Below are 226,789 nucleotides of genomic sequence, written 5' to 3' on the forward strand. Positions count from 1 at the left end.
CCTCCGACACCAGGCCCACCGACAGCAGCAGCTCCCCCCGGTCGGCCAGCAGCCAGCCGAGCTGGTGGGTGCCCAGCGCGCGGAAGCGCTCCTCGGCCCGGTCGAAGCAGGCCAGCGCCGCGGGCACGTCGCCGCGCAGGGCGCTCACCCAGCCGAGGTTCAGCCGGACGACGGCCAGGGACAGGTCGAGGTCCAGCGCGGTGCACAGCCCCTCGGCCTCGCGCAGGTCCGACTCGGCGGCGGTCAGCTCCTGCCGGTAGCCGTGCATGACGGCCCGGTTCGACAGCACGCGCTGGAGCCACAGGTGGTCGCCGGTGCGGCGCAGCACCGGGACGGCAGCGCGATAGCCCGCCATGGCGTCCTCCGCGCGCCCGAGATGGTTGAACACGGCCGCCCGCTGCGCCTCGGCGCGGGCCCGCAGGACGCCGTGCAGCACGGGCAGCAGCGCGTCGAGCTCGTCGAGCGCGACCTGCGGCCGGCCGCGCAGGCTGGTGACGAACGCCAGCCGGATGCGCGCCTCCGCGGCCTGCTCGGGCAGCCCCGCCCGCTCGCCGAACCGGATCGCGGCCCGGAAGTGGCGCGCGGCGGTGGTCAGGTCGAGCAGGTGGACCGCCGCCACGCCCAGCGCGCGCTCGGCGGCGGACTCCAGTGCGGCGTCCCCTTCGGCGCGGGCCGCCCTGACGACCCGGGCCGCGACGGGACGCAGCCGCCCGGGGTCCGCCTCGGCCAGCCGCAGCAGCGTCTCGGCCCGGCCGGTGGCGGCGGGCGCCTCGGCGCCGCCGGAAGGGGCGGGCGTCTCGGCGCGGCCGGTGGGGGTCGGCGTCACCCTTCAGGAGTCTGGCCGAACATCGTCCGCCTGTGATGTATCAGCCGGGCGACAGCGCCCTCCACGTGAACGAGAGGCTGTTGCCGTACGGCGACGGAGTCCCGACAATACGAGCTCAGGGAGACGCCGCGCTTCGCCCCGGTGGTCCCTCCGGAGGGGAGGCGCCCCATGCGCGACGACCCGGTCGTCATCGCCCTGGTCACCCGGGCCCGCAAGGGCGACCAGGGCGCGTGGAACGAGCTGGTGGAGCGCTACCTGCCGCTCGTCTGGTCGATCTGCCGCCGCTACCGCCTGTCGCGGCCCGACGCCGACGACGTCGCACAGACCGTCTGCCTGCGCCTGGTCGAGCACCTGGCCGTCCTGCGCGTCCCCGCCGCCCTGCCGGGCTGGCTCGCCGTCACCACGCAGCGCGAATGCGTCCGCCTCCTGCGGGCAGTACGCAGGCGCGAGGTCGCCGAGCAGCCCATGGACGACGACCTCGCCGACGACGACGAGGCCACGGCGATGATCGAGCAGGAGCTGGAGCGGGCGGAGCGCCACGCGGCCTTACGGGCCGCCTTCGCCCAGTTGCCCGCCATGTGCAGGGAACTGCTCACGCTGCTCATGCGCGACCCACCCCTGCCGTACGCGGAGATCGGCCGGCGGCTCGGCACGCCGGTCGGCGGGATCGGGCCGAGACGCGCCCGGTGCCTGGACAGGCTGCGCCAGAGCCCGTACCTGCACGATCACCTCGGCCCGGAAGGCGGCGGTCATGTCTGAGCGGCGGCGGAGCGGCGACCCCGAGAGCCGGCGGGGCGGCGAGCCCGAAAGCCGTCGGGGCGGCGGCGAGCCAGGGCGGTCCGGGGCGTCCTGGAGCGACGAGGAGGTCCTGGCGGAGCTGGCCGTCGCGATGCGGGCGGTCGAGGAGGTGCCGCGGGAGGTCGTCGCGTCGGCGCAGGCGGCGTTCACCTGGCGCTCCATCGACGACGAGCTGGCCCGGCTGGCCTACGACTCCGAGACGGACGGGGAGCGGACGGCCGCGCTCACCCGGTCGGAGTCGGCGCCGCTGCGGGCGCTCACGTTCGTCTGCCAGTCGCTGACGATCGAGCTGGAGGTGGCCGGCGACGCCCTCGTCGGCCAGATCGTGCCGGGCCAGGTGACCGACATCGACGTGCGCGTCCTGTCAGGCGTCACGGCCACGGTGCGCAGCGACGAGGTGGGCGGTTTCACGATCAGGCCCATCCCGGATCACCCGTTCCACCTGCAGTGCCGCACCGGCGACGGGGTCCGGGTGTCGACGAGCTGGATCACTCTCTGACGGAGCGGTGTATCAGGGGACCGCCCGCGCCCTCTCTCCATACGAGCCGCCGTACCGAAGGAGGAACGCCATGCCGTACGCCGAGGGCGCCACGAGGACCGACCGCTACCTCGACGACCAGCTCGTGGCCGAGACCCGGGACGAGGGGCCGGTCCTGGCCGAGCTGGAGGGCTTCCTGGCCGCGCCGCCCGACCGGGATCTCGTGCTCGGCCTGACCAGGGTCCAGGTGGGCGATCTCAGCCGCTTCCCCTTCGACCGGGACCTGGACCAGCGGATGATCGCCGAGGCCCGCGCCGCGGGGCTGCCGCCGGGCGCGCCGCCGCCGAGCGACCTCGACCGGCTGCTGTTCCACCTGCGCGACCGGCTGCGCAACGGCTCCTGGGTGCCGCGCATGGCCAAGGTCCGCATGCACGCCGACGGCCTGCCGTACACGGGCGGACTCGACGGCAACCCGCGGCGGCTGGCCGGCGAGCCCGACGTGGTCATCCCGGCCCGCTCGACCTACCAGGGCCCCCGCGTGCGGGTCGGCATCCTGGACGGCGCCTTCTACCGCCACCCCGCCCTGGCCGGGCACTACCTGGCCGACTCGGCGGCGTTCGGCGAGCAGGAACGCCCCGACCCGCCCGCCACGATGGGGCACGCCGTCCACCTGGCCGGGATCGTGGCCCGGCAGGCGCCCGGGGCCGACATCGTGATCCGCCAGGCGCTGAACGAGGAGAACCAGGTCGACTCGTGGGCGCTGGCCAAGGCGATGGTGCTGTTCAGGGGCGAGGTGGACATCCTGCTCACCGCGCTCGGCGGCACCACCTGGGACGGCAGGGCGCCGTTCGTGCTGGAACGGGCCGAGTCGCGGCTGGGGTGCCTGCACGTGGCCAGCGCCGGCAACTGGGGGCTGCCCGTGACACGGCCGTACCCGAGCCCGACGCGCGACAGCACGATCTACCCGGCCGCCCTGCCCGGAGTGATCGCCGTGGGCGCCCTGGACGAGAAGGGCGAGCGGGCGCCGTACTCCCAGTCGGCGCCGTGGATCAGCCTCATGGCGCCCGGGGAGCACGACGGGTTGTTCCTGCGCCGGGCGTCGCTGGTGGAGCGCAACGCCCAGGGGGTGCTGGTCGTCAGCGCGTACGAGCGGCCCGTGGACTTCGGCGGCTACGCGAGCTGGTCGGGCACGTCGGCCGCCGCGGCGTACGCGACGGGCGCGCTGGCCGCCCTGGTGACGGCCCTGGGCGGGACCGCCCAGGAGGCGGCCGAGACGCTGCTGTCGGGCGACCCCGGGCTGGCGGGGCGGGTTCCGGCGACCGGGGGCATCCGCCGGTACTCGGCGCGGCAGGACGCCTACGCGCCCGAGGCCGCCTCCGCCGCCTACTGACGCGCGGGCATGCCTCCTGACGCGCGGGCACGCCTGCCGACGCCGGGCGCCCCTGCCGCCTGATGGCGAGGGCGCCTCCCCGCCCGGGTCAGGTCAGGTCAGGTTGGGCGCGGTCAGGGCGGGCGCGGTCAGGGCGTCTCGGTCAGGGCGGGCGCGGTCAGGGCGTCTCGGTCAGGGCGGGCGCGGTCAGGGCGTCTCGGTCGCGCGGTGGTCGAGGCGGTTGACGGCGTTCGCCAGGGCCAGGCCGTAGACGACGTGGCCGGCCGCCATCACGGCCTGGCGGCCGGGCCGGTCGCGGTGGGCCGACGGCAGGGTCGTGAGCTTGGGCACCCACCCGGCGTAGCTGGCGTACCAGATCGCCAGCCCGTACAGGACGCCGAGCGGCACCCGCCCCCGGCCGCGGGTCAGTGCGCCGAACAGCGCGCCGGACCCGATCCCGAACGCGAAGTGGGCCACCGTCGCCAGCACCCCCTCCCCCGGCTTGGGCTTGCGCGGGTGACCGGGCAGGATCGCGCGGACGATGCGCTTGGGCGGCTGGTCCCCCATCAGGCCGGCGCGCTGGCCGGCCACCATGACCGTGCTCATCGCCGCCGTGGCGAGGGCTCCGCCGACGGCTCCGTTCACGAGATGTCGCAGCATGCCGTACCGGCTGCCCGGGAGCCTGATCGGGAAACCGGGCCCGCACGCTACGCTTCCGCGGGTGTCGGAAATATCCGTCCCCGGGTACGAGATCCGCGGCGTGCTCGGGCAGGGCGGCTTCGGCGTCGTCTACCGGGCCCAGCAGACGTCGGTGGGCCGCGAGGTCGCGCTCAAGGTCGACAACCGCGTCCTGCTGTCCGAGCGGGACCGGCGCCGCTTCATGCGCGAGGTCACGGCCGCGGGCGCGCTGTCCGGGCACCCGCACGTGGTGCCCGTCTACGACGCCGGGCTGCTGCCGGACGGCCGGCCGTACATGGTGCTGGAGCTGTGCCCCGGCGGGTCGCTCAAGGGACGGCTGCTCGCCCCGGCGGACGCGCGCGACGTCGGCGTCCGGATCGCCGACGCGCTGGCGGCGGCGCACGCCCAGGGCGTGCTGCACCGGGACGTCAAGCCGGCCAACCTCCTGCTCAACCGGTACGGCCGGGTCGCGCTGTCCGACTTCGGGCTGGCCACGATGCCCTCCGGGCCCGGCCTGGACAGCTCGGTCCCGGACAGCTCGGTCACCCGCGAGTCGCTGACGCCCGCCTACGCGCCGCCGGAGGCGTTCGAGCTGGCCGAGCCCACGCCGGCCGCCGACGTCTACTCGCTCGCGGCGACCGTCTACGCGCTCATGTCGGGACGCCCGCCGCGCTTCCCGGAGAGCGGCGTGCCGCATCTGGCGGTGATCCTCGCGCTGCACCGCCTGCCGGTGCCGGACCTGCCGGGGGTGCCGCCGGCGCTGACGGCGGTGCTGCGGCGGGCGCTGGCCTCCGACCCGCGCGAGCGCACCCCGGACGCGGCCGCCCTGCGCGACGAGCTCGCCGCCGTGCCCCTGGGGCCCGCCTCGCCCGCCCACGCCCCGTCCGCCGCCCCCTCCGCAGCCCCGGGACCTTCGTTCCCCGCCGCGCCGCACCTCTCAGGCAGCCGTTCCTCCCCCGCCGCGCCGCACCCCTCAGGCCCCGCGCTCGCCGCCGCGCCGCACCTCTCCAACCCCTCGCTCCCGGCCGCCGAGACGGACGGGCGCGGCCCGGGGCGGCGGCGCGATCCCCGGGAGGGCGACACCGAGGCGCCGGCCCGGCACGGCGTCTCCCGGCTGATCCTGACGCTCGTGACCGTCCTCGCGATCGCCTCGGCGACCGGCGTCGGCGTGCTCGTGTACGACCGCATCGCCGGCGACCCGCCCGCCCGCTCGTCCGTCGCCGATCCGCAGGATGCGGGAACCAGCCGCCCCGAGAAGGGCCCGTTCGGCGATCTGGAGACCTACACCGAGGGCTGCCCGGCGGCGGCCGCGGCGGCCGGAGCGGCGTGCGTGAAGGAGGCCGAGTGCTGGGGCGGCCTCGTCATCATCGCGGGCGACACCACGGCCCGGCGCCTCGGCTGCGAGGAGACGCACTCCTGGGAGACGTACGCGGTGGCGCCGATCCCGGACGACTCCATGAGCTACGACTACCGCGACCTGTCCCGGCACCCCGCGGTGAAGCGGGTGTGCTCGTCACGCGTGCTGCTGGCCTCGCGCAACACCGCCGCGAAGGGCCGGCGGCGGGTGTGGCGGCCGGAGGTGATGCCGCCGTCGGCGGCGCAGTTCACGGCCGGGGCGCGCTTCTACCGGTGCGTGGGCGGCGTGGAGGCCACCGAGGTCAGGCGCGCCTTCTTCCACCGCTGACCCACCGCTGACCCACCGTTGACCCCGGATGCCCGTACGGCGCGTCAGGGACGCAGCGGCGCGGTGCTCTCGCGGACGATCAGCTCCGTGGCCAGCTCCACGCGCCGCGACTCCGGCAGCTCGCCCCGTCCCATCGCGAGCACCGTGCGGGTGGCCAGCGCGGCCATCTCCTGCAACGGCTGGCGGACGGTGGTCAGCGGCGGCCAGGCCGAACGGGCGAGCGGCAGGTCGTCGAAGCCGACCACGCTGAGGTCCTCCGGCACCCGCAGGCCGCGCTGCCGGGCGGCCTCGAACACGCCGAACGCCTGCAGGTCGCTGCCCGCGAAGATGGCTGTGGGCGGGTCGTCGAGCGACAGCAGGGCGTGGCCGTTGTCGTGGCCGGAGTCGACGAGGAAGGTGCCGCGCCGGATCAGCTCGGGCGCGACCGGCATGCCGGCGGTCTCCAGGGCGGCGCGGTAGCCGTCGATGCGGGCCTGGCTGCACAGCATGTCGGCGGGACCGCTGATCATGGCGATGCGGCGGTGGCCGAGCTCGACGAGGTGGCGGGTGGCGGCCAGGCCGCCGTTCCAGTTGGTGGCGCCGACCGAGACGACGCCGGGCGCCGGCTCCCCCTCGGGATCGACGACCACGAACGGCAGCGAGCGGGCGCGGAGCTGATCCTGCACCCCGGTAGACAGGCGTGAGGCGACGATGACGACGCCGTCGGTGCGGCGGCCGGCCAGGCGCTCCATCCAGTCGCGGCCGGGTCCGGCGTGGGTGTGCAGGACGGACATGACCAGGCTGGCCCCGGCCTCGTGGGCGGCGCTCTCGGCGCCCCGGACGATCTCCATGGCCCACGGCGACTCGATCTCGGCGAAGACGAGGTCGACGAGCCCGGCGGGGGTGTCGCCGGTGCTGGCGCGCCGCTGGTAGCCGTGCTGCTGGAGCAGCCGCTCGACGCGGGAGCGGGTCGCGGGCGCGACCTCGGGACGGCCGTTGATGACCTTGGAGACCGTGGGGATGGACACCCCGGCCTCCTCGGCTATCAGGGCGATCGTCACCCGTCTCTTCGCTGACATGGGTCCACAGTGTACCGAAAGTTTCGGCGGAGCGCCGCTCCTGTTGCTGCTATTGACGCGTAACAGCCCGTTTACCTATGCTCCGGTCAGCGAAATTATCGGGGGGTCTGACGAAACTTTCGGCCTGAGGAGAGAACCCCTATGGGAGGACGCGGTTTCCTGCTGATCGCGACGGCCGTACTCGTCGCCGGATGCGGTGGCGGCGGAGGCGGAGGCGGCGCGACCGAGCCGAAGCAGAGCCAGGCGGGCTCACCGGCCAAGGTGACGGTCGAGCTGTGGCACCTGTCGACCACCGAGCCGATGAAGACGATCATGGCTGAACGGGCCAAGGAGTTCATGGCCAAGCACCCCAACGTCACCATCAAGGCCACCGTCCTCGAGAACGAGGCGTACAAGTCGAAGATCACGACCCTCACCCAGTCCGGCAAGGCGCCCGACGTCTTCGCCACGTGGGGCGGCGGGGTCCTCAAGCAGCAGATCGACGCGGACCTGGTCAAGGACCTCTCCGCCGACGTCGCCCCGATCCTCGGCGGCTTCACCAAGGCGTCGCTGGCCGCCTACCAGTTCGACGGCAAGACCTACGGCCTGCCGACCGACATCGGCATGGTCGGCTTCTGGTACAACAAGAAGCTCTTCGCCAAGGCCGGCATCCAGCAGCCGCCCGCCACCTGGGCCGAGCTCCTCGACGACGTCAAGAAGCTCAAGGCGGCCGGCACCACCCCGATCGCGCTGGCCGGCAAGGAGAAGTGGCCGGGCCACTACTACTGGGCCTACCTGGCCATGCGCATCGGCGGCGTGCCGGCGCTCCAGCAGGCCGCGACCGACAAGAACTTCACCACCCCCGACTTCGTGGCCGCCGGGCAGCAGCTCAAGGCGCTGGCCGACCTCCAGCCGTTCCAGAAGGGCTTCCTCGGCGCCGGCTACTCCACCCCCGACGGGCAGTCCGCGAGCGTCTCCAACGGCAAGGCAGCCATGGAGCTGATGGGCCAGTGGGCGCCGGCCGTGCAGAAGTCGTCGGGCAAGGGCCTCGGCGACGACCTCGGCTTCTTCCCCTTCCCGGCGGTCGACGGCGGCAAGGGCGCGGTCACCGACGCGTTCGGCGGTGGCGGCGGCCTGGCCGTGGGCGCGGACGCGCCGCCGGAGGCGGTGGAGTTCGTCAAGTTCTTCGACGAGATGGCCAACCACAGCAGGGCCGTCGAGAAGGGCGGCGTGCTGCCCGTGCTCCAGGGCGAGGAGAGCGCCGTCAAGGACCCGAACCTCAAGGTCGTCGCGGAGTCCCTGGCGAAGGCGACCGGCTTCCAGCTCTACCTCGACCAGGCGTACCCGCCCGCGGTCGGCGCGGAGGTGAACGACAGCGTCGCCCAGCTCATCGCGGGCACCAAGACGCCGCAGCAGGTCGCCGAGGCCGTCACGGAAGTGGCCAAGAGCGAATGACGACGCTCACGCGCGGGCGGCAGGCGCCCGCGCCCGCGGCCCGCGCCCGGCCGCCACGGCGCAGGCGCCGGCCCTGGATGACCATCACGCTGTTCGTGCTGCCGGCCCTGGTGCTGTTCCTGCTGCTGGTCGTCGCGCCGATCGCGGTCGCGCTGTACGCCAGCGCGTTCAAGTGGAACGGCTTCGGCGGCCTGCCGACGAACTTCGTCGGCTGGGACAACTTCACCCGGCTCTTCGGCACCGAGGTCTTCCGGCAGGACGTCTGGCACCTGGGCGTGATCATCCTGCTGTCGCTGGGCGTGCAGCTTCCGTTTTCGCTGGCCATCGCCATGCTGCTGCACCGGCGGGTGCGCGGGCGGGCCGTCTACCGGCTGGTGTTCTTCGCGCCGTACGTGCTGTCGGAGGTCATCACCGGCGTGCTGTTCTCGCTGCTCCTGTCGCCGGACGCCGGGCTGGCCAACCAGCTCCTCGGCGCGTTCGGGTTGGAGTCGGCGTGGCTGGCCGACACGGGCACCGTGCTGCCGTCGGTGTTCCTCGTCATGACGTGGAAGTACTTCGGCTTCCACATGATGATCTACCTGGCGGGGCGGCAGAACATCCCCGAGGAGCTGATCGAGGCCGCGCAGATCGACGGCGCCACGCCGTGGCGGGTGTTCCGCCACGTCACGCTGCCGCTGCTCGGCCCCACGATCCGGATCAGCGTCTTCCTGTCCGTCATCTACACGATCCAGCTCTTCGACCTGGTGTGGATCCTCACCGAGGGCGGCCCGTCGCACGCCTCGGAGACCATGGCGGTCACGATGATGGAGTTCGGCTTCGGCCGCAACCAGGTGGGCTACGCCAGCGCGATCAGCGTGGTGATGTTCGGGCTGAGCCTCGTCTTCGCGCTGGTCTACCAGCGGTTCGTGATGCGCCGCGACCTGGAGGGCGCGGCGACGTCGATGGGAGACCACCGGTGAGACGCACGACCCTTCCCCTGCACGCGGTCGCCTGGATCGTGGGCGCGTTCATCCTCGTGCCGATCGTGTACGCGCTGCTCGGCGGCTTCAAGAGCACCGACCAGCTCTCCACCAACCCGTTCGGCCTGCCCGACCCGTGGGTGACGGAGAACTACACGCAGGTGCTCGGCTCGGGTTCGTTCTGGCGGCAGCTCTGGAACAGCACGTTCATCGCGGTGGCGACCACGGCGATCGTGGTGCTGCTGTCGGCGATGGCGGCCTACGTGTTCGCCCGCTTCGCCTTCCGGGGGCGTGAGCTGCTGTTCACGGTCTTCACCGTGGGGCTGATGTTCCCGTTCGCGGTGGCCATCCTGCCGATCTTCGTGATGCTGCGCACCCTCGGCCTGCTCGACAACCCGCTCGGGGTGATCCTCACGCAGGCCGCGTTCGGGCTGCCGCTGACGATCATCATCCTGCGCGGCTTCTTCCGCAGCGTCCCCGGCGAGATCGAGGAGGCCGCCACCATCGACGGCTGCACGCCGTTCGGGTTCTTCTGGCGGATCCTGCTGCCGATGGCCCGCCCGGCGCTGGCCACCGTCTCGGTGCTGGCCGTCGTCGGGAGCTGGAACAACTTCATGCTGCCGCTGGTGGTCTTCAGCGACGAGGCGGCGTGGACGCTGCCGCTGGGCGTCCAGCAGTTCCAGGGCCAGTACACCTCGGACATCGCGCGGGTGCTCGCCTACCTGGTGCTGGCCATGCTGCCGGCGCTGGGCTTCTACGCCGTCGCCGAGCGGCACCTCATCGGCGGACTGACCGCGGGAGCGACGAAAGGGTGACCATGCTGCACGTGTCCGGAACACGGCTCCTGACCTCCGACGGCACGCCGGTGCGGCTGCGCGGGGTGGGCCTCGGGGGCTGGCTCAACATGGAGAACTTCATCACCGGCTACCCCGGCGACGAGTCGTCGATGCGGCTGGCCGTGCGCGAGGTGCTGGGCGAGGAGCGGGCGGCGCTGTTCTTCGAGCGGCTGCTCGGCTCGTTCTTCACCGCGGACGACGCGGCGCTGCTGGCGGGGCTGGGCATGAACTGTGTGCGCATCCCGGTCAACTACCGGCACTTCGAGTCGGACGACCGGCCGTTCGAGGTCGTCGAGGACGGCTTCCGGCACCTGGACCGGGTGATCGACCTGCTCGGCGCGCACGGCGTGTACAGCGTGATCGACCTGCACGCCCTGCCCGGCTCGCAGAACCAGCACTGGCACTCCGACAACCCCACGCACGTCGCCGCGTTCTGGCGGCACCGGCACTTCCAGGACCGGGTCGTGCACCTGTGGGAGGCGATCGCCGACCACTACCGCGACCACCCGTGGGTGGCGGGCTACAACCCGGTCAACGAGCCGGGCGACCCGTCGGGCAAGGTCGTCGGCCCGTTCTACGACCGGCTGGTGAAGGCGCTGCGCGCCGCCGACCCGCGGCACGTGCTGTTCCTCGACGGCAACACGTACGCCACGGACTTCACGGTCTTCCGTGAGATGTACGAGAACACGGTGTTCGTCTGCCACGACTACGCGCTGGCCGGGTTCGCCCACGGCGGGCCGTACCCCGGCTACACGCGCGGCGAGTGGTGCGACCGCGACGCGCTGGAGCGCACCTTCGAGCGGCGCTCGCGCTTCCAGCGGGAGACGGGGACGCCGCTGTGGGTGGGCGAGTTCGGGCCCGTCTACACCGGCGACCCGGACGTCGACGGGCAGCGCTACCAGATCCTGCGCGACCAGCTGGAGATCTACGACGCGTACGGGGCCGGCTGGTCGCTGTGGACGTACAAGGACGTGGGCCTGCAGGGCCTGGTCTGCGCCCGCGGGCCGTACCTGGAGCGGTTCGGCGCGTTCATCGCCAAGAAGCGGCGGCTCGGCGTCGACCGGTGGGGCTCGACCATGGAGGAGACGGCCGCCGAGCTGGCGCCGCTGCACCGGCTCCTGGAGGAGGAGGCGCCGGGCTGGGACCCGTACCCGTGGGGCGCCCGCTACCAGACCGACGACCTCATCAGGCACATCCTGCTCGCGCAGGCGCTGCTGCCGGAGTACGCCGAGCTGTTCCGGGGGCTCGGCGACGACGAGCTGCTGGCGCTGGCCGACTCGTTCCTGCTGGAGCGGTGCGCCCGGCGGGAGCCGCTGCTCGACCTGCTGTCGGCCAGCCTCGCGGCGGAAGGGGCGCGCTGAGGGGACGCCGGGCCCCGGCGCCCCCTGGGCCCGCGATGTCACCGGGCCCCGCGGCGTCACCCGGGCAGCGCCGCGCGGAGCGCCTCCACGCAGCGGGCCTCGGCCGCGTCGCGGAGCCCGGCCGCGGCGCGGGCGGAGCGGATCGCCTCCTGGCGTTCGTCCTCCCACTCACGCGCCTGCTCGGCCGTGGTGGCGCCGTCACGCTGGCGCGTCGCGTGCGCCGCCCAGCTTCTCGCTCCTGACGACTGCTCCTTGGCGAGCCGCACGGCGGCCGCGAACGCCTCCAGCGCGTCGGCCCAGGCGCGATAGGTCAGGGCGAGCCGGGTCGTCTCCTCGTGGATCTCCATCATGAGCCGGTGGAAGTCGGCGTCGTCGCCGTCCCGCACGCGCAGGCCCGTGCTGCCCTGGGACACCGCGTCGAACTCGGCGGCGTACTCGGCCGTGAGCTCACCCTCGTAGCCGAGCGTCGCGACCCCGAGCCGGAAGAGGGAGACGTCGCCGCGCACCGGGTCGTCCGCCATGTCGAGGACGTCCCACTTATCATCGGCCGGCGGGCCGGGCACGGGCGGCATCGGGTAGTCGAACGGCATCAGCTCGATGCGGGGATCCAGGGCCGCGTACGAGTCGGCGCCCATGAGCTCGGCGACCGAGCCGAAGACGTCGACGGCCTGTCCGAGCAGCTTCTCCACCGTGACGCGGGACTCCGACGTGGCGGCGAGCAGCGCCCTCACCGCGGCGTCGATCGGCTCGGAGCGGGCCGGCCCGACCACCTCGGCCAGGTCCGCGATCGCGGGAGCCGCCGTCGAGCGGGGGTTGCGCCGCCACCTGTCCCTGATGATGCGCAGGTGCAGCCAGATCTCGCTGAACGCCTTGCGCAGCGCGTCGTTCTCCGGGCTGACGCGGGCGGCGCCGAGATAGACCTCCGCCGACTCCAGGGTGCGGCCCAGCATGAACAGCAGCTGGCCGAGGCCCAGGGCGAGGCCCTCGTGGTCGGGGTCGAGCCGGAGCCCGTCGCGGTAGGCGCGCTCCGCGTCCGCCCACTCGTTCCTGGCCCGGGCCACCTCGGCGAGCGTGAGGTAGGCGGACGGGTCCTCCGGGTCCGCCTCGACCGCCGAGCCGGCCGTGCGCAGCGCCTCGTCGACCTTGAAGCACGCGAGCTGGCAGCGCGCCAGCAGGTGCAGCGACCGCGCGTCCTCGGGGTCCAGCCTGACCGCCTCCACGGCCTCCCGCAGCGCGGCGGCCTTGCGGCCGTCGTCCAGGTGCGTCAGGGCCAGCAGGCGATGCGCCCACGCGCCGTGCGGGTCGAGGCGGAGCGCGGCCCGCACGGCGCCGCGGGCCTCCGACCACCACAGGGGGCTCAGCACGGACCGGGCGTGGAGCAGGCAGTGGGCACGCAGGCAGTACGCCTCGTAGGCGGTGTCCTCCGCGGCCAGCGCCGGGCGCAGGGCCTCGGCCGCCTCGCGCCACCGGCCCAGGTCCGCCAGGTGGCCGGCGGTCACGAGTGCTGTGCGGCCCGGGTTCACGCGGCCCCCTCCGTACGGGCGCAGTAGTCGCCCAGGCCGTGCTCCAGGAGGTCGAAGGCGCGTTCGGCGTCGGCCACCGCGTCGGGGTACACCGCGTCGGACGACTCGCCCCCCAGCAGGCGGCGCAGGTTCTCGCCGGCCAGGGCGGCGCGGGTGGAGACGATCTGCGCCGCCGCCACGCGGGCCGTCACGTCGTCGTGCCCCGACTGGACGGCCAGCTCACGGGCCAGCAGCTCACGGGCGCGCTCGTGGAAGGCGTAGGCCCTGGTCGTCAGGGTCGGCGTGGACAGGATGAGCCGCATGACCGCGAGGACGTGCGGCGCGTCGCTGAGCCCCACCGAGGCGTCCCGCCGGGCGAGGAGGTCGAGGTAGTCGCGGCGCAGCGCGGCCACGGCCGTCTCGCCCGGGGCGCGCTCGCGCACCACGACGGCGGGGTCCTCCACGTGCGCCTCCATCGGCGAGACGACGATGTCCTCCTTCGTCGCGAAGTAGTTGAAGACCGTCTTCCGCGACACCTGGACCGCCGCGGCGATCTCCGCCACCGACACGTCGTCGAAGTCGCGCTCCACGAACATCCGGATCGCCGTCTCCCAGATCTCGCGCTGGGTCTGCAGCTTCTTCGTCTCCCGCAAGCCGAGTTCCATGGCGGCAATACTACACCCAGATAAAAACTTGTCTTAGTGTAATTTTTCTCTTAGAGTACCCGCCATGACCGACAAACAGCTCGGAGTGGCCAAGCTGCTCTGCCTGCTCACGATCGTCGTGGCAGTCCTCGACCAGAACATCGTCTCCTCGGCGATCGTCCCGATCGTCCGCGAGCTCGACCCCGCCGGCGGCCTCGACCACGTCGCCTGGCTCGTCACCGCGTTCGCCCTGGGCGCCACCTCCGTGCTCCCCCTGTACGGCCGGCTGTGCGACGCGCTCGGCGTCAAGCAGGTCTTCCTCGGCGCGGTGGGCACGTTCGCGCTCGGCTCGCTGCTGTGCGGGCTCGCGCAGAGCATGGGGCAGCTCATCGCCTTCCGCGCGGTGCAGGGCATCGGCGCGGGCGGCCTGATGAGCGTGACCATGGTGGTGATGGCCCACCTGCGCCGGCCCGGCGACAAGAGCGGCCCCGGGGCCACCGCGGGCCTCGTCGCGGGCATCGGCTTCGCGGTCGGCCCGCTGCTCGGCGGCCTGTTCGCCGACCACGGCGACTGGCGGCTGGCCTTCCTCGTCAACCTGCCGATCACCGCGCTGATCATCGGCGGGGCCCTGTGGGCCGTCCGTATCCCCCGGCACGCCGCCAGGGGCTCGGTCGACGTCGCGGGCGCCGCGCTCGCGGCCGCCTTCGCCTGCTCCCTGCTGCTGGTCTGCGACTGGGGCGGCACCGAGTACGCCTGGACCTCGCCGATGATCCTCGGCCTGGCCGCCGCCGCGATCGTGTCGCTCGCGCTGTTCCTGCGCCGGCAGGCCACGGCCGCGCACCCCATCCTGCCGCTGAGCCTCTTCCGCGTCGCCGCCCTGCGCGGCGCCTTCCTCGTGCAGGCCCTGTGCAGCGTCGCCATGGTCGGCACCATGGTCTACCTGATGCTCTACCTCCAGGTGGCGCGCGGCGTGACCGCCACCGGGGCCGCCGGCTACCTCGTCTTCATGGCGCTCGGGCTGACCGCCTCCGGCTTCCTCGGCCGCGACGCCTCCGTGCGGGTCTCCCTCGTCGCCGGCACGGGGGCCACGGCGCTCGCCCTGGCCTGGCTCGCGTTCCTGCGCCCGGACACCTCGCTGTGGCTGGTGCGGGCCGCTCTCATGCTCGTCGGGCTCGGCTTCGGCCAGCTCCTCGGCAAGCTCATCATGCTCGTCCAGCAGCAGGCGCCGGCCGCCCACCTCGGCGTGGCCACCACCGGCATCCGCTGGTTCCAGAACCTCGGCATGGCCGTCGGCTCCGCCGTCCTCGGCTCGCTGCTGGCCCGCGTGCTGGCCGCCAGGACCGGCGGGCTCGACATCTCCGGCGTCGCCACCCACCCGGAGGCGGTCGGGGCGTTCGTCTCGTCCCTGGGCGTGGTGTTCGCGGTGGCCGCCGCGGTCATGACCGCCGCCCTCGTCTGCGCCGCCCGGCTGCGCGAGACCGACCGGCGGCCGGAGCCGCTGAAAGAACCCGCCGCCGTCGCATGACGTCCCCCCTGGCAGGATCGTCGTTCCGGAAGGAGTAGCCGTGAACCTCCCCTCATCCCCCACCGCCCCCGCGGCCCGTCCCCTGCTCACCTGGGCCGTCCTCGGCGTCACCGCCGCGACCACCGCCGCCGGGCTGCTCGTCCCCGGCTTCGCCCACGCCCTCGTCCGGACGAACCATTTCTTCGACGGCGAGTGGTGGCGCCTGATCACCCCGGTCCTCGTCAACCCGGAGGGCTGGCACCAGATCATCTTCAACGGGATGATGCTGCTCCTCGTGGGCGTCACCGCGGAGCGGACGTTCGGGCGGGCCCGCTGGGCCGCCCTGTACCTGGCGGGCGGCCTGGCCGGCAACGCCTTCAGTTACGTGATGAGCGACTACAGCGCGGGCAGCTCGGTGGCCGTCGCCGGGCTGGCCGGCGGCCTGGCGGCGTGGGCACTGAGCGGGCGCGCCGGGCTTCCGGTCCCTCCGCGGATCGCGGCGGGCGCGCTGCTCGCGGGCGGCGCCGCGCTCGCCGCCCTGGGCGACAACCACGGCGCCCCGCTGCTGGCCGGGGCACTCCTCGGGGCGGTGTTCCTGCGCACGATGCGCGACGTGCCGTCCCTGGCGGACGTCAGGCCGGGCCGCCCGGCGCGTACTCCGTGACGTCCATGACGGACCTCAGCCTCGGTGCCGTCGCGGCCGACCTCAGCCCGACACGTCCAGCGCGTACTCCGTGACCCGACGGCCGTGCGCGCCGTAGACCGGGGCGTCCGCCGGGTCGGGCAGCGCCTCCTCCAGCACCACGTTCCCGTCCTTGCCGGCCGCCGCGTGGGCCATCGCCAGCAGCAGGAAGTGGTCGGTCACATCCACGTAGAACGGCCTGCGGGCGGCCCGCCGCCCCGAGGCGAAGCGCACGAAGAACCGCCGCGGTATCCCGTGCCGCTCCAGCCAGCGCGCCGTCCTCAGCACGTACGCCGCGTCGCTCTCCCCGTCGTACGGCACCGGCAGCTCCCCGACCGGCATCCGCCAGCCGGCCCGCGCCAGCACCACCCGGCCGAGCCGGAGGCGGGGCCGGGCCTGCACCTCGTCCACGGCCGCGGCCGAGCGCCACGGCGCCGCCGCGAGCCCGACCGGCTCGCCGAAGACCCGCAGCAGGAACGACCAGGCCGGCGGCAGCGCGCGCGGCGCCGACGCGCCGAGGTGGGCCGGGCGCACCGGCTCGCCGTCCGGGCCGGTCAGCGCCAGCAGCAGCGTGGCCGGGTCGTACGAGACGCGCAGGTCCGTCAGCGACAGCTCCGCGCCCTCCGCCACGGTGAACGGGTAGTCCACGGCCACGCCGGAGGCGGGACGCAGGTTCAGGTGGTTGCCGAAGCTGCCCAGGCACTCGGCCACCGGCCGCCGCGGGCCGTCCGGCACGCTCACGCCGGCGCGGGAGATCAGGTGACGGGTCCTGCCGGCGCCCCGGCCGTACCCGGCGGTGAGCGCGTTGAGCACGAACTCGTGGCCCGCCGTCAGGTGGCCGTAGCAGGTGACGGAGCCGGGCGGCTGGACGTACGCGGGCCAGGACACCGCCATCTTGTCCACGATGTCCGGATCGGCCACCAGCACGCCCCGCTCGTCCGGCGGCGAGGCGAACAGCGCGTCCCAGGTCTCCCGGCGCAGCCGGGTGACCCGGCGCGCCGTCGATCCGGCGGCGGGCCCGGCGCGGTCGAGCAGCGCCCGCAGGTCCGCGCACGCGGCCGGCGCGTCACGGTAGAAGGCCAGGAACGGCACCGAGGCGTCCGCGCCGTGGCGCTCCACGAAGTGCTCGGCGGCCGTGAGCCTGACCGCCAGGTCCGGGTCCAGCACGGCGGCCAGGCGGCGCACCGCGTCCAGGTCGCGCAGCACGGGCTGCCAGGCGCCCCGCCCGCACACGGCGGGCGGCGCCGTCGAGACGGCCGTCTCCACGCGGACGCTCCGCTCGCCGAGCCCCGCCGTGTCGCCGAGCCGGGTGAGCAGCCAGCCGGCCACCGGCCTGATGCGCTCGCCGTACGTGGCCTGGACCGCCTCGCGCAACGCGGTGGGCAGCCAGGGCCGGTCCGGCGAGTCGCCCGGCAGGACCTCCTCCACCCAGGCGGCGAGGTCGGCCAGCGGGTCCAGCGCCTGGTCGGCGAACGGCCGCACCCGCTCCACGAGCCCCAGGGCCAGCAGCCGCCTGACCACGCGAGGCTCGGCGACGGCGCGCTCCAGGGCGCCCACGGTCGGCTCCGGCGTGGCCCGCACCCAGGCCAGGGCGCCGGCCACGGCGGGCTCGGCCAGGATCGCGACGGGCTCCGCCGCCTCCCGCGGCTCGCGGAACGGCCGGCCCTCCTCCATCGGCTCGGCGCCGGGCGCGGCCCCGAGGAACCACAGCCTGCCGTCCTCCTGCCACAGGCTCGGGTTGACGCGCACCCGCACCGCCTCGCGCAGCCCCGGCCGGTCGGCCAGCGCGGCCCAGACGCGCCGCACCGTCGCGAGGTCCACCTCCGGCACGGCGCTCCAGCGCAGCTCGTCGGCCGGGGTCACGGCCGGTCCCGCGTCCTCCCACCGGCCCAGCCCGCTGATCGTGAACGCGGCGTGCGGGCTCGCCGTGGCCGCCGTGCGGGCGACGTTCCTGGCCAGCCGGGACAGCCGGGGCCGTTTCGGCACCGCGCCCGGCCGGGCCAGCCAGCCCTCCAGGGTGGCCGACAGCCGGGGACAGGAGCAGGCCAGGCCGCGCAGGAACGCGTCGTCGCCGGCCACCGAGCGCAGGGCGTCGGCGCGGTCGGCCAGCTCGGCGGTCAGCGCCTCGGACAGCGCCCCCGGCGCCTCGTCGGCCCAGCCGCCGCCCTCCTCGCCGTCGTCCGCGTCGAGGACGGGGGCGCCGTACGGGTCCCGCCCGAACGCGCGGCCGTCGTCCTCGTCGTCCTCGTCGTCCTGCCCCTCACGGGGTTCCTCTCCGCGCTCCTCCGCGAGGATCTCGTCCACCAGCGCCCAGGTGCGCGTGAACCGCAACTCCTCCAGCCCGTCGGACGGCAGCCCCGCCACCCGCACACCGAAGACGTCACCCGTCTGACCGTCCATCGCGATCCCCCCGTACGGACTCTTGGGGCAACCTTCCCCGTCCGGCCGGTCCCAGGGGCAACGCGCGCACCGTCCTTTACCGGTTGGACGCGGTGAAATAGGCCACCATAGACGTTCGCCTGGGTCGCGTCCATGACGTTGACCTGCGGCAGGACGTCATGCCGAGGGGGGCGTCGGAGCAGCCGCTTGCATTAGGTAGGCTCCACCTGCCCTAATTTAGGTAAGCCTTTCCTACGCCGCTGCGGGAGTGACCGTGTTCGCCAGCTACCTGATCGGACTGCGTGAAGGACTGGAGGCGACCCTCGTCGTCTCGGTCCTCATCGCGTTCCTCGTGAAGAGCGACCGCAAGGACGGGCTCCCTTATGTGTGGGCCGGCATCGCGGCCGCGGTCGCGCTGTCCGTGGGCTTCGGGGCGCTGCTCACCTTCACCGCCGCCCACCTCGGCCACACCGGGCAGGAGCTCTTCGACGCGATCACGTCGCTCCTGGCCGTCGTGTTCGTGACCTGGATGATCTTCTGGATGCGCCGGGCCGCCCGCGCGCTCTCCGGCGAGCTGCGCGGCAAGCTCACCGACGCCCTCCAGATGGGCTCCCTGGCGGTCGTCGTCATGGCGTTCCTGGCTGTCGCCCGCGAGGGCCTGGAGACGGCGCTGCTGTTCTTCGCCTCGGTGCAGGGCGCCACCACCACCCCCGAGCCGCTGATCGGCATCACCCTGGGCCTGCTCACCTCCGTGCTGATCGGCTGGGGCCTGTACAGGAGCGCCCTGCGGATCAACCTCACCAAGTTCTTCACCTGGACGGGGCTGCTGCTCATCCTCGTCGCGGCCGGCATCTTCAAGTACGGCGTCCACGACCTGCAGGAGGCCGGCGTGCTGCCCGGCCTCACGACGTACGCCTTCGACGTCAGCGCGGTGGTCCCGGCCGACTCCTGGTACGGGCAGCTGCTGGCCGGCACGCTCAACCTCACGCCGCAGCCCAGCGTCCTCGAAGCCGTGGCCTGGCTGCTCTACGTTGTTCCCACGCTCTTCCTGTTCCTCCGTCCGCAGCGCGCCCGGTCAACGCCCACGCCGGCGTCCACCTCCCCCGCCGCCCGGCCCTCCGCCTGACCCCGCCAGCCCGACCTTGGTCCCGACCGAACACCGCCCGATCGAACACAGCCCGGAGAGTCGCAGTCCGATGAGGAACACCATGCGCATCAGCACCCCCCGCGCCCGCTACGCCCTGGGGCCGGCCGCCGGCGTGCTGGCCCTGCTCTGCCTGGCGGCCTGCGGGTCCGGGGAGCAGGCCACGACCGGCGCCGCCGCGCCGGGCAAGCCCGGCAAGATCACGGTGGCCGCGTCCGACACCGAGTGCAAGGTGGCCGCCACCGAGGTCGCGGCCGGCACCAGCACGTTCGCGATCACCAACGGCGGCAGCAAGGTCACCGAGTTCTACGTGTTCGCCGCGGGTGACCGGGTCATGGCCGAGGTGGAGAACATCGCGCCCGGCCTGACCCGCGAGGTGGTCGCCGAGCTGCCCGCCGGCGCGTACGAGACGGCCTGCAAGCCCGGCATGGTGGGCAAGGGCATCCGCAACCCGCTCAAGGTGACCGGCGAGCACAAGCCGCTGACCAAGGACGCCAAGCTGGCCGCGGCCACCGCCGAGTACAAGCGCTACGTCAAGTCGCAGAGCGACACGCTGCTGGTCAAGACGCAGGAGTTCGTGGACGCGGTCAAGGGCGGCGACATCGCCAAGGCCAAGGAGCTCTACCCGGTGTCGCGTACGTACTGGGAGCGGATCGAGCCGGTCGCTGAGATCTTCGGCGACCTCGACCCGGCCATCGACGCCCGCGAGGCCGACCTCGCCCAGGGCGAGGAGTGGACCGGCTTCCACCGCATCGAGAAGGACCTCTGGATCAAGAAGGACGTCGCCAAGGACGGCCCGATCGCCGACAAGCTGATCGCCGACGTCAAGACCATCGTGGCCAAGGCCAACGCGACCGAGCTGACCCCGCTCAACCTCGCCAACGGCGCCAAGGAGCTGCTCGACGAGGTGGCCACCGGGAAGATCACCGGCGAGGAGGACATCTGGTCCCACACCGACCTGTGGGACTTCGCCGCCAACGTCGAAGGCTCCAAGGCGGCCGTGCAGGCGCTCCGGCCCGTTCTGGAGGAGCGGGCTCCCGACCTGGTCAAGACGCTCGACGAGAAGTTCGCGGCGGCCGAGGCGGCGCTCGCCGTCCACCGGAAGGGCGACGGCTGGAAGCTGCACGACGAGCTGTCCAAGGAGGAGCTGAGGAAGCTCTCGGACGCCATCAACGCGCTCGGGGAGCCGATCAGCAAGATCGCCCCGATCGTGGCGAAGTGACGACCAGGCGGGCCGGACGGAAAGGCGTGGCGAAGTGACGACCGGACGGGGAGACGTGGCGATGGGCGAGCACGGCGACCAGGCGACCCGCGGGACCCAGGCGGAGCGCGGCGGGCGGATGAGCCGCAGGAAGCTGTTCGGGCTGGGGGCGGCGGGCGTGGCGGCCGTGGGGGCGGGCGCCGTCGCCACCCGCTCCCTCCTTGAAGAGCCGGTGGCGCAGGCCGCCTCCACCTCCGACCCCGTCCCCTTCTACGGCGAGCACCAGGCCGGCATCGTCACCCCGGCCCAGGACCGGCTGCACTTCGTCGCCTTCGACGTGATCACCGACAAGCGGGCCGAACTGGTCGAGCTGCTCCAGGAGTGGACCGCCGCGGCGGCCCGCCTCACCCAGGGCAAGGACGCGGGCACGTTCGGGGCGGTCGGCGGCTCCCCGGAGGCCGCGCCGGACGACACGGGCGAGGCGCTCGGCCTGCCCGCCTCGGGGCTGACGCTGACGATCGGGTTCGGGCCGTCCCTGTTCGACGACCGGTTCGGGCTGAAGGCCAAGCGGCCGGCCGCGCTGGCCGACCTGCCGAAGTTCCCCGGCGAGCAGCTCGTGCCCGAGATCTCCGGCGGCGACATCTGCGTGCAGGCGTGCGCCCACGACCCGCAGGTCGCGGTCCACGCCATCCGCAACCTCGCCCGCATCGGGTTCGGCAAGGTGTCGGTGAAGTGGTCGCAGCTCGGCTTCGGCCGCACCTCGTCCACCTCCCGCGCGCAGGCCACGCCGCGCAACCTCATGGGCTTCAAGGACGGCACCAACAACATGAAGCTGGAGGACGCCCAGCTCCTGCGCGACCACCTGTGGGCGGCGGGCGACGACTGGATGGCCGGCGGCACGTACATGGTGACGCGCAAGATCCGGATGACCATCGAGACGTGGGACCGCACCTCCCTGTCCGAGCAGGAGGCCATCTTCGGCCGCGACAAGGGGGCGGGCGCGCCGCTGGGCAGGAAGGCCGAGTTCGACACGCCCGACTTCAACGCCACGGGGCCCGACGGCCAGCCGTACATCAAGGCCGACGCCCACGTCCGGCTCGCCCACCCGAGCCACAACGGCAACGCCCACCTGCTGCGGCGCGGCTACAACTACGTGGACGGCTCCGACGGCCTCGGACGTCTCGACGCGGGCCTGTTCTTCATCGCCTACCAGCGCGACCCGCGCACCGCGTTCGTCCCGGTGCAGACGAACCTGGCCAAGCACGACGCGCTGAACGAGTACATCAAGCACGTGTCGAGCGGGCTGTTCGCCTGCCCGCCGGGGGTGCGCGACGCGGGCGACTACTGGGGCCGCGCCCTGTTCGCCTGACGCTTCCTAGGGCCTGAGCTCAAAGGCAAGGCCCTCGAAGGGGCGCGCTTCGCGCGACTCGACTCGGACTGTGTTGTGTGGGGGAGCCGAGCTCCCCCACACCCCCTTGGCAAGGGGCCTCCGGCCCCCTGCACCCCCGAGCGTCGACCACGTCCCAACAATGCTTGCCCGTGAAGAACCGGGAAACCCCATGCGCCACAGTGCGTCTCGCTAGGCTCTGTGGTTCGCGACGGACGGGAGACTGGCGTGGCAGGTGGGTTGAGGGAGATCGAGGTCAAGTATCTGGTGGATGACTCCGCGGCGCTGGAAAAGGCGCTGACCGCGCGTGGAGCGATACTCTCAGCCCCGGTCCATCAGGATGATCAGGCTTACGCCCAGAGCGGCTGGAACTACGGCCAGTCGAAGATCGGCGTGACCTTCTTGCGGCTGCGGACGCAGCAGGGCCGGCACCTGTTCACGTTGAAGAAGCCGCTGGACAACGCGATGGCGTGTCTGGAGCACGAGACCGAGATCGCGGATCGCGAGCAGATGCATGACGCGATCGTCGCGATGGGTTTCCACCCCACGGTGCGCATCGTGAAGTCGAGACGGAGCGCGCGGCTGGACGAGGTGACCGTCTGCGTGGACGAGGTCGAGCACGCGGGCGTGTTCGTCGAGTTCGAGCGGACGGTGGCGGGTGAGGTAGCCGGCATCGAGGTGCAGCGGGAGCTGGACGTGCTGGCGCGTTCACTCGGGGTGGGCCTGGAGCGGACGACGGACACCTACGATTCGCTGGTGCGCGCCGCGTTGGCGCCGGCCTAGAACAGCTCGATCGTCTCAGGACCGGAAGGATCGTCACAGGGAAGCCGGGCCGCGTCGAGGTCGAGGTCGACTTGGACGGCGGCGTGATCGGTCAAGCCCTGCTCGCGGGTTTCGTGGAGGTAGGCGCAACCGGAGATGCGGTCGGCGAGCGCCCTACCGACGTGGAAGTAGTCATAGCGGTAGCCTGCGCCGGTGCGGCCGATCCAGCTGTATTCCTGCACTCCGGGCCGGCAGTGCTCGAATGCGTCGATGAAGCCGTACGCGCGCAGCTCGTCGAGCAGCGCGAACTCGAACGGCAGGAAACCCGGGTGCAGCGGCCGGTGGTCCGCGGTGATGACGTTGTAGTCGCCGCCGATGATCAGGTGGTCGCGCTGCTGGCCAGGTAGTCCGGCGAGGACTTTGAGCAGGCTGCTGATGAACATCTCCTTGCGGGTGGTCTTGTCGGCGCTGCGGTCGCGGCTGGGCACGTACACGCTGGCGAACCAGGTGCGGGGGATAGTGTCGAGCGGCGCGGCAGCGGCGCGGCCCGGGATGCTGATCGGGTCGAGCAGGAGCGGAGGACCGGCGAGCGGGATGCGGGAGACGAGTGCCGCTCCCCGCTCGCCGTCGACGTCGGCGGTCTTGACGATCGTGTAGCCGGCGCGGCGGAACTGCTCCAGCAGGTGCGCGGTGCCGGTCCCGGCGCTGGTCTCGGTGAGCAGGAACACGTCCTCCTCGCGGGCGGCGAGCCAGCGCACCAGCAGTCGGGCACGCTCGATGGACGCCGCTCCGATGTTGATCGTCAATGCTGCGACCACCGTTGACGCTCCTTTATCTGGTTCTCAGCCGTTCCATGTGCTGGAGCAGCCGTGCCGCAACGCCGTCCACATCCAGCTCGCGGCAGTCGATCCACACCTGGCACCAGCCGCGCGCCGCCAGGAAGACGTACGCGTCCTCGTAGAGGGCGGCTTCCCGGGCGGGAGAGCCGGCGCGCTCCAGACGTGAATGGTGCTGCCGCTGATCGAGCCGTTGCTGGATGACGTGAGCGCTGTGGCGTAGGTAGCAGGATAGAGACGTGGGTGGCACATGAGCGTTGTACTGCCAAATCTCTTTCAAGGGCAGTTCGTCCAGGCGTTGGAGGACGAGGGACGACTGCACGTAGCGGTCGCTGATGACGATCTTGCCGTCGGCGAGCGCGGGGTTGATCTCGGTGTCGATGTGGGCGTAGCGGTCGGCAGCCACCGCCAGCGCCATCGCGCGCCCGGTCAGCGCTGTTTCGCTGGAGCGGATGAGCCGTCCCAACGGGGTGTCGGATGGTTCGGTGGTGACGTGGACGGTGTGGCCGCGCTGGCGCAGCAGCTCGGCCAGCCGGGTCACCGTCGTGGTCTTGCCGACGCCGTTCGGGCCTTCCACGGCCAGGAACAGGCCGTTCACCGGGGGGTGGTGATCTGCAGCAACGGACGGTCGGCGATCGGGCACTGCTCGGCGTCCACTTCGCCGATGCGCTGCCCGCGTGCGACGACCGCGGCCGGGCAGCCCTTGCCGCAAGAGCTGTTCAACGAACACGGCGAGCAGGTGGCGTTGTCCCCCATGCGCAGCCGGCCGGCCAGGTCGAAGGCGTCGAGCGCGGGCGCGACCTCCTCCCGCAGGATGTTGCCGACGAGGAATTCCGCGTCGGTGTGCTTGGACTGCGGAGTGCGGGCGGCGAACACGAGATACGGGCAGATGGCCGTCTGACCGTCGGCGAACACGTAAATGAGCTTTCCGGCATCGCACCCGGCCAGCGGCTTGCTGTCGTTGGGGAAACGGATGTGCACCACGTCGATCCCCTGGTCGCGAAACCGTTCGGTGACGTCGCGGATGGCGCGCATCTTGCCTGCGTCGGCGGCGAGCCGGCCCTGGCTCTTCACGCCGCGGCCGAACGACGACAGGGGGTTCATCAGCACGTACTGGGCGCCGACCTCGACGGCGAAGGAGCACAGCGCGGCGAACTCCTCGACGTCGGTGAGTGCGTTCGGCGTCGACAGCAACCCCTGCAGCAGGCCCGCTTCGGCGAACGCGCGGGTGGTGGCCAGCGTGGTGTCGAACGAGGCGGTGTTGCCGCGGAACTTGCCGTGGCTCTCGCGCCGGAACCCGTCGAACGACACGTTGATGTGCACGTTGCCGAGACCGGCGAGCACGGCGATCTGCTCGGGGCTGGTCTGGGTGGCATTGGTGCAGATACCCAGCGGCATCCCCATGTCGGAGACCGCCCGGCAGATGGCCATGATGTCCGGGTGCACGAACGGCTCGCCGCCGGTGAGGGTCAGCCGCTCGACGCGGGCGCGACGCAGCCGCGGGAGCACCGTCTCGGTCAGGTCTCGCAGCCGCATGTGGTCGCCCCAGTTACCGGAGGAGACGAAGCAGTGCGCGCAGTGCAGGTTGCACCGTTCGGTGATCTGCACGAGCGCTTTGCGCTGGTCTCCTGGGACCGAGGTGCGGAAGTAGCAAGAGCTGGCGTGGGTGTCGACGATCAGTCGCTTCACGATGGTCCTCTCGCATGGGTGGGGAGTGTCCGGTCAGGCCGGAGGCCGGGACGGCGCCGGCGAGATGGTGACGATCACCTCCTGTGGCGTGGGGCCAGTCGTTTCAGGTGTTGTGCTGTACGTCTGGCGCGCCGAGATCGATGACGTCGGAGCCGGTGCGCACGACCCACACAGGTCGGGTGCGGGCGTAGGCGCCCAGTGCGAGGGCGAGCTTCGGCTCCGTGCCGGGCCGGGCGCCCGCGTGTCGGTCACGGGCGAAGGCGATGAAGGCATCGTCGAGGCGTGCCCGGCCTTCGAGAAGCATCAGGCTTGCCGTCCCATGGCGTGCCTGTAGCTTCCGCGCGGCGGCCGGGCCGGGCTTCTCCACCAGATCGATCATGCGTGGAGCACCCTGCGGGCCAGGTGCGGTGACGATAACGCCGCGCCGCTCTGCCAGCCCGGGCTCATAGTCGCGGGCGAGCACCGCCACACCCTCGGGCGCCCGCTGCAACGCAGTCAGGACATTGCACGAGGGGTAGAGGTTGTCGCCGAACACCACGTACGTTGCGTCGTCTCCGGCGGTGTCGGAATGGCCGGCGAGGTGTTCGGCGCCGTTGAGCAGCGAGGTGAGATCGGCGTAACAGCCCTGCTGTGGCACCCAGTCGATCACCAGCCCCTGCGGCGACACATCGACCGCAACCGGATTACCGACCGCACGCCTGTAGGCGGTGAGCCCATCCGGTTCCAGTGCCCGACGGGCCCACGACACGAACTGCTCGTAGTACGGGTGGTAGACCACAACGACGCGCGCCGGACCGATCTCAGCGATCTCCCGCAGAACATGCACGATGCCCGGCCGCCCGGCGACAGGAAGCCACTCCTTGGGCAGGTAGCGCGCCCAGGAGGAGACCCTCGTTCCCAGCCCTCCGGCGGCTACCACGACACGTGTCCGGCGATTGGCTGACTCCGCCACAGCCGGTCGCGGTACGTTGCCGGAGTGCCGAAAGTACGCGTCACCGGCGTCCTGATCGAGGACGAGCGGATTCTGCTGCTGGACCAGGACACTGACACCGGCCGCTCCTGGTCGCTGCCCGGCGGGAAGGTCGAGCACGGCGAGTCTCTCAACGAGGCGCTGGCGCGGGAGATGCGGGAGGAGACCGGCGTCGAGGTGAACGTCGGCCGGCTGCTGTACCTGTGCGACCACCTGCCTGGCGGCGAGACCCACGTTGTCCACATCACCTTCGAGGCGACGCGGACCGGCGGCAGCCTCGGCGCGATCGACGACGGCGCGGACACCAAACCAATCCGGGGCGTGCGTTTCGTGCCCTTCGGCGACCTGCCGTCGCTGGGCTTCAGCCGCCGCTTCACCGAGCTCGCCCAGGCCGGATTCCCCGAAGCCGGCTCTTACATGGGCGCCAAGTCCAACATCGGGCTGTGAGCCGAGCACGTCAAGAGCGCTGACGATACGGCCATCCAGAACGGGCAGGGGCCGCTCCCGCTGGGCCAGACCGTCCATCCACGCACGTAGTACTGCCGTGATCTGACGGGGTGAAGCGGGCCGACGCGGACCTGAGGCGTCGTGGACAAGGCGGATGCCGACGCCACGGGAACTGCCCATGAGCTGCCGGTGGCGACGCCGCAGCACCTCCTGCGGCGTGGACGGGGTGTTCCAGGCAGCGCCCGCCAGCCACATCGCCGCCGGCCCGATACCGAGATCGGGGCCGTCACCGCACCACACCTGGACGTTGCCGACCAGGTGATGGACGCCGTCGTCGCCGACGCCGTCCTGCACGATCGGGACGGTGTCGCCCACCAGGTAGTCGGTGTTGGTCGGCTGCGCTTCCGCCGTGATCTGAGCGGCGAGTTCCGCCAGGTACGGCAGTCGTAATCCGTGGCGTACAGCGAATGTCGCCGCGCCGATCCACGTCACCCAGTAGGCCGGATGGTCCTCGAAACCCGGGCTGACCATCCACCGTCCGGCGAGGTCACGGTGCAGGCGGCCACCGCGCTCGTGCGGCATCTCACAGCACAGCAGGTAAGCGCCGGAGTTGCTGTTGGACAGCCCTGCCTCGGCCATCTCGTTCAGGAACACGGCGAACTCGGCGTTGGTGACCAGCAGATTGCGCAAGCGCAACCCACCCTTCCCCGACACGAAGGAGACTTCCACCCGCCGATTCGACGGGCCAACCGGTCGGGGACGGATACGAGCGGTGGGCGGTGTGCACGTGTACAGGTGGTCGCCGGCCAGCCACTCGCCCGCCTGAGCAGCGATATGCGGCGGAAAGGTTCGTTGCGCGATGGCGAGCGCGTCAATCGTGGTGGCCCGTACAAGGTCGGCAGAGGAAGCGTCCAGCTCGGCGATGAGGGCGGTTTTGGGGGCATTGGTGACGAAGGTGTCTTCAGCTCGCGCCGTCACTTTCTCGGCTTCTTGAGCTGCGTGGGGCCGGTCGACGCCGCTCAGCTCCGGCGCGACGCGGACGAGGCTGTGCCAGGCTGCGACGGGGTTTCTGACCGCTGCCTCGTACGGGATACCCGCAATGCGGGCGTCATCTGCCCCACCGCCGGTGCGGGCGTCGAGTGCGGTGGCCAGGAGCACGGTGTTGAGCACGTGCAAGCGCACGAGCGCCACCAGGTCGATCGGGTCGTCGTCGGGAACCAGTGCTGCCGCTTCGGCCAGCGGGGCGTCGGATCTGTGAGTGGTGGCGACCATCTGCTGGTAGCGATCTCGGTAGTTCCACCGGCCGAACAGGCCACCTCGGGCGAATGAGCTGGCAACACCGAGGGGACTGCGGGTGAGTACGACAACCGGCGAGTACGGGAACAACTCCAGCAGATTAGGCAGGGTGAAGAACAGGTTCGTCTCCTTGATCACCTGCCGGGTAGTGCCGTACTTCGACGCGGCGAAGGTGACCAGCCAGTGCCGACCGTACGGGGTGAGCCGCCGTTCGGCCGCGGCCAGGCCGACCGTGTCCGGGTTGAGCGGCGACAGCGGATGACAGGGTGCCAGTTGCTGGCGCAGCGGCTCGTTGTGCTGGCACATGAGCACGCGCAGCGTGTCCGACAGCCAATTGGAGCCGACCCGTTCGATCGTGCCGAGCATCAGCAACGGAGCCAAGAGCGGCGCGTCCGCCGCTTCGCGCATCGCCGCCACTCGGGCGTCGACCTCCGACAAGATCGTACTGGTGTGGCGCATCCGTCCTCCTCACTGCGACGTCGCTGTCGCCGCAAGGAGACCGTGCGACCGCCGAGCTCCTCCAGATGCGCGGTCATGCGCCGCACCCAAGCTGGCGTTGCGCCGTTGCGCGGGGTTGCGCGTAGCCGAATCGGCTGCATGACACGAGGTACGGCCTCTACCGTGAGGCTCGACAGCAGGCCACTGGCGGTTCACCCGGGAGTGTGGACGAGATGCATGGACGGCCGGTCAGCAACCACGAGCTTCAGGCCCTCATCACCGCCGCCGGCTACTCGCATGCGGCTTTGGCCAGGAAGGTCAACCAGTTCGCTGCCGACCGGCACAGTTTGGATCTGCGCTACGACCAGACCAGCGTCTACTGGTGGCTGCGCGGTCGCGTGCCTGAAGATCCCGTCCCCCGGCTGTTGGCCGACGTCCTGGGCGGCCGGCTCGGTCGCAAGGTGGACACCGACGAGCTCGGCTTCACCATCGTCGGCAGGCTTGGCCTCACTGTTGCCACGAGTGCCGACCAGGCCGCCGCCTCGGCCGCCGAGCTGTGGCGGTACGTCCTACACCGGCGGACATCTCACGATTCGGCGTTCGTGGCCGGCGCTGGAATCAGAGCCGGCTTTGACTGGCACTTCGCCCCCACGCCACATACCACTCCCGGCCGTGCCACCGGCGACCGAGCGGTAGGCATGGCTGATGTGGAGCGGCTGCACAGAGCACGCCTGGAATTCGTCGCCCTCGATCGGGCCAACGGCGGCGGCCATGCTGCGGCCTGGCTCGCCGACCATCTGGACCGCGCCGTCACCCCGCTGTTGGCCGGCCGCTACACCGCTGCGGTAGGCCGCGAGCTCTTCTCCGCGGTGGCCGCTCTGACAGAGCTTGCCGGCTGGATGTTCTTCGATCAAGACCAGCACGGGGTGGCCCAGCGCTTCTACATCCAAGCGCTCAGCCTGGTCCGCCAGTCCGGCGACCGCGCGTATGCCGCTCACATCCTGTCCAACATGGCCACGCAGGCGGCCTTCCTCGGCCACGGAGGCGACGCTGCCCGGCTCGCACGCGCAGCCCGATCCGGAGCCGGACGGGCCGCCCCCCCATACGCTCCTGGCCCGGCTCGCGGTGGTCGAAGCCCGAGGTTGGGGGCTTGCCGGCGACCACCGCGAGGCCCGCGCCGCCATCCGCCGCGCCGACCGCGCCATCAGCCGCTCCGTTCCCGCCACCGACCCGGATTGGCTCGCCACCTTCACCCCCGCCCACCACGCCGGATCCGTGATGCACGCCCTGCGCGATCTCGGCCTGCACGATGAGGCCGCTCGACACGCCGACCTGGCCCTCGACCTGCCGGCCTCCAACGTGCGAACCCTGGCGCTTCACCAGACCCTTCTGGCCACCGTCCATGCAGCTAAGGGTGACCTCGAAGCCGCCTGCGCCACCGCAAGCAAGGCCCTCTCCACCCACCCACATCTGGCATCGGCTCGACTTCGCACCCGCCTACGCGACTTCGCCCGGCGCCTCAAACCCCACCAGGACGTACGATGCGTCCGCGACTACAGCGAGCACGCCAGGGAACTTCTCACCACACCATGACGAATCACCCGGCGAGTAACCGCCGACCGACCTTCATCGAGCCGGAGATCTACTACGCCCAGCTCGCCGCCGTGCATGTCGCCACTGGCGCGCTGATCACCGACCCAGCCGGCCGCGTGCTCATCGTCAAACCCAACTATCGGCCGCACTGGCTGATCCCGGGTGGCATGGCCGACGACGGTGAACCACCCCACGAAGCGTGCGCCCGCGAGTTGAAGGAGGAACTCGGCGTCCACGTCGGCATCGAGCGGCTGCTGGTCGTCGACTGGGCCCCCGCCTACGGCGCCCGGACACGTCCGATCCTGTATCTGCTGTTCGATGCCGGTGATCTGCCCGACGCTCGCATTCGGTTGCAGCACGACGAACTCGACGACTACGCGTTCGTTGACCCGGAAAAGGCCGAAGCCCATCTCGCGCCAGGCGTCGCGGCTCGCGTACCCGCCGCGCTGAAGGCCCGGACGACGGGGACAACGATTTACCTACCGGGCGCCGGGGGTTAGCCGGCCGAGGTGACAGCTACCGCGCCGTCCTCCCCACGAAGGCCGCCAAGGGTTGCGGGGAGGACGGCGGCCGGACGAATGGCCGGGCCTGGGAGTCGGTCAGATGTGCTCCGCCGGGTTCGCCGGGAGGTAGAAGTTCCAGCTCCCGTGTCCCTCGTGAGCGCCGCCCCCGGCGCAGTGCCCGTTGTCGGGCCGGCCGTTCCACCAGAGGCAGTAGCACTTGTTGCAGAACCGCCAGTTGTCCTGTTGCGTCGTCGGCGCCATGTCCCCTCCTGCGATGTCGAGGCCGGTGTGCTGTCCGGCCACAGCCAGTGTCGGGCGAGACGCAGAGCGTGCGTATCCCCAGAATTGGGGGGATGACGCCGCCCCGGTTTCGTGCCCGCCGCGAAAGCGGAAGATCATCGGCACAATGTCGGCATGGGTGGATCAAGTGGGCTCAGATCACGCTGGGCCGCGGGCGTGACCGGGCTGTCCTACGCGACGGCCGTGTCCTGGCTGACCTGGCTCGTCGTCTCCGGCCCGCTCTCCTACGGGCTGAAGGGATCGGGGACGATGCTGATGATGGCCCTCCCCTCATCCCTCCTCGCGATGCCCAGCGCGACCTGGATCGAGAGCACGCTGGCGGGCGGGAGCTTCTCCCCTGCCTGGGAGAGCGTCTTCCTGGCCGCTCCGGGGATCGCGCAGGCGGTCGCGCTGGCCGCCATGCTGGGGCAGCGCCTCACCCGGGGCCCGGGGCGGCGACCGCGTGACGCCTTCAAGGCATGCCCGGCCTCGTGTTAACGTCGTGCCCATGATTCACCCTCGTGCCTAGAGACCGGCTCACGCGTCGCCCGTTCACCATGGGCTCGACGCGCAGCGGTCTCCCTTAGGTCCGCAGCGTCCTTCGCCGCACATCCGGCCTGACGCTGCCTTTCACGAGGTCTTCTCATGTCGTCTCCCTCAGCGGCGTCCTACCACGCCGTTCTCCGGGCTCCTCTCGCCGGCCGAATTCGTCACCGCGCTGGTCGGGCGGCTCTCCTACGGGATCGTCTTCCTGTCGCTGGTCCTGGCCGTCACCCGGGCCACCGGTTCCTACACCATGGCCGGCACCGCGATGGCGCTGTTCGGCCTGGCCAGCTCCTTGCTGTCCCCGCTCCGCGCGCTGCTGATCGACAGGTACGGGATCCGCCGGGCTCTCCCTCCGATGGCCGCCGCGTACGCCCTGCTGCTCGGCCTGGTCGCCGTCCTGACCTGGCGGCCGGGGACGCCCGGCGCCGTGCTGTGGCTGTTCGCCGGCCTCACGGGGGCGTTCACTCCGCCGCTCGGCCCCGTCATGCGCACGCTGTGGCGCGACCTGCTTCCCGACGGCCCGCTCCTGCAACGCGCCTACTCCCTCGACACCGTCGCGGAAGAACTGCTCTACGTCATCGGGCCGCTGATCGCGGGGGTGCTGACGGGACTGGCGCATCCCTCCTTGGGGATCGCGGTGAGCGCGGGGCTGGTGACGGGCGGCTCCTTGGCGCTGGCGTTCTCGCCCGCCGCACCTCCGTCCGCCAAGCGTCCGGCCGTATCCGGAAGGGCGCGGGCGGCGGCCGAGGTGCCTGCCGTCTCCCAACCGGTCCATGACGGGCGGGCCGCAGGGCGGCGGAGGAAGGTCGCGGGCGCCACCGGCCTGCGGCGGCCCGTCGTGGTCGCCAGCGGCATGGGCATGTGCCTGGGCGCGCTGAGCCTCCTCATCGTGGCCTTCGCCGAACGGCACGGCCGGCTCGCCGCGGTGGCCTGGGTCGAGGCCGCGCTGGCCACCGGAAGCGCTGTCGGCGGCCTGGCCTACGGCGCCGTGTCGTGGCGGCTCGGCCTGGAACGCCGGCTTCCCCTGCTGGCGACGGCGTTGGCCCTGTCCCTGGCCGCCGCCGGGTTCGCCCCGGACATGGTCGCGCTGTCCTTGCTGGTCGGCGTCGCCGGGCTGTTCGTCTCCCCTGTTCTCACCACGGCGTACATGCTGGCGGACGAGGTCGCGGACCCTGGCTCCAGGACGCAGGCCGGCGCGTGGGTCAACACGGCGTTCAACACGGGCTACTCGGCGGGCTCGGCCTCCGCCGGGCTGCTCATCGGACGCCTCGCCCTGGCCGCGTGCTTCGTGGCCGGCGCGCTGCCGTCCCTCCTCGGCGCGCTCGCGGGGCTGGGGAAGGCTCGTCGTCCTGCCCGGCTCTCGACGCGGGAGGCCGCCGCGGTGCCCGACGTCAAGCAGTGACCGCGGGAGGGATCCACGCCGGCTGAGGCGTCGAAGGAGCGCTGAGGGGCGGCGGTCAGGAGCGGTGGCGGGCGCGGGAGGCGGCGGCGTGGGCGCGGTTGGCGCAGCGGGTCGAGCAGAACTGGCGCCGGCCCGGGCGGCTGCGGTCCACGAACGCGTCCCGGCACGGGGCCGCGGCGCACATCCGCACCCGTTCCCAGTCGCCCTCCGCCGCCAGGTCGAGCAGCTCCTGCACGGCCCGCACGGCCAGACGGCCGGCGAGCGAGGCGCCGGGAACGGCGGCCAGCCGCAGCCGGGGGACGCCGTCCGCCTCCTCGACGGCGGGACGCAACGGCAGCTCGGCCGTCCAGCGCGCGAGCGCGTGTGAACGGTCCGTGGGATCGGCTCCGGACAGAACGGCCCGGAGCCGATCCCGCACCGCCCGGACCTCCACCAAATCCGCCACCTCTCCCCGATCCGCCGCATCTCCCCGATCCGCCACCTGCTCCGGACCCGCGCCGCCATCGTCACCCGCGCCGCCACCGTCCTCCGCGCCGCCATCGTCGTCCGGCGTCACCGACAGCTCGGCGCAGAAGCGGCGCAGCGCCGCCGCGTCCGGCAGCCGTTCCGGTTCGTCCAGGTACGCGTCCCAGGTGTTGGCCAGGTCCAGCGCCACCAGACCGGTCTCCGCGAAAACCCGCATTCCGCCATCCCATCATCCCGTGCTACCGTCAGGGGTATGAGCATTATAACCACTGACAGAGTTCTGACCGTCCTCGACGCCCCTTCCAACCTCGGCCTGCGCCCGCCCGCGCCCGACACCGTCCCCGGCTGCTACAAGGCCCCCTGGGCACTGCGTGACACCGGGCTGCTCCAGCGGCTGGGCGCGAGCGACGCCGGAGCCGTCGTGCCGCCCCGGTACGTGGCCACCTGGCAGCCCGGCGACGGCGTGCGCAACGGCCAGGCCATCGCCGCCTACACGCGCCGGCTGGCCGAGCGCATCGCGGGTCTGCGGGGCGAGGGCCGGTTCCCCGTGGTGCTGGGCGGCGACTGCTCGATCGTGCTCGGGGCGGCGCTGGCGCTGCGGCGCGCGGGCCGGTACGGGCTGGCGTACCTCGACGCGCACTCCGACTTCCGCCACCTGGGCAACTCGCCGCACGTCGGCGCGGCGGCCGGCGAGGACCTGGCGCTGGTGACCGGGCGCGGCGACGGCTATCTGACCGACATCGACGGGCTGCGGCCGTACGTGCGCGACGAGGACGTGATCGTGCTCGGGGTGCGGGACGACGATGATCTGCGGGACTTCGCGGACTCCGGCCTCGCGTACGTGCCCGCCGCCGAGGTGGCCGCCCGCGGCGAGGAGGCGGCGGCGGCCGTGCTGGCCAGGGAAGATCTCGACGGGTTCTGGATCCACGTGGACGCCGACGTGCTCGACTCGTCCGTGCTGTCGGCCGTCGACTCGCCCGCCCCCGGCGGCCTGTCCGCCGACGAGCTGGTGGGGCTGCTGCGCGGCCTGCTCCGGCTGCCCGGGGCGGCCGGCTTCCAGGTGACGATCCTCGACCCCGACCTGGACGAGGACGGGTCGCAGGCCGCCCTGCTCGCCGACGTCATCGTCCGGGCTCTGGCGGTTTGACGGGAGAGGCCGAGGCCGGCGGTTTCACGGGAGAGCCCGGGGTGGGCTCAGAGGGCGAGGACGCCCGCCGGGTCGGCGATCACCCGCTGCATCGCCAGCCCCGCCGCCCCCAGCACCGCCGCGTCGGCGCCGATCGCCGACATCGCGACCCGCGGCGGCGTGCGCCGCATCTGCCGCAGCCGCGCCGACAGCACGTCGGACACGGGACGTTCCAGCCAGGGGAACAGCCGCGCGAACACCCCGCCCAGCACGATCGTCCCCGGGTCGAGCAGGTGGACCGCCGAGGTGAGGGCCAGGCCGAGCGCCTCGCCCGCCTGGCCGGCCGCCGTGAGGGCCGCGCGGTCGCCCGCCTCCAGCAGCGACACGAGCCCGTCGATCGAGGCCGAGGCGGCGGGCAGCGCAGCGGCGGCGCCGGGCATGGCCGCGACCCGGCCGCGCATCGGGACCACGGCGCCGAGCAGCGCGTCCTGTCCCGCGTACACCTCCAGGCAGCCGCGGCCGCCGCAGCGGCAGGCGGGACCGTCGGGCACGACGACGACGTGCCCCAGCTCGCCGGCCAGCCCGTACGTGCCGCGGAACAGCGACCCGTCCACCACCAGCCCGGCCCCGATGCCGATCTCGCCGGAGACGTAGAGGAAGTCGGTCTCGCCGGAGCCGAACCACAGCTCGCCGAGCGCCGCCAGGTTGGCCTCGTTGTCGACCTCGCAGGCCAGGTCGTGCAGGCCGAGCTGGCCCGCCACCCCGATGTCGCGCCAGCCGAGGTGGGGCGCGTTGCGCAGCAGGCCGTCCTGGACGGGGCCCGGCACGGCGAGGCCGGCGCCGGTGATGCGCAGCGCGGCGCGCTCGGCGTCGGCGACGGCCTGGCCGGCCAGCTCGCGCAGGTCGGCGAGGATGGCCTCGGGGCGGGAGCCGCGGTTGTCGGCCGGGCGCACGCGGCGCACGCGCACGGTGCGGGTGAGGTCGACGACGCAGGCGGCCAGGTAGTCGACGTTGACCTCCAGGCCGAGCGTGGCGATCCGGTGGCCGCTGACGCTCACGGCGACGCCGGGCCGGCCGCGCTCGCCGTCGCGGACGGCACCGTTCTCGACGACGACGCCGGCGTCGAGCAGGTCGGCGACCAGCTTGGACACGGTGGTCTTGGTCAGCCCGGTCAGCTCGGCCAGGGCGGCCCTCGTGAGGGGGCCCGCCGCGCGGATCTCACCGAGCACGACGGCGAGATTGCGGGCGCGCATGGAATCGTGCCGCACGCCTCTTGACGATGCCACGTCTGCCTCCGAGGATTATGTGCAGATTGTGGACTTAATCGTAGAGCGGCGAGAGGGCACCATGAGCTCGTTCATCCCAACCCCCGACGATCGCTTCACCTTCGGCCTGTGGACGGTCGGCTGGCAGGCTCGTGACCCCTTCGGAGACGCCAGCCGTCCCGCGCTCGACCCCGTGGAGACCGTACACCGCCTGGCGGAGCTCGGCGCCTACGGCGTCACCTTCCACGACGACGACCTGCTCGCCGTGGAGCCCGACCGGGACAAGGCCATCGAGGCGTTCCGCAAGGCGCTGGCAGAGACCGGGATGAAGGTCCCCATGGCCACCACGAACCTCTTCACCCACCCGGTGTTCCGCGACGGCGCGTTCACCAGCAACGACCGCGACGTCCGCCGGCACGCGATCCGCAAGGTCATGCGCAACATCGACCTGGCCGCCTCGCTGGGCGCCCGGACGTATGTGTGCTGGGGCGGGCGCGAGGGCGCCGAGTCCGACGCCGCCAAGGACGTGCGCGCGGCCCTCGCCCGCTACAAGGAGGCCCTCGACCTGCTCAGCCAGTATGTCATCGACCAGGGCTACGAGCTGCGCTTCGCCATCGAGCCCAAGCCGAACGAGCCGCGCGGCGACATCCTGCTGCCGACGATCGGGCACGCGCTCGCGTTCATCAACGAGCTGGAGCACCCGGAGATGGTGGGCCTCAACCCCGAGGTCGGGCACGAGCAGATGGCCGGCCTGAACTTCGTCCACGGCATCGCGCAGGCCCTCTGGCACGGCAAGCTCTTCCACATCGACCTGAACGGCCAGCACGGCCCCAAGTACGACCAGGACCTGGTCTTCGGCCACGGCGACGTCAAGAGTGCGTTCTTCCTGGTGGACCTGCTGGAGCACGGCGGCTACGACGGTCCGCGCCACTTCGACTACAAGCCGCTGCGCACCGAGGACCCCGAGGACGTGTGGGTGTCGGCCGCGGCGAACATGCGCACCTACCTCATCCTGCGCGAGAAGGCGCGCGCCTTCCGCGCCGACCCGGAGGTGAAGCAGGCGCTGGCCGCCTCCCGCGTGGACCAGCTCGCCGTGCCCACCCTGGCGCCCGGCGAGACGCTCGCCGACCTGGCCGCCGAGGAGTTCGACCCGGACGCGGCGGCCGAGCGCGGCTACCACTTCACCCACCTCAACCAGCTCGCGCTGGAGCACCTGCTCGGCGTGCGCGGCGGGGCGGCCTCATGACGAACCCGCTCGCCTTACAGCTCTACACCGTCCGCGACCAGCTCGCCGCCGACCGCGACGGGGTGCTGCGCCGTGTCGCCGGGCTCGGGTACGGCGCCGTGGAGCCGTTCGACCCGACCACCGACCCCGAGGGGTTCCGCCGGGTGGCCGACGACCTGGGACTGGCCGTGCCGATCACGCACGCGTACGCGCTGCTGGACCAGGAGCCGGCGAAGGTGTTCGACGCGATCGCCACGGTCGGCGCGGAGCTGGTGGTCATCCCGGGCGGCGTCCCGCACGAGGAGTTCACCACCCGCGACGGCCTGGCCCGCACCGCCGACCTGCTGAACGGCCTGGCCGGGCATGCCGCCGCCCGCGGCATGCGGATCGGCTACCACAACCACTGGTGGGAGATCGAGCCGCGCTTCGGCGAGCGGCACGCGCTGGAGGAGCTGGCCGGGCTGCTGGCGCCGGAGGTGTTCCTGGAGGTGGACACGTACTGGGCGGCGGTCGGCGGCGCGGACGTGCCCGCGCTGCTGCGCCGCCTCGGCGACCGGGTGCTCGCGCTGCACGTCAAGGACGGGCCCGGCGACAAGGAGTCGCCGCACACGGCGGTCGGCGCGGGCGTCATGCCGGTGCCGGACGTCCTGGCGGCGGCGCCCGGCGCGTGGCGCATCGTGGAGCTGGACCACTGCGCGGGCGACGTGTTCGAGGCCCTCGCGGCCAGCCGCGATCACCTCGACGCGCTGGAGGCGGTGTGAGCGGCGGGCCGGTCGGAGTGGCCGTGGTGGGCGCGGGCGTGATCAGCGGTCAGTACCTGACCAACCTCACGGCCTTCCCCGACGTACGGGTGCTGGGCGTCGCCGACCTCGACGAGGCGCGCGCCGCGCAGGTCGCCGAGCGGCACGGCGTGCCCGTCTCGGGCGGCCTCGACGCGGTGCTGGCGCTGCCGGAGGTGGAGATCGTCGTCAACCTCACCGTGCCGGCCGCGCACGCCGCCGTGGCGCTGGCCTGCTTACGGGCGGGCAAGCACGTCTACGGCGAGAAGCCGCTGGCGCTGGACGCCGAGGAGGCGGCCAAGGTGCTGGCCACGGCCGCCGACCTCGGGCTGCGGGTGGGCAACGCCCCGGACACGTTCCTCGGCGCCGGAATCCAGTCGGCCCTGCGGGCGCTGCGCTCCGGCCTCGTCGGCGAACCGCTGGCGGTCAGGGCGGCCATCCAGAACCTCGGGCCGGAGTCCTGGCACCCGAGCCCCGAGTTCTTCTACCAGCCGGGCGGCGGGCCGCTGTTCGACCTCGGCCCGTACTACCTGACCGCGCTGACCGCCCTGCTCGGCCCGGCCGCGCGGGTGTCGGCGACCACCCGCAGGGCGCGCGCCGAGCGGGTCGTCGGGTCGGGGCCGAAGGCCGGGACGGTGTTCCCGGTGGAGGTGCCGACGCACGTGGAGGCCCTGATCGACTTCACGGGCGGCGCGGGCGGCGCGGCGACGTTCAGCTTCGACTCGCCGCTCGACCGGCGGCTCATCGAGGTCGTCGGCACCGAGGGCGCGCTGTCGCTGCCCGACCCCAACACCTTCGAGGGGCCGCTGCTGGCCCGCGGGCTCCGCGACGCGGACTGGCGGGAGCTGCCGGTGGAGGGCACGGTCGCGGGGCGCGGCATCGGCGTCCTCGACCTCGCCCGCTCGATCCGCGCGGGCGTCCCGCACCGGGCGTCGGGCGAGCTGGCGCTGCACGTCCTGGAGATCATGACGGCCGTCACGGAGTCCGGGGAGCGCGGCGAGTTCCGCCGGGTCCGCTCCGCGCCCGCCGTGCCGGAGCCGCTCCCGCCGGACTGGGACCCCCATGCCGCGACCCTGACCTGACCCCGGGGACGCCGGGAGTGTCCGTTGGAAGCGTGAACGCGTCCGGCTGACGGAAGCCGGCCGGACCGGCTCCGCGCGAGGATCGGGACATCACCCCGCGGCGACCGCCGCCCCGACCCAGGAGATTCTCATGATCATTGCCATGGTCGACTTCGACACCGCCGCCTCCGACCGGGCGGCGGCCCTGGCCCATCTCGACGGCGACAGCGACCTGGTGCGCGCGATGCCGGGCAACCTCTCCTACCGCGTGTACGCCTCACGGGAGGACGAGACCCGGGTGACCGTCACCCACGAGTGGGACGACGAGGAGTCGTTCGACGGCTACCTGAAGTCCGACGTCTTCGCGCGCGCCGGCGCGGTGCTCCGGCCGATGATGACCGGGTCGCCGGTGAGCCGGCGCTTCCGGGCGGAGCCGATGGAGATCGTCGCCTGACCGGCGTCATGGCGGCTCCCTACGATGGGCTCATGCGAGAGCGCGGATGACCCGGAAGGCGTACAGCTTCGTCCGCACGTTCCCGCGGGAGCCCGCCCGCGAGTTCACGATGGACCGCCACTACCTGCTCTGCGCCTCGGCCGGCGCCCTCCGGCTGGAGGCGCGGGGTCAGGCGTGGCTGCTGCCGCCGGCCCGGGCCGCGCTCATCGCGGCGGGCACGACGATACAGGTCAGCGTCCCGCAACCGGCCACGACCGCGTCGGTGCTGTTCGACCCCGGATTCGTCCCGGCCCCGCCGGCGCCGCTGACCGTGTTCGACCTGAGTCCCCTGGCCCGCGCGCTGGTGACCGAGTGCGGCGCCTGGGGCGAGGGCGACGAACCGCTCCCGGCGTACGCCGAGACGCTCTTCACCGCGCTGGCCGCGGTGAGCCGGCGGCTCGCCGAGCAGCCGAGCCCGGTCGTCGTCCCGGCGGGGCGGTCACCCGAACTGCGCCGGGCGCTGCGGCTGACCGAGCAGCGGCTCGGGAGCGACATCAGCTTCGAGGACGTGGCGGCCCAGGTGGGGCTGGCGCCCCGGTCGCTGGCCCGGCGCTTCGAGGACGAGACCGGTATGACGTGGCGGGCGGTGCTGCGCCGGATGCGGGTGCTGCGCGCGATCGAGGAGCTGGCCGCGGGCGACGCGCCGATCACGCAGATCGCGTTCACGGTCGGCTACACCTCGCTGTCGGCGTTCAACGCCGCGTTCCGGCAGCTCACCGCGCGCACGCCCACGGAGTACCGGGCCAGCTTCCGGCCCTGACGCGCGGCGGGCCCGCGCGTCGCGCGCTCACCGGAAGGTGAAGCCCGCGCCGCTGGTCCGGCCCGCGCCGTTCACGGCCGTGACCATGAGCCAGGGCCGGTCGGGGGCGATCCCGGCCGGGTCGAAGGGCGCCCAGACCGTCTCCCGGGCCACCCCGCCCGACCGGCCGTCCCGGCCCCGCCCGCCGTCGCCCGACCGGCCGTCGCGGCCCCGCCCGCCGTCGCCCGGCTGGTCGTCCCGGCCCCGCCCGCCACCTCGACCGCCGACCTCAGGCTCGGGGGTGAGGGTGACCGTCCTCACCACGCCCCCGGCCTCCTGGTAGGTGACCCGCAGCGTGCCGCCCCCGAGGTTGAGCCCCCGCACCTCGACGCCGTCGCGCCCTCCCACCGTCCTGCGCGTCGCGTCCATGACGAGCGGGTCGTCCCACCCGGCGGTGATCGCGTCCGCCAGCGACGGCGCGCCGGGCCGGTCCCGGCAGGTCAGGAACGGGTCCCACCCGTACGCGATGATCTTCGTGGCGTACCGGCCGACGGCCATGACCTGCCGGTCCACCCGGCTCTTGGTGGCGCGCCCGCGCAGCGGCAGCGGGTCGCTCCTACCGCACTCGCCCGCGACCGGGGTGGGCTCGAAGACCTCGACGTTCACCCACAGCTCGGCGCCGGGCCCGGCGCGGCGCGCGGCGGCCGCCACGTAGTCGGCGGTCGAGCCGAAGTACGCCTGCTCGTACGGCCCCGCCCCCGCCACGGGGACGAGCCGGGCGTCCACCGGGTCGCCCTCCTGGCCCGCCCCGTACACCGGCACCTTGCCGACGCCCCGCCCGTCCTGGACGGCGATGGCCATGGGCAGGCCGGCGCGCGTGGCCGCGATGTCGGCGAAGCCCTCACCCACCGCGCCCGGCGGGAAGCCCCGCGACCGGCGCGCGTCCCAGTACGGGCTCACCACGATCGTCCGGCCCGGCAGCACGGCGGCGGCCACCGCGTGCTGCGCCCGGTAGAGCGCCAGCACCGGGTCACGCGGGCCGCGGCCGCGCATGGCCAGCTCGAACGACTGATACACCCCCGCCAGCGCCGGTGACGCGCCGAACCGCTCCCGGTAGCCGGTCAGCACCCGCTCGGTGAAGGCGTTCAGCGCGCCGGTGGCGGCGGCGTCGGGCTGCCACGGCTTGGCCGGGTCCTGCGGCGCGGCGGGCAGCCCCGGGTACACCCGCATCCCGTACGCGGCGGCCTCCTCCAGCAGGTTGCCGACGCCGTCGCCGTCCGCCGCGACGAGCACCAGGTCGTACGGACCGGACCGGCAGGACGGCCCGAGCAGCAGCCGGTAGTAGACGAGCCCGCCGCTCGCGATCCGCCGGTCGAGCCCGGGGCAGCGCAGGGCGCCCGGGCCGAGGCTCTCGCTGGTCACGTACGTGAAGACCCGGCGGATCTCCTGGCCGCGGGCGGCGTCGCGGGCGGCCAGGTAGCACGGCCGCCCCTGCTCGACGCACCCGGCGAACACGGGGTCGAGCCGGGTGCGTCGAGCAGGGGCGGCCCGCGCTCCGGGGGAAGGGCTCCTCGCCGCGTCCGCCTCGCCGGCTTCGTCGGCGACCGGCGTCCGTCCCGCGTCGCCTCGCTCGGCGGCGAGCACGCGTCCCCCGGCGTCCACGCGGGCGGCGGCGAAGCGGGGGCCGAACGTGATGATCGTGTCGCCGCCGACCGCGTGGACGGCCTGCACCGTGCGCCGCGTGTCGCACCGGTCGGGGCGCGGCTCCATCCAGTAACCGCTGATCGCGTACGGGGACGTCACGCGGGTGTCGCGGGGCGGGCAGCCGGGAGCGCCGGTCCTGGGCGCGGCGCCGAGCCCCCACATCAGGCCGGCCGCCGCCACCAGCGCCACGGCCGCGCAGACCCCCACCGCCTGCAGGACGAACCGAGTCCGGTGCCGCTCCGCCAGCACTGCCACCCCGCATCCCGCGCCCCTCCGCGTCGCCCGCCGCGCCGAGGTCGCCCCTCACTTTACGGGGCTCCCGGAATTGTCGGCGGGCTCTGCCACGATCGCGATCACCTCGGCTTCCGAGATCACCTCACCCCCCAAGGAGAGTCATGCGAGCGAACGACGCCGCCTGGCCGACGGTGCGCGACCTCATCGCGGCCGGCGACGTGGCCGCACTGGTGGAGACCGTCAAGGCGCTGGACGAGCCGGCCCGGCGGGAGGTGGCGCGCGAGCTGCCCGGTCACATCGCCGAGGTCCGGCGGATCGTATGGGACGAGGTGGCCGCCCACGACGCGCGGGCGGCATCCGGAGCTGGCGGCGTTCGCGGCGCGCAAGGGGACGGCCCGCGCCCTGCGCCTGGCCCGCGACCTGGACTCCTATCTCACCCGCGACCACGACGCCCACCTCGCCCGCCCGTAGCGCTCCCCTGTCGCGGGCGCGGCGTCCTTCCTAGGCTGGGCCTGCCCCGAGCCCGCCCAGCCCCCTCAAGGAGTGGACCATGCGCGTCATCGTCACCGGCGCCCGCGGAAAGGTCGGGCGCGCGGCCGTCCGCGCGCTCATGGAGTCCGGCCACGAGGTGACGGCCGTGGACCTCGACCGGCCCGTCTTCGAGCGGCCCGCGCCCGGCGAGCCCCGTTACGTGCAGGCCGACCTGACCGACGCCGGCCAGGCGTTCGCCGCGATCCGCGAGGCGGAGGCGGTCGTGCACGCCGCCGCCATCCCGGCCCCCACCTCCAACGCGCCGCACGTCGTCTTCCAGAACAACCTCATGGCCACCTTCAACGCCCTGGAGGCGGCGATCCGGTCCGGGGCGACGCGCTTCGTCAACATCTCCAGCGAGACCGTGCCCGGCTACTTCTTCTGCGAGCGCCCGTTCCTGCCGGACTACGCGCCCGTGGACGAGGACCACCCGATCCGGCCGCAGGACCCGTACGCGCTGTCCAAGCACTTCGGCGAGCAGCTCATGGACGCGGCGGTGCGCCGCTCCGACATCCGGTGCGTCTCGCTGCGGCCGAGCTGGGTGCAGCACGAGGGCAACTACGAGCGCAACCTGGGCCCGCAGGTCCGCGAGCCCGGGGAGCCCGGCGCCGGGCTGTGGAGCTACACCGACGTGTACGACCTGGCGGACGCCATCGTGCTGGCCGTGGAGTCCGGCCTGCCCGGCCACGAGGTGTTCTACATCGCCGCGCCGGACAACGCGGGCGGCCACGACTTCGCCGCGATGCTGCGCCGCGCCCACGGCGACGCCGTCGAGCTGCGGGAGCTGTCGCGCCCGGACTCCTCGGGCCTGTCCTCCGCCAAGGCCATGCGCCTGCTCGGCTACCGGCCGAAGCGGTCGTGGCGCGACTACCTCGACGAGGACGGCCGCGCCAGGTCCAAGTAACCGCACGTTCCGCGTAAGACGACCGGGACGCTCCCCCTCCACCGCTGCTTCCATGTCGGCATGTGACCCGAGCCGCCAGGAAGCGAAAGGAGGGACTTGCGCACGACCGCACCAGGGGGCCCATCCACGCACATCAACACACGGGAGAAATCACCCATGTCTCGTACCATCTGGGGGAAGGCGCTGCTCGCGGGGGCGGCCCTGACGGGATCGGCCCTCCTCCTCGGCGCCCCGGCGCATGCCCACAGCTCCCCGGCCTCCGACGCGCGGGCCGCCCTCGCACCGGTCGTCGTGTCGAGGACGGGTTCGACGATCGCGGTGCGGGCCGGCGCCGAGGCCAACGGCCTCGACATCAACGGCAGCGCCGGCGCGTCCATCACCGTCACCGACACGCTCGCCCAGGTCACGGCGGGCGCCGGCTGCCAGCAGCTCGGCGCGCTCGTCCGCTGCTCGACCGTGGGGGTCACCCGCCTCAGCGTCACCGCCTCCCTGGGCGACGACGCGGTGCGCAACAACACCAACATCCCGAGCGCGCTCAGCGGCGGCCCCGGCCGTGACCGCGTCTTCGGCGGCTCGGCGGCCGACACGCTGAGCGGCGGCACCGGCGACGACATCCTCAGTGGCGGCGCCGGGGTCGACCACGTCAACGGCGGCGACGGCGTGGACACCTGCACCGCCGAGACCGAGGTCAACTGCGAGCTGTAGACCTCACTCACGGCCCGCCCCCGGGGGGCGGGCCGTGAGCGTCAGAGCTTGGTGATGCGCACCGCGTCGGCGATGACGTAGCCGGTGGTGGAGGTCCAGCGGCTGACGCCGACCACGTTGTACGTGCCCGCGTTCAGCGTGTACGTGCCCAGCGTGCGCCACGCGCCGCCGCCCGTGCGCTGGTCCACGGCGACCGTCTGGGTGCCGGTGCTCGTGGCCACGAGGTACGGGGTCGCGCTGTTGTATCCCGCGTTCGAGGGGTACCAGATCTCGACCTTGTAGCTGCCCGCGCTCGGGATCGCCGCCTTGAACCAGGCCGGGTCGCTGGCGGAGACCGGGTCGGCGAAGCGGTAGTCGGTGCCGTGGAGCTGCGAGGAGTACGTGGAGGTGCCCCACGACGAGCTCGCCGTGAAGCCGGCGTCCGCGTTGTCCACCGTCACGCTGAACGACGTGCCGCTGCCCGCCACGGCCTTGCCGGCGCTGGGGTCGCTCTCCTGGTGGGTGCGGTTGAGCGCCGTCACGTAGTAGGTGTAGGCGGCCGTGGCCGAGGCCGTGGCGTCGGTGAAGGTGGTCCTGCGGGTGGTGGTCAGCAGGTTGCGGGCGTCGGCGAAGGCGCAGGGGTCGGCGGTCGCGGGCGAGCCGTCCACCCGGTAGACCGCGTACGCGGTGCCGGAGCCCTGCCAGGTGAGCGCGACGCCGCCCGAGCCGCGCGTGGCCGCGCCGATCGTCGGCGCCGCGGGCGCCGCGGCCGTGCCGCGGGCGGGCAGCAGCGCCGGCTTGGTGTAGTGGGTGGAGACGACCTTGGTGAAGCTGCCGATCCGGTCGGCCTTGACGTCCTTGGCGGAGAAGTAGACGTCGCCGAGCACCTCGGGCCTGGTGCGGTTGTAGGTGAGGTGGTCGCTCAGCTCGGCGGGGTCCTGCCAGGCGGCGTCCTGGCCGGAGGCGCCGGCCCGGTAGGCGGCCTGCCCGATGACGAGCTGGACGCCCGTCCCGCGCACCACATCGGACCACCAGGCGGTCAGCACCTTGTAGTCGGCCGCGGCGTTGCCGATGTGCCAGTAGATCTGCGGCGCCAGGTAGTCGACCCAGCCCTGTTTCACCCACTGCCGGCTGTCGGCGTAGATGGCGTCGTACGACTGGAGGCCGGAGGTGGCCGAGCCGAGCGGGTCGGTCGAGGAGTTGCGCCAGATGCCGAACGGGCTGATGCCGAATGTCACCCACGGCTTGGCGGCGTGGATGCGCTGGTCCATCTCGCGGACGAGCTTGTCGACGTTGTCGCGCCGCCAGTCGGCGATGCTGGGGAACCCGCCGCCGTACTCGGCGTAGGTGGCCGAGTCGGGGATCGTCTGGCCGCTGACCGGATACGGGTAGAAGTAGTCGTCCAGGTGGACGCCGTCGAGGTCGTAGCGGGTGACGGCGTCCATGATGGCGTCCTCGATGAAGGCGCGCACGGCGGGGATGCCGGGGTTGTAGTAGAGCTTGCCGCCGTAGGCGAAGCGCCAGCCCGGGTTCTGGCGGGCCGGGTGGGTGGAGACGAGCTTGGTCGGGTCGTCGTGGTTGGCGACCCGGTACGGGTTGAACCAGGCGTGGAACTCAAGGTTGCGGGCGTGGGCCTCGCCGACCATGAACGCGAGCGGGTCGTAGCCGGGGTCCTTGCCCTGGGTGCCGGTCAGCCACTGCGACCACGGCTCGTACGGGGAGGGCCAGAACGCGTCGGCCGTGGGCCGTACCTGCACGACGACGGCGTTCATCCGCTTCTGCACGGCGAGGTCGAGCCAGGCGCGGAACTCGGACTGCTGGGCCGAGACGCTGAGGCCGGGGGCGCTGGGCCAGTCGATGTTGGCCACCGAGGAGACCCACATGGCCCGGAGCTGGCGCTTCGGCTTGGCGGGGTCCGTGGTGCAGGCGGCGGTGACGGCGGCGGAGCCCTGCGCGGCGGCGGGCGCGGCCGGGGCGAGCAGCGTGGCGGCGGCGGCGACGAGCGCGGCCACGGCGGCGCGCAACGCGCGGGGCGAGCGGGAGGAGCGGGGGGTGGGTAAGGCGCGGGGGGCGAACGCGGCGAGCCGGCTTGACAGGCTCCCGTGGTGCGTGGTCACGAAGAGAAGTTTCAGCGACCGTTACTCGGAGCGCAATAGTCTTCACAGAACCGAGGGGGCCCAACTTCACAGCGACCTTACGCCGACAAGTGTCTCAAGACCCCTCAAAACCCGACAATCCCATCGCGCGGGCGAAAAGTTTCTTCTAACTCCCCAGTAATGTCAATTATCGACATCTGTCATGGAATGCGCCTACTGTGCGACCGTCACCCCCAACGAGGAGCTCCCCATGACATTCGCCCGCACGCGATTAGTCGCTCTCGTCACCTCAGCCCTCCTCACCGGTCTCGCCGTCGGCGCCACTCCCGCCCAGGCCGCCCGCGAGACCCCCCTCCAGGCCGCCTTCGCCAAGGCCGCCGCCCAGAACGACGTCCCCCGCGACCTGCTCGTCGCCCTCGCCTACGCCGAGACCCACCTCGACGGCCACCAGGGTCAGCCCAGCGCCAGCGGCGGCTACGGCGTCATGCACCTGGTCAGCAACCCCGCCAACCACTCCCTGGAGAAGGCCGCCGAGCTGACGAAGCTCCCGGTCGAGAAGCTGCGCGCCGACGACACGGCCAACATCGCGGGCGGCGCCGCCGTCCTGCGCTCCCTCGCCGACGAGCAGGGGCTCGACGAGGCCGCCCGCAAGGACTCCGGCCGCTGGTACCAGGCCGTCGCCAAGTACGGCAACGCCTCCTCACCCGAGCTGGCCCGACTGTACGCCGACTCCGTCTACGAGCTGCTCGGCCTCGGCGTCCAGGCCAAGGGCGTGACGGTCAAGCCGCAGGAGGTCACCGCCGACCGCGGCGACCTGGCGAACGCCCGCGACCTCAGCGCCAAGGCCGAGAGCTCCCCCGGCCTGCTGGCCGCCGCCGACTACCCCAACGCGACCTGGGTCGCCGCCAGCTCCAGCAACTACACGGTCTCCAGCCGTGAGTCGTCGTACAACATCGACCGCGTGGTCATCCACGTCACCCAGGGCTCGTACGCCGGCACCATCTCCTGGTTCCAGAACCCCAGCGCCAAGGTCTCCGCCCACTACGTGGTCAAGTCCTCCAACGGCGCCATCACCCAGATGGTGCGGGACAAGGACATCGCCTGGCACGCGGGCAACTGGGACTACAACACCCGTTCCATCGGCATCGAGCACGAGGGCTACGTCAGCGAGGCCTCGTGGTTCACCGACGCGATGTACCGGGGTTCGGCCGCGCTGACCCGCTGGATCTGCGACAAGTACGGCATCCCGAAGGACCGCACCCACATCATCGGCCACGTCGAGGTGCCCGGCGCCGACCACACCGACCCCGGTCCGTACTGGAACTGGACCACGTACATGAACTACGTGACCGGCGGCGGCACGCCGACGTGGAGCGCCACGGTCGACAACTCCACCTCCGGCCAGTTCACCGCCAGCGCCAACTGGGGCACCTCCGCGTACTCCGCCCAGCGCTACGGCGCCGACTACCGCTTCGCCGACCCGGTGTCCTCCAGCGACGTCGCCTGGTACCAGGCGAACATCCCGAGCGCGGGCACCTACAAGGTCGAGGTCTGGTATCCGGCCGACGCCGGGTACAACAGCTCGGCGCCGTACATCGTGGCGACGTCGAGCGGCAACCAGACCGTGTACGTCGACCAGCGCTCGGGCGGCGGCGCCTGGCGCAGCCTCGGCACGTTCTCCCTCAACGCCGGCACCGCCAACGTGGTCGGCGTGAGCCGGTGGACGGGCGGCACCGGCTACGTCATCGCGGACGCCGTCCGCATCAGCAAGTGACCCCGTAACCCCCCAGCCCCCGTGCGGTCCGCGCCGCGGCGTCCGGCGCGGACCGCCCGGCGCGGATCGCACGGGCCGGGAACGGCCTAGTACTCCAGCTGTAGATCGTGATCTTGCTGGCCCGGCAGCAGGTCTCGGGCCGAACTGATCCCTGTCTCGACTGGTCCGGTCCGATGCGCTTGCTGTCTCAGCTGGACTGGTCGGGGGAGGGGTAGCCGACGCTGTCCGTGTAAACGCGGCCCTGTTCACACAGGGCGTCGATCTCGAGGTTCTCTTCCTCGCTCAGTTGCGCATCCAGCGCGACACCGATGACGCGCCGGGCACGGGACAACCGCCGGGCGACATCCCAGTCGGCGATGAATTTGCCGACGGTGTACTCGTCGGCCGCTCCGAATGCCTGGCGGGATCGGAGCCGGTCGAGGGACACCACGAACTCGTCCAGGTCCAGGAGGACTGTAACGATCTCGCTGAGGGGTATGCGGATCTCTCGGGAGGACATGTCCATCGGCCGACTCAACTCCAGAACTGGTGCTTCGGCCCCGACCGTGATCCTGCTCGTCAGGGCCGGTCCGGGACCGGGTGCGGCCACCGGTGATCATCGGTGTGTGAAGACAGAAGATCAGACGGTGGCCGCAGGTCACAGCATAGATCCTGCCCGGTGGCAGGAGACGTTCGAGGTCCTGATGGGCCGTATCGCGGGACGGTTCGTCCGGGTGGAACCACGGCGCCGGGCACGGGCGTTCATGCTCGGCTTGTTGTCGGACCTGCCGCGCAAGAACTGCTGGACGCTCGCCGAGCATGCCGGGGACGCGACCCCGCACGGTCTGCAGCATCTGCTGTCGAGGGCCAAGTGGGACGCCGACGCAGTACGCGACGACCTGCGCGGCTTCGTCGTCGAGCAACTGCACGACGACGCGGCAGTCCTGGTCGTCGACGAGACCGGTGATCTCAAGAAGGGCACTGCCACGGTGGGCGTGCAGCGCCAGTACACCGGCACCGCCGGACGCATCGAGAACAGTCAGGTCGCTGTCTATCTCGCCTACTCCACCCGGCGGGGCCATGCAGCGATCGACCGGGAGCTGTATGTCCCGCGCTCCTGGACCGAGGACACGGCCCGTTGCCGGGCTGCCGGGATACCCGACACCGTCGGCTTCACGACGAAACCCGCACTCGCCGCCCGCATGATCGGCCGCGCGCTGGACGCCGGTGTCCCCGCTTCCTGGGTGGCCGGCGATGAGGTCTATGGAGGCAATCCGCACCTGCGAACCGAGCTGGAGAGACGCGAGATCGGCTACGTACTCGCCGTCGCCCGTGACCACCAGATCACCACCCGCGCGGGCAAGTTCCGCGCTGACGCCCTGGTCAAGAAGCTGCCGAAGAGGGCTTGGCAGAAACTCTCGGCCGGTGCCGGCGCCGGTGCCAAGGGCCACCGCTTTTACGACTGGGTCCTGGCCGACATCGCCGACGACCGGCCCGGCCACCACCAGCTGCTCGTCCGCCGCAACCGGCGCACCGGCGAACTCGCCTTCTACCGCTGTTACTCAGCTATCCAGGTTCCGCTGTCCACCCTGGTGCAGGTTGCCGGACGCAGATGGACGATCGAGGAGACCTTCCAGTCCGGCAAGGGCTTGGCCGGACTGGACGAACACCAGGTCAGACGCTGGACGTCCTGGCACCGCTGGGTCACCCTGGCGATGCTCGCACACGCCTTCCTCACCGTCGTCCGCGCCGACGAACACGCCCGCCACCCCAGGCCGGACGGACTGATACCGCTCACCTGCAACGAGATCCAGCGCCTGTTCATCGCGCTCGTCGTCCGACGCGTCCACGACGCGGCCCACCAACTCGACTGGTCCCACTGGCGACGCCGCCACCAGGCCCGATCCCAGGCCAGCCACTACCAGCGACGAGCCACTCAGGCATGAAGATCGCGATCTACAGCTGGAGTACTAGGCAGGCCCAAGCGGCTCATGTTAGATGGAGGGACATTCACCCGACTCTCGCAGCAACCGATTCGGCTCCGGCAGAGAGGACCGGGCACATGGCGCTGACCCTCGACGGCGTCTGCGTACGGAGACGCGGAGAGGTCTGGCTCGACGGCATCGACCTCGAGTTACCGAGCGGGATGACGACGCTGCTCGGCCCGATGACGGCCGGCAAGACCACCCTGATGCGGGTGGCCGCCGGCCTCCTGCCGCCCGACTCGGGGCGGGTGGTCGTCAACGGCCGGGACGTCACGGGGCTGTCGGTCCGCAGGCGCTCCGTCGCCTTCGTCTACCAGCAGTTCGTCAACTATCCCTCCCTCACCGTCCACGAGAACATCGCCTCCCCCCTGCGCCTGGACCGCTCGTTCCCCAAGCGGGACGTCGACCGGCGGGTGCGCGAGGTGGCCGAGCTGATGGGCATCGCCGAGCTGCTGGGGCGGCGGCCGGCCGAGCTGTCGGGCGGCCAGCAGCAGCGCACCGCGATCGCCCGCGCGCTGGCCCGCCCCGTCGACCTGCTGCTGCTCGACGAGCCGCTGGCCAACCTCGACTTCAAGCTGCGCGAGCAGCTCCGCTCCGACCTGAAGAGCATGTTCAGGCAGTCGCCCGGCCTGGTCCTGTACGCGACGTCCGACCCGGCCGAGGCGCTGGCGTTCGCGGCGCCGGCCGTGGTCCTCGGCGAGGGCCGGGTGCTGGAGACCGGCGAGGTCGCCGCCCTCTACGCGCACCCGCCCACCCTGGCCGTGGCCGCCGCGCTCAGCGACCCGCCGCTCAACCTGCTGCCGGGCACCGTGCGGGAGGGCCGGGTGGAGGTCCTGGGCGCCTCGTTCCCGGCGCCGCGCGCGCACGCCTCCGGCCGTGACGTCGTGCTGGCCGTCCGGCCCCACCACGTGTCGATCGACCCGGCCGGGGACGGCGCGCTGGAGTTCCCGGCGGAGGTCCGGCTGGCCGAGGTGACGGGCAGCGTCACGTTCGTCCACCTGCTGCTGCCGGGCGACCGGCACCTGGTGGCCCAGCTCGACGGGCCGCGCGCCTTCACCCCCGGCGACCGGGCGACGGCGTACGTGGACCCGGCGCACGCCTTCCTGTTCGACGAGTCGGGCGGGCGGCTGCTCGCCGAGTCCGCCGCGGAGGTCGACCTGCATGGCTGACATCCGCCTGGAGGACGTGGGGCACAGCTACGACGGCGGGCGGACGTGGGCCGTGCGCCCGATGACCTGGACCTGGCGCTCCGGCCGGGCGTACGCGCTGCTCGGACCCAGCGGCTGCGGCAAGACGACGCTGCTCAACATCATGTCGGGCCTCATCACGCCGACGACCGGCCGCGTCTGGTTCGGCGAGCGCGAGGTGACCTCGGTCCCGACCGCGGGGCGCAACATCGCGCAGGTCTTCCAGTTCCCGGTGCTGTACGAGGAGATGTCGGTCTACGACAACCTCGCCTTCCCGCTGCGCAACCGGCGCTACCCGAAGGACGAGGTGGACCGGCGGGTGCGCGCGGTGTCGCGGATGCTCGGCCTGGACGCCCACCTGGGACGCCGCTCGCGGCGGCTGGACCCCGGCCGGCAGCAGATCGTCAGCCTGGGCCGCGGCCTGGTGCGCTCGGACGTGGCGGCCGTGCTGCTGGACGAGCCGCTGACCGTGGTGGACCCGGCCGTCAGGTGGACGCTGCGCAGCACGCTGAAGGAGATCCACCGCGACACCGGCCACACGCTGGTCTACGTCACCCACGACCAGACCGAGGCGCTGACGTTCGCCGACGAGGTGGTCGTGCTCAAGGACGGGGCGATCGTGCAGGCCGGTGAGCCGGCGGAGCTGTTCCTGTCGCCCGCGCACGAGTTCGTCGGCCACTTCATCGGCTCGCCCGGCATGAACACGCTGCCCGGAGAGGTCGCGGACGGCCTGGTCCGGGTGGGCGGGCAGGTGGTCGGGCGCGTGGACGAGCCGCTGCCGCCGGGGCCGGTGCGCGTCGGGGTGCGGCCCGAGTTCGCCCGGCTCGGCGACGGGCCGGGCTCGCCGGGGCTGCCCGCCGAGGTGACCGGCGTGGACCGGATGGGCGCCTACGACCTGGTCCACGTGCGGGCCGCGGGGCATCCGCTGGTGGCCAGGGCCGAGGCGGGCTCGCCGTACGAGCCGGGCGCGGCCGGGTTCGTCCGCTTCACCACCGGCCGGGTCTTCCTGTTCCGCGACGCGGTCCGCTGCGGGCAGGTCGTCCCCCTGAACGGGAGGGCTGGATGACGCTCACCGAACCGGTCAAGGACCCCGTCGCGGCGGCGGCCGACGAGCCGGACCGGCGGCCCGAGGCCAAGCCGAAGGACAACCGGGCCTGGCTGCTCGTGCTGCCCGTCGTCGTCTGCGTGACGTTCACCGCGCTGATCCCGCTCATGACGGTCGTCAACTACTCCGTGCAGGACATCTTCAGCCCCAGCGACCGGATCTTCGTCGGGCTGGAGTGGTTCCGCTCGGTGACGCGCGACCCCGAGGTGCGCGGCGCGTTCCTGCGGACGCTGCTGTTCTCGGCGCAGGTGCTGCTGATCGAGATCCCGCTCGGGGTGGCGATCGCCGTCGCGATGCCGCGCCGCGGCTGGACGGTGTCGGCGGCGCTGGTGGTCGTCGCGCTGCCGCTGCTCATCCCGTGGAACGTCGTGGGCACGATCTGGCAGATCTTCGCCCGGGGCGACATCGGGCTCGGCGGCTGGGCGATCAACCAGGTGCCGGGCGTGGACTTCAACTACACGCTGGACTCGACGGACGCCTGGATCACGGTGCTCGTCATGGACGTGTGGCACTGGACGCCGCTGGTGGCGCTGCTGGCGTACGCGGCGCTGCGCTCGATCCCGGAGCCGTACTTCCAGGCGGCGCAGATCGACGGCGCGTCGGCGTGGGCGACGTTCCGCCGCATCCAGCTCCCCCGGCTGCGCGGGGTGCTGACGATCGCGATCCTGCTGCGGTTCATGGACAGCTTCATGATCTACACGGAGCCGTTCGTGGTGACCGGCGGCGGGCCGGGCAACGCCACGTCGTTCCTCAGCGTCCTGCTGTCGAAGATCGCCGTCGGGCAGTTCGACCTCGGGCCCGCGGGCGCGTTCTCGCTGCTCTACTTCCTCATCGTGCAGATCGTCTCGTACGTCTTCTTCACCGTGCTGACCCGGAGCGGAAGGTGAGCGGCATGACCGCAGGCCCGGCGGCGCCCGCCGTGGCGCGGCGGGCGGGGCGGCAGCTCCCGTGGGCCAGGACCGTCTTCTGGCTCTACGCCGCCACGCTGATGCTGCCGCTGCTGTGGATGTTCGGCATGTCGATCCGCCCGAACGAGGACATCCTCGGCGGCTTCTCGATCGTCCCGCAGCGGGCGACGCTGGACAACTACGCCACCTTCTTCGGCGACCCGTCGTGGTACTCCAGCTACCTCAACTCGATCGTGTACACGTCACTCAACGCGGTCATGTCGCTCGTCGTGGCGATCCCGGCGGCGTACGCGTTCTCCAGGTTCAGGTTCGCCGGGGACCGGCACCTGTTCTTCTGGCTGCTGACCAACCGGATGGCGCCGCCGGCCGTGTTCCTGCTGCCGTTCTTCCAGATCTACCAGAGCGTCGGCCTGTTCGACACGCACCTCGGCGTCGCCATCGCGCACATGCTGTTCAACGTGCCGCTGGCCGTGTGGATCCTCGAAGGGTTCATGTCCGGCATCCCGCGCGAGATAGACGAGACGGCCGCCATCGACGGCTACTCGCTGCCGCGCTTCTTCGTGCGGATCTTCCTGCCGATGATCCGCTCCGCGATCGGCGTCACCGCGTTCTTCTGCTTCATGTTCAGCTGGGTCGAGCTGCTGATCGCCCGGACCATCACCTCCGTGAACGCCAAGCCGATAGCCGCCACCATGACCCGCACGGTCAGCGCCGCGGGCGTCGACTGGGGACTCCTCGCGGCCGCCGGCGTGCTGACGATCATCCCGGGGGCCGTGGTCATCTGGTTCGTCCGCAACTACGTGGCCAAGGGCTTCGCGCTGGGGAGGGTCTGATGGGTCCGCGTCCCGCCGTGCTGGAGTGGATGGTCTGGACGGCGCCCACCGCGCTGGTGTTCGCCGGCCTGGGCGCGCTGCTGTGCGTCATGGCGGTGTGGGCGAAGCTGTCGCCGCCGGTGGCGCGGCGGGGCTTCCTGCGCATCGAGACCGACCGCGGCGACCGGCTGTACATCGGGCTCATCAGCGCGGCCGTCGTGCTCGCGGGCTGGATCGCCGTCACGGACCTGTCGATGTGGCTCGCGCTGGGGTGCGCGCTGCTGGTGGCGGTGGTCATCGGGATATGGGGTTGAGAGAGAGGACGGACATGCCGTTACCGCTCCACACCAGAGTCACCCGGAGGAGGACGGCCGCCGCCGTGGCCGCGCTCGTCCTGTTCGCCGCGGCCTGCTCGCAGGGTGACGGTCCGCGCAGGAGCGACTGGACCGAGGCCGGCGGCAAGGCGGCGGCGCAGAAGTGGGTCACGCAGGAGTTCACGCCGAGCACGCTGTCCAAGAGCCAGCAGCTCGCCGAGATGGACTGGTTCATGAAGGCCGCCGCGCCGTACCGCGGCATGGAGATCAACGTGGTGTCGGAGACGATCACCACGCACGAGTACGAGTCGCGGCAGCTCGCCAAGGCGTTCGCCGAGATCACCGGGATCAGGGTCAAGCACGACCTGATCCAGGAGGGCGACGTCATCGAGAAGCTGCAGACCCAGATCCAGGGCAACCAGAACATCTACGACGCCTACGTCAACGACTCCGACCTCATCGGCACCCACTCGCGCGGCACCTACGTCTTCCCGCTGTCCGACTACATGGCCGGCGAGGGCAAGGACGTCACCTCCCCCACGCTCGACCTCGACGACTTCATCGGCATCAGCTTCACCACCGGCCCGGACAAGAAGATCTACCAGCTCCCCGACCAGCAGTTCGCGAACCTCTACTGGTTCCGCTACGACTGGTTCACCGACCCGAAGATCAAGAAGCAGTTCAAGGACGCCTACGGGTACGACCTCGGCGTGCCGGTCAACTGGGCGGCCTACGAGGACATCGCCGACTTCTTCACCAACAAGGTCAACGGCAACGGCACGATCGACGGCAAGAAGGTCTACGGCCACATGGACTACGGCCGCAAGGACCCCTCGCTCGGCTGGCGGTTCACCGACGCGTGGCTGTCCATGGCCGGCAACGGCGACCCCGGCATCCCGAACGGCCTGCCCGTGGACGACTGGGGCATCCGGGTGGAGAACTGCCGGCCCGTCGGCTCGTCCGTCACGCGCGGCGGCGACACCAACGGCCCGGCGTCGGTCTACGCGCTGGCCAAGTACGTGGAGTGGCTGAAGAAGTACGCGCCCAAGGAGGCGGCCGGCCGCAACTTCAGCGAGGCCGGGCCCGTGCCCGCGCAGGGGAACATCGCCCAGCAGATCTTCTGGTACACCACCTTCACCGCCGACATGACCAAGCCGGGCCTGCCCGTCGTGAACGCCGACGGCACCCCCAAGTGGCGCATCGCGCCGAGCCCGCACGGCGTGTACTGGAAGGAGGGCAACAAGCTGGGCTACCAGGACGCCGGCTCGTGGACCCTGCTCCGCAACACCCCGAAGGAGCGCCGCGCCGCCGCCTGGCTGTACGCGCAGTTCGTCACGTCCAAGTCGGTGTCGCTGAAGAAGTCCATCGCCGGCCTGACGTTCATCCGCGACAGCGACATCCGCAGCGACTACTTCAAGCGGAACGCCGCCAAGTACGGCGGGCTGATCGAGTTCTACCGCTCGCCGGCGCGCAAGCAGTGGACCCCGACCGGCACCAACGTGCCCGACTACCCGAAGCTGGCGCAGCTCTGGTGGCAGAACGTGGCCACCGCCGTCACCGGCGAGACCACGCCCCAGCAGTCGATGGACAACCTGGCCAGGCAGCAGGACGAGATCCTGTCCCGGCTGGAGCGGCGCGGCTACGGCGGGAACTGCGCGCCCAGGCTCAATCCCGAGCGGCCCGCCCAGTACTGGCTCGACCAGCCCGGCGCCCCGGCGCCGAAGCTGGCCGACGAGCGGGGCAAGCCCGAGACCGTCGACTACGACAAGCTCATCGCCCAGTGGAACTAGGTCCTGCCCGTTCTGTCGGCCCGCTCTTCTAAGCTGGCGAGGCCGTACAGGATGATGGGATCTTCGCCGTGGACGCCTCGGTCACTGTGGATGGCGCTGCCGCCGTGAACGGCTCGGCCGCCGTGAACGCTCCGGTCGCCGTGGACGCCTCGGTCGAGCAGCTCGTCCACGTCCGCGACGACGGCTACACCGTCGCCCGCATGAGCACCGACCCGGGGCCGGGCCCGGTCGCGTCGAGCTTCGTCGCGACCGGGCGGGCGCTGGCCGGCGTCCAGCCGGGCGAGACGCTCCGGCTGGCCGGCGCGTGGGGCGAGCACGAGCGCCACGGCCACCGGTTCCGGGTGACGGCGTGCGAGCGGATCGTCCCGTCCACGGTGCGGGCGATCCAGCTCTACCTCGGCTCGGGCCTGATCCGCGGCATCGGCCCGCGCCTGGCCCAGGCCATCGTCGGCCACTTCGGCGAGCACACCCTGACCGTCATCGACACCGCGCCGGAGCGCCTCACCGAGGTGCTCAACATCGGCCCGGCCCGTCAGAGCCAGATCGTCGAGGCGTGGCGCGAGCAGAAGGCGATCGCCGGGCTGATGGTCGTGCTCCAGGGCCACGGCGTCAGCCCGCTGCTCGCCGCCAAGATCTACCAGGTGTACGGCACGGACTCGGCCGACGTCCTCGCCTCCGACCCGTACCAGCTCATCGGCCGGGTCCGGGGCGTGGCCTTCCACACGGCCGACCGCATCGCGCTCCAGTCGGGGGTGCCACGCGAGAGCCCGCAGCGGATCAAGGCGGCGCTGCTCGACCGGCTGGAGAACGCCGCCGCCGGGGGCGGCCACTGCTACCTGTCCATGACGGCCCTCGTCGCCCAGAGCGCCGAGCTGGTCGAGCAGGACCCCGACCAGGTGCGCCCGATGGTCGACGCCCTGGCCGCCGAGCGGCGGGTGGTCGTCGAGGCCGGGCCCGACCAGGTCGTCGTGTACGCCAAGGAGCTGCACGCGCGCGAGGTCAAGCTGGCCGGCGAGCTGGGCCGGCTCTGGCAGGCCCGCTCGACGCTGCCCATGCGGCCGTTCACCGAGGACCCCGGGCTCCACGACGACCAGCGGGCGGCCGTCACGATGGCGCTGACCAGCACCGTGTCCGTCCTGACCGGCGGACCGGGCTGCGGCAAGAGCCACACGGTGCGGGTGATCGCCGCCACCGTGCGGGCGATGGGCGGCACGGTCACGCTGGCCGCGCCCACGGGCAAGGCCGCCAAGCGGCTGTCGGAGCTGACCGGCCTGCCCGCGATGACCGTCCACCGGATGCTGGCCCACCAGCCCGACCCCGACGCGCTGTTCGACCAGGCGCCGGCGCAGGCCGACCTCGTCGTGGTGGACGAGGCGTCCATGCTCGACCTGCACCTCGCGACCCGGCTGTGCTCGGCGATCCCCTCGGGCGGCCACCTGCTGCTCGTCGGCGACAGCGACCAGCTCCCCAGCATCGGGCCGGGCAGCGTGCTGGCCGACGTGCTGCGCGTGGAGGAGATCCCGCGCGTGCGGCTCACCCACGTCTTCCGCCAGGCCGAGGGCAGCGGCATCATCCGCGGCGCCCACCTCATCCGCGCCGGCGAGCTGCCCCCGCTGCCCGGGGGCGGCGGGTTCTGGTTCGAGGAGCTGGACGACCCGGCCGCCGTGGCCGAGCGCGTCGTCCACCTCGCGACGGTCGCGATCCCGCGCAAGCAGGGGGTCCGGCCCGACCAGGTGCAGGTGCTGTGCCCGATGCGCAAGGGCGCGGCCGGCACCGCCGAGCTGGGCCGCCTCATCCAGGACCGCCTCAACCCGGCCCGCGACGGCGCTCCCGAGCACTGGTCCGGCTCGTCGGTCTACCGGGTCGGCGACCGGGTCATGCCGATCCGCAACAACTACGACAAGGGCGTCTTCAACGGCGAGACCGGCACGGTCACCCGGCTGGTGCCGGAGGAGCGGCTGCTGGAGATCCGCATCGACGACGGCGACACGGTCACGTACGGCTTCGACGAGCTCGACGACCTGACCCACGCGTACGCGATCAGCGTCCACCGCTCGCAGGGCAGCGAGTACCCGTTCGTGGTGGCGCCCATCGTGGTCGAGGCGGGCGGCGTCATGCTGCGGCGGCGGCTGCTCTACACGCTGGTGACGCGGGCCCGGTCGTGGGTGGTGCTGGTGGGCGAACGCAAGGCGCTGGAGCTGGCCGTCCACCGGCTCGGCGGGCGCCGCAACACCGGCCTGCACCGGCGCCTGTCGCTGGCTGTCGGCTGACGCGCCCCTTCTGCCTTCCTTGCCGGGAAAGGTTCAGCTTCGATCACTTTCGATCGCTACGATGGGGCCCGGGCAAGGAGGACCATGACGAACACCGCGACCGGTCCGGAGCTCACGGAGCTCCCGGATCGCAAGGCCGGGCCGCTCCTGGCCGTCTGGGGCGAGGCCGCCACGGCCGGGGCGCTGGCGCGGGCGCTGCTGCCGCCCGACGCGGCGCTGCCGGTGCCGGGCTCCTGGGGCCGGCACCGGGACGGGCTCTGCGACGGGCTCTGGGACGGGCTCGGGCCGCACGCCGGGCGGGCGCTGCGGGCCGTACGGGAGCGGGCGGAGGCCGAGCGGGGCACGCCCTGGCCGCAGCCGCTGGCCTCGCAGTACACCCGCTACTTCCGCGACGGCAACCGCACGGCGTACGAGGCGCGGGTGTTCGAACGCCAGGACCGGCTCACCCGCGCGGTCCTCATGGCCCTCGCCACGTCCGGCGAGTCCGATGCGTCCGGCCTCGGCGACGGCGGCGAGACTTCGGGTGAGGCGGCCGGGCCGGGGGCAGCCGAGCCGGGGGCGGCCGGGCCGGGGGCGGCCGGGCCGGGGGCGGGCGGGCCGGGGGCGGGCGAGCGGTGGCTGGACGAGGTGGCCGACGGCATGCTGCTGCTCTGCGAGCAGACCACCTGGTGCTGGCCTGCGCACGAGGACACCTGCCGGCCGGGCGGTCCCGTGCTGCCCGACACCGCCGCCCCGCACCTCGACCTGGGCGCGGCCGACGTCGCCGCGCAGCTCGCCTGGGCCGACCACGTGCTCGGCGACCGGCTCGACGCCCGCTACCCCGGCCTGCGCGAGCGGGTCCGGCGGGAGGCGCGGGCGCGGGTGCTGCGTCCGTTCACGGAGCGGCGCGACTGGCACTGGCTCGGCCTCGACGGCGATGTCCACAACTGGTGCCCCTGGATCTGCGGCAATGTCCTGGTGGCGGCGCTCCGGCTGGGCGAGCCGGGCGAGGAGCGGGCGTCCCAGGTGGCGTGGGCTCTGGAGGGCCTCGACCGCTACCTGGCCGCCCTGCCGGAGGACGGCTCGATCGACGAGGGGTACGAATACTGGTGGAACGGGGCGTGCCGGGCGCTGGAGGCCCTGGACGTCCTGGAGCACGCGACCTCCGGGGCGCTGGCCGCGGCCGACGTGCCGGTGGTGCGGGCGACGCTCCGCTTCCCGCACCATATGTGGCTCGGCGGCCCCTGGTACCTGAACCTCGCCGACGCGCGGGCCCGCCCGCCCGCCGACCAGCCGTGGCACGTGCCGTACCGGTGGGGGCGGCGGCTCGGCGAGGCGGACGCGGCGCGGCACGCCCGCTCGCGGCGCGCCGGCGGGATCGCGGTGACCGCCGAGCTGGGCAGGGCGCTGCGGGAGCTGGCCGACGCGGAATGGTGGGCGGCCGACGCGGGTGACGCGACCAAGGACGCCCTGGCAGACTCAGGAGTGAAGAGCGTGGAGGCCCCGGCGGACACGGGGGCGCAGGCCGTGGAGGCGCCGGCTGTCGCGGCCGTGTGGTTCCCCGGTACGCAGGTGGGCGTCGCGCGCGAGGTCGCCGGCAGCGCGCGCGGGCTCACGCTCGCGGTCAAGGGCGGCCACAACGGCGAGCACCACAACCACAACGACGTCGGCTCCGTCGTCGTCGCCGTGGACGGCGTGCCGGCGCTGGTGGACGCCGGGCGGCCCACGTACACCGCGCAGACCTTCGGCCCCGGCCGGTACGCGATCTGGACCATGCAGAGCACCTGGCACAACGTCCCCGAGATCCGGGGCACGGCCCAGGGGCAGGGACCCGCGTTCCGGGCCCGCGACGTCAAGGTCGCCGACGAGCCCGGACGCTTCGAGGCCCGCATGGACCTGGCCGCCGCCTACCCCGTGCCCGGACTGGAGCGCTGGTGGCGCGTCGCCCGCCTCGACCGCCGCGCGGCGGTCGTGACCGTCGAGGACACCTGGACCTTCGCCGCCGACGGGCAGCCGAGCGTGCTGCACCACCTGCTGGCGGGCGAGGTCGAACAGCACGACGACGGGCGGCTCGTCGTACGGCCGCCGGACGGCGCGCGGGCCGCGCTCGTCACCTGGGACCCGGCGCGCGCCACGGCCGCCCTCACCGTCCGCACGCTGGAGGATCCGATGCTCTCGGAGGTGTGGGGCGAGCGCCTGACCCGGCTGGAGCTGCGGCTCCCGGGCACGGCGCGCGGCTCCTTCGAACTCCGGGTGGAGGTGCACCCATGACCGCCCACGACCACCCGCACCCCAGTGCCCCGAGCGCTCCCCCTTCCCGCGGGCCGGACGACCCGGCGGCCGGCGAGGGGCACGCGCAGGCGGTGGAGCCGCTGCCCGACGAGCAGGGGGCTCAGGTGGTGGCGCTGCTGCCCGACGAGCAGGGGGCTCAGGTGGTGGAGCTGCTGCCCGACGAGCGGCGGGCCCAGGTCGTGGAGCTGCTGCGCAGGCGCGGGGTCGTCCGCGTGAACGAGCTGGCGGCCGAGCTGGACGTCTCGGTCATCACGGTCCGCCGCGACATCGCGCTGCTGTCGTCCCAGGGACTGCTGCGGCGCGTACGCGGCGGGGCCGTGCTGCACGGGAGCGCGGTGGCCGACACGCTGGCGGGAGTCACCCCCCAGGGGACGCCGCCGGCCCCCGAGCCCGGCCAGGAGGCGGGGGCCGCCTCGGTCCGGTCCGTCACGGGGCCGGGCGCGGTCCCCGGGGAGGCGGCGCCGACGACAGTGCCCGGTGGGCAGGTCGGCGGGCCGGATCAGGAGCAGGCGCGGGCCACGGTCGGCATGGTGGTGCCGTCGCTCGACTACTACTGGCCCGACGTGATCCGCGGCGCCCGCGAGGCGGCGGCCGCGTCCGGGGCGCGGCTCGTCCTGCGCGGCGCCACCTACCAGGCGGCGGACGAGCGCCGCCAGCTCTCGCGGCTGGTCGGGACCGCCGGGGTGGACGGCCTGCTGGTGGCCCCGACGACGACCGGCGACGAGGGCGAGGAGCTGGTGCGCTGGCTCCAGGGCGCGGGCGTGCCGGTGGTGCTGGTCGAGCGCGCCGCCACCGTGGGCCCGCACCGGGAGGCGATGGAGTCGGTGGTGAGCGACCACGTGTTCGGGGCGGCGATGGCCGTGCGGCACCTGGCCACGCTCGGCCACCGGCGGGTCGGCGTGCTCACCACGACGCAGAGCCCCACGACCCCGCACGTGCGGCGCGGGTGGCGGCAGGCGTGCGGGGAGCTGGGCCTGCCCCTCGACGGCACGCCCGACCTGACGACCGTCGACCAGCGCGACCCCGGCTGGCCGGAGGCGCTCGACGCGGTCCTCGACGCGTGCGTCGCCTCGGGCACGACCGCGCTGCTCGTCCACTCCGATCCCGAGGCGATCCGCCTGGTGGAACGCTGCCAGGAGCGCGGCATCCGGGTTCCCGGCGACCTGTCGGTGGTGACGTACGACGACGAGGTGGCCGAGCTGTGCGACCCGCCGCTGACGGCGGTCCGGCCGCCCAAGGCGGCGATCGGGCGGGCGGCGTACCGGCTGCTGGCGGAGCGCCTGGCGGACGAGGACCCGCAGCGGCCGACGCACCGGGTCGTGATCGAGCCCCGCCTGATCGTGCGCGCCTCCTCGGCGCCCCCTCAGCCCTGACGGCACAGAAACGATCAATATCGGACCGATAACTCTGATCGTTCTGATTAATGAGCTCTTGACGCGATCGTAACGATCAGCCAGGATCGGCGCACTGGTAAGCGCTTGCCGCCGAAGGGAACCCGAGTGAGACGGCCACCGGCCCTGCTGGTCATGGACCCCGCCACGTTCAGCACGCTGTTCGAGGAGCCACAGCTCCGCCGGCTGCGTGAGCTCGCCGAGCTGGGCGACCCCCTCGTGACCGACGACCTCGACACCCCCGAGGCGCGGCGGCGGCTGCGCGAGGTCGAGGTGCTCGTCACCTCCTGGGGCTGCCCCCGGCTGACCGAGGAGCGGCTGGCCGGCGCGCCGGGCCTGCGGGCGATCTTCCACTGCGCCGGCACCGTACGCACGTTCGTCACCGACGAGGTGTGGCGGCGCGGGATCCTGGTGACCAACGCCGCGGACGAGAACGCGATCCCGGTCGCCGAGTTCACGCTGGCCGCGATCATCTTCGCCGGGAAGAAGGCCCCGTTCCTCGCCCAGGACGCCCGGCGCCACCGCGCCGACTGGTCCTTCGCGACCAGCCGCGGCGAGCTGAGCAACCGGGGCCGCACCATCGGCGTCGTCGGCTACTCCCGCGTGGGCCGCCGGGTCGTCGAGCGGCTGCGCGACCTGGAGGTGGACGTCCTCGTCGCCGACCCGTACGCCGACTCCGGCGAGGTGGCGGCGGCGGGCGCCCGCCTGGTCGAGCTGCCGGAGCTGCTGCGCCGCAGCGACGTGCTCACCCTGCACGTCCCCGCGCTGCCGTCCACCCGGCACCTGATCGGCGCCGCGGAGCTGGCGATGCTGCGCGACGGCGCGACCGTCATCAACACCGCGCGCGGCTCCGTCCTCGACACGGCCGCGCTGGAGCGCGAGTGCGTGAGCGGGCGGCTGGACGCGATGCTCGACGTCACCGACCCCGAGCCGCTGCCGGCCGACTCACCCCTGTACGACCTGCCCAACGTCATGATCACCCCCCACATCGCCGGGTCACTCGGATCGGAGACCCGGCGGATGAGTGAGAGCGCGCTCGACGAGCTCGACCGCTACCTGCACGGCCGGCCGCCCCGCGCGGCCGTCACCGCCGACGAGTTCAGGGTCAGCGCCTGAGTCCCGCGACCGGCTCGACGGAAAGGAGACCGGATCACCATGATCTCTTCTGACAGCTCGGCGAGCGCCGCGGGGCGCCGCCCGTTCCTCAGGACCCTGGCCGCGGTGGCGGCGCTCTCGCTGGCGGCGACGGCCTGCGGCGGTTCCAAGGACGACGCCGGCGGCGACGGCGGTGACGTCACCCTGTCGGTCACCGTCTGGAACATGGGCAAGACACCCGAGTTCAAGGCCCTGTTCGACGCGTTCGAGGCGGCCAACCCCGGCATCAAGGTGCGGCCGGTGGACATCCTCGCCGACGACTACGCCGACAAGGTCACCACGATGCTCGCCGGCGGCGACGACACCGACGTCATCACCATGAAGAACGTCACCGACTACTCCCGCTACTCCAGCCGCGGCCAGCTCACCGAGGTCACCGACCTGGCCAAGGGGCCCGACGCGGCCCGGCTCGCCGGCCTGGACGCCTTCGACGTCGGCGGCAGGTACTACGCGCTGCCGTACCGGCAGGACTTCTGGCTGCTCTACTACAACAAGAAGCTGTTCGACCAGGCGGGCGTCACATACCCCGGCACGATGACCTGGGACGAGTACGTCCAGCTGACGCAGCGGCTCACCAAGGACGCGGGCGGCAAGAAGGTCTACGGCACCTACCAGCACACCTGGCGGTCGGTGGTGCAGGCGATCGCGGCGGCGCAGACCGGCGGCGACCAGCTCGGCGGCGACTACTCCTTCTTCGCCGACCAGTACGCCGTGGCGCTCGGCCTGCAGAAGTCCGGGGCGGCCCTCGACTTCGGCACCGCGAGCGCGCAGAAGTCCGACTACAAGACGATGTTCGAGACCGGCGCGACCGCCATGCTGCCCATGGGCACCTGGTACATCGCCAACCTGCTGAGCGGCAGGGCCGAGGGCAAGATCGACGTGGACTGGGCCATCGCGCCGATGCCGCAGCGCCCCGGGGCGACGGGCGTGACGACGTTCGGCTCGCCGACCGCGTTCGCCGTCAACAAGAAGGCCGAGCACGCCGCGGCGGCCAAGAAGTTCGTGCAGTTCGCGGCGGGCAAGGCCGGGGCCGAGGCGCTGAGCGGAATCGGTGTGGTGCCGGCGTTCAAGAGCCCCGAGATCACCGAGGCGTACTTCAAGCTCAAGGGCATGCCCGCGGACGAGACGTCGAAGAAGGCGTTCGAGCCCGACAAGGTCGTGCTGGAGATGCCCGTCAGCGACAAGACCTCCGACGTGGACACCATCCTCAAGGAGGAGCACGAGCTGATCATGGTCGGGGAGAAGTCGGCCGCCGACGGCATCCGGTCGATGAGCGAGCGGGTCAAGAGCGAGGTCCTCAACTAGCGACCCGCACCCCCCGCCACCCGTATCAGAGCTCGCAAAGGACGCCCATGGCTCAGGTGATCACACGACCGGCGCCGGCCGCGCCGCGGACCCGGCCCCGCGGGCGGCGGGCCTGGCGCGACATCCTCGTCGGCTGGAGCTTCATCCTCCCGAACTTCGCCGGCTTCCTGCTGTTCACGATCATCCCGATGCTGACGGCGTTCGCGCTGGCGTTCCTGAAGTGGGACTCCTACGGCGACCCGGAATGGGTGGGGCTGGACAACTTCGCGCGCATGCTGCGCGACGAGAACGTCCACGTCGCCCTGCGCAACACGCTGTTCTACGCGGCCGGCCACATCCCGCTCACGCTGGCCGCCGCGCTCGGCCTGGCCATCGCGCTGAACCGGAAGCTGCGCGGGGTGCCGTTCTTCCGCACCGCGGCGTTCTTCCCGTACATCACGTCGCTGGTCGCGGTGGCGGTCGTGTGGAACATGCTGTTCAACCCGACCGCCGGGCCGGTCAACCAGGTGCTGGAGGCGATCGGCGTGTCCGAGCCGCCGCGCTGGGTGGCCAGCAGGGACTGGGCGATGCCCGCCGTCGTCATCACCAGCGTGTGGCGGGACATGGGGTACTACATGGTGCTCTACCTCGCCGGTCTCCAGACGATCCCGAAGGAGTACTACGAGGCGGCACGCGTGGACGGCGCGAACGCCTGGCAGCGGTTCTGGAGCATCACGGTGCCGTCGCTGCGGCCCACGACGTTCTTCGTCGCGGTCATGCTGACGATCCAGAGTTTCAAGGTGCTCGACCTGATCGTCGTCATGACCGACGGCGGGCCCGGCCGCAGCACGCTCGTCCTGGCCCAGCTCGTCTACCGCGAGGGCATCACCGAGGGGCGGTTCGGCTACTCGTCGGCGATCGCGCTCGTGCTCTTCCTGATCGTGCTGACCGTGACGGTCGTCCAGTTCCGCATCAACGAACGGAGGAGCGCCTCATGACCGCGCTGGTGCGGCGGGTGCTGGCGTACGCGGCGCTGACCGCGATGGCGGCGCTGGTGCTCGTGCCGTTCGCGTGGATGCTGTCGTCGTCGCTCAAGCGCGACAACGAGGTCTTCACCGTGCCGATCCAGTGGATACCGAACGAGCTGCGCTGGTCGAACTTCGTCGACATCTGGGAGCGCATCCCGCTGCTCACCTACCTGGGCAACTCGGCGTTCCTGTCGGTGACGATCACGGTGCTCCAGGTGCTCAGCGGCAGCTTCGCCGCCTACGGCTTCGCCAAGGTGCGCTTCCCCGGACGCGACGCGCTCTTCCTGGCCTACATCGCCACCATCGCCGTGCCCTGGCAGGCGTACATGGTGCCGCAGTACATCATGATGCAGAAGGCCGACCTGACGAACACGCATCTGGCGATCATCCTGCTCCAGGCGTTCGGCGCGTTCGGCGTGTTCCTCATGCGGCAGTACTACCTGTCGATCCCGGACGAGCTGTGCGAGGCGGCGCGGATCGACGGGCTCAGCGAGTACGGCATCTACCGGCGGATCATGCTGCCGCTGTCCAAGCCGGCGCTGGCCAGCCTGGCGCTGCTCACGTTCGTCAACACCTGGAACGACTACATGGGGCCGTTCATCTATCTGACGGACAACGACCTGTGGACGGTGCAGCTCGGCCTGCGGTCCTTCATCGGCCAGTACGACGCCGAGTACGCGATGATGATGACCGGGGCGACGCTGTCGGTGCTGCCGATCCTGGCGGTGTTCCTGCTGGGGCAGCGCTACTTCATTCAGGGCATCGCGACGAGCGGGCTCAAGGGATGAGCGCGCGGAGCCTGCTGCGGCCCGCGCGGCAGGGCACGTACGAGAAGGTGTTCGCCGCCGCCTACACCTGCCTGGCGACCAACGCGATGCTCGCCGTCGCCTGCGCCCCGCTGCTCGCGGCCCTCGCGCTGGTGCGCGACCCGCTGGCCTCGTGGCCGTTCTTCGCCGCGCTGTCGCTGGTGTGCGCGCCGGCGCTGGCCGGGGCGTTCCGCTGCTTCGCCGCGCTCGGCTCGGGCTCCCCGTCCGTGGTGCGGACGTTCTGGGCCGGCTACCGGAGCGCGGCCCGCCCGGCCCTCGCCGTGTGGGCGGCGGGCGCGGCGGCCGTGAGCGTGCTGGTCGTGGACGGGGCCGTGGTGGCGCGCACGGCCTGGGGTCCGGCGCTGGTGCCCTTCTTCGCCACGGCCGTGGTGCTCGTGGTCGCCACGGTGGTCGCCCTGATCGCGCTGCTCGCCGAGCCGGGCGGCTGTGTTCCGGGTGGTTCCGCGCGTCCGGGCCGCGGCGGGGCGGAGCCGGCGAGGCTGCGGGCGCTGGTGCGGCCGTGCCTGTACCTGGTGGTGCGCCGCTGGTACCTGGCCGCCGCGAACACCGTGGTGCTCGCCCTGGCCGTGGGGGTCGTGCTGGCCAGGCCGGTGCCGGGCCTGCTGCTGGCGTGCGCGCCGCTGCTGTACGCGGTGTGGGCCACCACCCGGTTCGCCCTCGCCCCGATGACCTCGCGGGGCGCCATCACCTGAACCACCTCGCCGTGAGCCCCCGGAGGTTCCTCTCCGGGGGCTCACGTGTGTCCGGGATGTGCCGTACGGGGGTATGGTCTCCTATAACTCGTACATCAGTGTTCAAGTTAAGGAGATCTCGTGAGCCACGGACATGTCGCGCCCCCGCGCGGGATGCGGGCCACCGGCGGATGGGCCGCGCTGGCCCTGCTCTGCCTGGCGCAGTTCATGCTCATCGTCGACATCACGGTCGTGCAGGTGGCCCTGCCGAGCATCGGGGCCGACCTCGGCCTCGGCCGCGAGGCGCTCACCTGGGTCGTCACGACGTACACGCTCTGCTTCGGCGGCCTCATGGTCCTGGGCGGACGGCTCGCGGACGCGCTCGGCGCGCGCCGGACGCTGCTCGCCGGACTGGCCGTCTTCACGCTCGCCTCGCTGGTCGCGGGGATCGCGGCGGACGGCGCCACGCTCATCGCCGGCCGCGCGCTCCAGGGCGTGGGAGCGGCGCTGATGTCGCCGTCGGCGCTCGCCGTCATCACCGGCGCCTTCCACGGCGACCGGCGCGGGCGGGCGCTCGGGGTGTGGGCGGCCATCGGCGGCTCCGGCGCCGCGGCGGGCGTCCTGCTCGGCGGGCTGCTGACGGCCGGGCCGGGCTGGACGTGGGTGTTCTACGTGAACGTGCCGATCGGCGTGCTCGTGCTCGCCGCCCTGCCGGCCGTCGTGCCCGCTCCCGAGCGGACCGCTCACGGCGGACGGGCGGGGATCGACGTGCCCGGGGCCGCGGCCGTGACGCTGGCCACCGGGCTGCTCATCTACGGTCTGGTCGGCGCGGGCGACGCGGGCTGGACCTCCACGCGCACCCTGCTGCCCCTGGCCGGCTCCGCCGTCCTCTACGCCGTGTTCGTGCTGATCGAGCGGACCGCGCGGGAGCCGCTCATGCGGGTCGCGACGCTGACCCGCCGCCCGGTGCTGTCCGGCGTCTTCGTCATGCTCATGGCCACCGGCCTCATGCTCGGCCTGTTCTTCCTCAGCTCCCTCTACCTCCAGCACGTGCTGCGCATGAGCCCGCTGGCGACCGGCCTGCTGTTCCTGCCGGTCGCGGTCGCCATCACGGCCGGCGCGCAGCTCGGCGCGCACCTGATCGGCAGGGTCGGCGGGCGGCCCGTCGCCGTGGCGGCGTTCGCGCTCACCGCGCTCGGCGCGTGGCTGATGACGCGCATCGACCCGGGCGCGAGCGCCTGGACGACGCTGCTGCCGGGCTTCGTGGTGGCGGCGTTCGGCATCGGGCCCGCGTTCGTCACGGCCACGACGACGACCATGGCCAACGTCCCGAGCGGCGAGGCCGGTGTGGCGTCGGGCGTGGTCAACACCTTCCACGAGCTCGGCGGCTCGATCGGCGTCGCGGTCGTCTCGTCCGTCGCCGCGGCCGGCCTGGCTCCGGGGGCCGCCGGGATCGGCGGTTTCACCGGCGCGCTGACGGTGTGTGCGATCGCCGCGGCGGTCGCCGCCGTGGTCTCGCTCGGGCTGGTGCCGGGCGGGCGGCCGGCGGGGACGTTCGTGGGGCACGGACACGGGCACGGACACTGACGAGCGGCGTTCCCGGGGTCGCCGCATGACACATATACCCCCTATCCCTATGATGGCCGGGACGCAAGGAAGGCAGGACCATGGACAACCCCACCGGCCCCACCGGCCACCCGACCGGCCCGCACGGCGACCCCCACGGCCACCACACCACGCACGCCGACGGCCACACCGATCACCACGCCGGTCATGACGGTCACCACGCCGGTCACGCTGGTCACGCTGGTCATGCCGGTCACGCTGGTCATGCCGGTCACGGCAGTCACGGCGGCCACCACGCGGGCGCGCCCGCGGCGACGTGGCAGGCCGCCGCCCAGGCGACCCTGCACTGCCTGACCGGCTGCGCCATCGGCGAGGTGCTCGGCATGGTCATCGGCACCGCGGCCGGGCTGCACAACGCCGGCACCGTCGTGCTGTCCGTGGCGCTGGCGTTCGTCTTCGGGTACGCGCTCACCATGCGCGGCGTGATGCGCGCGGGCGTCGACTTCCGCTCGGCGCTCAAGGTGGCGCTGGCGGCCGACACGGTGTCCATCATCGTCATGGAGCTGCTGGACAACGCGGTGATGGTGCTCGTGCCCGGCGCCATGGACGCGGGCCTGACGAGCGGGCTGTTCTGGGCCTCGCTGGCCGGGTCGCTGGTGGTGGCGTTCCTGCTGACCACGCCTGTCAACCGGTGGCTCATCAGCCGGGGCAAGGGGCACGCCGTGGTCCACCAGTACCACCAGTCAGCCTCTCAACCGTGAACGATCGAGCTCGCAGCTCCTCGCCGTCGATGGCGTCGACGGCCGGGGTCCGCGTCAGGCAGCGTGACTCACTGCCCAGCCCGCCGCACCGCGTGAGGCGATGTTGCGGGCTGCGTTGACGTCGGCGTGCTCAGCGAAGCCGCACGACGTGCAGGTGAAGGTTTTCTGGTCGGGCCGGTTGTTCCGGTCCACACGTCCGCAGCGTGAGCATTGCTGGGAGGTGTAGGCCGCATCCACGTGGATGACGGCGACCCCGGCCCGGGCCGCCTTGTAGGCGATGAAGGCTCCCAGCTGGTGGAAGCTCCACGCGTGCAGCGTGACCCGCTGGGGCTTGCGAAGCCGTACCCGATCGCGGATGCCCTGGAGGTCTTCCAGAGCGATGCCGCGCCCGGTGCGTTCTGCCTCGGTCACGATCTGCTTGGCGATGCTGTGATTGATGTTCGCGGCGAAGCGGGCCTCCTTACGGCGGCGCCGTTTCAGCAGCCGCTTGGCCGACTTGGTGGCCTTGGCCTGCAGGCGGCGGCGCAGCTCACGATTGTGGCGCCGGATCGCGTTCACGTGCTTGCCGCTGTGCCGGACGCCCTCACTGGTGGTGGCGATGTTGGCGATACCGAGATCCACCCCGACAAACCCGCCCGGCGCGGTGACCGGCACGTCCGGTACCTCGACGGTGGCGTGCAGGAACCACATGCCGTCCCGCCACACGAGGTCGGACTCGCCCTTGCGGTGTTCGGCCAGCAGCGCGAGCTGTTGGGCTGAGCCGGTGAAGGCGATGCCGCGCAGCCGTCCGGCGGTCGTCCAGATCGACACTGTCCGGTCGGCGTGCTGCCAGGACAGGCATCGGTCGTCGTACGGCTGGGCGGCCTGGGGGCGGAAGGAGATCGGTTTGCTTTCGGCCTTGATGCGCCGCACGGATCCTGGCTTGCCGAGGTTCCCGGCGGCCAGGTTGGCGTGCAGGGTGCGGTAGGCGTCGCAGACCTTCTTAATCACGTGCTGTGCGGCCTGCGCGCCCAGCCCAAAGGCAGCCTTGACCTGCTCGTAGGTGTGCTTACGCAGGTCGAAGTTACGAAAACACCGCTGCTGGAAGGCGATGGCCGAGACGAAATCGGCGGCTCTGTTGACCGTGCGCAGCGTGGCCTCCAACGCCGCCGCCTGCTCCGGCGTCGGCAGAAGCCTCACCTGCGCCACCAGTCTCACAGCCGAACACACTATCGGCCGGCAAGATCGCCGGCGTCGGAATTGAGCCTTGATATGCGGCCACACCGCGGCCCCCTTGCGGGCGGCGGAGCCCACGCGTTGCGGGCCGGCGCCCATGGCGTCAGCCTTCCGACCAGGACCCTGCTCCTGCCGGCGGACTCCGCGTACGGCGGAAGTCGCAGGCGGGACCGGCCGTTCGACCGAAGCCCGCCCGCCCGCCGGATCGGGAGCATGGGCGCCATGAGAAGCACGATCACGCGCGCCGCCGGTCTGGCCGGCGGCGTCACCGCGAGCCTGCTCGCCCTCCTCACGACCGTGCCGGCCCGGGCCGAGACCACGAACGCGGCACGCACCAGTGCCACGGCGGCCTCGGCGGCCACGAGCACGGTGGCCACGAGCACGGCAGCCGCCAGCACGGTCGCCGCGAGCACGGTGCGGGCGGAGGCCGGGAGCATGGCGCTGCCCGCGCCGACCGGCCCTCGGCCGGTGGGGACCGTCAGCCTCCACCTCGTCGACCGCGGCCGCCCCGACCCCTGGGTGCCCACCGAGAAGGCCAGGGAGCTGATGGTCTCGCTGTGGTACCCCGCCGCGAAGGGCGGCGGCGCGACCGCCGCGTACATGACCGTCGAGGAGGCCAAGGCCCTGCTGGAGGGCCAGAAGGTCACCGGGACCCCGGCCGAGGCGGTCAGCGGCATCAGGACGCACGCCGTCACCGGGGCCCGGCCGGCCGGGCGCAGGGGGACGCTGCCTCTGGTGGTGCTCTCGCCCGGGTTCACGATGCCGCGCTCGTCGCTGACCGCGCTCGCGGAGGAGCTGGCCAGCCGGGGTTACGTGGTGGCCGGCATCGACCACGTCCACGAGTCGTTCGGCACGAGCCTGCCCGGCGGACGCTTCGCCGACTGCGCCGCCTGCGAGGAGCAGGAGAGCGACGGCTGGAAGTTCGGCGACAAGGCGATCAGGAGCCGGCAGGCGGACGTGTCGTTCGTGCTCGACCACCTGCTCGGGCGGCACCCGGCCTGGAAGGGCGCCCGGCTCGTCGACCGCTCGCGCGTCGGCATGGCCGGGCACTCGCTGGGCGGCGCGAGCGCGCCGTGGACGATGCTGAAGGACCCCCGGGTGCGGGCCGGGGTCAACATGGACGGCACCTTCTTCGTGCCCCTCCCCGAGCAGGGTCTGAAGCGGCCGTTCATGCTGATGGGCGCGGGCGAGGTGCACGAACCGGGCGGCGAGGACTTCACGTGGGACCGCGACTGGGCCCGCACGACGGGCTGGAAGCGCTGGATCACGCTGGAGGGCGGCGACCACGGCTCCTTCACCGACTACCCGCTGATGACCAAGCAGTCGGGCAGGGAGCCGGAGATCACCCGGGCCTACGTGGCCGCCTTCATGGACCGGAACCTGCGCGGGGAGGACGAGCCACTGCTGGACGGCCCTTCCGGAACCTTTCCCGAGATCAGGTTCTGGCACTGACGCCGCGTGACCAGGGCGACGCCGCCGACCTCGTACGGGCCGGTCGAGGGCGGCGTCGCCGAGACCAGGGCCGTCACCCGTCCGGTGCCGGCCCTGAAGCGGCTCAGGAGACGTGGGGCACGCGATGCGCGTAGTCTGGAACGGAAGCGGTGACTTGCTCGTGCTCGGCTGGAGCGCATAGGCGATTTCTTTCGCACCGTGGATCGGATTTCGATCGTGACAGCCCTGATCGTTCAGTCAGCGCACGACCAAGACCACACCGTCATCGCCCTGATCGGCGACCTCGACGCCCTGTCCGCCGCGCGCCTGGACGGCGCCGTCGAGGCGGCCCTGTACGACGGCCGCCGCCACCTCACCGTGGACGCCGCCGACCTGGTCTTCTGCGACTGCTCCGGCGTGGGGGCGCTGCTGCGGGCCCGGCGGGCCGTGACGGCTGTCCAGGGCACCATGACGCTCGCCAACGTGCACGGCGTCCTGCGGCGGATCCTCGACGTCACCCGCCTCGACGCCGCCTTCTCCGAGAAACACGACCTCGGCCTGCCGTCCTCCGTGCCGCCGGGAGCCGCCGTGGCGCAGGCGCTCTGAGGCGGGAGAGGGCGCTCGACGCCTGACATCCGCCCAGCTAGGCTCGGTCATATGAACAGTTCTTCACAGGAACAGGTGACCGCCCTGGAGGGCTGCGCCACCCGCGTGGTCGACGCCGACCGGGTGGCCGCCGTCAGCTCCCGCATGCCCGCCGAGACCGACCTCGTCGACACGGCCGACATCTTCGGCCTGCTCTCCGACCCCGGGCGGCTGCGGCTCCTGCTGGCGCTCCTCGACGGAGAGCTGTGCGTGTGCGACCTCTCGGTGGTGACCGGTCTGAGCGAGTCGGCCACCTCCCACGCGCTGCGCCTGCTGCGCGCGCACCGCGTCGTCGCCGTACGGCGGGCCGGCCGCATGGCCTACTACCGGCTGGACGACGCCCACGTCCGCATGCTGCTCGACCTCGCCCTGGCGCACACCGAGCACACCCAGGCCATCCACCCCGAACGCAGGGACTCCTGAACGCCCGTATTGACAGGCGAGCGGAGCGCGCCCATAAACTCAACATGTGAACAGTCATTCAGATGTTGCAGGTGGCGAGGAGGAGGCGAACCCATGACCGACCGCGAGCGGGGGCACGGACAGGGTCACGGACACGGGCAGGGTCACGGACACGGGCACGGGCATGCCGTCAGCGTGGCGAGCGACCGCCGCTACCTGACCGCCGCCCTGGCGCTGATCGTCGGGTTCATGGCGATCGAGGTGGTCATCGGCTTCGTCGCCGGTTCGCTGGCGCTGATCTCCGACGCCGGGCACATGCTCACCGACGCCATCGCCATCGTCTTCGCCCTCGTCGCGATGCGGATCGCGGCCCGGCCGCCGCAGGGCGGGTTCACGTACGGGCTGAAGCGCGCCGAGATCGTCTCGGCGCAGATCAACGGCGTGACGCTGCTGCTGCTGAGCGCCTACTTCATCGTCGAGAGCGTGCGCCGCTTCGCGAACCCGCCCGAGGTCGAGGGCCTGTACGTGGTGCTGACCGGCCTGGCCGGCATCGCGGTCAACCTGGCGGCCACCTGGCTGCTGGCCCGGGCCAACCGCAGCAGCCTCAACGTCGAGGGCGCCTACCAGCACATCCTGAACGACCTGTTCGCGTTCGTCGCCACGACCGTCGCCGGCGCCGTGGTGCTGTTCACCGGCTGGACCAGGGCCGACGCGGTGGCCGCCCTGGTCGTCGCCGCGCTCATGCTCAAGGCCGGGTGGGGGCTGGTGCGCGACTCGGCGCGGGTGTTCATGGAGGCGGCGCCCGTCGGCATGAACCCCGCCGAGATCGGCCGCGAGCTGGCCGCCCTGGACCACGTCGTCGAGGTGCACGACCTGCACATCTGGGAGGTGACCTCCAACTACCCGGCGATGTCGGCCCACGTGCTGGTCACGCCGGGCGACGACTGCCACGCCGTACGGCTGGCGGCCGAGCGGCTGGTCCACGACCGGTACGGGATCGAGCACACGACGCTGCAGGTGGACCACGCCCCGGCCGACGTGCTGACCATCGGCGAGCCGGACCGCCACTGCGCCGACTCCCACGGCCCGGCCCACCGCCCCGGCCCGCGCACCAGTCCGCGCCCCGGCGGCGTGCAGCGGTGACCGGCGGCGTTCAGCGGTAGCCGGTGGTGTCGGCGGGGCGGCCGGCGTCCATCACCTCCACCAGGTACCGCCAGCAGTCGGGCCGCGACCCGTCCACGTCCGTGAACCCGTACTCCCGGGCCAGCTCCCCGCTCGACACCGACCGCCCGCTCCACCGGGCGACCTCCGGGTCGGCGGCCAGCGCCGCCACCGCCCGCCCGGTGAAGCGCGGCGACTCGGAGATGGCGAAGTGCGGCTGCGCGGCGGTCGCGTCCCGCCAGTTCTCCTCGGTGACGCCGAAGTTGTCCAGCATCATCTCCGAGCGCAGCCACCCAGGCGTCAGCGCCACGGCCGCGCAGCCGTGCGGCTTGAGCTCGTGCGCCTGGGAGTACGCGAGCCGGATGACGGCGGTCTTGGCGAGGTCGTAGAAGAACGAGACGCGGTAGTTGCGGTCGTTGTAGTCCTTGGTGCCGTCGGTCATCTCGACGACCAGCCCGCCCGGGTTCCTGGTGAGCAGCGGGAGCGCGTGGTGGCTGGTGACGATGTGCGTCTCGACGGCCAGGCGCAGCAGCCGCAGCCCGCCGTCGAGGTCGTGCTTCCAGAGCGGCGTCTCCCACTGGGCCAGCTTCTCGCCGCCCCACACGTCGTTCACCAGCACGTCGAGCCGGCCCTGCTCGCGGTCGATCCGTTCGACGAGCGCGCGGACCGCGTCGTGGTCGAGGTGGTCCACCCGGACGGCGACGCCCTGGCCGCCGGCCCGGTCCACCAGCTCGGCCGTCTCCTCGATGGTCTCCGGCCGGTCGTACTCGGAGCGCCGGTCCCGCGTCGTGCGGCCGGTCACGTACACGGTCGCCCCAGCGGCGCCCAGTTCCATCGCGATGCCCCGCCCGGCGCCCCGCGTCCCTCCGGCGACCAGCGCGACCTTGCCCTTCAACATCTGTGTCATGGCGCCAGGCTGGCAGCGAAAGCCGACACGGCGTGTCATGTTTTCCGGCGGGTCGCACCGGCGGGTCGTCCGATTCCGACAAGACCCGGGCCCGCCCTCGCGGGCAGGCTGAGGACATGAGCATCGACCTTCCGGCGGCCGCGGCCTTCATGGCGACGCACGCGCGCGTCCTCGACCGCCGCCGCTTCACCCTGTTGACCGGCCTCCTGGAGGGGGCACCCGGCGACCCGGCTCCCGTGCTGTCGGCCCTCGACGCGTACCGCAACCAGGACGGCGGCTACGGCTGGGGCCTCGAACCCGACCTGCGCTCCCCCGAGAGCCAGCCGGGCGCCGCCATGCACGCGTTCACGGTGTTCGAGGACGTCGCGCCCGTCACCGACCCGCGGGCGGCCGGGCTGTGCGACTGGCTCGGGTCGGTCTCGTTGCCGGACGGCGGCCTGCCGATGGCGCTGCCCACGACGATCGCGGCCGGCACCGCACCCTGGTGGGCGGGGGCCGACCCGGCGCTGTCCTCGCTGCAGATCACCGCGGTGACCGCCGGCGCGGCGCACCGGGTCGCCGCGCACGACCCGGCCGTCGCCGCCCACCCGTGGCTGGAGCGGGCCACCGCGTACTGCCTGGACGCGATCGCGGCGATCGAGCGGACGCCGCACGCGTACGAGCTGGCCTTCGCGATGCGCTTCCTCGACGCGGCCCGCACCGCCCATCCGGCGCGCGTGGAGCGGCTCCTCGACCATCTGCGCCCGTACGTCCCGGCGGACGGCCTCATGCGGGTCGAGGGCGGCAAGGAGGACGAGCGGCTGCGTCCGCTGGACTTCTCACCGTTCCCTGACGGCCCGTCACGGTCGCTGCTCGCCAAGGAGGCGGTCGACGCGGACCTGGAGCGGCTGGCCGCGGGCCAGGCGGAGGACGGCGGCTGGAGCGTCGACTACGCGCACTTCTCGCCGGCGAGCCCGCTGGAGTGGCGCGGGCACGCCACCGTCCAGGCCCTCGGCGTCCTGCACCGCAACGGCCGCCTCTGACCTCGGGGCGCTCCTCATCGCCCGCCGCGCTCGTAGCGGGCGCGGCGGGCGATCGGGGTGGAGCCGAGACTCCGGAAGAGGGCGGCGGAGGCGGGGTTGTCGACGTTGACGTCGAGGAACGCCTCGGTGTCGCCGCGCTCGCGCATCCGCCCGAGCGCCAGGGTGGCGAGCGCCGCCCCGAGCCCGCGCCGCCGCCATCGCGGTACGCACCCGACCTGGATCAGGAATCCCTCCGCGCAGGCCACGAAGCCCACGGGCGTCCCGTCGCCGGCCCGCGCCACCAGGGAGCACGCGGGCAGGAAGGTGTCGTCGGTCAGCCAGCCGATCCACTCGTCCCGCGACCAGCCCGGGAAGCCGGGACGATCGGCGAAGGACCCCCGGTAGGCGGCGTAGAAGGCGTCCAGGTCGCCGGCCGTCCACTCCTCGACCCGCACGCCCGCCGGCAGCGGAGCCCGGGGAAGGGGGCGCGCCAGGTCGAGGCGGTGGACGTCCTCGGCGAACGTCCGCTCGAAGCCCCTCGACGCGAACAGCTCATGGGCCTCGCGCGTCAGCGACTCGGTCTCCGCGCGGAGGCGCCCCGGCCCGTCCGGCGCCATGCCGAGGAGCCGGTCGAGGAGCCCGGATCCCAGGCCGAGCCCGCGGTACGCCGGATCGACGAGGCCGGTCATGACCGTCGTCCCCGGCCCCGGGCGGACCGCGCCGCAGGCGAGCAGCCGGCCGTCGGCGAGGGCTCCGACGGCGCTCACCCCGTCACCGGTGTACCGGCGCTCCAGGAAGGCCGGCGACGCGGTCTCCGGCAGGCCGCCGTCGTGTTCCAGGCACCTGCCGGCGAGACCGGCGATCCGCGCGGCATCCCCCGCCGACAGCGGGGCCCACTCGACGTCCATGGTCAGCCAGGATGCCGCCCCGGTAGGGGCGGCGGCAATCGGCTTTCCGCCCGGCGGCCGTCACACGGTCCGGCTCTCCGGGGGGAAGCCCGTCCAGCGCAGGCCCACCGGCAGGTGCTCCATGTCGTTGAAGCACATGACGGACGGGGCCCGGCCGGGGGCGTACCGGATGACGGTCAGGGCGGCGTTGGCGTGGTTGACGCCCAGCCAGCGCCACTCCGGGGCGTACAGGGCGGCGCGGACCAGCCAGCCGATCAGGAAGTTGTGCGTGACGACCAGCTCGTGGCGCGGCTCGCCGCCCTCCACGCAGCCCGTGAACCGCTCCAGCGCCTCCTTCGCCAGCGTGGCGCCGCGCTCCCGCTCGTCCGCGGGGATCTCGCCGAGGAAGCCGAGGAGGTGATCGGCCGCCTCGACCGGCAGTTCATCCCGTTCCGGTACGTACGGCACGTAGTCCCCGGCGGCCTCGTCGACCCGCACCGGCACGTCCCCGAGCTGCCCGGCGATCAGCTCGGCGGTCAGCGTGGCCCTGGGCAGCGGGCCGTGGTGGACCGCCGCGAGCGGGACGTCCCGAAGCCGCCCGCCCAGCAGGGCGGCCTGGCGCCGCCCGCTCTCGGTCAGCGTCGTCTCGTCGGGGGACGCCTCGCCGTGGCGGGTGAGGTACAGGTATCGGGGCGCTTTGTCGGTCATGTCGCGAAATCGTATGACGTGGCGGTCCGGGTGGAGAGAGGGCAGTGTCGTCCGGGATAGTGATGACCCGCCCGGTGCGCTGGTCACTCTGGAAGACGTGACCCGGCAAACGGACGCCCGCTGACCATGGGGGACGCTCGCGCGGTGACGGAGCGGCACCTCGGCCTCTTCCGGAACGTCCCGGCCGCGCGTCCCGGCCTCTGCCGCGTCTGCCACTCCGCGCCGGCCGCGGACCCGGGACGTCACGTCGTCCCGGTGGTGTCGCGGGCCGCGCGGGAGGAGCACCGCACCGCGCCAGGCGAGCCGCACGGCCCCGCCCAGCCGCACGGCCCCGCCCACCTGTGCGCCGGCTGCCTGCGCGCCACCGCCGGGCTCCACCGGCACACCCCGCACGTGCTGCCCGTCTCGTTGTGCGCCCGGACGGGCGACGACAGGCGGCTGTACGACCTCGTGACCCGCCGCCGCCCTCGGCCCGGTGAGCCGAGCCCCGCCACGCTGCTGGCCGCGACGCTCGCCCGCTTCCACCGGACCCACCTGCACTGCCTGACGCGGGCGGCCGGGGGGCCGCTCACGCTGGTCACCACGGTCCCCGGGGCGGGGGCCGACCGACCCGCCGAGGCGTTCGACCTCCTGCCGCGCGTCGTGCAGTGGGTCGCCGCGCTGCGCGGCCCGCACCGGCCCGTCCTCATGCCGGGCGGCGACCGGGCCGCCGAGGCCGCGCTGGCCCGCCACGTCCCGGACGAACGGGCCTTCCACGTCCTCGGCCGCCTCGACGGCGAGCGGGTGCTGCTGCTGGACGGGCTGTTCGTCACCGGCGCCCGCGTGCAGAGCGCCGCCTCGGCGCTGTACCGGGCGGGGGCCGAGGAGGTGGTGGCTCTGGTCCTGGCCCGCCTCGCGGACCCGTGGGCCGACACGCGGCTCGCCGACGCGTGGGCCCGGCCGTACGACTTCGGCCGCTGCTGCCTGTGCGACCCGGCGGCGCGCCTTCCCACGGACACCGGGCGGCGGGCGAGGCTGGGTTAGTCTCGTGGGGTCACCCGTGCCGATCGCACCCGAGCCCAGGGGCATCCATGATCTTCATCACCGCGAAGTTCCGCGTCCTGCCGGAGCACGCCGACCGCTGGCCCGAGATCACCGCGGAGTTCACGCGGGCCACGCGGGCCGAGCCGGGGTGCCTGTGGTTCGACTGGTCGCGCAGCCTCGACGATCCGGAAGAGTACGTCCTGGTGGAGGCGTTCCGCGACAGCGAGGCGGGCGCCGAGCACGTGACGTCGGAGCACTTCCGCGCGGCGCAGCGCACGCTGCCGCCGCACCTGGCGGAGACGCCGCGCATCGTGAACGCCGACGTCCCGCAGGACGACTGGTCCGAGCTGGGCGAGATGGCGGTCCCCGCACGCCCCTGACCACGCGGCCGACAGCCTCGGCCGCGGGCCGCTTTCCGGGCGGGCGCATTCGGGGCGGGCGCTTTCCGGGCAGGCGCTTTCCGCGCGGGCGCTTTCCGGGCGCGCCTCAGCCGCGGTCGCGGGCCGCTCCGCTGAGCACCCGGTCGATCCGGGCGGCCAGCTCCACGTCCTTCTCCGTCACCCCGCCCGCGCTGTGCGTCCGCAGCGTGAAGCGGACGCCGTCGCCGGTGCGCTCGATGTCGGGATGGTGGTCGAGCGCGTTGGCCTCGTTCATCACCGCCTCGCTCAGCCAGCCGTAGCTGTCGGGCGTTATCGGCACGTCCTTGACCAGCGCGTCGTCCTCACGTCGCCACCCCTGGAGCGCCGCCAGCGCGGTGTCGATCTCCTCGGCGCTCAGCCGCTCGACCATGATGTCCCCTTAGATGCTGTTTGTCCTATGGCTGGCTTACCACCGGAGCACCGCCTCACACCCCCGCGTCCGGCGACCCCCCGGCCACCGATGACTTTCGCCCGTCCCGGAGGTCATACCTCCGCACGTTCGAACGAGCACGGAAGGACCACCGGCCATGACCGCCACCACCCATACCCTGCGCGTCCCCGGCGCCCGCCTCCACTACGAGGTGCGGGGCAGCGGCCCGCTGCTGCTGCTCTTCGGCTCGCCGATGGGCGCCGCCCCGTTCACGCCGCTGGCCGAGGCGCTCGCCGGCGACCACACGGTCGTCACGCACGACCCGCGCGGCATCTCCCGCAGCGTCCTCGACGACCCGGACCAGGGCGCCACGCCCGACCGGCGGGCCGACGACGTCGCCGCCCTCCTGGACCACCTGGGCGCCGACACGGCTGACCTGTTCGGCAGCAGCGGCGGCGCGGTGACGGGCCTGGCCGTGGCCACCCGCCACCCCGGGCGGGTGCGGACCCTCGTCGCGCACGAGCCGCCGCTGCTGGAGCTGCTGCCGGACGCCGCCGAGCGGCGCGCCGTGACGGACGAGATCGTCGAGACCTTCCACCGGGAGGGGCACGGCCCGGCATGGCGGAAGTTCATGACCGCCGCGGGGTTCGACGTCGAAGCCGCCGGGCCGCCGCAGGGCGAGTTCTCGGAGCAGGACCTCGCCGACAGCGCGCGCTTCTTCACCCACGACCTGCGCGGCACCACCCGGTACGTGCCCGACGTCGCCGCGCTGACGTCCTGCCCGGGCCGCGTGGTCGTGGGCATCGGCGCCGAGTCGGGCGGCCTGGTCACGTACCGGACCTCGACGGCCCTGGCGGAGCTGCTCGGCACGGCGCCGGTGGAGTTCCCGGGCGAGCACGGCGGGTTCATGTCGCACGCCGAGCCGTTCGCCGAGACCCTGCGCAAGACCCTGGCGGGCTGACCGGCTCACGATTCCGCCCGGATTCTCCTCTTCCGCTCGTCGAGGAGGCTCTCGTACTCCTCGTCCGAGCCGGCGAACTTCGTCGCCCCGGTCCTCGGGTCCACTGTCACGTAGTACAGCCAGGACCCGGGGGCCGGGCGCAGGGCGGCCTCGATGGCGTCGCGGCCCGGGTTGCCGATGGGGCCGGGCGGCAGGCCGTGGTGGCGGTAGGTGTTGTAGCGGGAGCGGCTCCTCAGGTCGTCGGCACTCGCCTCGACGGCGTACTTGCCGAGGGCGTACATGAGCGGGCTGTCCATCTTCAGCATCATCGGGGGCCGATGGTCCAGGCGGTTGTAGATGGTCCGCGCGATCTTGGGCATGTCCTGCCGGCTGGACGCCTCGGCCTGCACGATGCTGGCGATGATCATGATGTCGCGCGGGCCGCGGCCGAGGCGGCGGGCACCCTCCACCAGCCCGAGCTGGTCGGCGGTGCTCCGGTGCCGCTGCACCATGTCGGCGAGGATCTCCTGGGCGCTCCTGCCCGGCGCCACCTCGTAGGTGCCGGGGAAGGCGAACCCCTCCAGGGAGCCGTTCGCGTAGTCGGGCAGGCCGAGCGCCGCGCCGTTCCTCGCCGCGCGTTCGAACTCCGCGGGCGGCCTGCCGCTCGCCCTCGCGAGCCTCGGCAGCACGTCGGCGAGCCTGAGCCCCTCCATCACGATCACGCGAGCGCCCGGTCCGCGCTCGACGCTCGCGGTGACCTCGCCCGAGGGGCGCGTCAGGGGCCCGGTGGAGACGGCCGGGGCCGGCGTCTGCTCGGACAGTCCCCGCACCGTCGCCACGGTCCCCGCCGCCAGCACCGCGACGGCCGCCGCGGCCGCCAGCGCCATGCCGGGCCGCCGCACGCGGCGCGGCCCCGTCGCCGTCAACGTCGTCCGAAGGAAGCGCTCCGGAGGGGGCGGAGGTTCCTCGCGCGCCATGTCGGCCAGGGTGTCGCGTAGCACGTCCTCGATGTTCATCCCAACTCCCTCACGGCGCTCAGCTCGGGCGCGGCCTGCTTGAGGCGTTCCAGCGACCGGTAGATCTGGCTGCGGACCGACCCGACCCGCACGCCGAGCAGGCGCGCGATCTCGGTCTCGGAGAGGTCCTCGAAGTAGCGGAGGACGAGCATGGTGCGCTGCCGGGGCGTGAGCCGGGCCAGCGCCTCCCGCATGACCAGCCGCAGGTCGGCGGCGTCGGCGTGCTCCCCGCCGGCCTGCTCGGGCAGCCACTCGGCGGCCACCTCGGCGACGCGGGACCGGCGCCGCCACCAGCTCACCTGCTCGTGGTACATGGCCCGCCGGACGTACCCCTCGACGGCCCCGGGGTCGCGCAGCCTCCCCCACCGCGCGGCCGTCTTGGCCAGCGCCGACTGCACCAGGTCCTCGGCGGCGTGCCGGTCACCGGTCAGCAGGTACGCGGTGCGGAACAACGCCGCCGACCGGGCGACGACGAACTCCCGGAACTCCGTCTCGACTCCTGGATCCACCCGTCCTCCTCGCTCTGTCACCAGGCAAGGACGCGGCGGGGTCCCGGATCTATGCCTGCGCCGGACCGGTCTACTGGAACGGGGGCGAAGTGGTCTACTTTCCTGGTCCGGTGGCGGCCTAGCCTCGGTCGCATGACGACAGAGCAGAAGCAGGGCACGATCCTGACCACCCTCGACCACCAGGTGCCGCCGTTCATGCCGGAGAACGTGGAGATGATGACGGCGACCGTCGAGCTGCCGCCCGGGCACCCGGGCACGCCGCCGCACCGCCACTCCGGTCCGGTGTTCGGCTACATGCTCGAAGGGGAGATGATCTTCGAGCTGGAGGGCGAGCCGGAGCGGGTGATCCGCACCGGGGAGGCGTTCTGGGAGCCGGGCGGCGACGTGATCCACTACCAGGCCGGCAACAACCTGGCGGACGCGTGGAGCAGGTTCGTGGTGGTGATGGCCGGGGTGCCGGGCGAGCCGATGCTCACCCTCGTGGACGAGGCCGAACTGGAGGCACGCCGCGACCGCCGCGCTCCCCGCCCCTCCGGCGCCGCCCAGAAGGCGTGAAGCCCCGCTTCGCCGTCGGCTACGCGAGGCGCTCGACCAGGCGGCCGAGCGTCTCCAGGCCGTGGCGCCAGGCGTGCCGCGGCGGCGTCGCGTAGCCGAGGACGAGCGCGGCGGGCCGGTCGTCCGACGGCTCGTGCCAGTACCCGGAGACGTGCAGCCCGAACAGGCCCACCCCGGCCCGCCGGCCCGCCTCCACCAGGCGCCGCTCGTGCCCGGCGGAGGGCACCGGCAGCAGCGCGTGCAGTCCCGCCGCCACGCCCGGCAGCGGGCACGGCAGCCGCCGGGCCAGCTCCGCGCGGCGGCGCCGGTAGGCCAGGCGCGCCCGCCGGATGTGCCGGTCGTACTCGCCCCGCGCGACCAGGTCGGCGAACGCGAGCTGGTGCACGGCGGGCACCGTCGCCCCGGTGTCCGCCACGGCCCGCAGCAGCGGCTCCCGCAGCGCGGGCGGGACGACCAGCCAGCCGAGCCGCATCCCCGGCGCCAGCGTCTTGCTGGCGCTGCCGGCGAAGACCACCCGGTCGGGGGCCAGCGCCTGCAACGCCCCGACGGGCTGCTGGTCGTAGCGGAACTCGCCGTCGTAGTCGTCCTCGATGACGTAGCCGTCGGCCCGGCGCGCCCACGCGGCGAACGCGGCGCGCCGCTCGGGCGCCAGCACCACGCCCCACGGGTGCTGGTGGGCGGGCGTGAGCAGGGCGGCGCCGCACCGGCCGGTCAGACCGGCGGGGTCGGCGCCGTCGGCGTCCACCGGCAGGGGCACCGTCGCCAGACCGGCCGCGCGTACCAGGTCGCGGTGGCGTCCCAGGCCGGGGTCCTCGGTGGCCAGGTGCGTGCGGCCCGTGCCGCGCAGCGCCCGCGCCAGCAGCGACAGCCCGGAGGCGAACCCGCCGACCACGACCACCAGCTCCGGGTCGGCGATCACGCCGCGGGCCCGGGCGAGGTAGCCGGCGACGACCCGCCGCAGCGCGGGCAGCCCGGCCGGGTCGCCGTAGTCCAGGTCCTGGAAGGGGGCGGCCGACAGGGCCCGGCGCACGGCCGAGGCCCAGGCGGCGCGGGGGAACGCGCTGACGTCGGGCCGGCCGGGACGCAGGTCCACGGTCGTCCACGGGTTGCCACCGCCGCCCGGCTCGGCGACGGTGGCGGCGGTCGCGGTCTGCTCGGCGGCGGCGGCGGTCGCGGCCTGCTCGCTGGCGGTCGCGGGCAGCGCCGCCACGCGGGTGCCCGACCCGGCCGCCCCGGTCAGCCATCCCTCGGCGATGAGCTGGGTGTAGACCTGGACGACGGTGCCGCGGGACACGCCGAGGTCGGCCGCCAGGGCGCGGCTGCCGGGCAGCGGTGTCCCGGCGGTCAGGCGGCCCGAACGCACCGCCTCGCGCAGCGCCGACTCCAGCGAACGCCCCAGCTCGCCCCGCCTCCGGCGCACGTCGAGATGCAGGTCGAGGCCGCCGGCCCGCACGAACCCCGACCCACCCACCGCCAGGACATCGTCCCCGCGGACGCCGCTCACCGGCCCGGCTTCGGCCCCGCCCCCGGCGCTCACCGGCCAGGCTTCGGCCCCGCCCCCCGCGCTCACCGGCCCGACTTCGGCCCCGCCGGCCCCGGTCACCAACCCGGGGCCGCGCCCACCCGCCCCCTCCGACCCCGCGTCCGGCCTCATGCCACGCACCGACCCAGATCCGCCCCCATCCGCCCCTTCCTGCTCCGCGTCCGGCCCCGAGGCACGTACCGGCCCGGCCCCTCCTGCTCCTCTGCGCTCATTCGGGTGGGTGGCCCGTGACGCGGCCAGGGGGTACGAGGTCGCCGAGTGAGACGGCCAGCCAGAGCTGGAGGCGGTGCCCCGGGTCGGTCAGGGGGCGCCCCGAGACGCGCTCGGCGGCGGCCAGCCGGCGGCGCAGCGTGTTGCGGTGCACGCCGAGCCGCCGGGCGGCGATCTCCAGGTTCTCCCCCGCCTCCAGGTAGGCGCGGACCGAGGCGACGAGGTGACCGCCGTGCCGGGCCTCGTACTCGCGCAGGGGACGCAGCACCGCGCCGGAGAAGCGGCGCGCCGCCTCGGGATCGACGGCGTCCCTGAGCAGCGCCCACGCCTCCAGGTCATCCACGTGGGTGTAGCCGTCGCCGCGCCCGGCCAGCGCCGCCGCGTGCCGCGCCGCCGCGGGCAGCTCGTCCAGGCTGAGCGCCCGGCAGCCGCCCCCCGCCGCGCCCAGTCGAGCGCACAGCTCCTCGCCGCGCCGCCGCCCGTCGTCCGGCAGCACGAACAGCACCCCCTCGGGCCGGGGGCAGACGAACGCCAGCTCCTCGGCCTCCGCGTCGGCGACCACGTCGGCCAGCGCCTCGACCGCCGCCTCCACCGGCACCCGCGGCCCCGCCACGACCACCTCGTACGGCGGCGCCGCCACCGAGCACAGCTCGCCGAGCTGGCGCGTGGACAGCCCGCCGTCGAGCACCGCGGACAGCAGCGCGGCCCGCTGGGCGTGCGACCTGGCCCGCCCGGCGCGCACGCCCAGCAACTCGATGGCCAGCAGGCAGACGGCGTGGTTGGTCAGCATCCTGACGTGCCAGTCCAGGGGTGAGGCGGTGCGCACCGCGAGCCAGCCGGTGGGCGGGCCGGAGAAGCCGAGGCTCTGCACCTGGACGGCCTCGATGCCGTCGTCCATGACGCCGGCGCTGCGCCGGGCCGTGCTCCCCGCCGCCTCGACGGCCCTGGCGTGCCACGGCCGCTCGCCCGGCGGGACGCTCGCCCGGGGCCCGCCGTGCGGGTCGAGCAGCAGCACCTCACCCCCGGCGTGCTCGGCCAGGGCGCGCAGGATGCCCGAGGTGCCCGACACCAGCGCGGCCCGGGCCATCGCCTCCTGGGCGGCCACGACCCGCCGCTCCCCGCGTACCCGCTCGTCGGCGTGCCACCGGGCGACGGCCTCGCTCACGGCGATGAACGGGGTGAGGATCTCCAGGACCGGCAGCCCGCACGCGTCGGCGGCGGCCAGGACGTCACCCGGGACCTCGGTCACGGCCTCGCCGAGCGCGAAGGCCAGCGCGGCGCAGCCCGCGCCCGACAGCCGCTCGACGTAGGCGCGCCGCCCCTCGCCGTCGGCGGGCAGGCCGAGGCCGATGGTCATGACCAGCTCGCCGCCGCGCAGCCACGGCACGGGGTCGGCCAGCTCCGACACGTGCGCCCACCGCACGACGCGGGCCAGCCCGGCGCGCCCGGCCAGCAGCCGCATCTCCATGCCGGGCAGGGTCATGGCCTGGGCCGTCGTCAGCGCCATCCCGGCTCCTCGATCAACGCCATGCCGGCTCCTCGGCGGTGTGCATACCGCACTCTAATTCACCGCCGGCGGTGCGATTCGTCCCGGGTCGAATCCCTCTGACCTGCGCATATCGTCGTCGCACCCCCTGAGAACCGGAGGACCCATGAACCGCGCCACCCGGGCGGCCGGCGCCGCCTTCGTCGGGACCACGATCGAGTGGTACGACTTCTACGTCTACGCCACGGCCGCCGCGCTGCTCTTCGACGACCTGTTCTTCCCCAACGCCTCCAGCCCCACGGTCGCGCTCATGGCGTCCTTCGCCACGTACGCGGTCGGCTTCTTCGCCAGGCCGCTCGGCGGCATCGTGTTCGGCCACTTCGGCGACCGGGTCGGCCGCAAGTCCGCGCTGGTCGTCACCCTGCTCATGATGGGCGCCGCCACCTTCGCCGTCGGCGTCCTGCCCACGTACGCCTCGGTCGGCGTGCTCGCCCCGGTGCTGCTGGTGGTGCTCCGCTTCGTGCAGGGCCTCGCGGTCGGCGGCGAGTGGGGCGGCGCGGCGCTCATGGCGGTCGAGCACGCGCCGGAGGACAAGAAGACCTTCTACGGCGGCTTCGCCCAGCTCGGCAACCCGGCGGGCGCGCTGCTGGCCACGGGCGCGTTCAGCCTCATGAACCTGTTCGGCGAGGACGCCCTGCACACGTGGGGCTGGCGGGTGCCGTTCATCGTCTCGGCCGTGCTGGTTCTGGTCGGCCTGATGATCCGGCTTCGGGTCGAGGAGTCGCCCGTGTTCAAGGAGGCCGTGTTCAAGGAGTCCGTCTCCGACCGGCCCGTGGGGCAGGGCGTGCCGATCAAGGAGGTGTTCCGCGGGTCGTGGCGCTCGGTCCTGCTCGGCATCGGCACGCTGCCGGTGGCGATCGGCGGCTACTACATCCTCACGACGTTCCTACTCTCGTACGCCACGGGCCCGTACGCGGGCGAGTCGGAGCAGCTCATCCTCAACGGCCTGAGCCTGGCCGCGTTCGTCGAGCTGGTCGCCACGCTGGGCATGGCCTGGATGGGCGACAGGTTCGGCAACCGCAAGGTCGTCATCTGGTTCCTCGTCGCCACGGCCGTGCTGGCCGTCCCGCAGTTCACGGTGCTCGGCTCGCACAGCACCTTCCTGATCTTCCTGATGCTGGCCCTGATGCGCCTGGCCACCTCCGGCACGTACGGGCCGATGGCGGCGATCCTGGCGGAGATGTTCCCGCCGCGGGTCCGCTACACCGGCATCTCGCTCGCCTACCAGGGGGCCGGCGCGATCTTCGGCGGCCTGTCGCCGCTCGTCGCCACCGCCCTCGTCGGCGCGGCCGACGGCGCGGCGTGGCCGGCGGTGGCCCTGCTCGCCGGCATGTGCGTGCTGAGCGTGGTCTGCCTGGCCGTGGCGCCCCGCCACCTCGACCGCGCGCCCGCCGCGCCCGCGACGGGCACGACGGGCGCCGCGACGACGACCACCACGGCCTGACCGCGCCCGGCCTCCCGTCCCTCGGCGCAAGCCCCTGAGATCGCATCCGTCCCAGAAGGAGAACCCTCGTGCCCACCACCGTCATCACCGGCGGCAAGGTCATCACCATGGACCCCGCGAACCCGGCCGCCGAGGCCGTGGCCGCGCGGGACGGCCGCATCCTGGCCGTCGGCCGCGAGCAGGACGTGCTCGCCGCGGCCGGGCCGGGCGCCGAGGTCGTGGACGCCGGCGGCCGGAGCGTGGTGCCGGGCTTCATCGACCCGCACAACCACCTGCTGTCCACGGCCGAGACGCTGGTGGCGGTGGACGCCCGCTACCCGGCCGTGGGCAGTGCCGCCGACCTGGTCGCCGCCGTCGCCGCGGAGGCCGCCCGGACCCCCGCCGGCCAGTGGATCCGCGCGTACGGGATGGACGACGCGAAGTTCCCGACCGGCCGGCCGACGCGGCGGCAGCTCGACGAGGCCACCACCGACCACCCGGTGATCGTCTACCACGTGTCGGGGCACCAGGCGGTGGTCAACTCGGCCGCGCTGGCCTGGCGCGGGATCGGCGAGGACGTGGCCGACCCGGCGGGCGGCGCGTTCGTGCGGGACGAGGGCGGCCGCCTCACCGGCATGGTGCTCGACTCGGCGATGGAGCTGCTGCTGCCCGTGGCCGTGGACATCGGCTGCCACGGCCCGAACTTCCACGTGGACCTGCCCCAGGAGCAGTTGCGGTCCTGGCTGGAGATGGCCGGGGACACCTATCTGCGGGCCGGGGTGACCACCGTGTGCGACCCGCAGGTGTCGCGACGGGAGCTGCTGGTGTACCGGTCGGCGTGGAAGGCGGGCACGCTGCCGGTGCGCACCGTCGTCATGCCGCTGTCGCACATGCTGGACGAGCTGAGCTCCATCGGCCTGGCCGGGCCGTTCGGCGACGACCGGCTGCGCTTCGGGGCGATGAAGTTCTACTGCGACGGCACGCTGCTGGGCGGCACCGCGATGTTCGAGGAGCCGTACGGCGAGAACTTCACGGGCTCGCTCTACCACCGGCCGGACGAGCTGACGGAGCTGGTGCGCCGGGCCGCCGCGGCCGGCTGGCAGATCGGCATCCACACGCAGGGCGACCGGGCGATGGGCTACTCCCTCGACGCCCTCAAGGCCGCCGTGGCCGTCTCGGGTGACGACGCGCGGCCCCGCATCGAGCACTGCGGCCATCCGACGCCCGCCCAGGTACGGGACTTCGCGGCGCTCGGCGTGATCCCGGTCAACCAGCCCAACTTCCTCCACGACAGCGGCACCGACTTCGTGCGCCGGCTCGGCGACAAGCGGGCGCACCGGCTCCAGCCCATGCGCGAGGAGATCGACGCCGGGCTGCGCCCGGTGCTGTCCAGCGACTCGTTCGTCTCCTCGCTGCGGCCCATGGAGACCGTGGCCAACGCGGTGCGCCGCCGCACCCGGGAGGGCGGGCCGATCGGGGCCGAGCAGGCGATCACGCTGGAGGAGGCGCTGCGCGCGCACACGCTCGACGCCGCGTACGCGCTGCGCATGGAGGACCGGATCGGGTCCCTCGCGCCGGGCAAGCTGGCCGACGTGGCGGTGCTCGACGCGGACGTGCGGAGCCTGCCGGCGGAGGCGCTGGCGGGCGTGGACGCGTGGCTGACCATGCTCGACGGGCGGGTCGTCCACCGCTCGGCGTGACCGGGGGGTCGTGCGCCCGGGCGGGTCGTCCACCGCTCGGCGTGACCGGGCGGTCGTGCGCCGGGCCCGGGCATGGCACGCTGATCGGGTGCCACCGAGCTCATCGACATCCACGCCCGCCTGGTTCGCGCGGGCGGGCGCCCGCGCCTGGAGGTGCGCCCCCGCTCCCGCGGTCGTGCGCGACTTCCACGCCTCGCTGCCCGGCTACGCCCCCACTCCCCTGGCCGAGCTGCCCGCCCTCGCCGCCGAGCTGGGCGTCGGGCGGGTCTTCGTCAAGGACGAGTCGTCCCGCCTGGGACTGCCCGCGTTCAAGGCGCTCGGCGCGTCATGGGCGGTCCACCGCGCCCTCGCCGAGCGCGCGGCGGCCGGTGACGTCCAGGACGGACCGGTCACCCTCGTGACCGCCACCGACGGCAACCACGGCCGCGCCGTCGCCCGCACCGCCCGGCTGCTCGGCCTGCGGGCCCGCGTGCTCGTCCCGCGCGGCGTGCATCCCCAGGCCGTGGCCGCCATCGCCGCCGAAGGGGCCGAGGTCACCGAGGTCGCCGGGTCGTACGACGACGCGGTGCGCCTGGCGGCCGAGACCGCCGCGGCCCCGGACGCGCTCCTCGTCCAGGACACCGCCTGGCCCGGCTACGAGCAGATCCCGGGCTGGATCGTCGAGGGCTACTCCACCCTGCTCGCCGAGACCGACACGCAGCTCGCCGCCGCCGGTGTGACCTCGCCCGGCCTGGTGGCCGTGCCCGTCGGCGTGGGCTCGCTCGCCCAGGCCGTCGTCACGCACTACCGCAGCCGTACGGCCGGACACCCCCCGGCGCTGCTGGCCGTGGAGCCCGGCGCCGCGGCCTGCGTGCTGGCGAGCCTCGTGCGCGGGGAGCCCGTCGCCATCGCGACCGGCGAGACCATCATGGCCGGGCTGAACTGCGGCACCCCGTCCAGCGCCGCCTGGCCGTACCTGATGGGCGGCCTGGACGCGGCCGTCGCCGTCACGGACGCCGACGCCGCCTGCGCGGCGCGCGACCTCGCCGCGCTCGGCGTCTCCTCCGGCCCCTGCGGCGCCGCCTCGCTCGCGGGCGTCCGGGCCGCGCTGACCGGCGACGGGCACGACGAGCGCCGCGCGGCCCTGGGCCTCGGACCGGACGCGGCGCTCGTGCTGCTCAGCACCGAGGGTGCCGCCGCCAACCCCCACGCCGGCCACCCGCTCCCGTGACCCGCACCAGGGGATAGGCAACACCCACCTTCGAGTTAGCTCGAATACGCGTTCGAGCATGGCATGATCGCCAGGCCAGATGCACGGGGGCCCGCTACGCGAGGAGATCTGCCATGCCCGACCGGACGTCCTTACGCGCGCTCGCGCTCACCGTGGCGGCCACCGCCACGCTGCTCCTGCCCGCCGCCTTAGCCCACCCGGCGACGGCCTCCCCGGCGTCCGCGGGGGCGCACACCGGGGCCGGGCGCAACGTCGTGGTGCGATGGAACGAGGCGGTGCTGGCCGCCGTGCGCACCGGCACCCTCGGCCCGCCGCAGGTGGCCAGGGCCCTGGCCGTGGTCCACACCTGCGCGTACGACGCGTGGGCCGCCTACGACGCGGTCGCCGTCGGCACCCGGCTGGGCGGCTCGCTGCGCCGGCCCGAGCCGGAGCGCACCGAGGCCAACCGCGCCGAGGCCATCAGCTACGCCGCCCACCAGGCCGCCGCCGACCTCTACCCCGCGCAGCGGCCCGCCTTCGACGCCCTGATGACCGAGCTGGGCTACGACCCGGCCGACACCTCCGGCCAGCCGGCCCGCACCGGCCTGGCCGCCTGCGCGGCGGTGCTCGACCACCGGCACGCCGACGGCTCCAACCAGCTCGGCGGCTACGCCGACACCACCGGCTACGCCCCGGTCAACGCCCCGATGGTCGTCGCCGATCCGCTGACCTCGGTCGACGACCCGAGCCGCTGGCAGCCGCTCACGTACCGCAACAAGGCCGGGGTGGTGGTGACGCCGCCGTTCCTGGCGCCCCACTGGGGCGGGGTGGCGTCGTTCAGCGGCCGGGCCCGCGCCCTCGCCGACGGCGTGCCCGCGCCCGCGGCCAACGGCACGACCGCCTTCCGGGCGCAGGCCGCCGAGATCGTGGCGGGCACGGCGGCGCTGACCGACCATCAGAAGGCGATCGCCGAGTACTGGGCCGACGGCCCGAACAGCGAGACCCCGCCCGGCCACTGGTGCCTGTTCGCCCAGCAGGTGTCGGCGCGCGACGGCCACGGCCTGGACGACGACGTGAAGATGTTCTTCGCGCTGGCCAACTCGGTGATGGACGCCGGGATCGCCGCTTGGGAGGTCAAGCGCGACCACGACTCCGTCCGCCCGATCACCGCGGTCCGCTACCTGTACCAGGGCCGGCGGATCCCCACCTGGGGCGGCCGGGTGATCGACGGCGCCACCTGGGTGCCCTACCAGGTGCCCACGTTCCCGACGCCGCCGTTCGCGGAGTACGTCTCGGGACACAGCACGTTCAGCGGGGCGGCGGCCGAGGTGCTGCGCAGCTTCACGGGCGGCGACGCGTTCGGCGGCCAGGCCGTGATCGCCAAGGGCTCGTCGCAGGTCGAGCCGGGCGTCACCCCGGCCGCCGACGTGACGCTGCGCTGGCACACCTTCTCCGAGGCGGCCGACCAGGCCGGGCTGTCAAGGCGCTACGGCGGCATCCACTTCCGCGCCGGCGACCTGCAGGGCCGCGCCCTCGGCCGGGCGGTCGGCGCCGCGGCCTGGCAGCGCGCCCAGGCGTACTGGTCCGGCCAGGGCTGACGACGCCCCGCTCATGACGGCGCCCGGGCGCCGGTGCGGTCAGCACCCCGGCCGGTACGCCCGGCCGAGGTCAGCACCCCGGTCGGTACGCCCGGCCGGGGAGGTGGCGCGCCCACTCCGCCGCGGTGAGGCCGCGCCCGGCCCGGGCGCAGACCGCCTGGATCAGCGGCCCGACCGCCACGGGCAGCCGGGTCAGCCGCGCCTTGCGGCCGATCGCCACCACCTCCGCCGAGTCCGCGGTGAAGACGACCGACCGCGCGCTGTCCGTCAGCCGGGCCACGGGCCCGACCGGCTGCCCCCGCCCCACGTCCCAGACGGTCAGCGTCTTGTCCTGCGACGCGAACGCGAACAGCCGGTCGTCGGGCGAGAACGCCGCCGCCCACGGCGCCGCCCCCACCCGCAGCCAGTCGCCCACCTGCGCCCCCGTGCGCGTGTCCCACACGCCGACCTTGCCGGCGAAGTCCGCGGCGACCAGCTTCGCGTCCGCGTCGAACCAGACGTCCTCGGTCGCGCCCGGGAACGGCAGCCGCGGCCCGTAGGGCTGCCCGCTCTCCAGGTCGACCATCCGCAGCCGGTCCGCGTCGAGACCGACCAGCCGGCCCCGCGCGGTCACCGTCCAGCCGGACAGGCGCGGCCTGGACACCTGCTTGACCCGCCGCCCGCCGGGCAGCCCCCACAGGGTGAACGTCCTGGCCTCGGCCGTCCACAGCCCGGCCGGGCCGGGAAGCGAGCCGTCGGTGATGCCGGAGAGCGGCACCCTGGCCAGTTCGCCGCCCGTGGCGGTGTCCCAGACGACGACGTCCTCGCTGCGCCGCAGCGCCAGCCGGCGGCCGTCGCGGCTGAAGCTGAGCTCGCTGTCGTACGGGTCCGACGGACCGGCCGCCAGCGCCCGCCCGGCCGTCCGCGCCCTGGACGGGTCCCACCCGCGGGGGTCGGCCAGCCGCACGTCGGAGGCGTCCAGCGCGTGGGAGGCGAGGAGCCGGCCGCCCGGGTCGAGCTCCACCTCGTCCGCGGGCTCCGCCTCGACCGTGTACGGCGGGAGCGTGACGACCGTGTCCTCGCTCAGGTACCGCACACCGTCCGGCCCGAACCCGATCGCGGAGGCCAGGTCGGGGAGCGTGCGCTCGTACACCAGGGGCTCGTCGGCGTCCACCTCGTAGAGCCGCAGCGTCGCGCCGAGCCCCGCGAGCACCTGGCCGTCCCGGTCGAACACCGGTGTCGCCATGCGGTCCCAGTCCGCGAGGAAGGTCAGCTCCTTGCGGGTGCGGGCGTCGAAGACGGTGAGCCCCTTGTCGTCGCCGATGGCCAGCCGCCGCCCGTCGCGGCTGAAGCCCGCCCACGCGGCGCAGTTGGAGCAGATCCCGGGGAAGCCCGGCAGGGCCTTCCCGGAGGGCAGCGCCCACCGCTTGCCGCCCGCCACGACGTAGTCGCCGCCGGGGTGGACCGCCACCTTGTCCAGCGTTGGCACCATGGTGCTCCGGCCGGTGCGCGGATCGCGGATGGTCTTGCCCTGCCCGGTGTCGATGACGAGGAGGCCGCCGCTGAAGGAGATCTGCAGGTCGATCTCCTCGCTTGCGGGCACGCGCGGGCCCACCCGGGCGCCGGTGGCGAGGTTCCACAGGGCCACGCCCTTGGTGTCGGCCACCGCCAGCAGGCGGCCGTCCTCGCTGACCGCGACCTGCCGCAACCGGGCCGCGGGACGGCCGGGGGTGGTGAGGGCGCCGGTGAAGCCGCCCGTGCGGCGGCCGGTCGCCACGTCCCAGACCCGCGCCTCGCCGGGGCTGACGCTGACCAGCGTGCGGCCGTCGACGCTGAGCGCGCGGGCCACGTCCGGGCCCGTCGCGGGGTCGTGGAAGGCGCCGGTGGCCTGGTCGGCGAGCGAGGCGAACAGGCTCGACCGCGCCTCGGCCGTGGGCGAGAGCCGTCCGGCCGCCGCGCTGAGCAGCATGGCGAGCACGGGGTCGCGGCCGCGCACCGACTCGGCGACGCCCGCCAGCCGGGCGGACTCCGACGTGTCGCGCTGCCGGGCGAGCGTCTCCCCCTGCTCGGCCAGGGTGACGCTCTGCCGTACCGCGAGGCCGCCCGCGACCAGCGACACCACCAGCAGCACGCCGAGGCCGGCGGCCAGCGCTCTGGTGCGCCGCGAGCGGCGCCTGGTGAGCGCCGCGCCGGCCTCCAGGAAGTCCCGTTCGGCACGCGTGAGGGTGATGTTGCGGCGTTCGGCGGCGGCCCAGCGCAGCGCGTCGTCGAGGGAGCTGCCGTGCAGGAGGTCGGCGTCCTTGCGCCCGCGCTCCTCCCAGCGCTCGGCGGCCGTCCAGATCTGCCGGTGGATGGACAGCCCGTCCCGGTTGGCCGCGATCCAGGCGCGCAGCCGGGGCCAGGCCAGCGGCAGGGCGGGCCGCAGCAGGCGGAGCCGCTCCCCGCCGTCCACGGCCGACACGAGGTAGGGGAAGGCGGTCAGCACGCGATCGGCGTCGGCGGGCAGCTCGCTCCTGCGGGCCTCGCGCGGCATGAGGAAGCCGTCCTCGGTGACCGTGACCAGGCGCAGGAAGACGTCCGGCACGAGCTCCCGGTCGGCGGGCGAGAGGGCGGCGTAGGCGTCCTCGGCGATGACGCCGAGCGCCGGGTCGTCGCCGGGCGCCCCGAGCCGACCGCCGTCGTCGGCGCCGCGCGCGAGCAGCCGCGCCGTCTCCCCCGCCGCCCCGTCCGCCCCGGCGGGACCGTCCGCGTTGAGGAGCCCCAGCAGCAGCTCGCGCGAGCGCGGGCGGCGCGCCGCGTCCTTGGCGAGCGCTGCGCGGACCAGGCCGCGCAGCGAGCCGGGCAGCACGGCGAGGTCGGGCTCGTGCGAGAGCACCCGGTGCATGACCGCGCCCAGCGACTCCCCCGAGAACGGATCCTTCCCGGTGGCCGCGAACAGCACCACGGCGCCCCACGCGAACACGTCCGCGGCCGGCCCCACGCGCTCCCCCGAGAACGCCTCGGGCGCCATGTAGCCGGGCGTGCCCGCCACCACCCCGGTCGTCGTGAGCGACATCTCCTGCGTCCTGGCCACACCGAAGTCGATCACCCGCGGGCCGTCGGGCCCGAGCAGCACGTTGTCGGGCTTGAGGTCGCGGTGGACGACGCCCGCGTCGTGGACGGCGGTCAGCGCGGTGGCGATCGCCGTGGCCAGCCGGTGCAGGTCGTCCCCGGCGAAGCGCCGGCCGCCCGTAACGGCCTCCCGCAGGCTCGCGCCCTCGACGTACTCGCTGACGATGTACGGCCTGGGCCCGTCGAGATCGGCGCCGAGGACCCGGGCGGTGCAGAACGACGCCACCCGCTGCGCCGCGACGACCTCCCTGGCCATCCGCCCCCGCAGCTCCTTCTGGCCGGCCAGGTCGCCCCGCAGCACCTTGACCGCCACCCGCGTGCCGGCCTGGTCGTACGCCTCGTACACGACGCCCTGGCCGCCCGCGCCCAGCCGCCCGGCCAGCCAGTACGCGCCGAGCCGCTGCGGGTCCCCGTCGATCAGTGCGTTGCTCACGCGGGGTTGGACTACCGCCGCGCCCGGTTGGTTGGCCGCTCGGACGATCAGGGCGCGGCCGGGCGATCCCGGCGGGCGCGCTGACGAAGCACTGCGGAAAACCACAGGTCATTCCGGGCACACGCCTCATTACCCCCCGTAAGGGCACGGACCTAGCGTTCCTCGTCATGACCGGAACGTTGATCGAGGCGCCGCGCCGGGTCGTGGCGGGGCTGTCGGCCCTGCTCGTCCTCGCCGCGCTGATCATGCTGACCGCCATGGCGGACAGCACCATGCAACCCCTGCCCGCCTCGGCGCCCAGCAGCGAGTTCAGCGCCGGGCGGGCCCTGCGGCATCTCGAACGCTTCGCCACCGAGCCGCGCCCGATCGGCGGCGCGGCCGGCGCGCGGGCCAGGGACTACCTGGCCGGGCAGCTACGGGCCGCGGGGCTGGAGGTCATGACGCAACGGGCGATCGGCGCCAACGCCTCGACGGGACTGGCCTCGTTCGGGCAGGTGCACAACCTGGTGGCGGTACGGCGCGGCAGCGACCCGACCGGGACGGTGCTGATCGCGGCGCACTACGACTCGGCGTCCATGGGCCCCGGCGCCTCCGACGACGCCGCGGCCGTCGCCGCGATGCTGGAGACCGTACGGGCGCTCGGCGGCACCGCGCTCCGCAACGACCTCGTGCTGCTGATGAGCGACGGCGAGGAGGACGGCGTGCTCGGCGCGGAGGCGTTCGCCCGCGAGCACCCGCTGGGCCGCGAGGGCGGGGTGCTCCTCAACTTCGAGGCCCGCGGGGTCGCCGGGCCTTCCATGCTGTTCGAGACCACCCCCGGCGACGCCGAGCTGGTGCGCGCGTTCGGGCAGTCCGTGCCGCACCCGCGCGGCAACTCCTCCCTGATGGCCATCTACCGCCTGCTGCCGAACAACACCGACTTCACGCCGCTGACCCAGGCCGGGTTCACCGGCATGAACTTCGCCTACCTCGAACGCTCCTCCCGCTACCACACCGCCCAGGACTCCCTGGACCAGCTCGACCGGGGCAGCCTCCAGCACCACGGCTCCACGATGCTGGCGCTGGCCCGCACGCTGGGGAACGCGGACCTCGCGACGCTGCGGGCGGGCCACGACGCCACGTACTTCCGGGTCCTCGGCGTCATGGTGCGCTATCCGCAGGGCCTCGTGTGGCCGCTCGCCCTGCTGGCCGTGGCCGCGGTCGCGGGGCTCGCGCTGGTGGCCCGCCGCAGGCGGCTGCTCAGCCTGCCGCGCCTGGCCGTGGGCGTGGTGTCCGGGATCGCGCCGCTCGCGCTGGCCGTGGTGCTGGCCCAGGGGCAGTGGCAGGTGATGGCCGGGGTCCAGCCCGTGTACGACGTGATGGGCGGGCTGCTGCACCGGCCGGGGCCGTTCCAGGCGGCCGTCGCGCTGCTGGCCGTGGCCTCGGTGCTGGCCTGGTACGTGGCGCTGCGGCGCGTGGCCGGGCCCGCCGCGCTGGCGGTCGGCGCGCTGGCCTGGCCGGCGGTGCTGGGGGTCGCGTGCGCGGCGTACGCGCCGGGCGCCGCGTTCGTCCTCACCCTGCCCGCGCTGGCGGGCGCGCTCGGCGGGCTGGGCGCGGTGCTGCTGCCGCCGCGCTGGCGGGTGGTGGCGCTGACGGCCGGCGCCTCCCTGGCGGCGGTGCTGCTGCCCGCGATGGCCCGGCTCGTCTTCGAGGGCCTGGGGCTGGCCCTGGGCGGGGCCGCCGCCCTGGTCGTGGCGCTGTTCGCGCTGACGCTGCTGCCCTTCGCCGAGCTGCTGCTGCCCCGGCGGTGGCGCCCGGCCGTGCCGGCCGTCGCCGCGGCGCTCGCCCTCGCCCTCACCGCCGGGGGGCTGGCGGTGGACCGCTTCGACGCGGCCGACCCGGGGCGCACGCATCTGGCGTACGTGATGGACGCCGACGCGCGGACGGCCCACTGGGTCAGCGCCGACACCGACCCGCCCGCCTGGACCAGGCGTCACGTCTCCGGCCACGACACCACCGGGCTCCCGCCCGGCTACGCCCGCGGCGCGCTGTGGACCGGGCCGGCGCCCGCCGCCCCCGCCGCCGCTCCCCGCCTCACGCTGCTGGGCCGCGAGGGCGGCACGATCCGGCTGCGGGTACGCGCCGGTCGCGGCGCCCGCTCGGTGACGCTCCGCGTCGAACGCCCGATCACCGGGGCGACGGCCGCGGCCCGCGGGCTCACGCCCGTGACCGTGCCCGTGACGGGGACGCGAGCCAGGACCTGGCCGGGCGAGGTGCGCTTCCGCGGCCTGCCCGCCGGCGGGGCCGAGATCGCTTTGCGGGTGGCGGGGGCGGGCCCGGTCCGCGTGACGGCGGTCGCCGAGACGGACGGCCTGCGCGCGGTGCCGGGGTTCGCCGCCATGCCACCGTCGCTGGTGGCCTCGACCCGGGAGGACGGCGGCCTCACGGCGGTCACCCGCACGTACACCTTCTGAGGACGGGCGACCTCCTGACGGCGGGCGACCCTCTGGGGGTCGATCTCCAGAGGGTGGGCGACCTTCTGGGGGCGACCTCCAGACGGCGGGCGACCTTCTGGGGGGGCAGCCTTCTGGGGGGATGACCTCCCGACGGCGTGCGCCCCTCTGGGGGCGGCCCCCAGAGGGCGCGCGGCCTCTTGACGGCGCGGCCCTTTTGAGGGGGTCACCCTCTGGTGGCGGGAGAACTCTTGAGGGCGGAAGACCTCCTGAGGGCGACCTTCTCGCGGGAGGCCCGCGGCGCCGTGGGCCGAGAGCGCACGGCGTCGCGCCATGGAGCGGCATGAAGACCGCGCGCGACGGCGTCACGTCCCCACGTCTCCGGGGGCGTCACGTCGCGGGCGGTGCGGGCTCCTCGGTGAGGCCGAAGGCGGTCCAGCCGAGGGCGGGGAAGCCGGCCGCCGCCGCGACGGCGGCCGAGGCCAGGTTGTCGGGGGCGTGCATGTAGGTGGGCACCGCCCCCTCGTCGAGCACCCGGCGGGCGGCCTGGGCGACGAGCGCGCGGGCCAGCCCGCGCCCGCGCGCCTCGGGAGCTGTCACGACCGCCAGCTCGTGACCGTACGGGTCATGCTTCTTGATCCCCACGCCCGCCAGGTGCGCCCCCGTCTCCGGGTCCCGGGCGACCAGCACGTCCCCGCCGAAGGGCCGCAGCCACGCCGGCGTCCCAGGGTCCTCCGCCGCCGTCCACTCCCCGGCCTCGGGCAGGGACGCCGGGGCGAGCGTCCACCGGTAGACGGCGGTGAACCACTCCCGCTCCGGATACCCCACCAGGGCCGGAACGCGCGGACCCAGCGCGGCGAGGTCGGCCTCCTCGGCGTACAGGCGCGTCACCGGCCCGGCGTGCGCGGGCGGGACCGACAGGACACCTCCCTCGGGCGACGCGATCCCCATGACCGGGTGGAGCCTGCCGTCCCAGCCGGGCCGCGTCCGCGCGGGTTCGCCGACGACGTCCAGCTCGGACGCGGGTGGCCAGGCGCCGAGCCAGCGGGTCAGGTGCTCGGCGAGTCGTCCTCCGGGTGTCATTCTCCAGCCTCCTCGATACGGTGCGGGGGTATAGTATCGCCACCCGAGACCGAGGAGTGACCCCATGAGACGTCTGACCCCACTAGCCCCGGCGGAGGCGCCCGGGAAGTCGCGCGAACTGCTGGACGACATCATCGAGAGGAGGGGCGGCGCCGGGGAGATGATCTCCACGATGGCCCACTCCCCGGCCGTGCTCCAGGGCTATCTCGACCTGTCCCGGGCCATGCGCCGCTCGAAGCTGCCCCGCGCCCTCAGCGAGAAGATCTCCCTCGCCGTCCAGGAGCGGATCGGCTGCGGCCTCTGCCTCGACGCCCACACGACGGCCGCGAAGGCGGCGGGACTGAGCGAGGCCGACATCGCCCTCGCCCGCCAGGGCACCTCGGCCGACCCGCGCGAGGCCGCGCTCATCGGCGTCGCCGTCCGCGTCCTCGCCGAGCCGTCCTCGATCACCGACGCGGACGTCGCGGGCCTGCGCGAGCAGGGCTGGAGCGACCGGATCATCGCCGAGCTCCCCGGCCTGGTCGCCCTCAACCTGCTGACCGGCTCCTTCAACCTGCTGGCCGGCCTCGAACCCCACTATGAGTGATAGTAGTCACATCCGCACCGGGCGCGCGCCGATCCCGACAGACTCCACCAAAGGTAAAGGATTCTGCATAAAACCCCAGTTCAGGGATGTTTCATGACAAAAGCCGACAAACCACCTCTTGCCGGGCCCTATACCCATCACTTACCTTGAGCGCCCCGAGGAGTACGGCCGGGAGAGACATCGGCCGGGCTCCTCACCACTGCCAAGACCGCGCCGCCCAGGCGGGATCCGATCCTGCCCGGGTTGGCGCGGCCGCCGAATCCGCGGTCATCGCGGAGCCGGGGACCCAATCCCCTTGGGGTGAATCGGAGCGCCGTCCACGGCGGCGTCCCGTAGGGCACTTCCACGCCCGAACCCGTCAGCTAACCCGGTAGGCGGCATGGAAGCAAGGAGCAAACCCCCAGCATGACCTCGCACGTCCCCTCTCGTGCTCGCACGTCCGCCGCCCTCCCCCGGCTCGCCCTCGGCGTGACGATCGCCGCCGGCGTCGTCCTGTCCGGCCTCCCGGCCTCCGCCGACGACCCCCATTCCGCCGAGCGGACGGCCGCCTCCCGCGGCGCCACCGTCCCCGCCGCCCTGGACGACGTCCCCGCCAAGGCTGACGCCCCGGCCCAGGCTGACGCTCCGGCCCGGGCCGACGCCCCGCCCCAGGACGCCCCGGTCCCGAACAGCGCCCCGATCGAGAAGGTCGCGCCGATCCAGAACAGCGCTCCCGTCGAGAAGATCGCGCAGGCCGCCCCGCCCCAGGTGAACGCCACCGCCCCGAAGACCGCCCCGGCCCACAAGGCCCTGCTGACCGCCGACGCCCTGCTGAAGGTCGCCAAGTCCCAGATCGGCGTGAAGGAGAACCGGGCCGGCGGCGGCACCCGCTTCCACCGTTGGTACATGTCCTCGCCCCGCGCGGCCCAGACCGTGGCCCGCGACGGCGGCAGCATCCGCGCTTACCGCAACGCCCCCTGGTGCGCGATGTTCGTCTCGTGGGTCGGCGAGAAGGCCGGTCTGCAGGACAGCATGGGCGCGGACGCCTACACCGTCGCCTGGGCCAGGTGGTTCAAGAGGCACGAGCGGTGGGGCGGGAAGGCCGAGCGCGGCGCGGTCGTGTTCTTCTCGTGGAACGGCGGGCGCATCCGCAGCATCGACCACGTGGGCCTGGTCAAGAAGGACAACGGGAACGGCACGATCACCACGATCGAGGGCAACACCGGCGACGGCCGCGTGGAACAGCGCGTCAGGCCCAAGTCGCAGGTCGTCGGCTACGGCTACCCCGAGTTCCAGGGCTGACGCCGCGGAGGCGGAGGCTCTCCCCGCCTCCGCGGCCTCCGGAGCCGCGGCCGCGGTGAACGCGCCGCGGCCCGCCCGCGTATCTCCACACGCGGCCCGTACGAGCCGGCCACTACCGCGGCTAGTACGCCGTCGCGCCGGCACGCGCACGAACCGATAGATCAACCAGCCCAAATCCTCTGTACCCTTTCGCCTAAGCTTCGATATCTACGAGGAGGCGTCGTAGTGAGCATGCCGGCAGGGCTCGGGAAGATCGCGTTAGCGGCGGCGCTGGCGGCGGCCGTCCTGGTCGTCACCCCCGGCGCCGCCGTCGCCGAACCGTCGCCGGCGAAGGTCCGGGCGAGGCTCCAGAAGCTCAACGAACGCGCCGACCAGATGGTCGAGCGGTACAACCAGGCCACCGAGGCGTACAAGCGGGCCAAGAAGCGGCACGACGGCCTCGACGCCGAGCTCACCCGCAAGAACGCCCAGGCCACGGAGCTGCGCGAGGACCTCATGGCCGCGGCGGTCGGCGACTACCGCTCGGGCCCGCTGCCCGGCTGGGTCGGGGTCGTCGCCGACGGCGACCCGCGAGCCGTGCTGGGCGGCCTGGCCACCCTCGACCGGATCGCCGAGACCAGGGCGGCGAGGCTGCGGGCCTTCCAGGCGGCGACCAAGGACTTACGCGACCGGTACGGCGAGGCCCGCCGCGTCCTGGCCGAGACCGAGACGGCCCGTGACAGGGTGCGCGGCGAGAGGGCGAAGGTGGAGAAGCTGATCGCCGAGCAGACGAGGCTGCTGCGCCGGATCGGCGCCTTCAGGAGCGGAGACCCCAGGAGCACCGGCATGACGTACTCCGGACCCGCCTCGGGCAACGCCCGCGTGGCGCTGCAGTTCGCCTTCGCCCAGATCGGCAAGCCCTACCGGTTCGGGGGCACGGGGCCGGGCTCGTACGACTGCTCCGGCCTGACCCAGGCGGCCTGGCGCGCCGCCGGCGTCTCGCTGCCCCGCACGACCTGGACGCAGTGGAGCTGGGGCGCCGCCCGCCGCGTCCCCCTGAACGCCCTGCAGCCCGGCGACCTGGTCTTCAGCAAGGGGCTGGGGCACATGGGCATGTACGCGGGCGACGGGAAGATGGTCCACGCGCCGCAGACCGGCGACGTCATCAAGATCAGCGAGCTGGACGGCTACTGGCGCGGCCGCCTCGTCGGCGCCATCCGCCCGTAAGACCATAAGTCCTCCTTAGGGAAGCCGTAAGCGCGGTCCCGCAGGCTGGAGACATCCAGACCACAGCAGGGGCGGCGGACCGCCCCTCTCCCTGAGGAGCACCACCATGCGGAAGATCATCGCCAGCCTGTTCATCTCGCTCGACGGCGTCGTGGAGGAGCCGGCCGCGTGGCACCTGCCCTACTTCAGCGACGAGATGGGCGCCGCCGTGATGGACAGCCTGGCCACCGCCGACACGCTGCTGCTGGGACGCGAGACCTACGACAGCTTCGCCGGGGCCTGGCCGGAGCGGGAGGCGGCGGGCGGCGAGGACGCCGGACTGGGCAAGGCCCTCGGCGACGCGCGGAAGATCGTCGTGTCTCGGCAGCCGCTGGAGTTCACCTGGCGCAACTCCGAACTGCTGCGGGGCGACCTCGCCGAGGCCGTGACCGCGCTGAAGAACGAGCCGGGCGACACGCACATCGCCGTGAGCGGCTCGATCTCGGTCGTCCAGCAGTTGCTGGACGCGGGCCTGCTGGACGAGCTGCGCCTGCTGGTGCACCCGATCGCCGTGCGCAGGGGCCGGCGGCTGTTCGAGGACGGCGAGAACCCCATCCCGCTGACCCTGGTCTCGGCCGAGACCTTCGCCACGGGCGTGCAGCACCTCGTCTACCGGCCCGCCTGAGTCGCTCCCACCCCCGTTGACCTGCGCGGACGTAGGATGGCATAGGGCTTGACCGCGTGCTCCACCACGGGGGGATCATGGAGAATCTCGGGGTCGGCGAGCTGCTCGCCATCGGGCTGGTCCTGTTCATGCTGTTCGGTTCGAAGAAGCTGCCCGACGTGGCCCGCTCCATCGGACGCTCGCTGCGCGCCTTCAAGGCCGAGGCCGCCAAGCCGGACGCGGAGGAGCCGGAGCCCGTGGAGGCGCCCTCGCCGGAGGAGCAGGCGCGGCTGCTGGAGGAGCGGGCCGCCCGCCTGCGGGCCGAGGCGGCCCGCGCCCGCCGCGACGACACCGGCTGACCGCCGCCCGGGCGCTGACCTCGCGAAACACCTGCCGACCACGGCCGGGTCCACGGCGCGCCGCTAAGCTTGCATCGTTCGTTCTCTTGTATTGTTCGTGTTTATGAAGGTAGGTTCGGCGGCATGAGCGCGCCCACCACCGCCGAGGAGCTGCGCGGCGTCGGCCTGCGGGTCACGGCCGCCCGCGTCGCGCTGCTCGAGACCGTCCGGCACGGCGACCACCTCGACGTCGAGGCGATCGCTTCCGGAGTGCGCGACCGCGTGGGCCACATCTCCCTTCAAGCCGTCTATGAGGCCCTGCACGCGCTCACCGCGGCGGGCCTCATACGCCGGATCGAGCCGGCGGGCAGCCCCGCCCGGTTCGAGGGGCGTATCGGGGACAACCATCACCACGTCGTGTGCCGCTCGTGCGGCGTCGTCGCCGACGTCGACTGCGCGGTCGGCGACGCGCCGTGCCTGCACGCCTCCGACGACCACGGCTTCTCGATCGACGAGGCCGAGGTCATCTACTGGGGCCTGTGCCCCGAATGTTCCACCGCCTGCACTTCCTGAGCACGGATCGGCCTTGTCCGACGGAAGGATTCCCATGTCCGAGAACCACGACGCAATCGTCACAGACCCGAAGGCAGACGGCGAAACGGGCGGCTGCCCGGTCGCGCACGGGCGTGCCGCGCACCCCACCCAGGGCGGCGGCAACCACCAGTGGTGGCCGGAGCGGCTCAACCTGAAGATCCTCGCCAAGAACCCCGCCGTGGCCAACCCCCTCGGCGCCGACTTCGACTACGCCGAGGCGTTCAAGAGCCTCGACCTGCCGGCCGTGAAGCGGGACATCGCCGAGGTGCTGACCACCTCGCAGGACTGGTGGCCGGCCGACTTCGGCCACTACGGCCCGTTCATGGTCCGCATGGCCTGGCACAGCGCCGGCACGTACCGCATCAGCGACGGCCGCGGCGGCGCCGGGGCCGGTCAGCAGCGCTTCGCGCCGCTCAACAGCTGGCCGGACAACGGCAACCTCGACAAGGCCCGCCGCCTGCTGTGGCCGGTCAAGAAGAAGTACGGCAAGAATCTCTCGTGGGCCGACCTGCTGATCCTGGCCGGCAACGTCGCCCTGGAGTCGATGGGCTTCAAGACCTTCGGCTACGCCGGCGGCCGCGCCGACGTGTGGGAGCCCGACGAGGACGTCTACTGGGGCCCCGAGACCACCTGGCTCGGCGACGAGCGCTACACCGGCGACCGCGAGCTGGAGAACCCGCTCGGCGCGGTCCAGATGGGCCTCATCTACGTCAACCCGGAGGGCCCGAACGGCAACCCCGACCCGATCGCTGCGGCCCGCGACATCCGCGAGACGTTCCGCCGCATGGCGATGAACGACGAGGAGACGGTCGCCCTGATCGCGGGCGGTCACACCTTCGGCAAGACCCACGGCGCGGGTCCGGCCGACCACGTCGGCCCCGACCCCGAGGCCGCCCCGATCGAGGAGCAGGGCCTCGGCTGGCGCAGCACCTTCGGCACCGGCAAGGGCGGCGACACCATCACCAGCGGCCTTGAGGGCATCTGGACCAACACCCCCATCACCTGGGACAACAGCTTCTTCGAGATCCTCTTCGGCTACGAGTGGGAGCTGTTCAAGAGCCCGGCCGGCGCGCACCAGTGGCGGCCGAAGGACGGCGCCGGCGCCGGCACCGTCCCCGACGCGCACGACCCGTCGAAGAGCCACGCCCCGACGATGCTCACGACGGACCTCTCGCTCCGGTTCGACCCGATCTACGAGCCGATCTCGCGGCGCTTCCTGGAGAACCCCGACGAGTTCGCGGACGCCTTCGCGCGGGCGTGGTTCAAGCTGACCCACCGCGACATGGGCCCGGTCGCGCGCTACCTCGGCCCGGAGGTCCCCTCCGAGGTGCTGCTGTGGCAGGACCCGCTCCCCGAGCGGACCTACGAGCTGATCGACGCCGCCGACGTCGCCACGCTCAAGTCGCAGATCCTGGCCTCGGGCCTGTCGGTGTCGCAGCTCGTGTCCACCGCGTGGGCGTCGGCCTCGTCCTTCCGCGGCAGCGACAAGCGCGGCGGCGCCAACGGCGCCCGCATCCGTCTGCAGCCGCAGAGCGGCTGGGAGGTCAACGACCCCGACCAGCTCGCGACGGTGCTGCGCGTCCTCGAGGGTGTCGCCGACGCCTTCAACGCCTCCCAGACGGGCGGCAAGCGGGTATCGGTGGCCGACGTGATCGTCCTCGCCGGCTCCGCCGCCGTCGAGAAGGCCGCCAAGGACGCCGGCTTCGACGTCCAGGTGCCGTTCACGCCGGGTCGCGTCGACGCCTCGCAGGAGCAGACCGACGTCGAGTCGTTCGCCGCCCTGGAGCCGACCGCCGACGGGTTCCGCAACTACCTCGGCAAGGGCAACCGCCTGCCGGCCGAGTACCTGCTGCTCGACAAGGCCAACCTGCTCACGCTGAGCGCCCCCGAGATGACGGTCCTCGTCGGCGGTCTGCGCGTGCTGGGCGCCAACCACCAGCAGTCGCCGCACGGCGTCCTCACCGCGACCCCCGGGACGCTGACCAACGACTTCTTCGTCAACCTGCTCGACCTGGGCACGGCGTGGAAGGCGACGTCCGAGGACGCGAACACCTTCGAGGGCCGCGACTCCGCCACGGGCGAGGTCAAGTGGACCGGCACCCGGGCCGACCTGGTCTTCGGGTCGAACTCCGAGCTGCGCGCGCTCGCCGAGGTCTACGCGAGCGACGACGCGAAGGAGAAGTTCGTGACCGACTTCGTCGCCGCGTGGGCGAAGGTCATGGACCTCGACCGGTTCGACGTGGCCTGATCACCGCCTGACGGCATCACCGCCTGACGGCTGAGAGCGCCGGACGCCGAGAGCGCCGGTCCGGGGGTTCGCCCCCGGACCGGCGCTCTTTTCTGTTTGACATCCGGCTCCTCATGCTCCACATTCATGTGCGTCACACACCATTTGTGCGACGCACACAGTGTTGCGTCGCGCACGGACTTCAGGAAGGGGACCCCTGTGCCCTCCCCCGCCCGCGCCGCCCCCGCCGACGCGGCCCCCGCCCTCTCGCCGGCGAGGCGGCGCGCCGTCCTGGCCGTCGTCATCGCGGCGAGCGTCCTCGACCTCCTCGACTCCACGATCACCAACGTCGCGGCGCCGACCATCGCCGCCGACCTGCGCGGCGGCGACGCCCTGGTCCAGTGGCTGGGCGCCGGCTACGCCCTCGCGCTGGGCGTCCTGCTCGTGCCCGGCGGCCGACTCGGCGACAAGTACGGCCGCCGCCGCACCTTCCTGGCCGGCATCACCGGTTTCACCCTCGCCTCCATCGCCTGCGGCCTGGCCCCCGGCCCCGCCTCGCTCATCACGGCCCGGCTGATCCAGGGGGCCTTCGGCGCCCTGCTGATCCCCCAGGGGTTCGGCATCCTGAGCGCGGTCTTCCCGCACGACCGGCTCGGCACGGCCTTCATCGCCTTCCTGCCCGCCCTGGGCGGATCCGCCGTCTGCGGTCCCGTCCTGGCGGCCGGCCTGATCGAGGCCGACCTGTTCGGCCTCGGCTGGCGGGCGATGCGTCCTCGGCGGCGCGGTCGTCCTGGCCGCCGCCCGCCTGCTGCCGAAGGACCCCGGCGACGCCGCCGTCTCCCTCGACGGCCCCGGCGCCGCCCTGCTCGCCGCCGCCATGCTCGGCCTGCTCTACGGACTGATCGACGGCTCGGCCCACGGCTGGGGAGCCGCCCCGCTGCTGTGCATGGCCGCCGGCCTGGCCTTCTTCGCCCTGTTCGCCCGGCGTCAGCGCACGGCGGCGAACCCGCTCATCGAGCCGTCCCTGCTGCGCAACCGCGGGTTCACCTCCGGGCTCGTCCTCGGCGTCGCGTACTTCGCGGCGGTGTCGGGCCTGCTGTACGTGCTGTCGCTGTTCATGCAGAAGGGCCTGGGCTTCACGCCGGTGCGGGCGTCGCTGGGCCTGGCGCCGGTGGCGGCGGGCATCGTCGTGGCCTCCGTCGCCTCCCACCGGCTCATCGCCCGCCTCGGCCGCCGCCTCGTCGCCGCCGGCCTCGTCGTCACCCTGGCCGGCATGGGCTGGCTGCTGGTGCTGGTCCTCGTCTCGGGCACCGCCACCGGCGGCTGGTCGCTCGTCGCGCCGGTGCTCGTCGTCGGCCTGGGCATGGGCACCTGCTCCGGAACGGTCTACGTCATCACGGTCGGCGACATCGACCCCGCCGAGTCCGGCAGCGCCGCCGGCTCGCTCACCGCGGTCCAGCAGCTCGCCAACGCCGTCGGCGCCGCCGCCGTGACCACCGTCTACTTCGGCTCCCCGGCCGGCGGCCAGGCCGTCGCGGCCGCGCGCAGCCTCACCGCGGTGGCCGTCACCACCCTCGTCTGCTGCGCCCTGGTACGGCTCCTGCCCCGCGCCGCAGCCCCCCGCCACCACTGACGGCCCCGCCCCGGGCACGGATCCGACCAGGCAGAGGTACGGACCGGCCCCGGGTAAGGTGAACTCCGTTCGGCGCGGCGGCACCGGCCCCGGCACCACGGCGGGATCGCGGCGCCGGGCTCGGCGACGGCTGGACCGCCACCCGCCCTCCGTCAGAGGAGAGCGGGAAATGTTGTGGGATCCCGCCATGTCTGACCGATGACGTCCTGATGTGAGATCTGCCTTATGACACAAGACGAACAGGTGCCGTCCCCGCCCCAGGATTCAGGGGATCACCCGCCCCGCCGCCGGCTCGCCACCGGCGACCTGGCCCGCATCAGCGTCTTCGCCGCCCTGATCGCCGTGCTCGGGCTGCCCGGCGGCCTCAACCTCCTGGGCAACGCGGTGCCGATCACCCTGCAGACGTTCGGCGTCATGCTGGCGGGCGCCGTCCTGGGCGCCCGGCGGGGCGCTCTGGCGGTCGCCGTCCTCCTCGTGCTGGTCGCCGCGGGCCTGCCCCTGCTGGCCGGTGGGCGCGGCGGGCTCGGCGTGTTCACCGGCCCCTCCGCCGGGTTCCTGATCGGCTGGCTCCCGGGCGCCGCCCTGGTCGGCTGGATCGCCGGGAGCGGCGGCCGGACGCCCGGCATCGCGCGGCTCCTGGCGGCGTGCCTGGCCGGCGGCATCGGCGTGGTCTACCTCCTGGGCGTCCCGGTTCAGGCGGCCGTCACCGGCCTCCCGCTGGCCAAGGCCTGGGCGCTGAGCTCGATCTTCCTGCCGGGCGACCTGGCCAAGGCCGTGCTGGCGTCGATCGTGGCGCGCGGCGTGTTCCGGGCCTACCCGGCCGCGGGCGGCGACCGGGCGGCGGCGTCCCAGGGGAGGCGCTGACCCCGACATGCCGGTCTCCGCACAGGTCCTGCGCCACGCCGCCGACCGTCCGCGCCATCCGGCCGTCCGCGGCCGGTCGGGGGAGCTGAGCTACGCCGAGCTCGCCGCCCGGATCACCGGGGCGGCCCGGCGGCTGCCGGACCTCCTCGGCCGAGCGGCCCCACCCTCGCCGGACCTCCTCGGCCGAGCGGCCCCTCCCTCGCCCGACCTCCTCGGCCGAGCGGCCCCTCCCTCGCCGGACCCATCCGGCCTACCCGACCTGAAGGCAGGCCGGGGCGCGCTGGTCGCCGTCAGCCTCGACGACCCGGTCGAGATGCTCGTCGCGGTGCTGGCCGCCGACCTGGCCGGGGCCACGCCGCTGGTGTGCGACCCGTCCTGGGGTCCCGAGCGGCGCGCGCAGGTCATGCGGGCCGTCCCCGTGGACGCCCTCATCGACGCCCCTCTGTCCGCCCCGGCCGCCTCCCCGCCGCCCCCTCCCGGCGCCGGGGCTCCCGGCGACCCGGCGTGGGCCTGCTTCAGCTCCGGCAGCACCGGCCGGCCGCGCGCCGTGGTGCGCACCCGCGCGTCGTGGACGGCCTCCTTCCCGCACCTGAACCGCCTCGCGGGGATCGGGCCCGGCGACGTCGTCCTGATCCCCGGGCCGCTGGTGTCCTCCCTGTACGCCTTCGCCGCCATGCACACCCTGGCCACCGGCGCGACGGCCGTCCTGCCGGGCCGCTGGTCACCGGCCGACCTGGCCGCCGACCTGGCGGAGGCCACCGTCGTCCATCTCGTGCCGCACGGGCTGCCCGACGTGCTGGAGGCCCTGAGCCGGACCCCGAGCCCGCTGCGCACGGCCCTGATCGGCGGCGCGGCGCTGCCGGGCGGCGCGCGCGAGCGGGGGGCGGCGGCCGGCGTCCACGTCGTGTCCTACTACGGCGCCACCGAGCTGTCCTTCGTGGCCGCGGACGCCGACGGCGCCGGGCTGCGCCCGTTCCCCGAGGTCGAGATCGAGGTCCGCACCCAGCACGGGCAGGGCCTCGGCGAGGTCTGGGCCCGCTCCCCCTGGCTGTCCGAGGGCTACCTGGCCGGCGCGACCGGTCCGCTGCGCACCGACGACGCCGGCTGGATGACCGTCGGCGACCTGGCCGAGCCGTACCGGCCGGGCGAGGTGCTGCGCCTGCGCGGCCGCGGTGACGGCGCGATCCAGACGGGCGGCGCGACCGTGGTGCCGGAGGACGTCGAGGAGGTGCTGCGCGGCGTGCCCGGCGTGGGCGACCTCGTGGTCGTCGGCTCGCCCCACCCCTATCTCGGGTCCGTGGTCACCGCCGTCCTGGAGACCCGCGACGCCGCCCCGCCGCCGCGGGCCAGGCTGGAGGCGGCGGCCCGCAGCGGCCTCGACACCGCCCAGCGGCCCCGCCGCTGGTACGCCGTCCCCGAACTGCCCCGCACCCCCACCGGCAAGCCCGCGCGCGGGCTGGTCGCCACCCGTCTCGCCGACGGCGACCCCGGCCTGCGGCGGCTCGGCTGAGATGGCGACCGACACGCGCGACGCGCCGGTCGTCGTGGCCGCCCGCCGCACCGCCGTCGGCACCGCCGGGCACGCGTTCCGGAGCCTGACCGTCGACCGGCTGGCCGCCCCCGTCGTCGCGGCGGTCGCCGGTGACGTCGCCGGACTCGGCCTGCCGGTGGACGATGTGATCCTCGGCAACTGCATGGGCCCCGGCGGCAACGTCGCCCGCGTCTCCGCGCTGGCGGCGGGGCTGGGACACGGCGTCCCCGGCGTCACCGTCGACCGGCAGTGCGGCAGCGGCCTGGCCGCGATCCTGCTCGCCGGCCAGGCCGTGCGCGCCGGTGAGGCGGACCTGGTCGTCGCGGGCGGGGCGGAGAGCGCGTCCACCGCGCCGCTGCGGGCGCACCGCGGAGGAGGGGACGAGCCGCCCACGCCGTACGAGCGAGCCCCGTTCGCGCCGGCCGGACACCCCGACCCCGACATGGGCCCGGCGGCCGAGGCGCTCGCGGAAGCCCGCGGCGTGAGCCGCGAACGCCAGGACGCCTACGCCTGCCAGAGCCACGCCAAGGCGCTGGCCGCGCGCGACGCGGGCCGCTTCGCGCGGGAGATCGTCACCGTCGGCGGCCGGACGGACGACCAGCGGCCCCGCGCCCTGCGGACGGCGTCGCTGTCGCGGCTGCCCGCCGCGTTCGTCGCCGGGGGCACGGTGACCGCCGGCAACTCCTCCCCGATCAGCGACGGCGCCGCCGCGGTCGCCGTCGTCCCGGAACGGCTGCGGGCCGGACTGCCCGGGCTGCGGCTGCGGGCGGGCGCGGTCGTCGGCTGCGACCCGGCGCTGCCCGGATGGGGGCCGGTGCCGGCCGTCCGCCGCGTGCTCGAACGCGCCGGCGTGCAGCTCGGCCAGGTCGCGGCCGTGGAGATCGTGGAGGCGTTCGCGGCGCAGGTGCTGGCGGTGACCGACGCGCTCGGGCTCGACCCGCTGGACGGCGACCGGGATCGGGTGTGCGCCGACGGAGGTTCCCTGGCCCTCGGCCACCCCTGGGGTGCCAGCGGCGCGGTCGTGGTGACCAGGCTGTTCGGCCGGCTCGTACGGGCCGGCGCGCCCTCCGGGACGCTGGGGCTGGCGACGGCGGCGGTCGGCGGCGGCCTCGGGGTCGCCGCGCTGTTCGAGGTGGTGTGAGTGATCGAGTTCTCCGACGTCCATGTCCGGCTCGGGCAGCGCGACGTGCTGTGCGGCGTCACGCTGTCGCTCACGGAACGACGCGTCGGCGTGATCGGCGCCAACGGCTCCGGCAAGAGCACCCTCGCCCGGCTGGTCAACGGGCTGGCCCTGCCGACCGCGGGCAGCGTGACGGTGCTCGGGCGCGACACCCGCAGGCACGGCGCCCGGATCAGGCGCGAGGTGGGCTTCGTCTTCACCGACCCGGACGCCCAGATCGTCATGCCGACCGTGGCCGAGGACGTGGCCTTCTCGCTGCGCCGCAAGGGGCTGCGGCCGGAGGAGGTGGAGCGGCGGGTGCGGGCCGTGCTCACCGAGAACGGCCTGGCCGAACACGCCGACCATCCCGCCCACCAGCTCTCCGGCGGCCAGAAGCAGCTCCTCGCCCTGTCCTCGGTCCTCGTACTGGAGCCGCGGATCCTGGTGATGGACGAGCCGACGACGCTGCTCGACCTGCGCCACTCCCGGCAGTTCGCGGGCGTCCTGCGCGGCCTGCCGCACCAGGTGGTGGTGGTCACCCACGACCTGGCGCTGCTGGAGGACTTCGACCGCGTCGTGGTGCTGGACGGGGGCCGCGTGGTCGCCGACGACGAGCCCGGCCCGGCGATCGGGCACTACCGCAAGCTGATGGCGTGAACGGGCTCACCGGCGCCTACGTCCCGGGCCGGTCGCCGCTGCACCGCCTCGGCGCCGGCGCCAAGCTGCCGGCGCTGGCGCTGGCGTGCACGGGGCTCGTGCTCCTGGACTCCCCGGTCGCGCTGGGCGGGGCCGCGGTGGTCGTCGTCCTGCTGTACGCCGTGTCGGGCGTCGGCTGGGCGGCGGGCTGGGCGCAGGTGCGGCCCGTCCGCTGGTTCGCGGTCGCTCTGTTCGCCGTGCAGACGCTGTCGGCGAGCCTCCCTGTCGCGGTGACGTACACGCTGCGGATGGTGCTGGCCGTCGCCCTGGCGGGGCTGGTGACGCTCACCACCCGCACCGCCGCCATGATGGCCTGCCTGGAACGCTGCCTGGCGCCCGCGAGGCTCGTCGGCCTCGACCCGTTCCGGCTGTCGCTGCTGCTGTCGCTCACCGTGCGCAGCGTGCCGGTCGTCTCGGCGCTGGCGACGCGGGTCAGGGAGGCGCAGCGGGCCCGGGGGGTCGAGTGGAGCGTGCGGGCGTTCGCCGTGCCGCTGTTGATCGGTGTCCTTCGGCACGCCGACACGCTCGGCGAGGCGCTGCGCACGCGGGGCCTGGACGACTGACCGCCCGATCTTCCTGCTAGGCTGCCGGGGCGCTCTCGCTTCGAGACGAAGAACCAAGGAGGTGGAGACCATGACCACGATGACTGTCATGCGCTTCCGCCTCGTTCCGAGGGCGCCGAGGGTCTGAACGGGAGCGCGTCGCTACCTGTAAGGACTTTCTCGCATGACCGATCTGGTGATCCGTCCCCTCGTGGCAGGGGAGGAATCTCTCTTCGACTCCTTGCCGGACCCCGGGCTGGTGGGCTTCGCCGCGTTCGGCGACACCTACACCGCCATGGCCGCCGCCGGCGAATACCGGCCGGAATGGTCGTGGGTGGCCCTGCGCGAGGGCAAGGTCGTCGCCCGTGCCGCCTGGTGGGCCGGGCCGGACGACGACAAGCCCATGGCGCTCGACTGGTTCGACTTCACCGACGCCGACGCGGCGGTCGAACTGCTGCGCACGGCGCCGCTGCGCGCCGAGTACTCCATGAAGCTGCCGAGGGGCTGGCGGGAGACCCCCGTGGTGCGCGAACAGGCGCAGGCCCGCATCGACGCGGCCGTGGCCGCGGGCATGTCCGTGCTCGTCGAGCGCTACCGGTACGAGTGGACGCCGGACTGCGGTGTGCCCGAGCGTCCGGGCCGGCTCGTGTTCCGTCCCGAACCCGACGACGAGGTGATCCTCGAGGTCTTCCGCCGCGTCGGCCAGGGCAGTCTCGACGCGCACACGCGCCGTACCACCGCCGAGTCCGGGCCGGACGCGGCCGCCCGGGAGGAGCTCGACCTGCTGCGCTGGCTGCCGAGCCCGCGCGAGTGGTGGCGGCTGGCCTACACGCCCGGCGGGGACCTCGTCGGGCTGACCGTCCCCGCCGCCAACCACAGCGCCGCGATCGTCGGCTTCGTCGGCGTGGTGCCCGAGCACCGCGGCAACGGGTACGCCTACGACCTGCTCGTCGAGGCCACGCATCTGCTGGTCGCCGAGGGGGTGGAGCGCATCGTGGCCGGCACGGACCAGCACAACCTGCCGATGGCCGCCACGTTCGCCAGGGCCGGCTACCCGATCGCCCAGGAGCGCATCGACCTGATCTAGGCCGAGGCTCCCGCTCCGGGCGAGGCCGCCGTGCGGCGCCCCGCCCGGAGCCCGAGGGACGGACGTCATGCCCTTATGGGCATGACGTGGCAGCGAACACGCATTAGACGGGCATGTACCGACAGGCGCATCCTCGGCTGTACCAAGCGTCTTGCCGACTGGGGGAACAGGGCGACGCAGCCGATCTGGAGCACCTCATGAATCGAAGACTGACAGGCCTGTCGGCCGCCATCACGGCATCGCTGATCCTCACCGGATGTTCCGGCTCCAGTGATCAGCCGAATGCGGCCCAGCCCGCGAAGAAGACACAGATCTATCTGGTCGACGGCAACACCACCCAGTACGGCGACGAGTTCAAGGCCGGCACGTTCGACGGCGTGAAGGGCGTCATCCCTGGCGGGAAGTCGACCGACGAGTTCCGCAAGCGGCTGCTGTCCGTCGCCCCTCGCCTCAAGGACTTCGCCTACGCGGTGGAGTCGTACGACTCGGTGATCGTGACGGCCCTCGCGGCGGAGGCTGCCAAGAGCGACGAGCCGAGGCGGATCGCCGCCAGGATGCGGGACGTCTCCAACGGGCCGGGCGAGAAGTGCACCACCTTCGCGGCCTGCTCGACGTTGCTCAAGGACGGGGCGGAGATCGATTACGACGGGCTGAGCGGTCCGATCGATTTCAACAGGACCGGCAGCCCGTCGGCCGCCTCCGTCGGCATCTTCCAGTACGGCAAGGACAACACCTACCAGGCGGTCGGCTACGAGACGGGCAAGGTGTCCGCCGACCCCGCTCCCCTCCCGTCGCAGGAGATCAGCGGAGCGGGCGCATCCGGTGACGGGCGGCTGGTGTTCGGCTCGCTCCTGCCGCAGACCGGCGATCTGTCCTACCTGGGCCCGCCGATGACGGCCGGAGTCAAGGTGGCCGTCGCCGAGCTCAACGACCACGGCGGGGTCCTGGGCGAGGACGTCGAGCTCGTCGCCGGCGACTCCGGGGACGGAACGCCCAACATCGCGCCCCAGGAGACCGACAAACTCCTCGACCAGGACGTGGACGTCATCGTCGGCACGGCGTCGTCAAGCGTCTCCCTCAGCATCCTCAACAAGATCGTGAACGCGGGGGTCCTCAACATCTCGCCCTCGGTGACGTCCCCGGAGTTCGACACCTTCCCCGACAGGGGGCTCTTCTTCCGCCTGATGCAGTCGGACGCGCTCCAGGGCGGCGTGCTCGCCAACACGATGTCGAACGACGGCTACACCGACATCGCCATCCTGGTCCGGCAGGACGCCTGGGGACAGGGCCTCGCGGCCGGCATCAAGGCGACGTTCGAGGAGTCGGGAGGCAACGTCGTCGCCACCCGCTTCTACGCTCCGGACTCGGGCGGGTTCACCGCCGAGGTCAACGCCGTCAAGGCGACTGACCCGGACGCCATCGCCCTCGTCGGATTCGACGAGACCAAGAAGATCGTGCCTGAGCTGATCAAGGCCGGTCTCTGGATGGGTCAGTAGCACGACCCGCGATGCCGTGCGCCGGAGGCGACCCCCGGCGCACGGCACGGAATCCCTTTCTCACCAGCTCTTGGAGTTCTCGTGCGGTTGCGCCCTGCCCTCAGTCTCGCCCTGCTCGTCGCGGTCCTCGTCGGCGCCGCCCCTACGGCGGTCGCGACGGCCTCCATCGCCGGCCGGACCACGCTCGCCACCCGCGGCGACGACCCCGAGACCGTGAAGGTCACCGGCAAGCTGGTCAACCGCGATGACACGGGATCGACGCCGGTCGGTGGCGGCAGGGTGACGGTGACCGACGCCTCGGGCGCCGAGCACGTCGCCACCAGCCGGCCGGACGGCGGCTTCTCCGTCGAGGTGCCGTTCGAGGCCGGCCCCATCTCGATCAAGCTCGACGAGGGGTCGCTGCCGAGAGGCGTCACCCTGCGTGAAGGCAGCCGCAATCCGATCACCAGGACCATCTCCGGCACGCTTCCGCTGACAGTCACGTTCGTTCTGGGCAAGGGCGACCGCCGGACGATGAGCTGGGCCGACCAGGTGCCGCAGAGCCTGTTCAACGGTCTCTACTTCGGCCTGATCATCTCACTGGGCGCGCTGGGACTCTCACTGATCTTCGGCACCACCCGGCTGACGAACTTCGCGCACGGCGAGATGGTGACGTTCGGCGCCCTCGTGACGTACGGGCTCAACGTGGCGGGGATCGACATCTGGCCGGCCGGCCTCCTCGCGGCGCTCCTGGCCGCCGTGTTCGGCTTCGCGCAGGACCGGTTCTTCTGGCGGCCGATCCGGCGGCGAGGTACCGGCGTCCTGGCCATGATGATCATCTCGATCGGCGTCCAGTTCATCCTCCGCAACGTCTACCAGTTCTTCACCGGCGGGCGGACCGAGACGTACCGCCAGTACACGACGCCGGAAGGGCACCAGCTCGGCCCGATCACGTACTCGGTCCGCGACGTGGTGTGCGTGGCGATCGCCCTGGTGCTGGTGCTGGGTGTGACGATCGCGCTCAAACGTACCCGCCTGGGGCGTGCAACCCGCGCGGTGGCCGACAACGCGGCGCTCGCCGCGACCACGGGCATCGACGTGAACCGGGTGATCACGACCGTCTGGGCCGTAGGCGCGCTGCTCGCCGCGACGTGCGGCATGCTCCTCGGCTTCAGCCAGGCCGTGAAGTTCGATCTCGGCGCCCTCCAGCTCCTCGTGATGTTCGCGGCCATCACGGTGGGCGGGCTCGGATCCGTGTGGGGGGCCGTCCTCGGCAGCCTGCTCGTGGGCACCTTGATCGAGATGTCGACGCTGGTGATCCCGTCCGAGCTGAAGATGGCCGCCGCACTGTTCCTGCTCGTCGGCGTACTCCTCTTCCGGCCGCAAGGACTCCTCGGGCGCGCCCAGCGCATCGGTTGATCGAGAGGAACGACATGGACATCCTGACCAGCGCCCTGCGGGCCGGCTTCTCCGTCGACGCGGCGTACTTCTGTCTGGCCGCGATCGGGCTCAACGTGCAGTTCGGATACGCAGGTCTGATCAACTTCGGGCAGGCGGGGTTCCTCGCCGTCGGCGCGTACGGCTTCGCGGTCGGCTCCGTCTCCCTCGGGCTCCCGTTCTCGGCCGCGATCGGCCTCGGCCTGCTCTGCAGCGTCGCGCTGGGCCTGGTCCTCGGCCTGCCCACCCTGCGTCTGCGCGCGGACTACCTCGCCATCGCGACCATCGCCGCCGCGGAGGTCCTGCGGCTGTTCTTCGGCGCGGCGTTCCAGGACGTCTTCCACGGACGTGACGGGATCTCCGGGTTCTCGGCCGCCTTCCAGGCGGCCAATCCCTTCGACCACCCGTTCCTCGGCTACCGGCCGAGCGACCTGTGGGTCATGACGGTGGGCTGGGGTCTTGTCGTGATCGTCAGCGTCTTCGTCTGGTCGATCATGCGCGGGCCGTGGGGCCGGGTGCTCAAGGCGATCCGCGAGGACGAGGAGGCGGTCCGGAGCCTGGGCAAGAACGTCTACGCCTTCAAGATGCAGGCGCTGGCGATCGGCGGTCTCATCGGCGCCCTGGGCGGGTTCGTCGTCGCGCTGGGCCAGAACTCCGTGCAACCGGACAACTTCAGCTTCGACCTGACCTTCATCGTGTGCACGATGCTCGTCCTGGGCGGCGCCGCCCGGATCATGGGCCCCGTCATCGGCGCCGTCGTCTTCTGGGCGTTCCTCTCGCTGGTCGGCGGCGTCCTGGACGCTCTCACCGCGGGGCAGGACCCCACCATCCCGGCCTGGCTCATGACCGGCGACCAGATCGGCACGATCCGGTTCGTGCTCGTGGGAGTCGCCCTGGTGCTGTTGATGATCTATCGGCCGCAAGGAATCTTCGGCAACCGTAAGGAGATGGCGCTCCATGCCTGAACGCATCGCCTCCGCCGCCGCGGCCGGCCCCGACCCGGCCGTGATCCTTCGTGCGGACAACGTGCGACGGCGGTTCGGTGGATTCACCGCCGTCGACGTGGACCGGCTGGCCGTCCGCCGCGGTGAGATCACCGCGCTGATCGGGCCGAACGGGGCCGGCAAGTCCACGCTGTTCAACCTGCTGACCGGGTTCGACCGCCCCGACGCCGGCCAATGGATGTTCGACGGCCATTCCCTGGCCGGCGTGCCTCCGCACAAGGTCGCGCGCCTGGGTATGGTCCGCACCTTCCAGCTGACGAGAGTCCTCGCCCGCCTCACCGTGCTGGAGAACATGCGCATCGCCGCACCGGGGCAGCTCGGCGAGCGGCTGTGGGCTGCCCCCTTCAGCCTGGCGTGGAGGAGGCGCGAGAAGGAGAACACCGCCCGTGCTCGCGCGCTGCTGGCGCGGTTCCTGCTGGACGGCAAGCGCGACGAGCCGGCCGGTGCTCTGTCCGGCGGGCAACGGAAGCTGCTGGAGATGGCCCGCGCGCTCATGGTGGAGCCGCGGATGGTCATGCTCGACGAGCCCATGGCCGGGGTGAACCCGGCGCTCAAGCAGTCTCTGCTCGGCCACATCGTGTCGCTGCGCGACGACGGCGTGAGCGTGCTGTTCGTCGAGCACGACATGGACATGGTCCACGAGATATCCGACCACGTCGTCGTCATGGCCCAGGGCCGCGTGATCGCCCAGGGGACCGCGCGCGAGGTCACGCAGGACGAGCGGGTGGTCAGCGCCTATCTGGGCGAGCGCTTCGGCGGCGACCTGGAGGAGAGCGCCACGACGTCGAGCGGCGGGCGTGACGGCCGATGAGCACGACAGACACGTTGCTGGTCGCCGACGAGCTCGTGGCGGGCTACCTGCCAGGCGTCGACATCCTCAAGAAGGCCGGTGTCCGGTGCGCCGAGGGAGAGGTGGTCGGCATCATCGGCCCCAACGGGGCCGGGAAGTCGACCCTGCTCAAAGCGCTGTTCGGCCTGGTGCCGATCCGCAGCGGGTCCGTCCGCCTGCGGGGCGAGGACATCACCGGCGAGCGCGCGGACTCGCTCGTGGCGCGCGGCATCGGCTTCGTCCCGCAGACGGACAACGTCTTCACCAGCCTTTCGATCGAGGAGAACCTGCAGATGGGGTGCTACCAGGCGCCCGCCAGGTTCGCCGAAGGGCTGCAGGTCGTCGGCGACCTGTTCCCGTCCCTGCTGGACAGACGGCACCGACCGGCCGGTTCGCTGTCCGGCGGGGAACGGCAGATGGTGGCGATGGGCCGCGCGCTCATGATGAACCCCTCGGTGCTCCTGCTCGACGAGCCGTCCGCCGGTCTCTCGCCGCACATGCAGGACGAGGTGTTCGTGCAGACCCGGAGCGTCAACCGGGCCGGGGTGAGCGTCGTGATCGTCGAGCAGAACGCACGGCGATGCCTGGAGATCTGTGACCGGGGATACGTGCTCGACCAGGGCTCCAACGCCATCACCGCGACGGGCCGGGAACTCCTGAACGACCCCAAGGTCATCGAACTGTACCTCGGAACGCTGGGACGTGACACCTGATGCATGCCCATATGGACATGGCGTATGCCGTAAGACCTATTTGTGAGACATGGCTGCCGGCGGTGAGCATATGAGCGTGACCACAGCCTTCGCAGACGGCATCGTCCACAACTTCGTCGGCGGCGAGTTCGCCGAGCCCGACAGCAGGTCGTTGTTCGACAACATCAACCCCGCCACCGGCGACCTGGCGGGACGCGTTCATGAGGCCGGGGCCGCGCTGGTGGACCGCGCCGTGCGGTCGGCGCGTGACGCGCTCGCCGGCCCCTGGTCCTCGTGGACGGTCAACGACCGTACGGCTCTGCTCCGGCGCGCGGCCGACCGGATCCAGGAACGCTTCGAGGAGTTCGTCGCGGCCGAGGTCCGCGACACCGGCAAACCGGTGACACACGCCCGCGACGTCGACGTCGCGCGCGCCATCGCCAACTTCCGGGCCTTCGCCGACGTCGTAGGAGCGGCCGGGCAGGCGTCGTTCCTCACCGAACTGCCGGACGGCAGGCGCGCCCTCAACTACGCGATCCGCAAGCCGCTGGGGGTCGTCGCGGTCGTGGTCCCGTGGAACCTGCCGCTGCTGCTGCTGACCTGGAAGGTCGCACCCGCGCTCGCCTGCGGCAACACCGTGGTGGTCAAGCCGAGCGAGGAGACGCCGTCGACGGCGGCCCTGCTGGCCGAGGTCCTGCGCGAGGCCGGCCTGCCAGCCGGCGTCTACAACGTGGTCCACGGATTCGGCGGGGGGTCGGCGGGCGAGTCCCTCACGACGCACCCCGGCATCGACGGCGTGACGTTCACGGGCTCCACGGCGACCGGCTCACACGTGATGCGGACCGTCGCCGGACGGGTCCGGCCGGTGTCGTTCGAGCTCGGCGGCAAGAACGCCGCCGTGGTGTTCGCCGACGCGGACCTGGACGCGACTCTCGACGGGCTCAGACGGTCGATCTTCTCGAACACCGGCCAGGTGTGCCTGTGCACCGAACGGGTCTACGTGCAGCGCCCGATCTTCGACGACGTCGTCGACGGCCTCGCCGCCCGGGCCAGGGAGCTCACCCTGGGCGACCCGCTCAGCGAGACGACGACGACGGGCCCGCTCATCTCCCGAGCCCACCGCGACAAGGTGCTCACCTACTTCAGCCTGGCCCGGGAGGCGGGCGCGACGACCGTCGTCGGCGGCGGCGTCCCGTCGATGGCGCCGGCCCTCGACGGTGGCTCGTGGATCGAACCCACGATCTGGGTCGGCCTGGGCCAGCAGGACCGTCCCATGCGTGACGAGGTGTTCGGCCCGGTGGCCGGCGTGATCCCGTTCGACTCCGAGGAGGAGGCGATCGCTCTGGCGAACGACACCGAGTACGGCCTCGCGTCGTCCGTGTGGACCTCGGACCTGACGCGCGGCCACCGCGTGGCCCAGGCGATGCGGGTCGGCATGTCCTGGGTCAACACCTGGTTCCTGCGGGACCTGCGCTCGCCGTTCGGCGGCATGGGCCTGTCGGGGATCGGCCGCGAAGGCGGCGAGGCCTCGCTCCATTTCTACACCGAACCCACGAATGTGTGCGTGCAACTATGACGACTACCATCACGGCCGCGGCCGAGCGGCTGCTCGCCGCCGCGAGAGACGGCGTCCCGTGCGCTCCGGTGCGGGACCTGATCGGCGCCCGCGACCTCGACCAGGCGTACGCGGTCCAGGAGACCGTCGCCGCCGCACGCGAGCGAGCCGGGTCCCGTGTCGCGGGATACAAGATCGGCCTCACCACGAGGTCGGTGCAGGAGCAGTTCGGTGTCTTCGAGCCCGACTTCGGGCTCGTGTTCGACGACATGCTGCATGCCCACGGCAGCGAGCTGGACCGCGGCGCCTACCTGCAGCCCCGGGTCGAGGCCGAGATCGCGTTCGTGCTGGAAAGCGACATCGAGATCCCGAGGCCGTCGGTGGCGGACGTGATCCGGGCGACCGGCTTCGTCCTTCCCGCCATCGAGGTCGTGGACTCGCGGATCGCCGACTGGGACATCACGATCAGCGACACGATCGCCGACAACGCCTCCAGCGGCGCGGTGGTGCTCGGCACGACCCCGCGCTCTCTCGACCGCCTGGAACTCGCGGACGTCAGCATGGTGCTGGAGAAGGACGGCGAGGACGTCTCCTTCGGCTCGGGCGCCGCCTGCATGGGATCGCCGCTGGTCGCGGCGACCTGGATCGCCCGCGAACTGGTCCGCCGCGGCCGGCCGCCGCGGGCCGGCGACGTCATCATGACCGGTGCACTCGGGCCGATGGTCGAGGTGGCGGGCACCGGCCGTTTCACAGCTCGGCTGTCCGGGCTGGGGCAGGTCGAGGTCACCTTCGTCGAGCGGGAGCGGTCATGAGCGCGGGCCGGAAGGCGGGAGCCGTCGTCATCGGCTCCGGCAACATCGGGACCGATCTCATGTTCAAGATCGAGCGGCTCTCGAAGCGGCTCTCGATGGCGGCCATGGTCGGCATCGACCCTGACTCCGACGGTCTGGCACGGGCCCGCAGGCGTGGTGTCGCGACGACGTCGGACGGCATCGACGGACTGGCCGCGCTGCCCGAGTTCCACGACGCGGCGGTGATGTTCGACGCGACGTCCGCCGGGGCGCACGAACGGCATGCCGCGTTCGCGCGCCGGTACGGCAAGCTCATGATCGACCTGACGCCCGCGGCCATAGGACCCTACGCCGTGCCGGTGGTCAATCTGGACGAGATGCACTTCTCTGACAACGTGAACATGGTGACCTGCGGCGGCCAGGCGACCATCCCCGTCGTCGCGGCCGTCAGGCGGGTGGCGCCTGTCGCGTATGCCGAGATCGTCGCGTCGATCGCGTCGCGTTCGGCCGGGCCTGGGACCCGCGCCAACATCGACGAGTTCACCGAGACCACCAGCCGCGCGATCGAGTCGGTCGGCGGGGCCCAGGTCGGCAAGGCCGTCATCATCCTCAACCCGGCGGATCCCCCCATCATCATGAGGGACACGGTCTACTGCCTGGTGGAGGACCCGGCTGGGCGTGACCCGCTCGACCAGGAGACGGTCGCACGGACGGTCGAGGACATGGTGGCCGCGGTCCAGGAGTACGTCCCCGGATACCGGCTCAAGCAAACCCCCCAGTTCGACCGGCTCGAGGGCGTCCATGTCCCCGCGCTGGGCCGCGCGTTCACCGGGACCAGGGTCTCGGTCTTCCTGGAGGTCTCCGGGGCCGGGCACTACCTGCCGGAGTACGCCGGCAACCTCGACATCATGACGTCGGCCGCCCTGCGGACGGCCGAGCGGATTCTGGAGCTGCGCGAGGGGGCCGTGCTGTGAAGCTCTATATACAGGACGTGACCCTGCGCGACGGGATGCACGCGATGGGGCACGCGTACACGACCGACCACGTGCGCCGGATAGCGACGGCCGTCGACGCGGCCGGGGTGGACGCCATCGAGGTGGCGCACGGTGACGGTCTGGGCGGTTCCAGCGCGAACTACGGCTTCGGCGCGCACTCCGACCTCGAATGGATCGAAGCGGCGGCCGAGGTGCTGCGCCACGCCAGGCTCACCACGCTGCTCATCCCCGGGATCGGCACGATCAAGGACTTGGAGCGCGCACACAGGCACGGCGTCACCAGCGTCAGGATCGCCACGCACTGCACCGAGGCCGACATCGCGGCCCAGCACATCGACTGGGCGCGGTCCCACGACATGGACGTTTCCGGCTTCCTCATGCTCAGCCACATGCTCGAACCCGCGCCGCTCGCGGCGCAGGCCGCGCTCATGGAGTCCTACGGCGCCAACTGCGTCTACGTCACGGACTCGGGAGGACGCCTGACCGGACGCGACGTCGCCGCACGCGTCGACGCCTACCGTGACGTGCTGGACCCGCGGACCGAGATCGGGATCCACGCGCACGAGAACCTCTCGCTGTCGGTGGCCAACAGCGTGACCGCCGTCGAACACGGGGCGGTGCGCGTCGACGTGGCACTTGCCGGGCAGGGCGCCGGTGCGGGCAACTGTCCCGCGGAGCCGTTCGTGGCGGTGGCCGACCTCCTGGGCTGGGAGCACGGATGCGATCTCCTCGCCCTGCAGGACGCGGCCGACGACATCGTCCGCCCGCTGCGGACGCATCCGGTCATGGTGGACCGCGAGACGCTGACCCTGGGGTACGCGGGCGTCTACTCCAGCTTCCTGCTCCATGCCGGACGCGCGGCCGAGAGGTACGGCCTCGACGTGCGCGCCATCCTGATGGAGGCGGGCCGCCGCCGGCTCGTCGGCGGCCAGGAGGACATGATCGCGGACGTCGCCCTCGACCTGGTCGCCGCCCGTCAGGAGGAGGGCAGATGAGCCTGACGGACGGCGAGGTCACGCGGCTGGCGCATGAGCTGGACGACGCTCAGACGTCGGCGCGCCCGGTCACCGGCCGCTCGGCGCACGGGGACTGGGACGTCCCGAGCGCGTACCGGGTCCAGCGGTGCCTCCTGTCTCGCCGCCGGTCACGGGGGGAACAGCCGGTCGGGCTCAAGCTCGGGTTCACCAGCCGCGCGAAGATGCGCCAGATGGGCGTCCACGACGTCATCGTCGGACAGCTCACCGACGCGATGGACATCCCGGACGGCGGAGAGCTGAGCCTCGACAGGCTGATCCATCCGAGAGTGGAGCCCGAGGTCGCCTTCAGGATCGCCCGGGACGTCGATCTGGAGGACCCGCGCGCCTCCCTCGCGACCGCTGTGGACGCCGTGGCCCCGGCACTGGAGATCATCGACTCGCGCTACCGGGACTTCCGGTTCTCGTACGCGGACGTGATCGCCGACAACACGTCCGCGGCGGCGTTCGTCATCGGGTCGTGGGCCCCCGTACGGCCGCTCGACAACCTGGCGGTGCGGATGACCATCGGCCCCCGGACCGTGTCCGTCGGGACCACGGGCGCCATCCTCGGCGATCCGATCCGCGGCCTGCGGCTGCTCACCGCGATCTGCCGCCGCCACGCCATCCCGGTCCACGCGGGCGACGTCGTCCTCGCCGGCGCGGCCACCGCGGCCGTTCCGATCACCGAGGGCTTCGTCACCGCGCAGGTGGCTGACCTGGGGCGGGCGTCGGTGAGAGTGACACGGGGCCGCAAGGGAGGCGACACGCCATGACCGATCGGCACGACGGCAGCCGCACGATCGACGGGCTCGCACGTCCCCGTGGCAGGTTCCCGCACGTGAAGGTCGCGGGCGAGCTGGTGTTCGTGTCCGGCACCAGCTCGCGACGACCCGACAACAGCTTCGCCGGCGTCGAGGCCGACGAACTCGGCACCACCAGCCTCGACATCCGCGAGCAGACCCGCGCCGTCATCGTGAACATCCAGCGCATCCTCCGCGAGGTCGGCGCGAGCCTGTCGGACGTGCTCCAGGTGACGACCTACCTCACGTCCATGAACGACTTCGGCGGGTACAACGAGGTCTACGCCGAGTTCTTCGACGAGAACGGGCCGACGCGGACCACGGTCGCGGTCCACCAACTACCCCATCCCCACCTGCTGATCGAGATGCAGGTCATCGCTCGCAACCCGCACGCACACGCACACGCAACCGACGAAGGAGAACGCTCATGACGGACGCGCCCTATCCGGCTCCGATCAACTTCGCCTCGTGGATCAGTGAGCACGAGCACCTGCTGAAGCCGCCGGTGAACAACCGGGCCATCCAGGTCGGCGCCGACTTCATCGCCCAGGTCGTGGGCGGTCCCAACCAGCGGACCGACTTCCACGTCGATCCCTACGAGGAGTGGTTCTACCAGATCAAGGGCGACATGCACGTCGATCTCATGACTCCCGACGGTCCGCGGACCGTCCCCATCAGGGAGGGCGAGGTGTGGCTGCTCCCCGGGAACCTGCCGCACTCGCCGCAGCGGCCGCAGCCCGGCTCCATCGGCCTGGTCATCGAGCGGATCCGCGAGGAGGGAACACTGGAGAAGTTCCAGTGGTACTGCCCCGCCTGCTCCAACCTCGTCCACGAGGTGGAACTCCAGGTACGCGACATCGTCGCCGACCTGCCTCCCGTGTTCGAGGAGTTCTACCGCAGCGCGGACGCCCGCACCTGCGGCGCCTGCGGCACCGTGCATCCGGGCAAGGGCTGAGCACCGTGGCCATGAGCGGCTCTATCGACGTGCACACGCACTACGTTCCTCGCGGCTGGCCCGACCTGGGGTCGGTGGACGACCCCCTTCCGTGGCTGCGCATCGACTCCGAACGCGAAGCCATGATCATGATGGGCACCAAGGAGTTCCGCGCCATCCGCGACAACTGCTGGGATGCCGAGGTGCGGGTCAGCGAGATGGACGCCGACGGGGTGGACGTCCAGGTCCTCTCGCCGACGCCCGCGTTCTTCTCCTACGGCCAGTCGCCCGTCCAGGGCGCCAAGATCTCCGCGATCTTCAACGATCTGGCGCTCGACATCTGCGCGCCCGCCCCTGACCGGCTCCTGCCGTTCTGCCAGGTGCCGCTCCAGGATCCGGACGCGGCCTGCCGCGAACTCGAACGCTCCATCGCGAACGGCCATCGCGGGGTCGAGATCGGCAACCACGTGGGCGACCACGATCTGGACAGCGCGGGGATCGTGACGTTCCTGCAGCACGCGGCCTCGCTGGACGTTCCGGTGTTCGTCCACCCCTGGGACATGGCGACGTCGGCGCGGCTCGACCGGTGGATGGCGCAGTGGCTGACGGGGATGCCCTCGGAGACGCACCTGTCGATCCTCGCCCTGATCCTCGGCGGCGTGTTCGACCGGATCGATCCAGCCCTGCGGATCTGCTTCGCCCACGGAGGCGGCTCGTTCGCCTTCTGGGTGGGGCGCATGGACAACGCCTGGCATCAGCGCCACGACGTCGTCGGGACGTCGGAGCACCCGCCGTCGCACTACCTCGGACGCTTCTACACCGACTCGGTGGTCTTCGACCACCGGGCGCTGCGGTTACTGGTGGACACGATCGGCACCGACCGCGTGCTGCTCGGCAGCGACTACCCGTATCCCCTGGGTGAGCGCCCGGCCGGCCGCGTGGTGCACACCAGCCCCCACCTCCAGGAGGCCGAACGACGGGCGATCCTCCGCGGCAACGCCGAGACCTTCCTGGGTCTCTGACGCCTCGGTCACTGGGCCGGGACCACGTCGGCGGACGGCAGGGAAAGGTCTCGGGCCGTCCGGCGGAGAATGTCGATCAACGCGTTGGTCGCGGGATTGAGGCGGCGGTCCGCCTGCAGCGTAAGCCCGACGCTGTGCCCGATGCGTTTGAGGGAGATGGGAAGCGTCGAGATCCGCGGATCCTCTCGGGCGATGAGTTCCGGCATCACCGCGACGTTGTGGGTCTCGACCAGAAGCTGCCGCACGGTGAGGAAGGAGGTCGTCTCCACCCTGTTCTGCGGCAACTCGAAGCCGTTTTCCAGGAAGTACGTCTCGAGCTCCCGCCGCAGGACCGTCTCGACCCCAGGCAGGATCCACGGATAGCCCGCGAGCTCCTCCAGGCGGACGTCCCGCCTCCCGGCCAGAGGGTGCTGCGCGCCGACCACGACCCGTACCGACTCCTGGTACAGCGTGCGGCGCACCAGCCTTTCGTCCGACGGCGAGGTGAGACGGCCGATGATGACGTCGAGCCGTCCCGACTCCAGCTCGGCCAGCAGCATGTCCGTTCCGCCCTCCCGCACGACCACGGTCACCAGCGGGCGTTCGGCCTTGAGCGCGGCGATCGCCCGCGGGATCAGCAGGTTCGAGCCGGTGAGGTGGGTTCCCACGACCACGGTCCCGCGTTCCGCCTCGGCGATCTCGGCGATGTGGCGCGCGGCCTGGGAAAGCTGTGAGAGCACGGCGCGTGCGTGTGCCGTGAAGGCGACACCGAAGTCGGTGGGGGTGAGTCCGCGTGGACCTCGTTCGTAGAGGGCGACGCCCAGGACCTGCTCGAGATCCTGCAGGCTGCGCGTGACCACGGGCTGGGTCACGTGCAGCTCTCTGGCCGCGCCGATCACGGTGCCCTGGGTGCTCAGCACGTCGACCAGGACGAGATGCCGCAGCTTGAGTCTTCCGTCCAGCAGCTTCGGGATGTGCATGCGCTCGATGCTATTCCGGGGCATGCCTCAGTGAACATAGCGCCAAATGAAGGCGGCGGATTTCCGCTATAGCAAGGAGGAGTGAGATGACCGATCTCAGCGGGATGATCGCGATCGTGACGGGAGGGTCATCGGGTATCGGGGAGGCCACGGTACGACGGTTGATCCGCGACGGCGCACGGGTCGTCTCGGGCGATCTGGCACGGCCCGCCGACCAGCCCCCGGAGCTCCACCACGTGGAGGTCGACCTGGCCGGCCCCGAGGCCGGCACGACCCTGGTCGGCGCCACTCTCGACCGGTTCGGCCGGCTCGACGTCCTCGTCAACAACGTCGGCGTCGCGCCCACGCGCTCCTCGTTCGTGAGCACGACCGACGACGACTGGGCCACGACGTGGAGCGTCAACCTGATGAGCGCCGTCCGCGTCTCCCGGGCAGCGTTGCCGGCGCTCCAGGCGTCACAGCGCGGTGCGGTGGTGTTCGTCGCCTCGACCACGGGCCGGACGCCCGATCCCTACTTCGTGGACTACGCCGTCACCAAGGCCGGGCTGGTGACCCTGGCCAAGACGCTGTCGGAAGAGTTCGGCCCGCACGGAGTGCGGGTCAACTCCGTGTCACCGGGCTCCATCCGCACCCCGCTGTGGGACCAGCCCGGCGGGTTCGTGGACGGCCTGTCGGCCCGCCTCGGCCTTCCGCGCGAGGAGGCCGTGCGCGAGTTCGTCCGCTCGGAGCGAAGGATCAGTCTCGGACGTCCCGGACGGGCCGACGAGGTCGCCTCGGCCATCGCGTTCCTGGTGTCCGGCGACGCCTCCTACATCACCGGGACGGACCTGGTGGTCGACGGCGGCTCGACGAAGTCGGTGTAGCGCCCGGCCCGTCCCCGGCTGCCGCCCGGCGATCGCAACGCCTCGCCTCCGGCTGGACGCACGAACCCGCCTGACGGACCGGTGACGTCCGGTAAGCGCGATCTGTTGCTGACAGCCTTGATCAACGCGGTTATCGTGAGGGCGATTCACGTGCACGGCGTCGACGTTCACTCTGGTCCACCAACGCATCGACCTGGAGGAACCTTCGTGAGACTCAAGCGTGGGATCGTCACCGCGGCGCTGGCCGCCGGTCTGCTCGCCCTCGGATCGACCCCTGCTCATGCTATTCCTCCTCCCCCGCCCGGCGGTGACCTCCTCACCGTCATCAGCTACTGGGCCGGCGACACACTCGTCGGCCAGCGCTGGTTCGGGTGCAACCAGACCGGCCAGTGGGGCACCCAGGACGGCCAGGCGAAGGTCTCCTGGGTCGCCTGCTGATCACGGGCTTCCGCCGCTGTCCCCGGAGCCGTCCAAGGCGGCTCCGGGGACAGCGCGGCTGATCAGCGAGCGCCGCGTGTGATCATGGCGTCCCCACGTGGAGAGGAAAGGACGCGATGCGAGCACGATGGATGGACTGGCGCGAGGCCGGTCAGGCGATCACCGAGCTCCGGCGGCGGGTGTATATCGCCGAGCAGGGCTTCGGCGAGGACATGGTCCACCACCCCGGCGACGCCGACGGCCTGCCCCTGTGCGCCCTCGACGGGGACGAGATCGTCGCCGCGCTGGCCGCCTACCTCTACGAGCCGGGGGCGCCGGAGCTGGAGGAGCTGGGGCTGCCCAAGGTGGACGGCCTGTCGGTGCAGATCGGCAAGCGGGTCGAGGCCGCCTCGCACCGGGGCGCGCTGCTCAGCGAACGCCTCGGCACGTCCATGATGCGCCAGGTCTGCGAGTCGTTGCGCCCGGCGCGGTTCTTCCTCACCGTCCGTGGCCGCCACCGCGAGCTGATCGACCGGTACGCCAGGCGAGGTTTCGTCCGGCACGCGGACATCGGCCCCCTCACGGTGATGACGATCGAGGGCCGTCAGGCCCTGGAGGACATGTACGTCGCGTACCGCGCCCTAGGCGCCCGGTCGCCGCGCGACGGCACGCCGCTGGCCGTCCCCTCCCTGGTCCGCTTCCTCGCCGACCACGGACGGGACCACCTGCCGGCGCGCGACGCCCTGGCCGCCCAGAACGTCTACCTGGAGCCGCTGTCCCCCGAGGAGGAGCTGCCCCGCCTGGCCGCGCAGAGCCGGCTGGTGGCGGCCGAGCAACGTCCCCGGCTGGCGGCCACCGCCTTCCCCGCCCGCGTCGCTGCTCGACGTCGGCACCGGCCCCGGCGACCACCTCACCGCCGTGGCCCGGGAGCCGGCCTTCACCGGTTACCGCGTCCGGGGCGTCGAGCCCTCCCCCGAACTACGCGCGGCGGCCCGATCCCGCTTCCCCTGCCTGGACGTGCGGCCCGGCACCGCGTACGCCACCGGCGAGCCGGACTCCTCCCACGACGTGGTCATGGCGAGCTTCCTGTTCATCCACCTGCGCAGCCCCGACCTCGCCCTGCTGGAGCTGGCGCGGGTGCTGCGGCCGGGCGGCCTGCTGTACGTGGTGGACGTGAACGACGCCACCTTCACCGGGCCGGAGCCGATCCTGCGCATGGTCGAGGCGCACGACCACCACTACCCTGGTGACCGGACGATCCTGACCGAACTTCCGCGCCGGGCCCGGGAGTTCGGGCTCGAACTGGAGGACCGGCACGTCACAACCGTACGCAACACCGGAGGGCCCGAGCCTGTCCTCGTCCGCGACGAGATCCTGCTGGGAGTGCGGGAGGGGTGGGGGCTGCTGGCGTTCATGCGGGCCCAAGAGGCGTCGGCGCGGTTGTTCGACGAGGCTCAGGAGCACTACTTCCGTACGGGGTGCGAGATCAGCGTGAGCATCGAGACCCACGTCTACCGCAAGCCGCCGGGCCACCACCGCTGACCATGGGCCCCCGTCACCACCAGGGCCCTTCCCCCTTCACCACTGGCGACTCCGCCACTCGCCGCCGGCGGATTCACGCGCCTCCACCGCTGGCGGCGGCTTCAGACGTTCTTCCCCGCGACCGCCTCCCGCACGGCCGGGACGATCTCCCCGGCCCAGCGGCCGAGCGTGAGGAGGTCCTGGGCGCCGTGGTCGGTGGCGAAGAGGATGAAGCCCGCCGCGTCGTGCTCCAGCACGGCCTCGGTCAGCTCCTCGACCCACTGGCCGACGGAGCCGCCGACCCAGCGGCCGTCCCGGTCGCGGGTGGCCGGCAGCGGACGGTCGGTGATACGGCCGGGGAAGTTGTAGACCGTGCGGATCTCGCGCGGGTCCCGGCCCACGGCCGCCGCCGCCTCGTCGATGATCGGCCGTGAGGTCCGGTAGCGCTCGCTGCGCCAGTCCGCCGCGTGGCCGGGGAGCCAGCCGTCGGCCACCCGGCCGGTGGCGGCCAGCGACCTCGGGCCGTTCGAGCCCGTCCACACCGGCGGCGCGGGGACGGGGGCCGGCTCGATCTCGTTCACCTGGTAGTGGCGGCCCTGGAAGGTGACCGGCGGGCCGCCGCCCGACAGCTTCTTGACCAGGACGATCGCCTCCTCGAAAGCGTCCACGGCATCGCCCGGCGACAGCCGCGGGACGCCCATGTCGGAGATCCGGTCCCACAGCCCGCCCGCGCCCATGCCGAGCACGACGCGGCCGTCCGACAGCGCCGACAGCGAGGTCACCGTCCGGGCCAGCATGGGAGCGGGCCGGGTCGGCAGGTTGGTGACGTTGGCGAAGCCGGCGATGCGGCTGGTCCGCCCGAGGATGAAGCCGAGCGCGGCGTAGGCGTCGAGGCGCCCGCCGATGTAGGGGTGGTCCGACAGCGAGAAGATGTCGAGCCCGTCACGGTCGGCCTGCTGGGCCATGCGCAGCAGTTCCGGCGCCTCGTGGATGCCGCTGTGCGCCCCGAAGCCGAAGACGACGTCGTGTCCAGACAAGGTTCTGCCTTTCCGGTTGGATTTCGCGATGGTCATGAGGCGGAGGCCGGACCGGTCCTTTCGCGGGCCGGTCCTTCGCGGGCCGGTCCTTCGCGGGCCGGTCCTTTCGCGGGCCGGTCCTTCGCGGGCCGGTCGGCCCGGGTCAGGCGGGGCCGAACTGCTCGGTGAAGCGGCCGGTGAACAGGTCGGCGCCCTTGTAGGCCGACACGGTCTCCGCCGGGACGACGGCCGGGCCGTCGGGCGTGGGCAACTGGCCGACGCCGCCGCGCGGCCCGAGCGGGAGCAGGATCATCGGGTGCGGCAGGGGCCGGTAGGTGGCCGTGGGACGCTCGCCGTTCAGCTGGGCGAGGATGTTGCGCGCCACCACCTCGGCGTGCTGCATGGCGTACCCCGCCATCTTGGCCTCGGGGACGTCGGTGATGTCGCCGATCGCGTAGACGTGGTCGTAGCCGGTGACGTTGAGCGTCTCGGTGACCGGGACCTGCCCCTGTGCGTTGCGGCTGGTGAGCCGTCCGTCGGCGAGGTAGTCGCTGTTGGTGCGCACGCCGTGCGCGCGGAACCAGATGTCGGCGGTGATCTCCTCCCCGCCGGCGGTGGTGACGGTGAAGGTCCCGACCTGGCCGGGCTCGGTCGCCGGCGGCGCGATCAGCCCGCCGCCCAGCCGCACGCGGACGTCCAGCTCGTCGAGCTGGCGGTGCAGCTCCTGGCGCAGCTCCTCCGGGAACGCGGGCAGCAGCCGCTCGGCCGGATCGACGACGGTCACCTGCTTGTGCGGCCAGACCTCCTTGATCTCCCCGGCCAGCTCCAGGCCGACCGGCCCGGCGCCGAGGATCAGCACCCGCTCGGCGCCGGCCAGCTCCTTGTGGGTCCGGCGGAGGTCGTCCAGGACCTCGTCGGTGGAGTCGGAGACGGGCTTGGCCGGGTAGGCGTAGCTGGAGCCCGTCGCCAGGACCAGGTAGCCGGCCTCGATGCGTTCGCCCGAGGCCAGGGTGACGCCGCCGGCGTCCACGGAGACCGCGCGGTCGCGGACCACCCTGCCCCGCGTCAGCCACTGCTCGTAGGGGAAGAACATGGCGCCTCCCCATTCGGGCCGGGTCAGCGCCCGCAGCGAGCCCGCCGTGTTGACGAACGCGTCGCGGGGGTCCACGAGGACGACCTCCGCCTCGGCGTCCAGCGCCTTGGCGAGCGCCGAACCGCCGTAACCGCCGCCGACGACAACGACCGTACGACCACTCATGATGTCACACCCCGATCTGCAAAAGAGGTTGAGTTCGTGCCACGAACCATATTAGTTCGTAGCACGAACTGCAACCTCAGGGGCTCTGACGCTCGTGTTCCAGGCCGGCCCCTCCCCCGGACTCCAGGAAGACCACGGGCACCTTGTTCTCCGCCACGACAGTGCCGAGCAGGCCGGCGAGCGTGTCGCGGTCGGCCGCGGTCAGGCCCGCCGTCAGGTTCTCGACCCGCCGGCAGGTCTCGACGTAGAACTCCTCCGCGACCTTGGAACCCTTCCTGGTGAGCGCTATCCGCACCGCCCGCGAGTCCTCCGGGTCGGGTTTGCGCTGGACCAGGCCGTTGCGCTCGGTGCGGTCCACCAGTCCGGTGAGGCTCGACTTGGCCAGCCCCAGCACCGCGCCCAGCTCGCCCATGCCGTACGACTGCGCCATCAGCACGCACAGCAACTGGCCCTGCTGCGAGGTGAGGCCGTACTCCCGGGCGGACTCGGCGTACACGGCGTTCACCAGGAACGTGGACCGCACCAGCGCGGCCACCACTCCGATCTGTCCTTCATCTTGCTTAGCCACGCGTTCAGACTAACATTTCCAAGGCGCTACAATTCGTGAGACGAACTACCTCCGCAGGCCCTTTGTCGCGCTCTCGGCGAGGGCGGCGGCGATCGCGTGGTGCCCGGCGTCGTCGGGGTGCAGCCCGTCGATGAAGAGGAAGCCCGGCCGCGACCGCCCGGCGGCGGCCGGGTCCGCCATGGCGCGGTCGGCGTCCAGCACGGCGTCGTAGGCGCCGCCCGAGCGGATCCACCGGTTGAGCCCGGCCCGCGCCTCCTCCACCCGCTCGTTCCAGAACGGGAACAGGGCGCCCCGCAGCGGCGGGATGGTGACGCCGACGGCCTTGACGCCACGCGCGTGGGCCGCCGCGATCAACGCCCGGTGCCCGTCGATGAGCCGCCGGAGCGTGACCTCGGCGGCCGGCCCGACGCACGCGCCGCCGACCTGCGGAAGCCCGAGGTCGTTCGCGCCGAGATGCACGATGACCGCCCGCACCCCCGGCCGGTCCAGCACGTCCCGCCGGAAGCGGTCGAGGGCCCGGTCCCCGTAGCAGGGTGAGGCGCTGAGCAGGCTGTTGCCCGCGATCCCCGCGTTGACCGTGGCGAGCGGCCGCTCGCCCGTGCCGAGCCGTTCGGCCAGCTGGTCGACGAACCTGACGTCGGCGCCCGCGGTGGAGCCCACGCCGTCGACCAGCGAGTCACCGAACGCCACCACCGTGGCCGCCGCGCCCTCCACCTCGACGCCGGTCAGGTAGTACCAGGCGGACGTGGCCTCGCCGAAGGCGCCGGGCGCCGCGTCGCCGAGGTGGTCGCCATGGGCCCGGTAGGACGTGGCGGTGGTGAACCGGTGGAAGGTGGCGGGGCCGGTGGCCCCGCGCACGCGGAGCGAGACGGCCAGCCGTTCCAGGGGCGAGACGGTGAGCGCCACCGGATCGCTGACCAGCTCCTTCCCGGGCGGGACGGCCGCCGACGGCTTCCCGGCGAACGTCACGGGGCGGGCGCTGCCCGGCCACACCGCCGCCCCTCCGGCCGACCTGCCGACCCGTGCTCCGGCGATCAGCAGGGGGCGGGTGCCGTAGAGGTTGGACAGCCGGATGCGCACGCTCGGCCCGGCCACGGTCATCCTGATCACCTGCCGCAGCGTGTGGCCGTCGAAGCCCTCGACCGACCAGTTGGGCCCGTTGTCCGCGGTGCCCGGCGTGGGCCGCTGCATCGCGGCTCCCCACGCGGCCGTCCATGGTGCCGCGCCGGCGTCAGCCGCGGCGGCGGGCACGATCGCGGCCATCACGGCCACGGCGGCGCTCAACGCCACGGCCCATCTCGGTGATTTCATCAGGAACATCCCTTGGTCGTTCGCCGATTGACGATCACAGGAGTGTTCCGGAGGTCCGGCGGGCGGGGAGTCGGCCGTTCAGCCGATCTTGGCCATCAGTGGTCGGCCGTAGGGACGAGCCGCACACGTACCCACGAGTCACGGGGCCCGCCCGGACGGACGGACGCCTCTGGCCGAAACGCCCGCCCGCTGTTACCGTCGATCGTGGAGCGCCGGGAAGTCTGGTCGGCAACAGGACATCGAACCGACCCTGGAGGCGCCCATGCCGGACGATCGCATCCCCCCGGCCGACGGGGAAGACCCGACCCGTCCCAGCCGGATGGACACCCGCCCCACCGCGATCGGCGCCGCCCTCCTCGTCCTGGGCACGGCCGCCCTGTCGCTGTGGGCGTGGACCCGCATACCCGACGACGCCCGCTTACCCCTGCACTGGGACGCCTCGGGCAAGGCTGACCGGCTGGGCGGCAAGACCGAGGCGCTGACCACGCTGCCCGTGGTCATCCTGGTGTTGGCGGCGCTCCTGGTCGTGCTGCCACGCGTCGTGCCCGACCGCCGGCGACTGGCCGGCTCGGCGCGCGGCTACAACATCATCGCGATCGGCGTCCTCGGCCTGCTGGCCGCCATCCACGCGGCCTCGGTGCTCGGCGCGGTCACCGGAAGCGTTCCCTTGCTGAGGGTGGTGAGCGCCGCGCTCGGGCTGTTCACCGTGGCCCTCGGGATGGCCCTGCCCGGCCTGCGTCCCAATTGGATCGCCGGCATCCGCACACCCTGGACGCTGGCCGACGAGCGGTGCTGGGCGCTGACCCACCGGTTCGGCGGCCGTCTCTTCACGGCCGTCGGCGCGATACTGACCGTGGCGGCGCTCACGGCCCCCGAGGCGATCCTCATGCCCCTCGCGCTGGCGGGCATCGCCGGCGCGGGCGTCATCGCCGTGATCTACTCCTGGCGCGTCCGGGGCGCGACCTCAGCGGCTCCCCGGGACGGCGGCTCGGGCGGCAGGTGAGCGCGTCACGCCCCGCCGCCGATCCCCTCGATCTCGGACATGTCCACGGGTCGCCGCTCCGCCCGCGACAGCTCGCACGCCTCGGCCACGCGGAACGCCTCCAGCGCGTCGCGGACCGTGCACGGCGAGGGCCGCTCGCCGCGGGCGACGGCGGCGAAGGCCGCCAGCTCCGCCCGGTACGCCGGCAGGAAGCGCTCCATGAACGACCACGTCCGCGGCCCGCGCGGGAAGTCGACGCCCTCCTCGGCCGAGCTCATCGCCAGCGAGTGGTCGAGGCCGACGGCGATCGCGCCCTTCTCGCCGTGGACCTCCATGCGCACGTCGTGGCCGGCGCCGTGGTAGCGGGTCGAGGAGATCAGCGCGATCGTGCCGTCGTCCAGGGTCAGCAGGGCGCCGCCGGTGTCGACGTCGCCAGCCTCGGCGAAGAAGGCCGCGCCCTTGTTGGCGCCCGTGGCGTAGACGGTGGCCACCTCACGTCCGGTGACGAACCGCAGGATGTCGAAGTCGTGCACGTTGCAGTCGCGGAAGATGCCGCCGGAGGTCGGGATGTAGGAGGCGTGCGGCGGGGCCTGGTCGTGGGTGCCGGCCCGAATGGTGTGCACGAACCCGAGCTCGCCGGAGGCCACCGCGGCCCGCGCCCGCCGGTACCCGGCGTCGAACCGGCGCTGGAAGCCGACGTGGATCGGCACCGCGGAGCTTGCGGCGAGCTCGGCCAGTTCGATGGTCTCCTTCAGGGTGGCCGCCACGGGCTTCTCACAGAAGACGGGCACCCCGGCGGCGACGGCCTGACGCAGCAGCGGCGCGTGGCCGGGGGTGGCGGTGGCGACGACGAAGCCGTCGACGCCCGACGCGAGCAGCGCGTCGGCGTCCGGCACCACCCGGACCCCGACCTCCCTGGTCTCCCTTGTCGCCTCTGTCGCCCCTGTCGCCCCTGTCGCTCCTGTCGCCAGGAGCCTGAGCTCGGCGGCGACCCGTTCGGCCGCCCGCGGGTCGGCGTCTGTCACGACCAGCTCGTCGACGTCGTCGAGAGCGGCCAGAGTCCTGGCGTGGAAGGCGCCTATCCTTCCCACGCCCGCGAGCCCGATACGCATACGGCACCCTGTCCATTCGCGTCGTTGGGTCGTCACCCACCGCGGCCCCCGGCCCTGGGCAGGCGACCCCGGCGATGCCCCGAGACTGCCTCGCGACGCGCTATGGAGTCAAGCATTTGTCCTGACATCCGTGCGTAACGTCATACTCATGAACACAGACACACTGGTGTCACGGCCGCCCGCGGACCGCGACAGAGCCAATCAGAACCCGCGCCGGGACGGACCCGATCAGAGCGCGAGCCGTCTCGGCCGCGAAGCCGCTCGGCGCTTAGCGCTGTCGGGGGTCTGCGAGCTCAGGCCGGGCTTGACCGACAGGGAGTTCGCCCGGATCGAAGCCGAGTACGGCATCGAGTTCGCCGACGACCACCGCGCCTTCCTCGCCGCCGGGCTCCCGATCAACTCCGCCCGGCCGGAGGAAGGCTCCACCTGGGAGCACCCGTGGCCGGACTGGCGCGACGGTGACGAGGAAGAGCTTCACCTTCACGTGCAGTGGCCCGTACGCACGGTCCTGCACGATGTGGAGAAAGGCGCCTGGCTGACGTCATGGGGACCGCGGCCCGAGGATGCCGCGGAGGCGGCGCGAACAGCATTACAAGAGCTGGCGAGGGCACCGAAGCTGATCCCGCTCCATGCGCACCGCTTCCTGCCCGGCGGACGCGGCACGTACGGCCGGCATGTCCTGTCGGTGTGGGGCTCGGACATCGGGCCCTGATGAGCGAACGTCCCGGGAACGGACGCCATCCGTTCCCGGGACCTTGGGCAAGAAATGCGCCGTCACCCACCGACGACGCGTTTCTTGCCCACATGACTACCTACCTGCAGACGACGCAGCTGTAGCCGCCCTCGCAGTCGGTGCAGGCCCAGGTGCCGCCGGGGCAGGATTTCGTGCACGGTCCGATCGGCCGGCACCCGCAGCTGCAGTGCCCCGCCGAGGCGGACGCGCGCGGCAGAAGACCGTTGAGCATCCGGTCGGCGAGACTTCCGATAATCCGTGTCATCTCTCTCCCTTCGTCGCGGGAAACTCTCCGCGATCCGCAGAAAACCGTGGACCGGGTCGGCGGGACGCAAGGATCAGCGCGTTCCGACAACGCCGGCACCATTGCTCAGAGAATCGTTCGTTCATTCGACTGGCGTCAACCCCGCATTCTTCATTTCCTTCTCACACCAATCGCATTGTGCATGGCCGCACGCCCGCCATCAGGAGATTTGCACCCAAGTGGAAATGTCTAAATCGTCCGGGCGGCACATGAGAAACTGGCATCCGTACGCGGCCCCGACCACGGTTCATGAACGGCTAGGAGTCGGCATCCGGTGTTCTATCCGAAGATCACATTCCCTTGCGCAATAGCCGCCGCATTTTCCATCCCCACAGCGAGAAAACTCCGAAATCCAGCGGCATTGCTGATTTCGGGATCTGAGGCGGCGACCGTGCTCCTGGTCGACAAGCCCGCCACCACGAAGTTCGGATTTCTCGTCGCCGCGCTGCTGCCGCCCGCGCTCACGACCGGAATCCTGAACCTGCGCCTGCGCCTGCGGACCCCTCGACCCGGCCGCTCCGCCGTCCGCTGCTGATCACCGTCCACGATCCGGTCGTGCCGTCGCCGTACAGGAATCGAACCACTATCAGGAGAGGTCTACCCATGACACTGCACACCTCGCTCACGGTGGCCGTCGGCCTGCTGGGCCTGCTCAACCTCCTGCTCATGGTGGGCGTCATCCGCCGGCTCGGCGCACACACCGCGAAACTGACCGAGCTCCAGCACCGCGTGAACCGGGGTGCCGGCCTGCGGGCCGGCGGCCGGATCGACCGCTTCGAGGCGTCGGCGGTGGACGGTACGGCGGTCAGCTCGGACTCCCTGGCCGAGGGAACCGTGGTGGCCTTCTTCAAACCGGGTTGCGGGCCCTGCAAGGAGACGCAGCCGGAGTTCGTGGAGTACGCGCGCACCTCACCCCTCGGCCGGGACGGCGTGCTGGCCGTGGTGGTCGGCACCGGCGACGAGGTGCGGGAGATGGTCGCGGCCCTGTCACCGGTCACGCGGGTGGTCGTCGAACCGCTGGATGGGCCGGTGGCCGCCGCGTTCTCCCTCGAAGGGTTCCCGACGTTCGCGCGGATCGGCGCCGATCGGAAGGTGTCCGCGATCGGCCACGACGCCGGCGTGCTCGCCCCGGAGGCGGACACCGCCCTCGTGTGACGCGCACCCCGCTCCCCTCCGCGACGGCCGAGCCCCTGAGGTCCTCACATGCTCCCCAGAACCTACTTGTCCGCCGTAACCCTCGCCTGGCGCGCGGCACCGTTCCTGATCGGCGCATACCTGCTGGTGAGCGTGGTGGAGGCCGCGCTGCCGGTGGCGACCGTCTGGCTCGTGCGGGTGATCGTGAACGGCCTGGTCTCGCGGGCCCCCCTGCCCACCTTGCTGACACCGGCCACGCTGCTCGCGGCGGCGGGTCTGCTCTCCGCGTTCACCCCCCAGATCACCAGACTCCTGCGCGCCGACAGCCAGCGGGCCGTCGAGTACTTCACGGTGGAACGGCTCTACCAGCGGGTGGGCAACCTGGTCGGCCTGGCTCGCTTCGAGGACCCACGGTTCCTCGACCGGCTCGGGCTGGCGAAGGGCATCGGCGGCGACTCGTGCGGCGACGCCGTGTACGGTTCGCTGGGTGTGGCGCGGGGCGTGCTCACCATCACGGGCCTGCTCTCCTCACTGTTCCTGCTCAGTCCGGTGCTCACGGCCGCCGTGCTGCTGTCGGGTCTGCCGGCGTTCGCGGGCGAGTATCTGATCAGCCGGCAGCGGGCGAACACCTTCTGGAAGACAAGCTCCGCGCAGCGGCGGGAGCTGTTCTACAGCGGGTTGCTGGCAAGCGTCGATGCCGCGAAGGAGATACGCATCCTCGGAATCGGCGCCTACCTGCGGGCGAAGATGCTCGACGAGCGCCGGCTGGCCGATGCGGCACGCCGGCGGGTCGACCGGCGGGAGACGCTGGTGCAGACGACACTCGGGACGCTGGCGGCCGTGGTGGCGGCCGCCGCGATCATCTGGTCGGTCGCGCGGGCCGCCGGCGGACGGCTCTCCGTCGGTGACGTGTCGATGCTCATCGGCGCCATCGCGGCCTTTCAGGGCGCGGTGGGGTCGGTCGCCCTCCAGTTCGGCCTCACCAACCAGTCACTGCTGCTGTTCCAGCACTATCTGTCCATCCTGAACGAGCCCCGCGACCTCCCCGAACCGGCGCGCCCCCGGCCGGTGCCGCCGCTGCGGGACGCGATCGAGTTCCGTGATGTGTGGTTCCGGTACAGCGAGCAGCAGCGTTGGATCCTGCGCGGGGTCAACCTGCGGATCCCGCGCGGCACAGCGGTGGGGCTGGTCGGCCTGAACGGGGAAGGCAAGTCGACCCTCGTCAAGCTGCTGTGCCGGTTCTATGACCCGAGCCGGGGCGCGATCCTGTGGGACGGCATCGACCTGCGGCACTTCAGCGCCGAGAACCTCAGGGCACGGATCGGCGCTGTGTTCCAGGACTGCGTGCGCTACGAGCTGACCGTCGGCGAGAACATCGGCTTGGGCGACCTCGACCGGGCCGCCGACCGTACCCGGGTGGAGGCCGCGGCGGTACGCGCGGGCGCCCACGACTTCGTCATGGCGCTGCCGCAGCGGTACGACACGCTGCTCAGCCGTACCTTTCCCGGCGACGACGAGACCGGACAGAACTCGGGCGTCGACCTCTCCGGAGGGATGTGGCAGCGCATCGCCCTGGCCCGGGTGTTCCTGCGCGGCCGACGCGACCTCATGATCCTGGACGAGGCGGCGTCGGGCCTCGACGCCGTCGCCGAACACGAGATCAACGCGAAGATCAGGTCTCAGCGGGAAGGAGTCACCAGCGTCATCGTGTCGCACCGGCTGGGTACGGTCCGCGACGCGGATCTGATCGTCTACATCGCGGACGGCGTCGTCGCCGAGAAGGGCACGCACGGGGACCTGGTACGCCTCGGCGGTCGCTACGCCGAGGCGTTCACCGTCCAGGCGGCCGGCTATCAACCGGCCAGCTACCAGGCGGCCAGTTGCCAGGAGGCCGACTATCAGGAGGGACTGGCCGAGGCGAGGCCGCCCGACGCGAAGCCGCTCGACGCCGGGCCGACCAACGCGAAGCCGACCAACGCGGAGCCCTTCAACGCGAGGCCGACCAACGCGGAGCCGCTCGACGCGGAGCCCCTCGACGCGAGGCCGACCAACGCGGAGCCGCTCGACGCGGAGCCCCTCGACGCGAGGCCGACCAACGCGGAGCCGCTCGACGCCGGGCCGACCAACGCGAGGCCGACCGACGGGGGGCCGACCGACGGGGGGCCGACCGACGCGGGGCCGCTCGACGCGCCGGCCCCCCTGGTCGGCGGCCACGGACGGCAGCGGGTGCGGCACCCATGACCCAGATGGCGCTGGTGGCGGGACTCGGCGCGTTGTCGCTGTCGTGCCTCGCGGGGCTCTGGCTCCGGCGGACGTTCGTGATCGTCACCGTACGCGGCGGCAGCATGGAACCGACCCTCCACAATGGAGATCTCGTCCTCGTCCGGAGGACATCCCTTCGGCGCGTACGCCGCGGACAGATCATCGTGTTCCGGCTACCGGCCCATGCACGGCCCAAATCTCCGCAGCCCTCGCTCGACCCGCCGACCGGGGCGGTCGGTACGGGACGTTCCCTGGACGACCGGTTCATGGTCAAACGGGCGGTCGCCGTACCAGGGGACGAGGTGCCGGGAGATCTCCATCCGGCACTGTCACGTCAGGCGGGACAGCCGGTCCCGGCAGAGTGCCTCGTGGCGGTCGGCGACAACCTGGAGGCGAGCTTCGACTCAAGGAGCTACGGGTTCGTCACCTCCGAGCTGGTCCTGGGGACCGTGCTACGGCTGGTGGGCGCTTCAGCGCGACGCGCGTCGCGTACGAGCTGACGAGCCTCGAGCCGGAGCGGCCGCTATCTCGCGGACGCCCCCACCTCCCCTTGCACAACCGCGCCGACCACCCGAGACTCCGACGTGCCAGCCTCCGTGGCGCGGGGAGGACCCTCCTTTGTCGGTGCGCGGGGACCAGCCGCCACGCCCACAGCGCTCGCCGACGAACACGCCCTCGAAGCGAGGACCTCCCACAGAGAGCCTTCCCAGAGGAACCTCTCGGAGGAACTGCTCAGGAATGGCCTGATCAGAGGCGAGGCCGCACTGTCAGGCGCCGGCTCAGCAACCCGCCACAGCCACCCCGTGCGGGCGCCGCCGGCGTCGACCACCTCGAAGGCGCGCGAACGTCGACCACTGGCGCATCGGCCAGCACCACGGGACCGTCGCGTGCGACAAGGAGCAGCGGTGCCGGCTGGGCGGGAGACCTTGACCTCGGCCTCGACCTCGACCTCGACCTCGACCTCGACCTCGACCTCGACCTCGACCTCGACCATGGAATCAACCATCCTCACTCCCCCACACCGTCATCTCACCTCCCTGCGGGACACGCGGACGACACCGAGCAGCAGGGGAATCACGATCCACAAGGCGGCCGAGGCAGCCAGGCGCGCGGGGGCGACGTCCGCCCAGTCGCCGGTGGCGAGCGGCGCGGCGGTCCTGTTCAGATCCAGCCATTCCGCCAGCGTCTCCCCGGTGCCGCCGAGCATGGCGACGGCGTTCCACACGCCGGTGCTCGCCAGGTACACCACGATCGCCGCGGGGGCGTTGAGGAGAAGCGCGCCCAGAGCCACCCCTGCCAGGGTGAACAGCACGTTGGTGGCCGTCCAGCCGGCCATCGTGGCGGGTGTGGCGTTCCAGTGGGCGGGGACGTGCCGCACGGCGCCGGCCAGCGCGGTCGCCGGGACCGCGACAAGCAGTGCGAAAAGGCTGGCCACCGCGGCCGCGAGCGTCGGCGGGACCGCCTTGGCGGCCATCACCCGCCACCGGCGGGGTTCGAGGGCGAACGTCGTCAGGGCCGTGCGGTGGCTCCACTCGTTCGTCACCGTGAGGATCCCGAGCACCGGCAGGAGGTTGGCGTAGCCGAGGCCGGCCGTCCAGACCAGCCGTTGCAGGTCGGGGCCGATGTAGAGACCGCGGCCGGCGATCGCCGCGACAGTCAGGAGGAGCAGGACCGCGGTCAGGATCATGGCGCTGCGGGTGTCGAAGAGCTTGCGGGTCTCGACGATCAGCAGGCGGTGGAAGGGGACGGTCATGCGAGGCTCCGGTCGGCGTCGGCGGTCAACTCGAGGAAGGTCTGCTCCAGGCTGCGGCCGCGGTTGAGCTCGGCGACACCGCCCTGGACGAGCACGCGGCCGCGGCCGATCACGACGATGTGGTCGGCCACCTGCTCCACCTCGTGCAGGAGGTGGGAGCTGAGCAGCACGGCGCAGCCCGCGTCGGCCAGATCACGCAGCAGCGCGCGCATCCAGTGGATGCCCTGCGGGTCGAGGCCGTTGACCGGTTCGTCGAGGACGAGCGCGCGCGGCTTGGCGAGCAGCGCGTGCGCGATGCCGAGTCGTTGTCGCATGCCGAGGGAGTAGGAGCCGACGGCGCGCCGCGCCTCCGCGCGGGTCAGGCCGACCAGGTCGAGCGCCTCGTCGACGCGTGACCGGGGCAGCCCCAGCGTGATCGCGCCGAGGGTCAGCGTCTCGCGCCCGCTGCGGCCCGGGTGGAGGGCGCCGGCGTCGAGGAGCGTGCCGACCTGGCAGGCGGGACGCTCCAGCTCGTGGTACGGACGCCCGCACACGGTGGCCGAGCCGGAGGTGGCCCGGCCGAGCCCCACCAGGATGCGCAGCGCGGTGGACTTGCCCGCGCCGTTGGGGCCGACGAAACCCGTGACGCTGCCCGGCCCGACGGCGAAGGACACGTCGTCGAGCGCCTTCACGCCTTTGTAGGTCTTGGTGACATTGCTGAACTCGATCACGGACCCGAGTTCATCGCGAAAAGGCCCGCCCGGTCATCGGATCCAGGTCGACCATCGGGTAGCCCCAGGGTGGCACGACGATCGACCCAGGTCGCTAGGACCACACCTCCGCCCTTCCTAGGCTTGGGTCCGTGCACGACGCCCCCGCCCCCCAGCCGCCCCTCGACCGGTGGGGCAGCATGCTGCGCTATGTCGCGGCTCTGGCGCCGATGCTCTTCTACGGCGTGATCTGGGTCTGGATCGTCGCCCACAATCCGGACCGGCTGCCGCGCGCCCTCCTCGACGTGGGGCCGAGCCTGCTGGGGCTCGTCCTCATGCGGTGGCGGCGCCGGTGGCCGTGGCAGATCGCCGCGGTGACCGCGCTGCTGACCGCCGTGTCCAGCATGGCGACCGGCCCCGCCCAGGTGGCGTACGTGTCCCTGTGCACGCACCGCCGCTGGCGGCAGATCGTCCCGATCACGGCGCTGTTGTGGACCTGCATGTGTCTCTTCGCGGTCATCGGCGGCACGACGCAGCAGTTCCTGATCGGTCTGACCACCAACACCACGATCCTCGGCGGGCTGACTGTCTTCGGCCTCTACCTCCGTTCCCTGCGCGACACCGACCTGGCCAACAGGCGGGCGGAGGCCCACCGCGTCGAGCAGGCCAAGCTGGCCGAACGCGCGCAGATCGCCCAGGAGATGCACGACGCCCTGGCCCATCGCATGTCGCTGCTCGCGATGCTCGCCGGCGGCCTGGCCTACCGCACCGACCTCGGCCCGGACGAGATGCGGCAGACCGCGCAGGCCATCCAGGAGAGCGCCCACCTGTCGCTCAACGAGCTGCGCACCGTGCTCGGCACCCTCCGCTCCGACGGCGCCACCGCGGCGCCGCAGCCGACCCTGGCCGACCTGCGGGAGCTGTTCCACGAGGTACGGGCGGCCGGGCAGAAGGTCAAAGTGGCCGACACCATCGAGCAGCGCGACCTGCTGCCCACGCAGACCGGGCGCAACGCGTACCGGGTCGTCCAGGAGGCGCTCACCAACGCGCGCAAGCACGCGCCGGGCAGCAGCGTGACGGTCGAGCTGAACGGGCGGCCGGGCGGCGCGCTGCGTATCCGCGTGACCAACCCCACGCCGTTCGGGACGTCCGCCGGTCCCGGCGGCAGGCTGGGCCTGGTCGGCCTGGGCGAACGGGTCCGCATGGCGGGCGGCACGATCGAGCACGCCCACCAGGAGAGACGCTTCGTCCTCGATGTCCGGTTGCCGTGGGAGGCTTGACCCCGTGATTCGCGTGGTGATCGTGGACGACGACCCGATGGTGCGCACCGGCCTGCGCCTCATCCTGGGCGGCGAACCCGATGTGCGGTTCGTCGGCGAGGCGGGCGACGGCCGCGAGGCGGAGAGCGTGATCAGCGAGCTGCGGCCCGACGTCGTGCTGATGGACATCCGCATGCCGGGCCAGGACGGCCTGGTCACGACGGAGACGCTGCTGTCCTGGCCGGAGCCGCCGCGCATCCTCGTGTTGACCGCCTTCGACGCCGACGACATGGTGCTGCGTGCGCTCCGCCTCGGCGCCGCCGGCTTCCTGCTCAAGGACACCCCTCCGGCCAAGATGGTGGAGGCGGTCCGCGCCGTGGCCGCCGGCGAGCCGGTGCTGTCGCCCAGCGTCACCCACCAGGTGATCGCCGCCGCGACGGGCGGTCACCAGCCGCACCGCGAGGAGGCCAGACGCGAGCTGGCCAAGCTGACCGACCGAGAACGCCAGGTGGCCATCGAGGTGGCCAGAGGCCGTTCCAACACCGAGATCGCGCAGTGCCTCTACATGAGCGTCGCGACGGTCAAGGCCAACATCACCCGCATCTTCGCCAAGCTCGGCGCCGACAACCGCGTCCAGGTCGCCATGAAGGTCCGCGACGCCGGGTTTCTCTGATGTGTGACGGGCTCCCCTCCACCGGCGCCGACCCGGTCGCCGTCCAGCGGCAGTCCGACCCGGCGAACCAGCTCCGCCTCCTCCAGCCGCCCCGTCTGCGCCAGAGCCTCGGCCAGTCGCGGGGCTGCCGACCCATCTCCGGCGTCAACGCGTGCGCGCAACTCCTCCGCGCGGCCTTGGTCCGCAAGCGAGCTGGGGCAGGCGTACCCGGACAGGCCAGTCGCCGATGTGGGCACAGGCGCGCAACTCCTTCCCTCCCTCGGCCCCTAAGCAAGCCGGGGCTGGCATACACAGGCAAGCCAGTCGCCGGTGTCAGTGCTGGCGTAGGCGCAGAACTCGTCTTCTCGCCCCTTCTGCGAGCAGGACGGCGGGCCGCTCGGGGGCGAGGACGTCTTTGGCCTCATCCGCGTGCGCACGCAGGAGGGGTTTGGCCTCCTCCGGCCGGCAGTGCGCAACGAGGAGATCGGCAAAGACGCGATGTGCGGAATCAGGCGCTGACATGGCCAGACAAGCGGCAACGTCAAGCCATCCTGACCCCGGCGTCCGAAGCCCGAGAGGTGGCGGGGTGTCACCGCGTGCCCCGGGATCACACCGGGTCGACCCGCGGTCTCATGAGCCGGCGGCGAGGAAGCCCCGGTGCCGACCGTCACGCTGGGGCGACATCGGAACCGAGTGTGTGACGCCACGGCAACAGGATGATCAATGCAGTGCCATCAACGAGAGGTGGCAGAAGTTCGCGCCAGGCTAACGGGCTGATCGCCGTCCCGTCACTCAGCGTCCCTACCGTGCCGGGGCATGAAGAGCATCGCCATCATGATGTGCGCCGGCGCGCTGGTCGCCGGTCTCGCCGCGCCCGCCGCCGCCGATCCCGGGCGCGAGGCGAACGGCAGGGCCACGCTGACGGGCTTCGCCGCGCTGCCGGCCCAGACGTTCGTGCCCGGCAGCGAGCCGTCCGGCGCGCATCTGGGCACCGACCCGATCAACGGGGTCACCCCGCCGTTCCCCGGCCAGCCGGTGCAGGGGTTCAGCGGCATCGCCCGTCGTCCCGACGGCTCGTACGACGTCCTGTCCGACAACGGCTACGGCGCGCAGGCCAACAGCGCCGACTTCCTCCTCCGCGTCCACCGGATCAAGCCGGACTTCACCACGAAGTCCGTCCAGGTGCTCGGCGGCTTCCACCTCTCCGACCCGCGCAAGCTGGTGCCGTTCCCGCTCACCAGGGCCAACCGGACGCTGACCGGCGCGGACTTCGACGTCGAGTCGATCGTGCGGGCCGCCGACGGCGGCTACTGGATCGGCGACGAGTTCGGCCCGTTCCTGCTGCACTTCGACGGCGAGGGACGGCTGCTGGAGGCGCCGATCGAGCTGCCCGGCGTGAAGGCGCCGGAGAACCCGTACCTGAACGGCGCGGAAGCGAACCTCGGCCGCAGCAAGGGCTTCGAGGGCATGGCGCGGTCGGTGGACGGCCGCCGCCTGTACCCGTTGCTGGAGGGGACGGTGACCGGCGACCGGCCGGGCGACCTGCGCATGTACGAGTTCGACCTGCGCAGGCGCGCCTACACCGACCGGCGCTGGACCTACCGGCTGGACGACCCGTCGCACTCCATCGGTGACATGACGGCGGTGGACCGGCACAGGTTCCTCGTCATCGAGCGTGACAACCTGCAGGGGGACGCCGCGAAGGTCAAGCGCGTCTACCTGGTGGACACGCGGGACAGGGACGGCGACGGCACGCTGGACAAGACCCTCGTCGCCGACCTGCTCGACCTGGCCGATCCGCGCGGCCTCGGCGGCACGGGCGGCACGGGCGGCACGTTCAGGTTCCCGTTCCAGACGATCGAGGACGTGATCGTCCTCGACGACCGCACGCTCGGCATCCTGGACGACAACAACTTCCCGTTCTCCTCCGGCCGCACCCCTGGTCGCCCGGACGACAACGAGTTCATCACCGTACGGCTGGCGCGCGGCCTCGGCACCGATCCCCGCGTCTACCGGTAACGGCCTCTCGGCGCGCCTCGACCGCGGGCCTGCTCCGCCACGGCGCCGGACAGGTCCACTGCAGTCCTCACCCAGCAGACCCCGCACGTCGAAGCCCGGTCCGCACGCCCGCGTCACTGAACCACCCCACCCGCTGGAAACCCTTCGCACCCGGGAGACAACGGTGACCCGACGCGGTGGCGGGAGTGCGGGGAACGCGGCGGCCGGCAGTCCGCCGCGTTCTGGAGGAGGGCGGGGTTCAAGGGGCGGGAGTCTCCTCGTCGCGGGGGAAGAAGGGCAGCTCGATGTGGACGCGGTCGGCGGCGGCGAGAATCTTCTCCGCGTCGTCGACCGGCGGGTGGATCGCCTGGTTGATCCGCGTCTTGATCTCCTTGCCGTCGGCGCCCGAGGCCATCACCCTTCGATCCCAGCCCCGCGTGAAGATCCCGCCGGCGCCGCCCAGGTCCAGGCAGGTGACGTACGGGCCGGGGGTGAAGTCGCGCAGCGGCACGTGGAGCAGGTCGGCCGCCGCGTTGTACCCGGCGACCTTGCCGAGCGGGGTGGCGTGCTGGCACGCCTGCATGACGGTGTGCTCGGCGTCGAACGCCGCAGCGGCGGTGTCCCCGGCGACGAACACCTCGGGAAGGGCGCGCAGCCGCCGATCCACCGGTATCCGGCCGAGGTGATCGAGCTCGTCGCAGATCTGCCGGGTAAGCTCGCTGGCCCGCATCCCCACCGACCAGACCACCGCGTCCGCTTCGGCCTTGGTGCCGTCGGAAAGGACGGCGTACCCGTCGCCGACCTCGGTCACCGTCGTCCCGAGACGGCGTTCGACGCCCAGCTCGTCCAGTGCGGCCTCGATCTCCGCACGCGGACCCGGGCCGAGCTGGTCCGCGACCACCTGCGACCGGTCCACCAGCAGCACCCGGCCCCGGGCGGCCAGCGCGGTCGCGGCCTCCAGACCGGTGAATCCCGCACCGACGACCACGGCCGTGCAGTCCTCCCGCTCGCGCAGATGGTCGGTGAGCCGTCGAGCCCCGTCGAGAGTGTCGATGTCGAAGAGCCGTTCGGCGCCGGGCAGGTCGTGGGGCCGAACCAGCCTGCTGCCGGACGCCAGCACCAGGCGGTCGTAGCCGATCTCCTCACCACCGGCCACCACCACGCGGCGGTCGGTGTCGATCGTGCTCACCGAGGCACGCAGGTGGCCGGCGCCGATCGGCCCGAGGATCCTGCGCAGCTCGACCTTGGCCAGGTCCGGCTCGGGCTCGTACAGGCGCGGCCGGAGCACCAGGTGCTCGTCCGGCGCGATGAGCGTGATGCGCAGGTTCGCGTCTCCGCCTGCCCGCTCGCGTGCCAGCGCCGCGCCCGCCGCGCTCCACACGCCCGCGAAACCGCCTCCGATGATCACGACGTGTGCCATCGTCCCGTCCTCTCTCAGCCTCACCCCTGGGGATCCGGGGACGGCAGGGAGACAAGACAGCGGGTTCAGATGTGACCGATGTGGGCGAACTTCTCGGGATTGGCCAGTCTCCGCAACGTCGTGATCCGCCCGTCGGCGACCTCCACGGTGTCGAGCCAGACCAGTTCGCCACCGCGGTAGGTCGCCAGGGCCGGCTGCCCGTTCACCTCGATGATCTGGAACGCGTCGGGACGCCTGATCTCGATCTGCCTGACCGCCAGCAGGGCGATCGGCTCGGCGCCCTGGACCGGCCTGCGCGCGGCGGTCACCTTGCCGCCACCGTCGGCGACATAGACGGCCTCGGGGTGCAGCAGCTCGACGAGCTCCGCCAGGTCTCCCGCGTCGGCGGCCGCCTTGAACGCCTTGAGTACGCGTTCGGTCTCTGCCTTGGACGCCCGGGGACGCTCCTTGACCGCGGCGACCCGCGCCCGCGCGCGGGAGGCGAGCTTGCGGCTCGCGGCGGGCGTGCCGCCGAGCACCTCGGCGATCCGGCCGAACGGGAAGCCGAAGACGTCGTGCAGCACCAGCGCGACGCGCTCGGCCGGGGTGAGCGTCTCCATGACCACCAGCATCGCGGTGCTCACCGACTCGTCCATGAGCACCTGATCGGCTGCGTCGGGCCCGGTCAGCAGGGGTTCGGGCAGCCAGGGCCCGACGTAGGACTCCCGCCGGACACGCGCGGAGCCGAGCACGTTGTACGACGTCCGGGCGGCCAGGGTCACCAGCCAGGCCCGCAGATCACGCACCTCGGACAAGCCGGCGGCGGAGGCGCGCAACCAGACCTCCTGCGTCACATCCTCGGCCTCGGCCACACTGCCGAGGATCCGGTAGGCCGCCCCGAACACGGCGGGGCGATGCGCTTGCCAGTCGGCCTCCGCCAACGGACCGGTCGGCTCCACCCTCGGCCTCCTGCTGGATCAGTACGCCGATTCTAGGAGGCCCGGCGTCACCTGGGCCACGGCCACCAGGCGTATACCCAGGCGCCTTTCCAAGGTGTGTGGAGGGACACCCGGGAGCGACGAAGTCCCGCAGGTCGCCGTTCGACGCCCACCAGGTTCTTCAGAGAATCTCGGGAGGCGGTGTCGGATCGTGGCGTCCAGAAGGGGCGGCACCGAGGCGAAGGAACCGCGATCATGAAGCTGACGACCGTGGCTCAGGGCACCATCGATGGAGATCGGCGTGGCGCGCTGACGCTGCGCACGGCCGCCGCAGCGGGTCACGCGTGGCGGCGAACGTCATGAGCTCCGGCACGACCGAGAACGCCACCAGCCACCCCGCCAGTCCGGCGACCCAGTCGTACTCGGCCGCGAGCGCGAACCCGCTTCATGGACCATTCAACGGACGAAACAAAAAGCAGATAAAGGCGACCGATAAAGGGGACGGCACCCTCCTCCGGCCGCGAACCCAGCTTTCACCTCGTATTCAATTGGTTTCCCATTCATCTGCAAGGGCGCTTCGCGACTCTCGGTTCTGCAGGAAAGCGGCGACGAGTGGAAGCGGGTTCACGTGAGTATGCGTTCGGCAGACCCGGCCATTCTGCGCGACATCGTGGCCGGCGAGCTCGGCCGCGCGGGCGCGCAGGACTGGTCGATCGCCGAGGACGACCTCTGGTGCAAGGTCACCCCGGACGCCTACCCGATGCCCGACCAGGGATGGAAGCTGCACGTCTCCGCGACGATGCTCTCCGCCCCGCTGGCGCTCGCCCGCGTCTCCCGAGTACTCATCGAGGCGCATTGCGCCTTCAAGTTCCCCACCCGGCTGGGCGACTACTGGAAATTCCTCGAACCGCACTGCAGCCGTGCACAGGCCGGGAAGTTCATCACCGTCTATCCCCTCGACGACGCCGAGTCGGTGCGCCTGGCCGCTCTCCTCGACGACGCCACGCGGGGGCTTCCCGGCCCGGTGATTCTTTCCGACCGGCCGTACCGGAAAGGCGGGATCGTCCACTACCGCTACGGCGCCTTCAGAGGGCACCGCGTGCTCGGCAACGACGGGTTCTACGAGGTCCGGCTGCGTTCGCCGGAGGGCCGGCTCGTTCCCGACGAACGGCGGCCGAGCTTCTCCCCGCCACCGTTCGCGAGCTGCCCGTTCGAGGTCCCGGCGGCGAGCCGGCGCCCACGGGCGGCCGCGGTGATGCTCAACGACCGGTTCGTCGTCCGCGAAGCCGTACGGCATGCGAACCGCGGCGGCGTCTACCTCGCCGAGGACACCACCACCGGCCACGACGTCGTCGTCAAGGAAGGGCGCCCGCACGCGTGCGCCGATCTGAGCGGCCGCGACGCGCGGGATCGGATCGCGGCCGAACGTTCCTGCCTGGAGGACCTCGCCACGGCCGGGATCACGCCGGCCGTGGTGGACTTCTTCGAGCAGGGCGGCCACACCTTCCTCGTCGAGGAGTTCGTGCCGGGGATCACGCTGCAGCGCTGGTCGGACGAGAACGCCGGACCGCTGGGCGAGGACGGGTTCGGCAGCTCGGCGGCGCAGGTCCTGCCCGTCCTCAGCCGCCTGACCGCGGTGCTGAAGACCTTGCACGGCCGAGGCTACGTGTTCGGCGACCTGTCGCCGAACAACGTGATGCTCTCGCCCGGCGGCGAACTACGGCTCATCGACCTGGAACACGCGGCCGTGCCCGGCACCACCGTCATGGTGGGCGGGACTGCGGGCTACCTGGCCCCGGAGCTGGCCGGCCACACCGGGGAGTTCCGGCCCGCCCCGCACGCGGGCGCCGACCTCTACAGCCTCGGCGCGATGGTGTACTTCCTGGCGGTCGGCGCCCACCTGGACCCGCCGGGCCCCGGCCAGGCGGCCCGGGTGGCAGCGGCCGCCACGGCCAACCCCACGCTCGCCCTGCTGCGACCGCTTGTGGAAGGCCTGCTCGCGACGGAGCCGGAGCGCCGCTGGTCGCTGGACCGCTGCCGTCGCTTCCTCACCGAGACCGAGCTCGCCCCGGAGCCGGCCGCCCCGGAGCCGGCTGCCCCGGAGAGGGCCGCCCCCCACGACCGGACCCGGTCATCGCGGCGGATCGGCCGCCTGATCGACGACGGGATCGCGTACCTGGTGGAGACGATGGACACGAGCGAGGACGCCCCGTCGCCGTGGCCCAACACCGCCGACGGCACCGAAGCCGACCCGTGCTCGGTCAACGGCGGCGCGGCGGGAATCCTCGGCGTCCTGACGCGGGCCGAACCGCACGCGCCGGCGGTCGCCGAGCTCGCCCACTGGTTGAGGCGGCGGCTGGAGGTCGAGGACGTCTGGCCGCCCGGCCTTCACTTCGGGCGCTCCGGCGCGGTGTGGGCGCTGTACGACGCGGCGACGGCCATGGGCGACCCCGAGCTGGCACGGTTCGCGGTGCGGGCAGCGCGGCGGCTGCCGACCGACCACCCCGGCTCCGACGTGACGCACGGACTGGCCGGATGCGGCATGGCGCTCCTGCACATCGCACTGGCCTCGGGAGATCTCGCGCTGCGGGACCGGGCCGCCGAGAGCTTCCAGAACCTGCATCAGGCGCGGTCGTACAGCGACGGCCACCCGCAGTGGCCGACGCCGCAGACGTTCGACTCGGGCCTGGCCGGGACCAACCACTTCGGTTTCGCGCACGGCATCGCCGGCATCGGGACCGCGCTGCTCCACGCGGGCCGCGCCCTCCACCGGCCGGAGTGGACGGAGACCGTCCACGAGATCGCCCGCGCCCTCTACGAACACGCCGAGGTGGACGGCGACACCGCCTGGTGGCCGACGCAGCGCGGCGACCTGTCGACGGTGCGCCCGCGCCGGCCGTACTGGTGCAGCGGCTCGTCCGGGATCGGCTCCTTCCTCGTGAGGTACTGGCGCGCCACCGGCGACCCGCCCGCGCTGGACCTGGCGCGCAAGGCCGCGAGGGCCGTGCACCGTACCCGGTGGCAGTCAGGACCGGTGCCGTGCCACGGACTGCCCGGCGACGGTGAATTCCTGCTCGACATGGCCGATCTCACCGGTGACGACCGCTACCAGCGGTGGGCGCGAGATCTGGCCGCATGCCTGGAGATCCGCGCGGCCGATCGTCGTGGCCGCCTGCTCGTTCCCGGACCCCAGGGAGACTTCCCGCCGACCTTTCTCGCCGGCACGGCGGGGATCGTCGCCTTCCTCCTCCGCCTGCGCGACCGGTCCACCCGGTTGTGGATGCCGGAGGAGGCCCCCAGGCTCGCCGCTCCCGCAGCGGGACGGCGATGACAGACGGCCGCACCACGGGCGGCCCCGGCATTCACAAGGAGGTGAACGACCATGTCCTTCGACGTTGAGGACCTGCAGGCGCTCCAGGAGCTCGAGCCCGGCGCCAACGAGGCGCTCCGGCTGACCAACTGCATCAAGCACTTCGGCTGCACCGACAACTGACAGCCGCACCCGCCCGCCCGGACACGGGCGGGCGGGGCTCTGCTCTGTTCGATCACTGAACGTTCGACCACCAGGCGTTCGATCACCCGACAAGGACAGGCCCGGCCCGTGCACGATCGTCCCCCCTCCGCTGCGGAGCAGCCTCCCGCCCCCGGGACCTGGCGCAGGGTCGTGCGGCTGTTCATGCCGCACCGGCTCGCCATCTGCTTCGTCGTCCTGCTCGTCGTGGCCTACTCCGCGCTGAACGCCGCCGTCCCGTTGCTGACCCAGCTGGTCTTCGACCGGGCGCTGTTCGGCGCGGGCGGCCCCGACCTTCCGCTGCTGGCGCTGATCGCCGGTCTGGCGGCGGCCACCGCGTGCGCGGTGGGCGTGGTGGACCTCGGCCAGACGTGGGTGTCGGCCCGCGTCGCGCAGCACGTGGTGCACGCGCTGCGCGTGGAGCTGTTCGGTCGGCTCCAGCACATGTCGCTGGCCTTCTTCGCCGCGACACGAGGCGGCGAGATCCAGTCGCGGCTGGCCAACGACACCGCTCAGATCGAGCATGCCGTCAAGGACACCCTGCCCAGCACGCTGTCCGGCGTCATCGGATTCGTGGCCGCCGCCGGCGCGATGGTGGCACTTTCACCCCCGCTCGCGGGCGCCGCGCTGCTTCTCTCGCCGATCGTCGTCTGGGTGGCCTCCCGCTCCGGGCGAGCGCTCAAGAACCTGTCGGAGGTCAGCCAGCGCTCTCGCGCGCAGCTGTCGGCCATCGTGGCGGAGCGGCTGTGCCTGGGCGCCGTCGTCCTGGCCAGGGTCCACGGCAGAAGCGCGGACGAGGCCGGCAGGTTCACCGCGGAAAGCCTGCGGCTGAGCCGGCTCGGGGTACGCTCCGGCCTGGTGGCCCAAGGGGTGCTGAGCGCGGGACACGTCTTCTTCGTGCTGACCCCGTACCTGGTGTTCGTGGCGGCGGGACTGTCCGACGGGATCACCCCGGGCACGCTGGTCGCCTTCACCGTGCTGCAGGCCAGGCTGTACCAGCCCCTGTGGCAGCTCCTGCACGTCTCCACCGAGTTCCGCTCCGCCCAGGGAGCCTTCGAGCGGGTCTTCGACTACCTCGACATGCAGCCCGAGCCCGGGTCTGATGCACGGCCGGACTCCACCCTCGGGCCCGGCGCGCTCACCGTCCATGAGGCCACTTTCCGGTACGCCGCAGGGGAGCGGGACCGTCCGGCGTTGGACGGCGTGAACCTCACCCTCCCGGCCGGATCCACCACGCTGGTCGTCGGCCCGAGCGGCTCGGGCAAGACGACACTCGGCCACCTGCTCGCCGGCCTGCACGCGCCCACCGAGGGGTCGGTCCGCATCGACGGCGCGAAGATCGGCCGTCCGTCGCCCGGGCGGGTCTGCATCGCCACCCAGGAGCCCTTCCTCTTCCAGGGGTCGATCGCCGACAACCTCCGATACGCCGCCCCCGACGCCACCGCGGACGATCTCATGCGCGCCTGCCGGCTCACCCGCGTCCACGAGCGGATCATGGCACTCCCGGACGGCTACGACTCCCTGGTGGGAGAGCGAGGGGCGCTGCTGTCCGGCGGCGAACGCCAGCGCGTCGCCCTGGCCCGCGCGCTCCTGGCCGACGCGTCGGTGCTGGTACTCGACGAGGCCACCTCCGCGCTCGACCCGATGACCGAGCTGGAGGTCGTCGAGGCGATCCTGGCCGAGCGCGCGGGACGGACGACGGTGATGATCACCCACAGGTTCGGGGCGCTCGACTCCTTCGACACGGTCGTGGCCCTGGACGAGGGCCGGGTAGCGGAACACGGAGATCGCCTCGACCTGCTCGGCGACCGGCACGGGTGGTACGCGCGAATGGTCCGCGCTCAGACCGGCGCCGCGTAGACCCTCCTGTCATCCGCGGCTTGAGCGCACCACCTGGGACGTCGGCGTGGACGCGCGTCGCCCGCATGAACGGCCGGCATCGCCCGGTGAGTGGGCCGACGCGGAGGCCGCGGTCTTCGCGGCAGCGCCGATCCAGTCACCACAGCATCCAACGTTTGCCGCCTTGGCCCAGGCGTCGGCCCCACTGCTCGGATCATGCTTCTCGCGATATGAGCTGCTCAGTACGATCCTGGGGATCTCAGGAGCTTTCCACGAAGCGCGCGCCCGGCCCGGGCGTGCGGCAGACGTCGTCCGGGGCGAGGTGGCTGTGCCCCGCAGCGCACTCGAGGACGACCTTGACCGGCTCGTCGCAGGAGCTCGCATCGTCGACGGGCCGGTGCCGGACGATGACCGAGGGGCCCTGCGGGTCGGCGAGGTACGTGTCGCCCCATTCCAGGAGCGCCACGAGCGTGGGCCGCAACGCCCGGCCCTGCTCGGTGAGCTCGTAGGCGAAGCGCTGCCGATCCCCAGGCTCCTGGTAGGGCACGCGGCGCATCACTCCCGCGGTCACCAGGGTCTCGAGCCGAGTTGCCAGGAGATTCCTGGCGATCCCGAGGCGGGAGTGGAACTCTCCGAACCGGCGCGCGCCGTCCAGCGCTTCACGAACGATCAGCAGCGACCAGCGCTCCCCCACCACCGAGAGAGCGCGCGCCACCGAGCAGTTCACTGGGTCGATTCGCCGCGTCTCCATGGGACGAGTGTACCCACCTGAGTTTACAAGCTGTACTTAGCCCTCGTAGACTCCGGCCTGAGTTGAAGAAATAAACTCACCAAGGAGATCGACATGCCCATGCTCGACGTGTACATCCCCGACGGCGCGCTCCAGCCGGACGCCGAGGCGGCCCTGCTGAAGCGCATCACCGAGATCCTCGTCCGCAACGAGGGATTCGACCCCGCCGACCCGGTGAGCCGTTCCGTCTCCTGGCTCTGGCTGCACCGACCGGCCGGCGTCTACGTCGGCGGAGAACCCGCGGACGCACCTCGCTACAAGGTCGTCCCGTCCGTCCCCGAGGGCCAGCTCGACGAGCAGAAGCGTGCGAGCGTCATCGCCGAGGTCACCGAGGCGATCCTCGACGCGGAGAACGGTGCCTGGCCGCGTGACGCCAGCCGGATCTGGGTATTCCCCACCGAGATCCCCGAGGGTCACTGGGGCGGCTGGGGCCAGATCAGGCCGCTCGCAACGATCCTCGCCCGACTCACCGGCGACGACACCGAACGTGCCCGTACGCTCGCGCGCGAGCGGATCGCTGCCACCCGAGCCGAACACGCCCGCCTGCCCTGACGAGTGGCGAACGAGGTGGGGATCTCGGGCGAGTAGAGACCGCGCGGATAGCGGCAGAGTCCTGGGAACTCGGTCCGGTGCTTCCTCGGCTCGATGTGGCCGTAGAGCTTGTCTTCGCCCAGGTCGTAGGCGACGAACAGGTGTCTGACCCCGTGCGGGCGGGTGCAGGTCGCCTGTCGGCGGGGCCTCGGTTCCCGGCCGGGGTCCTTGTGCCGCCCACCGCGCTCGGCCCACTGCCGCCCAGGGTCGGGCCGGCGGTCAAGCCACCCGGCATGCCCTGCGCGGACAGCAGCACCACCTGGGCCGGCCGCCAGGTCACCACCGACCCGGTGCCTCTGCGGACAATCCGCGGCAGGCGCCGGCCCACGTCGTCAAGGTTCTCTGATGCGGCACTGGCTTGCTCGCGACGAGCCGATCGCCGGAACTCTCAAGGCCCTCGCCCCATGAGACGGAAGCGGTGGTGCCGCGCCGTACCCGGGCGCACAGTGAGCAGATGAGCCACACCCTCATGAGGACGCTCCTCGTGATCCACTGGGCGCTCCCCAGCTTGACGGCGATCGTCGCGTGGCTGCTGTTCGACGCCAACGCCCTGGTCGTGGCTGCTGACGAAGGCCGGAGAGGGCTGGGAGTTCATCGGCACGTTCCCGTCAGTGCTCCTGCGCATCCCCAGCTACCTGATCTACGCCGTCATCGCCCTGGTCGTGGCGACGGTGGCAGAGGGACTGATCGTCGCGCTCGTACTGAAACCCGCGTTCTCTCCGATCGAGTGGGCCGGGGACCGCACGGCCTGTGCTTCTTCCCCCAGCCCGGACGCTACTCCCTCGACCACACCGGCGTGTTCCGATGACCGCCGCCGGCCCCGCGGAGGCCTTGTCGCGGAGGAAGATCTTTCAGGCATTAGTCGTGTTCCTAGCGAGGCCGCGGCGCCAGGCGCGCGATGATGCCCCATGCCGAACACGCAGGCCGCGAGCCGCTTTCTGGTCGAACTGGGGCGAAATGGCAGGTTGATCGTGGCGGCGCGGGCACTGCGAACCTTCGGGTACGGCTGCACCAGCGTGCTCCTGGCCGAACTGCTCGCCCAAGACGGCGACGACCCCTGGCAGACCGGCCTTCTGCTGTCCCTGGCGTCCGCGGGCTCCGTGGTCGCCAGCCTGACGCTCGGCCTGTTCGCCGACAGGTGGGGGCGGCGGCGCACACTGATCGCCTGCGGCTGCCTGATGGCGGTCGCCGGCGTCGCCTTCGCGCTCAGCGAGTCCTATCCCATCCTGCTCGCCGCCGCCTTCATCGGAACCATCTCGCCGTCCACCAATGACAACACGCCGTTCTCCGGTGTGGAGCAGTCCATCCTCGCCCAGACCTGCGACCCTCGCCGGCACACCACTGTCTTCACCTGCTACAACGTCACAGCCATGGCGGCCGGCGCCCTCGGCGCGCTGGCCGCCGCCGCGCTCGCGCTCCAACCATGGGTGACGGCCGCCGACGCCGCCTTCGCGCTGTACGCGCTCCTCGCCGTGTGCACCGTGCTGCTGTTCTGGCGCCTCTCGCCCGAGGCCGAGGCACCTCCGTCCCCGCGCCACCGCCAGGGCCGCCATCGTGTACGGGTGCCCGGACCGGTCCGCCGCCTGGCCGCGCTGTTCGCCCTCGACGCCTTCTCCGGCGGGCTGGCCGTCCAATCCATCCTTGCCTGGTGGTTCGCCCAGCGCTACGGGGCCACCAGCGCACAACTCGGCCTGGTGTTCTTCGCCGCCAACCTCCTCCCGGCCCTCGCGCAGCTCACCGCCCCCTTCCTGGCCTCCCGGCGCGGGCTGCTGGCAGCCATGCTGCTCCCCCATCTGGCCGCCAACCTGCTGCTGGCCGCCATCCCGTTCGCCCCCACCCTCGCCAGCGCGGTCACCCTCCTCCTGCTCCGCCAGACCCTCTCCAAGATCGACGTCCCGGCGAGGCAGGCCTTCACCGCCGCCATCGTGCCCCCGGCACACCGAACAACCGCGGCCAGCATGACCAGCGTGGCGCGAAGCGTCGCCGTGTCCGTCAGCCCTCTCGCGGCCACCACCCTTTTCACCGGAGCCCTGGTCATACTCGGGGCACCCCTCCTCATCGGCGCCGCCTTGGGCATCGGCTACGACATCACGCTATGGCGTGCATACCGGACCGCACCCATGGCCGACGGCTGAGCGTCAGGCGCAGGTCTTACGCTCTGAGAAGGCAGTGGTATGCCGCTGCCGGTCACCGCGGCAGGACGATGCGAACCACTGCCCCTGCCTCCGCCCACTGATTCGCCGCCTCGACTCTCCCCTCGTGGGCTTCGGCCACGGCTTGCACGATCGCCAGGCCTCGCCGGGCGGCCTCGAGCGCGTCGAGCTGGGTGTCCAGGGACTGGCGGACGATGGAGGCGCGGGCATAGCCGATCCGGACGTGTCCGGACGGGTAGTCGTCGTCGCGCACTCCGGAAGTGCTTCCTAGGAGCATTTCGGGCGGCCAGCTTTTCGCATCGCCCTATGAAACAGCGTTCGCCCTGGACGCGTCCGGCCGGAGTCGGTGTTTCATAGGCGATCGCTTATGAAATATCCCCGGCGTCACCGAGTGACCGGCGCTCGCAAGCCAACAGATCAATCAAGTGGCGGCTTACCGTAGCCATCGGAGTTCCTGCCCCGGTCAAGAACGCGGCGATGACTCCGAGTCGTCATCCGAGCCTCGTGACATAACCGGGCACGTCGGCATCGGGTGTCAAGGGAACTGGCGCGCCGAAGGCAAGTCGCGCGGGCACCTGCCCGGTCCACACTCCAGGCACCGGATCGTCATGCGGAGGCTCGTCGCGTACCTTGACCGACGCGTCCTCGATGTCGACCCGCCACACCGCCGTCTCCCTGAGGTCCTTCGCATCGGGCGGGCGCACGTCGTCCCAGCGCCCTGGCGTCAGATGGTCGATGATCGCGCGCAGCGCGGTCAGGATCTCATCCTCGGAGGTCAGCCGGACCGCGTGGCCATGCACCGTGACCGAGCGGTAGTTCATCGAATGATGGCGCGCCGAGACGTCGAGCACGAGCCCATCGAACAACGTCGCCGTGACGCACACCGCGCTGCCCGCTCCTACATCCCGGAAGAGCCCAGCCACCGGCGAGCCGTGCAGCACCACCGAGTCGCCGACCCGGGCGTACGCCATCGGCAGCACCACCGGGCGGCCGTCGCGCACGGTCGCCACATGGCAGAACGGCGCCGCGTCCAATACCGCCCGCACCGACTCGCGGTCGTAACGCCCCCGCTGCGGCTTGCGCCGTACGCGTGCCAGCCGGTTCGGAACCTGTGAAGAATCGCTCATGCGCTGAAGACTAGGACGCCACTGGTGCGCCCATATGCTCCAGTTCTATGGAGACTGACTGGTCCAGTTCCCTCGACCTGCATCTCGATCTCGACACCTCAGCCGGGGTCGGGCAGGCGATCGAGCGCGCCCTGCGCAGGGCCGTACGCCAGGGACGGCTGGCCGTGGGGGCACCGTTGCCGTCCACCCGCTCCCTGGCCCGCGACCTGGGGGTGGCACGCGGCACCGTCAGCGACGCCTATGCCGCTCTGGCCGCCGAGGGGTACCTCGTGACCAGGCAGGGCGCACCTACTCGGGTCAGCTGGGCGCCGCCGTCCCCCCTTGCGCCCGGCGCAGTGTCGGCCACTCCCGACATTCGCTGGGACTTGCTTCCCGGGCGTCCCAGCAGCGCGAGCTTTCCGCGCGCCGCCTGGGTCCGCGCGATGCGGCGTGCCCTCGCGCGGGCGCCCCAGGACGCCTTCGGCTACGGTGACCCGCGGGGCCGGCCCGAACTTCGGGACGCGCTCGCCGACTACCTCGGCCGCGCCCGCGGCGTCGAGATCACTGCCGCCCAGCTGCTCGTCTGCTCCGGCTTCACCCAGTCCTGGGCTCTGATCTGCCAGGTGCTGCGCGAGCGCGGGATCACCGCCGTGGCGGTCGAGGACCCTTCGGCGTACCGGTTTCGCGACACGATCGTCCGGTACGGCATGCACGCCGAGCCGGTGCCGTGCGACGCTGAGGGCCTGCGGGTGGACGCGCTCGCCACCACCTCGGCGGGTGCCGTGCTGGTGACACCCGCCCACCAGTACCCGCTGGGCGTGGTGATGTCTCCCGCCCGCCGTACCGAGCTCATCCGCTGGGCCCGCGAACGCGGCGCGTACGTCGTGGAGGACGACTACGACGGGGAGTTCCGCTACGACCGTCAGCCGGTCGGAGCGCTGCAGCAGATGGACCCCGAGCGGGTGGTGTACGCGGGGACGGCCAGCAAGTCCCTGGCGCCCGGGCTGCGACTGGGCTGGCTGGCCTGCCCGCGCTCGCTCACGGGCGACCTGGCCGCCGCCAAGACCGCCATGGATCGGGGAGACGGCGTGATGGACCAGCTCACCCTCGCCGAGCTGATCACCAGCGGCGGCTTCGACGCGCATGTGCGCCGTATGCGGACGACCTATCGGCGCCGCCGCGACGAACTCGCCCGAACGCTGGCCGACTGCTCTCTTGCCGGCGTCTCCGCTGGGCTCCACGCCCTCCTCCTGCTGCCCGAAGGGATGGACGAGGAGCCGACGATGCGGCGCGCCGCCCGGTCGGGGCTGGCACTTCGTGCGCTCACCGAATTCCGGCACCTGTCCACGGGGCCCCAGGCACTGGTCGTTGGGTACGGAGCCCCGGCCGACCACGCCTTCCGCCCGGCTCTGACGGCCCTCTCCGGGTTACTCGCCGGACCTGCGTAATTTCTCGGCACGCGGCGTGAAGTGACGGTGATCACTAGGTGACTTGCCATCGGCCCCGCCTGTTCCATCCCGCCAGCAGCAGCCCACCCTTGACCGGTCAGAGCTACCGCCTTGCCTATGCTTCACACGACCCCTTGACATCACGGCGGCCGCCCACCCCTGGCGGAGCTGTCCCCGTCCCGGCCAGTGTCGTGGACGCCGTGCTCCGCCGCCGCGTCCCCTGTCGCCAGCCAACCCTTCCAGCTCCGTTCGATCAGCGGCGACGTTGGCCCGTTGCGCGCCCAAACAGCGCGAGAGGCCGCCCTGAAGCGGGAGGTACTGGCCACGGCCGACGCCGCGGAGGCCACCGCCCCCACCGTGGACCGGGGCTGTGAGCAACTCGCTGACCGGATCGCCGACGCGCCGGTGATGATGACCGGCGGCGGACCTTCCTACGGCACCACGATGTTCGCCGCAGCCAAACGCATCGAGACCGCCGGAGTGTTCGCCGTCGGCCAGGATCTGGTCCGCAAGGAGCCACCACGAAGAGTGCGCAGCCGACCCTGCGTACGAGACGATTGGTGGCCGGGCTATGGGCCTGTCGTGGGCCGGGCGTAGATGTTTCCGTTGGAACTCCCGAAGTACAGGAGGCCGTCTGCCGCGACAGGGTCCGTTTGACCGGTGCCACCGGTCCAGAACCTCCATCGCACCGTGCCGGTGGCGGGGTCGAGGGCGTACAACGTGCCCTCGCGGTCGGAGACGTAGACGGTTCCGTCCGCTGCCACGGGGCCGGTTTCCCGGCCGCCGGGCAGCGGGAGGCGCCAACGGATCTCGCCCGTGGCGGGGGCGAGGGCATACAGCGTGCGATCGCGGCCGACGGTGTACAGGAGTCCGTCCGCCACCGCGGCGCTCCATTGGAACATGGGCTGGTCGCCCTTGGCCCGGAAGCCCCACAGGGGCGTGCCGGTCGTGGCGTCCAGCGCGTGCGTGGTGCCCTCGTCGTCGCCCACGTACAGGGTCCCGTCGGCCACCACCGGACGGAACGAAGTGGGTCCGGTGATCCGTGATCTCCAACGGACCTTGCCCGAGACGGTGTCCAGGGCGTTCACGTCACCGTTGCTGCCCGTGGCGTAGACGGTCGTGCCGGCCCTCAGCAGGAGGATGCGGTCGTGTTCCGCGCCGAGTCGGTGGCGCTCTTTCACGGTTCCGGTGGCGGGGTCGAGGGCGTACAGCACGCCGTGGTCACTGCCGGCGAGGACGACGTCGCCGGCCAGCACGGGCTCGGGGGTCAGCACGTCGCCCGCCGGCTCGAAGCTCCACAGCCGCTTGCCGGAGGTTGCGTCGAGCGCGACGAGTTCGGCCTTTGATGACCAGGCGGGGTGCCTGGTCCAGAGGTAGAGGCGGCCCGCCGCGACCACGAGGTGACCGGACACGATGATCTTGCGGCTCCATCTCGGGCGGCCGGTGCCCGCGTCCAGCGCCACCAGCCCGCCGACGCTGCCGGCCGCGTACACGATGCCGTGCGCCACCACGTGGCCGTCCTCCACGGAACCGCCCGTGCGGTAACGCCAGCGCACCGCGCCGGTGGCGGCGTCCAGCGCGGACACCGTGCCGTCGCCGCTGGTGGCGTAGACGACGCCGCCGGTCACCACCGGCGCGGTACGCACGGCCGCGTCGGTCGGGAAGCTCCATCCGCGTTCGCGCGCGGGGGCAGGGGCGCGAACGCCCGGCTTGTACCGGGTGAACAGGTGGTCGCGCAGCAGCGGGGAGAGGAGTCGCACAGCTTGCCGTGAGGACGAGGTCAGCCGAACGACGACGGGGCCCACGTTGATGATCGTCGCGCCGTAGAAGCCGTTCGTCTCCGCCACGGTGTAGGACCGGAAGCCCGGGGCCTCGGTGGTGGGATCGATGTCGCCGGTCTCTTTGACGGCGGTCGCCTCGGCGGTGTACAGCTTGCCCGCGCTCGCGTCCGACGACGACACCCATTCCACGGACAGCGAGACGACGGCGCCGTCGTCGGTCGGCGGTATCCAGTCGCATTTCGCCGCGCCGTCCGTTGCCGGGGCCGGGCGGTAGCCGGCCGCGAAGGCCGCAAGGTCGCGGCCGGTCAGCAGGGCGCAGGCGTCCGGCCAGGCGGTCTTGGTGCGGGCGGTCCCGTAGATCAGCTTGTACGCGGTGAGCCGGGCGTCCCCGGGGATGTCGCTGAACACGAAGGCCATGTCCCGGCTCCCCCCGGCGAGGGAGACCAGGTGGGCGGGCAGGTCGATCGGCAGCCCGCCGAGCCGCCCGGTGCCGGGGTCGATGGAGATCAGGTAGGCGGGCAGTGGCCAGGTGGAGTCCTGCAAGGCACGGCCGTGGTCCTTCGCCACGGTGGAGGAGCCGGCGTACAGGAGCGGGTTCCAGCGGTCCGGAGCCGTGACCTTGACGGCTTGCGAGCCGGTGGACAGCAGGCGGCCGTCGGGTCCCAAGAAGAAGTCGTCCTCACCCGCCCTGGCCCGCATGTGACCCTCGGCGTTGGCCGTGAGCCCGATCGGCGGGCCTGCGTCCTTCGGGGAGGACGACGACGGCAGCAGGCGTGTCCATTCCTGCCGCAGGGTGCGCGGATCCACCGAGGCCAGCCGCAGCTCGTTCCCCTGGCAGTAGCTGAGCAGCCGCACCGATCGGGCCGTCGCGGCACCGGTCAGCCGGCAGCTTCGCGGGTAGGTCACCCTGGCCGTGGTCGTTCCCGTGCGTGCGTCGAGGGCGTGGATGTCGAGGGGTTCGTCCGCCTGCTCGAACACCACGATGCCGCGCTCAGTCACCATGATCCGCGGGCCGTGGTACGAGCCGGTGTCGGCCAAGCGGGGCTGACCGAGGGCCGTGATGACCGCGCGCCGCCAGAGCGGCGCGCCCGTGGCCAGGTCGTGGGCGTACAGGGTCTGCTCGGTGCCGTCCGGTTCTCCTCTGGCGACGACCAGCGTGTCGCCCGCGATCCAGACGCCGGTGACGGGGGCGGGCCGGGCGGGGTCGGCGGGAATGGTGCGCTGGAGCGCACCCGTGCGCGGGTCGTGGATTCTTACGGTGCTCTGCCGGGTCGCCACGGCCACCGCCCGGACGGACACGGCGTGGCCCGGGGCCTTCAGAGACATGGTGCCGTTCTCCGAGTCCGCGGGCACCGACCACAACGCACGCCACTCGACGGGTACGCGGGCAAGCCTCGTGACATTGTCCAGGCTCGCGGCCGAGCAGGTCGCCAGGAGGACCACGAGCAGGATCGCGGCTGACCGGCGCCTGTGCGCGGTCAGCACTTCCCGGCCCGGGCGAGCTTGCGTTCGATCGCGCACGCGGCGCTCCTGGAGATCGGCCGCCAGCCGCCGAGCGGAGAGGTCGTGTAGTACGCGTGGTAGGTGCCGGCGGTGCCGGTCACCCGGAACGGGGTCCTGTCCGGCCCCTGGATCGTCATCTGCTCGGTCCGGTCTCCCGTGAGCACGGTGATCAGGAGGTCGAAGGTGTAGTAGGCGGCCATGCCCGTGACCGTCATGGACAGTGTGACTCGTTCGTCCCGTTTGAGGTCAATCTGCTTCTTTCTGAAGTACGAGATATCCGGGTCTTCCGGACTGGTGAAGCGGGGTACGGGCTTGTCGAGATCGGCGGCGAGTTCGATGGTGGCGGCCTCTCCGGCCGGGGTGTAGATGAACAGTGCGCCGTCCGAAACGGGCTTGCGGTCAAGGACACGCGGCTGGATGTCGACGATGCGCAGGCTGCTGCGGTTGCCGACGAGGACGACGGTGAGGTCGGCTGTCTCGAGCGGGGCCCGGTCGTGGCGCGCCATGACCGCGTCGCGTCGCGAGCCGGACGCGCTGCCCAGCAGGACCGCCCGGTCAGCGGGGTCGGTCACCGTTTCCCTCAGGGTGGTGTCCTGCGCCGCGTAGTCGACGGCCACGTGGCCGACCTTGATCGGGGGCTCGCCGCTGATGCTCTCGACGGTGTCGGAGCCGCGCGCATTGAACCAGGCGGTGAACACGACCCCGACGGCCGCGACGATCACGGCGCTGACGATTCCCGCCAACCACGTCCGCATGGCTTTCCATCCTCCGGCCTCCTCGGTGCGCGGGGCGGATGCGGCACGCCTCTTCTGGCGCGCTCTGCCCATGGGACGTCCCCTTCGTCGGCGGTGCAACGGCACTGATATATAGCTGACGGGACGACCGCGCGGCCGCAGTATTGACCAATTTAGTCTGGGAGTTCCTGAATTTCTCAGGGCGAATCAGGAGCGAGAGCTCACACGCGCGGGGCGCAATAAGGGTTCAGCCGATACATGCCTTAGAGGATCGCGATCGAGACCGGACAGCTCCCTCCGAGACGTGCTGGGCGGCCTCGATCGGGTCAAGGTGTCCGGCCGCCTGCCACACCATGCCGCGCCAGGTCGCCGGAAGTCGCGCGCGGCGCGCCGTCTGGCCGCCGCGCTGTGGTTGGAGAGGCAGCCCCTATGTTGCGGCTCTGCGCTGGGGCTTCGAGCCACTGGAAGCCGTAGAGACATGTCCTTGCCCGCCCTCGTGCAGGCCATGTCCACGCCGCCGGGATCGGATAGGTGGCCAGGTCCCAGCCCGAAAGGTGCCGTAGATCTCGCTCAGGCGCGCCATGGGGCGTTTACGGCCGCACCATCAGCTTCCATGAGAATTAGGGCGAGCCCAGGATCCGCTCTGGATATCCCATGTCTTCGCAGGCCTGTAGCATTTGTCGCCTCTGAGCTCGCATAGCGAGAGAGAATTGGCGCCACGAAATTGCCCCGAGGAATAGGCTAATCAGCCACACCACTATGTCTGCGGGCGGCCGTGAGCCGAAGGTGCAGGTGTACGACGGACGTCAGCGACTGCTGGACGACTCGCCGGCCACGACGGGAGGCGTACTTGGGCCTCGACGGCGTGCAGGGCGGCGGTGGACGACCTGTCCTGAGCCAGCCCGGCCCCGGGTCCTGCTGCTCCAGAGCGTCAGCGGCGCCGTCGATCAGCTGGCCGTCCAGCCGCTGTTCGCGAAGCTCGTCCTAGCTGTGCTCGACCTCGCGACAAACATCACAACCGCCAGCTCCTAGCTCACTTCGTTATCCGACAGCGTAGGCGCGAGTGATCGTCTGAGTGACGCGGGCACCGGCGGTGTCCGTCGAGGTGGCGCGCAGCGAGACGAATCCCGGAATGCCGGGGTTGGCGATCAGCGCCGTCCATCCCGTTCCCGACGGGACGACGGGGACCTGGCGCCAGCTCGCACCGTCGTCGGTGGACATCTCCACCTGGAGCGACCGCGCAGCATGGGATGAACGTGCAGCTGTTGGCCGACCCTGTAGGCCGACTGGTGTGGGCCTCGCCCGCACTGCCGGGCGCCGTGCACGACGTGGCCGCCGCGTGAACGGTCGGACTGATCGACGCCGTGCCCAGCGCCGCATCCCAGCGAAGCACCCATCACAGCACGAAAGTGGGCACCCTTTGCCCTCTTGCGAGGAGAGTGCCCACTGCGCGGATCTGGTACGTGCCCCCTGTAGGATTCGAACCTACGCACCCGGCTCCGGAGGCCGGTGCTCTATCCCCTGAGCTAAGGGGGCCGAACGTGTGACAAGGCTACCAGTAATCAGGCACCACTCCGCACCACGATAAACCTCCGATCACACATCGCTGGAAAACCGCACGTGACGGCGCCACTACGAGTAGCTTTGCCGCCGTGGGTGAGGTTCTTGGGAGAGTGCTGGTCGTCGACGATGACGAGGTCATCCGTCAGCTCATCGCGGTCAACCTGAGCCTGGAAGGGTTCGAGGTGTCGACCGCCACCGATGGGCAGGACTGCCTGGAGCGGGTGCACGACGTCATGCCGGACGTGATCACGCTGGACGTGATGATGCCGTACCTCGACGGGTGGGTGACGGCGGAGCGGTTGCGGGCGGACGACGCGACCAGTCACATCAAGGTGGTGCTCATCACCGCGCGGGCGCAGGACGACGACAAGCGGCGCGGCATGAACATCGGGGTGGACGCCTACCTGACCAAGCCGTTCGACCCCGCCGAGCTGATCCAGGTGGTGCGCGACCTCGCGGCCCTGGCCAGGAGCTGAGCCGGCAGTCCAGCGGTCACTCAGCCGAGCAGGCCGTGGGCGCGGGCCGTGGCGGCCGCCTGGGTGCGGGTCGAGACGTCGAGCTTGCCCAGGATGTTGGAGACGTGGACGCTCACCGTCTTCTGGGCGATGAACAGCCGCTCGGCGATCTCCCTGTTCGTCAGGCCCTCGGCGACGAGCGCGAGCACCTCCAGCTCGCGGGCCGTCAGCCCGCCGTTGGATGACTCAGGGGCGGTCGGCCGGGCCCCGGTGACGGCGGTGAAGCGGGCTCTCTTGCCGAAGTCGGCCAGCACTTGTTCGAGGGGCGCGGCGCGCAGCGTGGTGGCGGCCTCGTGGGCCAGTGTCCATTCTGCCTGCGCGGCGTCGCGGTCGCCGGTGGCCAGCAGCGCCTCGGCCAGGCGCCAGCGGGCGCGGGCCGTCTCGTAGACGAAGCCGTAGTCGAACGCCTCCACCACCGGCCGCCACAGCTCCGGGTCGAGCCGGCCGTGCACGCGGTGCCACTCGGCCTCGGCGCGCAGCGCCCACGCGCGCCCCTCCAGGCCCATGGGGCCGCGCTGGCCGACCGGGCCGGTGGTGACCGCGAAGCGCGCCTGCTCGACGATCTCGTCGGCGTCCTCGACGACGCCGAGGTCGCCGAGCGCCCACAGGCCGACGGCGGCGATGCGCAGGACGGCGGGGTCGCCGGGCTGCAGCATGTCGAGCAGGGCACGTATGTGGGTGAGGGCGAGCTCGGGGTCGCCCTGCCAGAGCGCGTGCTCGGCGGCGAGCCCGCGCGCGATGTACGCGACGAGCCCGTCGGACCAGAACGGCCGCAGCCACCCGAGCCTGCTCTCCACGGCCGGCAGCCCGCGCGCCACCTCCAGGAACAACGCGAACGACGACAGGGTCGCCTCCGGCGCGGTGCCGACCCGGGAGCCGAAGGAGGCGGCCATGGCCTCGGCCTGGTCCCACTCCCCCGCGACGTAGTGGATGAGGAAGCGCAGGAACCGCATGTCGGTGCCGTAGGTGCTCCACGTGAGGCCCGTCTCGGACGCCACCCGGATGCCCTCGTCGGCGGCCGTGGCGGCGTAGGCGAGGTAGCCGGTCTCGTAGTGGATGCGGGCGTGGTGGAAGCGGGCGCGCAGGTCCATGGCGAGGTCGCCGGTGCCCTCGGAGGAGGCGACGGTGACCAGGTCGTGGGCCTTGTCGATGTCGCCGTGGAGCTCGGCGTGCAGGGCGAGGGTGAGCAGCGCGCTGACCTCGGCGTCGCGCGCCCCCGCGGCGCGGGCGACCTCCTGGGCGCGCAGCGCGAGCTCCTGGCTCTCGGCGTGGCGGGAGCTCCAGGTCAGCGTGCGGGCGTGGGTGGCCAGGGCGCGGGCCAGGCACGCGTCGTCGGCGGCCATGGCGACGGCCTGCTCGGCGGCGGCGATGGCGCCGTCCTGGTCGTCCATCTCGAACAGGTAGTAGGCCAGCCGCTCGCAGACCTCGGAGGCGGGCGGCAGGGCGCGGAGCTGGGCGACGGCCCGGTGGTTGTCGCCGCTGTCGGCGGCCATGAGGGCGCTGCGGAAGGCCAGCGAGACCCGGCTCTCGCCGGTCAGCGCCTCGGCGTCGGGCACCCGCTCCCAGAGGGACAGAGCCTGGTCGTAGTGCTGGTGCGCCTCGGCCGGCGCGCCGACCCGCTCGGCCAGCCGGCCGGCCTCGGCGGAGGCGGCCAGGGCGCCGGCCAGGTCGTGGCCGGCCAGGTGGTGGTGGGCCAGCTCGGCGGGCGAGGTGAGCAGCCGCGCGAACGCGGCGTGCAGCCGGGTGCGCTCGCCGGGCAGCAGGTCGGTGTAGACGGCCTCCTGGAGGAGGGCGTGGCGGAAGGCGTAGCCGTAGCCGTCGACGCGGAGCAGCCCGCGCGAGACGATCTCGCGCACGGCCTCCTCGAAGTCGGCGAGCGGCAGCCCGGAGACCTCGCGCAGCAGCTCGTCCTCGACGCGCCGCCCGGCCACGGCGGCGGCGCGCAGCACGCTCTGGCCCGGCTCGGACAGCACCTCGACCCGCGACAGCAGCAGGCTGGCCAGGCCGTCGGGCAGGCTGTCGCCCTCGGACATGGCGGCGAACAGCTCCTCGGCGTAGAACGGGTTGCCGTCGGCGCGGGTGACGATCATGCCGAGCTCCTGCGCGTCGACCCGCCCCATGGTGGCGACGTAGTCGGACATCGCGCCCGTGTCGAGCGGCCCCAGCTCGACCGCGGTCACCGTGGGCAGCCGCTTCAGCTCGGCCAGCACGGAGCGCAGCGGGTGGCGCCGGTGGAGGTCGTCGGTGCGGTAGGTGCCGACCACGCAGACCCGCTCGGTCTGCACCATGCGGCTGAGGAACACCAGCAGGTCGCGGGTGGAGCGGTCGGCCCAGTGCAGGTCCTCGATGACGAACAGGACGGGCTGGATGCCCGCCAGCAGCCCCAGCAGCGAGCCGAACAGCCGCTGCTGCGTCAGGCCGGCCGACGGGGCGCTCTCGACGCCCGGCAGCAGCTGGCCGAGCAGGGGGTGGGCGGCGGCGGCCTCGCGCACCGCGGGCTCGGCGCCGCGCAGGGCGTCGGCGAGCGGGAGGTACGGCAGGGCGTCGCCGAGCTCGGCGCACTGCCCGGACAGCACGTGGAAGCCGCGCTCGCGCGCCTCGGCCACCAGCTCGCTCACCAGGCGCGTCTTGCCGATGCCCGCGTCGCCGCCGACCAGCGCGACGCCGGCGGTGCCGGTCGCGGCGGACTCCAGCACGCCGACGAGCCGCGCCAGCTCGGCGCCGCGACCCACCAGGAGACCCTTCACGTTGAGCAACTATGCCACGACCCGCCGACAATCCATTGGCCCATTCCTACCGCCCACCATTGGCCTTCATAGCGGTAAAGAGCCATCTCTACGCTGATATTTCGTGATCAATTGGTCTACATACGTGTTCTTCGCCGGCGCCTGCCTGGCCCTCGTGGTCATCCCGGGCCCCAATCATCTCTACATCGCCGCCCGCGGCCTCGCCCAGGGCAGAGGAGCCGCCCTGGCCAGCGCGTTCGGCGTGGAGACCGGCACGCTCGTGCACATCGCCGCCGCGGCGGCCGGCCTCTCCTATCTGATCACCAGGTCGGCGACGCTGTTCGGCATCGTCAAGTGGGCCGGCGTCGCCTACCTCGTCTACCTGGGCGTCCGCGCGTTCACCTCGAAGGAGGAGGCCGCCGGCCGGGCGCTGCGGCCGCAGCCGCTGCCCAAGGTGTTCCTCGAAGGGGTGGTGGTCAACGTGCTCAACCCCAAGGTCACGCTGTTCTTCCTGGCGCTGCTGCCGCAGTTCGTGGACCAGCGCGCGGGCTCGCCGGCGCTGCAGATCGTGGTGCTCGGGGTGACGCTGCTCGTGTTCGGCCTGCTGTCGGACATCGTGTACGCGCTCACGGCCGGCGCGCTCGGCGCCCGCCTGGCCCGCCGGGCCCGGACCCTGCGGTACGTCAGCGGCGTGGTCTACCTGGGGATGGGCGTGGTCACCGCGTTCACCGGGAGAAAATGACGGCATGGCGCCCAGGAAGCAGCAGGAGATCTTCGACGCGACGCTGCGGCTGGTCGCCGAGCGGGGCTACGACGGGCTGACGGTCGAGGGCGTGGCCGAGCGGTCCGGCGTGAACAAGACGACGATCTACCGCTGGTGGCCGTCGAAGGCGGCGCTGCTCGGGGCGGCGCTGGTGGAGGCGGACGCGCTGGAGTTCGAGCCGCCCGACACGGGCAGCCTGCGCGGCGACCTGGTGGCGCTGGTCGAGGCCATGGCCGGCCTGCTGACGCGGCCTCCCGCGCGCGACATCGCGCTCGCCGCGCTGGGCGCCGCCGTACGGCATCCGGAGCTGGACGGGCGGCGCTTCTTCGCCGACCGGTTCGCGCGGGAACGCCCGGTGTTCGAGCGGGCGGTACGGCGGGGCGAGCTCGCCGAGACGGCCGACCCGATGCTGATCGTGGATCTGCTGGCCGGGGCGGTGTGGGTGCGGGCGGTGTTCCGGGGGCGGCCGGTGACGGGCGGGTTCGCGGAGGAGGCGGTGTCGGCGGTCCTGGACGGCGTCACCACCTCACGGGCGGCCCGGTAAGGACGGGCTCGCCGCGCCCCGCTGACTACTGCGCCTCCGCCAGGGCGGCCGGGATGCGGTCGAGCACCGGGTGGGGCGCCAGCCCGTACGCGTAGAAGTCGACGGCCGCCGCCCCCGCCGCCTTGGCCCCGCGCGCCTTGGCCACGAGCCGGTCGGCCGAGTCGCTGTCGGGGTGGCCGGGCCGCAGCACCGCCCGCACCTCGCGGTCCTTGCCGACCGAGCGCAGGTAGGCGCCGACGTCGTCGGCCACCCGGGCCGCGTCGCGGGCGTAGGCGAGCACCCCGAAGGCCGGCACGAGGTCGCCGAGCGCGACCAGGTCGACGCCGAGCTGCCAGGCGTCGTGCGCGGCGAGGCCGGGGGTGGGCAGCCCGTCGGTGTAGCCCTTGACCGCGCCGGTGGAGTCGACGAAGACCAGCCGCGCCCCCTCGGCGGCGACGGCCGAGGCGACCTCGGACACCAGCGTCGTCACGGTCTCGGACCGGGCCCGGGCGTAGGCCACGACCTCGGGGCCGGCGTAGGCGGTGAGCGCGGCCCGGGTGACCTCGCCCTGCGCGGGCGGCTCGCCGTCGAGGACGCGTCCGACGATGCCGGCGCACTCCTCGCGCGCCGCCTCGGCGTTGACGCCGAGGTCGGTGGCGCGGCGCATGCAGTAGTCGCAGAAGCAGAGCCCGAACAGGTACGTGTCCATCGGCCCGAGCGGCACGAACGAGCGCTCGGCCTGCTGCGGGTTGAAGTGCAGCGCCTCGGCCACCACGCTCTCCACGCCGAGCCGGGCGACGGAGCGGGCCAGCGCCACGGCGTACTCGCGCACGTCGGGATGCGCGGGGCACAGGTCGGTGGGTGAGCCGCGGTCGCCGAAGCAGTCGCGCACGGTCACGTCCGGGTGGCGGACGCCGAGCGTCGCGTTGCGCAGGAACACCGTCCAGCCGTGCAGCTTCAGCCCGCGCCGCGCGCACGCCTCGGCCAGCCCGTCGAGGGCGCCGGCGTGGCCGGTGGGCGGCTTGAGCCGCAGCCCGGCGAACAGCTCGGGCGGCGGTGTGAAGTGGGCGGCGTCGTGGCGGACGGTCAGCCGGGACAGCCCGTGCGGGGTGACGTCGCGGCAGGCGTGGTGCACCGCGCCGACGGTGACGCCGGTGACGCCGTAGCCGCCGATCCTGTCGAGCACCCGCTCGACGCCCTCACCGCGCAGATCCTCGACGAAGACGTACACCGAACTGTCCACGAGCCGACCTTACAGTTTCCGCCGGTTCCGCCTAGGCGCTCTTGTGCGCGACGAAGTCGATCTCCACGAGGATGTTCATCAGGTCGGAGCCGACGGTCGTCCGCACGGGGTACGGCCGGGTGAAGTAGGACTGGTAGACCTCGTTGAAGGCGGCGAAGTCGCGCTTGAGGTGCTGCAGGTGCACCGTCGCCTTGACCACGTCGTCGAACCCGAGCCCGTGGGCGGCCAGGATGGCGCCGAGGTTGCGCATCGTCTGGTGGGTCTGGGCGGCCACGTCGTCGCCGACGACCTCGCCGGTCTCCGGGTGCAGCGGGCCCGCGCCGGAGGTGTAGACGAAGTCGCCGACGACCAGGCCCTGCGAGTAGGCGCCGACGGGGGCGGCGCCCTCGGTGGTGCGCAGCTCCTTCTTCATGGGTGCTCCTCAGAAGAGAGTGGTGATCTCGCCGACGATACGGTAGTCGCGGTCGACGACCGGCAGCGCCCGCCACTTGTCGAACGCGGTGCACGGGTGCGAGATGCCGAACGCGAGCAGATCACCGGGACGCAGCCCGTCGGCCTGGACCACGGTGTGCTGGTCCTGCATCCGCATCACCGTGACGCCGCCGCGCTTCGGGACGGGCAGGCCCTCGTCGTACGGGGCGTCGCGCTTGCCCATGCCGACGACGGCCAGGCCCGGCTCGGGGGTGGACAGCACGTGCGCCCACACCTCCAGCGCGGGCCGCAGCTCGCCCTCCACGCGGTTGAACGGCGTGCGCTCGCGGTAGTAGCCGTCGTCGTGGGTGACGTACGCGCCGCTGCGCAGCACCACGGTGGCCTTGGTGGCGGCGAGCTCGCGGCCGATCACGTCGAACCACTGGCTGCCGCCGACCGTCAGGATCGGCTGCCGCAGGCGCAGGTGCTCGACGGCGTCCTGGAGGAGCCGCAGGTAGGCGCGGACCTCGGCGGCGCCGGGCAGCCCGCCCTCGTAGCCGGCGATGCCGGCCAGCTCCACCCCGGGACTCTCCTGGACGTACCGGACGACCTCCAGCAGCTCCTCCAGCGACCGGCAGCCGGCCCGCCCGCCGTGGTGGCCCAGCTCCACGAGCACCCGGAACGGCCGGGGGCCGGCGTGCTTGGCCAGGATGTCCACGCCGGCGGCGGAGTCGGCGAAGCTCAGCAGGTCGAAGCCGGGGTCGCCGGCCAGCTCGGCGGCGGCCCACGCCAGGCCCGCCGGGTCCACGAACTGGTTGGCCACGACGATGCGCGCGGCGCCGAACGAGCGCGCCGCCATGGCCTGCCGGGTCGTCGCCACGGTCAGCCCCCAGGCGCCGGCCTCCAGTTGCCGGGCGGCGATCTCGGGCGACATGTGGGTCTTGGCGTGGGGGGCGAGCTCCAGGCCGTGGTCGCGGGCGAAGGCGGCCATGGTGGCGATGTTGTGCTCCAGTGCCTCCCGGTGCACGACCATCACGGGGAACGGCAGGCCGCCGTCGAAGATCGAACGGCCGATGGCTTCCCGCACGACGTCTCCTCTTTCCGGTTGCTCAGGCTCGTCAGGGTGGGTGTCAGCGCGAGCGCAGGGCCCGGCCGGGCGTGGCCCCGGTCGGCTCGCCGCCCGCCAGCACCGGCACGCCGGACACCAGCACGTCGTCCACCCCTGTCGCGAGCGTACGGGGCGCGTCGTAGGTGGCGCGGTCGGCCACCGTGGCGGGGTCGAGCACCACCACGTCCGCCGCGAAGCCGGCCCGCAGCAGCCCCCGGTCGGCCAGCCCGAAGCGGCGCGCCGGATGCGCGGCCAGGTGGACCGCGGCCTGTTCCCAGGTCCAGTCGCCGAGCTCGCGCACGTGCGTGCCGAGGAACCGGGCGAAGGCCCCGAACCCGCGCGGATGCGGATGGCCGCCCACGTAGATGCCGTCGGAGCCGCCGGTCTGGGCGGGGTGGCGCAGCATCCGCCGGACCGACTCCTCGCCCTCGGGCCCCTCGTCCGGCCGGGCCAGCACGCAGCCGGCCTCCAGCCGGCTCTCGACGAGCATCCGGCGGCAGAACTCGGCCGGCTCCACGCCCTCCCGCCGGGCCGCCTCGACCATGCCGAGCCCTTCGGCCCATTCCATGCCGGGCGCGTGCGAGACGGTCAGCCGCGGCCAGGTCTGCGCCAGCTCGGGCCACCAGGCGTCGAGCTCGCCGGAGACGAGCATCTCCAGGGTCCGGGCGGGGTCGGCGGCGGGCGCGTCGGGCGGCAGCACCACCATGGCGAGCATCGTGCTGCCGCGCAGGTACGGGTAGGTGTCGAAGGTCAGGTCGACGCCCGCGGCCAGCGCCTCCTCGACGAGCGGCAGCAGGACGTCGGCGGGCCCGTGCAGGTGGGAGACGTGGACGGCCGCGCCGGAGCGCCGTGCGATCTCGTTCACCTCGGACATGCCGACCCCGGCCCGGGTGCCGTAGGCGCGCATGTGGGTGACGTACGGCAGGCCGCCGAGCGGCGCGCACAGCGCGGCCAGCTCCTCCGCGGCGGCGTACCGGCCGGGCAGGTATTCGAGGCCGGTGGACAGGCCCACGGCGCCCTCCGCCAGGCCGCGCTCGACGCGGCCGAGCATCGCGGCCAGTTCCTCCCGCGACGGGGCCTGCGGCGCGGCGCCCATGACGTCGTAGCGGATGGTGCCGTGGGGCAGCAGGTACGCGGTGTTGAGCGCGGTGGCCCGGTCGTAGGCGCCGAGCAGCCGGTCCACGCTCAGCGGGCCGTCCCCGAGGACGCCGGGCAGGGGGCCGTTGACGGCGGCGAAGTAGCGGGCGGCGTAGGCGACGGCGTCGGCGGAGCCGGGGGCGTACGAGACGCCGTCCTGGCCGAGCACGAACGTGGTCACGCCCTGCCGCAGCGCCGCGAGCTGCACGGCCGGGTCGAGGACGACGGCGTCGCCGTGGGCGTGGCAGTCGACGAACCCGGGCGAGACGAGCCGGCCGGTCGCGTCGATCACGGCGGCGGCGTCGGCGCCGTCCAGCCGCCCCACGGCCGCGACCTTGTCGCCGGTCACGGCCACGTCGGCCCGGTACGGCGGGGCGCCGGTGCCGTCGAGCACCCGGCCGCCGGTGATGATCACATCGAATGCCACCCAAGGATTAAACCCGATCTCCCCTCCCTCCGCTCGGCCGACTTCCCGGCGGGTGGTGCGGGCTTTCAAGGAGCCTCAGAAGTGGACGTTGGTCATCGTGTACCACGTCGGTGCGAAGACCAGCAGCGCCAGTGCGCCGAGGACCGCGACCGACCTGACCACGTGTGCGGTGGTGACGGCCCCGGGTGCGACGGGCCGCAGCTTCCACCGTCCCACCGCGACGAACGCCGAGACGCCTCCCAGCACGACAGTCGCGGGGACCAGGTCGTACTCGCCGCGCACGACGTGGAAACCGGCCGCGAGGATCATCGTCAGCGTCAGGCCGGCGGCGGCGAGCGGTGTCAGCTTCGGCCTGACGCCCGTCATCGCCGGCAGGACCAGGCCGATGCCGCCGAGCACCTCGACGACCCCGATGAAGACGATCAGGGGCTGCGGCACCGCGGCGTACCAGGCCACGGCCCGGGGCGCCGCCGCGTACAGGGCGTCGTCGTACAGCAGCACCTTGCCGAAGCCGCTGCCGGCGAAGAAGAAGCCGAACAGCACCTGAAGTGTCCACAGTGCGCCGTTGAGCGTGAACCTGAGCCCGCGCCTCGTGGCCTGCCGCTCGATGTGCTGGTTCATGTCCCGTCACTACCTTTCTCATCGGGTTGGCGGTGCGGGACTCATACGACCACCGGGCGCGGCCGCGCGCATCGTCCGTGGGACACCCTGGGACACCCGAGAGGCGGCCCACCTGCGCGAACAGGAATGCGTACCGTGGCCCAGGGCTGGGACAGTCCTCAGTCGAGCGTGCGGGAGGAGGCGCGCGGGCAGGAGGCGTCCGGGCGGATCGGGTGCTCGGCGAGGACGGCGCGGGCCTGGGCGCGGGCGAGGTTCCAGCCGTTCCACGGGTCCGGGTCGCCGAGGTCGTTGGCCGCCACCACGTCCGCCAGCACGCAGCTGCGCTGCGGCTCGGGCAGCCGGTCGAGCGCCGGCACCGCCTCGGCTCCCAGGTCGCCCAGGTAGTCGGAGTCCATCTTGGCGACCCCGCGCACCGCCACCTGCGTCTGCGCCACGCGCAGGTCCGGGTTGACGACGGCGAAGCCGACCAGGGCCACTCCGGTGACCAGCACGACCGTACGCGGCAGCCAGGCGGCGCCGCGCCCCGCCAGCCGTACCGCCCCGGCCAGCAGCACCAGCGCGAACACCGCGGCCAGCCACCACAGCGTCGCCTGCACCGACAGCCGCAGCCGCGACAGACCGTACGCGTCGGTGTAGAGGGCGAGCCGGTGCAGGGCGGAGGCGAGCACCACGAGGGTCAGCGCGCACAGCACCCCGAGCTGCCCGGCCAGCAGCCAGCGCTCGCGCCGCCCCACGCGCAGCACCCCGGCGGCCACCGCGACGATGCCGAGCACGAACACGCTGACCACGACGAGCTGGAAGAACCCCTCCCTGGCGTACTCCGCGTAGGTGAGCCCGGCCGTCCTCAGCACCCACGCGTCCCCGCCGAACAGCGCGGTGATCTGCACGGCGACGAACGCGGCGAACAGCAGGTTCACGGCCGTCAGCGGCAGCAGCCACACGCTGCGGCTCACGCTCAGCTTGGTCTCGGGCCCGGCCGGGTCGTTGACGGGCCGCAGCGCCACCAGCACCACGGCGGCCAGCAGCACGGCCACGACCGCGAACACGAAGACGCGCAGCGGCAGCGTCTCGGCCCAGTCGGGGGTGGCGGTCAGCCGCCGCACGTACGTGGCGAACACGCGGTCGGCCGAGGCGAACAGCACCCCGAAGACCGCCACCAGCACGACCGTGAGGCCGAGCCCGGCCAGCACCGGCAGGATCCGCCGCCGGGCGGTGAGCTTCTTCAGCGGCTCGGCCAGGAACCACGGCACGGGGGGCAGCGCCAGCAGCACCGACAGCGCGCCCCTCATCGCGCCGATCCAGCCGAGCCCCGCCCCGGACACGGCGAGCGCCGCCAGCGCGGCGCCCGCCACGATCAGCACGCCGACCAGCCAGTCGGCGTCCCGCACGGCCGCCATGGAGATCAGGACGTACGCGACGAGCGCGTACGCGCACGTCCACGGCGTCAGGCGGCGCAGCACCGCGGGCAGGGCCGCCGCGCCGAGCACCAGCGCCACCAGCACCACGCCGAGACCGGCCTGGACGCCGGGCAGGGCGACCGCGCCGAACACGCCCGCCCCCACGGCGGCGGGCAGCAGCCAGCGCGGCGTCGCCGGGAGCTCCGGGCGGGGGAAGAGGGGCGGGGGCACGTAGACGGGCGGCGGCGCCTGGCCGCCTCCCTGGCCGGGCCCGGCGGGCCGGGGGGGCGCGTGGCGCGGGGTCGCGCCCTTGATCGCGCCCAGCGCCCCGGCCAGCAGCGTGCACAGCACCAGGGCGATCAGGCCGAACCCGCCCCCCAGGGCGAAGCTGACGAACACCGCCGCGACGACTCCGACCGCGAACCCGGCGACCAGGCCGAGGCCGGTGCCCACGATCAGCCGGAGCAGCACGTCCCCCGGCCCGGGTACGGGCCCGGCCGCGTACATGGGCGCGGGTGCCGCGGCCGGGCCGACCCTGACGGGTCCCGCGGCCGGGCCGAGCCCGGCGGGGCCCGTGGCCGGGCCGACCCCCCGGCTCCTCGGCGCCTCTCCCGAAGCAGGTCCGGCTCCCGAAGCAGGTCCGGCGTGGACGGGCTCCGGCGCGCCGGTCCCGGCCCCCGCGACCGGCACCGCCCTCTCGGACGCCGGACCCCCCTGGAACACCGGCTCGACGCCCGCCTCCTCCACCGGGCCCGGGCGCGCGGAGGCCGGGCCCGTACCCCCTGAGACCGCCTCCCTCACGACCGGGCGCTCCTCCCGGTCCGGCGGCGGCGCGGCGCCGCCCCGTCTGTCCCCCATAGCTGTCCTCCCTGGCAGGTCGATGATCATGCGGCATCCCGCGCCGTCCCCGATGCGGATGCCGCCCCCGTGCAGCTCGACGATCTCCTTGACGATCGCCAGCCCCAGTCCCGCGCCCCCGGCGTCGGCGGCGCGCGCCGCGTCCAGGCGCGAGAACCGCTCGAACACCCGCGACCGGGCCGACGCGGGGATGCCCGGCCCCTGGTCCGCGACCGTGAGCCGCGCCCCGTTCCCCTCGGCGGTCCCCGCGACGGTCACCACGCCGCCGCTGGGGCTGTGCCGTACGGCGTTGTCGAGGAGGTTGGCCAGCACCTGGGCCAGCAGGTCGGGGTCGGCGCGCACCACGAGCCCGGCGGGGGCCCGCGCGACGATCCGGACGTCCTCGCGGGCCAGCTCCGCCTCCCGCACGGCCTGCTCCAGCAGCGGCGCGAGCTCGACCGGCTCGGCCTCGATGTGGCGGGCGCCGGAGTCCAGCCGCGACAGGTCGAGGAGCTGGGCCACGAGCCGCCCGAGCCGCTCGGTCTGCGCCAGCGCGGTGCTCATGGTGCCCGGGTCGGCCGCCGAGACGCCGTCCACGACGTTCTCCAGGACGGCGCGCAGGGCGGTGATGGGGGTGCGCAGCTCGTGGCTGACGTTGGCGACCAGCTCGCGGCGCTGGCGGTCCACCTCGCCGAGGTCGGCCGCCATGGCGTTGAAGGCCCTGGCCAGCTCGCCCACCTCGTCGCGGGAGGTCGCGCGCACGCGCAGGTCGTAGCGGCCCTTGGCGACGGTCTGGGCGGCGCGGGCCATCTCGCGCAGCGGCCTGGTCATGCCCATGGCCAGCACCTGCACCATGATGAGCGCGAGCGCCACGGCCACGGCGATGCGCAGCTCGCGCGACAGGCCGGAGTTGATGCCGACCTCGTTCACCACGAACGCGGTGCCGACGGCCAGCACGATGACGATGCCGAGCTTGACCTTGATCCGGCCGAGGAAGTCGAGCGGCCTCATCGGCGCACCAGCGCGTACCCGACGCCGTGGACGGTGCGCACCACGTCGGAGCCGAGCTTGCGGCGCAGCGCCCGCACGTGGCTGTCCACGGTCCGGGTGGCGGCGGCCTCGGAGAAGCCCCACACGTCCGACAGCAGCCGGTCGCGCTCGAAGACCTGCCCCGGCCGCTCGGCCAGGCGGCGGAGCAGGTCGAACTCGGTCCTGGTGAGCTGCGCCTCGGTGCCGCGCACGAACACCCGGCGCGCCGCCGTGTCGATCTCGACCTCGCCGACGCGGATGACCGTGTCCTCGGCCGCGAGCTGGCCGGCTCTCTCGACCCGGCGCAGCAGCGCGTGGATCCGGGCCACCAGCTCGCGCATGCTGAACGGCTTGGTGAGGTAGTCGTCGGCCCCCACGCCCAGCCCGACCAGCACGTCGGTCTCCTCGCCGAGCGCGGTCAGCATGAGCACCGGCACGGGGCGGGCCGCCTGCATCCGGCGGCACACCTCCAGCCCGTCGAGCCCCGGCAGCAGCCGGTCGAGGATGACCAGGTCGGGCTCGGCCCGGCCGTACTCGGCCAGCGCCGTCTCGCCGTCCCCCGCCACGCGCACCTCGAAGCCCTCGGCCGCCAGCCGGTCGCGGACCGCCCGCGCGATCGTCTCGTCGTCCTCGACCAGGAGGACCCGTCGCCGCTCTGCCACGGACGAAAGCCTAGGAGTGCCGGGTGCAGACGGCACTCACTGAATCGTGCACATCCGGTGCAGAACGACCGGCCGCCGGGAAGTGTTCATGCCCGGGTCGCCGGGATGATGGCCGGGGCCGCCGCCGGGAAGCTATCGTCCACCTGGATGGGGGAGATCACGGCATGGGCAAGACCACGAAGCTCGCGGGGCGCTACCGGCTGCTGAACCCCCTCGGTGGGGGCGCCGTCCGGCTGGCCTTCGACGAGCCGGCGCACCGCGACGTCGTCGTCCGGGAGCTGCGCCCGCCGGCGGGGCTGCTGGAGCGGGCCGCCGATGACGCGCGCCGCCTCGCCGCCCTGCGCCACCGCTCCCTCGTGCCGGTCGCCGACGTCGTGACCGAGGACGGCGCCGTCTGGGTGGTCATGGAGTTCGTCTCGGGGGCGTCGCTGGAGCGCACCGTGGGGTTACGCGGCCCGCTGCCCGCGACGCAGGCCGCCAGGGCCGGGGTGTGCGTGCTGGAGGCGCTGTCGGCGGCGCACGCCCTGGGGATCGTGCACGGCCGGGTCGATCCGGGCAACGTGCTGCTCACGCCGACGGGCCGGGCGCTGCTGACGGGGTTCGGGCTGCCGCAGCCGGAGCTGCGTCCCTCGGCCGACCTGTGGTCGCTGGCGGCCACGCTGCACTTCGCGGTCGAGGGCCGGCCGCCGGGCGCGTCGCCGGCGCCGGGCGCCGACCCGCTGCGGTCGCTGATCCGCGCGATGCTCGACCCGGCCGGGCCGCCGCCGGTCGAGCTGGTCTCCGGGACGCTCGGGCGGCTGGCCCTGGACCGCTCCGGCGAGCCCGGATTTTGAGATACATCGCGAATCGGAACCCCGGCGCGCCCCCACTCGTTGGACCGGCGACGCAGAATGTGGAAGAGGCGGGGCGCGCGCTCCGCGTTCGGAGGGTGTTGAGGATGTCGCCAGTCCAGAAGTACGCCGTCGGCGCCGGCGCCGCCGTCCTGCTTTCGCTGATCTTCCTGCCCGGGTGGCTCACGTTGCTGGTCGTCCTCGGCGTCGTGGCCGCACCGGTGGTCGGCTACCTGATGCTCGACCCGTCGCAGCGGGAGCGGCTCAAGCGCGCCCGCAGGCGCGGCATCGGCCACTGAACGGATCCGCGTGGCGGGGGCTCAGGCCCCCGCCGCCGCCATCTGGGCGTGCACCCGCTGGGTGACGCGCCGCTCCACGAAGAACGACAGGAACGGCACCGTGCCGCCCAGCATGATCCCCAGCATGTACGGCCAGCTCCACCGGGCCTTCATGCCCAGGTTCATGACCGCCACCAGGTAGACCATGTAGAGGAAGCCGTGGACGGGCGCCACGAACTTCGAGATGCCCTCGATGCCGAAGCCGTACCTCAGCACCATGGCCGTGCACAGCACGAGCAGCATCACGCCGACGCAGTAGGCGAGCACCCGGAAGGGCTTCAGAGCCGATTCCACCGTTTCAACCTTCCAGAACGATCTCAGGGGACTGCTTGGGGTGTTCCCGGCCCGTGCGCACGGCGTCGCGGACGAAGTGGAACCACATGAACACGGCGAACCCGGCGAAGATCCACCAGTTGGCGGCGTAGGCGAGGTTGCGCCAGGTGAACGTGCCGCCGACGACCGGCGGAGCGACCTTGACCTGCGTCAGCGCGCCCGACGGCGGCTGGGCGACGAGGTAGCCGTCACGGATCCTGCCGCCGTTCCACAGGTTGACGAGCTGGCCGGTGGACACCGTCTGCACCTGCCCCGGCGGCAGCTCCTCGGGCCGGCGCTGCACGCTGTCGGTGCCCTGCTGCGGCCGCAGCCGGCCCGAGACGGTGACCTCGCCGGACGGGACGGCCAGCCCGGCGGCGTCGGCCGTGGCGGTCCAGCCGCGCACGACGGGGAGCAGCGTGCCGTCGCCGAGGCGGAGCGGGGTGAGCACCCAGAAGCCCCGGTCGCGGTCGGCCTTGCCGCCGGGCGCGTCCACGTCGGGCTGCCGGTCGATGACGAGGAGCTGGCGGGAGGCGTCGTAGACGCCGCTCGCGGTGACGCGCCGCCCGACCGACCTGCCGTCCATCTGCGCGCCCACCGGGGCGAGCGCGGTGACGGCGACGGGCGCGGGATCGGCCGCCGCGCGCGGCCTGCCGGACTCCTGGAACACCCCGAGCTGCCAGCGGCCGAGCAGGATGAACGCCACGAGGACCACCACCGTCAGCAGGTGGAGCCCCAGCATGCGGGGCGAGAGCACGGTCCTCAGCATGCTTCAACGCTATCCGGCGACAGGACCGGTCCCGCACCCAGCCCGCCCGCCGATCGGGGGCAGCCGATCGCGAAAAAGGCGCAAAATGCCACAGGTGATCCCGCTAGGCTGCTGCCCATGTCTGAGCAGCACCAGCAGCCCATCGACCCGGCGGGCACCACGCAGCAGTTCCGCGCCTTCGCGCAGCGCTCCGACCAGGAGGCCGCCGCCGCGCCCAAGAAGTCCCCCCTCGTCCCGATCATCGCGGTGGTCGCGGCCATCCTCGTCATCGGCATCGCCGCCTTCCTCGTCCTGCGCTAGGCCCTGTCCCGCGCCGGCGCGCCGGGCCCTGTCCTGCGCCGACCCGCGGCCTCCCGCACGGCGCCGACGGCCCGTCGACGACGACGGCCATCGGCGCTTTTCGCGCGCCCGCGAGAACTTCGTCCGGCCCATGCCATACCGACCAGTCGGTGTCGTGTGTTTCACTGCGAAGGAGGAGGCCGTCCGGGAGGGGGTGCCATGGCCGGGCCCGGAATCGTGATCATCGGCGCCGGTTTCTCCGGCATCGGCATGGGGATGGGGCTCAGGCGGGCCGGCTACCGCGACTTCGTCGTCCTGGAGCAGGCCGGCGACCTCGGCGGCACCTGGCGCGACAACACCTACCCCGGCTGCGCCTGCGACGTGCCGTCGCACCTGTACTCCTACTCGTCCGCCCTCGAACCCGGCTGGCCCCGCCTGTTCTCCCGCCAGCCCGACATCTGGGCGTACCTGCGCCGCTGCGCCGACCGGCACGGCGTCACCCCGCACATCCGGTACGGCGCCCGCGTCGTGTCCCTGGAGTACGACGAGCGCCGCGGGGGCTGGGAGGTGACCACCGCGGACGGCGAGGTGCTGCGCCCGCGCGCCGTCGTCTCGGCCGTCGGCGCCCTGCGCGTCCCGTCGATCCCCGACCTCCCCGGCGCGCGGACGTTCGCGGGACCGGCGTTCCACTCCTCGCGCTGGGACCACGGGGTGGACCTGACCGGCAGGCGCGTCGCGGTGATCGGCACCGGCGCGTCCGCCGTCCAGTTCGTCCCGCGCATCGCCCCGCGCGTGGCGCGGCTGACCGTCTTCCAGCGCACTCCCCCGTGGATCCGCCCCCGGCCGGACCTCGCGCTGCCGCCCCTGGCCAGGAGGGCGCTGCGGCTGCCGGGCGCCGCCAGGACGCTGCGCGACGTCCTGTACTGGCTGCTGGAGGCGCGCGCCCTCGGCTTCACCGTCCACCCGCGCCTGATGGCCGCGCACGAGCGGGCCGCCCGCGCCCACCTCAGGGCCCAGGTGCCCGACCCGGAGCTGCGCGACCGGCTCACCCCCGACTACACGATCGGCTGCAAGCGGGTGCTCGTCTCCAGCGACTACTACCCGGCGCTCACCCGGCCGAATGTCGAGCTGGTCGCCTCTCCCGCCGCCGGGATCCGGCCGCGCGCCGTCGTGGACGCCACCGGCCGCGAGCACGAGGCCCACGTCATCGTCTACGGCACCGGCTTCCGCGTCACCGACGCCCTGCGCGAGCAGCGGATCGTCGGCCGGGACGGCGTCGAGCTCCAGGACGCCTGGCGGGAGGGCATCGAGGCGTACTACGGCATCACCACCGCCGGCTTCCCCAACCTGTTCTTCCTGCTCGGCCCCAACACGGGGCTCGGGCACAACTCGATCGTGTTCATGATCGAGTCGCAGGTCCGGTACGTGCTCGACTGCCTGCGGCTGCTGTCCAGGACCGGCGCGCGGGCCCTGGACGTGCGGCCGGAGCGGCAGCGCGCCTTCAACCGCCGGCTGCTGGCCAGGCTCGACCCGCTCGTGTGGAACGCGGGCGGCTGCCGCTCCTGGTACCTCGACGAGCACGGCGTCAACCGGACGATGTGGCCGGGGTTCAGCTTCGAGTACTGGGCGCGCACCCTGAAGGCGAACCCCCGCGCGTACGAGCTGATCCGCTAGTCACCGGCCGGCTTGACCACCAGGGCGCTGCCGCCGCCCCGCCGGACCGGCTCGGCCACCGCCCGGACCCGGCCCGGACCGGTGAACTCCAGCGCCGTCGCCGCGCCGATCTCCGCCACGCTCGCGAAGCTGTGCCGGCGCGCCTCCAGCTCGGCCCGGTGCTCCTCCAGGAAGGCCGGCTCGGCCTGGGTCTGCGTGGCGTTGCGCTGCGAGGCGCGCGGAGCCGCCACGGCCTCCGGCAGATCCATGCCCCACACGTACCGGTTGAGCAGGATCTGCAGCACCGTCGTGATGATCGTCGCGCCGCCGGGCGAGCCGACCGCCAGCACCGGCCGGCCGTCCTGGAAGACGATCGTGGGCGCCATGGACGAGCGCGGGCGCTTGCCCGGGCCCGGCAGGTTGGGATCGCCCGGGGCGGGGCCGAAGGTGAAGTCGGTCAGCTCGTTGTTGAGCAGCACGCCGCGGCCCGGCACGACGATCCCGTTGCCGCCGGTGGACTCGATCGTCAGGTTGTAGGCGACGACGTTGCCCCAGCGGTCGGCCACGACCAGGTGCGTGGTCTCCGGCCCCTCGGCGGCGGTCGGCGTGGCCGAGCCGCCCGGGGCGGCGCAGCCGCGGTAGTCGCCGTCCGGCTCGCCGGGCCTGGCCGGCTCGGTCATCGCGAGCGGGCCGACGAGACAGGCGCGTTCCTTGGCGAAGCCGTCGGACAGCAGCTCCTTCAACGGCACGCCGGGGATGTCGCCGACGTACGCGTTGCGGTCGGCGAAGGCCAGCCGGGACGCCTCCAGGTACTCGTGCAGGCCGGTCTGCGGCAGCGCCTCGACGATGTTGAGCGCCTCCCCCACGGTCGAGCCGCCGGAGGACGGGGGCGCCATGCCGTACACGCGCAGGCCCTTGAAGTCGACGCGCGTCGGCTCACGGGTCAGCGCCCGGTAGGCGCGCAGGTCGGACAGCTCCATCAGGCCGGGGCGGACCTTGCGGGTGGCGCCCGGGGCGACGGGCGGCTGCTTGACGGTGGCGACGATCTCCTTGCCGAGCTGCCCGCCGTACAGCCAGCCGGGGCCTCGTCTGCCCAGCTCGCGGTAGGTGTCGGCGAGTTGCGGGTTCCTGAAGACGGAGCCGACGGGCGGCGGCGCGCCGTTCGGCAGGTAGAGGGCGGCGGTGGAGGTGATGTCCTTGAACCTGGCCAGGTTCGCCTGGGTCTGGTCGAAGAACGTCTGGTCGACCACGAAGCCCTGCGACGCGACCTCGATCGCCGGCTGGAGCGCCTGCTTGAGCGAGATCGTGCCGAACCGGCGCAGCGCCAGGTCCCACTGGGCGACCGCGCCGGGCACGCCCGCCGACAGGCCGCTGGTGACGCCCTCCTCGAACGGGATGCCCTCGAACGTCGTGGAGGTCATGGCTCTGGGGGCGGTCTCGCGGCCGTCGATGGTGTGGACCCTGCGGTGCCTGGCGTCGTAGAGGACGATGAAGCCGCCTCCGGCCAGGCCGGCGGAGTACGGCTCGGTGACGCCCAGCACGGCGCCGGCCGCCACGGCGGCGTCGACGGCGTTGCCGCCCTGCCGGAGCACGGCGAGGGCGGCGCGGCTCGCGTCGTGGTCGACGGTGGCCACGGCGCCGCCGTACCCCTCGGCGACGGGCACCTTGCGGGCGGCGGTGGGCTCGGTGAGGACAGGACCGGACGAGGGAGCGGCTGCGGCCACCGCGAGTGAGGCGGTGGCCAGCGTGACGAGGACTGCCGCTGCGGGAGCGATCACACGGCGCATGGCCTCCACGATGGCCCAGGTACGCCCGTCGTGGTAGGGCCCCCTCCGACACTGGACGGACGCGACCGGCCGTCCCGTTGGCCTAGCGTGGGGGACGTGCGAGAGAAGTCCCGATACGCCCCCGTCCTCGGGCTCGTTGTCGCCGTGGCCCAGGTGGTGGCGTCGCAGGGAGCCGCGTACGGGCAGCTGCACATCAGGAAGCCGCTGGACGCGCTGTCCTACACGCTGCTGCTGGTGGGGCCGGCGGCGCTGGTGGTGCACCGCAGGTTCCCGGTCGGCTCGGCGGCCGTCGCGCTGCTGGCCACGTACGCGTACACGTGGCTCAACTACCCGCTCGGCCCCGTCTACGTCGCGCCGACGATCACGCTGATCACCCTGGTCCTGGTCGGGCGGCGGGCGGTGGCGTGGAGCTTCGCCGGGGTCACGCTCGTGGTGTTCCTCGCCTACGGGCATTTCGGGACCATGGGGACGCCCGGGCTCTTCCACGACCTGGCGATCACCGCGTTCATCATGCTCGTCATGGTGGGCTCCGAGCTGTGGGCGATCGCGCGCGAGCGCCGCGCCCAGCAGCAGCGCACGGCCGACGAGGAGGCCAGGCGGCAGGCCAGCGAGGAGCGGCTGACCATGGCGCAAGAGCTGCACGACGTGCTCGCGCACAACATCTCGCTCATCCACGTGCAGGCCGCGACCGCGCTGCACCTCATCGACGACAACCCCGACCAGGCCCGCACCGCGCTGGCCACCATCAAGACCGCCTCCAAGGAGGTGCTCGGCGAGATGCGCTCCGTGCTCAACGTGCTGCGCGAGGGCGCGCCGCGCTTCCCCACCGCCGGGCTCGACCGGCTCGACGACCTGGTCGAGCGCTCCGGCCTGGACGTCACCCTGCGCCGCGAGGGCACGCGGCCACTGCCGCCGCAGGTGGAGCGGGCCGCGTACCGGATCGTGCAGGAGTCGCTCACCAACGCCGCCCGGCACGCGCCCGGCGCGCGGGTGACGGTCCGGCTGGAGTACGGCGAGCGGGAGCTGGCCGTCATGGTCACCGACACCGGCGCGACCTCGCCGCCGGAGCTGTCCGCGCACGGCACCGGCAACGGCATCCCGGGCATGCGCGAGCGCGCCTCCGCCCTCGGCGGCACCCTGGTGGCCGGCCCGTCGGGCGCCGGCTTCCAGGTCTCCGCCCGTCTTCCCCTCCCGCTCTCCCCCGAGGACACGTGATGATCAGGCTGCTCCTGGCCGACGACCAGGCGCTGGTGCGCGCCGGCTTCCGCGCGCTGCTGGACGCCCAGCCCGACATGACCGTGGTGGCCGAGGCCGCCGACGGCGCGGAGGCCGTCCGGCTGTCGGCCGAGCACCTGCCCGACGTGGTGCTCATGGACATCCGCATGCCCGGCACCGACGGCCTGACGGCGACCCGCCGCATGCCGGAGGGGCCGCGCGTCATCATCCTGACGACGTTCGAGCTGGACGAGTACGTCTTCGAGGCGCTGCGCGGCGGCGCCAGCGGCTTCCTCGTCAAGGACACCGAACCGGCGGAGCTCATCCAGGCGGTCCGCGTGGTGGCGGCCGGCGAGGCCCTGCTCTCGCCGAGCGTGACGCGCCGCCTCATCGCGGAGTACGCCTCGCGGGCCAAGGAGCCGCTGGCCACCGGGGCGCTGCGCCAGCTCACGGAGCGGGAGCGCGAGGTGCTGACGCTGGTGGGGGCGGGCATGACGAACGACGAGATCGCGGCCAAGCTGTTCATGTCGCCGGCCACGGCCAAGACCCACGTGAGCCGCGCCATGATGAAGCTCGGCGCCCGCGACCGCGCCCAGCTCGTCGTCATCGCGTACGAGTCCGGCCTGGTCAGACCTGGGTGGGTGTGACCGGCGGGGACAAATCCGGTTGAGGGGGGCGGCCGGGAGTTGGAAGGCTGGCCGTATGCGACGGACGTTCGAGGACCTGGTGGCGGAGGCCGAGGCGGCGCCGGTCGAGGGCTGGGACTTCTCCTGGCTCGACGGCCGCGCCGGCGAGGAGCGGCCCTCCTGGGGGTACGCGCGGCTGCTCGCCGAGCGCATGGCCGGGGCCTCGGCCGCCCTCGACGTCCAGACGGGCGGCGGTGAGGTGCTGGCCGGGCTGCCGGTGCTCGCGCCGGTGACCGTGGCCACCGAGTCGTGGCCGCCGAACGTCCCGGTGGCCGCCGCCCGGCTGCGCGCGCGGGGCGCGGCGCTGGTGGCCGACGACGACGAGCCGCGCCTGCCGTTCCGCTCCGGCGTCTTCGACCTGGTGTGCAGCCGGCATCCGGTGCGGACGTGGTGGGCGGAGATCGCCCGGGTGCTGCGGCCCGGCGGCACGTACCTGTCGCAGAAGGTGGGCCCGCGCAGCGTGTTCGAGCTGGCCGAGTTCTTCCTCGGCCCGCTGGACGGCTCCGCCCGCGTCCCGGAGGCGGCCGGGGCCGAGGCCGAGGCGGCCGGGCTCACCGTGGTGGACCTGCGGGGCGAGCGGCTGCGGATGGAGTTCCACGACGTCGGCGCGGTCGTCTACTTCCTGCGCAAGGTGATCTGGATCGTGCCCGGCTTCACCGTCGAGCGCCACCGGGCGCGGCTGCGCGACCTGCACGACCGCATCGAGTCGGAGGGGCCGTTCGTGGCGCACTCCAGCCGGTTCCTCATCGAGGCGCGCCGTCCGGAGTGAGGGTGCGGGGGCCGCCGCCCAGGGCGTCCACGCAGAGCTGGGCGAACCAGGCGACGCCCGGCAGCATGGCCAGCCAGCCGACCAGCGCCCAGCCGAGGTGGACGTGGGTGAGCGCCGCGGCCAGCGCCCGCACCCCCTCGGCCGTGACGCCGTCGGCCCGTTCGTAGGTGATCCGGCGCAGCCCGCGCGGGTGGTCCTCGGCGGCGGCCACCTCCAGCGCCACCGGGCTCCGGCCGGCGAGCCAGCGGCCGACCGGGGCGCACTGCCCGCACGTCCGGGCCACGTGGATCACCGCCGGAGGCGGCGTGACCGGCCGGAGACGGGGCAGCCAGGGCCGCACCGCCTTCCGGTACGCCTCCCACTGCGCGCCGTGGCGGGCCGCGAGCTGCTCCCCCTCGTGCCAGGCGGCCAGGCCCGCGCCGTACGCGAGCGCGACGGCCGCCGCCCCGAGGAAGACCACGTCGAGGGTGCCCAGCAGCAGGTAGCCGCCGGTCATGGCGGTCTGCATGGGGTTGCGCACGTACGCGTACGGCCCGCCGGTCACCAGCCGCCGCGGCGGGTCGTACGGCAGCGGCGTCCCCCCGCCGGACACCGCGAACTCGCGCACCGCGGCCAGCCCGAGCAGCCCCGGCACCGCCATGGCCTGGGCCAGCAGGCCGAGCGCCCAGGCGGGCTGCCGCCACGCCCCGGTGACCAGCAGCGGCAGCCCCACCCCGAGCCCGGCCGCGAGCGCCACCTGGGCCGCGGCCCGCGCCCGCAGCCGGCGGCCGGTCCACGTCCAGCGGGCGACCAGCAGGCCCGGCACCAGCGCGCAGGCGACCGCGACCGACTCGCCCCGCAGCCAGTCGGGCCCGAGCAGCAGCACCGGCCGCCCCAGCGGCATCACCGCCAGGTCCAGCCAGGCCAGCACGGCGGCCGTGAGCGGCACAGGCGCGCCGGGCGCGGCGAGGGCCGGCACCGCGCCCCACAGCACCGCCCAGCCGAGCAGCAGGTCGACCGGCACGCCCAGCGCCACGGCGCCCTCCGCGTGGAAGCTCCACCAGCCGAGGTGGAGGGCGAGGGCGTTGACGCCGCTCAGCGCGAGCGCGTTCCAGCCGGTGGCGAGGAGGGCGGCGGCGATCCGCGGCTCCTCCGGCCGCCGCACGGCGACGACGGCCGCCACGGCGAGGACCGGCCCCATCAGCGCCACCGCCCTGACCAGCGCCGCGCTCATGACGTGGACGTCATGTCGGCACGTGCGGCGCTCGTCCCGGGTCGTGCGAACGTCTCGGCCAGGTAGCCGGCCGCCTCGCCCAGCCCGTACCGCTGGATCGGCCCGAAGTACCAGGCCGGGTCGAACGTGCGCCGGTAGCGCAGCGACACGGTCAGGTCCGAGCGCGTCCACGCGAACCGGGCCTCCTCCAGGTCCAGCCACCGCGCCAGCGTCGTGTCCGCCACCACGTCGAACACCACCACGCCCGGCCCGCGCTCCTTGACCCGCAGCGTCATCGAGCGCGGCTCCAGGGGAGCGCCGATGCCGAGCGAGCGGCGCGGCGTGAAGGTGATCCGCCGGGTCGCCCCCACCTGGAGCCCCGCGCCCTCGGCCACGAGCGGTCGCGGGAAGCCGAGGCGCAGGAACGCCGACTCCACGCGCGGGAACCGCGGCGCGACCGCCAGCGCGGCCGCCACGTCCGCGCCGCCGGTGGGACGGGTGGCGCTGACCACGTTCTCTCTGGGCAGCGAGGTGGCCCCCGTGGCGCCCTCGCTGACCAGGGCGACCAGCAACGGCGCCAGCACCAGGTGGGCTCCCGGCCCCCTCTTGCGGGCGAAGTCGATGCCCAGCCCCACGAAGAGCCCCACCAGGTAGAACAGCGGCGCCGCGAAGACCAGGCAGACGATCCCCTCCCCCAGCAGCGGCCCGGAGAGCGCCAGCCCGATGGTGATCACCGCCATGGTCGTGCCGAGCGCGCTCTTCGGCCGCGCGACGAGTGCCACCATGATCGCGATGACGGCCGGGATGCCCACGTAGAACACCGCCGTCTCCTCCAGGTGGCCCGCGTGCAGCACCCGGTAGGCGAGCAACGCGGCGAACAGCGCCACCAGCACACCGGCCAGCACCCGCCGTGACCTGCGTTGTTGAACGGGATCCGGCTCCGCGGACATGGCAGACTCCTTGAGCGATCGGTTTAATCGAGTGATTAAACCGTATGATGAGGAGCACGGAACCAGCAAGAGGGAAGATCGATGACCAAGCAGGCAGGAGCGGAGACCCGGGAGCGGCTCATCGAGGCCGCCGCCGAGACGCTGCGCACGGAGGGCTACGCCGGCACGAGCGCCCGCACCATCGCCAAGGCCGCCGGCGTGAACTCGGCGCTGGTCTTCTACCACTTCGGCGGGGTCGACCCGCTGCTGCTCGCGGCCCTCGACCGCTCCTCCGAGCAGCGGATGGCCGCCTACGAGGCCGCCGTGGCCGGGGCCCGGACGCTGGAGGAGCTGGTCACGGTCGCCACCGAGATCTACCGGGCCGACCTGGAGGGCGGCCACATCACGGTGTTCTCCGAGCTGGTCGGGGCCAGCATCGCCCGGCCCGAGCTGCGCGAGGAGATCGTGACGCGGTCGGAGCCGTGGATCGCGTTCGTGGAGCGCAACCTCGACCGCGTCATCGGCGGGTCGCCGCTGGCCAAGCTGCTGCCGCCGCGCGACCTCGCGTACGCGGCGATCACGTTCTACCTGGGCGTCAACCTCTTCACCCACCTCGACGCCGACCGGTCGCGCACGGAGGCGCTGTTCGCGCTGGCCGAGCGGGTGGCGCCGCGCGCCAAGCTGCTCACCGTGCGCCTCCCCCGCCGCCGCGGCTCCAACACCGGCGACCAGGGAGAGACATAACTCTCACTGGCCGCATCCGGGACACCACGTTAGGTTGCCGGTAGAGCGCCGTCAGGGCGCCCGCGGGAGTGGAGGGCGAGGATGCAGGCGGCCGCTCTGCTCGTCTCCGGACTCGCCGCCGGCCTTCTCGCCGGCACCGCCTCCTGCACGGCGGTCCAGGGCGGCCTCCTCGTGGGCCTGTCGGACCGCCGCCTACCGGGGCGGCGCCCTGATCCGCCCGAGACGCGCACGGCATGGCCGAGCGGTGCAGACGAGGACGGACCTGCTGCTTCGGGGGCGAGCGAGAGCGGCCCGGCCGCTTCGGGGGCGGGCGAAGGGAGACTGCCCGCTGCGGGGGCGGGTGAAGGGAGACTGCCCGCTGCGGGGGCGGGTGAAGGGAGACTGGCCGCTTCGGGGGCGGGCCAAGGCGGGCCGGTCGTGGCGGCGCGGGTCGTCATCGGGTGGTTCCTGCTGGGCCGGTTAGCGGCCCACGCCGCGCTCGGCGCGCTGCTCGGATGGCTGGGCGCGGCCGTGCAGCCGCCGCCGGCCGTCCGCGCGGCCCTGCTCGTGGCCGCGGGGTGCGCCGTCGTCGTGTTCGCCGTACGGCTGCTGCGCGGCCCGCGCCACGCCTGCACCCCCCACCGCGGCACATCGAGACCCGACGGAACGACCCGCACGACCCCGCACAACACGCCACCGCACGGCCCACCGCAACCGCACGACCGGATTCGGGAACGGCTGGCGCGGGCACGCGACTGGCTCGCCCGGGGACATCCGCTCCTCCTGGCCGGCTCGCTCGGCTCGGCCACCGTGCTCGTCCCGTGCGGCGTGACGCTCGGCGTGGAGATGGTCGCGGTCACCAGCGCCTCGGCGCTCGGCGGGGCTGCGGTCATGGCGGGGTTCGTGGCGGGCAGCGCGCCCGCGTTCGCGCTGCTGGGATACGTGCTGCGGCGCGTCTCCCGCACCCGCGTGGCCCGCCTGGCCGGGGTGATGGCCCTGGCCGCCGGGCTGTGGACGGCCGGCTCGGGACTCAACCTCGGCGGCTGGCTCCCCGCCGGCGGCACTCCCCCGGCCGAGGCGGTCACCGGCGCGGACAGGCCCGCCGCCGGTCCGGTGACGGTGTGGGCGACCCGCGACGGCTACCGCCCCGGGCTGGTCACCGCCCCGGCGGGCGTCCCGGTCGAGATCGTCTTCAAGCTCGCCGACCCCGGCGCCTGCACCCGTACCGTCACCATCGACGGCCGCGACGTGCCCCTGCCCGCGATCGTCCGACTGCCGCCCCAGCCCCGCGGAACCCTGCGCTACGTCTGCGCGATGGGCATGTACACGGGCTTCATCAAGTTTCTCTAGAACACGCGAACTGATCTCGACTGATCATCCACTGTCATCGAGGCGTGGCGCACGAGTACGTCGCCGCTGCGGTAAAGGTCCCGGCCTCCGATCTGGCGTTGCACGAGTGGGAGGGGCGGACCAGCAAGGCCCACAGGACCGACGCCGACCGGGTGCGGACGGCCCTGCTGGCCCATCTGAAGGACGACCAGATCGAGCCGCCGTCCAAGCAGCGGATGCAACGGATCGTCGGCTCTGCGCTGGACCAGTCCGAGAAGGTTCTGACGCTGCGCATCTCCTCGCGGATCAGCGACGACGTCATCCAACGGTCAGCGAGGCGATCTACCGGGTGGTGCCCGGCGCTGGGACCGGACAGTGCCGTGTACCAGGGCGCCGGTTGGACCGCCGCCCTGGTCATCGTCGTCGGGGTTGATTCTGCTGCGATCAGGAGCGTTGGCCGGGCTGGTTCACGATCTTGGCTTCCAGCTGCGCCGTCAGGCCCACCGTGCCGGCCTTGAAGGTCTCCTTACTGCCATCGGCCCACTTGTAGGTCCGATCCCTCAGCCGCGTCGAGTTGGTGCCCAAATACCGGAAGGTCTGCGGGTCCAGGACGAGATAGTTCCGTGCCTCGGCCTCGGTGATGCTGAACGCGACGCCTCGCCGTCCGTCGGCGACGGGCACATCATGGGTCACCGTGACGCCCTTGATCGTGGGCAGCGCGCGGTAGAGCGCGGCCCGCACCTCGGGGGCGAGCCACTGCTCGGTGATGAGCTGGTTGATCTCCATGAAAAGCATCTCCGGCGGGACGTGGCCGTTGAGCTCCTGCGGCCCCCGGCGGTCCTCGTCGAGGATGGCCGCCTTGATCTTGGCGATCACCCCCGGCGGGGTGACAGGCGGTTTGGCCAGGTCAGCCGGGTTGAAAATCGCGCTGCCCTGGAACATCAGCTTGCCGCCCTGGTACCAGGCCGACCGCTTGCCGTCCACGCTTGTCCACCGTTCCCAGGTGTCACGCTGGTCTCGGTCGACGTCCCCTTCGACCCCGGTCAGCTGCAGTTCCTTGGTGTAGAGCCATTGTCCGGGGCCCGGGGCGGGCGTGGGGTCGTTCTCGGCCGCATGGGCGGCGCGCTCGCCCAGCTCGGCCACGCTGGCCACCGGCGCCATGCCCGGCTCGTCCCTGAGCGCCACGACGGTCCCGCCGACGACCAGGGCCAGAGCCGCCGCCACCACGATCCGCCAGCCGAACCTCCTCGCGCCGGAAGCGGCCGGCTTGCGTGCGGCCTCCGGTTCGTGGATCGCTGTCATCAGCCGCGCCTTGGCAGCAGTCGCGGCGTTGTCCGTCATCGCCGGGGTGTTCCGGCGAAACTCCTTCAGCTCGTTCACTACAGCTCCTCATCCCCCAGCACGTTCCTGGCCTTCTTCCGCGCCCGGTGCAGCCGTGACCGCACGGTCCCCACAGAGATGTCCAGCGCCCGCGCCACTTCCTCGTACGACATGTCCTCCCAGGCCACCAGCAGCAGCACGTCCCGGTGCCCACGCGGCAGCGACGCCAGCGCCCCCGCCAGCTCACGCTCCCTGCCCTGCGCCGCCACCCGGCGTGTCACGGTGTCGTCCAGTGCCTCAGGTAGAGGGTCCACCCCGGTGCGACTCAGCGCCCGCAGCAGCCGTTCCTCCTGCCGCCGATGTCTGGCGATCAACGTGGTGGCGATTCCGTACAGCCAAGGCCTGGCCAGCGCGAACGATGTGTCATACGTCCCGCGCCTGCGGAAGGCCGCCAGGAACGTCTCGGCCACGATGTCGTCGGCGGCCTGCGTGCCGAGCCGCCGAGCCGCGTACAGATGGATCTGCTGGGCGTAGCGGTCGAACAGCGCCGCGAACTGCTCTGGGTCGTGCGCCGAACGACGGATCAGTTCTCCGTCGTCGATCTCGACCGTCTCAGCGCTCAACGCCTCTCCTTCGCGAGTAGGTATTTCACCGTGCTGTCTCCCGAAGGGCGTCACCGGGTTCCCAAAGTTGTGACACGGCGGAACTGTGATGCCGCCACGCGCAGGCGGCAGGTGTAGGCGCTACCCTCCGGGTTCCGCTGGCAGAGATGGACGTGCTGGTCGATGCCGCGCTCGGCAGCACGCTGCGCGAGATTCTCAGAACACGTCCGCGTCCACGGCAAGGGCTGCAGCGTCCGCACCGTGCTGCCGGACGACCGCGGCTACGCTCGACGACAAGGTCGCCGGCACCGAGATCCCTTTGGTCCAAGACTCTGGCCGAGCGCACCGCTGCAGCAGGCGCTGTACTCCTGTGGAGCCGGTGTAAGACCTCAAGGGCGTGAGCCCGGCGGGCGACTGGCGGTGAAGCAGGAAATCCGACCCGTGAGGCTCGGAATCCTCCGGCTGTAAACGGTGGGGAGGAAGTCAACAACTTCTCCTAGCCTCTCGGCGATTACGTTCCGCGTCGGCTCGGTCACATGTCACCCTGTGCGCATGGCGTGGTGGCAAGGTGAGGTGGCGGCGCCGGCCGTCCCGGCCCCGAGGGTCGGCGACGAGCCGGAGCTGGTGCTTGCCGCGCAGGCGGGCGACCCGCGGGCCGCGCACCGGCTCGGCAAGCTCTGCGCCCAGCGCGGCGACCGCTCGGCGGCCCGGCACTGGTGGGAGCGCGCCGCGGCGGCCGGCAACGTCGACAGCGCCTACAACCTGGGCGTCTGGCACGAGAAGCACGGCAGCCTGGAGGAGGCCGTCGCCTGGTACGAGCGGGCGGCCGGGCTCGGCGACGTCGAGGCCGCGGTCAACCTCGCCACCCTGCTGCTGGAGCAGCGCGGCGACCTGGCCTCCGCGCGCGCCTGGTTCGAGCGGGCGGCCCGCTCCGGCTCCCGGGCCGCGGCCCGTCGGCTGGCGTTGATCTGCGAGGACGCGGGCGAGTTGCCCGCCGCGCGGCAGTGGCACCGCAGGGCGGCCGGGGAGGGCGACCACGCCTCCGCCCACGACCTGGGCTTTCTCGCGTACGCGGCGGGTGACGAGGCGGAGGCCGCGCGCTGCTGGGAGCACGCCACCCGGGGCGGCCACGCCGACTCCGCCTATCACCTGGGGCTGCTCCTCCAGGCGCGCCGCGACCCCGAGGGCGCCGAGGCGTACTACCGGCTGGCCGCCACCAGCGAGCATCCGGGGGCGGCGTCCAAGCTCGGCGGCATCGCGCTGTCGCGCGGCGACGTGCGCACCGCGCGGGCCTGGTACGAGCGGGCCGCGAACGCGGGACGCCCGGCCGACCAGCGGATGGCCGGGTACGTGTGCGTGGAGCTGGGCGACCCGGCGGGGGCCGGGCACTGGTTCGGCCGGGCGGCCGCCGCGGGCGACCCGGGCTCGGCCTACGGCTTCGCGCTGCTGCTCATCGCCGAGTACGGCGACCTGGCCTCCGGCCGGCACTGGCTGCGGGTGGCGGCGCAGGCCGGGCACCACCACGCGGCCGTGGAGCTGGGCGGGCTGCTGTCGGCGGCCGGGGAGTACGCCGAGGCGCAGCGCTGGCTGTCCGACCCGCCGCCGCCCGGCTGGGACCGGGTCACCGAGCCGGAGCTGGCCGCGCGGGCCGAGCTGGCCGCCGCGGCGACCGGCCGCCGGGGCGGGGTGCCGCTGTCCGTACAGGAGCTGTCGGAGCTGCTCGGCACGTGGGACCTGGTGACCAGGCCGCTGCGCGACCACAGCGGAGTCGTACGGTGGCTGGTGGAGCGCAGCGGCCTGCACGCGAGCGCGATCGAGCACTTCGCCTCGGTGCGCGGCACGCTGCTGCGGCCCGGCAGCTCGCCCTGGCCGAGCCAGGGCGAGGTCGAGCACGTGCTGGAGACCGCCCGCGACCTGCGGCGCCGCCTCGGCGTCCGGTGAGCGGTCTCAGCAGGGGAGGTCAGACCGCCAGGACGTCGGCCACCGGCGTGTGGTCCAGCCCCAGCGCCTCAGCGACCGGCGCGTTGGTGAGCGTCCCGTCGTGCGTGTTGAGGCCGGCGGCCAGCGCCGGGTCCTTGGCCAGGGCGTCGCGCCAGCCGAGGTCGGCCAGCTTCACCGCGTACGGCAGCGTGGCGTTCGTCAGCGCGTAGGTGGAGGTGTTGGCCACCGAGCCCGGCATGTTGGCCACGCAGTAGAACACCGACTCGTGGACCTTGTAGGTCGGCTCGGCGTGCGTGGTCGGGCGGGAGTCCTCGAAGCAGCCGCCCTGGTCGATGGCGATGTCCACGAGCACCGAGCCCGGCTTCATGCGCGAGACCAGGTCGTTGGAGACGAGCGTCGGCGCCTTGGCGCCGGGGATGAGGACCGCGCCGATGACCAGGTCGGCCTGCAGCACCTCCTGCTCGATCGCGTACGAGGTGGAGACCAGGGTCTTCAGGCGGCCCTGGTAGATGGCGTCGATGAAGCGCAGACGGTCGACGTTCGTGTCGAGCACGGTGACGTCGGCGCCCATGCCGACGGCGATCTGCGCGGCGTTCAGGCCGGAGACGCCGCCGCCGATGACGACGACCTTGGCGGGGGCCACGCCGGGCACGCCGCCCGGCAGGACGCCGCGCCCGCCGTTGAAGCGCATCAGGTTGTACGCGCCGACCTGCGGGGCCAGCCGCCCGGCCACCTCCGACATGGGCGCGAGCAGCGGCAGCGCGTTGCCGACCTGGACCGTCTCGTACGCGATGCCGGTCGTGCCCGCCGACAGCAGCGCCTCGGTGCACGGCCGCGACGCCGCCAGGTGCAGGTACGTGAACAGCACCAGCCCCTCGCGCAGCCGGTGGTACTCCTCGGCGATGGGCTCCTTGACCTTGAGCACCATGTCGGCCTGGGCCCACACGTCGTCGGCGCTGTCGATCATCTTGGCGCCCGCCGCGAGGTACTCCTCGTCCGGGATGTGCGAGCCGAGGCCCGCGCCGCGCTGGACCGTCACCTCGTGGCCGTGGCGCACCAGCTCGTGGACACCCGCGGGCGTGGCGGCGACCCGGTATTCATGGTTCTTGACCTCGGCAGGCACGCCGATCTTCATCGCGGAATCCTTTCGGGACGTGCTCCGGCACGGCGGGCGCCGTGCCGGAGGGGAGGTGTTAGAGGCGAGACCACGCTTCGGTGAGAACGGAGCGGAGGATCGACCCGATCTCGTCGAACTCCCGCGGCCCCGCGATGAGCGGGGGCGCGAGCTGGATGACCGGGTCGCCCCGGTCGTCGGCACGGCAGTAGAGGCCCGCGTCGAACAGCGCCTTGGACAGGAAGCCGCGCAGCAGCCGCTCCGACTCGTCGGCCGTGAACGTCTCCTTCGTGGTCTTGTCCTTGACCAGCTCGATGCCCCAGAAGTAGCCGGAGCCGCGGATGTCGCCGACGATCGGCAGGTCGCGCAGGCCGTCGAGCGTCGCCTGGAACAGCGGCTCGTTGCGGGTGACGTGGCCGAGCAGGTCCTCGCGCTCGAAGATGTCGAGGTTGGCCAGCGCCACGGCCGCCGAGACGGGGTGACCGCCGAAGGTGTAGCCGTGGGCGAACATGTTGTCGCCGTCCTTGAACGGCTCGAACAGCCGGTCGTGGGCGATCATGGCGCCGATCGGCGAGTAGCCGGAGGTCATGCCCTTGGCGCAGGTGATGATGTCGGGTACGTAGTCGAACTTCTCGCCGCCGAACATCGTGCCGAGGCGGCCGAAGGCGCAGATGACCTCGTCGGAGACGAGCAGCACGTCGTACTCGTCGCAGATCTCGCGCAGGCGCTGCCAGTAGCCGGGCGGGGGCGGGAAGCAGCCGCCCGCGTTCTGCACCGGCTCGGCGAAGACGGCGGCGACGGTGTCCGGGCCCTCCATCTCGATGGCGCGGGCCACGCGGTCGGCCGCCCAGATGCCGTACTCCTCGGGCGTCATGCCCTTGACGCCGGTGATCTCGTCGGCGCGGTAGTGGTTGGTGTTCGGCACGCGGACGGAGCCGGGGACGAGCGGCTCGAACATCTGCTTGAACGCCGGGATGCCGGTGATCGACAGGGCGCCCTGCGGGGTGCCGTGGTAGGCGATCTGGCGGCTGATGACCTTGTGCTTGAGCGGCTTGCCGGTGAGCTTGAAGTACTGCTTGGCGAGCTTCCAGGCGGTCTCGACGGCCTCGCCGCCGCCGGTGGTGAAGAAGACCTTGTTGAGGTCGCCGGGCGCCAGGGCCGCCAGCCGCTCGGCCAGCTCGGCGGCCTTCGGGTGGGCGTAGGACCACAGCGGGAAGAAGGCCAGCTCCTGGGCCTGCTTGGCGGCGGCCTCGGCCAGTTCGCTGCGTCCGTGGCCGGCCTGGACGACGAAGAGTCCCGCCAGCCCGTCGAGGTAGCGCTTGCCGTGGATGTCGTAGATGTACGAACCTTCGCCCCGGACGATCGTCGGGATCTCTGCGTGCTGATAGGCGCTATGCCTGGTGAAGTGCAGCCACAGGTTGTCGTGCGCGGCCTTGAGGATGTCGTTTTCCGGCTGCGTCATGGTTATCTTCCCTTGCGTCTGATCTCACCACAGTGTGCATGTTCACCTGCGGATTGCCAAGTGAAAGCGTCGCGACACTCTGCAAGAAAACCGAGATCCGCAGAACCGCTATGTAACCGCTACGAAATCCGCAGTAGATTTGCGAGCGGGTCCTGCTCGTTTCCCGCGCTGTGGGAGCGTCTGTGATCCAATGAGACGTTGACTATCGAAACAACCCCGGGGGACCGTCCCGTGACTCCTGACCAGATCGAGAGAGCCGTCGCCGCCGCGATGCCGCAGGGCGTGGACGAGCTGAGGCGGCTCGCCGCCATCCCGTCCGTCGCCTTCCCCGGGCACCCCGAGGAGCCGGTGTACGCGGCCGCCGCCATGACCGAGGAGCTGCTGCGCTCGGTCGGGCTGCCGCACGTCCAGCAGATCCCCGTCGAGGGCAGTTTCCCCGCCGTGTACGGCGAGGCGCCCGCGCCTCCCGGCGCGCCCACGGTCCTGCTGTACGCGCACTACGACGTGCAGCCCGCCGGTGACCCCGCCGCCTGGCGCACCCCGCCGTTCGAGCCGACGCTGATCGACGGGCAGCTCTACGGCCGGGGCACCGCCGACGACAAGTCCGGCGTCATCTCGCACGTCCTCGCCCTGCGCGCCTTCCAGGGCCGCTTCCCCGTCGGCGTGAAGGTCATCATCGAGGGCCAGGAGGAGTACGCGGGCGAGCGCCTCGAAGCGTTCGTCGACCGCAACCCCGACCTGCTGCGGGCCGACGCCATCGTCGTCGCCGACACCGGCAACCCGCGCGTCGGCGACCCCTCCGTCACCACCTCCCTGCGCGGCATGGCGGCGTTCACCATGGAGGTCCGCACGCTGCGCGAGTCCGTCCACAGCGGGCAGTTCGGCGGCGCCGCCCCCGACGCGCTCGCCGCGCTCATGCGCATGGTCACCTCGCTGCACGACGACAACGGCGACGTCCGCGTCCCCGGCCTGCCGCGCGGCACGTTCCTCGGGCAGGGGCCGTCGGAGGAGGAGTTCCGCCGGACCGCCGGCGTGGTCGACGGCGTCTCGCTCGTCGGCTCCGGCTCGCTGGCCGACCGGCTGTGGGCGTCGTACGCCATCACCGTGACCGGCCTCGACGTGCCGACGGTCTCCGGGGCCATCAACGCCGTCCAGCCGGTGGCCCGGGCCCGCGTCACCGTCCGCATCCCGCCGGCCGGCGACCCGAAGACCACGGTCAACGCCGTCGTCGAGTTCCTGCGCCAGGTGGCGCCGTGGGGCGTCCAGGTGTCGTTCGGCGACTTCACCGTGGGGTCCGGCTTCCAGGCCGACTCCGGCGGCAAGGCCCGCGCGGCCCTCAACCGGGCCATGGAGCGCGCCTTCGGCCGCCCGCCGCGCGACGTCGGCGCCGGCGGCTCCATCCCGCTGGTGAACACGCTGCTGCGGCAGTACCCGGCGGCGGAGATCCTGCTGTTCGGCGCGGAGGACGAGGAGGCGGCGGTGCACGCGCCCAACGAGCGGGTGGACCTGGAGGAGCTGCGCCGCGTCGCCACGACGGAGGCCCTCTTCCTGGCGGAACTCGGCGCCCCGTCGGCGCTCGGGGTCTGACCTTTTGGGGGAAGCTTCACCCCAAGGTCTTCACCTTCGGGAGTCGCTTCGCGACGCGGGGGCTCAGGCAGCGCCCGGTGGGGGGCTCGGCGCCCCCCACACCCCCACAAGGGCGCGGCCCTCGCTCACGCTCGGACGCCCTGATCGGGGCTGCGCCCCGAACCCCGGGCGAGGGGGCTCCCGCCCCCTCGCGCTCCCCTCTCCTCGGCCATGAGGACATCACGGCAGGTCAGCCAGTACGGCCCGCGGCACATGATGCGAAGGAGCCGGTGAACGAAGCACCGAAAACCATGATGATCGCTCCTTGACGACAACCGTTACGCGGGGCAAGCGGCTCACGATGACCCTGACAGAGCTGTGCCCCGGGCTGCGTGCAAGCAGAGGCACTCCCGGGGCTCATGTCAATGCACGGTAGCAAGCCATGCCCGAGCGAGAGAGGCGAAGTGACGGAGCGACGGAGCGACGGAGCGACACGACACCCAGGGATGCAGGGCCGCGGCTTCGGGAGGGGCCGCTGTTTCGGCGAAGTGGTGCGGGCGGTTTCGACGACGGCCGTACCTCATCCGGTGGACCAGAGCACCCACTGGGCCGGGGAGCCCGTCCACCCCAGCAGCCAGGTCCGGGTGGAGTCGGGCTGTGTGGTGACGGCGATCAGGTGCTCAAGGCCGCCGGGCAGCTTCACGGGGATCAGGCGCCCCCGCGTCAGGTGCGTCAGCTCGTTGCCGTCCGTCTCGGGGAGCCACAGTCCCCCGCTCCCGTCAGGGACCATCCGGTAGCCGGTGCGCCAGTCCAGCAGCTTGCCGAGCTGCTGCGACCACGCGGTGCCGTTCCAGTGGAGGATCAGCAGCCGTCCCATGGCGCAGGAAGGGGTCCCCTTGTCGACTACGCAGCCGGGAGCCTGGATGTCGGAGCTGACGCGGCCCATCGCCCAGAGGCCGGCCGGTCGTGCCGCGAAGAGGTCCCTGAGCTGCACGGACGATCGTCGCGCGTCCTGGGGCAGGTCGAGCCTGGGCGAGGGGATCGAGTGCCAGGCCCGCCCGTTCCAGCGGGCGAAGTACGGCACGTTCTCGGCGGCGGTGTAGTCGTCCGCATCCTCGCGCTCCCTCCGGCGGAATCCAGCCGCCCAGGCTTCGTCTGATCCCCGGACGCCGACCAGCTCCGGTGTCATCCCGAGGGCGTATCCGCGGGTGGAGCGAGCCGTCCACCGGACGAGCGCGGATCCCTTCCTGAGCCAGAGCCCGTCGGTGCCGGACGCCGCCATGACGTCCCTCTCGCCCTTCAGGCCGTTCTCCTCGATCCAGCCGCCGCCGTCCCACCTGGCCACGCACCGATCGTCGGACGCGTGTCGGGTGCCGAACACCCACACGGCGCCCTCGCGCGTGGTCAGGACCCGATCCAGCTCCGCGGCGCAGTCGGGGGCGGGCACCGTCCCCCACGCCCGGCCGTCATACCGCCAGACGGCACCGGTGGAGTCCTGATCGGTCCCGGTGCAGCCCTTCTGGCGACTGCCGGCCACCCAGACCTGCCCGTCCCGAGTCGAGGCCACGTCGGCGGGATAGCCGTCGGTGAACGCCACCGCCATGCGCCACCCCTCCCCCGCCGTCATGAGCGGGGGTGTGGTGGCCGCGACGTCCCACTGGCAGGTCCTCGCCGGGTCGGGCGTGAAGACCTTCGCGGCCGGTGAGGGAATCGGCGCCCGGGCGGTGGGGGTGAGCGTGGGGGCGGTGGCGGGGGTGCAGGCTGCCAGGCCCAGCGTCAGCGCGAGGACCGGTGAAAGGGGGGTGCGCACCCTGTTCACGGTATGGCACAGCCACATTACAAGATCACACTGGCTCTACAAGAGGTCCGCTGAGACGCCTCGTCAGCCTGGGCGCTCGCCTGGGGACGAGGCTCGGGAAGCGCCGGACGTCATACCTTCTTGACGACGATCGAGTCCGGGAGCAGCTTCTCCAGGTCGTCCGCGTCCGAGGTGAAGACGGTGACCTGACCCTTCTGCTGTCGCGCGACGACGGCGAGCACGGCGTCGATCGCGTACTTGTGGCCGTGCAGCCCGGCCTCCGTCAGGAGCTGGCGGGCCCGGCGGGCCTGGTCCTTTCCCACGTCGGCGACGTTGAGCCGGGAGAGCACCCAATCCCAGCGTCGCTCAGTGATCCTTCCGTCGCACGCCTCGACCACCGTCATAGGAGAGGTCACCACGTCGGCCTGGCCTCGGGCGGCGAGGTCGAGCAAGGCGATCATCTTCCTGTCGCCCCGCACGGCGAGGGACAGGGCCTCGCAGTCGAGTATGAGGATCCGTGGCGGCTGCCCACGCTCGCCGCTTCGCTTGCTCACGCCGCCTCTTCTGCCTTGCGCTTCCCGCCGGCGCGGCGGCGTTCGTGCTCGGCGTCGAGCTCGTCAAGTTCCTTGCCCGCCGCTGCGCGTTCGTCGTCGGTGACCGGCCCGTACTCTTCCTCGAGCCAGTTCACCAGCTCCAGCAACCGGTCGCGGTCTCGCTTGACGCGCAGCGCCTCGGCGACATAGGCCGACAGGCCACGCTCTGCCGCCTCGGCGCGGATCTCATCGAGGAGCTCCTCGGGAATCGTCACCGTCACTTTCTTGGTTGCCATACTTGAGACCATACTCCTGGTATCGGTCTTCTTACCAGCTGCTCCTAAACGATCTCCAGGTTGGCCATCATCCCCATGTCCTCGTGTTCGGCGTTGTGGCAGTGGAACAGGTAGCGGCCGCGGTAGCCGTCGAACCGGGTGATGATCTCCACTCCCTCGCCGGGCCGCAGTGAGACGGTGTCCTTGAGGCCCGCGTCGTGCGGCAGCGGCGGCCTGCCGCTGCGCGAGAGCACCCGGAAGCCGACCAGGTGCAGGTGGACGGGGTGGTGGACGTCGGCGACGAGCCGCCAGACCTCGACGTCGCCGAGCCGGGCCGTGACGTCGGTGCGGGCCGGGTCGAACGGCAGGCCGCCGATGAGCCAGCCGTGGCCCGCGTGCATCTGCCCGGCGCGGAAGGCGAACTCGCGCACCCTGACGGCGTCCGAGCGCCGCCAGTCCGGCAGGTCGGTGGACAGCGTGCCGGGGACGCGGCTGTCGTCGGCCGCCCTGCGGGCGACGCGGAAGGCCATCACGTCGCGGGTACGGCCGGAGCCGAGCCGGTTGACCAGCCTGACCCGGCCGCCGATCGGGACGCCGGAGAAGTCGACGACCACGTCGTAGCGTTCGGCGGGCGCGATAGGCAGCAGCTTGTGTGTGACCGGGGCGGCGAGCAGCCCCTGGTCGGCGCCGATCTGGACGAGGTCGAGGCGGCGCCCGTCGTCGGTGACCGCTTCGAGTTCGTAGTGGCGGGCGTTGGAGGCGTTGAGGATCCGCAGCCGGTAGCGGGCCGCGTCCACCTCGTGCACGGGCCAGGGCGCGCCGTTGACGAGGATGACGTCGCCGAGGACCCCGGCGAGGTACGGCTCGCGGACGCCCGGTCGTTCCCGCAGGGTGGGGTCGAGGGACGGGTAGGCGAGGCTGCCGTCGGCGGCGAACGCCCGGTCGGCGATCATGAGGGGCAGCTCGCGCGGCCCGGCGGGCAGGCCGAGGGCGTCCTCGGCGTCGTCGCGCACGAGGTGCAGACCGGCCAGGCCGCGCCAGATCGCGGGCGCCGTGAAGTCCATCCGGTGGTCGTGGTACCAGAGCAGCGTGGGCCGCTGGTCGAGCGGGAACGTGTAGTCGCGCGTCAGCCTGCTCACCACGGCGCGCGGGTCGCTCATGCCGTGCCCCGGAGCGGGCTGCGGTCGCGGGGCCGGGCCGCCGTGCTCCATCGCGCCGGAATCACCCATGCCGCCGCGCCGCATGGCGTGGGAATCGCCCGTGCCGCCGTACCGCATGGCGTGGTGCTGCGAACCGCCCATGCCGGGGTGCGCCTGCTGCGAGGCGTCGGGCCAGCCGGCGGGCAGGACGAGGTCGGTCGGGTACCCGTCGGAGGCCGCCGGGGTCCGGCCGCCGTGCAGGTGCACGACCGTCGGGACGGGCAGCTCGTTGCGGTGCGACACGGTGATCGGCCGGCCCCGGCGCGACTCGATGGTCGGCCCCGGGAAGGTCCCGTCGTAGGTCCACAGCGGCGTCCTGACACCGGGCAGGATCTCCGCGCTCGCCTCGCGCTGGACGATCTCGTAGCGGTCGGCGCCGCCGTAGGTGCCGACCGGCTTGAGCACGGCGGGGATCGGCAGCGGCACCTGGAACGGGGGCGGCAGCGGTACGGCGCTGCGCAGTTCGGCGCCGGTGGCCGCCGGGCGGCGGGCCAGCGCGGCCGCGCTCGTCAGCCCGGTGGCGCCCATCAGCCCGAGCGCCCCGCCGATGCCCAGCACGCGCCGCCTGGTCATGCCCTGGCCGTCACGCATTCCCGGCCTCCTCGCGCCGCAGGGGCCGCCGCCATACGTCGATGAACTGCACCGCGACCGCGACGGTCGTCATCACGCCGAGCGGGAGGTGCAACCACAGCGTCCCGTCCAGCCCGGCGAAGTACTGCACCGTCTCGGCCGCCACCACGGCCGCCGTGGTGAGGAACGGCCACGCCTGACGCAGCCGGACCCAGACCGCGATCGCGACGATCAGCTGCACGTATCCGAGGGAGGTGACGACGTTCGCGCCGGCCGTGTGCAGGCTCAAGCCGTCGTAGTCACCGCTCAGGTACACCCCGGCGAACACCGGCTGACCGGCGATCGCCACCGCGTGCGCGCTGACGACGGCCCGCAGCGTCCATCCCGTGGGTGTCGTCCGGGACTCGGCCACGGTGAGCATGGGGATCCCTCCTCACTCTTCTCCGGATGCGCGTACGGCTCTCCCGATGCGCGAACGCCCTCGACACTATGGCCGCACAGCTATCTTGTCTAAGATCTTTATTGCTATGACGTTATGCTCCGGCGGGCATGACGGAGGGGCGTCGTCCGCGGGCGGAGCTCGCGCGGACCGCGTACGACATGGCGGGGCCGCGGCGCGCGGACGCGGCGGTGAGCTGCGCGGCCTCACATTCCGGGGCGCTGCGCTGTCGTACTCCACGGAAGGTCACGCCATCCACGAACCGGCGCTCCGCCGTCACCGCGTGAGTCGCCGGCAACCCGCCAAGGAGAAACCTCATGGACACGACGAACAACGGTGGCCGCCGGGCTCTGGTGGTCGGCCTGGGCATCAGCGGGATCGCGACGGCGCTGCGGCTGCGGCAGATCGGCTGGACGCCGGTCATCGTCGAGCGGGCCGCCGCCCGGCGCTCCGGTGGCTACTTCATCGCGCTGTTCGGCGCGGGCCGCGCCGCGGCCCGGCGCCTGGGCATCCTGGACCGTCTGACCGACCGAGGGCCGGAGGGCAACGCCTACGACGTCGACCGGGCCGGCAACCGCCGCCCCGGGCTCGGCTTCAAGGACTTCCCCGGCCGCCCGTGGATGATGCTGCGGGGGGACGTGGAGGAGGCCGGTTTCGCCGCGCTGCCGTCCGACGTCGAGATCCGCTACTCCACGGTGCCGACACGGATCGAGCAGGACGCCGACGGGGTGGACGTCACGCTGACCGGCGCCGACGGCGGCAGCCCGGTCACCGAACGCTTCGATCTCGTCGTCGGCGCGGACGGGCTGCGCTCCACGGTGCGGCGGCTGGCGTTCGGGCCGCACGAGGACTATCTGCGCCGGATGAACTACATGGTGGTCGCCTTCCAGCTCCCCGCCCCGCTCCCCGGCCACGACCGGACCGACTCCGTCATCCTGGCCGAACCGCAGCGGTCGATGTGGATCTTCCCGTTCAAGGACCGCCCGCCGACCGCGATGCTGAGCTACCACACCGACGACGTGGACGCCGAGTTCACCCGGCCGATGATCGACCGGGTGCGCGAGGTGTTCGGCCCGGAGCCGGCCGGTCCGGCGCTGGGGGCGGCGCTGGACGCACTGGAGTCGGCCGACCAGGTGCTGTTCGACTCGGTCGAGCAGGTGCGCATGGACAGTTGGCACCGTGGCCGGGTCGTGCTCGTCGGCGACGCGGCCTGGTGCGTGACGTTGTACGCGGGGATGGGCGCGTCGAGCGGGATGGCCGGGGCCGACCTGCTGGGCACCATGCTGGCCCGCCACCCTGACAGCGTGACGCGGGCGCTGGCCGCGTGGGAGCGGCAGTTGCGGCCCTCCATCGGCTACCTCCAGGGCAACGGGTTGCAGATGCGCAGCCTGTTCGTCCCGGCCACCCGCTTCGAGCTCGCGCGGCGCAAGGTGATGGTGCGCATGAGCAAGCTGCCGATCACGTCCTCGCTGCTCGTCCACTGGAGGACCAAGGGCAAGGCGGCCCGGATGAAGAACACGGACTTCGCCCACCCCGGCCTCGCGCTCGCCGCCCGGACCCGCTGAGCCGATCCGCGTTCCGCACCGGAGACACCCTTCCGCCGGCGACCGAGAGGCCACCGGCGACCGGCGGGAAGGGCTCACACCTCCGTGTGGGCGCGGAAGCGTTCGTGGGCCGCCTGCTTGGAGATCCCCATCGCGTCCCCGATCTCGGACCAGGACGCGCCGCCCTCGCGGGCCGCGGCCACGGCCCGGTCGAGCAGGGCCCGCTGCCAGGTCTCCACCTGCGACAGCAGGGTGAGGGCGGCGAGGGGGCGCTCGCCCGTGAGGTTCGCGACCTGCTCGCACAGCAGGTTGGACTTGACGACCAGCCAGTTGGGCGGGGCCGCAAGGAGCAGCGGGCCGGCGTGCCGGGTCCAGCGGTCCTCCGCCTGCTTGGCGCCCTCCGGCGTGGGCGGGTATCGGCGCCCGTCGGACCAGCCGCAGGAGCACGCGGCCTGGTAGCCGATGAAGGTGCGGGTGAAAGCTCCGGCGGATCGGGCCAGTTCGCCGCCGGGGAGGACGGGCGCCGCGTATCCCTCGTGGCCGGGGATGTCGGGCATCTTGATCGTCATGGTCGTCAAGATACCCTGACGAGCGGCGGAATCGTCAAGGTTTCCTGACGCTTTTCATCGGACGGTGGTGGCCTGCTCGATGAGCGCCACGGTGGCGCGCGGGTCGGCGACCTCGACCACGAGCCGGGCGTAGCGTTCGTCGGCCAGCGCGATCACGACGGCCTTGACCGGGTCGTGGACGTCCCAGAAGACCTTCTCCCCGTCGAGGTGGAAGGTGCCGGCGGTGATCACTCCGGGGATGTGGGTGCCGGGGGCGCGCAGGCCCTTGAAGCCGGCGACGGCGCCGGGGTCGGCGGTGGCGCCGCGGACGTTGGCCAGCGGGATGACCAGCCGGCTCTTGAGCGCCCAGAGCTTGTCGAGCCCCTCGATCTCCACGACGAGGTTGTCGCCGTCGATGCTGATCTCTGCCATGTCATGCTCCTTCACGTGTGGCGGGTGAGCCGGTGGGCCAGGGCGGCGCCGGCCTGGTCGATGGTCGTGCCGGGGGTGCCGGCTCTGGCGCGCAGCCGGAGCCCGAGGATCGTCGCGGTGAGCGCGAGCGCCACGCCGTCGTCGTCCTGCTCGTCACGGTCGGGGTGCCGCCCGGCCGCCGTCCTGGCGGCCTGGTCGAAGGCGGCCAGGACGGGGGCCAGCTCGTCGGCGACCTCGGGGTCCACCGGCGCGCGTTCGACCGCGGCCATGAGCAGCAGGTTCAGGCCCGCCTCGGTGGCGGGCTCGCCCAGGGCCACGCGCAGCGCCCCGGCGAGGTCGCCGGCGGCGGCGACCCGGTCGACGAGCGGGGCGATGTGGTGCCGCAGGGACCAGCGCAGCGCGACCAGGTACAGCCCCCGCTTGCTGCCGAAGGTCTTGTACAGGCTGTTGCGGTGCACGCCGAGGTGGGTCACCAGGTCGTCCATGGAGATGCCGTCGTAGGACCGGGTGGAGAACAGCTCGGCCGCCGACCGGACCACGGTGGCCTCGTCGAAGCCTCTTGGTCGTCCCATGGCTTGAGCCAACCAGTAAAGGAACGATTAGTCAAGAACGTTCGTTCCTAAACTCCGCGACCATTCAGTCGATCATGGATCCGCAGCGATAACCCTCCACCCGCTCGGGGTCGAGCTGGAGGTGGGCGAGGTTGGTGGTCTCGATGGGACGGCGGAAGGTCTCCTGCTTGTCGCAGTCGTACAGGACGTACGTGCCGTCGCTCTCGCCGAGGAGCATCATCCAGCGGCCGCCGTAGAGCGGCTTGTCGGTCTCGGCGTTCTTCAGGACGGCCCACTGGTCCTGGAAGCCGACATAGCCGAGCAGGTCGTTGGCCTGGCCGGTGTCGCGCACCTCGATGGCGGCCTCGATCATGCTCAGGATCAGCACGAAGCCGAGCCCGAGGCCGGTGAGGGCGCACACGAGGACCTTCATGCCGGCGCGGCCGACCGGCCTGCGGCGCATGAGCCGGAACGGCACCACGAACGCCAGGACGCCCAGCCCGACGGCGACGACGACCATGAACCCCACCGTCAGGTCGGTGACCAGGTTGAACAGGCCCCAGTACGTCGCGCCGCACCACAGCGCGGCGAGGACCGCCACGGTCCACGGACGGGCGCGCACCGCGGCGAGCAGCCGCCCGGCCGCGCCACGGGTGACCTTGTCGAGGAGCCAGCCGAGTCCGACGGCGGCGCCCACGGCCGGGACGAGCGCCAGCACGAGCAGGATGAGCGTGCCCATGAGGCGCCCCAACAGGACGGACTGGTCGATGCCGGCCTGCTGGGGGTTGATGCCGAACACCCAGTAGATCTGCTCGATGCCGAGGTACAGCACCGCGTACAGGCCGACGCCCACGGGCACGACGACGGAGCCGATGCGTTCAAGGATGGCGAGCACTCCGCCACCGCCGTCGCCCTGCTCGGAAACGCCTGGAGAAGGGGGCCGCTCGACCGGCTGGGGACGCAGTGCGGGGGTGCTCATCTGGGGGGTCGCTCCTTGGTGCTGAGGGCAACGATGGTGACACACGGCCCCGCCGAGGCCGTGACGGCGGGTACGGTGCGACGCATGAGCGACGACCGTATAGATCCCCCGCTGGCCGCCGACGAGCGCGAGACCCTGGCTACCTTTCTCGACTGGCAGCGTGACACCCTGGCGCTGAAGTGCGCCGGGCTGACCGGTGAGCAGTTGCGGCTGCGCGCCGTGGAGCCGTCCGGCATGTCGCTGCTCGGCCTGGTGCGGCATCTGGCGCACGTGGAGCGGGCGTGGTTCCGGCACATACTGTGCGACGAGGACGTGTCGTACCTGTGGGGCAAGGCGACGAACCCCGACGCCGACTTCGACGACGTGGACGAGGCGTCCCCCGAGGAGGCGTTCGCGGCGTGGCGGGCCGAGGTGGAGCACGCGCGCGAGGTGTCGGCGGGCCTGCCCCTCGACGCCCTGGGCAAGCGGCTGCGCCGCGGCGAGGCGTACTCCCACCGCTGGATCCTCGTGCACATGATCGAGGAGTACGCCCGGCACAACGGCCACGCCGACCTGCTGCGCGAGCGCATCGACGGCGCCACCGGGGAGTGACCGCCGGCGGCGCGATGAGTTTCCCCGTCCTCGCCGGTCCATATGGCTGGGTACGTCCATGAGGGGGAGGAGAGACATGGCGACGTTCGCGCTGATCCACGGTGGGGGCGGGAGCGCCCGTGACTGGCGGCTGGTCGTGCCGGAGCTGCGCCGCAGGGGACACGACGCGGTGGCGGTGGACCTCCCGGTCGAGGACGAGTCCGCCGGGCTGGGCGACTACGCCGACACGGTCGTGAAGGCGGTCGGCGACCGGCCCGGCCTGGTCGTCGTCGGCCACTCCTGGGGCGGTTTCGTGGCGCCCCTGGTCTGCGACCGTGTACGGGCCGAGCTGCTGGTGCTGGTGACGGCCATGATCCCGGCCCCGGGCGAGCGGCCGGCCGACTGGTGGGACAACACCGGCTGGCGCCCGTCAAGCGACGGCGACGCGGACGAGGTGGAGCTCTTCCTGCACGACGTGCCGCCCGACCTCGCGGCCGACCTGATGGCCCACACCCGCCGTCACTCGGGCACGGCCGACGGCGAGCCGTGGCCGCTGCGGAAGTGGCCCGACGTCCCGACGCGGTTCCTGCTCTGCCGCGACGACCGGTTCTTCACGCCCGCGTTCATGCGGGAGGTCGTCCGCCGGCGGCTCGGTGTCACGCCGGACGAGATCCCCGGCGGTCACTGCCCCATGCTGGCCCGTCCGGCCGAGCTGGCGGAGCGGCTCGTCGGCTACCTCGGCCGTGGCTGACCGCCGCCTCGGCCGTGGCTGACCGCTATCTCGGCTGTGGCTGACCGCCGCCTCGGCCGCGGCCGACCGCCGGGGCCGTCAGCGGACCGGCAGGTCGTAGGTGCGGCGGATGCTGTTGCCGAGCTTGCCGATGTCGGCCCCGTACACGTGCAGCGACACCCCCACCTCGCCGCTGGTGTTGCGGACGCGGTGGATGTCGCCGGGCGGCGCGAAGCCGCTGACGTCGCCGGGGCGGTTGGCGGCGCGGCCGATCTCGACGAGGTGGTCGCCCATGTCGCGGTAGAGCGTCTCGTGCTCGATGCCGCTGATGACGCCGAACGCGCACCAGGACACGTGGTCGTGGATGACGGTCTCGGCGGCCGGCTGCCAGACCACGGCGGTGACGGAGAAGTCCGCCTGGGCGTGCAGCACGTGGGAGGCGTAGCCGCCGGGCACGCCGGCGCGCTCCTCAGGCGTGAGGATGCCGACGCCGGGCAGGTTGCCGCGCAGCAGCGTCGCGACCTCACGGGCGGTGGCGCGCGGGCTGAGCCCCAGCGCGACGATGCGTCCGATGCCGGTGACCAGGCCGCTCAGGCCCGGCCGTGCGGTGGTGGTCGTCATTTCCATGGTATCCCCCTAGGGATTGCAGATAACCTGCCTTCCCCTTCCACGGTGCTACACCCACACCGATAGGTCCAACAGAAGTCTTCTGCGTGACCCATAGATATGATTGATGGATGCTGGACGTCGTACGGCTACGCGTCCTCGACGCCGTGGCCCGCAAGGGATCCGTGACGGCCGCCGCCCGGGAGCTGCACTACTCCCAGCCCTCGGTCAGCCACCACCTCGCCCGCCTGGAGGCGGAGACGGGGGCCCGGCTCGTGCAGCGCGTGGGCCGGGGCATCCGGCTCACCGAGACGGGCCGGCTGCTCGCCGCCCGGGCGGCCGAGATCCTCGCCCGGATCGACGCCACGGCCGACGAGCTGGCCGCGCACGTCGGCCTGCGCTCCGGCCGGGTGCGGCTGGCGGCGTTCCCGTCGGCGCTGGGCACGTTCGTCCCGGCGGCCGTGACCCGGCTGGCTCGCGACCACCCCGGCCTCGAACTGCGGCTGACGGAGACCGAGCCGCCCGAGGCGCTCCGGCTGCTGCGCGCCGGCCGCGCCGACGTGGCGGTCGTCTTCCGCTACGACGACACCGCTCCCGAGGACGACGGCATCACCATGGTCCACCTCCTCGACGACCCGAGCATGCTGGTCGCCATCGGCGAGCCCGGCGACCTGACCGCGTACGCGGACGCCGACTGGATCGCCGGCTGCGACCGGTGCCGCAGCCACCTGCTCGACCTGTGCGCCAAGGCCGGCTTCGAGCCGCGCCTGTCGTTCACCAGCGACGACATCGTGGCCGTCCAGGCGCTCGTGGCGGCGGGGATGGGCGTGACCGTGCTGCCCGGCCTCGCGCTGCGCGCGCACCGCCACCCGGACGTCACGGTGGCCGAGATCCCCGGCTCCACCAGGCACGTCTACGCAGCCGTGTACGGCGAGCCACCCCACCCGCCCGGCACCGAGGCCCTGCTGAAGGCCCTCCGGTCGAGCCTCTGACCTCAGAACTCGAAACAGCGGGCGAAGGAGGCGAGGAACGCCAGGGCGGCACCGAGGAAGCCCACCGTGGCAACGGCGAGAGCGATCAGAATCGAGAACCCGACACCGGGCCTGTAGCGGAGGATGAGCGCTCCTCCGATGAGAACCACACCCGCGACGTACGCGACGAGCTCGAACGGGTATGTGCTGTTACATCGGCCGACTTCGAGCCACACCCCCAGGGCGGCCAGAGCAAGACCGAGCAGCCCCAGGAGCAGCGGCGTCCTTCGTCCCACGGGCACCCCCTTTCCCCACGGTTCGACGGAAAAGGCGTTGACCTGGTTCCTACGATGGCCTTATGCCCGATATCGCGACCCTCGCCGTGTTCTGCGCCGCGACCCTGGCCCTGCTCGTGGTGCCGGGTCCGGCGGTCCTGTTCATCGTCACGCGCAGCGTGGCGCAGGGCCGCTCGGCCGGGCTGGTCTCGGTCCTCGGCGTGCACGCCGGCTCGCTGGTGCACGTGGCCGCCGCCGCGCTCGGCGTGAGCGCGCTGCTGGCCGCCTCCGCCACGGCGTTCACCGTGGTCAAGTACGCGGGCGTCGCCTACCTGGTCTGGCTCGGCCTGCGCAAGCTGCTGCACCGCAAGGCCGGCGAGGAGGGCGGGGCGGCTCCCGCGATCGCGCGGCACAGCCGGCGGCGCATGTTCTGGGAGGGGTTCGTGGTCAACGTGCTCAACCCCAAGACCGCGATCTTCTTCCTGGCGTTCCTGCCGCAGTTCACCGACCGCCACGCGGGGCCGATCGGGCCGCAGATCCTCCTGCTGGGCGCGCTGTGGATCGCGCTGGGCCTGCTCAGCGACGGCGCGTACGCGCTGACGTCGTCCGCGCTGGCCGGCCGGATCGGGCGCTCGGCGCGGGCCCGGCGCCGCCTCGACGTCGGCACCGGCGTCGTCTACCTCGGCCTGGCCGCCGTCCTCACGGGCGAGAAGGCGTAGCTCACGAGGCGTGGCTCACGAGGCGTGGCTCACGAGGCGTGGGCCTGCCCCGCGGGGGCCTGCCCCGCGGAGGCCGCCTCGGCGGTCTCCCGCGCCCACCGGTAGTCGGCCTTGCCCGCCGGCGAGCGCACCATCTCCGCGACGAACGCGTACGTCCGCGGCACCTTGAACCCCGACAGCCGCTCCCGGCAGTGCGCGTCCAGCTCGGCGGCCGTCACCGTGACGCCGGTCCGCGGCTCGACCACGGCCGCCACCCTGCTCCCCCACCGCTCGTCGGGCACCCCGGTGACCACCGCGTCGAAGACCGCCGGATGCCCCTTGAGCACCGCCTCGACCTCCTCGGGGAACACCTTCTCCCCGCCGGTGTTGACGCACTGCGAGCCCCGGCCGAACACGCTGACTGTGCCGTCCGGCTCCACCGTGGCGAGGTCGCCCGTCAGCAGCCACCGCGTCCCCTCGGCGTCCGTGACGAACGTGCGGGCCGTCTTGTCCGGGTCGTTGTAGTAGCCGAAGGCGATCCGCCCGGCCTTGGCCACGGTGCCGAGCTGCCCGGAGCCGGGCTCGACCGGCCGCAGCCGCTCGTCGAGCACCGCGATGCCGTCGTTCGGCCGGTAGCGCAGGCCCTTCTCCGGGGTCGAACCGGGCACGCCCGAGGCCGTGAAGCCCGACTCGGTCGAGCCGAAGTTGTCGAGGATCATCACGTGGGGCAGCAGCTCCTGGAGCCGGTCGCGGACCGAGCCGCTGAGGATGGCCCCGGTGGAGCTGAGCACGCCGAGCGACGACAGGTCGCGGCCGCCGCGGGCCAGCTCCTCGGCCAGGGGCCGGGCCATCGCGTCGCCGGTGATGTTCATCGTGAACACCTTCTCCCGCTCGACCGCCCGCCACACGTCCGCGGCGTCGAACCTGCGCACGTACACCAGCGTCGCCGCCATCCAGAAGCCGATGAACGTGGCCATCTGCGCGGCCCCGTGCATGAGCGGCGGCGTGGCCATCATGACCAGCGGTCCGGCCGCGGCCGCCGCCCGCACCACCTCCTCGGGCGTGGCGCGCGGCTCGCCGTACGGGTTGCCGCCGCCGAAGGCCATGAACATGTCCTCGACCCGCCACATGGCGCCCTTGGGCATGCCGGTCGTGCCGCCGGTGTAGATGATGTAGACGTCCTGTCCGGAGCGCGGCGCGAAGCCGCGCTCGGCCTTGCCGCTCTCCAGCGCCATCCAGTACGGCACCGCGTCCGCCACGGCCGGGGGGCCGCCCACGGCGACGAGGTGGCGCAGCGTCGGCACGTCCTTGGCCACGGCCGCGACCCGGGGCTCGAACTCGACGTCGTAGATCAGGGCCCGCAGGTCGGAGTCGCGGTAGAGGTAGAGCAGCTCGGACTCGACGTAACGGTAGTTGACGTTGATCGGCACGGCCCGGATCTTCAGCGCGGCCAGCAGCCCGGCGACGTACTCCACGCCGTTGTACAGGTGCAGCCCCACGTGCTGGCCGGGCTCGACGCCGCGCTCCAGCAGGAAGTGCGCCAGCCGGTTGGCCTCGGCGTCCAGCTCGGCGTAGGTGCGCCGCTCCTCGCCGCAGACGACGGCCACCCGGTCCCCGGCGACGTCGGCGACGCCCTCGAACAGGTCGGCGTGGTTGAACTCCATCAGGGCCGCTCCCGTCCGACGATCCACATCGCGAAGAACTGGGCGCCGCCGCCGTAGGCGTGCCCGAGCGCCAGCCGCGCGCCGTCGACCTGGTGCTCGCCGGCCATGCCGCGCACCTGGAGCGCCGCCTCGGCGAACCTGATCAGCCCGGAGGCGCCGATCGGGTTGCTGGACAGCACGCCGCCGGAGGCGTTCCACGGGATGTCGCCGTCGAGCGCGGTGGCGCCGGACTCGGTGAGCTTCCAGCCCTCGCCCTCGGCGGCGAAGCCGAGGTTCTCCAGCCACATCGGCTCGTACCAGGAGAACGGCACGTACACCTCGGCCACGTCGATCTGCCGGCGCGGGTCGGTGACGCCGGCCTGCCGGTAGACGTCGGCGGCGCAGTCCTTGCCGCCCTGCGGGTTCACGGTGTCGCGGCCGGCCCGGAAGATCGGCTCGGAGCGCATGGCGGTGCCGTGGACCCAGGCGGGCGTGCCGGTCACGGCCGACTCGGAGGCCAGCACCATCGCGCACGCGCCGTCGCTGGACGGGCAGGTCTCCAGGTAGCGGATCGGCTCCCACAACATGGGCGTCGACTCGACCATGGCCCGGTCGATGCCCGGGATCTTGAGGTGGGCGTAGGGGTTCTTCAGCGCGTTGAGCCGGTCCTTGACCGCCACCAGCGTGCCGATGTGGTCGGGGGCGCCGGTCCTGCGCATGTACTCCCTGATGTGCGGGGCGAAGTAGCCGCCCGCACCGACCACCAGCGAGGCGTTGAACGGCAGATGCGTGGACAGGGCCCAGGTGGCGTTCGACTCCGACTGCTTCTCGAAGGCCACGACCAGCACCCGGTCGTGGACGCCGCCCTGCACGAGGCTCGCGCCGACCAGCGCGGTGGAGCCGCCGACGCTGCCCGCGGTGTGGACGCGCATCATCGGCTTGCCGGCCGCGCCGAGCGCGTCGGCGAGGTACGCCTCGGGCATCATGACGCCCTCGAACAGGTCGGGCGCCTTGCCGACGACGACGGCGTCGATGTCCTTGAACGTCAGGCCGGCGTCCTCCAGCGCCCGGAGCGCGGCCTCGCGCACCAGCCCGGCGATCGACACGTCGCGGCGCTTGGTCGTGTAGCGGGTCTGCCCCACACCGATCACGGCACAGCGGTTTCCCATCTCAAGCCTCCAGGACCGTGACGAGGTTGTGCTGCAGGCAGGGGCCGCCCGCGGCGTGGCCGACGGTGCGCGAGGCGGTGCCGTCGTGGATGCGCCGGGCCGCCTCGCCGATGCGGATGAGCCCGGCGGCCATGACGGGGTTGGCCGCCAGCGGGCCGCCGGACGGGTTGACCACCGTGTCGGCGGGCAGCTCCAGCGCCCGGCGCAGGACGATCTCCTCGTGGGCGAACTGGGTGTGCAGCTCGGCCACCTCGACCGGACCCTTGCCGACCCCCGCGGCCCGTGCGGCGTCGGCCGCGGAGACCGACCGGGCGAGATCCCGCATCCCCAGGTAGTGCGGCTCGACGCGATGGGCGATGCCGGTGATGTGCGCCGGACGCGCGCACAGCTCAGCGACCGCGTCGCCGGCCGCGAGCACCACCGCCGCCGCGCCGTCGGTGATCGGCGCGACGTCCGATGCGCGCAACGGCGCGAGGTCCGATGCGCGCAACGGCGCGACCACGCCGTCGTCCGTGAGCTCGTCCGGCAGGTCCAGCGCGTACGGGTTGTCCCGCCCGGCGGCCCGGCTGCGCCGCACGATCGCGTCCAGCTCGGCCCGGTCCGCGCGCACGGCGGCGGCCTGGAGCGCGGCGAAGGACACCTGGTCGAGGCCGAGGGGCGCCAGGTAGTACGGGTCGAGCTGGAGCGTCATGATCGAGCGCAGGTCGCCGAGCGACGACTTGCCGAAGCCGTAGACCAGGGCGGTGTCGACGTCGCCGTGCTGGAGCCGCACCCACGCCTCGTACAGCGCCCAGGCGCCGTCCATCTCGACGTGGCTCTCGGAGATCGGCGGCCAGGCGCCGAGCGCGTCGAGCGCGGAGACGAACGAGAACGGCGCGCCCGCGAGGTAGTCGCAGCTCCCCGAGCAGGTGAAGCCGAACCTGCGCAGGCCCGTCCGCTCCTTGACCTCCTCGATGACCGGCAGGATAAGTTCGGGCTCCGACACGCCGGTGTCGTGGCCGGTGTGCCGGGTCTGGGCGAAGGCGACGATGGCCACGTCTCTCATCGAAACTCCCTCAGTGTGGGGACGCCCGCCTTCAGGTACGCAAGACAAGACGGAACAACGCCACAGGATCGAAGTTCTGAACGACATCTGACTGGTCGGGGCGATAAAGTGTGCGGGGTGACGCAGATCGTGAAGCGGTCCTACAAGTACCGCTTTCACCCGAATTCCCGGCAGGTCGAAGAGCTTGCCCGGACGTTCGGCTGTGTCCGCCTCGTCTACAACATGGCCCTGGAAGAACGTACTCGCGCCTACACACTGAATGGCCGCCGCATTTCTTACGCCGAGTCCTCGGCCGCGCTGACGGCGTGGAAACGCAGTGGTGACTACGAATTCCTGTCGGAGGTGTCCAGCGTCCCGTTGCAGCAGGCACTGCGCCACTTGCAGGCGGCATTCGCGAACTTCTTCGCCAAACGCGCCAAATACCCGACGTTTAAGTCGCGCAAGAAGTCGCGCCTGTCGGCCGAGTACACCCGCAGCGCTTTCCGCTGGCGCCACGGGCACTTGACGCTGGCGAAAATGGACGCGCCGCTGAACATCGTGTGGTCCCGTCCGCTGCCCAAAGGCGCCGAACCCTCCACGGTCACCGTGTCGATGGACGCGGCCGGACGCTGGTTCGTGTCGATCCTGGTCGAAGAGACGATCGAACCTTTCGCACCGGCCGAGCAGACGGTTGGCGTGGACGCGGGTATCACAACGCTGGTCACCCTCTCGACCGGCGATAAGATCGCCAACCCCAAATACGAGCGGACCGACCGGCGTAGGCTGGCCAAGGCTCAGCGGGCGCTCGCCCGTAAAACCAAGGGCTCGAGCAACCGCGCCAAGGCCCGATTGCGTGTGGCCCGCGTGTACGCCCGGATCACCGATCGACGCCGAGACTTCCTGCAGAAATTGTCCACACGGCTTGTTCGCGAGAACCAAGTGATTGCCGTGGAAGACCTGGCCGTCCGCAACATGGTGAAGAACGGAAAGCTTGCTCGCGCCATCTCTGACGCGGCCTGGCGGGAACTGCGGGCTATGCTGGAGTACAAGGCGCGGTGGTACGGCCGCGAGGTGATCACGGTGGACCGCTGGTTCCCTTCCTCCAAGCTGTGTTCGGCATGTGGAACCTTGCACGACAAAATGCCGCTGGACGTCCGAACCTGGCAGTGCGCCTGTGGCGCAATCCATGACCGGGACGTCAACGCGGCGAGGAATATCTTGGCCGCCGGGCTGGTGGACAAGTAAAACGCTTGTGGAGCTGATGCAAGACCTCAAGAGGAGTCCTCCTCGGCTGGCGGTCGGCGGTGAAGCAGGAATCCTTTCCCTTCACTTCAGGGAGGGAGCAGTCAAGACAGCTCCGCGTCTTCCTCGCCGGTGGGGGTGAACCACCGGACGTTCGCCATGGACAGCGTCCGCTCGCTCTCCGGGACCCACTCGGCGCGCACCCGCATGCCCTGGCGCACCTCGTGCGCGGGCACGCCGCCGACGAGCGCGATCATGGGGATGTCCGCGCCGTCGAGCAGGATGTACGCCGAGACGAACGGCACCTCGGGGGCCCGCGGGTCGGGCAGGTTGTTGATGGCGAACGTGGTGATCGTGCCGGTGTCGGGCAGCTCGACCTGCTCGGCGATGCGGCTGCCGCACCCGGGGCAGGAGGCCCGGAAGGGCACGTACACCTTGGCGCAGGCGGGGCACCGCCCGCCGAGGAAGACGCCGCGCCGGACACCTTCGAGGAAGGTCCGCAGCGCGCCGCCCGCCTGGATGCGGTACTCCGGCCGCACCGGCGAGACGATCATCGTCACCTCGGGCCGGAAGCACGCGATGTCGGTGATCCCGCCCTCGCGCCGCTCCCGCCACACCGGCCAGACGCGGGTGCCGGGCCGCAGCGCCTTGGGGTCGCCGGCGTCCACCGCGTGGACGAGCGCCGTGTCCGCGCCGTCCAGCCTGATCAGCGCCCAGGCGAACGGCCGGTCGAGCGGGTGCTCGGGGCGGGGCTCCTGGACCCACGCCGACGCGGTCACCGTGCCGGCCGGTCCGACCTCGACGTAGTCGTCCGTGACGGGGTCGCCGGTCGCCGGGTCGTACTCCAGGGGCGGCACCAGCACCCGGCCCTCGGCGGTCCTGACCCCGACGATCCGGCCCGCGCGCAGCTCCGTGAGGAAGCGCCCGATCACCGGCCCCGTGCTCCGGGTGTACCCGCCGGGGAACTCCAGCACATGCCGGGCGACCAGCGGCTCGCTCGTCTCCACACGCCCTCCCCTTCGTTGCCTGGTTGTCATCAGATGGCGCGCTCGCGCCCCTCCCAGTACGGCGCGCGCAGCTTGCGCTTGAGCAGCTTGCCGTTGGGCTCGCGGGGCATCTCCTCGATGAAGTCGATCGTCTTCGGCCACTTCATCCGGGCCAGCCGCCCCTCCAGCGACGCGAGCAGCTCGGCGGCCAGCTCCGGTCCCGGCTCGGCCCCGGGCGCGGGCTCGACGACGGCCTTGATCTGCTCGCCCCACTCGTCGTCGGGGATGCCGAAGACGGCCACGTCGGCCACCTTGGGGTGGGTCATCAGCTCGTTCTCGATCTCGGCCGGGTAGATGTTGGCCCCGCCGGAGATGATCATGTCGGACTTGCGGTCACACAGGTAGAGGTAGCCGTCCTCGTCCAGGTAGCCGACGTCGCCCACGGTGAAGTGGTCCTGGAGGCGGTTCTCCTCGGTCTTGGCCGGGTCGCCCTTGTACTCGAAGCGCGCGCCCATCATCTTCATGTAGATCGTGCCGGGGGTGCCGGTCGGTACGGGCTTGCCGTCGTCGTCGACGATGAGCAGCTCGCTGATGGGCCACGCCTTGCCGACCGTGCCGGGATGCGACTTCCAGCCCTCGGGCGTGGCCAGGGTGCCGCCGCCCTCGGTGGCCGCGTAGTACTCGTAGATGCAGTCGCCCCACCACTCGAACATGGCCCGCTTCACCGGCACCGGGCAGGGCGCGGCGGCGTGGATCATCCACTTCAGCGAGGACAGGTCGTACGTGCGCCTGGTCTCCTCGGGCAGCGCGAGCAGCCGCTTGAAGTGGGTCGGGACCATGTGGGAGTTGGTGATCCGGTGGCGCTCGCAGAGCCGCAGCGTCTCCTCGGCGTCCCACTTGTCCATGTAGACGAGCGTGTGGCCCATGTGCAGGGCCGTGCCGCCGAACTGGGTGACGGCGGTGTGGTAGTTGGGCGAGGTGACGAGGTGGGCGTTGGGCCGGCCGGCCGTGATGCCGAACAGGCCGAGCAGGAACGTCATCATCTCGGCGGCGTCGTCGGGGTCGAGGCCGCTCAGCGGGCGGCGGACGCCCTTCGGCTTGCCGGTGGTGCCGGAGGTGTAGTGCATGGTGAGCCCGGCCGTGCGGTCGGTCGGCAGGGTGTCGGGCTGCCCGCCGGTCAGGTCGGTGAGGGGACGGAAGCCGGGCAGCTCCGCGCCCTCGGGCAGGGCGAAGCGGCGCTCGGGGGCGATGGCCTCGGCGCCCCGGGTGCCCTCGGCGGCGTAGCGGGGGTGCACGAAGAACGCCTTGGCCTCGCTGTCGGAGACGATGTAGGCGATCTCGGGGCCGGTCAGGTGCCAGTTGACGGGCGTGTAGTACCACCCGGCCTGGAGGGCGGCCAGGTAGAGGACGAGCCCGTCGGCGCCGTTGGGCACCAGGCCGCAGACGCCGTCCCCGGGCCGCAGGCCCAGCTCGCGCAGGCCGTGGACGAGCCGGTTGGCACGGGCGAGCAGGTCGCCGGCGCGGTGCTGGGTGCCGTCGGGGTCCACGGCGGCGACCCAGCCGGGATCCGCCTGCGCCAGCCTCCAGAATCCGAGCGTGCCCATGGGTACTCCTCGTCAGTGGTCGAGGCGCCGGTGGACCGGGGATCGCCACAGGACTCCGGCCTGCCAGGCGGAAACGAGAACCTGTTCTCGTTTGCTTGGGCAGCGTAACCCGGCCCGCGAGAGCAGAGCAAGCGCTTGATCTCACAAGGGCGGCACCTTTCGCGCGCCGCGCGCAGGGGTAGGATCACTGCCTACCAAGCGCTTGATACAAACATCCGGAGGCGTCCGTGGAGCTCCTTCCGATCAGTACCCCCCACTGCCGCGTCGAACGCGACGGCCACGTCGTGGTCGTCACCATGAACCGCCCCGAGGCCCGCAACGCCCTGTCCTCCGACATGCTGGTCGGCCTCGCCTCGGCCTGGGCGTACGTGTCGGAGGAGGCGGGGGTCCGCGTCGCGGTCCTGACCGGCGCCGAGGGCACGTTCTGCGCGGGCGCCGACCTCAAGGCGATGGGCACGCCGTCCGCGGACCCGGAGGTGCAGGCGCGGGCCGCGCGCATCCCGAACTTCCACTGGAAGGGGCTGCTGCGCGAGGACATGCCGGTCAAGCCGGTGGTGTGCGCGGTCGAGGGGTACGCGGTGGCCGGCGGGACGGAGCTGCTGGTGGGCACGGACCTGCGGATCGTCGCCGAGTCGGCCACGCTGGGGCTGTTCGAGGCCAAGCGGGCGCTGTTCCCCATGGGCGGCAGCGCGGTGCGGCTGCCCCGCCAGATCCCGTACTGCCACGCCATGGACCTCCTGCTCACCGGCCGGTCGATCACGGCGGCGGAGGCGCTGGCGATGGGGCTGGTCAACCGGGTGGTGCCGGACGGGCAGGCCCTCGCCACGGCGCTGGAGGTGGCGGCCGACATCGCCGCCTCCGGGCCGCTGGCCGTCCAGGCCATCCTGCGCACGTACCGGGACACGCTCGGCATGCCGGAGGCCGAGGCGCTGAAGGTGTCGGACGACCTGGGCTGGCCGGTGATCGGCTCCGCCGACGCCCGCGAGGGCACCCGCGCCTTCAAGGAGAAGCGCCCGGCCCGCTACGAGGGCAGGTGACGCCGGGGCCTCAGAGCGCGGACAGGACGCGCTCCAGGCCCCAGCGGAACTGCTCCGTGGAGACGTAGGCGGCGATGGCGTCGGCCGCGGCGTGCGTGCGCGGGTACTCCTCCGGGTCCACCCGCAGCGCGGCCCGCCGCGCCGCGACGCGCTCGGACTCGGGCGGCACCGGCGTGGCCCCGTCCAGCTCGGCGGCCTCCAGCGCGATCGCGCCGAGCACGTAGACCATGACCGTGTACGACGCCCGCGGGTCGGGCAGCGCGGCCAGCAGGCTCTCGCCGACCCGCAGCGCCACCGGGCCGCCGAAGGCCGCCCCGAGGATGGCCGGCACCGCTGCCGGGTGGCGCATGAGCACGGCCCGCAGGTTGAGCGCGAACGCGACGATCCGCTCCCGCGGCTCCCCGGGCCCGTCCGCCAGCAGCCCCACGTCGGCCTCGCCGAGCAGCCGGTCGGCCAGGGCGGACACGATCGCCGCCCGGTCGGGGAAGTAGGTGTACAGGGCGCCCGGGCTGAGCCCGACCCGGGCGGCCAGCGCGCGCATGGTCAGCGCGCCGGCGTCGATCAGCTCCAGCGCCGCGTCGAGCACGGCCTCGGGATGCACCGAACGCTGCGGTCCTCTCTTCACAAGTCAACTCTAAACGGTGTTTAATGTTGAACATCGTTCAGAATTAGGAGACCCTCCATGAGATGGACCCTGGCCGCCGGCGTGCTGGCCGCGAATGTCGCCTTCGTCGGCCTCGGCCTGACGTTCGGCTATCCGGACGTGCTGAGCCGGCCTCCCGCCGAGATCCTCGCCGCGTTCGCCGCCCACCAGCCGGCGATCTCCGCCTGGTTCGTGCTGCTGGCGCTCGGCGCGGGCACGCTGGTCCCGGCCGCCGTCCTGCTCGGCAGGCGGCTCCCGGACGGCCCGGCGGCGGCGCTCTCGGTCCACGCGGGGGTGCTCGCCGGGGTCGTGCAGGTCCTCGGGCTGCTGCGCTGGCCGTTCGCCGTCCCGAGCCTGACGCGGGCGGCCGACCCGCGGGCCGCCGAGACGGTCTTCGCCGCGCTCCACGCCTACCTCGGGACCGGCGTCGGCGAGACCCTGGGGTACCTGCTCACCGCCGCGTGGACGGTCCTGGTGCTCGCCGCGCTGCCCCGTCCCCCGCGCTGGTTCGCCGCGCTCGGCGGGGCCTCCGCGCTCGCCGTGGCGGCGGGGGTGCTCGCCCCGCTCGGAGTGCCGGGCGCCGACCTGGCCAACTTCGCCGGGTACGTGGCGTGGAGCGTGTGGGCGCTGTGCCTGGCCGTCCTTGCGGACCGGCTCACCGGCCCGGCGCGGGCGCTCCGCCGCGACACCGGCGCGGTCGCGGCGGATGCCGGGTGAAGAGGTCAGTCGCCGGTGATGCGCTCCAGGCGCTCCAGGGCCTCGCTGTACTGCTCCATCAGGGAGTACATGACGTCACGGGTGGAGCGGACCTGGTTGGTGAGGCCGATGACCTGGCCCGCCGGGAAGGTCGCCAGCTCGGCGGCGCCCGAGCGGCCGATCCGGCGCAGCGCGTCCGACACCAGCATGAACTGCAGCGGCATCGGCAGCGTCCCCGGCGACTCCTGCGACTCCCAGGCGTCGGTCCACTCGTTGCGCAGCAGCCGGGCCGGCTTGCCCGTCCAGCTCCGCGAGCGGACCGTGTCGCGCGAGGTGGCCTCCAGGATGCGCCGCCTGGCCATCTCGGGCGTGTCGGCCTCCTCGACCGTCAGCCACAGCGAGCCGGTCCAGACGCCTTCGGCGCCCAGCGCCAGGCCGGCGGCCATCTGACGGCCGTCGCCGATGCCGCCGGCGGCCAGCACGGGCACGTCCACGGCGTCCACGACCTGCGGGATGAGCACCATGGTGGTGATCTCACCGGTGTGGCCGCCGGCCTCGGTGCCCTGCGCGACCACCACGTCCACCCCGACCTCGACCTGCTTGCGCGCGTGGCGCGGGGTGGAGGCGAGCGCCGCCACCTTGACGCCGTGGGAGTGCGCCAGCTCGACGACGTCGGCCGGGGGCGGGCCGAGGGCGTTGGCGAGCAGCGCGATCGGGTGCCGGAGCGCTACCTCGACCTGCGGCCGGGCGGTGGCGTCGGTCCAGCCGAGCAGGACCTTGCCGGCCTCGGCGTCGGCCGACAGCGGGGGCACGCCGTGCGAGGTCAGCAGGTTCTCGACGAACGCGCGGTGACCCTCCGGGATCATCGACTGGAGCCGCCCGACCAGCTCCTCCGCCGGGAAGTCCGCGCCCTCGTAGGAGGCCGGCATGACGACGTCCACCCCGTACGGCTTGCCGTCGACGTGGTCGTCGATCCACTTGAGCTCCATCTCGAGCTCTTCGGGGGTGAAGTAGAGGGCGCCGAGGACGCCCATCCCGCCGGCGCGGCTGACCGCGGCGACGACGTCCCGGCAGTGGCTGAACGCGAAGATGGGCAGCTCGATTCCGAACATGTCCGTGACACGTGTCCGCATGGCCCGACAATACGACCGCATTACGGCTAACTGCAACGCGTTCTACTCTAGAACCTTTGGTCGGTACCCGTCAGTAACATCGAATCGGAACGCGTTCTAGTAACGCGGCGTGACACGGGCCGGGAACGCCCTGACACAGGAACGCGAAAGGCCCGCACCCGAAGGCGCGGGCCTTTCGAGGATCGGGAGCAGAGGATCAGGCGGACGCCTGCGGGGAGCGGCGGCCGAGCAGGATGCCGGCGCCCACCAGGACGACGCCGACGATCAGCAGCACGAGCGGGACGATGTTCCGCAGCAGGTTGATCTTCGACTTGCCGTCCTCAGCCTGCGCGACCAGGTCGTTCACGGTGCGGTCGGTCATCTTGACGTCCGCGACGAAGGCGGGCGAGCGCTCGACGCCGTCCTGGGTCTTGAGCACCTCGTGACGCTGCTGGTCCTGCCGGACCGGGCTGCCGGTGGTGGGCTCGATGTAGTACGTCACCTTGCCGTCGTACCAGCGGTCCACCTGCACCATCGCGGTGCCGGTCATGCCGAGCACGTTGGCCGGGGCGCTGCGGGTCTCGGTCTTGGTGGGCGGCACGTCCTGCTCGAAGACGTAGACGGGCAGGCCGTTCACGGTGTCCTCGCGGACGAACCGCGCGTCGAACGCCTTGCCGGCCGTGCCGTTGAACACCCGGTAGGTCTTCTTCTCCGTGTCGAACGGGAACTTGTAGATCTGGCCCTCCAGCGTCACCGGAGTGTTGCCGATCTTGACGTCGCAGCAGTTCATGCCCACGCCGGTGTACTTGTCGAAGGCGCTGCGCCGGTCACTGATGACGATCTGCGGGCGGTGGTTGGTGACGTCGTTGACGATGGTGGCCTCGTCCCAGACGACCCGGCTGGAGTTGGCCTCCTTCACGTCGCCGCGCGTGGTGACGATGACGTCCAGGTCGGCCGTGAGCACCTTGAGGTCCTGGGTGGAGAAGTACTGGGCCCCCTTGGCCTCCAGCCGCGTGACCCCCCACTGGTCCGCCGGGGCGGAAATGATCTTCCCCGCGGCCCAGAACTTCAGGAGGGGCGCCAGGGCGATGAAGAAGGCACCGACCCCGATGAGGACGAGCGTGGAGATGCGACCCATCAAAGGCCTCCGCGATCCTAGAACCTGTTGTCGTCTTGCCGGAACATCCGGCATCAAAGTATGACAGTGAGTGACATGCGTCACTGGCCGGTACGGAGCCGCAATCAAATTGATAGAAACAGGTTCTATCGTGGTTCTCCCTATGAAAGCGGGAAATATGCCCATGCGCGCCGACTTGGCGCGGTCCATCCGGCTCTTCCGGGCGTTCCGCACCGAGCAGGGCGACCAGCAGGGCTACTACACGACGCTCGCGGCCGACACGGCCGGGCTCCTGCGCCGGTACGTGGACCTGCGCGACCGGCTCGTCCTCGACGTGGGCGGCGGGCCCGGCTTCTTCGCCACGGAGTTCCGCGCCCACGGCGCCCGCTGCGTCTGCGTGGACGTGGACGCGGGCGAGCTGGCCGGCCAGGGCGCGCCCAGCGGCGGCGTGCTGGGCAGCGCGCTCGACCTGCCACTGCTCGACTCCTCGGTGGACGTCTGCTTCTCCTCCAACGTGCTGGAGCACGTGCCGGAGCCGTGGCGGATGGCCTCCGAGATGGTCCGGGTGACCCGGCCCGGCGGGCTGGTCTTCCTGGCCTACACCAACTGGCTCTCCCCCTGGGGCGGGCACGAGACCTCGCCCTGGCACTACCTGGGCGGCCACCGCGCCGCCCAGAAATATCAGGAAAAGTACGGCAAGCCGCCCAAAAACCACTTTGGCCGGAGCCTCTACCCCGTCTCCGTCGCCCACGGCCTGCGCTGGGCGCGCGGTGAGCGGCGGGTCGAGCTCGTCGACGCGTTCCCCCGCTACCTGCCCTGGTGGTACCGCCCGATGCTCAAGGTCCCGATCGTCAGGGAGTTCGCCACGTGGAATCTGGTCCTGGTCCTGAGAAAGCGGCCGTGACGACGGCATCCGCCCCGTCCCCCGAGAAGGCCGCCCCCGCCGACCCCACCGCCCCCGAGGGGAGCGCCCGGAAGGAGCCCGCCGCCCCCGGCACGAGGGCCCCGGAGGAGACCGCCGCTCCCGAGGGAGGGGAGCCGCCCGGGCCGCCCGGCGAGCTGCGCGTGGCGCCGCTCGACGCGCCCGCCCGGCGCGACACCGCCCTCGACGGCATCCGCGCCCTGGCCGCCCTCGGCGTGTGGGTGCTGCACGTGGCCGGCAACACCGGCGTGATGTACCGCGACGGCATGTTCGCCTGGATGACGACCCGGCTGGGCATCGCGGTTCCGATCTTCTTCCTGCTGTCCGGCCTGCTGCTGTACCGCCCGTGGGCGCGGGCCGTGCTGGAGGACACCCCCGCGCCCGGCGCCGGCGGCTACCTGTGGCGCCGCGTGCTGCGCGTCATGCCCGCGTACTGGGTGGTGACGACGCTCGCGCTGCTCGCGTGGAGCTCGCTGGACGCCGGCGGCTGGGTCAAGTGGCTGCTGCTGCTCCAGAACTACACCGAGCAGACCCGCGCCCCCGACGGCCTCTACCAGATGTGGACGATGCCGATCGAGATGGCCTTCTACCTGGTGCTGCCGGTGCTCGCCTGGCTGCTGCACCACTGGGCCAGGCGCGGCAACCGGCCGGTCCGGCTGCTCGGCGGCATCGCCGTGCTCCCGCTGGTCTCGGTCAGCAGCGCGGTCGCGGCGCACGTCTTCGACCAGCCGCAGCTCGCGCTCTGGCTGCCGCACCACCTCATCTACTTCGCCGCGGGCATGGCCATGGCCGTGCTGTCGGTGTGGATCAAGGAGAGCCGGGTCGTCGACGCGCTCGCGCCGCAGCTCCTGGTCCTCGCGCTGCTGCTGTACGTGGTGCTGAGCACCGAGGTGGCCGGCCCGCGCACGCTCGACCTGCCGAGCCTGTCGCAGTCGATCTGGCGGATGCTCCTGGAGGCCACGGTGGCCGTGCTCGTCGTCGCGCCGTTCGCGCTGGCGGCCCGGCGCGACTCACTGCGGCACCGGGTGCTCGGCAACCCGGTCACCGCGTACCTGGGCCGGATCTCCTACAG

The 226,789-nt window shown here is 72.7% G+C and carries 211 protein-coding genes, 1 tRNA gene, 2 pseudogenes and 1 riboswitch (2 of these 215 only partly in view); of the genes and pseudogenes, 131 read left to right on the forward strand and 83 right to left on the reverse strand.

Features of this window, described 5'->3' with window-relative positions:
• Nucleotides 1-826 carry the 5' end (the start) of a CHAT domain-containing protein gene (locus tag HD595_RS46665; RefSeq protein ID WP_253767181.1) on the reverse strand. The gene continues 2,003 nt to the left of window position 1, outside the view, so 826 of the gene's 2,829 nt are visible here — the first part of the coding sequence; its start codon is at nt 824-826; its stop codon lies off the left edge, out of view.
• 168 nt (nt 827-994) lie between these two features.
• On the opposite strand from HD595_RS46665, the gene HD595_RS08245 reads away from it, so the two are divergent.
• The 3 genes from HD595_RS08245 (at nt 995) to HD595_RS08255 (ending at nt 3,492) form a co-directional block, all read left to right on the forward strand.
• Nucleotides 995-1,585, forward strand: coding sequence for an RNA polymerase sigma factor (locus tag HD595_RS08245; protein WP_253767183.1), 591 nt, complete (start codon nt 995-997; stop codon nt 1,583-1,585).
• Nucleotides 1,578-2,123 carry a hypothetical protein gene (locus HD595_RS08250; RefSeq protein ID WP_253767185.1) on the forward strand — a complete coding sequence of 182 codons (546 nt, stop codon included), beginning with the start codon at nt 1,578-1,580 and terminating at the stop codon, nt 2,121-2,123. The genes HD595_RS08245 and HD595_RS08250 overlap by 8 nt, the downstream gene beginning before the upstream one ends.
• A gap of 70 nt (nt 2,124-2,193) precedes the next feature.
• Nucleotides 2,194-3,492, forward strand: coding sequence for a S8 family peptidase (locus HD595_RS08255; RefSeq protein ID WP_253767187.1), 1,299 nt, complete (start codon nt 2,194-2,196; stop codon nt 3,490-3,492).
• Between the two features lie 186 nt (nt 3,493-3,678).
• On the opposite strand, the gene HD595_RS08260 is transcribed toward HD595_RS08255, so the two are convergent.
• Nucleotides 3,679-4,116: a DUF1440 domain-containing protein gene (locus tag HD595_RS08260; RefSeq protein WP_253767189.1), complete on the reverse strand. Its 438-nt coding sequence runs from the start codon at nt 4,114-4,116 to the stop codon at nt 3,679-3,681.
• A 76-nt stretch (nt 4,117-4,192) separates the two neighbouring features.
• Between HD595_RS08260 and HD595_RS08265 the strand changes: the two genes are divergently transcribed.
• Nucleotides 4,193-5,833: a serine/threonine-protein kinase gene (locus HD595_RS08265; RefSeq protein WP_253767190.1), complete on the forward strand. Its 1,641-nt coding sequence runs from the start codon at nt 4,193-4,195 to the stop codon at nt 5,831-5,833.
• Nucleotides 5,834-5,877: 44 nt separating this feature from the next.
• Here the strand turns inward: HD595_RS08265 and HD595_RS08270 are convergent, their stop codons facing one another.
• Nucleotides 5,878-6,891 carry a LacI family DNA-binding transcriptional regulator gene (locus HD595_RS08270; RefSeq protein WP_253767192.1) on the reverse strand — a complete coding sequence of 338 codons (1,014 nt, stop codon included), beginning with the start codon at nt 6,889-6,891 and terminating at the stop codon, nt 5,878-5,880.
• A 141-nt stretch (nt 6,892-7,032) separates the two neighbouring features.
• On the opposite strand from HD595_RS08270, the gene HD595_RS08275 reads away from it, so the two are divergent.
• Genes HD595_RS08275 through HD595_RS08290 form a run of 4 tightly spaced genes read left to right on the forward strand, consistent with a single transcriptional unit; the run spans nt 7,033 to nt 11,481 of the window.
• Nucleotides 7,033-8,325, forward strand: a complete 1,293-nt coding sequence (locus HD595_RS08275) for an extracellular solute-binding protein (protein WP_253767194.1) — start codon at nt 7,033-7,035, stop codon at nt 8,323-8,325.
• Nucleotides 8,322-9,284, forward strand: a complete 963-nt coding sequence (locus HD595_RS08280; RefSeq protein ID WP_253767196.1) for a carbohydrate ABC transporter permease — start codon at nt 8,322-8,324, stop codon at nt 9,282-9,284. The genes HD595_RS08275 and HD595_RS08280 overlap by 4 nt, the downstream gene beginning before the upstream one ends.
• Entirely contained in the window at nt 9,281-10,099 is an 819-nt protein-coding gene (locus tag HD595_RS08285) for a carbohydrate ABC transporter permease (RefSeq protein WP_253767198.1), read from the forward strand. The genes HD595_RS08280 and HD595_RS08285 overlap by 4 nt, the downstream gene beginning before the upstream one ends.
• Before the next feature lie 2 nt (nt 10,100-10,101).
• Nucleotides 10,102-11,481: a glycoside hydrolase family 5 protein gene (locus HD595_RS08290; RefSeq protein WP_253781095.1), complete on the forward strand. Its 1,380-nt coding sequence runs from the start codon at nt 10,102-10,104 to the stop codon at nt 11,479-11,481.
• A 56-nt stretch (nt 11,482-11,537) separates the two neighbouring features.
• On the opposite strand, the gene HD595_RS08295 is transcribed toward HD595_RS08290, so the two are convergent.
• On the reverse strand, nt 11,538-13,004 hold the full coding sequence (locus tag HD595_RS08295) for a tetratricopeptide repeat protein (protein WP_253767200.1): 1,467 nt from the start codon (nt 13,002-13,004) through the stop codon (nt 11,538-11,540).
• Nucleotides 13,001-13,648, reverse strand: a complete 648-nt coding sequence (locus HD595_RS08300; RefSeq protein ID WP_253767202.1) for a TetR/AcrR family transcriptional regulator — start codon at nt 13,646-13,648, stop codon at nt 13,001-13,003. The genes HD595_RS08295 and HD595_RS08300 overlap by 4 nt, the downstream gene beginning before the upstream one ends.
• 64 nt (nt 13,649-13,712) lie before the next feature.
• On the opposite strand from HD595_RS08300, the gene HD595_RS08305 reads away from it, so the two are divergent.
• Both HD595_RS08305 and HD595_RS08310 read left to right on the forward strand, forming a co-directional pair.
• Entirely contained in the window at nt 13,713-15,152 is a 1,440-nt protein-coding gene (locus tag HD595_RS08305; RefSeq protein ID WP_253767204.1) for an MFS transporter, read from the forward strand.
• A 40-nt stretch (nt 15,153-15,192) separates the two neighbouring features.
• A complete protein-coding gene (locus tag HD595_RS08310; protein WP_253767206.1) occupies nt 15,193-15,795 on the forward strand; it encodes a rhomboid family intramembrane serine protease in 603 nt (200 codons plus the stop codon).
• A gap of 42 nt (nt 15,796-15,837) precedes the next feature.
• On the opposite strand, the gene HD595_RS08315 is transcribed toward HD595_RS08310, so the two are convergent.
• Nucleotides 15,838-18,213, reverse strand: a complete 2,376-nt coding sequence (locus HD595_RS08315; RefSeq protein ID WP_253767208.1) for a lantibiotic dehydratase — start codon at nt 18,211-18,213, stop codon at nt 15,838-15,840.
• Nucleotides 18,214-18,466: 253 nt separating this feature from the next.
• Between HD595_RS08315 and efeU the strand changes: the two genes are divergently transcribed.
• The 4 genes from efeU (at nt 18,467) to cyaB (ending at nt 22,707) form a co-directional block, all read left to right on the forward strand.
• Complete coding sequence (gene efeU, locus HD595_RS08320; protein ID WP_253767210.1) at nt 18,467-19,318, forward strand: iron uptake transporter permease EfeU; 852 nt, start codon at nt 18,467-18,469, stop codon at nt 19,316-19,318.
• An 82-nt stretch (nt 19,319-19,400) separates the two neighbouring features.
• The gene (gene efeO / locus HD595_RS08325; RefSeq protein WP_253767213.1) at nt 19,401-20,558 is read left to right on the forward strand and encodes an iron uptake system protein EfeO; all 1,158 of its coding nucleotides are present in this window, start codon (nt 19,401-19,403) and stop codon (nt 20,556-20,558) included.
• Nucleotides 20,559-20,592: 34 nt separating this feature from the next.
• Entirely contained in the window at nt 20,593-21,906 is a 1,314-nt protein-coding gene (gene efeB / locus HD595_RS08330; protein ID WP_253767215.1) for an iron uptake transporter deferrochelatase/peroxidase subunit, read from the forward strand.
• 246 nt (nt 21,907-22,152) lie between these two features.
• Nucleotides 22,153-22,707, forward strand: coding sequence for a class IV adenylate cyclase (gene cyaB / locus HD595_RS08335; protein ID WP_308211110.1), 555 nt, complete (start codon nt 22,153-22,155; stop codon nt 22,705-22,707).
• Here cyaB and HD595_RS08340 read toward each other — a convergent pair.
• The 4 genes from HD595_RS08340 to HD595_RS08355 form a co-directional block, all read right to left on the reverse strand.
• Nucleotides 22,704-23,504 (reverse strand): endonuclease/exonuclease/phosphatase family protein, encoded by an 801-nt coding sequence (locus HD595_RS08340; RefSeq protein WP_253767217.1) that lies wholly within the window; start codon nt 23,502-23,504, stop codon nt 22,704-22,706. The two genes, cyaB and HD595_RS08340, sit on opposite strands and share 4 nt — an antisense overlap.
• Nucleotides 23,505-23,517: 13 nt before the next feature.
• Complete coding sequence (tmk, locus tag HD595_RS08345) at nt 23,518-24,120, reverse strand: dTMP kinase (RefSeq protein ID WP_253767220.1); 603 nt, start codon at nt 24,118-24,120, stop codon at nt 23,518-23,520.
• Nucleotides 24,117-25,211 carry a radical SAM protein gene (locus HD595_RS08350; RefSeq protein ID WP_253767222.1) on the reverse strand — a complete coding sequence of 365 codons (1,095 nt, stop codon included), beginning with the start codon at nt 25,209-25,211 and terminating at the stop codon, nt 24,117-24,119. The genes tmk and HD595_RS08350 overlap by 4 nt, the downstream gene beginning before the upstream one ends.
• 103 nt (nt 25,212-25,314) lie before the next feature.
• Nucleotides 25,315-26,130 carry a sugar phosphate nucleotidyltransferase gene (locus HD595_RS08355; protein ID WP_253767224.1) on the reverse strand — a complete coding sequence of 272 codons (816 nt, stop codon included), beginning with the start codon at nt 26,128-26,130 and terminating at the stop codon, nt 25,315-25,317.
• A 57-nt stretch (nt 26,131-26,187) separates the two neighbouring features.
• Between HD595_RS08355 and HD595_RS08360 the strand changes: the two genes are divergently transcribed.
• From HD595_RS08360 to HD595_RS08370, 3 genes are all read left to right on the forward strand, one after another.
• Nucleotides 26,188-26,628, forward strand: coding sequence for an NUDIX domain-containing protein (locus HD595_RS08360; RefSeq protein WP_253767226.1), 441 nt, complete (start codon nt 26,188-26,190; stop codon nt 26,626-26,628).
• A 141-nt stretch (nt 26,629-26,769) separates the two neighbouring features.
• The gene (locus tag HD595_RS08365; RefSeq protein WP_253767228.1) at nt 26,770-27,078 is read left to right on the forward strand and encodes a hypothetical protein; all 309 of its coding nucleotides are present in this window, start codon (nt 26,770-26,772) and stop codon (nt 27,076-27,078) included.
• A 54-nt stretch (nt 27,079-27,132) separates the two neighbouring features.
• On the forward strand, nt 27,133-27,957 hold the full coding sequence (locus tag HD595_RS08370) for a hypothetical protein (protein ID WP_253767229.1): 825 nt from the start codon (nt 27,133-27,135) through the stop codon (nt 27,955-27,957).
• Between the two features lie 974 nt (nt 27,958-28,931).
• Here the strand turns inward: HD595_RS08370 and HD595_RS08375 are convergent.
• Nucleotides 28,932-29,402: a hypothetical protein gene (locus HD595_RS08375; RefSeq protein WP_253767231.1), complete on the reverse strand. Its 471-nt coding sequence runs from the start codon at nt 29,400-29,402 to the stop codon at nt 28,932-28,934.
• A gap of 85 nt (nt 29,403-29,487) precedes the next feature.
• Between HD595_RS08375 and HD595_RS08380 the strand changes: the two genes are divergently transcribed.
• Both HD595_RS08380 and HD595_RS08385 read left to right on the forward strand, forming a co-directional pair.
• Nucleotides 29,488-29,955, forward strand: coding sequence for an NsdA family TPR-like regulatory protein (locus HD595_RS08380; protein WP_253767233.1), 468 nt, complete (start codon nt 29,488-29,490; stop codon nt 29,953-29,955).
• On the forward strand, nt 29,952-30,455 hold the full coding sequence (locus HD595_RS08385) for an NUDIX domain-containing protein (RefSeq protein WP_253767235.1): 504 nt from the start codon (nt 29,952-29,954) through the stop codon (nt 30,453-30,455). The genes HD595_RS08380 and HD595_RS08385 overlap by 4 nt, the downstream gene beginning before the upstream one ends.
• 99 nt (nt 30,456-30,554) lie before the next feature.
• Here the strand turns inward: HD595_RS08385 and HD595_RS08390 are convergent, their stop codons facing one another.
• Nucleotides 30,555-30,719: a hypothetical protein gene (locus tag HD595_RS08390; protein ID WP_175587364.1), complete on the reverse strand. Its 165-nt coding sequence runs from the start codon at nt 30,717-30,719 to the stop codon at nt 30,555-30,557.
• Between the two features lie 153 nt (nt 30,720-30,872).
• On the opposite strand from HD595_RS08390, the gene HD595_RS08395 reads away from it, so the two are divergent.
• Entirely contained in the window at nt 30,873-31,235 is a 363-nt protein-coding gene (locus HD595_RS08395) for a hypothetical protein (protein WP_253767237.1), read from the forward strand.
• Between the two features lie 220 nt (nt 31,236-31,455).
• Nucleotides 31,456-32,685: an MFS transporter gene (locus tag HD595_RS08400; protein WP_301310094.1), complete on the forward strand. Its 1,230-nt coding sequence runs from the start codon at nt 31,456-31,458 to the stop codon at nt 32,683-32,685.
• Between the two features lie 55 nt (nt 32,686-32,740).
• Here the strand turns inward: HD595_RS08400 and HD595_RS08405 are convergent, their stop codons facing one another.
• Nucleotides 32,741-33,367 (reverse strand): CGNR zinc finger domain-containing protein, encoded by a 627-nt coding sequence (locus HD595_RS08405; protein WP_253767239.1) that lies wholly within the window; start codon nt 33,365-33,367, stop codon nt 32,741-32,743.
• 36 nt (nt 33,368-33,403) lie between these two features.
• Between HD595_RS08405 and HD595_RS08410 the strand changes: the two genes are divergently transcribed.
• Entirely contained in the window at nt 33,404-34,297 is an 894-nt protein-coding gene (locus HD595_RS08410) for an arginase family protein (protein ID WP_253767241.1), read from the forward strand.
• A 47-nt stretch (nt 34,298-34,344) separates the two neighbouring features.
• Here the strand turns inward: HD595_RS08410 and HD595_RS08415 are convergent, their stop codons facing one another.
• Complete coding sequence (locus tag HD595_RS08415; protein ID WP_253767243.1) at nt 34,345-35,544, reverse strand: ROK family transcriptional regulator; 1,200 nt, start codon at nt 35,542-35,544, stop codon at nt 34,345-34,347.
• Nucleotides 35,545-35,623: 79 nt separating this feature from the next.
• Here HD595_RS08415 and xylA point away from each other — a divergent pair, with 79 nt between their 5' ends.
• The 5 genes from xylA (at nt 35,624) to HD595_RS08440 (ending at nt 39,859) form a co-directional block, all read left to right on the forward strand.
• On the forward strand, nt 35,624-36,787 hold the full coding sequence (gene xylA, locus HD595_RS08420; RefSeq protein WP_253767245.1) for a xylose isomerase: 1,164 nt from the start codon (nt 35,624-35,626) through the stop codon (nt 36,785-36,787).
• Nucleotides 36,784-37,527, forward strand: coding sequence for a sugar phosphate isomerase/epimerase family protein (locus HD595_RS08425; protein ID WP_253767247.1), 744 nt, complete (start codon nt 36,784-36,786; stop codon nt 37,525-37,527). The genes xylA and HD595_RS08425 overlap by 4 nt, the downstream gene beginning before the upstream one ends.
• A complete protein-coding gene (locus HD595_RS08430; RefSeq protein WP_253767249.1) occupies nt 37,524-38,627 on the forward strand; it encodes a Gfo/Idh/MocA family protein in 1,104 nt (367 codons plus the stop codon). The genes HD595_RS08425 and HD595_RS08430 overlap by 4 nt, the downstream gene beginning before the upstream one ends.
• A 130-nt stretch (nt 38,628-38,757) precedes the next feature.
• Nucleotides 38,758-39,060, forward strand: a complete 303-nt coding sequence (locus HD595_RS08435; protein ID WP_253767251.1) for a putative quinol monooxygenase — start codon at nt 38,758-38,760, stop codon at nt 39,058-39,060.
• A 46-nt stretch (nt 39,061-39,106) separates the two neighbouring features.
• On the forward strand, nt 39,107-39,859 hold the full coding sequence (locus HD595_RS08440) for a helix-turn-helix domain-containing protein (RefSeq protein ID WP_253767253.1): 753 nt from the start codon (nt 39,107-39,109) through the stop codon (nt 39,857-39,859).
• A 27-nt stretch (nt 39,860-39,886) separates the two neighbouring features.
• Here HD595_RS08440 and HD595_RS08445 read toward each other — a convergent pair whose 3' ends face one another.
• Nucleotides 39,887-41,797 carry a DUF4434 domain-containing protein gene (locus tag HD595_RS08445; protein ID WP_253767255.1) on the reverse strand — a complete coding sequence of 637 codons (1,911 nt, stop codon included), beginning with the start codon at nt 41,795-41,797 and terminating at the stop codon, nt 39,887-39,889.
• Nucleotides 41,798-42,326: 529 nt separating this feature from the next.
• Here HD595_RS08445 and HD595_RS08450 point away from each other — a divergent pair.
• Both HD595_RS08450 and HD595_RS45690 read left to right on the forward strand, forming a co-directional pair.
• Entirely contained in the window at nt 42,327-43,211 is an 885-nt protein-coding gene (locus HD595_RS08450) for an NAD-dependent epimerase/dehydratase family protein (protein WP_253767257.1), read from the forward strand.
• A gap of 156 nt (nt 43,212-43,367) precedes the next feature.
• A complete protein-coding gene (locus HD595_RS45690; RefSeq protein ID WP_301309472.1) occupies nt 43,368-43,916 on the forward strand; it encodes a hypothetical protein in 549 nt (182 codons plus the stop codon).
• 41 nt (nt 43,917-43,957) lie between these two features.
• On the opposite strand, the gene HD595_RS08460 is transcribed toward HD595_RS45690, so the two are convergent.
• Nucleotides 43,958-46,012 carry a family 10 glycosylhydrolase gene (locus tag HD595_RS08460; protein WP_253767259.1) on the reverse strand — a complete coding sequence of 685 codons (2,055 nt, stop codon included), beginning with the start codon at nt 46,010-46,012 and terminating at the stop codon, nt 43,958-43,960.
• A gap of 229 nt (nt 46,013-46,241) precedes the next feature.
• Here HD595_RS08460 and HD595_RS08465 point away from each other — a divergent pair, with 229 nt between their 5' ends.
• Nucleotides 46,242-47,765 carry a golvesin C-terminal-like domain-containing protein gene (locus HD595_RS08465; protein WP_253767261.1) on the forward strand — a complete coding sequence of 508 codons (1,524 nt, stop codon included), beginning with the start codon at nt 46,242-46,244 and terminating at the stop codon, nt 47,763-47,765.
• A 187-nt stretch (nt 47,766-47,952) separates the two neighbouring features.
• Here the strand turns inward: HD595_RS08465 and HD595_RS08470 are convergent, their stop codons facing one another.
• A complete protein-coding gene (locus tag HD595_RS08470; protein ID WP_253767263.1) occupies nt 47,953-48,270 on the reverse strand; it encodes a hypothetical protein in 318 nt (105 codons plus the stop codon).
• A 178-nt stretch (nt 48,271-48,448) separates the two neighbouring features.
• Here HD595_RS08470 and HD595_RS08475 point away from each other — a divergent pair, with 178 nt between their 5' ends.
• The 17 genes from HD595_RS08475 (at nt 48,449) to HD595_RS08555 (ending at nt 69,069) form a co-directional block, all read left to right on the forward strand.
• On the forward strand, nt 48,449-49,690 hold the full coding sequence (locus tag HD595_RS08475) for an IS701 family transposase (RefSeq protein WP_253781102.1): 1,242 nt from the start codon (nt 48,449-48,451) through the stop codon (nt 49,688-49,690).
• Between the two features lie 116 nt (nt 49,691-49,806).
• Nucleotides 49,807-50,898, forward strand: coding sequence for an ABC transporter ATP-binding protein (locus HD595_RS08480; RefSeq protein WP_253767265.1), 1,092 nt, complete (start codon nt 49,807-49,809; stop codon nt 50,896-50,898).
• Entirely contained in the window at nt 50,891-51,982 is a 1,092-nt protein-coding gene (locus tag HD595_RS08485; RefSeq protein WP_253767267.1) for an ABC transporter ATP-binding protein, read from the forward strand. The genes HD595_RS08480 and HD595_RS08485 overlap by 8 nt, the downstream gene beginning before the upstream one ends.
• Nucleotides 51,979-52,908, forward strand: coding sequence for a carbohydrate ABC transporter permease (locus HD595_RS08490; RefSeq protein WP_253767269.1), 930 nt, complete (start codon nt 51,979-51,981; stop codon nt 52,906-52,908). Before HD595_RS08485 ends, HD595_RS08490 begins: the two co-directional genes overlap by 4 nt.
• 5 nt (nt 52,909-52,913) lie before the next feature.
• Nucleotides 52,914-53,762, forward strand: a complete 849-nt coding sequence (locus HD595_RS08495; protein WP_253767271.1) for a carbohydrate ABC transporter permease — start codon at nt 52,914-52,916, stop codon at nt 53,760-53,762.
• Nucleotides 53,762-54,055 carry a DUF2160 domain-containing protein gene (locus tag HD595_RS08500; protein ID WP_253767273.1) on the forward strand — a complete coding sequence of 98 codons (294 nt, stop codon included), beginning with the start codon at nt 53,762-53,764 and terminating at the stop codon, nt 54,053-54,055. The genes HD595_RS08495 and HD595_RS08500 overlap by 1 nt, the downstream gene beginning before the upstream one ends.
• Nucleotides 54,056-54,069: 14 nt before the next feature.
• Nucleotides 54,070-55,845, forward strand: coding sequence for an ABC transporter substrate-binding protein (locus tag HD595_RS08505; protein ID WP_253767275.1), 1,776 nt, complete (start codon nt 54,070-54,072; stop codon nt 55,843-55,845).
• A 104-nt stretch (nt 55,846-55,949) separates the two neighbouring features.
• Nucleotides 55,950-58,115: an SF1B family DNA helicase RecD2 gene (gene recD2, locus HD595_RS08510; RefSeq protein ID WP_253767277.1), complete on the forward strand. Its 2,166-nt coding sequence runs from the start codon at nt 55,950-55,952 to the stop codon at nt 58,113-58,115.
• 84 nt (nt 58,116-58,199) lie between these two features.
• Nucleotides 58,200-60,365: a heparinase II/III domain-containing protein gene (locus tag HD595_RS08515; RefSeq protein WP_253767279.1), complete on the forward strand. Its 2,166-nt coding sequence runs from the start codon at nt 58,200-58,202 to the stop codon at nt 60,363-60,365.
• On the forward strand, nt 60,362-61,759 hold the full coding sequence (locus HD595_RS08520) for a substrate-binding domain-containing protein (protein ID WP_253767281.1): 1,398 nt from the start codon (nt 60,362-60,364) through the stop codon (nt 61,757-61,759). The genes HD595_RS08515 and HD595_RS08520 overlap by 4 nt, the downstream gene beginning before the upstream one ends.
• Before the next feature lie 126 nt (nt 61,760-61,885).
• Nucleotides 61,886-62,893 carry a hydroxyacid dehydrogenase gene (locus HD595_RS08525; RefSeq protein ID WP_253767283.1) on the forward strand — a complete coding sequence of 336 codons (1,008 nt, stop codon included), beginning with the start codon at nt 61,886-61,888 and terminating at the stop codon, nt 62,891-62,893.
• A gap of 39 nt (nt 62,894-62,932) precedes the next feature.
• Nucleotides 62,933-64,237 carry an extracellular solute-binding protein gene (locus tag HD595_RS08530; RefSeq protein WP_253767286.1) on the forward strand — a complete coding sequence of 435 codons (1,305 nt, stop codon included), beginning with the start codon at nt 62,933-62,935 and terminating at the stop codon, nt 64,235-64,237.
• A gap of 47 nt (nt 64,238-64,284) precedes the next feature.
• Nucleotides 64,285-65,214 (forward strand): carbohydrate ABC transporter permease, encoded by a 930-nt coding sequence (locus HD595_RS08535; protein ID WP_253767288.1) that lies wholly within the window; start codon nt 64,285-64,287, stop codon nt 65,212-65,214.
• Complete coding sequence (locus HD595_RS08540) at nt 65,211-66,032, forward strand: carbohydrate ABC transporter permease (RefSeq protein WP_253767290.1); 822 nt, start codon at nt 65,211-65,213, stop codon at nt 66,030-66,032. Before HD595_RS08535 ends, HD595_RS08540 begins: the two co-directional genes overlap by 4 nt.
• Nucleotides 66,029-66,763 (forward strand): hypothetical protein, encoded by a 735-nt coding sequence (locus HD595_RS08545; RefSeq protein ID WP_253767292.1) that lies wholly within the window; start codon nt 66,029-66,031, stop codon nt 66,761-66,763. The genes HD595_RS08540 and HD595_RS08545 overlap by 4 nt, the downstream gene beginning before the upstream one ends.
• Before the next feature lie 120 nt (nt 66,764-66,883).
• Nucleotides 66,884-68,329 carry an MFS transporter gene (locus HD595_RS08550; RefSeq protein WP_253767294.1) on the forward strand — a complete coding sequence of 482 codons (1,446 nt, stop codon included), beginning with the start codon at nt 66,884-66,886 and terminating at the stop codon, nt 68,327-68,329.
• Nucleotides 68,330-68,409: 80 nt separating this feature from the next.
• Nucleotides 68,410-69,069, forward strand: coding sequence for a DUF4396 domain-containing protein (locus tag HD595_RS08555; RefSeq protein ID WP_253767297.1), 660 nt, complete (start codon nt 68,410-68,412; stop codon nt 69,067-69,069).
• Nucleotides 69,070-69,123: 54 nt separating this feature from the next.
• Here HD595_RS08555 and HD595_RS08560 read toward each other — a convergent pair whose 3' ends face one another.
• Nucleotides 69,124-70,266: an RNA-guided endonuclease InsQ/TnpB family protein gene (locus HD595_RS08560; protein WP_253767299.1), complete on the reverse strand. Its 1,143-nt coding sequence runs from the start codon at nt 70,264-70,266 to the stop codon at nt 69,124-69,126.
• Nucleotides 70,267-70,506: 240 nt separating this feature from the next.
• Here HD595_RS08560 and HD595_RS08565 point away from each other — a divergent pair, with 240 nt between their 5' ends.
• The 4 genes from HD595_RS08565 (at nt 70,507) to HD595_RS08580 (ending at nt 73,905) form a co-directional block, all read left to right on the forward strand.
• Nucleotides 70,507-71,736 (forward strand): alpha/beta hydrolase family protein, encoded by a 1,230-nt coding sequence (locus HD595_RS08565; RefSeq protein WP_253767301.1) that lies wholly within the window; start codon nt 70,507-70,509, stop codon nt 71,734-71,736.
• A 216-nt stretch (nt 71,737-71,952) separates the two neighbouring features.
• Complete coding sequence (locus tag HD595_RS08570; RefSeq protein WP_253767303.1) at nt 71,953-72,321, forward strand: STAS domain-containing protein; 369 nt, start codon at nt 71,953-71,955, stop codon at nt 72,319-72,321.
• Nucleotides 72,322-72,372: 51 nt separating this feature from the next.
• Nucleotides 72,373-72,783, forward strand: a complete 411-nt coding sequence (locus HD595_RS08575; RefSeq protein ID WP_253767305.1) for an ArsR/SmtB family transcription factor — start codon at nt 72,373-72,375, stop codon at nt 72,781-72,783.
• Nucleotides 72,784-72,876: 93 nt separating this feature from the next.
• Complete coding sequence (locus HD595_RS08580; protein ID WP_253767307.1) at nt 72,877-73,905, forward strand: cation diffusion facilitator family transporter; 1,029 nt, start codon at nt 72,877-72,879, stop codon at nt 73,903-73,905.
• Nucleotides 73,906-73,915: 10 nt separating this feature from the next.
• Here HD595_RS08580 and HD595_RS08585 read toward each other — a convergent pair whose 3' ends face one another.
• Nucleotides 73,916-74,830: an SDR family oxidoreductase gene (locus HD595_RS08585; RefSeq protein ID WP_253767309.1), complete on the reverse strand. Its 915-nt coding sequence runs from the start codon at nt 74,828-74,830 to the stop codon at nt 73,916-73,918.
• A gap of 116 nt (nt 74,831-74,946) precedes the next feature.
• Here HD595_RS08585 and HD595_RS08590 point away from each other — a divergent pair, with 116 nt between their 5' ends.
• The gene (locus tag HD595_RS08590) at nt 74,947-75,852 is read left to right on the forward strand and encodes a prenyltransferase/squalene oxidase repeat-containing protein (RefSeq protein ID WP_253767311.1); all 906 of its coding nucleotides are present in this window, start codon (nt 74,947-74,949) and stop codon (nt 75,850-75,852) included.
• A 14-nt stretch (nt 75,853-75,866) separates the two neighbouring features.
• On the opposite strand, the gene HD595_RS08595 is transcribed toward HD595_RS08590, so the two are convergent.
• A complete protein-coding gene (locus HD595_RS08595; protein ID WP_253767313.1) occupies nt 75,867-76,739 on the reverse strand; it encodes a GNAT family N-acetyltransferase in 873 nt (290 codons plus the stop codon).
• Nucleotides 76,740-76,799: 60 nt separating this feature from the next.
• On the reverse strand, nt 76,800-77,426 hold the full coding sequence (locus HD595_RS08600) for a histidine phosphatase family protein (protein WP_253767315.1): 627 nt from the start codon (nt 77,424-77,426) through the stop codon (nt 76,800-76,802).
• Between the two features lie 144 nt (nt 77,427-77,570).
• Here HD595_RS08600 and HD595_RS08605 point away from each other — a divergent pair, with 144 nt between their 5' ends.
• Both HD595_RS08605 and HD595_RS08610 read left to right on the forward strand, forming a co-directional pair.
• Entirely contained in the window at nt 77,571-78,449 is an 879-nt protein-coding gene (locus tag HD595_RS08605) for a phosphoribosyltransferase (protein WP_253767318.1), read from the forward strand.
• A gap of 47 nt (nt 78,450-78,496) precedes the next feature.
• On the forward strand, nt 78,497-78,829 hold the full coding sequence (locus tag HD595_RS08610; RefSeq protein WP_253767320.1) for a putative quinol monooxygenase: 333 nt from the start codon (nt 78,497-78,499) through the stop codon (nt 78,827-78,829).
• Nucleotides 78,830-78,935: 106 nt separating this feature from the next.
• On the opposite strand, the gene HD595_RS08615 is transcribed toward HD595_RS08610, so the two are convergent.
• Nucleotides 78,936-79,238, reverse strand: a complete 303-nt coding sequence (locus HD595_RS08615; RefSeq protein ID WP_253767321.1) for a 4a-hydroxytetrahydrobiopterin dehydratase — start codon at nt 79,236-79,238, stop codon at nt 78,936-78,938.
• Nucleotides 79,239-79,395: 157 nt separating this feature from the next.
• Here HD595_RS08615 and HD595_RS08620 point away from each other — a divergent pair, with 157 nt between their 5' ends.
• On the forward strand, nt 79,396-80,199 hold the full coding sequence (locus tag HD595_RS08620; RefSeq protein ID WP_253767323.1) for an alpha/beta fold hydrolase: 804 nt from the start codon (nt 79,396-79,398) through the stop codon (nt 80,197-80,199).
• Between the two features lie 5 nt (nt 80,200-80,204).
• Here the strand turns inward: HD595_RS08620 and HD595_RS08625 are convergent, their stop codons facing one another.
• Together HD595_RS08625 and HD595_RS08630 are read right to left on the reverse strand one after the other, a co-directional pair.
• Entirely contained in the window at nt 80,205-81,194 is a 990-nt protein-coding gene (locus tag HD595_RS08625; protein WP_253767325.1) for an endolytic transglycosylase MltG, read from the reverse strand.
• Nucleotides 81,191-81,703: a SigE family RNA polymerase sigma factor gene (locus HD595_RS08630; RefSeq protein WP_253767327.1), complete on the reverse strand. Its 513-nt coding sequence runs from the start codon at nt 81,701-81,703 to the stop codon at nt 81,191-81,193. Before HD595_RS08630 ends, HD595_RS08625 begins: the two co-directional genes overlap by 4 nt.
• Before the next feature lie 132 nt (nt 81,704-81,835).
• On the opposite strand from HD595_RS08630, the gene HD595_RS08635 reads away from it, so the two are divergent.
• Nucleotides 81,836-82,258, forward strand: coding sequence for a cupin domain-containing protein (locus HD595_RS08635; protein WP_253767330.1), 423 nt, complete (start codon nt 81,836-81,838; stop codon nt 82,256-82,258).
• A 19-nt stretch (nt 82,259-82,277) separates the two neighbouring features.
• Here the strand turns inward: HD595_RS08635 and pdxR (HD595_RS08640) are convergent, their stop codons facing one another.
• Nucleotides 82,278-83,828, reverse strand: coding sequence for a MocR-like pyridoxine biosynthesis transcription factor PdxR (gene pdxR, locus HD595_RS08640; protein ID WP_253767331.1), 1,551 nt, complete (start codon nt 83,826-83,828; stop codon nt 82,278-82,280).
• 181 nt (nt 83,829-84,009) lie between these two features.
• Nucleotides 84,010-85,518, reverse strand: a complete 1,509-nt coding sequence (locus HD595_RS08645) for a PucR family transcriptional regulator (RefSeq protein WP_253767333.1) — start codon at nt 85,516-85,518, stop codon at nt 84,010-84,012.
• A gap of 145 nt (nt 85,519-85,663) precedes the next feature.
• On the opposite strand from HD595_RS08645, the gene HD595_RS08650 reads away from it, so the two are divergent.
• The 4 genes from HD595_RS08650 (at nt 85,664) to HD595_RS08665 (ending at nt 91,467) form a co-directional block, all read left to right on the forward strand.
• Nucleotides 85,664-87,001 (forward strand): MFS transporter, encoded by a 1,338-nt coding sequence (locus HD595_RS08650; protein WP_253767335.1) that lies wholly within the window; start codon nt 85,664-85,666, stop codon nt 86,999-87,001.
• Nucleotides 87,002-87,108: 107 nt separating this feature from the next.
• Nucleotides 87,109-88,680 (forward strand): amidohydrolase, encoded by a 1,572-nt coding sequence (locus HD595_RS08655; protein WP_253781104.1) that lies wholly within the window; start codon nt 87,109-87,111, stop codon nt 88,678-88,680.
• Nucleotides 88,681-88,768: 88 nt separating this feature from the next.
• On the forward strand, nt 88,769-89,890 hold the full coding sequence (locus HD595_RS08660) for a diaminopropionate ammonia-lyase (protein ID WP_253767337.1): 1,122 nt from the start codon (nt 88,769-88,771) through the stop codon (nt 89,888-89,890).
• A 113-nt stretch (nt 89,891-90,003) separates the two neighbouring features.
• The gene (locus HD595_RS08665) at nt 90,004-91,467 is read left to right on the forward strand and encodes a vanadium-dependent haloperoxidase (RefSeq protein ID WP_253767339.1); all 1,464 of its coding nucleotides are present in this window, start codon (nt 90,004-90,006) and stop codon (nt 91,465-91,467) included.
• 70 nt (nt 91,468-91,537) lie between these two features.
• On the opposite strand, the gene HD595_RS08670 is transcribed toward HD595_RS08665, so the two are convergent.
• Nucleotides 91,538-94,990 carry a WD40 repeat domain-containing serine/threonine protein kinase gene (locus HD595_RS08670; protein WP_253767341.1) on the reverse strand — a complete coding sequence of 1,151 codons (3,453 nt, stop codon included), beginning with the start codon at nt 94,988-94,990 and terminating at the stop codon, nt 91,538-91,540.
• Between the two features lie 167 nt (nt 94,991-95,157).
• Here HD595_RS08670 and HD595_RS08675 point away from each other — a divergent pair, with 167 nt between their 5' ends.
• Nucleotides 95,158-97,443, forward strand: a complete 2,286-nt coding sequence (locus tag HD595_RS08675; RefSeq protein WP_253767343.1) for a M28 family peptidase — start codon at nt 95,158-95,160, stop codon at nt 97,441-97,443.
• 369 nt (nt 97,444-97,812) lie between these two features.
• On the opposite strand, the gene HD595_RS08680 is transcribed toward HD595_RS08675, so the two are convergent.
• Complete coding sequence (locus tag HD595_RS08680; protein WP_253767345.1) at nt 97,813-98,505, reverse strand: GNAT family N-acetyltransferase; 693 nt, start codon at nt 98,503-98,505, stop codon at nt 97,813-97,815.
• A 64-nt stretch (nt 98,506-98,569) separates the two neighbouring features.
• Here HD595_RS08680 and HD595_RS08685 point away from each other — a divergent pair, with 64 nt between their 5' ends.
• The 28 genes and pseudogenes from HD595_RS08685 (at nt 98,570) to HD595_RS08815 (ending at nt 125,442) form a co-directional block, all read left to right on the forward strand.
• Nucleotides 98,570-99,091 carry a carboxymuconolactone decarboxylase family protein gene (locus HD595_RS08685; protein ID WP_253767347.1) on the forward strand — a complete coding sequence of 174 codons (522 nt, stop codon included), beginning with the start codon at nt 98,570-98,572 and terminating at the stop codon, nt 99,089-99,091.
• Nucleotides 99,092-99,334: 243 nt separating this feature from the next.
• Nucleotides 99,335-99,483: riboswitch (cyclic di-AMP (ydaO/yuaA leader) on the forward strand.
• A gap of 13 nt (nt 99,484-99,496) precedes the next feature.
• Nucleotides 99,497-100,372 (forward strand): CHAP domain-containing protein, encoded by an 876-nt coding sequence (locus tag HD595_RS08690; RefSeq protein ID WP_301309473.1) that lies wholly within the window; start codon nt 99,497-99,499, stop codon nt 100,370-100,372.
• A 231-nt stretch (nt 100,373-100,603) separates the two neighbouring features.
• Nucleotides 100,604-101,578: a C40 family peptidase gene (locus tag HD595_RS08695; RefSeq protein WP_253781107.1), complete on the forward strand. Its 975-nt coding sequence runs from the start codon at nt 100,604-100,606 to the stop codon at nt 101,576-101,578.
• Between the two features lie 106 nt (nt 101,579-101,684).
• A complete protein-coding gene (locus HD595_RS08700) occupies nt 101,685-102,242 on the forward strand; it encodes a dihydrofolate reductase family protein (RefSeq protein ID WP_253767349.1) in 558 nt (185 codons plus the stop codon).
• A 77-nt stretch (nt 102,243-102,319) separates the two neighbouring features.
• A complete protein-coding gene (locus HD595_RS08705; RefSeq protein ID WP_253767351.1) occupies nt 102,320-102,580 on the forward strand; it encodes a twin-arginine translocase TatA/TatE family subunit in 261 nt (86 codons plus the stop codon).
• A 123-nt stretch (nt 102,581-102,703) separates the two neighbouring features.
• Nucleotides 102,704-103,132 (forward strand): Fur family transcriptional regulator, encoded by a 429-nt coding sequence (locus HD595_RS08710; RefSeq protein WP_253767353.1) that lies wholly within the window; start codon nt 102,704-102,706, stop codon nt 103,130-103,132.
• A gap of 34 nt (nt 103,133-103,166) precedes the next feature.
• Entirely contained in the window at nt 103,167-105,401 is a 2,235-nt protein-coding gene (gene katG, locus HD595_RS08715; protein WP_253767355.1) for a catalase/peroxidase HPI, read from the forward strand.
• Between the two features lie 126 nt (nt 105,402-105,527).
• Nucleotides 105,528-106,010, forward strand: a pseudogene (locus HD595_RS47190) (MFS transporter); the annotation flags it as partial.
• Nucleotides 106,011-106,257: 247 nt separating this feature from the next.
• Nucleotides 106,258-107,013 (forward strand): MFS transporter, encoded by a 756-nt coding sequence (locus HD595_RS08720; RefSeq protein ID WP_253767356.1) that lies wholly within the window; start codon nt 106,258-106,260, stop codon nt 107,011-107,013.
• A 225-nt stretch (nt 107,014-107,238) separates the two neighbouring features.
• Nucleotides 107,239-107,877, forward strand: a complete 639-nt coding sequence (locus HD595_RS08725; protein WP_253767358.1) for a biotin transporter BioY — start codon at nt 107,239-107,241, stop codon at nt 107,875-107,877.
• A gap of 7 nt (nt 107,878-107,884) precedes the next feature.
• Nucleotides 107,885-109,387, forward strand: coding sequence for a class I adenylate-forming enzyme family protein (locus HD595_RS08730; RefSeq protein ID WP_253767360.1), 1,503 nt, complete (start codon nt 107,885-107,887; stop codon nt 109,385-109,387).
• Between the two features lies 1 nt (nt 109,388).
• The gene (locus HD595_RS08735) at nt 109,389-110,549 is read left to right on the forward strand and encodes a thiolase family protein (RefSeq protein WP_253767362.1); all 1,161 of its coding nucleotides are present in this window, start codon (nt 109,389-109,391) and stop codon (nt 110,547-110,549) included.
• Nucleotides 110,550-111,224 carry an energy-coupling factor ABC transporter ATP-binding protein gene (locus HD595_RS08740; RefSeq protein ID WP_253767364.1) on the forward strand — a complete coding sequence of 225 codons (675 nt, stop codon included), beginning with the start codon at nt 110,550-110,552 and terminating at the stop codon, nt 111,222-111,224.
• Nucleotides 111,221-111,826, forward strand: coding sequence for an energy-coupling factor transporter transmembrane component T family protein (locus tag HD595_RS08745; RefSeq protein ID WP_253767366.1), 606 nt, complete (start codon nt 111,221-111,223; stop codon nt 111,824-111,826). Before HD595_RS08740 ends, HD595_RS08745 begins: the two co-directional genes overlap by 4 nt.
• 163 nt (nt 111,827-111,989) lie before the next feature.
• Nucleotides 111,990-112,892 (forward strand): GNAT family N-acetyltransferase, encoded by a 903-nt coding sequence (locus tag HD595_RS08750; RefSeq protein ID WP_253767368.1) that lies wholly within the window; start codon nt 111,990-111,992, stop codon nt 112,890-112,892.
• A 197-nt stretch (nt 112,893-113,089) separates the two neighbouring features.
• Nucleotides 113,090-114,388 (forward strand): ABC transporter substrate-binding protein, encoded by a 1,299-nt coding sequence (locus tag HD595_RS08755; RefSeq protein ID WP_253767370.1) that lies wholly within the window; start codon nt 113,090-113,092, stop codon nt 114,386-114,388.
• A gap of 81 nt (nt 114,389-114,469) precedes the next feature.
• Complete coding sequence (locus tag HD595_RS08760; RefSeq protein WP_253767372.1) at nt 114,470-115,786, forward strand: branched-chain amino acid ABC transporter permease; 1,317 nt, start codon at nt 114,470-114,472, stop codon at nt 115,784-115,786.
• A gap of 14 nt (nt 115,787-115,800) precedes the next feature.
• Nucleotides 115,801-116,769, forward strand: coding sequence for a branched-chain amino acid ABC transporter permease (locus HD595_RS08765; protein ID WP_253767374.1), 969 nt, complete (start codon nt 115,801-115,803; stop codon nt 116,767-116,769).
• Entirely contained in the window at nt 116,762-117,619 is an 858-nt protein-coding gene (locus HD595_RS08770; protein ID WP_253767376.1) for an ABC transporter ATP-binding protein, read from the forward strand. Before HD595_RS08765 ends, HD595_RS08770 begins: the two co-directional genes overlap by 8 nt.
• Nucleotides 117,616-118,350 carry an ABC transporter ATP-binding protein gene (locus tag HD595_RS08775; RefSeq protein WP_253767379.1) on the forward strand — a complete coding sequence of 245 codons (735 nt, stop codon included), beginning with the start codon at nt 117,616-117,618 and terminating at the stop codon, nt 118,348-118,350. The genes HD595_RS08770 and HD595_RS08775 overlap by 4 nt, the downstream gene beginning before the upstream one ends.
• Before the next feature lie 76 nt (nt 118,351-118,426).
• Nucleotides 118,427-119,905, forward strand: a complete 1,479-nt coding sequence (locus tag HD595_RS08780; protein ID WP_253767381.1) for a 2-hydroxymuconic semialdehyde dehydrogenase — start codon at nt 118,427-118,429, stop codon at nt 119,903-119,905.
• Complete coding sequence (locus HD595_RS08785; protein ID WP_253767382.1) at nt 119,902-120,696, forward strand: 2-keto-4-pentenoate hydratase; 795 nt, start codon at nt 119,902-119,904, stop codon at nt 120,694-120,696. Before HD595_RS08780 ends, HD595_RS08785 begins: the two co-directional genes overlap by 4 nt.
• Nucleotides 120,693-121,649, forward strand: a complete 957-nt coding sequence (locus tag HD595_RS08790) for an acetaldehyde dehydrogenase (acetylating) (RefSeq protein WP_253767384.1) — start codon at nt 120,693-120,695, stop codon at nt 121,647-121,649. Before HD595_RS08785 ends, HD595_RS08790 begins: the two co-directional genes overlap by 4 nt.
• A complete protein-coding gene (gene dmpG, locus HD595_RS08795; RefSeq protein WP_253767386.1) occupies nt 121,646-122,665 on the forward strand; it encodes a 4-hydroxy-2-oxovalerate aldolase in 1,020 nt (339 codons plus the stop codon). The genes HD595_RS08790 and dmpG overlap by 4 nt, the downstream gene beginning before the upstream one ends.
• Entirely contained in the window at nt 122,662-123,459 is a 798-nt protein-coding gene (locus HD595_RS08800; RefSeq protein ID WP_253767388.1) for a 2-keto-4-pentenoate hydratase, read from the forward strand. The genes dmpG and HD595_RS08800 overlap by 4 nt, the downstream gene beginning before the upstream one ends.
• On the forward strand, nt 123,456-123,917 hold the full coding sequence (locus tag HD595_RS08805) for a RidA family protein (RefSeq protein WP_253767390.1): 462 nt from the start codon (nt 123,456-123,458) through the stop codon (nt 123,915-123,917). Before HD595_RS08800 ends, HD595_RS08805 begins: the two co-directional genes overlap by 4 nt.
• On the forward strand, nt 123,914-124,441 hold the full coding sequence (locus HD595_RS08810; protein WP_253767392.1) for a 3-hydroxyanthranilate 3,4-dioxygenase: 528 nt from the start codon (nt 123,914-123,916) through the stop codon (nt 124,439-124,441). Before HD595_RS08805 ends, HD595_RS08810 begins: the two co-directional genes overlap by 4 nt.
• 11 nt (nt 124,442-124,452) lie before the next feature.
• A complete protein-coding gene (locus tag HD595_RS08815) occupies nt 124,453-125,442 on the forward strand; it encodes an amidohydrolase family protein (protein ID WP_253767394.1) in 990 nt (329 codons plus the stop codon).
• Between the two features lie 8 nt (nt 125,443-125,450).
• On the opposite strand, the gene HD595_RS08820 is transcribed toward HD595_RS08815, so the two are convergent.
• Complete coding sequence (locus HD595_RS08820; RefSeq protein WP_253767396.1) at nt 125,451-126,401, reverse strand: LysR substrate-binding domain-containing protein; 951 nt, start codon at nt 126,399-126,401, stop codon at nt 125,451-125,453.
• A gap of 86 nt (nt 126,402-126,487) precedes the next feature.
• On the opposite strand from HD595_RS08820, the gene HD595_RS08825 reads away from it, so the two are divergent.
• Together HD595_RS08825 and HD595_RS08830 are read left to right on the forward strand one after the other, a co-directional pair.
• Nucleotides 126,488-127,264, forward strand: coding sequence for an SDR family NAD(P)-dependent oxidoreductase (locus tag HD595_RS08825; RefSeq protein WP_253767398.1), 777 nt, complete (start codon nt 126,488-126,490; stop codon nt 127,262-127,264).
• A 207-nt stretch (nt 127,265-127,471) separates the two neighbouring features.
• On the forward strand, nt 127,472-127,702 hold the full coding sequence (locus tag HD595_RS08830) for a hypothetical protein (RefSeq protein WP_253767400.1): 231 nt from the start codon (nt 127,472-127,474) through the stop codon (nt 127,700-127,702).
• Between the two features lie 62 nt (nt 127,703-127,764).
• Here HD595_RS08830 and HD595_RS08835 read toward each other — a convergent pair whose 3' ends face one another.
• On the reverse strand, nt 127,765-128,244 hold the full coding sequence (locus HD595_RS08835) for a hypothetical protein (protein ID WP_253767402.1): 480 nt from the start codon (nt 128,242-128,244) through the stop codon (nt 127,765-127,767).
• Nucleotides 128,245-128,322: 78 nt separating this feature from the next.
• Nucleotides 128,323-128,574 (reverse strand): P-loop NTPase family protein, encoded by a 252-nt coding sequence (locus tag HD595_RS08840; RefSeq protein WP_253767404.1) that lies wholly within the window; start codon nt 128,572-128,574, stop codon nt 128,323-128,325.
• 25 nt (nt 128,575-128,599) lie between these two features.
• On the opposite strand from HD595_RS08840, the gene HD595_RS08845 reads away from it, so the two are divergent.
• Nucleotides 128,600-129,223, forward strand: coding sequence for a methyltransferase domain-containing protein (locus HD595_RS08845; RefSeq protein WP_253767407.1), 624 nt, complete (start codon nt 128,600-128,602; stop codon nt 129,221-129,223).
• A gap of 101 nt (nt 129,224-129,324) precedes the next feature.
• Here the strand turns inward: HD595_RS08845 and HD595_RS08850 are convergent, their stop codons facing one another.
• From HD595_RS08850 to HD595_RS08865, 4 genes are all read right to left on the reverse strand, one after another.
• On the reverse strand, nt 129,325-130,239 hold the full coding sequence (locus HD595_RS08850) for an LLM class flavin-dependent oxidoreductase (RefSeq protein ID WP_253767409.1): 915 nt from the start codon (nt 130,237-130,239) through the stop codon (nt 129,325-129,327).
• A 142-nt stretch (nt 130,240-130,381) separates the two neighbouring features.
• Entirely contained in the window at nt 130,382-131,476 is a 1,095-nt protein-coding gene (locus HD595_RS08855; RefSeq protein WP_253767411.1) for an NAD(P)/FAD-dependent oxidoreductase, read from the reverse strand.
• Nucleotides 131,477-131,552: 76 nt separating this feature from the next.
• Nucleotides 131,553-132,044, reverse strand: a complete 492-nt coding sequence (locus HD595_RS08860; RefSeq protein WP_253767413.1) for a MarR family winged helix-turn-helix transcriptional regulator — start codon at nt 132,042-132,044, stop codon at nt 131,553-131,555.
• Nucleotides 132,045-132,089: 45 nt separating this feature from the next.
• The gene (locus HD595_RS08865; protein ID WP_253767415.1) at nt 132,090-133,355 is read right to left on the reverse strand and encodes a GDSL-type esterase/lipase family protein; all 1,266 of its coding nucleotides are present in this window, start codon (nt 133,353-133,355) and stop codon (nt 132,090-132,092) included.
• A 262-nt stretch (nt 133,356-133,617) separates the two neighbouring features.
• Between HD595_RS08865 and HD595_RS08870 the strand changes: the two genes are divergently transcribed.
• Entirely contained in the window at nt 133,618-134,358 is a 741-nt protein-coding gene (locus HD595_RS08870) for an SdpI family protein (RefSeq protein ID WP_253767417.1), read from the forward strand.
• Nucleotides 134,359-134,363: 5 nt separating this feature from the next.
• Here HD595_RS08870 and HD595_RS08875 read toward each other — a convergent pair whose 3' ends face one another.
• The gene (locus HD595_RS08875) at nt 134,364-135,449 is read right to left on the reverse strand and encodes a Gfo/Idh/MocA family protein (protein WP_253767419.1); all 1,086 of its coding nucleotides are present in this window, start codon (nt 135,447-135,449) and stop codon (nt 134,364-134,366) included.
• Between the two features lie 130 nt (nt 135,450-135,579).
• Here HD595_RS08875 and HD595_RS08880 point away from each other — a divergent pair, with 130 nt between their 5' ends.
• The 5 genes from HD595_RS08880 to lepB all read left to right on the forward strand — a co-directional run bounded on the left by HD595_RS08880 (nt 135,580) and on the right by lepB (nt 140,382).
• Nucleotides 135,580-136,161: a hypothetical protein gene (locus HD595_RS08880; RefSeq protein ID WP_253767421.1), complete on the forward strand. Its 582-nt coding sequence runs from the start codon at nt 135,580-135,582 to the stop codon at nt 136,159-136,161.
• Between the two features lie 716 nt (nt 136,162-136,877).
• A complete protein-coding gene (locus tag HD595_RS08885) occupies nt 136,878-137,021 on the forward strand; it encodes a hypothetical protein (RefSeq protein WP_253767423.1) in 144 nt (47 codons plus the stop codon).
• Between the two features lie 68 nt (nt 137,022-137,089).
• The gene (locus HD595_RS08890) at nt 137,090-137,641 is read left to right on the forward strand and encodes a peroxiredoxin family protein (RefSeq protein ID WP_253767425.1); all 552 of its coding nucleotides are present in this window, start codon (nt 137,090-137,092) and stop codon (nt 137,639-137,641) included.
• 48 nt (nt 137,642-137,689) lie between these two features.
• Nucleotides 137,690-139,861: an ABC transporter ATP-binding protein gene (locus tag HD595_RS08895; protein WP_253767427.1), complete on the forward strand. Its 2,172-nt coding sequence runs from the start codon at nt 137,690-137,692 to the stop codon at nt 139,859-139,861.
• Entirely contained in the window at nt 139,858-140,382 is a 525-nt protein-coding gene (gene lepB / locus HD595_RS08900; RefSeq protein WP_253767429.1) for a signal peptidase I, read from the forward strand. The genes HD595_RS08895 and lepB overlap by 4 nt, the downstream gene beginning before the upstream one ends.
• Nucleotides 140,383-140,906: 524 nt before the next feature.
• Here lepB and HD595_RS08905 read toward each other — a convergent pair.
• The gene (locus HD595_RS08905) at nt 140,907-141,635 is read right to left on the reverse strand and encodes an ABC transporter permease (RefSeq protein WP_253767431.1); all 729 of its coding nucleotides are present in this window, start codon (nt 141,633-141,635) and stop codon (nt 140,907-140,909) included.
• Nucleotides 141,632-142,345 carry an ABC transporter ATP-binding protein gene (locus HD595_RS08910; protein WP_253767434.1) on the reverse strand — a complete coding sequence of 238 codons (714 nt, stop codon included), beginning with the start codon at nt 142,343-142,345 and terminating at the stop codon, nt 141,632-141,634. Before HD595_RS08910 ends, HD595_RS08905 begins: the two co-directional genes overlap by 4 nt.
• A 131-nt stretch (nt 142,346-142,476) precedes the next feature.
• On the opposite strand from HD595_RS08910, the gene HD595_RS08915 reads away from it, so the two are divergent.
• The 3 genes from HD595_RS08915 to HD595_RS08925 all read left to right on the forward strand — a co-directional run bounded on the left by HD595_RS08915 (nt 142,477) and on the right by HD595_RS08925 (nt 146,254).
• Nucleotides 142,477-143,604, forward strand: coding sequence for a sensor histidine kinase (locus HD595_RS08915; protein ID WP_253767436.1), 1,128 nt, complete (start codon nt 142,477-142,479; stop codon nt 143,602-143,604).
• Nucleotides 143,605-143,608: 4 nt separating this feature from the next.
• Nucleotides 143,609-144,256: a response regulator gene (locus tag HD595_RS08920; protein ID WP_253767438.1), complete on the forward strand. Its 648-nt coding sequence runs from the start codon at nt 143,609-143,611 to the stop codon at nt 144,254-144,256.
• A gap of 795 nt (nt 144,257-145,051) precedes the next feature.
• Complete coding sequence (locus HD595_RS08925) at nt 145,052-146,254, forward strand: esterase-like activity of phytase family protein (RefSeq protein ID WP_253767440.1); 1,203 nt, start codon at nt 145,052-145,054, stop codon at nt 146,252-146,254.
• A 238-nt stretch (nt 146,255-146,492) separates the two neighbouring features.
• Here the strand turns inward: HD595_RS08925 and HD595_RS08930 are convergent, their stop codons facing one another.
• Nucleotides 146,493-147,653, reverse strand: coding sequence for an NAD(P)/FAD-dependent oxidoreductase (locus tag HD595_RS08930; RefSeq protein ID WP_253767443.1), 1,161 nt, complete (start codon nt 147,651-147,653; stop codon nt 146,493-146,495).
• A 65-nt stretch (nt 147,654-147,718) separates the two neighbouring features.
• Nucleotides 147,719-148,591: an RNA polymerase sigma factor SigJ gene (gene sigJ, locus HD595_RS08935; protein ID WP_253767445.1), complete on the reverse strand. Its 873-nt coding sequence runs from the start codon at nt 148,589-148,591 to the stop codon at nt 147,719-147,721.
• Between the two features lie 613 nt (nt 148,592-149,204).
• On the opposite strand from sigJ, the gene lanL reads away from it, so the two are divergent.
• Together lanL and HD595_RS08945 are read left to right on the forward strand one after the other, a co-directional pair.
• Nucleotides 149,205-151,901 carry a class IV lanthionine synthetase LanL gene (gene lanL, locus HD595_RS08940; RefSeq protein WP_253767447.1) on the forward strand — a complete coding sequence of 899 codons (2,697 nt, stop codon included), beginning with the start codon at nt 149,205-149,207 and terminating at the stop codon, nt 151,899-151,901.
• Between the two features lie 270 nt (nt 151,902-152,171).
• Nucleotides 152,172-153,941 (forward strand): ABC transporter ATP-binding protein, encoded by a 1,770-nt coding sequence (locus tag HD595_RS08945; protein ID WP_253767449.1) that lies wholly within the window; start codon nt 152,172-152,174, stop codon nt 153,939-153,941.
• A 238-nt stretch (nt 153,942-154,179) separates the two neighbouring features.
• On the opposite strand, the gene HD595_RS08950 is transcribed toward HD595_RS08945, so the two are convergent.
• Nucleotides 154,180-154,671 (reverse strand): winged helix-turn-helix transcriptional regulator, encoded by a 492-nt coding sequence (locus tag HD595_RS08950; protein ID WP_067228557.1) that lies wholly within the window; start codon nt 154,669-154,671, stop codon nt 154,180-154,182.
• A 93-nt stretch (nt 154,672-154,764) separates the two neighbouring features.
• Between HD595_RS08950 and HD595_RS08955 the strand changes: the two genes are divergently transcribed.
• Both HD595_RS08955 and HD595_RS08960 read left to right on the forward strand, forming a co-directional pair.
• Nucleotides 154,765-155,262 (forward strand): tautomerase family protein, encoded by a 498-nt coding sequence (locus HD595_RS08955; protein WP_253767451.1) that lies wholly within the window; start codon nt 154,765-154,767, stop codon nt 155,260-155,262.
• A gap of 947 nt (nt 155,263-156,209) precedes the next feature.
• The gene (locus HD595_RS08960; RefSeq protein WP_253767453.1) at nt 156,210-157,436 is read left to right on the forward strand and encodes an MFS transporter; all 1,227 of its coding nucleotides are present in this window, start codon (nt 156,210-156,212) and stop codon (nt 157,434-157,436) included.
• A 52-nt stretch (nt 157,437-157,488) separates the two neighbouring features.
• On the opposite strand, the gene HD595_RS08965 is transcribed toward HD595_RS08960, so the two are convergent.
• Together HD595_RS08965 and HD595_RS08970 are read right to left on the reverse strand one after the other, a co-directional pair.
• Entirely contained in the window at nt 157,489-157,707 is a 219-nt protein-coding gene (locus tag HD595_RS08965; RefSeq protein WP_253767455.1) for a hypothetical protein, read from the reverse strand.
• 238 nt (nt 157,708-157,945) lie between these two features.
• Nucleotides 157,946-158,581, reverse strand: a complete 636-nt coding sequence (locus HD595_RS08970) for a pyridoxamine 5'-phosphate oxidase family protein (protein ID WP_253767456.1) — start codon at nt 158,579-158,581, stop codon at nt 157,946-157,948.
• 47 nt (nt 158,582-158,628) lie between these two features.
• Between HD595_RS08970 and pdxR (HD595_RS08975) the strand changes: the two genes are divergently transcribed.
• Nucleotides 158,629-160,008, forward strand: a complete 1,380-nt coding sequence (gene pdxR, locus HD595_RS08975; RefSeq protein ID WP_253767459.1) for a MocR-like pyridoxine biosynthesis transcription factor PdxR — start codon at nt 158,629-158,631, stop codon at nt 160,006-160,008.
• A 569-nt stretch (nt 160,009-160,577) separates the two neighbouring features.
• On the opposite strand, the gene HD595_RS08980 is transcribed toward pdxR (HD595_RS08975), so the two are convergent.
• The 3 genes from HD595_RS08980 to HD595_RS08990 form a co-directional block, all read right to left on the reverse strand.
• Complete coding sequence (locus HD595_RS08980) at nt 160,578-163,115, reverse strand: outer membrane protein assembly factor BamB family protein (protein WP_253767461.1); 2,538 nt, start codon at nt 163,113-163,115, stop codon at nt 160,578-160,580.
• A 152-nt stretch (nt 163,116-163,267) separates the two neighbouring features.
• The gene (locus HD595_RS08985) at nt 163,268-164,014 is read right to left on the reverse strand and encodes a hypothetical protein (protein WP_253767463.1); all 747 of its coding nucleotides are present in this window, start codon (nt 164,012-164,014) and stop codon (nt 163,268-163,270) included.
• 1,053 nt (nt 164,015-165,067) lie between these two features.
• Entirely contained in the window at nt 165,068-165,247 is a 180-nt protein-coding gene (locus HD595_RS08990) for a hypothetical protein (protein ID WP_253767465.1), read from the reverse strand.
• A gap of 8 nt (nt 165,248-165,255) precedes the next feature.
• Between HD595_RS08990 and HD595_RS08995 the strand changes: the two are divergent.
• Nucleotides 165,256-165,366: pseudogene (locus HD595_RS08995) on the forward strand (IS5/IS1182 family transposase); the annotation flags it as partial.
• Nucleotides 165,367-165,490: 124 nt separating this feature from the next.
• On the opposite strand, the gene HD595_RS09000 reads toward HD595_RS08995, so the two are convergent.
• Nucleotides 165,491-165,562: transfer RNA gene (locus tag HD595_RS09000), tRNA-Arg, on the reverse strand.
• Nucleotides 165,563-165,678: 116 nt separating this feature from the next.
• Between HD595_RS09000 and HD595_RS09005 the strand changes: the two genes are divergently transcribed.
• Nucleotides 165,679-166,065, forward strand: coding sequence for a response regulator transcription factor (locus HD595_RS09005; protein WP_253767467.1), 387 nt, complete (start codon nt 165,679-165,681; stop codon nt 166,063-166,065).
• Between the two features lie 20 nt (nt 166,066-166,085).
• Here HD595_RS09005 and HD595_RS45695 read toward each other — a convergent pair whose 3' ends face one another.
• Complete coding sequence (locus HD595_RS45695; RefSeq protein WP_308211111.1) at nt 166,086-168,851, reverse strand: AAA family ATPase; 2,766 nt, start codon at nt 168,849-168,851, stop codon at nt 166,086-166,088.
• 103 nt (nt 168,852-168,954) lie between these two features.
• Here HD595_RS45695 and HD595_RS09020 point away from each other — a divergent pair, with 103 nt between their 5' ends.
• On the forward strand, nt 168,955-169,572 hold the full coding sequence (locus HD595_RS09020; protein ID WP_253767469.1) for a LysE family translocator: 618 nt from the start codon (nt 168,955-168,957) through the stop codon (nt 169,570-169,572).
• Between the two features lie 4 nt (nt 169,573-169,576).
• A complete protein-coding gene (locus HD595_RS09025) occupies nt 169,577-170,137 on the forward strand; it encodes a TetR/AcrR family transcriptional regulator (protein ID WP_253767471.1) in 561 nt (186 codons plus the stop codon).
• Between the two features lie 25 nt (nt 170,138-170,162).
• On the opposite strand, the gene HD595_RS09030 is transcribed toward HD595_RS09025, so the two are convergent.
• The 7 genes from HD595_RS09030 to HD595_RS09060 all read right to left on the reverse strand — a co-directional run bounded on the left by HD595_RS09030 (nt 170,163) and on the right by HD595_RS09060 (nt 178,988).
• A complete protein-coding gene (locus HD595_RS09030) occupies nt 170,163-171,359 on the reverse strand; it encodes a hypothetical protein (protein ID WP_253767472.1) in 1,197 nt (398 codons plus the stop codon).
• A 31-nt stretch (nt 171,360-171,390) separates the two neighbouring features.
• Nucleotides 171,391-171,771, reverse strand: a complete 381-nt coding sequence (locus HD595_RS09035; protein WP_253767474.1) for a RidA family protein — start codon at nt 171,769-171,771, stop codon at nt 171,391-171,393.
• A gap of 9 nt (nt 171,772-171,780) precedes the next feature.
• The gene (locus HD595_RS09040; RefSeq protein WP_253767477.1) at nt 171,781-172,857 is read right to left on the reverse strand and encodes an alanine racemase; all 1,077 of its coding nucleotides are present in this window, start codon (nt 172,855-172,857) and stop codon (nt 171,781-171,783) included.
• 43 nt (nt 172,858-172,900) lie between these two features.
• A complete protein-coding gene (locus HD595_RS09045) occupies nt 172,901-174,442 on the reverse strand; it encodes an N-acyl-D-amino-acid deacylase family protein (protein ID WP_253767479.1) in 1,542 nt (513 codons plus the stop codon).
• Nucleotides 174,443-174,517: 75 nt separating this feature from the next.
• On the reverse strand, nt 174,518-175,063 hold the full coding sequence (locus HD595_RS09050; RefSeq protein WP_253767481.1) for a DoxX family protein: 546 nt from the start codon (nt 175,061-175,063) through the stop codon (nt 174,518-174,520).
• A 158-nt stretch (nt 175,064-175,221) separates the two neighbouring features.
• Entirely contained in the window at nt 175,222-178,308 is a 3,087-nt protein-coding gene (locus tag HD595_RS09055) for a DUF4153 domain-containing protein (RefSeq protein WP_253767483.1), read from the reverse strand.
• On the reverse strand, nt 178,305-178,988 hold the full coding sequence (locus tag HD595_RS09060) for a response regulator transcription factor (protein WP_253767485.1): 684 nt from the start codon (nt 178,986-178,988) through the stop codon (nt 178,305-178,307). The genes HD595_RS09055 and HD595_RS09060 overlap by 4 nt, the downstream gene beginning before the upstream one ends.
• Nucleotides 178,989-179,152: 164 nt before the next feature.
• Here HD595_RS09060 and HD595_RS09065 point away from each other — a divergent pair, with 164 nt between their 5' ends.
• A complete protein-coding gene (locus HD595_RS09065) occupies nt 179,153-179,821 on the forward strand; it encodes a protein kinase domain-containing protein (RefSeq protein WP_253767487.1) in 669 nt (222 codons plus the stop codon).
• 104 nt (nt 179,822-179,925) lie between these two features.
• Nucleotides 179,926-180,117 carry a hypothetical protein gene (locus HD595_RS09070; RefSeq protein ID WP_175587475.1) on the forward strand — a complete coding sequence of 64 codons (192 nt, stop codon included), beginning with the start codon at nt 179,926-179,928 and terminating at the stop codon, nt 180,115-180,117.
• Between the two features lie 21 nt (nt 180,118-180,138).
• Here HD595_RS09070 and HD595_RS09075 read toward each other — a convergent pair whose 3' ends face one another.
• The gene (locus HD595_RS09075; protein WP_253767489.1) at nt 180,139-180,450 is read right to left on the reverse strand and encodes a DUF3817 domain-containing protein; all 312 of its coding nucleotides are present in this window, start codon (nt 180,448-180,450) and stop codon (nt 180,139-180,141) included.
• A gap of 4 nt (nt 180,451-180,454) precedes the next feature.
• Nucleotides 180,455-181,237, reverse strand: a complete 783-nt coding sequence (locus HD595_RS09080) for an SURF1 family protein (RefSeq protein WP_253767491.1) — start codon at nt 181,235-181,237, stop codon at nt 180,455-180,457.
• Nucleotides 181,238-181,354: 117 nt separating this feature from the next.
• Between HD595_RS09080 and HD595_RS09085 the strand changes: the two genes are divergently transcribed.
• Together HD595_RS09085 and HD595_RS09090 are read left to right on the forward strand one after the other, a co-directional pair.
• Nucleotides 181,355-181,537 carry a hypothetical protein gene (locus HD595_RS09085; RefSeq protein WP_253767493.1) on the forward strand — a complete coding sequence of 61 codons (183 nt, stop codon included), beginning with the start codon at nt 181,355-181,357 and terminating at the stop codon, nt 181,535-181,537.
• A gap of 198 nt (nt 181,538-181,735) precedes the next feature.
• Nucleotides 181,736-183,190 carry a flavin-containing monooxygenase gene (locus HD595_RS09090; protein ID WP_253767495.1) on the forward strand — a complete coding sequence of 485 codons (1,455 nt, stop codon included), beginning with the start codon at nt 181,736-181,738 and terminating at the stop codon, nt 183,188-183,190.
• Here HD595_RS09090 and HD595_RS09095 read toward each other — a convergent pair.
• Complete coding sequence (locus tag HD595_RS09095) at nt 183,187-184,956, reverse strand: gamma-glutamyltransferase family protein (RefSeq protein WP_253767497.1); 1,770 nt, start codon at nt 184,954-184,956, stop codon at nt 183,187-183,189. The genes HD595_RS09090 and HD595_RS09095 overlap by 4 nt on opposite strands.
• 96 nt (nt 184,957-185,052) lie before the next feature.
• Here HD595_RS09095 and HD595_RS46670 point away from each other — a divergent pair, with 96 nt between their 5' ends.
• From HD595_RS46670 to HD595_RS09110, 3 genes are read left to right on the forward strand one after another with little or no spacing between them, the layout of a single operon-like run.
• A complete protein-coding gene (locus tag HD595_RS46670; RefSeq protein WP_253767499.1) occupies nt 185,053-186,171 on the forward strand; it encodes a sensor histidine kinase in 1,119 nt (372 codons plus the stop codon).
• Nucleotides 186,171-186,818, forward strand: coding sequence for a response regulator (locus HD595_RS09105; RefSeq protein ID WP_253767501.1), 648 nt, complete (start codon nt 186,171-186,173; stop codon nt 186,816-186,818). Before HD595_RS46670 ends, HD595_RS09105 begins: the two co-directional genes overlap by 1 nt.
• A gap of 55 nt (nt 186,819-186,873) precedes the next feature.
• Nucleotides 186,874-187,626 carry a methyltransferase domain-containing protein gene (locus HD595_RS09110; RefSeq protein ID WP_253767503.1) on the forward strand — a complete coding sequence of 251 codons (753 nt, stop codon included), beginning with the start codon at nt 186,874-186,876 and terminating at the stop codon, nt 187,624-187,626.
• Here HD595_RS09110 and HD595_RS09115 read toward each other — a convergent pair.
• Together HD595_RS09115 and HD595_RS09120 are read right to left on the reverse strand one after the other, a co-directional pair.
• Complete coding sequence (locus HD595_RS09115) at nt 187,601-188,839, reverse strand: methyltransferase family protein (protein WP_253767505.1); 1,239 nt, start codon at nt 188,837-188,839, stop codon at nt 187,601-187,603. The genes HD595_RS09110 and HD595_RS09115 overlap by 26 nt on opposite strands.
• Nucleotides 188,836-189,768, reverse strand: a complete 933-nt coding sequence (locus HD595_RS09120; RefSeq protein WP_253767507.1) for a hypothetical protein — start codon at nt 189,766-189,768, stop codon at nt 188,836-188,838. The genes HD595_RS09115 and HD595_RS09120 overlap by 4 nt, the downstream gene beginning before the upstream one ends.
• Nucleotides 189,769-189,849: 81 nt before the next feature.
• On the opposite strand from HD595_RS09120, the gene HD595_RS09125 reads away from it, so the two are divergent.
• Both HD595_RS09125 and HD595_RS09130 read left to right on the forward strand, forming a co-directional pair.
• Nucleotides 189,850-190,491, forward strand: coding sequence for a TetR/AcrR family transcriptional regulator (locus HD595_RS09125; protein ID WP_253767509.1), 642 nt, complete (start codon nt 189,850-189,852; stop codon nt 190,489-190,491).
• A gap of 417 nt (nt 190,492-190,908) precedes the next feature.
• Entirely contained in the window at nt 190,909-191,820 is a 912-nt protein-coding gene (locus HD595_RS09130; protein ID WP_253767511.1) for a sulfite exporter TauE/SafE family protein, read from the forward strand.
• A 423-nt stretch (nt 191,821-192,243) separates the two neighbouring features.
• Here the strand turns inward: HD595_RS09130 and HD595_RS09135 are convergent, their stop codons facing one another.
• The gene (locus HD595_RS09135) at nt 192,244-193,179 is read right to left on the reverse strand and encodes a CU044_5270 family protein (protein WP_253767513.1); all 936 of its coding nucleotides are present in this window, start codon (nt 193,177-193,179) and stop codon (nt 192,244-192,246) included.
• Nucleotides 193,179-193,742: an RNA polymerase sigma factor gene (locus HD595_RS09140; RefSeq protein WP_055501907.1), complete on the reverse strand. Its 564-nt coding sequence runs from the start codon at nt 193,740-193,742 to the stop codon at nt 193,179-193,181. The genes HD595_RS09135 and HD595_RS09140 overlap by 1 nt, the downstream gene beginning before the upstream one ends.
• A gap of 531 nt (nt 193,743-194,273) precedes the next feature.
• On the opposite strand from HD595_RS09140, the gene HD595_RS09145 reads away from it, so the two are divergent.
• Entirely contained in the window at nt 194,274-195,662 is a 1,389-nt protein-coding gene (locus HD595_RS09145) for an SEL1-like repeat protein (RefSeq protein WP_253767516.1), read from the forward strand.
• Between the two features lie 19 nt (nt 195,663-195,681).
• Here HD595_RS09145 and ald read toward each other — a convergent pair whose 3' ends face one another.
• Together ald and HD595_RS09155 are read right to left on the reverse strand one after the other, a co-directional pair.
• Nucleotides 195,682-196,797, reverse strand: coding sequence for an alanine dehydrogenase (gene ald, locus HD595_RS09150; RefSeq protein WP_253767519.1), 1,116 nt, complete (start codon nt 196,795-196,797; stop codon nt 195,682-195,684).
• Nucleotides 196,798-196,855: 58 nt separating this feature from the next.
• Nucleotides 196,856-198,238, reverse strand: coding sequence for an aspartate aminotransferase family protein (locus tag HD595_RS09155; RefSeq protein ID WP_253767521.1), 1,383 nt, complete (start codon nt 198,236-198,238; stop codon nt 196,856-196,858).
• Between the two features lie 231 nt (nt 198,239-198,469).
• On the opposite strand from HD595_RS09155, the gene HD595_RS09160 reads away from it, so the two are divergent.
• A complete protein-coding gene (locus tag HD595_RS09160) occupies nt 198,470-199,825 on the forward strand; it encodes a dipeptidase (RefSeq protein ID WP_253767524.1) in 1,356 nt (451 codons plus the stop codon).
• A gap of 559 nt (nt 199,826-200,384) precedes the next feature.
• Here the strand turns inward: HD595_RS09160 and HD595_RS09165 are convergent.
• From HD595_RS09165 to HD595_RS09190, 5 genes are all read right to left on the reverse strand, one after another.
• A complete protein-coding gene (locus HD595_RS09165) occupies nt 200,385-201,614 on the reverse strand; it encodes a hypothetical protein (RefSeq protein WP_253767527.1) in 1,230 nt (409 codons plus the stop codon).
• A 119-nt stretch (nt 201,615-201,733) separates the two neighbouring features.
• Entirely contained in the window at nt 201,734-202,156 is a 423-nt protein-coding gene (locus tag HD595_RS09170) for a PIN domain-containing protein (RefSeq protein ID WP_253767530.1), read from the reverse strand.
• Nucleotides 202,153-202,431 carry a CopG family transcriptional regulator gene (locus HD595_RS09175; protein ID WP_253767531.1) on the reverse strand — a complete coding sequence of 93 codons (279 nt, stop codon included), beginning with the start codon at nt 202,429-202,431 and terminating at the stop codon, nt 202,153-202,155. The genes HD595_RS09170 and HD595_RS09175 overlap by 4 nt, the downstream gene beginning before the upstream one ends.
• Before the next feature lie 44 nt (nt 202,432-202,475).
• Nucleotides 202,476-204,200, reverse strand: a complete 1,725-nt coding sequence (locus HD595_RS45705) for a multicopper oxidase family protein (protein WP_301309479.1) — start codon at nt 204,198-204,200, stop codon at nt 202,476-202,478.
• On the reverse strand, nt 204,193-204,600 hold the full coding sequence (locus tag HD595_RS09190; RefSeq protein ID WP_253767533.1) for a hypothetical protein: 408 nt from the start codon (nt 204,598-204,600) through the stop codon (nt 204,193-204,195). Before HD595_RS09190 ends, HD595_RS45705 begins: the two co-directional genes overlap by 8 nt.
• A gap of 335 nt (nt 204,601-204,935) precedes the next feature.
• On the opposite strand from HD595_RS09190, the gene HD595_RS09195 reads away from it, so the two are divergent.
• Complete coding sequence (locus HD595_RS09195; protein ID WP_253767536.1) at nt 204,936-206,183, forward strand: FAD-dependent monooxygenase; 1,248 nt, start codon at nt 204,936-204,938, stop codon at nt 206,181-206,183.
• Nucleotides 206,184-206,257: 74 nt separating this feature from the next.
• On the opposite strand, the gene HD595_RS09200 is transcribed toward HD595_RS09195, so the two are convergent.
• The 4 genes from HD595_RS09200 to HD595_RS09215 all read right to left on the reverse strand — a co-directional run bounded on the left by HD595_RS09200 (nt 206,258) and on the right by HD595_RS09215 (nt 208,672).
• On the reverse strand, nt 206,258-206,731 hold the full coding sequence (locus HD595_RS09200) for a hypothetical protein (protein WP_253767537.1): 474 nt from the start codon (nt 206,729-206,731) through the stop codon (nt 206,258-206,260).
• Nucleotides 206,732-206,785: 54 nt separating this feature from the next.
• Nucleotides 206,786-207,142 carry a hypothetical protein gene (locus HD595_RS09205; RefSeq protein ID WP_253767540.1) on the reverse strand — a complete coding sequence of 119 codons (357 nt, stop codon included), beginning with the start codon at nt 207,140-207,142 and terminating at the stop codon, nt 206,786-206,788.
• An 11-nt stretch (nt 207,143-207,153) separates the two neighbouring features.
• On the reverse strand, nt 207,154-207,714 hold the full coding sequence (locus HD595_RS09210; RefSeq protein WP_253767541.1) for a TetR/AcrR family transcriptional regulator: 561 nt from the start codon (nt 207,712-207,714) through the stop codon (nt 207,154-207,156).
• Nucleotides 207,715-207,778: 64 nt separating this feature from the next.
• Complete coding sequence (locus tag HD595_RS09215; protein WP_253767543.1) at nt 207,779-208,672, reverse strand: hypothetical protein; 894 nt, start codon at nt 208,670-208,672, stop codon at nt 207,779-207,781.
• An 84-nt stretch (nt 208,673-208,756) separates the two neighbouring features.
• On the opposite strand from HD595_RS09215, the gene HD595_RS09220 reads away from it, so the two are divergent.
• Nucleotides 208,757-209,263: a DinB family protein gene (locus tag HD595_RS09220; protein ID WP_253767545.1), complete on the forward strand. Its 507-nt coding sequence runs from the start codon at nt 208,757-208,759 to the stop codon at nt 209,261-209,263.
• Nucleotides 209,264-209,339: 76 nt separating this feature from the next.
• On the forward strand, nt 209,340-209,993 hold the full coding sequence (locus tag HD595_RS09225; protein ID WP_253767547.1) for an alpha/beta fold hydrolase: 654 nt from the start codon (nt 209,340-209,342) through the stop codon (nt 209,991-209,993).
• Between the two features lie 78 nt (nt 209,994-210,071).
• On the opposite strand, the gene HD595_RS09230 is transcribed toward HD595_RS09225, so the two are convergent.
• Nucleotides 210,072-210,593 carry a cysteine dioxygenase family protein gene (locus HD595_RS09230; RefSeq protein ID WP_253767550.1) on the reverse strand — a complete coding sequence of 174 codons (522 nt, stop codon included), beginning with the start codon at nt 210,591-210,593 and terminating at the stop codon, nt 210,072-210,074.
• A 116-nt stretch (nt 210,594-210,709) separates the two neighbouring features.
• Here HD595_RS09230 and HD595_RS09235 point away from each other — a divergent pair, with 116 nt between their 5' ends.
• Entirely contained in the window at nt 210,710-211,570 is an 861-nt protein-coding gene (locus HD595_RS09235; protein WP_253767552.1) for a LysR family transcriptional regulator, read from the forward strand.
• A gap of 2 nt (nt 211,571-211,572) precedes the next feature.
• On the opposite strand, the gene HD595_RS09240 is transcribed toward HD595_RS09235, so the two are convergent.
• Nucleotides 211,573-211,845, reverse strand: coding sequence for a hypothetical protein (locus HD595_RS09240; protein ID WP_253767553.1), 273 nt, complete (start codon nt 211,843-211,845; stop codon nt 211,573-211,575).
• Between the two features lie 62 nt (nt 211,846-211,907).
• Between HD595_RS09240 and HD595_RS09245 the strand changes: the two genes are divergently transcribed.
• On the forward strand, nt 211,908-212,543 hold the full coding sequence (locus HD595_RS09245) for a LysE family translocator (protein WP_253767555.1): 636 nt from the start codon (nt 211,908-211,910) through the stop codon (nt 212,541-212,543).
• A 29-nt stretch (nt 212,544-212,572) separates the two neighbouring features.
• Here HD595_RS09245 and HD595_RS09250 read toward each other — a convergent pair whose 3' ends face one another.
• The 3 genes from HD595_RS09250 to HD595_RS09260 are packed head-to-tail and all read right to left on the reverse strand — an operon-like array spanning nt 212,573 to nt 216,379.
• Nucleotides 212,573-214,186 (reverse strand): acyl-CoA synthetase, encoded by a 1,614-nt coding sequence (locus HD595_RS09250; protein ID WP_253767557.1) that lies wholly within the window; start codon nt 214,184-214,186, stop codon nt 212,573-212,575.
• A complete protein-coding gene (locus HD595_RS09255) occupies nt 214,186-215,334 on the reverse strand; it encodes a thiolase domain-containing protein (protein WP_253767559.1) in 1,149 nt (382 codons plus the stop codon). The genes HD595_RS09250 and HD595_RS09255 overlap by 1 nt, the downstream gene beginning before the upstream one ends.
• 1 nt (nt 215,335) lies before the next feature.
• Nucleotides 215,336-216,379 (reverse strand): lipid-transfer protein, encoded by a 1,044-nt coding sequence (locus tag HD595_RS09260; RefSeq protein WP_253767561.1) that lies wholly within the window; start codon nt 216,377-216,379, stop codon nt 215,336-215,338.
• A 117-nt stretch (nt 216,380-216,496) separates the two neighbouring features.
• On the opposite strand from HD595_RS09260, the gene HD595_RS09265 reads away from it, so the two are divergent.
• Nucleotides 216,497-217,603: an RNA-guided endonuclease InsQ/TnpB family protein gene (locus HD595_RS09265; protein WP_253767563.1), complete on the forward strand. Its 1,107-nt coding sequence runs from the start codon at nt 216,497-216,499 to the stop codon at nt 217,601-217,603.
• A gap of 101 nt (nt 217,604-217,704) precedes the next feature.
• Here the strand turns inward: HD595_RS09265 and HD595_RS09270 are convergent, their stop codons facing one another.
• Nucleotides 217,705-218,607, reverse strand: a complete 903-nt coding sequence (locus HD595_RS09270) for a Zn-ribbon domain-containing OB-fold protein (protein ID WP_253767565.1) — start codon at nt 218,605-218,607, stop codon at nt 217,705-217,707.
• A 29-nt stretch (nt 218,608-218,636) separates the two neighbouring features.
• Nucleotides 218,637-220,190: an acyl-CoA synthetase gene (locus tag HD595_RS09275; protein WP_253767567.1), complete on the reverse strand. Its 1,554-nt coding sequence runs from the start codon at nt 220,188-220,190 to the stop codon at nt 218,637-218,639.
• A 227-nt stretch (nt 220,191-220,417) separates the two neighbouring features.
• Between HD595_RS09275 and HD595_RS09280 the strand changes: the two genes are divergently transcribed.
• Nucleotides 220,418-221,227, forward strand: a complete 810-nt coding sequence (locus HD595_RS09280) for a crotonase/enoyl-CoA hydratase family protein (RefSeq protein ID WP_253767569.1) — start codon at nt 220,418-220,420, stop codon at nt 221,225-221,227.
• A 10-nt stretch (nt 221,228-221,237) separates the two neighbouring features.
• Here HD595_RS09280 and HD595_RS09285 read toward each other — a convergent pair whose 3' ends face one another.
• Nucleotides 221,238-221,852 carry a TetR/AcrR family transcriptional regulator gene (locus HD595_RS09285; RefSeq protein ID WP_253767571.1) on the reverse strand — a complete coding sequence of 205 codons (615 nt, stop codon included), beginning with the start codon at nt 221,850-221,852 and terminating at the stop codon, nt 221,238-221,240.
• Nucleotides 221,853-221,909: 57 nt separating this feature from the next.
• On the opposite strand from HD595_RS09285, the gene HD595_RS09290 reads away from it, so the two are divergent.
• A complete protein-coding gene (locus HD595_RS09290) occupies nt 221,910-222,587 on the forward strand; it encodes a DUF4386 family protein (RefSeq protein WP_253767572.1) in 678 nt (225 codons plus the stop codon).
• A 5-nt stretch (nt 222,588-222,592) separates the two neighbouring features.
• Here HD595_RS09290 and HD595_RS09295 read toward each other — a convergent pair whose 3' ends face one another.
• Both HD595_RS09295 and pgfA read right to left on the reverse strand, forming a co-directional pair.
• Nucleotides 222,593-223,699 (reverse strand): NAD(P)H-dependent flavin oxidoreductase, encoded by a 1,107-nt coding sequence (locus HD595_RS09295; RefSeq protein WP_253767574.1) that lies wholly within the window; start codon nt 223,697-223,699, stop codon nt 222,593-222,595.
• A gap of 196 nt (nt 223,700-223,895) precedes the next feature.
• Nucleotides 223,896-224,816, reverse strand: a complete 921-nt coding sequence (gene pgfA / locus HD595_RS09300) for a cell envelope lipid trafficking protein PgfA (RefSeq protein ID WP_253767576.1) — start codon at nt 224,814-224,816, stop codon at nt 223,896-223,898.
• Between the two features lie 157 nt (nt 224,817-224,973).
• Between pgfA and HD595_RS09305 the strand changes: the two genes are divergently transcribed.
• Both HD595_RS09305 and HD595_RS09310 read left to right on the forward strand, forming a co-directional pair.
• Entirely contained in the window at nt 224,974-225,699 is a 726-nt protein-coding gene (locus HD595_RS09305; protein ID WP_253781109.1) for a class I SAM-dependent methyltransferase, read from the forward strand.
• Nucleotides 225,696-226,789, forward strand: partial view of an acyltransferase family protein gene (locus HD595_RS09310; RefSeq protein WP_253767578.1) — the 5' portion only. 235 nt of this gene lie beyond the right edge of the window; 1,094 of the gene's 1,329 nt are visible here — the first part of the coding sequence; it begins with the start codon at nt 225,696-225,698; the stop codon falls past the right edge of the window. Before HD595_RS09305 ends, HD595_RS09310 begins: the two co-directional genes overlap by 4 nt.

Origin of the sequence: Nonomuraea roseoviolacea subsp. carminata, assembly GCF_024172185.1 — a bacterium.
Classification (GTDB): domain Bacteria; phylum Actinomycetota; class Actinomycetes; order Streptosporangiales; family Streptosporangiaceae; genus Nonomuraea; species Nonomuraea roseoviolacea.

Excerpts from the sequence above, each read along its gene's own strand:
- HD595_RS08245 (WP_253767183.1), top strand. The coding sequence starts at position 995 with ATGCGCGACGACCCGGTCGTCATCGCCCTGGTCACCCGGGCCCGCAAG.
- HD595_RS08250 (WP_253767185.1), top strand. The coding sequence starts at position 1,578 with ATGTCTGAGCGGCGGCGGAGCGGCGACCCCGAGAGCCGGCGGGGCGGC.
- HD595_RS08255 (WP_253767187.1), top strand. The coding sequence starts at position 2,194 with ATGCCGTACGCCGAGGGCGCCACGAGGACCGACCGCTACCTCGACGAC.
- HD595_RS08270 (WP_253767192.1), bottom strand. The coding sequence starts at position 6,891 with ATGTCAGCGAAGAGACGGGTGACGATCGCCCTGATAGCCGAGGAGGCC.
- HD595_RS08275 (WP_253767194.1), top strand. The coding sequence starts at position 7,033 with ATGGGAGGACGCGGTTTCCTGCTGATCGCGACGGCCGTACTCGTCGCC.
- HD595_RS08280 (WP_253767196.1), top strand. The coding sequence starts at position 8,322 with ATGACGACGCTCACGCGCGGGCGGCAGGCGCCCGCGCCCGCGGCCCGC.
- HD595_RS08290 (WP_253781095.1), top strand. The coding sequence starts at position 10,102 with ATGCTGCACGTGTCCGGAACACGGCTCCTGACCTCCGACGGCACGCCG.
- HD595_RS08300 (WP_253767202.1), bottom strand. The coding sequence starts at position 13,648 with ATGGAACTCGGCTTGCGGGAGACGAAGAAGCTGCAGACCCAGCGCGAG.
- HD595_RS08305 (WP_253767204.1), top strand. The coding sequence starts at position 13,713 with ATGACCGACAAACAGCTCGGAGTGGCCAAGCTGCTCTGCCTGCTCACG.
- HD595_RS08315 (WP_253767208.1), bottom strand. The coding sequence starts at position 18,213 with ATGGACGGTCAGACGGGTGACGTCTTCGGTGTGCGGGTGGCGGGGCTG.
- efeO (WP_253767213.1), top strand. The coding sequence starts at position 19,401 with ATGCGCATCAGCACCCCCCGCGCCCGCTACGCCCTGGGGCCGGCCGCC.
- HD595_RS08370 (WP_253767229.1), top strand. The coding sequence starts at position 27,133 with ATGGTCCTCGAAACCCGGGCTGACCATCCACCGTCCGGCGAGGTCACG.
- HD595_RS08385 (WP_253767235.1), top strand. The coding sequence starts at position 29,952 with ATGACGAATCACCCGGCGAGTAACCGCCGACCGACCTTCATCGAGCCG.
- HD595_RS08390 (WP_175587364.1), bottom strand. The coding sequence starts at position 30,719 with ATGGCGCCGACGACGCAACAGGACAACTGGCGGTTCTGCAACAAGTGC.
- HD595_RS08395 (WP_253767237.1), top strand. The coding sequence starts at position 30,873 with ATGGGTGGATCAAGTGGGCTCAGATCACGCTGGGCCGCGGGCGTGACC.
- HD595_RS08405 (WP_253767239.1), bottom strand. The coding sequence starts at position 33,367 with ATGCGGGTTTTCGCGGAGACCGGTCTGGTGGCGCTGGACCTGGCCAAC.
- HD595_RS08410 (WP_253767241.1), top strand. The coding sequence starts at position 33,404 with ATGAGCATTATAACCACTGACAGAGTTCTGACCGTCCTCGACGCCCCT.
- xylA (WP_253767245.1), top strand. The coding sequence starts at position 35,624 with ATGAGCTCGTTCATCCCAACCCCCGACGATCGCTTCACCTTCGGCCTG.
- HD595_RS08425 (WP_253767247.1), top strand. The coding sequence starts at position 36,784 with ATGACGAACCCGCTCGCCTTACAGCTCTACACCGTCCGCGACCAGCTC.
- HD595_RS08435 (WP_253767251.1), top strand. The coding sequence starts at position 38,758 with ATGATCATTGCCATGGTCGACTTCGACACCGCCGCCTCCGACCGGGCG.
- HD595_RS08440 (WP_253767253.1), top strand. The coding sequence starts at position 39,107 with ATGACCCGGAAGGCGTACAGCTTCGTCCGCACGTTCCCGCGGGAGCCC.
- HD595_RS08450 (WP_253767257.1), top strand. The coding sequence starts at position 42,327 with ATGCGCGTCATCGTCACCGGCGCCCGCGGAAAGGTCGGGCGCGCGGCC.
- HD595_RS45690 (WP_301309472.1), top strand. The coding sequence starts at position 43,368 with ATGTCTCGTACCATCTGGGGGAAGGCGCTGCTCGCGGGGGCGGCCCTG.
- HD595_RS08465 (WP_253767261.1), top strand. The coding sequence starts at position 46,242 with ATGACATTCGCCCGCACGCGATTAGTCGCTCTCGTCACCTCAGCCCTC.
- HD595_RS08470 (WP_253767263.1), bottom strand. The coding sequence starts at position 48,270 with ATGGACATGTCCTCCCGAGAGATCCGCATACCCCTCAGCGAGATCGTT.
- HD595_RS08475 (WP_253781102.1), top strand. The coding sequence starts at position 48,449 with ATGGGCCGTATCGCGGGACGGTTCGTCCGGGTGGAACCACGGCGCCGG.
- HD595_RS08480 (WP_253767265.1), top strand. The coding sequence starts at position 49,807 with ATGGCGCTGACCCTCGACGGCGTCTGCGTACGGAGACGCGGAGAGGTC.
- HD595_RS08485 (WP_253767267.1), top strand. The coding sequence starts at position 50,891 with ATGGCTGACATCCGCCTGGAGGACGTGGGGCACAGCTACGACGGCGGG.
- HD595_RS08490 (WP_253767269.1), top strand. The coding sequence starts at position 51,979 with ATGACGCTCACCGAACCGGTCAAGGACCCCGTCGCGGCGGCGGCCGAC.
- HD595_RS08495 (WP_253767271.1), top strand. The coding sequence starts at position 52,914 with ATGACCGCAGGCCCGGCGGCGCCCGCCGTGGCGCGGCGGGCGGGGCGG.
- HD595_RS08500 (WP_253767273.1), top strand. The coding sequence starts at position 53,762 with ATGGGTCCGCGTCCCGCCGTGCTGGAGTGGATGGTCTGGACGGCGCCC.
- HD595_RS08505 (WP_253767275.1), top strand. The coding sequence starts at position 54,070 with ATGCCGTTACCGCTCCACACCAGAGTCACCCGGAGGAGGACGGCCGCC.
- HD595_RS08515 (WP_253767279.1), top strand. The coding sequence starts at position 58,200 with ATGACGAACACCGCGACCGGTCCGGAGCTCACGGAGCTCCCGGATCGC.
- HD595_RS08520 (WP_253767281.1), top strand. The coding sequence starts at position 60,362 with ATGACCGCCCACGACCACCCGCACCCCAGTGCCCCGAGCGCTCCCCCT.
- HD595_RS08530 (WP_253767286.1), top strand. The coding sequence starts at position 62,933 with ATGATCTCTTCTGACAGCTCGGCGAGCGCCGCGGGGCGCCGCCCGTTC.
- HD595_RS08535 (WP_253767288.1), top strand. The coding sequence starts at position 64,285 with ATGGCTCAGGTGATCACACGACCGGCGCCGGCCGCGCCGCGGACCCGG.
- HD595_RS08540 (WP_253767290.1), top strand. The coding sequence starts at position 65,211 with ATGACCGCGCTGGTGCGGCGGGTGCTGGCGTACGCGGCGCTGACCGCG.
- HD595_RS08545 (WP_253767292.1), top strand. The coding sequence starts at position 66,029 with ATGAGCGCGCGGAGCCTGCTGCGGCCCGCGCGGCAGGGCACGTACGAG.
- HD595_RS08555 (WP_253767297.1), top strand. The coding sequence starts at position 68,410 with ATGGACAACCCCACCGGCCCCACCGGCCACCCGACCGGCCCGCACGGC.
- HD595_RS08565 (WP_253767301.1), top strand. The coding sequence starts at position 70,507 with ATGAGAAGCACGATCACGCGCGCCGCCGGTCTGGCCGGCGGCGTCACC.
- HD595_RS08575 (WP_253767305.1), top strand. The coding sequence starts at position 72,373 with ATGAACAGTTCTTCACAGGAACAGGTGACCGCCCTGGAGGGCTGCGCC.
- HD595_RS08580 (WP_253767307.1), top strand. The coding sequence starts at position 72,877 with ATGACCGACCGCGAGCGGGGGCACGGACAGGGTCACGGACACGGGCAG.
- HD595_RS08585 (WP_253767309.1), bottom strand. The coding sequence starts at position 74,830 with ATGACACAGATGTTGAAGGGCAAGGTCGCGCTGGTCGCCGGAGGGACG.
- HD595_RS08590 (WP_253767311.1), top strand. The coding sequence starts at position 74,947 with ATGAGCATCGACCTTCCGGCGGCCGCGGCCTTCATGGCGACGCACGCG.
- HD595_RS08595 (WP_253767313.1), bottom strand. The coding sequence starts at position 76,739 with ATGGACGTCGAGTGGGCCCCGCTGTCGGCGGGGGATGCCGCGCGGATC.
- HD595_RS08600 (WP_253767315.1), bottom strand. The coding sequence starts at position 77,426 with ATGACCGACAAAGCGCCCCGATACCTGTACCTCACCCGCCACGGCGAG.
- HD595_RS08610 (WP_253767320.1), top strand. The coding sequence starts at position 78,497 with ATGATCTTCATCACCGCGAAGTTCCGCGTCCTGCCGGAGCACGCCGAC.
- HD595_RS08615 (WP_253767321.1), bottom strand. The coding sequence starts at position 79,238 with ATGGTCGAGCGGCTGAGCGCCGAGGAGATCGACACCGCGCTGGCGGCG.
- HD595_RS08620 (WP_253767323.1), top strand. The coding sequence starts at position 79,396 with ATGACCGCCACCACCCATACCCTGCGCGTCCCCGGCGCCCGCCTCCAC.
- HD595_RS08625 (WP_253767325.1), bottom strand. The coding sequence starts at position 81,194 with ATGAACATCGAGGACGTGCTACGCGACACCCTGGCCGACATGGCGCGC.
- HD595_RS08635 (WP_253767330.1), top strand. The coding sequence starts at position 81,836 with ATGACGACAGAGCAGAAGCAGGGCACGATCCTGACCACCCTCGACCAC.
- HD595_RS08645 (WP_253767333.1), bottom strand. The coding sequence starts at position 85,518 with ATGGCGCTGACGACGGCCCAGGCCATGACCCTGCCCGGCATGGAGATG.
- HD595_RS08650 (WP_253767335.1), top strand. The coding sequence starts at position 85,664 with ATGAACCGCGCCACCCGGGCGGCCGGCGCCGCCTTCGTCGGGACCACG.
- HD595_RS08655 (WP_253781104.1), top strand. The coding sequence starts at position 87,109 with ATGGACCCCGCGAACCCGGCCGCCGAGGCCGTGGCCGCGCGGGACGGC.
- HD595_RS08665 (WP_253767339.1), top strand. The coding sequence starts at position 90,004 with ATGCCCGACCGGACGTCCTTACGCGCGCTCGCGCTCACCGTGGCGGCC.
- HD595_RS08675 (WP_253767343.1), top strand. The coding sequence starts at position 95,158 with ATGACCGGAACGTTGATCGAGGCGCCGCGCCGGGTCGTGGCGGGGCTG.
- HD595_RS08680 (WP_253767345.1), bottom strand. The coding sequence starts at position 98,505 with ATGACACCCGGAGGACGACTCGCCGAGCACCTGACCCGCTGGCTCGGC.
- HD595_RS08685 (WP_253767347.1), top strand. The coding sequence starts at position 98,570 with ATGAGACGTCTGACCCCACTAGCCCCGGCGGAGGCGCCCGGGAAGTCG.
- HD595_RS08690 (WP_301309473.1), top strand. The coding sequence starts at position 99,497 with ATGACCTCGCACGTCCCCTCTCGTGCTCGCACGTCCGCCGCCCTCCCC.
- HD595_RS08695 (WP_253781107.1), top strand. The coding sequence starts at position 100,604 with ATGCCGGCAGGGCTCGGGAAGATCGCGTTAGCGGCGGCGCTGGCGGCG.
- HD595_RS08700 (WP_253767349.1), top strand. The coding sequence starts at position 101,685 with ATGCGGAAGATCATCGCCAGCCTGTTCATCTCGCTCGACGGCGTCGTG.
- HD595_RS08705 (WP_253767351.1), top strand. The coding sequence starts at position 102,320 with ATGGAGAATCTCGGGGTCGGCGAGCTGCTCGCCATCGGGCTGGTCCTG.
- HD595_RS08710 (WP_253767353.1), top strand. The coding sequence starts at position 102,704 with ATGAGCGCGCCCACCACCGCCGAGGAGCTGCGCGGCGTCGGCCTGCGG.
- katG (WP_253767355.1), top strand. The coding sequence starts at position 103,167 with ATGTCCGAGAACCACGACGCAATCGTCACAGACCCGAAGGCAGACGGC.
- HD595_RS08720 (WP_253767356.1), top strand. The coding sequence starts at position 106,258 with ATGCTCGGCCTGCTCTACGGACTGATCGACGGCTCGGCCCACGGCTGG.
- HD595_RS08725 (WP_253767358.1), top strand. The coding sequence starts at position 107,239 with ATGACACAAGACGAACAGGTGCCGTCCCCGCCCCAGGATTCAGGGGAT.
- HD595_RS08730 (WP_253767360.1), top strand. The coding sequence starts at position 107,885 with ATGCCGGTCTCCGCACAGGTCCTGCGCCACGCCGCCGACCGTCCGCGC.
- HD595_RS08735 (WP_253767362.1), top strand. The coding sequence starts at position 109,389 with ATGGCGACCGACACGCGCGACGCGCCGGTCGTCGTGGCCGCCCGCCGC.
- HD595_RS08750 (WP_253767368.1), top strand. The coding sequence starts at position 111,990 with ATGACCGATCTGGTGATCCGTCCCCTCGTGGCAGGGGAGGAATCTCTC.
- HD595_RS08755 (WP_253767370.1), top strand. The coding sequence starts at position 113,090 with ATGAATCGAAGACTGACAGGCCTGTCGGCCGCCATCACGGCATCGCTG.
- HD595_RS08765 (WP_253767374.1), top strand. The coding sequence starts at position 115,801 with ATGGACATCCTGACCAGCGCCCTGCGGGCCGGCTTCTCCGTCGACGCG.
- HD595_RS08770 (WP_253767376.1), top strand. The coding sequence starts at position 116,762 with ATGCCTGAACGCATCGCCTCCGCCGCCGCGGCCGGCCCCGACCCGGCC.
- HD595_RS08775 (WP_253767379.1), top strand. The coding sequence starts at position 117,616 with ATGAGCACGACAGACACGTTGCTGGTCGCCGACGAGCTCGTGGCGGGC.
- HD595_RS08785 (WP_253767382.1), top strand. The coding sequence starts at position 119,902 with ATGACGACTACCATCACGGCCGCGGCCGAGCGGCTGCTCGCCGCCGCG.
- HD595_RS08790 (WP_253767384.1), top strand. The coding sequence starts at position 120,693 with ATGAGCGCGGGCCGGAAGGCGGGAGCCGTCGTCATCGGCTCCGGCAAC.
- HD595_RS08800 (WP_253767388.1), top strand. The coding sequence starts at position 122,662 with ATGAGCCTGACGGACGGCGAGGTCACGCGGCTGGCGCATGAGCTGGAC.
- HD595_RS08805 (WP_253767390.1), top strand. The coding sequence starts at position 123,456 with ATGACCGATCGGCACGACGGCAGCCGCACGATCGACGGGCTCGCACGT.
- HD595_RS08810 (WP_253767392.1), top strand. The coding sequence starts at position 123,914 with ATGACGGACGCGCCCTATCCGGCTCCGATCAACTTCGCCTCGTGGATC.
- HD595_RS08815 (WP_253767394.1), top strand. The coding sequence starts at position 124,453 with ATGAGCGGCTCTATCGACGTGCACACGCACTACGTTCCTCGCGGCTGG.
- HD595_RS08820 (WP_253767396.1), bottom strand. The coding sequence starts at position 126,401 with ATGCACATCCCGAAGCTGCTGGACGGAAGACTCAAGCTGCGGCATCTC.
- HD595_RS08825 (WP_253767398.1), top strand. The coding sequence starts at position 126,488 with ATGACCGATCTCAGCGGGATGATCGCGATCGTGACGGGAGGGTCATCG.
- HD595_RS08855 (WP_253767411.1), bottom strand. The coding sequence starts at position 131,476 with ATGAGTGGTCGTACGGTCGTTGTCGTCGGCGGCGGTTACGGCGGTTCG.
- HD595_RS08865 (WP_253767415.1), bottom strand. The coding sequence starts at position 133,355 with ATGAAATCACCGAGATGGGCCGTGGCGTTGAGCGCCGCCGTGGCCGTG.
- HD595_RS08870 (WP_253767417.1), top strand. The coding sequence starts at position 133,618 with ATGCCGGACGATCGCATCCCCCCGGCCGACGGGGAAGACCCGACCCGT.
- HD595_RS08875 (WP_253767419.1), bottom strand. The coding sequence starts at position 135,449 with ATGCGTATCGGGCTCGCGGGCGTGGGAAGGATAGGCGCCTTCCACGCC.
- HD595_RS08890 (WP_253767425.1), top strand. The coding sequence starts at position 137,090 with ATGACACTGCACACCTCGCTCACGGTGGCCGTCGGCCTGCTGGGCCTG.
- HD595_RS08895 (WP_253767427.1), top strand. The coding sequence starts at position 137,690 with ATGCTCCCCAGAACCTACTTGTCCGCCGTAACCCTCGCCTGGCGCGCG.
- lepB (WP_253767429.1), top strand. The coding sequence starts at position 139,858 with ATGACCCAGATGGCGCTGGTGGCGGGACTCGGCGCGTTGTCGCTGTCG.
- HD595_RS08905 (WP_253767431.1), bottom strand. The coding sequence starts at position 141,635 with ATGACCGTCCCCTTCCACCGCCTGCTGATCGTCGAGACCCGCAAGCTC.
- HD595_RS08925 (WP_253767440.1), top strand. The coding sequence starts at position 145,052 with ATGAAGAGCATCGCCATCATGATGTGCGCCGGCGCGCTGGTCGCCGGT.
- HD595_RS08930 (WP_253767443.1), bottom strand. The coding sequence starts at position 147,653 with ATGGCACACGTCGTGATCATCGGAGGCGGTTTCGCGGGCGTGTGGAGC.
- lanL (WP_253767447.1), top strand. The coding sequence starts at position 149,205 with ATGCGTTCGGCAGACCCGGCCATTCTGCGCGACATCGTGGCCGGCGAG.
- HD595_RS08950 (WP_067228557.1), bottom strand. The coding sequence starts at position 154,671 with ATGGAGACGCGGCGAATCGACCCAGTGAACTGCTCGGTGGCGCGCGCT.
- HD595_RS08955 (WP_253767451.1), top strand. The coding sequence starts at position 154,765 with ATGCCCATGCTCGACGTGTACATCCCCGACGGCGCGCTCCAGCCGGAC.
- HD595_RS08960 (WP_253767453.1), top strand. The coding sequence starts at position 156,210 with ATGCCGAACACGCAGGCCGCGAGCCGCTTTCTGGTCGAACTGGGGCGA.
- HD595_RS08970 (WP_253767456.1), bottom strand. The coding sequence starts at position 158,581 with ATGAGCGATTCTTCACAGGTTCCGAACCGGCTGGCACGCGTACGGCGC.
- pdxR (WP_253767459.1), top strand. The coding sequence starts at position 158,629 with ATGGAGACTGACTGGTCCAGTTCCCTCGACCTGCATCTCGATCTCGAC.
- HD595_RS08980 (WP_253767461.1), bottom strand. The coding sequence starts at position 163,115 with ATGTCTCTGAAGGCCCCGGGCCACGCCGTGTCCGTCCGGGCGGTGGCC.
- HD595_RS08990 (WP_253767465.1), bottom strand. The coding sequence starts at position 165,247 with ATGTCCACCGACGACGGTGCGAGCTGGCGCCAGGTCCCCGTCGTCCCG.
- HD595_RS09025 (WP_253767471.1), top strand. The coding sequence starts at position 169,577 with ATGGCGCCCAGGAAGCAGCAGGAGATCTTCGACGCGACGCTGCGGCTG.
- HD595_RS09035 (WP_253767474.1), bottom strand. The coding sequence starts at position 171,771 with ATGAAGAAGGAGCTGCGCACCACCGAGGGCGCCGCCCCCGTCGGCGCC.
- HD595_RS09050 (WP_253767481.1), bottom strand. The coding sequence starts at position 175,063 with ATGAACCAGCACATCGAGCGGCAGGCCACGAGGCGCGGGCTCAGGTTC.
- HD595_RS09055 (WP_253767483.1), bottom strand. The coding sequence starts at position 178,308 with ATGAGGCCGCTCGACTTCCTCGGCCGGATCAAGGTCAAGCTCGGCATC.
- HD595_RS09065 (WP_253767487.1), top strand. The coding sequence starts at position 179,153 with ATGGGCAAGACCACGAAGCTCGCGGGGCGCTACCGGCTGCTGAACCCC.
- HD595_RS09070 (WP_175587475.1), top strand. The coding sequence starts at position 179,926 with ATGTCGCCAGTCCAGAAGTACGCCGTCGGCGCCGGCGCCGCCGTCCTG.
- HD595_RS09080 (WP_253767491.1), bottom strand. The coding sequence starts at position 181,237 with ATGCTGAGGACCGTGCTCTCGCCCCGCATGCTGGGGCTCCACCTGCTG.
- HD595_RS09085 (WP_253767493.1), top strand. The coding sequence starts at position 181,355 with ATGTCTGAGCAGCACCAGCAGCCCATCGACCCGGCGGGCACCACGCAG.
- HD595_RS09090 (WP_253767495.1), top strand. The coding sequence starts at position 181,736 with ATGGCCGGGCCCGGAATCGTGATCATCGGCGCCGGTTTCTCCGGCATC.
- HD595_RS09095 (WP_253767497.1), bottom strand. The coding sequence starts at position 184,956 with ATGCGCCGTGTGATCGCTCCCGCAGCGGCAGTCCTCGTCACGCTGGCC.
- HD595_RS09105 (WP_253767501.1), top strand. The coding sequence starts at position 186,171 with ATGATCAGGCTGCTCCTGGCCGACGACCAGGCGCTGGTGCGCGCCGGC.
- HD595_RS09110 (WP_253767503.1), top strand. The coding sequence starts at position 186,874 with ATGCGACGGACGTTCGAGGACCTGGTGGCGGAGGCCGAGGCGGCGCCG.
- HD595_RS09115 (WP_253767505.1), bottom strand. The coding sequence starts at position 188,839 with ATGAGCGCGGCGCTGGTCAGGGCGGTGGCGCTGATGGGGCCGGTCCTC.
- HD595_RS09120 (WP_253767507.1), bottom strand. The coding sequence starts at position 189,768 with ATGTCCGCGGAGCCGGATCCCGTTCAACAACGCAGGTCACGGCGGGTG.
- HD595_RS09125 (WP_253767509.1), top strand. The coding sequence starts at position 189,850 with ATGACCAAGCAGGCAGGAGCGGAGACCCGGGAGCGGCTCATCGAGGCC.
- HD595_RS09145 (WP_253767516.1), top strand. The coding sequence starts at position 194,274 with ATGGCGTGGTGGCAAGGTGAGGTGGCGGCGCCGGCCGTCCCGGCCCCG.
- ald (WP_253767519.1), bottom strand. The coding sequence starts at position 196,797 with ATGAAGATCGGCGTGCCTGCCGAGGTCAAGAACCATGAATACCGGGTC.
- HD595_RS09155 (WP_253767521.1), bottom strand. The coding sequence starts at position 198,238 with ATGACGCAGCCGGAAAACGACATCCTCAAGGCCGCGCACGACAACCTG.
- HD595_RS09175 (WP_253767531.1), bottom strand. The coding sequence starts at position 202,431 with ATGGCAACCAAGAAAGTGACGGTGACGATTCCCGAGGAGCTCCTCGAT.
- HD595_RS45705 (WP_301309479.1), bottom strand. The coding sequence starts at position 204,200 with ATGCGTGACGGCCAGGGCATGACCAGGCGGCGCGTGCTGGGCATCGGC.
- HD595_RS09190 (WP_253767533.1), bottom strand. The coding sequence starts at position 204,600 with ATGCTCACCGTGGCCGAGTCCCGGACGACACCCACGGGATGGACGCTG.
- HD595_RS09195 (WP_253767536.1), top strand. The coding sequence starts at position 204,936 with ATGGACACGACGAACAACGGTGGCCGCCGGGCTCTGGTGGTCGGCCTG.
- HD595_RS09200 (WP_253767537.1), bottom strand. The coding sequence starts at position 206,731 with ATGACGATCAAGATGCCCGACATCCCCGGCCACGAGGGATACGCGGCG.
- HD595_RS09205 (WP_253767540.1), bottom strand. The coding sequence starts at position 207,142 with ATGGCAGAGATCAGCATCGACGGCGACAACCTCGTCGTGGAGATCGAG.
- HD595_RS09210 (WP_253767541.1), bottom strand. The coding sequence starts at position 207,714 with ATGGGACGACCAAGAGGCTTCGACGAGGCCACCGTGGTCCGGTCGGCG.
- HD595_RS09215 (WP_253767543.1), bottom strand. The coding sequence starts at position 208,672 with ATGAGCACCCCCGCACTGCGTCCCCAGCCGGTCGAGCGGCCCCCTTCT.
- HD595_RS09220 (WP_253767545.1), top strand. The coding sequence starts at position 208,757 with ATGAGCGACGACCGTATAGATCCCCCGCTGGCCGCCGACGAGCGCGAG.
- HD595_RS09225 (WP_253767547.1), top strand. The coding sequence starts at position 209,340 with ATGGCGACGTTCGCGCTGATCCACGGTGGGGGCGGGAGCGCCCGTGAC.
- HD595_RS09230 (WP_253767550.1), bottom strand. The coding sequence starts at position 210,593 with ATGACGACCACCACCGCACGGCCGGGCCTGAGCGGCCTGGTCACCGGC.
- HD595_RS09235 (WP_253767552.1), top strand. The coding sequence starts at position 210,710 with ATGCTGGACGTCGTACGGCTACGCGTCCTCGACGCCGTGGCCCGCAAG.
- HD595_RS09245 (WP_253767555.1), top strand. The coding sequence starts at position 211,908 with ATGCCCGATATCGCGACCCTCGCCGTGTTCTGCGCCGCGACCCTGGCC.
- HD595_RS09250 (WP_253767557.1), bottom strand. The coding sequence starts at position 214,186 with ATGGAGTTCAACCACGCCGACCTGTTCGAGGGCGTCGCCGACGTCGCC.
- HD595_RS09255 (WP_253767559.1), bottom strand. The coding sequence starts at position 215,334 with ATGGGAAACCGCTGTGCCGTGATCGGTGTGGGGCAGACCCGCTACACG.
- HD595_RS09260 (WP_253767561.1), bottom strand. The coding sequence starts at position 216,379 with ATGAGAGACGTGGCCATCGTCGCCTTCGCCCAGACCCGGCACACCGGC.
- HD595_RS09275 (WP_253767567.1), bottom strand. The coding sequence starts at position 220,190 with ATGGGCACGCTCGGATTCTGGAGGCTGGCGCAGGCGGATCCCGGCTGG.
- HD595_RS09290 (WP_253767572.1), top strand. The coding sequence starts at position 221,910 with ATGAGATGGACCCTGGCCGCCGGCGTGCTGGCCGCGAATGTCGCCTTC.
- HD595_RS09295 (WP_253767574.1), bottom strand. The coding sequence starts at position 223,699 with ATGCGGACACGTGTCACGGACATGTTCGGAATCGAGCTGCCCATCTTC.
- pgfA (WP_253767576.1), bottom strand. The coding sequence starts at position 224,816 with ATGGGTCGCATCTCCACGCTCGTCCTCATCGGGGTCGGTGCCTTCTTC.
- HD595_RS09305 (WP_253781109.1), top strand. The coding sequence starts at position 224,974 with ATGCCCATGCGCGCCGACTTGGCGCGGTCCATCCGGCTCTTCCGGGCG.